Here is a 230,686-nt window from a genome sequence, read left to right on the forward strand (position 1 = left end):
GGGCTGGTGCGGCTGGCGCGGAGGCCCCGGGGGCGCCGGATCCGATGACGGGACGCGCCGAGGCCCGCGTCCCCTTCGGGACGCATGCCATCCCGTACGCCCCCGGCACGCTCCGGCCCTCCTGCGACGGTGACCCGGCGGCGGCCGACCGGCGGGTCCTGGACCACTACGAGCTGTGGAAGGCGTACTTCCTGCGGTCGGGCGACGAGGTGGGCGGCCCGGGGCGGTGCGCGGTGTTCACCCCCGACGCGGCGCACCCGTTCGTGGCCGAGGCCCAGGGCTACGGACTGGTGATCACCGCGCTGATGGCGGGCGCCGACCCCGACGCCCGCACACTTTTCGACGGCATCCTCCGGCATGTCCTGGCCCACCCCTCCGTGAACCACCCCGATCTGCACGCCGCCCAGCAGGACGCCGAGGGCCGGGACGTCGGCGGACGGGACTCGGCGACCGACGGCGACCTCGACATCGCGTACGGACTGCTGCTCGCGGCCCGGCAGTGGGGCAGCGGCCACAGCAGCCATAGCGGTCATAGCAGCCACAGCAGCTACAGCAGCTACAGCAGTCACAGCGGCTACGACGACTACGGCGGCTACGACTACGAGGCGCTCGCGGTACGGCGGATCGACGCCGTCATGGAGTGCGAGGTGCACCCCACCACCCGGCTGACCAAGCTCGGCGACTGGTCCTCGGGCCGCTATGACGAGGTCTCCCGTACGTCGGACTGGATGCCGGACCACTTCCGGGCGTTCCGGGCGGCCACGGGCGATCCGCGGTGGGACGAGGCGCTGGACGCGCAGCTGTCGCTGGCCGGGGCGCTGCGCGCCCGCCATGCCCCGGCCACCGGGCTGCTCCCCGACTTCGTCGTGGACACCACGTCCGGCGAGCCGGGGCCCGCGCCGGGCCAGGTCCTGGAGAGCCCGCACGACGGCGACTACCACTGGAACGCCTGCCGCACCCCCTGGCGGCTCGGCGCCGACGCGGTGACCAGCGGCGACACACGCACTCGGGCGGCCGCGCGCGGGCTCAGCCGCTGGGCGAGGGCGGCGACGGGCGGTGATCCAGGGCGGATCCGGAGCGGGTACCGGCTCGACGGCACGGCCTATGGGGACCCGGGCTCGCCCGCCTTCTTCGCGCCCTTCGCGGTCGCCGCGCTGACGGAGGGCGAGGACGGCTCAGGGGCCGAAGGGGCGCAGGGCTGGCTGGACGCGCTGTGGACGCGGATGTGCGCCTCCCCGCCCGATCCGGCCCGCGCCTACGAGGCGGGGGTGCGGCTCCAGTCGATGCTGGTGGTCAGCCACAACTACTGGGTGCCGTAGGCGCGACGACGGTCTCGCACAGCGACTCCAGGGCGTCCCGCGCCGGGGAGTCGGGCAGCGTGGACAGGGCCGCGCGGGCGGCGTCGGCCTGACGGGCGGTCTCCTCGCGGGCCCGGTCCAGGACCGGATGGGTGCGCAGCCGCGCCACCGCCTCCGCGTGCCCCGCCCGCTCGGCGGGCCCGGTGAGCAGCTCGTACAGCTCCCGGTCCGTGGGGCCCGTGGGGCCCGTGGGGCCCGCTGGGTTCGCGACCCGTGCCAGCAGCAGGACGGGCAGGGTGGGGCGGCGGGCGGTGGGGGTCGCCACCTCGTCGGCGAGATGGCTCGCCACGCCCAGCCGTTCGCCGTACCGCGCGAGGGCGTCCGCGACGCTCGGGTCCGCGCCCGAGGCCAGCGCGCCCAGCCGTCCGGAGACGGCGGTCAGCGAGCCGGTCCGGCTCGCCAGTACGTCCAGATGGTGCTCGACGGGGTCGCGGCCGTCGCGCGGTCCGGTCGTCTCCAGGATCTGGCCGGTGACCTGCCGCCGGAACGCCTGGGCCTGGATCCGTACGGCCTCCGGCCCCAGGTCGGCCAGGATGTGCGAGGCGCGGGCGAAGAGGAAGTCGCCGGTGAGCACCGCCACCGTGTTGTCCCAGTTGGCGTCCGGGCGCGGGGCGTCGCGCCGTACGGCCGCCTCGTCCCGGACGTCGTCGTGGTAGTGCGTGGCCAGATGGGTCAGTTCGACGACCACGGCGGCGGGCACCACGCCCGGGGCGCCGGGGTCGCCGAACCGCGCCGCCAGCAGCACCAGCAGCGGCCGGAGCCGTCGCCCGGCCGTGCGCGTCAGCTCCCGCGCGGCCTCGGTGATGAACGGCACATCGCTCTTGGTGGCCCGCAACAGGCCCTCTTCCACCGCCGCTTGACCGGCCCGGAGGCCGTCCGTCAGCGCGTGGTCCCGCACGGTCGGCTGCATGAACAGAAATGTCTCATATGTCGTCAGTGGCGAGGTTGAGGGCGTGTCATCGGCGGCCGGTTTCAGGACGTCGTCGGCAGGTGGTCTCAGGGCGATGGATCAGGAGTCCGGCGCGGCCGGGATCCTGGCCCGGATGCGGCTTCCCTGGCCGGGGCGGCTGTCCACGTTGAGCGTGCCGCCCACCTCGCGGGCCCGCTCCCGCATGGAGAGCAGCCCGAGATGGCCGGGGAAGGAGCCCTTGCAGTCGAAGCCCACGCCGTCGTCGGCGACCGTCAAGGTGACGGCGCCCGGTTCGTTGAGCAGATGGAGCCGTACGTTCCGGGCCTGCGAATGCTTGGCGACGTTGTGCAGCGACTCCTGGGCGATCCGGTACAGGGCGTGCTTGGCCTCCGGTGTGGTCTCCGGTTCGGCGTCCAGCTTCGCCTCGGTGGCGATCCCGTACCGGGCCCGGAGCGTCTCGACATGCTGGGTGAGCGCGGCGACCAGGCCCTCGGTCTCCAGCGATTCGGGCCGCAGCCGGCAGAGCAGGGTCCGGGTCTCGGCGATCGCGGCGTCCGCGAGCCGCCGTATGTACTCGATGGGCTCGGCGAGTTCGGCCAGCTCGGCGAGGTCCACGACCTCCCCGGCGGTCTCGTGTCCCGCCACCGGACCGATCCGATCCGGTGGTTCCGCATGACTCGCCGCCCCGGTCCGGCCCTCCACCGGCTCCGCGCTGTCGAGGTCGCGCTCCAGCATCTCGCGGGCGGTACGGGCGCCCAGCGCGATGCCGTAGAGCGCCTGTGAGACCGAGTCGTGGAGCTCGCGCGAGATGCGATGCCGCTCCTCGTGGACGGCCTTGTCCTGGGTGGCCGCCCGCTGCCGGTCGTTTTCCACCGCGCAGGACGCATGCCCCGCGATCACCTCCAGGAGGGTGATGTCCGCCTCGCCGGGGTCGCGGCCGGGCGGGAAGTGGCAGCACATCGCGCCGATCGCGGTGGATTCGCGCAGCAGCGGCCAGGCCGCCACCGCGCCCCGCGCGGGGCCCTCGCCGTCCGCGCCGGTACGGCCGCCGCCGTGGATGACGGGCGCGGCCCCGCCGATCGCCTCCAGCGCCGGTTTGCGCGACGGCGGGGTGTGGCCGTGGCCGCCGCCCACCAGGCGCAGATTGGCCGACGGGCCGGGTTCCAGTAGATAGACCGTGCAGCTCGCGGCGCCGGTGCGGGCAACCGCGCCCGCGGCCAGGGAGTCCAGGGTCCGCCGTACGCAGGGCCCGGAGGAACGGGGGAACAGCGAGGGGCCGGACGAACCCCAAGGCGAACCGGAGGGCCCAGCGAACCCCGAAGGCCCAGCGGCCCCGGCGAACCCCGAAGGCCCAGAGGACCCCAATGCCCCTGACGCCCCGGCGTACACCGAAGGCCCCGCGGCCCCCGACGATCCCGAAGCCTCCGGAAGCCCCGACGACCCCGAAGGCCCCGACGACCCCAAGGAGAACCCCCCGGAACCGTTGGTGCCCGGTCCGGCCGCCGCTGACGCCAGCCGCCGCAGATTCTCCCGGTGCCGGATCTGGGCGACCGCATGGCCCGCGGCCGTCGCGAAGAGCCGCACGGTGCTCACATCGGCGTGGGTGAGCCGGCGCCCGCCGCCGCGGTTCGCCACTTCGATCACCCCCACCGGGTGGCCGCGCACCAGCAGCGGCGCGTCCAGCACCGAGGCCGGGACCGCGTGCCGGGGGTCCCGGCCGCGCCGGCGCGGCCGCCGTTCGTCGCCGGAGACCGTGGGCCGTCCGGCGCGGATCGCCTGGCGGGCGGGGGAGGAGCCGCCGGGTGTCAGGGGGCCGCTCGGCGCGGTCCACGGAGCGCCGTCGGTGGCCCGTATCGTCAGGACGTCGCCCGGCTCCAGCACCATCACCCGGGCCATATCGGCGCCCAGGAGCTCCCGCACCCGGCGGGCGATCAGCCGGAGCGTGGCGTCGGCGGTCTCGCCCGCCAGGATGTGTTGGGTGACCTCGGCGAGCGCGGTGGCGCTCCGTCTCCGCCGGGTCGGGGTCCACCGTGTACTGATCACGCCGACCACCACTGCTCCCTCGTCGTCGACTCCACTGCTTCCGGAGGGGTGAGCTCACCCGCGGGCACCAGGCCGGACTGCACCGCGTAGACCGCCGCCTGGGTCCGGCTGTGCACCCCGAGCTTGGTCAGGATGTGGCTCACATACGTCTTCACCGTCTGCTGGCCGATCCGCAGATCGTGGGCGATCTCCTTGTTGGCCTTGCCGCGCGCGAGCATGGTCAGCACCTCGGTCTCCCGCTCGGTGAGCTGCTCCGGGCCGCTTGGCTCCCTGACCTGGCCCATCAGCCGGGAGATCGCGGCGGGGGAGACATGGATCTGGCCCGCGGCCGCGGCCTTCACCGCGTTGCGGAGGTCGTCGGCCTCGGCGTTCTTCAGCAGGAAGCCGATGGCGCCCGCCCGGACCGCGCCCATGACCATGGCGTCGTCGAGGGAGCTGGTCAGCGCCACCACCTCGACCTCGGGAAGGTCCTGGCGGATCTCCGCCGTGGCGGATACGCCGTCCATCACCGGCATCAGCAGGTCCATCAGGACGACGTCTGGGCACAGCTCCCGGGCCAGCCGCACGGCTTCCCGGCCGTTGGTCGTCTCGCCGACCACCTTGATGTCGTTGTCGAGGCCAAGGATCATGCGCAGGCCCTGCCGGACCACCGCATGGTCGTCTGCGATCAGCACGCGAAGTGCCACTTGGTTCACCTGCCCATGGAGTACCCCGCCGCACGAGCGGAGACATACGCGGAAACGGTCGCGATCAGCGGTTCGAAGAGGGGGAGGGCCAGCAGGACGAGGACGCCCGCCGCCCATCCGCCCAGGACGTCACTCACCCAGTGGGTGCCCAGATAGACGGTGGTCAGACCGACGCCGACGGCCATCACGCAGGCGACCAGTGCGCCCGTCCGCCGGTGGTGACCGGCGAGATAGGCGAGGGTGCCCCAGACGACGACGGCGTTGGCGGCGTGACCGGAGGGGAAGACCATGCCGCCGTGGAAGAGCTCGGCGGACCCGGGGGTCCGGGCCTCGTACGGGCCCAGCCGCCCGGTGAGGACCTTGACGGCGCCGACGCTCACGTTGAGCAGCAGCAGCGCCACGCCCAGAACCAGCGGCGGACGGAGGCTCCGGGTCCGGCCGCCGCGCCAGAGGGCCCAGGCCAGGGCGGCCAGGGCGGTGGGGCCGCGCTGGCCCGTGATGACGAAGGCGTCCAGCGCCGGCCGGACCCGCGGCCACTGTTCGTACGGCTTGAACAGGGCCACCTGCCAGTCGAACCGGACCAGCTGCGAGCCGGTGAGGACGGCCGTGAGGACCGCCGCGTAACAGGCGGCGGCCATCAGGAAGGCGATCGTGTGCCCGCGGCTCAGCGGGCATCGGATCCGTCCAGGGACTCGCATGGGGAGGGAACCCGTCTCGATGGCTCCGCGATTCCATCCGAAGGGGGATTTTCTGCCCCATTCGGCCCCGGCCGCGCCCCCGGCCGCCCCGCCCCAGGTGGTCCCGCCCCCGTCCGTACGCCCCAGCCCGTAGGCCCTCGTCCGTATAGCCCCGTTCGTATAGCCAGCCCCGTCCGTACGGGCCCCATCCGTACGGGCCCGTCCAGTGGACCCGTACGGCGAAACGCGAACAGCCCCCGCACCACGGGGGCCACCGCCGTACCGGAGGCGGACACGGGTCAGCTCAGCCCGGCACTCACTCCTCCGGCCCCTCCGGCTGCGCGGGCTTGAAGCCGAATTCGGCGGCCTTCGCGACCGCCTCCAGCTGCGAGCGCGCCTCCAGCTTCTCCAGGATCCGGCGCACATGCGTGCGCACCGTGGCGTAGCTGATGCTCAGCCGCTCCGCGACGGCCCGGTTGTCCAGGCCGTGGCTCATCAACGTGAGGATCTCCTGCTCGCGCGGGGTCAGGCTGTCCAGGCGCTCGGTCTGCTCGGCGGTGGACCGCGCGTCCTCGCGGTGCCGCGCCAGCACCTCCACCAGCGTGCTGGCCGGGATGAGGGTCTCGCCCTCGGCGGCCGAGCGGATGGCGGAGGCGATCTCGTCGCCGCTCGCCGACTTCAGCAGATAGCCGCAGGCGCCCGCCTCCACGGCGGCCAGCAGCGCCGAGTCGCTGGCGTCGGCGCTGAGGATCACGATGGCGACGGACGGGTCATGGGCCCGGATGCCGCCGGCCGCGTCGGCCCCGGTGCCGTCGGGCAGCCGGAAGTCGACCAGCGCCACATCGGGCTTCATCTCCTTGGCCATCGGCACGGTCTCGGCGACCGAGTCGGCCCAGCCGACCACCGTCAGGTCCGAGTACTCGGCCAGCAGGGCCCACAGCCCCTCGGCCACCACCCGGTGGTCCTCGACGATCAGCACCTTCGTCAATTCGGGAGGTGCGGTCACGGCTGCGGGTCCCCTTCGGGGGAGTCGGGGGTGGCGAGCGGCGTGTCCGGCGGAGTGCCGAGCGGCACCCAGAACTCCACGGTGGTGCCGGAGCCGGGTTCGCTCTCGATCCGGCACCAGCCGCCCGCGATCTGGGCCCGCTCCTGGATCAGGGAGAGCCCGAGGTGGCCGGGGCGGGACTCCACCTCGAGCGGGTTGTAGCCCTCGCCGTCGTCGACGATCCGCACCAGGCAGCCGTCGTCGAGCCCGAGCAGCTGTACGTGGACCGTCTTGGCGTGGGCGTGCTTGCGCACGTTCACCAGCGCTTCCTGGGCGGTCCGGTAGATCAGCGCCATCGTCTCGGCCGGGGGGTGGGCGGTGAGCCGGTCCTCCAGCCGGTAGGTGACGCCGGTCTCGGTGCGTATCTGTTCCAGCAGGCCGCGCAGCGCCCCGGCCAGACAGCCGTGCTCCAGGCTGGACGGCCGCAGGTCGAAGATCAGCTGGCGCAGCCGGCTGAGCGAGAGCTTCAGGGTCTCGTCCAGCTTGTCCATCACCCGCTGCTCGTCCGGGTCCCGCAGCCGCCGGCGCAGCTGCTGGAGGCGGAGGCTGGCAGCGGTGATCACCTGGATGGTGTCGTCGTGGATGTCGGCGGCGATCCGGCCGCGCTCGGCCTCCTGGGCGTGGACCAGATGGCTGAGCAGCGCCTGGCGGTCGCGGTCGGTGACCTCCAGCAGCTCCAGGCTGCGCTCCAGGACGAACTGGGCGCGCTGCACCTCGGTGATGTCGCGGATGGTCAGGACGGTGAGCAGGCCCTCCTCCGTGCGCAGCGGGCTGATGCTGACGTCGGCGGGGAACTGCTTGGCGTCGCTGCGCCGCCCGACCAGCTCCATGCTGTGGCCGACCGGCTCCTCGACGCTGTCGTCCCATTCGCGCAGCGAGACGGTGAGCGGCTGGTCGGGCAGCAGCGCCTCCACGGCCCGGCCGATCAGATGGTCGCGGTCGTAGCCGAAGAGCGCCTCGGTGCGGTGGTTGGCCGCCTGGATCCGGCCGCTGGTGTCCACGATCAGCATCGCGTCCGGGGAGGACTCGATGAGCTGGCGGAACCGGCTCTCGGCCGCCCGCAGCTGGCTGAGGTCGGCGACGAAGACCACCCCGCGGGGCTGCCGGCCCTGCAGATGGCCGCCGCTGAACTGGGCGGGGAACTCGCTGCCGTCGCGGCGGCGGCCGCTCATCGCGGACGGTGTGGTGAAGACCCGGCCGATCAGCTGCTCGGAGGCGGTGCGGTAGCGCTCGGGGACGAGGTCCCGCAGCCGCTTGTCGCGCAGCTCCGCCGATCCGTAGCCGAACATGTGCCGGATGTGGGCGTTGGCGTACTCGATCCGGCCGCGCGGGCCGACCACGAGCACTCCGCAGGGCGCGTGGCTCAGCAGCTCCAGATACGAGTCCTCCAGCCGGTTGCCGACCAGGTCCTCGAACCGCCAGGAGGCGCGCTCGGCGCGGCGCAGCGGTTCGGCGCAGTCGGCGAGCAGCTCAGCGGACATGCTGAACTGATCGCGGGCGGCCCGGATGATCGCCTCGAGGATCTCCTCGGCGGGGGTGCCCTTGACCAGATAGCCGCTGGCCCCGACGGCGAGCATGTTCAGCACGGTCTCGCGTTCGCCGTGGGCGGAAAGCGCCACCACCCGGGCCCCGGGGACCTGGTCGCGGATGGCCCGGACGCTGCTGGGGGCGTCGCCCCGGGGCATGTGCACATCCATGATCACGACCTGCGGGCGGTGGTCCACCGCCGCGCGCACGGCCTGCTCATGGTTGATGGCCAGGCCCACCAGCTCCAGGTCCGGGTGGGAGTCGATGAGGTCGGCGAGCGCCTCGCGGACGGCCGGGTCGTCATCGGCCACCACAACGGCGATCCGGTTGTCGCCCATCGCTACCCACCTCCCTTGAGGACGGCGCCCTGCAGCTCGCGGGGCTCGAGTTCATCGCGCCGGCAGTGCGCCAGCGACGGCATGACCGCGGCCAGCGGCGCGACCAGCACGTTGTAGTGGCTTCCGATGCGGTCGCAGACGGCCACCGCGGTCGCGGCGTCCCAGACCGCGGCCCAGAAGGCCCAGTCGTGTTTCTTGTGGTTCCGCGCGGCGTCCAGGGCGGCCCGGCGCGCCACCGAGGCGGCGACCAGGATCCGGTACCGCTCCTCGGGCGTGGTGGTGCGGTGGACCACTGCCCAGCCCTCGGCGCGGGTCTGGCTGGACGTCTGCTTCCACAGATCGGCCACCCGGTCGATCTCCTCCGGGGAGAGGTCCTCGATGTGGGTCAGGAATTGTAGGACTCTTCGTGAGTTAGGGCCGAAAACTACGCTCATAGGACACTCCAGGACGCATGGTACATCTACGGAACTGGTGAGCCGCCCGGGTGAGCCGCCCCACGGCCGTCGGCGGCCGCTCGCTCCCTGGAACGTGGGCCTGTTTTCCCGCCGCGTCCGCCGCGTCCGCCGCGTCCGCCGCGTCCGCCGCTTCCCGCCGCTTTCCGGCGGACGGCACGGCACGGCCCGGCCCACGTTCTCCCTCGGCGCCACTCGCGGTCCCTAATCCCCGCGGCCCTGCGACATGTTGATGCTCGCCCTGGCGACGCCACCGCTCTTCTGGCCGATGAGCTGGAAGGACACACCGCTCTCATCCGCCGGAGTGATCTTGTACGAGCCCACGGCCGCCGCCTTGCCCCGGCTGTCCACCTGGAAGGTCCCGATCTTGCGCTGGGCCTTCGAGCCCGAACCGGCGTAGGCGGTCACCGTCTCGCCCGGGGCGAACCCCGCGACATAGAAGCTGAGCGTGGTGCCCGCCCTGCCGCCGAAGGCGCTGGGCTCGGCGGACGGGCTGTACGGCAGCACGGTGAAGCCCGAGCGGACCACGGCCCGGCTCTGGTCGCCGATCGCCATCAGCGTCTGCCGCCCCTTGAGGCCGAACGGCACGTTGAACGCCACGTCGCGGATCTGGCCCATGCCGTTCGCCTGGGCGGTGAAGGCCGGGAGGCCGCCGGTGGAGTTGATGTAGACCAGCACCCGCTCGCCGGGCGCGAACTTGTTGGCGGACAGCGTGATCCGCTGGCCGGCCTTGAGCGCGTACGGCTTGGACTTCATCGACGGGTACATGGCCAGCATCTGGAAGGGCGCGGTGGCCGTGGTCTTGCTGCGCTTGCCCACCAGGACCAGGGTGCTGGAGCCGGTCGGGGCCACGCCCACCTTGATCGCCGCGTGGGCGACGCCGCCGCTGCCGTCGGTGTGCAGCGTGGTGACGGGGATGCCGGTGGTCCGGCCCCAGAAGACGTCGATCGGCTCACCCGGGCGGAAGCCGCGGGCGGAGACCGTCACCACGTCACCGGGGCGGCCCACCATCTTGTTGATCTTGGCGGTGCCGACGGCGCCACCGGTGATCACCTTGGCCTCCGCCGTCTTGCTGCTGCCGCGCTGCTGGGCGACGAGCGTCGCGGGCCGGTTGCCCGCGGTATCGGGCATGGTGAACCGGGCGTAGATCGACCCGAACCGGTCCGAGCGCACACTGCCGATGGCGCGGCCCTTGGTGTCCGACTTCCGGGCCTTGATCAGGATGTCCACGGTGGCCTTCTTGTCGAAGCCACCGCCCTCGACCGCGGCGCTGCCGCCGGGGGTGACCAGGCCCGGGTTGATCACGATGATCGGGCCGGACGCCTGGGGGACCCGCTGATTGCCCAGCTTGATGGTCTTGGGCTGCTTGGGTGGGCGTATCTCCTGCTCCTGCCGGGAGTGCTGCTCCTTCTTCGGGGCGCCGCCGCCTCCGCTGCCGGTGGTGTTCAGGGCGCCTCCGAAGCCGCCGCGCGCGACCACCTGGACGAGCGATCCGACGATCGCGAAGACCACGAGTGCGAGCAGGACGGTCTTCCAGGTGAGCTTTTTCTTCTTCTCACCGTCGGGAGTGTGCTCCTCGTCGAGGGTGTTTTCCTCGTCGGGGATTTCCTCCTCGTCGAGGATGTCCTCCTCCTCGGGGATTTCCTCGTCGTCGAGGATGTCCTCCTCGTCGGGGATGTTCTCCTCGTTCTCGGGATAATCCCTGTCCTCCGGAACGTCCCAGTCGTCGTCGTACTGAGGCATGGCCTTCACCTCCTCTTCCCATGGCTACTGCACACGGTAGATTTCCAGCTTGATATTGCCCTCGGTTACCGACCAGACGCGGTCGGAATTTCGCAGCGCCTGGAGGATCCAGTTCTCCCGGCCGTCGGAATTGTTGAGCATCATGGATCTGCGCATCTTGTTCGACAAGATGATGTAGTCCACGTTCTGCCATCTCTTCTTGAACAGTTTTTCGCGGACATCCGGGTCGGACGAGGCGTTCCAGTGGGAATGCGCGTACGGGTAGAACGGGCGCACATCGTGCAGTTCACCCCACAGGTCGTCGTCCATGATGATGCGCGAATTCGGCGGTATGTGCTTGCGCACCCAGGCGATCTGAGCATGCTGCATTCCGGTGAGATTGATCTTCGACTGGTACTGGTCGGCGATCTGCGTATGGCCCTCGGTATTGGTGTGGACGAGATATCCGGAGGCTGGTGAGGCCAGTAGCAGAATGGCCACGAACGACGGCACGGCGACCCGGGTCACAGAATGCGCGCCGCGCATGAACCGATTGGCGAACGTGCCCTTGAGCAGCCGGTCCGTCACCATGCCGAGGTTGAGCGCGAGCATCGGGATCAGCGGGGTGACATAGAAGTCCAGCACCACGCTGCCGCGCACCAGATAGAAGGCGTATCCGAGGGCCAGCGTCCCGGCGATCAGAAAGCCCAGATTGCGCCTGCGGTCCCGCATGCCGATCCACAGGCACATCACCATCGCGCACACCCCGGCGATCAGCAGGAACTTGTCCCGGACCAGCCAGCTGGTCTGGAGCAGACCGGTGTGGCTGAAGAGGATGCCCTGGCTACGGTTGAGCTGCCACCACAGGGTGTAGAGCAGTGAGACATGGTCGGCGGGCGGGTTGTTCAGGTCGAAGTCGAAACCGCTCGGCAGCAGCTCGTTCTTGAGCAGTGCGTAGGTCACATAGGCGCCGATCGGGGTGGCCGCGGCGAACGGCCAGAGGGTGCTGGTGAACCGGCTGCTGGCCGACCCCTTGACCCTTCGGTAGAGCAGATACATGAAGCTGGGCACGAAGAAGATCGCGTTCTCCTTGGTGATCAGCGCGATCCCCAGCGCCAGCCCGCCACCGAACACCGATCTGATCGTGACTTCCCGCCTGAGCAGCATGAACAGGCTCAGCAGCAGCCAGAGCATCATCAGGTTGTCCAGCAGGACCTGCCGCTGGAAGTACACCGCGATCGGCGAGACGTTGAAGAGGAACGCGGTGACGGTGGCGGCCAGCACACTGCCGGACAGCCGCCGGGCGACCTCGAACAGCAGATAGACGGCGGCGACATGCACCAGCAGCATCAGGAACCGTCCGGTGTTGATCGCGTTCCCGAAGGTCTCGAACTGCTTCGGCAGCGGGAAGACCCACCCGGCCAGGGTGATCCAGCCCAGCGGGGCGTGGTCGTAGTCGTAGGTGTACGGGGACAGGCTGGTCTCCCGCACCAGCGACCACGCCCGCTGCATGTAGATGCCCTCGTCGGTGAGGTAGAGGGGGTAGCGGAACAGGTGGTAGCCGTGGGTGAGCAGCCCGGTCAGCAGGGAGGCGACCAGGGCGATCCTGCCCTTGTTCCCCAGCGGCGGGAACCAGCCGCGCTCCACGGAGAACCGCGGGCGACGGCGCGGACGTCGCGCGGGGGGCTCTGCGCCCTTGGCCGCCGCGGTGCCCTTGCCCGCTCCGGCGTTCTTGCTCGTCGCGGTCTTCTTGTTCGCCGCGGTGCTCTTGCTCGTCGCGGTCTTCTTGCTTGTCGCGGTCTTCTTGTTCGCCGCGGTCTTCCGGCCTTCCGCGCCGACGGCCGCCGGCCGCGAGGGCGTGGTGTTATCCGACACGCGACTCCGCCTCCTCGGTGGTGGCCCGGTGGGCGCCTACGTGCTGTGTCTTCTCCCAGTCATGGCGGCCGAGCATCTCTCGCCGCATGGCCCGCAGCGCGGCGTACGCCAGCACCATCTGGAAGGGGAACCAGGCGATGGCCATGCGCACGAGCGCCTTCGGCGAGGCTTCGAGGCCGTGGGCGCTGGTGAACTCGTACAGACCGACCGCCTGGACCAGAAAGTGCGCGGCCAGCAGCAGTACGGGCAGATAGGAGCAGAGCGCGATCAGCACCGGCACCTTGAGGATCAGAATCATGCCGAGCGAGATCGGCAGATAGATGCCCAACAGCGCCTGCCCGCGCGGGAACGCCAGGACGTAGAAGGCGAGCCAGCGCTGTTTGCGCGTCGGCATCTTCTTCCAGGTGCCCTTCTTCAGGGTCTGCATGAAGCCCTGGCTCCAGCGGGTGCGCTGGCGGATGAAGTGGCCGAGGGTCGGCGGGGTCTCCTCCTTGGTCACATACCGGTCGTCGTAGACCACGCGCACCCGCTCGCCCATGGCGGATATCCGCAGTCCCATGTCGGCGTCCTCGGTGAGGTTGCGGTCGTCCCAGCCGCCGAGCCGCAGCAGCAGCTCACGGGCGAAGAAGACGGTGTTGCCGCCGAGCGGGATCGAGCCGTAGTGGGCGTGGTAGTGCAGCCGGCTCTTGAACCAGAAGAAGTACTCCAGGACGTTGAGCGTCGAGTACCAGTTGGACTCGTAGTTCATCAGCTGCACACCGGCCTGGACCACCTTGACCTTCTCCTGGACCATCACGGTGTTCACCAGGGAGAAGATCTCGGGGTGGATGTCGTCCTCCGCGTCGAAGATCGTCACCACTTGGTTGGCGGTGTGCGGAAGGGCCGTGTTGAGGCCGTGCGGCTTGTTGATCGGCTTGTCGTCGAACACCACGACCCGCACATTGCGCAGGCCCTTCCGCTTCAGGTCGTCGATCTTCTCCTCGGCCTTTTTGATCGTGCCGTCGTCGTCCTGTGAGCAGATCACGAAGACCTCCAGCAGTTCGGCCGGATAGTTGGCCCGCACCACGCGCTCGATGGTGCTCTGGATGACGTCTTCCTCATGCCGGGCGGGCAGCAGGACACTGAAGGAGATCTGGGGCGGCAGGAATTCATCCGGCGCCCGGGCCTTCCGTTCGGCGTCCGCCCGGTCCCAGGTGTAGAGCATGAGATAGAGAACATGGGCCGACTGCACGGTGAGCAGGATCGAGACCACGATCAGCACCAGGTAGACGATGGCGACAATCATCGGCTCCGCCTCCCCCAGACCCAGCTGGTACTCGACGCGAAGTTGACCGCGAAAGCCGCCGCGATGCCGAGGCCGTTCGCCAACAGCAGATGCATTCCGGTGCGCACCAGTGACCAGACGATGAGCACATTGACCCCGAGCCCGCCCAGGACCGAGACATTGAACTTGATGAATCGTCCGAGTGATGGCGTGGCCACCGCGAAGGTCCACCGGTCGTTCAGCAGGTAGTTGTGAACGACGGCGATTTCCACGGCTATTGACGACGCCGCCAGCAGCGGCAGTCCGGCCCAGTGATAGAGGATGAAGAGGACCACCGTGTTCACGATCACACCGCCCCCGCCGACCACCGCGAAACGCAGGGCCAGACCGGGCATGCCCGCCATCGGGTTCCGGACCTGGCGGACTCGGAACAGCATTCCGGCCCGCCTGCGGGCATTACGGTCGGTGCTGTCCGCCTCTTCGCCCGGCTCTCCGGTGCGCTCGCTGAACGTTCGGAAACGCTGCATCGCGACTCCCTCGGCAGGAGGCTCTTATCGCCGTTGACCCAAGAGTGCGTCACCCGAAAAGGAGGTAGTACCCGCGCTCGGGGGAGCGGGTGGTACACCTTCGGCGGACCCCTCCTATCCCCCGTATTGGGGAGAGCCGGGGCCGGGGTATAACGGACGGTCCCCCAAAGAAGGGACGGGACGCTCACCCTCTCGCGGGTGCCAGTACCTGCGGGGGATGCCCAAAGATGAAATGGGCCGGACGGCCTTGCGTCCCGTGCGAGGAGAGTAGGTGACGTAATGTCAGGTCACGTGATGTCACGCCATCCATTCGCCGGCCGGGCCGGAGCGGTCATCGCCGTGATGACACTCGCACTGGCCACGCCGGCTGCGGCAAGTGATTCCGATTCCAGTGGGCTGCACGATTCCAGTGGGCTGCGCGATTCCGGTGGACTGCGCGATTCCGGTGGGCTGCGCGATTCCGGTGGGCTGCACGATTCCGAATGGGCGCTGACCGCGCTCAAGGCGGAGCGCGCCTGGAAAATCAGCAAAGGCGCCGGAGTGACCGTGGCGGTCATCGGCACCGGGGTCGACGCCTCCCATCCGGATCTGCGCGGCCGCGTGGTCCGCGGAAAGGATTTCGCGGGCGGCACCGGCGGCTTCGGCACCCGGGACGGCGGCAAGGCGGCCGAGCAGTCCACCCACGCCGCCGGAATCATCGCCGGCACCGGCCGCAATTACCGCGGCGACGGGGTGTACGGGCTCGCGCCCAAGGCCAAGGTGATGCCGCTCGGCGTCTACCGCGACGGAAAGCCCCTCGCCGATCCCACCGCGAAGGCCATCCGGCACGCGGTGGACCATGGCGTGCGCGTCATCGACCTGGCCGTCGACTTCAAGCGGCCGACCCCCGCACTGCGGTCCGCGGTGAAGTACGCCGTCGGCAAGGACGCCGTGATCGTGGCTGGCGCGGGCGACAACGGCAAGATCGGCAACCGGCCCACCTACCCGGCCGCCCTCCCCGGAGTGGTCGCCGTGGTGGCCACCGACAAGAAGGGCGCCGTCTGGACCTCCTCCCATCACGGCGGGAAGACCCTCCTGGCCGCCCCCGGCGTCGCCATCCTCACCACCTCCGGCGACAACGACTACTGGACCGGCGACGGCACCGGCTTCGCGGCGCCCTGGGTCGCGGCGGGAGCCGCGCTGCTGCGCTCGGAGCATCCCCGCTGGAACGCCAACCAGGTGGTCCAGAAGCTGATCGACACGGCCGACCGCAAGGGCTCCTCGGGCCATGACCCGCGCTACGGGTACGGGGTGATCGCCCCGGCCAAGGCGCTGGCGGACCGGGCCGCGCCCCCCGCCTCGGCCGAGCTCTCCGCGCCCCGCCGCCATCCGTCCACCACCCCGGACGCCGCCGCCCCCAAAACCGAGGGGGATGAATCCGCCCTGGTCACGATAGGTGTGGTGGCCGGAGTCCTGGTGGTGCTCGCGATCCTGGCGGTGGTGCTGATCAGCCGCCGCAGGCCGCCCGACAACTCCCACCGCGGCTGAGGCCGGGCAGGACTCGCCATGATCACGAAACTGTGCGGCCGCGACCGCGGCCCCCGCCCGCCGGCGCGTGCCCGCACCTCCCGGTGGGCGGGGCGGGGCGTCGCCCAGCTGATCGTGATGGTGCTGGTGGTCGAGGTGGTGATGGCGGCGACCACCGTGCAGGCCCTGTTCGTGGGCCCGGTGCGGCCGCCCGCCACCAGGCCGTCGCTCCCCGTGGCCAAACCGTTCTTCCCGGCCACGACCCGCTTCTACGTCGACCCCCACAACCCGGCCGCGACCTGGGTACGGGACCATCAGCACGACCGGCGGGCGGCGGCCATCGCCCGGCGGATCGCCGCCGAGCCCCAGGCCGCCTGGCTCACCGAGACCAATGAGTCCCTGATCGAGGAGCGGGCCCGCAACCTCGTCCGCACCGCCGCCGCCCAGCGACGGCTGCCGGTGCTCGTCCCGTACACCATCCCCCAGCGCGACTGCCAGCAGCTGAGCTCCGGCGGCGCCGGGGACACGGCCGCCTACCGGCGCTGGAGCGACGCCCTCACCCGGGGCATAGGGGACGGGCGCGCCATCGTCATCCTCGAACCGGACGCGCTGGCCCATATGAGCTGCCTCAAGCGGCGGCAGCAGGCGGATCGGTTCGCGGCGCTGGCGTACGCGGCGCGGGCGCTCCAGCGGGGCGCGCCAAGGGCCCGGGTCTACTACGACGCCGGGAACTCCGGATGGCAGCCCGCGCGGACCATGGCCGAGCGGCTGCGGCGCGCCGGTATAGAGCGGTACGGGGACGGGATAGCGGTCAACGTCTCCAACTTCAACGCCACCGCCGACGAGGTGCGCTACGGGCTGTCGGTGATCCGGGAGCTGCGCCGGCCCCGGCTGGGGGTCGTGGTGGACACCAGCCGTAACGGGGCGGGTCCCACGCGTAACCACACCTTCTGCGATCCGCCGGGCCGCAAGCTGGGCAGGCCCCCCACCGCCGCCACGGGCATCCCCGGGGTCGATGCCTTCCTGTGGGTCAAGCAGCCGGGCCAGGCGGACGGGTGTGCCGCCGGTGCGGGGATGTTCGTCCCCCGCTACGCGTACCGGCTGACGCGCTGACGCTCCGCCCTCCTCCGGCCCCTCCTGGTGCGTGCCCGGCGGACCTGGGCGCCTGCGGCGGGCCACGCGGCGGAGCCGCATATCGGTGCTTCCCCCTACCCGCCCCTTCCCACAACTGGGGCTCCGCCCCAGACCCCGCTCCTCAAGCTCCCCCAGCTACCGCTGGGAGGTGCCCCCTGGAGGGGCTGATTTCGGCCCGTCCGGCGCTTGAGGACACGCCCGAAGGGCGTCCGGGGTCCAGGGGCGAAGCCCTTGCCACGCGGCGGAGCCGCATATCGATGCTGCGGGAAGGGGCGGGGAGGGGAGCAGCCCGCCGCAGGCGCTGACACCCGCCGGGCACCCCGTAGGCGCCGGTCACCCCGTGACCGGCGCCTTTCGCATGCCCTGAGGACTCCCTGGGCGGCCCCCGAGCACCCCCTGAGCCCCCTCTGAGCGGCACCTGAGCACCCCGAACCACCCCCCAAAACGGACATAACCCATATAAAACGGCCGAATTCCTCTACCTCAACTGAGGTAGGCGGAATTCGGCCGTTTGGTGTGCCCGGAATTCCTGCAATTGAGGTACGCAGATTTCAGCCAGGCGTACGGCGATTCCGACCGCGGTCACTCCCTAATGTCGTGAAGCGAAAGGACAAGCCCCGAAGGAGCTCCAATCGATGCACAGAGTTCTCGTCGTGGAGCACCACCCACTGGTGTTGAGTGCTCTCGCCGATCTCGTTGTCGAGGAGCCCGGACTGGAGCTATCCGGAATTGCAGGGTCGGCCCGAGAAGCAATTTCTCTGGCCAATCACATGCAGCCGGATGTGGTGCTGATCGACGTGGATGAGCCCAGCTGGCAAGCGCAGCGGTTGGTCCGCCTGATCGGCGAACTCCTACCGTCCGCGCGGATTGTCCGGCTGACCGCAGTCTCCGACCCGCAGATGGAATGTCTGGAATCTCCGACGAACAACCCCAGCGTCCTGAAAACCGCAGTACCCGATTTGCTCAGGAGCATCTCCGAATGAATTCCCCCATGGACCAGAACAACGCCCCGACCACCGAGACCAAGCGTGCGCCGCGCTCGCAGCGTCTCCGCTTCGGTATCGCCGCGGCCGTCGTCGCTGCTGCTGCCGTGGGTGGCACGGTCACCGCTTTCGCGGTGAACAACTCCGACGGCCAGTCGGCCACCACCACCTCCGCCGCCAAGGCCTCCGGCGCGGGCGCCGAGGGCCCCCTGTCCACCAAGAAGGGCGACATCGTCGACTCCGACGGTAAGAAGGTCGTCCTGACCGGTGTGAACTGGTTCGGTTTCGAGACCGGCACCTACGCGCCGCACGGCCTGTGGACCCGTAGCTGGGAGTCGATGCTGGACCAGATGGCCAAGCAGGGCTTCAACACCATGCGGCTGCCGTACGCGAACGACATGTTCAAGTCGTCCGCCAAGCCCGACGGCATCGATTACCACAAGAACCCCGATCTGAAGGGCCTCACCCCCCAGCAGATCATGGACAAGATCGTCAAGGGTGCCACCGACCGTGGTATCCGGGTGATCCTGGACCAGCACCGTCCGGACCAGTACGGCCAGAGTGAGCTGTGGCACTCCCAGAGCCTCTCCGAGAAGCAGTGGATGGACGACTGGGTCAAGCTGGCCAAGCGCTACAAGAACAACGACCGGGTGATCGGCGCCGACCTGCACAATGAGCCGCGTGGCCAGGCCACGTGGGGCGACGGCAACCCGAAGACCGACTGGCAGCTGGCGGCCACCAAGGCCGGTAACGCCATCCACAAGGTCAACAAGAACTGGCTGATCTTCGTCGAGGGTACGGACCGCCACAAGAACGAGCAGTTCTGGTGGGGCGGTGACCTCCAGGGTGTGAAGAAGCACCCGGTGAAGCTCAGCGAGCCGAACAAGGTCGTCTACTCGGCCCACGACTACGGTCCGGGCGTCTACAACCAGAACTGGTTCATGGCGAAGGACTTCCCGAAGAACATGCCGGCCATCTGGGAGAAGCACTGGGCGTACATCAAGAAGCAGAACATCGCCCCGCTGCTGCTCGGTGAGTTCGGTGGTAAGAAGACCGCCGGTAAGAGCTCCGAGGCCGTCTGGCAGAACGCCCTGATGGACTACCTCAAGAAGCACCAGATCAGCTACACCTACTGGACCTGGAACCCGGACTCGGGTGACACCGGCGGTGTGCTGAAGAACGACTGGAAGACGATCGACAAGAACAAGATGAAGATGCTGGCCAAGTACCAGACGCCGCTCCTGGAGGCGAAGAAGGGGAAGTAAGTCGGAGTAACCCCTTCGGTACACCGCCGATGACCACATAGCTGATCACGGCGTTGGCAAGCAGCGAGGGCCCGCAGGCAGTGCCGCCTGCGGGCCCTCGTCTTGTGTTTTTCCCCGGAAGGGAAGCGGGGCGGCTGCCCGGTGGGTTTCCTTCCCGGGCCGCGGACCGCGCCCGCGGACCGGCCCCCCACCCCCAGGGAGGCCGATGATGAAGCCCCATCCGGCGACCGGCCGGCTGCTCTTCCCCCTGGTCGCGCTCGCCGTGATCCTGGCCGACCAGCTGAGCAAGGCGATGGCGCTGGCCGCCTGGAGCGGCACCGCGGGGCCGCAGGCCCGGTTCGGGCCGTTCTGCGCGCTGCTGGTGCGCAACACCGGGGTGGCTTTCGGGCTGGGCCAGAGCCGGCCCGCGCTGATCGTGGTGATCACGCTCGCGGGCGCGGTGGCCACGCTGGGCGCGGCCGGTGCCGGGCTGCGGGTCCGCGGCCGGGGCGCGGCGCTGGGCCTGGGGCTGATCGCCGGGGGAGCGATGGGCAACGGGGCCGACCGGATGATCCGGTCCCCGGGCCCGCTGCGCGGCGCCGTCATCGACTGGATCACGCTGGACGCCCGGGGGCCGGTCTTCAACCTCGCCGATGTGGCCCTGATCACCGGGACCCTGCTCACCGCCGCCCTGCTGCTGCGCAGACCCTCGCGCACGTACGAACGGACCGCCCGCCCGGGCACGAGCGGCCCGGGTACGGGGCTCGATCCGGTGGCCGTCAGCCTCCCGCCTTGTGCACCGCGCCCTGATCGGCGTCCCGATCCGCCCCCGGCGCCGTCCCGGGGACCGTCTCCGTCGGCATCGCCTCATTCGTCACAGCCTCGTTCGGCATCGCCTCCGGAGGCACCGTCTCCGTCCCCGGGATCGGCTCCTGCGGCGCCCCCTCCGTCCCCGGCTCCCGGCTCTCCCGCTCCGAGAGGGACTCCGCGAAGTCCCTGAGCCGGTCCAGCACCGCCTCGTCGATCGTCGCGCGGGCGGCCAGCGCCTCGCTGATCCGCTGGTAGACGGCGAGCTCCCGGGCGCAACGGTGGCACTCGGCCACATGGGTGCGCACCAGGGCCGCGGCCGGGGCGTCCAGCTCCCCGTCCAGATACGACTGGAGCATCGGCGCGCCCAGCGGACATCGTGTGCTCCGGAGCCGTCCGGTGGTCCGCGTGGTCCCCGTGGTGCGTGTGGTCCGCCACCATGTCCACCTGCTCATGCGCCACCTCGCTCCGATTCCACTCCCGCGGCCAGCAGCTGGTTCCGGATCCGCTTGCGCGCCCGGTGCAGCCTGCTCATCACCGTCCCCTTGGGGACGTCCAGCACCTGTGCGGCCTCCGCGTACGACAGTCCGTCCACATGCACCAGCCGCACCACCTGCTGGTCCCGCAGCGGAAGCGCCGTGAACGCGGCGTCCACGGCCTCGTCGAACGTCGTGTCCACCACCAGCTCCTCCGGTGTCGCGTCCCGGGCCGGGACCAGCCGCTCCAGCTCCGTGTCCGGGTCGTCGAGCAGCCGGGGCCGGCGCTGGCGGCGCCGGCTGACCTCCGCATGCCGCATGATCGTCAGCAGCCAGGCCCGTGGATGTCTCCCGTCAAAACGGCCGACTGCCCGGTACGCCCGTAGTAACGTGTCCTGCACGAGATCCTCGGCGTCGGCTCGCTGGGTGGTCAGTGACATGGCCACGCGCAGCAGCACCTCGACCTCGGGCAGCACATACTGAGCGAACATGCGCTGCTGATGGGCGTCCGGGTCAGCTGGCTCCACGGAGTGCCTCCTCGGATCCGGACCCCCCCGGGGGGACGCGAAGCACGACATATCACACTCTGTGTAACATCTCGCTCACCGCGCCGCATGGGTTGATCGGCGATCCGAGTGGCAGGTCGGACGTCTCGGATGGCAGGTCAGACGTTCAGGGAGACCAGGCGCTTTCCCTCGGCCGTACGGACCTCGAAGCGTTCGATGTCGGAGCGCTTCATGCCCGCGCCGCCGTGCGCCCACAGCGGACCTCTCGCCTCCGCCTTGGGGCTGTCCTCGATCCCGTAGCCCCACTCGGGCACGGACCAGGTCATCATCGTCTGCTCGTGGCCGTCCTTGGAGACCGCGATCAGGCTGCAGTCCAGGGGGCCCTTGAGGTTCTTCAGCCGGAGGACGGCGTCGGTGCCCCACATCTTGTCCTCCAGCGCGACCGCCGCGTTCACCTTGGTGTCCGGGTCGGTGCCCTGCACCTTGTCGGGCATTCCGGCGAAGAGGGCGCTCTCGCTGGGGGCGGCCGTGACGGAGCTGTCCGAGCCGCCGGAGGTGACCGCGATCGTGCCGACCGGGCCGCCGACGATCAGCACCGCCGCCGCCGCGACCAGGTAGAGACCGCGCCGCCGCCGCTTGGCGCGGAACGCCGCGACCTCGCCGGCCATCCGGTTGAACAGGGCCGGGCCGGGGCGCGCGGTGAGGGTCTCGATGGCGTTGGGAGTGGCGCTGAAGGCATGCGGAGTGTGGCCCGTGAGCTGGGTCCGCCCGGGGCTGCCGTGGATCCCGGGGATGTCGGCGGCCAGATCGGCCAGCAGTGGTTCCAGTCCGGTCAGCTCGTCCAGTTGCCGTCCGCACTGGTCGCAGCCGGCCAGATGCTCCTCGAAATAGGTGGCGTCCGCCTCGTCGAGCACGCCGAGCACATACGCGCCAACGGCGTCGTGTCCCGGGTGGTGCGTCTGCGCTGTCATGCCGTTACTCCTCTCTCCTCGAGCGCGAGCTTCATCGAGCGCAGCGCGTAGAAAACCCGGGACCGTACCGTCCCGCTGGGTATGCCGAGGGTCTGGGCCGCCTCGTTGACGGTCCGTCCCTTGAAGTAGGTCTCGACCAGCACCTCGCGATGGGCGTCGCTGAGGTCCTGCATCGCGTCGGTCAGGGTCATGAGCCGCAGTGCACGGTCGATCTCGTCCTCCGCGGGCATGAGTTCCAACGGGGAGGGGTCGACCTCCTGCGGCCGGGCCTGCCGGCTGCGGTGTCCGTCGATCACGATCCGCCGGGCGACGGTGACCAGCCAGGGCCGGATGGAGCCGGTGGCCCGGGACAGCTGGTCGGCGTTCCGCCAGGCGCGCACCAGGGTCTCCTGGACGACGTCCTCCGCACGGTGCCGGTCGCCCGCGACCAGACGCAGTACGAACGCGAGCAACGGCCCCGCGTGCTCCTCGTAGAGCGCGCGCATGAGTCGCTCGTCCGGCGTACCACGCCTGGATCTTGACGGACGCTCATCGGCCACGGCGGCGTCGTCGTGCACCTGAACCTCCAGGACCTGACCTGAGTTGGACAACATCAACGGACGACTCCCGGTCTGAGCCCCGGGGGGGATCGGCGGCCATGTCGGCCTCTTCCCCCTTCACTACGCACGGGGGGAGGCAGCCGCTCAACGCGTCGCGAAGAAATTCCGATCAGGCGTCAGGGGCGGGTGTCGGGGGTCAGGGGTGAGGTGCGGGCGCGGGTCAAGAGACCATCGCGTCCAGCAGCAGGGGCTGCACCTTGCCGTCGAGCATCGCGCCGAGCCCCTCGACCGCGCAGACGTCGGGGTGGTCGGCGATGTTCAGCGGCATGCCGGTGGCCTCGCGCAGCATCGTGTCGAACCCGGGCAGCACCGCGCTGCCGCCCGCCAGCATGATGCCGCGGTCGGCGAGGTCGGCCACCAGATCGGGCGGGCAGCGGCGCAGCACCGTGCCGATGGCGTCCAGCACCCCGGTCAGCGGGGTGCGGATGGCGGTCCGTACGCCCTCGACATCGATCCGTACGGTCCGGGCGAGCCCGGTGGCCACGTCACGGCCGTGCACCTCGGTGCTCTGTACGACCGGGGCGCCGTCCGGGCCGCCCGCGCTGTCCTTGACGATCAGATGCAGCGGGTGGACGGCCTGGCTGGGCAGCATCAGCGCGTGCTCGTTGCGCAGATGCTGGATGACGGCGTGGTCCACGGTCTCGCCGCCCACCGGGACCCGCTCGGCGGCCACGATCGAGCCCAGCGACAGGACCGCGACCTGGGTGGTGGCCGCGCCGCACACCACGATCATCGTCGCCTCGGGCCGTTCCACCGGCAGACCGCAGCCCACGGCGGCGGCGATCAGGGTGTCCACCAGCTCGACCCGCTTGGCGCCGATCCCGGTGAGCGTCTCCATGGCGGCGCGCTGGGCGAGCGGATCGGCGTCGTGCTGGACGCAGACGGCGGCGCTCACCAGCGGGCGGCGCCGCCAGGCGCGGCGCAGCTTGTTGCCCAGCAGCAGCCGCAGCATCCGCTGGGCCATCTCGATGTCCACGACGGTGCCGTTGGAGACCGGCCGGACCACCCGGATGTGCGCGGGCGTCCGCCCGGTCATCCGCTGCGCCAGCGTGCCGACCGCGATCAGCCCGCCGGTGTGGGTGTTCACGGCGGCCACGGTCGGCTCGTCGACGATGAGCCCGGTGCGCCTGAGGTAGACGCGCGTCCTGGCCGCGCCGAGGTCGACGGCGATGGAGCAGCGGCGCAGTGCCTCGAGGCTGATGGTCATGGCAGGTCTCCCCTGTGGGCGGTGTGGCGGGCCGCCGCCCGGCGGCCCTCCGCTCTCATCGTGTGGGGACGATCAGGCCCGCTGCCCGTGGGGCTGAGCCGGTCGGGGGAGCGAATGCCCTCCGGGCTCTGTGGTGGATCTTCGCGACCCGCGACGCCCGGCACGGCGCCTCCCGGTTGCGGCTGGACCGCTGGGGTCCGGCCCCGCCGCCCGGCGCCTGCCCCCTGCGACCGCTGGGCCGCCCCGTGCATCGGATGCCGGATGCCCCGGGGGCCAGCCGCTGGTGTCGCGGGCGCGAAGATCCACCGAACAGGACCTGGGCTGGCCCGGGGCGGCTATTTCGCGTCCGCGTAGCACTCCACCGCCGCCATGGTGAAGGGGAACCGCACCGGGGTCGGTCCGAAGGCGATCCGGCCGGCCGTCTCACCCGCCTCGGCGATCGCCTCCCGGACCGCGTCGGCCTCCGTCTCGGGGCAGTGCACGATCACCTCGTCGTGCTGGAAGAAGACGATCTCCGCGCGCAGCCCCGCACCGGTCAGCGAGCGCCGCAGCGCGGCGAGCATCAGCAGGGCCCAGTCGGCGGCGCTGCCCTGCACCACGAAGTTCCGGGTGAAGCGGCCCCGGGCGCGGGCGCTCGCGCTGCTGCCGTACGACGGCTCCTCCTGGTCCCGCGGCAGCCCCGCCTCGTCGGCCGTCTCCTCGGCGGCGCCGCCCGCGGGCGGGCAGGTGCGGCCCAGCCAGGTGCGCACCAGCCGGCCCTCCTCACCCGCGCGGGCCGCCTCGTCCACATACGCCACCGCCGCCGGGAAGCGCCGCCGCAGGGCCGCGAGGTGCTTCAGGCCGTCGCCGGAGGTCTGGCCGTAGACCGCGCCCAGCAGCGCCAGCTTGGCCTGGTCGCGCCGGCCGGAGAAGGCGCGGTCGGACAGCGTCGCGTACAGGTCCCGGCCGCTGCCCGCGACCTCCATCAGCCCGGGGTCGCGGGAGATCGCGGCGAGCACCCGGGGCTCCATCTGGTCGGCGTCGGCCACCACCAGCCGCCAGCCCGGATCGGCCACCACCGCGCGCCGCACCACCTTGGGGATCTGGAGCGCCCCGCCGCCGTTGGTGGTCCAGCGGCCGGAGACGGTGCCGCCGGGCAGGTACTCGGGGCGGAAGCGGCCCTCGCGCACCCAGGACTGGAGCCAGGCCCAGCCGTGGGCGGTGTGCAGCCGGTAGAGCTTCTTGTAGCGCAGCAGCGGCTCCACGGCGGGGTGGTCGATCCGCTCCAGCTCCCAGGCGCGGGTCGAGCCCAGTGCGATGCCCGCGCGGGCGAACGCCTTGACGACCTCGGCGGGCAGATCGGGCCGCACCCGGGTGCCGAAGGCGCGCGACACCTCGTCGGCCAGCTCGGCCAGGCGCCGCGGCTCCAGACCGCCCGGATAGCGCTCGCCGAGCAGCTCGTCCAGCAGCTCCCGGTGGCGGTCGGCGCGCCAGGGCACCCCGGCGCGCCGCATCTCGGCGGCGATCAGCATCCCGGCGGACTCGGCGGTGGTCAGCAGCCGCATCCGGTCCGGGTGCTCGGCCGCGTCCGTACGGACCAGCTGGCCCGCGTACACCTCGAGCAGCGCGTCCAGCGGATCGGTGCCCGGCGGCAGCGGCGGCGGACCGGGCTCGAACAGCGACGGCTGGCCCCCGGCCGCCCGGGGCGGCGGGTCCTCGGGGACGGGCAGCCCGCGCAGCCGCGCCCGGGCGGCGGCGAGCGAACGCGGTGCGCCCGAGCGCCCCTCGTGGCCGAGGAGGAGCGCCTCGGCCGCCTCGATGTCATAGGCCCGCTCGACCCGGACCCCGGCGGCCAGCAGCCGCGGATAGACCTCGGCGGTGGACCGCCACACCCACCGGTCGGCCTCGGGGCGGGACCGCACGGCCCCGGCGATCCCGCCCTGCTCCGCCGTGACCTCGACGACCGGTCCGGCGGCCTTTCCCCCGGGGTCGAGCGGGCAGAGACGAACACCCCCGTGGTCCGTCTCCGCCGCCGCCCATCTCATGCCCGGGATTCTGGCAGGGGGGTCTGACAACGCTCCGGTGTCCGAGGCCCGCTCAACCCTTAGGGGGACCCGGACGTCATTCATGACGACTGCTCTTCTTCACTCCGGGCAGAAGATCCCGGGTGTCGGGTGATCATGCCGATACGCATGGTGCACGTGCATCTGCTTGTGCATCCACCTGCGCATACGCAGATGCATTTGCCCATGCATTCGCAAAGGAACGCGGCTATGATCCCGGACAGTTGACAGCTGCACGCATGCACGAACGTGGAGAAGCCCTGTGCGCGACCACCCCTACAACGGCATGGCGGCCGCGGACCTCCGGGGAGTCGTCTGGCAGAAGAGCAGACACAGCAACTCCCAGGGGTCGTGTGTCGAGTTCGCCAAGCTGCCCGGTGGGGACGTGGCCGTCCGCAACTCCCGGTTCCCCGACGGACCGGCGCTGATCTACACCCCGGCCGAGGTCGAGGCGATGCTGCTCGGGGCCAAGGACGGCGAGTTCGACCATCTGGGGCACGATCCGGCAGGTCTGGGCTGATCGCCGCGGACGCGCGACACTGGTAGTGGCGATCGGGGGGACCCGACCCATGTGAGACGGCGATGAACGGCTCGGTCCGCGTCGGACGTGTACTCGGGGTACCACTGCGGATGCACTGGAGCGTCCCGGTGCTGATCGTGCTGCTCGCCTACGGGCTCGGCCGCGAGACGCTGCCCGCGTGGACCCCCGGCCGGACCGGTGCCGTCTACGCCGTCGCCAGCGTCGTCGGCGCCGTGCTGCTGATGGGCAGCCTGCTGCTGCACGAGGCCGCGCACGCGGTCGCCGCTCGCAGAAGGGGCGTCTCGGTGGAGGACGTGACGCTCTGGGCGCTTGGCGGCATGACCAAGATGGGACGGCCCCGCACCGCCGGGGTCGCGTTCTGGGTGGCCGTCATCGGGCCGCTCACCAGCCTGGTCATCGGCGGTGTCGCGGTCGGCGCGGGGATCGGGGTGCACGCGCTCACCGGATGGGGTGTGCCCACGGCCGTGCTGATCTGGCTGGGCTGGGCCAATCTGCTGCTGGGCGTCTTCAATCTGCTGCCCGCCGCGCCGCTGGACGGCGGACGGGTGGTGCAGGCCGTGATCTGGTGGCGCACCGGGGACCGGGAGCGCGCCGAGCGGGCGGCGGGGCGCAGCGGCCAGATTCTCGGTGTGGTGCTCATCGCCGCCGGCTGGATCTCCTTCCTGCGCGGGAACAACGGCGGGCTGTGGCTCTCGCTCATCGGCCTCTTCATGGTGATCATCGCCAACGCGGAGCGGCAGCGGGCCGGGGTCAACACGGCGCTGCGCGGGGTGCGGGTGGTGGACGCGATGTCGGCGCCGGTGGCCGCCGGGGCCGACTGGCTGACCGTGGAGCGGTTCATCGACGAGGTGGCGGCCCACGCCCGGCATTCGGTGATGCCGCTGCTGGACTTCGAGGGACGGCCGAGCGGGGTCGTCCAGCTGCGCGCGCTCGCGTCGGTGCCGGCCGAGGCCCGGGAGGAGCGGCGGGTGCGCGATGTGGCGATACCGCTGGCGCGGTGCACCGTGGCCGAGCCCGATGAGCTGCTGAGCGAGGTGCTGGAGCGGGCGCGTCCGGGTGGCGGCGCGCTGCCGGTGCTGGTGGTGGACCACGGGCAGCTGGAGGGGATCGTCACGATGCACGATGTGAACCGGCTCTTCCAGCTGCACGGCCTGGGCATCACCACGGCCCCACCGGAGTCCACCCGCCCGTGACGCGCGGTGGCGTATCCCTACGGGTCCTGCGCGCCCTACGGTGCTACGCGCTCTACGGGTCCTGCACGCCCTACGGGTCCTGCGCGCCCCTACGCGTCGGGGAGCCGGAAGACGGCCCAGACGATCTTGCCGCGAGGGGTGCCCGCCAGCGGCTGCCAGCCCCAGCCGTCCGTGAAGGACTCCACCAGATGGAGCCCGCGCCCGGACTCCTCGCCGCAGCCCGCCTCACCGGCCACCGGCCCGACCTCGCTGGGGTCGCGTACGGCGCACACCAGCCGTGAGGGGCCGCGCATCAGATGGAGCCGCACCGGCCGCTCCGGTTCACCGCCGGTCGACGCGGTGCCGGACAGGGCGTGCCGGAGGGCGTTGGTGACCAGTTCGGAGACGACGAGCGCCACTTCGTCGAGGAGTTCGGGGATGTTCCACTGCCGCAGGGTGGAGCCGGTGAACTGCCGGGCCCCCTTGACCGCTTCGTAGCGGGCGGGCAGGGCGCAGGAGACGGATCCGGAGACGGCGGAGGGATCGATGGCGGCAAGCCCTTGCCACAAGGGTTCCAGCAGGGTCGAACCTTCGCTCCCCATGCGAGCACTCCTGCATCCGTGGCCGTGACGAACTCTGGCCAGATTTCGTACCAGCTAGCACGTGCGCACACCCTATGGTTCCGAATGCGCACGTCAGATGCAAGGGCAAATGCACGTGCACGCGGGCCGGTTGGTCCGATCCGCTCGGTTTTGCCGGTATTTCTGACTCCGTACACTGGCGTGCGTCATCGGGTTGAGTAACGACGCGCCTACGGCGTGAAGCCCGAACAGTGGCAGACTTCGCCCTCAGGGGCTGCGGGGGCGCCGTTCGCAAGGATGCTTTCCGTACAGGGAGGATCGCGGAAATGGCCGCAGGCGAGTCGAGTGGATCGGTGGTGCGCCGCATCCTCCTGGGCTCTCAACTCAGGCGGTTGCGCGAGGACCGCGGCATCACCCGCGAGGCGGCGGGCTACTCGATCCGGGCTTCCGAATCCAAGATCAGCCGGATGGAGCTGGGCCGGGTGAGCTTCAAGGCGCGGGACATCGAGGATCTGCTGACGCTGTACGGGGTCACCGACGACGCCGAGCGCGCGGCACTGCTCGGCCTCGCCCGCGAGGCCAATGTCGCCGGGTGGTGGCACAGCTACGGCGATGTGCTCCCCGGCTGGTTCCAGACCTATGTCGGCCTGGAGGGCGCCGCCTCCGACATCGCCTGCTACGAGGTCCAGTTCATCCACGGTCTGCTGCAGACCGAGGGCTACGCCCACGCCGTGGTCACCCGCGGTCAGCCGCAGGCGTGCTCCGACGAGGTGGACCGGCGGGTGGCGCTGCGGCTGGAGCGGCAGAAGCTGCTGGTCTCCGAGCGCGCTCCGGCGTTCCACGTGGTCCTGGACGAGGCCGCGCTGCACCGCCCGTACGGCGGGCGCGGCGTGATGGCCGCCCAGCTGCGCCATCTGATCACGGTCTCCGAACAGCAGAACGTGAGGCTCCAGGTGATGCCGTTCTCCTTCGGCGGGCACGCGGGGGAGAGCGGGGCGTTCACCCGGCTGCGCTTCCCCGAGTCCGACCTCCCCGACATCGTCTATCTGGAGCAGCTCACCAGCGCGCTCTATCTGGACAAGCGCGATGAAGTCTCGCTGTACGAGCGGGTGTTGGAGCGACTCAGTGCGGACAGCCTCTCTCCTGAGGAGAGCCGGGATTTGCTCCGGGGACTCCTTCGCGATGCCTGACCCGTCAGTACGATGACGTGTCGTCAGGAATACCCCCCACACGTGCGCGGCTGTCGGGGACCGGCACCGCGTCCTGAAGATAGGGATGGCATGTCCTACTTCTCCGAGTTGGCCCTTCAGTTCATCGACGGCGAGTGGCGCGGCGGATGCGGTTCCTGGGACATCGTCGACTTCAACCCCTATAACGGGGAGAAGCTGGCCTCCATCACCGTGGCGACCGTCGAGGAGGTGGACCTGGCCTACCGGGCGGCCGAGCGGGCGCAGCCGGAGTGGGGCGCCACCAACCCCTACGCCCGGCGGGCGGTGTTCGAGCGGGCGCTGCGGATCATCGAGGACCGGGAGAAGGAGCTCTCCGAGACGATCATCGCGGAGTGCGGCGGCACCCATGTGAAGGCGGGCTTCGAGCTGCACCTCGCCAAGGAGTTCCTGCGCGAGGCGATCCAGCTGGCGCTGCGGCCCGAGGGCCGCATCCTGCCGTCGCCGGTGGACGGCAAGGAGAACCGCCTCTACCGGCTGCCGGTGGGCGTGGTCGGCGTCATCAGCCCGTTCAACTTCCCCTTCCTGCTGTCGCTGAAGTCGGTGGCACCCGCGCTGGCCCTCGGCAACGCCGTCGTCCTCAAGCCGCACCAGAACACCCCGGTCTGCGGCGGCGGTCTGGTCGCCAGGATCTTCGAGGAGGCCGGGCTGCCCGCCGGGCTGCTCAATGTCGTGGTCACCGACATAGCGGAGATCGGCGACGCCCTGATCGAGCACCCCATACCGAAGGTGATCTCCTTCACCGGCTCGGACAAGGTCGGCCGGCACGTCGCCACCGTGGCCGCCTCCCACTTCAAGCGCACGGTCCTGGAGCTGGGCGGCAACAGCGCGCTGGTCGTGCTGGACGACGCCGACCTGGACTACGCGGTGGACGCGGCCGTCTTCAGCCGCTTCGTCCACCAGGGGCAGGTCTGCATGGCGGCCAACCGGGTGCTGGTGGACCGGGCGGTCGAGCGGGAGTTCACGAGGAAGTTCGTGGCCAAGGTGGCGACCCTGAAGGTGGGCGATCCGGTCGACCCCACCACGCACATCGGCCCGCTGATCAACGAGGGCCAGGCCGAGGCGATCACCCAGCTCGTGGACCAGACGATCGCCGAGGGCGCCACCGCGCTGGTGCGCGGGCGGACCGAGGGCACCCTGATGGGGCCGACCGTGCTCAGCGGGGTCCCGGAGGGCTCGGCGATCCTCGGCCAGGAGATCTTCGGCCCGGTGGTGACGCTGATTCCGTTCGACGGCGACGACGAGGCCGTACAGATCGCCAATGACACGGACTACGGGCTCAGCGGGGCCGTGCACACCGCCGATATAGAGCGCGGGGTGCGGTTCGCCCGGCGGATCCGCACCGGGATGATCCATGTGAACGACAGCACGGTCCACGACGAGCCGATCGTGCCGTTCGGCGGGGAGAAGCACTCCGGTCTCGGGCGGCTCAACGGGGAGTCGATGATCGAGGACTTCACCACCACCAAGTGGATCTCCATCCAGCACGGCCGGAGCCAGTTCCCGTTCTGAAGGAACGGGGTCCGCTCGCGGACAGAAGCTGACCGCAAGCCTTCCTAACGTGGGGTTCGTCGAAGGGCACCGGACCCGGGCGCCCTCCAGATGAGAGGCGGCAGCCATGCCCGTGATCGTGAACCCCGAGGCCTGTCAGAACGAGTGCGGCGCGCTGCTGGCGTACCTGGACGCACAGCGCGGCGGCATCCGGCGCTCGGTGCACGGCCTGACCGAGGAGCAGGCCCGCAGCGTCCCCAGCGCGAGCGCGCTCTCGCTGGCCGGGGTGCTCAAGCACGTGGTCACGGGCGAGCGCGGCTGGCTGCGCGTCCTCCAGGGCAAGGCGGGGGACCCCAAGGACCAGATGGCCGAGTGGGAGCACACCTTCGAGCCCACAGAGGACGAGACGGTGGAGGCGCTGCTCGCGCTGTACGACGAGGTGGCGCGGGAGACCGACGAGGCCGTACGGGCCCTGCCGTCGCTGGACGAGACGTTCGAGGCGCTCCGGCTCCCGTGGGACGAGGGCGGCACCCGCACCTGGCGCTGGGCGGTCCTGCACCTGATCGAGGAGGTGGCCCGGCACGCGGGTCACGCCGACGTCATCCGCGAGACGATCGACGGCAAGGGCGCCTTCGACCTCGTCTTCGAGACGGGGGCGATGCCGGAGCCCGACTGGTCGGTCCTGGAGCGGTGATCCGTCCGGCCCGCCGACCCCCTAGCCTGGTCACCGCGGGGGTCGGGACCAGGATGGAGACGAGCGGGCGATGTCAGCGATCCGGCTGCTGGTGCTGGGGGCCGTGCGTCAGCACGGGCGGGCGCACGGCTATCAGGTCCGTAACGACCTGGAGTTCTGGGGCGCGCACGAGTGGTCCAACGCCAAACCCGGGTCCATCTACCACGCGCTGAAGCAGATGGCGAAGCAAGGGCTGATGCGCGCGCACGACGTCGCGCCGAGCACGGTCGGCGGGCCGCCACGGACCGAGTACGAGCTGACCGAGGCGGGCGAGGAGGAGTACTTCCGGCTGCTGCGGGAGGCCCTGCTGCGCCATGACCAGAAGATCGACGAGCTGACGGCCGGGGTGGGTTTCATCGTGGACCTGCCCCGGGACGAGGCGATCGCCCTGCTCAAGCGGCGGGTGGCGGCGCTGGAGGAGTGGCGGGCCGAGGTGACCCGGCACTGGACGCCATCGGACGGCACCCCCGAGGAGTGGGGCCATATCGGCGAGATCATGAAGTTCTGGGTGCACTCGGCGGACAGCGGGGCGGAGTGGACCCGTGGGCTGATCGAGCGGCTCGAGGGCGGGGCGTATGTGATGGCGGGCGAGGGGGAGCGCTCGGTGGAGGTGCTGCCGGACGGCGTCACCAACCCGTACGCCGAAGCGCCCGGCGCGGACTGAGGCACCACCATGCGGATCGAGGGCGGCTGACGGCCGCCGCTCTGTCTCAATCGAGCGTAATCAAGTTTGACTAGCTGGAGCTCGGGCAGTACCTTCCGGCATGCGTAGTCAAACTTGACTACGTGGTGCGGAGAAGAGCGTGAGGGAGAGGGGAAGACCTTGGCCGACAGCGATCCCGCGATCGTCGTCGAGGGGCTGCGGAAGACCTACCGGGACAAACAGGCCCTCGCCGGACTCGACCTGACCGTCCCGCCGGGCACCGTGCACGCCGTGCTCGGCCCCAACGGCGCGGGCAAGACCACCTGCGTACGGATCCTGGCCACCCTGCTGCGGCCCGACGGCGGCCGGGCCGAGGTCGCCGGGTACGACGTGCTGCGCGACCCCGACGAGGTCCGCTACCGCATCGGACTCGTCGGCCAGCACGCGGCGGTGGACGAGGAGCTGAGCGGACGGCAGAACCTGGAGATGTTCGGCCGCCTCTACCACCTGGGCGGCCGCCGGGCGGCGGCCCGCGCGGACGAACTGCTGGAGCGGTTCGGCCTCGCCGGAACCGGCACCAAGGCCGTCGGCCGGTACAGCGGCGGGATGCGCCGCCGGCTGGACCTCGCGGCGAGCCTCATCATGCGGCCGCGGATCCTCTTCCTGGACGAGCCGACCACCGGGCTCGACCCCCGGGGCCGTACGGAGGTGTGGAACGCGGTCCGCTCGCTGGTGGACGGCGGTACGACCGTGCTGCTCACCACCCAGTACCTGGAGGAGGCGGACCAACTCGCCGACCGCGTCTGCGTGATCGACGGCGGACGGGCCATCGCCGACGGGACCGCCGACGAGCTCAAGGCCCGGCTCGGCGGGGACCGGATCGAGGTGGTGCTGCGCGACGCGGGCCAACTGAGCGCCGCCGCCTCGGTCGTGGCCACGGCGACCGGCGCCGCCGAGGTCGGGACCGACCCCGACCGGCGGCGGCTCGGCGCGCGGGTCACCGACCGGGTGACCGCGCTGACGGAGACCGTAAGGGCGCTGGCGGCGGCCGGGATCGAGGCGGAGGACATCGTGCTGCGCCGCCCCACGCTCGACGAGGTCTTCCTGCGCCTCACCGGGGAGCCGGGCACGGAGGACGCGGCCACGACGGACACCGCCGAGGAGGAGACCCTCGTATGACCACCGCGACCCTCACCGACTCCTGGACCATGACCCGCCGCGGACTCGCCCATTGGGCCCGGCAGCCCGTCCAGGTGGCCGTCCAGCTGGTCTTCCCGGTGATGATGCTGGTGATGTTCGCCTACTTCCTCGGCGGCGGGATGACCGTCCCGGGCGGTGGCGACTACAAGGAGTACCTGGTGCCGGGCACGTTCGCGCTCACCATGGTGTTCGGCCTCGAAGGGACGATGCTCGCCATCACCCAGGACCTCAACAAGGGCGTCATCGACCGCTTCCGCTCGATGCCGATGGCCCGCTCGGCGGTCCTGGTCGGGCGCAGCGTGCTGGACATGCTCCAGTCGGCGCTCGGGCTGCTCGTCCTCCTCGGGGTCGGGCTCGCGATGGGCTGGCGCTGGCACGGCGGGCCCGGCGACGCGCTGCTCGCCGTAGGGCTGCTGCTGTGGCTGCGCTTCGCGATGCTGTGGCTCGGCATCTTCCTGGGCATGGCCGCCGGACGCCCGGAGATGGTGCAGGCCGTACAGATCCTGGTCTGGCCGGTGGGCTTCCTCTCCAACGTCTTCGCCTCGCCGGAGACCATGCCCGGCTGGCTCGGCGCGGTGGCGGTCTGGAACCCGATGTCGGCGACGGCCACCGCGATCCGCGAGCTGTTCGGCGGCCCCGGGGGCGGTGGCGACTCCTGGGCCGCGGACCACGCCCAACTCCTCGCCGTCTGCTGGCCGCTGGCGCTGATCGCGGTCTTCCTCCCGGTCGCGGTGCGGCGTTACGGGCGGCTCAGCCGCTGACGGCACCGCCCCCGGATCCGCAAGCCGCGCGGGTCACACCTCCACCGGTCGTCGCCAGTTGCGGATACGGTGCAGGTATGGGGAACGACAGGTCGGGCACGGGGGCGGAGACGGCGAGCGGGCCCGGATACGCCCTGCTGCTCGCCGCCGGCCCGGCCGGCAAACAGCGACTGATGGCCGCGGCCGCCGCGTTGCCCCAGCTCGCCGCCGTATCCCCGGCGGCGCTGCTGGGCACGCCCGGCGGCGCCAGCGTCGTCCAACTCGTGGACCCGGTCGACCCGCAGACCGTGCTGACGCATCTGCGGACCGCCGCCGCGCACCCGGGCCCGGTGCTGGTCCATCTCGCGGGCCAGCTCACCCTCGACGCCAAACAGCGGCTGCCGCACCTGGCGTTGGCTCGTACGACGCCGAGGACCGCCCGCTACACGGCGCTGCCCTGGCACTGGCTGGCCGCCGAACTCGGCCGGCGGCCGCCGGGCAGCACCGTCGTGGTCGCCGACCTGGTGGCCGACGAGACGGCCTGGCCACCGCTGAGCACCGCCGGCCCGTCCGCCCTCGCGGCCGGACTGACCCTCTACGGCACGGTGGCGCCCGCCCCGTCCAAGCGGCGGCTCGCGACGCCGGACTACAGCCGGGCGTTCGCCGGACTGCTGCGGTCCGCCGCCGAACGCCCACCACTCGCACTGCTCCACCAGCGCGCCGTTCTGGAGGCCGGGCTGGGCCCCGGCCCCGAACTGCTCCTGGACGGCTCGGGGCCGGGCGAGACGTACCCGCCCCCGGACGCCGCTTCCGGCGTGGCGGCCGCCGCACGGGCCGGGCAGGCCGGACCGGGCGAGGCCACCGGGTCGGGCGGACTGGTGGCGGCCTCCCCGCCGCCCATGCCGCCCGCCCCTCCAGAATCGTTCCGCCCCGTCGGCCGGCCACCGGCACCCCCGCCGCCACGCGCCCCCGCGCCCCCGCCGCCCGGGTGGGCGCCCGTGGCCGATCCGCTCGCCTCGACGCACGCGGCGATATTCGAGGCGGCCAACGCGGGGCGGCACAGCGAGGCGGCCTCGATGGCGGCCGCCTGGGAGCAGGAGGCGCTCCGGACGGCCGGTCCCCGGTCCGACGAGGCGATCCACTGGCTTGAGGTCCGCGCCGATCTCTCCCGTATCGCCGGGGACCCGGCCCGCGCCTGCGAACTGTGGCTCGCGGTGGCCGACGCGCGGCTGGGCAACGGGGAACCGGTCGAGCACCCCGAGGTCGAGGGGGCCGTGGACCGGGCGCACCACCAGTGGCAGTTCGTGGCGGACCGGGTCAGGGCCGGTGCCCTCGCCCCGCTGCTGATCGAGCTGCGGGGCCGGGTGCCCGGCCGCAGACCCGGTGCGCTGGAGGCGGTACGGCGCCGGGCCGAACTGCTCAGGGCCCCGGCCGGGACGCCCTGACCGCCGTCGCCCCCGGCCCGCACGCGCTGACCGCCGTAGCCCCCAGGACCGGAGACGCCGGGCTCAGTGATGGAACGCCTTGACGACCTTCCCCATGGGCGCGGACTGTGACCGCAGCTCCGGCAGCAGCGACCCCAGGTCGCCCAGGAAGAGATCGGCGAGGTCCTCCGAGAAGCCGTTGCGGCACACCACCCGCAGTACGGACAGGTCCTCCCGGTTGGGCGGGAAGGTGTACGCGGGCACCAGCCAGCCGCGTTCGCGCAGCCGCCGGGAGACGTCGTAGACGTCGAAGCCGCGGATCCCCTCCGCCGTGGTGAACGCGAACACCGGCAGCTGATCGCCGCGGCTGAGCATGGTGAAGTCCCCGAACGCCTCGATCCGCTCGGCGAGCGAGCGCGCCACATCGCGGGTCTGCTGCTGGACGGCGCGGTAGCCCTCCCGGCCCAGCCGTACGAAGGTGTAGTACTGGGCGGCCACCTGGGAGCCGGGGCGGGAGAAGTTGAGCGAGAACGTGGGCATATTGCCGCCGAGGTAGTCGACGCGGAAGACCAGCTCCTCGGGCAGCGCGTCCGCCGTACGCCACAGCGCCCATCCCACCCCGGGGTAGACCAGGCCGTACTTGTGGCCCGAGGTGTTGATGGAGGCGACCCGCGGCAGCTGGAAGTCCCACACCAGGTCCGGGTCGAGGAACGGCGCGACCATCGCGCCCGAGGCGCCGTCCACGTGCACCGGGATGTCCAGGCCCGTGCGCTCCTGGAGGTCGTCCAGCGCCCGGCACACCTCGGCGACGGGTTCGTAGGAGCCGTCGAAGGTGGAGCCGAGGACCGCGACGACCCCGATGGTGTTCTCGTCGCACAGCTCGGCGGCGGCCCGGGGATCGAGGTGGTACCGGTCGCCCTCCATGGGCACCTGCCGGGCCTCCACCTCCCAGAAGTCGCAGAACTTCTCCCAGCACACCTGGACATTGGTGCCCATGACCAGATTGGGCCGGGCGGTGGCCGGATAGCTCACCGGGTTCCGCTTGGCCCAGCGCCGCTTGAAGGCCATTCCGGCCAGCATGCACGCCTCGCTCGACCCCGTGGTGGAGCAGCCCACGACCGCGTCCGGGTCGGGGGCGTGCCACAGATGGCCGAGCATGGTCACGCACCGCCGCTCCAGTTCGGCGGTGCGCGGATACTCATCCTTGTCGATCATGTTCTTGGCGAAGCAGTCGGACATCAGCCGGCCCGCCTGCGGCTCCATCCACGTGGTGACGAACGTGGCGAGGTTCTGGCGGGCGTTGCCGTCCAGCATCAGCTCGTCATGGACGAACTGATACGCCGTCGTGGGCGCCATCGGCCCGTCCGGGAGGCAGTGGCGCGGGGGCCTGCCGGTCATTCCGCTGACCGGATTGGCCTCGCCATAGAGCGGATTGATGGAGAAATCGGGGCATTCGTCGAGGTCGCGTCGGCCGGGAGTGCCTTTGTGAAGTGCCACCTTCGTTAAATTAGGGGCATTTCGCTGATAAACCCCGGACCCGCGCCGTGCCTCCTACCCCGCGCTGCTCAGCGACAGCTTCGCCGCGAAGCCGAGGAACGCCGTGCCCGCGGCCGCCGAGAGCCCCGCCCGCAGCCGCCGGCGCCGCCGGAAGGTGGCCGCCAGATACGTACCGCTGAAGATCAGCACCGACAGATAGGTGATGCTGAACAGCTGCGCCCAGGCGCCCAGCGCCACGAAGGACAGCGCGGGGTGGGCGTAGTCCGGATCCACGAACTGCACGAAGAAGGAGATGAAGAAGAGGATCGCCTTCGGATTCAGCAGGCTGATGACCAGCGCCCGGCGGTACGGGCGCTCGCCCTCCGCGGCGCCCGTGGCCGTATCCACGGCCCCGTCCGCCACCCCGTCCGCGCCCCGCGCCTCCGCCGCGCCCCGGGCCGCCGCCGCGGTCCCCGGGCGGCGGCGCCACAGCGCCCGCGCCCCGCGTAGCATGCCCACCGCCAGCCAGGTCAGATAGCCCGCGCCCGCGAACTTGACCACCGCGAACAGCACCGGGCTGGCGTGCAGCAGCGAGGCCACCCCGCCCGCCGACAGCGCCATCAGCACGGTGTCGCCGCACAGCACCCCGGCCGCCGCCCGATAGCCGGTACGCGGGCCGCGACGGGCCGCGACCGACACCACATACAGCGAATTGGGGCCCGGCAGCAGGATGATCAGCGCCAGACCGGCCAGATAGGTCGAAAGATCGGTTATCCCCAGCACGATCGGCAGGATGACAGTGCTCCGCCGCGCCGCCCAGTCGGTTTCGCCATCCGGACTTGCACCTCACGCGACGTGAGGGAGCACCGTGGAACCCGTACCGAACAGAAAGAGAGCGGATTCGGTCATGAGCTATTCCGTGGGACAGGTGGCGGGCTTCGCCGGGGTCACGGTGCGCACGCTGCACCACTACGACGAGATCGGGCTGCTGCGCCCCGGCGCCCGCAGCGCGGCCGGGCACCGGCGTTACGACGACGCCGACCTCGACCGGCTGCAGCGGATCCTGTTCTACCGGGAGCTCGGCTTCCCGCTCGAAGAGGTGGCGGTGCTGCTCGACGACCCGGACATCGATCCGCAGGCCCACCTGCGGCGTCAGCATCAGCTGCTGACCGACCGGATCGAGCGGCTGCGGAAGATGGCCGCCGCCGTCGAACAAGCCATGGAGGCGCGGAAGATGGGCATCAACCTGACCCCCGAGGAGAAGTTCGAGGTCTTCGGGGACTTCGACCCGGACGAGCACCAGGAGGAGGTCGAGCAGCGCTGGGGGAACACCGAGGCGTACCAGGAGTCCCAGCGCAGGGCCGCCTCGTACACCAAGGAGGACTGGAAGCGGATCCAGGAGGAGGCGGACGAACTCGGCAACCGGTTCGTCGCGCTGATGGGCGCGGGCGCCCCGCCGACGTCCGAGGCGGCGATGGACCTCGCCGAGGAGCACCGGCAGGGGATCAGCCGGAACCACTACGAGTGCGGGCATGAGATGCACGCCTGCCTGGGCCGGATGTACGTCTCGGACCACCGCTTCACGGAGAACATCGACAAGGCCGGGCCGGGGCTGGCCGTCTACCTCCGGGACGCGATCCTCGCCAACGCGGAGCGGCACGGCTAGGGGGTGCCGACGGGAGCTTGGCGCCTGCGGCGGACTGCTCCCCTCCCCGCCCCTTCCCGATACCTGACGATATGCGGCTCCGCCGCGTGGGGGCTTCGCCCCAGACCCCGGGGGTCCAGGGGCGGAGCCCTTGGTAGCGGGAAGGGGCGGGGAGGGGAAGGAATCGCTGGGCAACCCCCTAGGGGCATCCCTGGGCGTGGCGACCGAGGGCGGCCTCCTGGGCGGAGGGAACCAAGGACACGCACACGGCGTTGATAGCTTTGGGCGGCACACTGCGAAGAACACTCAGTCCGCCCCAACCCTGCGGCCGGGCCTCGCACGAGCCTGCATTCCTCGACCCAGGAGCCTCCCCCGTGACCACCCTCGCGCTCGGCCCTCAGTGGCTGGACCCGGACTATCTGATCGAGACCTTCGGTCTGCTCGGCGTCCTGGCCATCGTATTCGCGGAGTCCGGCCTGCTCATCGGCTTCTTCCTGCCGGGCGACTCGCTGCTGTTCACCACCGGCCTGCTGGTGACCACCGATGTGATCAAGCAGGATCTGTGGCTGGTGTGTGTGGCCGTGGCGGTCGCCGCGATCCTCGGTGACCAGGCCGGATATCTCTTCGGCCGGAAGGTGGGGCCATCGCTGTTCCGGCGCCCCGACTCCAAGCTCTTCAAACAGGAGAACGTGGAGAAGGCGCATGAGTTCTTCGAGAAGCACGGGCCGAAGTCGCTGATCCTCGCCCGTTTCGTGCCCATCGTGCGGACGTTCACGCCGATCATCGCGGGCGTGAGCCGGATGAACTACCGCTCGTTCATCATCTTCAACGTCATCGGCGGTGTGCTGTGGGGCACCGGCGTCACGCTGCTCGGCTCGGCGCTCGGAAAGGTCGACTTCGTCCATCAGCACATCGAGCTGATGCTGATCGCGATCGTGCTGCTGTCGATCATCCCGATCGTGATCGAGTTCCTCCGGGCGCGCGGCAAGGCGAAGAAGGAGGCCGCCGCGCAGCCGGAGCCGCAGGGCCCCGCCGCGGGCTCCCCCTCCCAGGGGCCGCGCGGGCGCCACGCCAAGCGCTGAGCGGGCCCTTCACCAGGCTTCACATCCCTCACACACCGCCCCCACTTCCCACTCGGCGGTCACCGCCCCGCACAATGGGCTCCGGTGGCCGCCGATGTTGCATCCTTGGCTGCTGGGAAACATACGGGGAGGGCTGGTGAGGAGCGAGAAGACGTGAGGTCGGACCGTCAGCAGACGCCGCGTGCCGTGAGTGCGGCGGAGACGGACACGGGGGAGCAGCAGAAGCCGCTGTCCGACGAGGCGCACAGCGCCTTCACCCCGCCCCTGGGCATACCCCTGCCGCCGCCGCCCGAGGACGAGCACCCGACATCGGAGTTCGCCGTCCCCGACGGGCTGACGGCGGAAGCCCCCGCCGAGCCCGAGTGCTCGGCGTTCGTGCCGCCCGCCGGGGTGAAGACCCCCTCGAACAACCAGACCACCGGCGGCTTCCCCGTCATCACCCCGCCGAACGGCATCCCCGTCGTCCGGCTGACCAAGGACACCCCCTGGCAGGACCGGATGCGCACGATGCTGCGCATGCCGATCAGCGAGCGCCCGACGCCCGAGCGCGTCGAGCGGCAGGACGAGACGGGCCCGGCCGTACCGCGTGTGCTCGACCTCACACTCCGCATCGCCGAGCTGCTGCTCGCGGGCGGTGAGGGGGCCGAGGACGTCGAGGCGGCGATGCTCGGCGTGGCGCACGCGTACGGGCTCGACCGCTGCGAGCCGACCGTCACCTTCACCCTGCTGTCGGTCAGCTACCAGCCCTCGCTGGTCGACGACCCGGTCACGGCCAGCCGGACCGTACGGCGCCGGGGCACCGACTACACCCGGCTGTCCGCGGTCTTCCGGCTCGTGGACGACATCACCTCGCGGGACGACTTCACGCTGGAGGAGGCGTACCGGCGGCTCGCCGAAATACGCCGTAACCGCCACCCCTACCCCGGCTGGGCGCTCACCGTGGCCGGCGGCGGGCTGGCCGGCGCGGCGAGCATGCTGGTCGGCGGTGACTGGCCGGTCTTCTTCGCGGCGGCCCTCGGCGCGATGCTCGGCGACCGGCTGGCGTGGCTGGCCTCGGGGCGCGGGCTTCCGGAGTTCTACCAGTTCGTGGCCGCGGCGATGCCGCCCGCCGCGATCGGGGTGGCGCTCAGCCTCGCCGACTCCGGGCTCCAGGCGTCCGCCGTGATCACCGGTGGGCTGTTCGCGCTGATCCCGGGGCGGGCGCTGGTGGCGGGCGTCCAGGACGGGCTGACCGGCTACTACATCACCGCGGCGGCGCGCCTGCTGGAGGTCGGCTATCTGATCGTCGGCATCGTCTGCGGGGTACTCACCGTGCTCTACGGGGGTCTCCAGCTCGACGCCAAGCTCAACCCGGAGGCGGCGCTGCGCCATGTGGAGCGGCCGTACATCCAGATCCTGGCGGCGATGCTGCTCGCGCTGACCTTCTGCATACTGCTCCAGCAGGAACGTCACACCGTGCTGTTCGCCACGCTCAACGGCGGGGTCGCCTGGGTGGTCTACGGCGCGCTGGCCGACACCGCGGGCGTTCCGCCGGTGGCCGCCACGACCGTGGCCGCCGGGCTGGTCGGCCTCTTCGGACAGCTGCTCTCGCGGTATCGATACGCCTCGGCGCTGCCGTACGTCACCGCGGCGATAGGTCCCCTGCTGCCCGGTAGCGCGACCTACTTCGGGCTGCTCGCGCTGGCCCAGGGCAACCTGGACCGCGGCATTCCGCACCTCACCCAGGCGGCGGCACTGGCCCTGGCGATCGCCATAGGGGTGAACCTGGGAGGCGAGGCCGCGCGCCTCTTCCTGAAGATGCCCGGCGCGGACGCCGACCCCTCCGGCCGCCGCGCCGCCAAGCGCACACGGGGCTTCTGACCGGGTCCGGAAACGCCGGGAGGGCGGGGCACCCGCGTGGTGCCCCGCCCTCCCGGCGTACATGTATCGCTCAGGACTCAGTGGCCGCCGGCGGCCTCGAGACGCTTGATGGACGCCTCCACCTCGGCCTCGGCCTCGGCGCGGCCCACCCAGTTGGCCCCCTCGACCGACTTCCCCGGCTCCAGGTCCTTGTAGACCTCGAAGAAGTGCTGGATTTCCAGGCGGTCGAACTCTGAAACGTGGTGAATATCACGCAGGTGCTCCACCCGGGGGTCGGAGGCCGGTACGCAAAGCAGCTTGTCATCGCCGCCCGCCTCGTCGGTCATCCTGAACATGCCGATGGCACGGCACTTGATCAGGCAGCCGGGGAACGTCGGCTCGTCGAGAATGACCAGTGCGTCCAGCGGATCACCGTCCTCGCCGAGGGTGTTCTCGACGAAGCCGTAGTCCGCGGGGTAGCTGGTCGACGTGAAGAGTCGCCGGTCAAGGCGGATGCGACCCGTCTCGTGGTCCACCTCGTACTTGTTCCGCGAACCCTTCGGGATCTCGATGGTGACGTCGAACTCCACGGGTGGCTCCTCCATGATCAACACATACGTCTGGTGATTAAGTGTCCCCCACGCAGGTGTGTGGTGGCGAAAGGGGCTGGTCGGTCGTGCCTGAAGCCCGATCGTGGCAGGTCAGGGAGTGGCTGAGCCACCGGCTGAGCCGTGGGCGACGCGAGTTGGACCGGATGCGCGGGCGTGCGCTGCGCGAGTGGAACCGCGTGCACGGGCGTGCGCTGCGCGAGTGGAACCGCGTGCGCGCCCGGGGCCGGCGCGAATGGCGCGGTATGCCCCGCGAGCAGCAGCGGACCTGGCAGCTGGTGGCGGTCTCCGCCGCGACCGGCCTGGCAGTCGCCGTGGTGTCGGTGCTGGTGGCCGGGCCCTGGGACGGCGGCCGGCGGACGGCCGAACGCGCCCGCGCCGCCGAGGACGGTGCCCCGGGCGAGCGGCCCGGCGGCCCGGAGCGGCCCGCGCCCAGCGCCTCGCCCGTCCTGGCGGCGCTCGGCGCGCGGCCCGCGCCCCGGTCGCCGGACAGCGGCGGCGACGCCGTGCCGCCGCCCACCGGGGCGGGGCTCGCCGACACGCTCGAACCGCTGCTGAAGGACCCCGCGTTGGGCGATGAGCGCTCGGTGGCGGTGATGGACGTGACCACCGGTCAGCAGGTGTTCGGCGCCAAGGCGGGCACGGCCACCGTCCCCGCCTCCACGATCAAGCTCGCGACCGGCGCCGCGGCCCTCTCCGCCCTCGGCCCGGACCACCGCATCAGGACCAGCGTCGTGGCGGGCGCCGGAAAGAACGACATCGTGCTGGTCGGCGGCGGCGACCCGACGCTCACCGCGCGCGCCGTCAAGGGGGACGACCACCCCGCCGCACTCCGCCAGTTGGCCGATGACACCGCCCGCGCCCTGAAGAAGCGCGGCGCGGGCCCCTACCGGCTCGGCTACGACACCTCGCTCTACTCCGGGCCGAAGCTCCACACCATCGGCCCCAACGAGAACCTCTCGCCCGTCGTCCCCCTGATGGCCGATGAGGGCCGTAAGGACGACAGCGACCACGGCCCGGCCCCGCGCGCCGAGGACCCGGCCGCCGACGCGGCCGGGTCCTTCGCCGCGATGCTGCGCGACCGCGGCGTCGAGGTGAAGGGCGAGCCCCGGGCCCGCGAGGCCGCCAAGGGCGCCCGTACGGTGGCCTCCGTCCGTTCCCAGCCACTGTCCTCGCTGGTCGAGCGGATGCTGACCACCAGCGACAACGACATCGCCGAGGCCCTGGCCCGGCAGACCGCCCTGGCCGCGGGCGAGCCCGCCGGCTTCGAGGGCGGCGCGAAGGCCGTGACCCAGCGGCTGCGCAAGCTCGGGCTGCCCCTGGGCGGAGTCCGGATCGCGGACGGCAGCGGACTCGACCGCGCCGACCACGTCTCCGCCGGGCTGCTCGCCCAGGTGCTGGTGCGCGCCGCCGACCGCGACCACCCCGAACTGCGGTCGCTGCTCACCGGGCTGCCGGTGGCCGGTTTCACCGGCACCCTGCGCACCCGCTACGCCCAGGACGCGGTCGGCCGGGGCGTGGTCCGCGCCAAGACCGGCACCCTCACCGGGGTCAACACCCTCGCGGGCTCGGTCGTGGACGCGGACGGCCGGCTGCTGGTCTTCGCGTTCATGACCAACGGCACCACCGACGCCACCGGCGCCCAGCGCGCCCTGGACCGGATGGCCTCGGCCCTCGCCAACTGCGGCTGCCGCTGAGCGGAGGGGGGACCCGGACGCGGGACGGCCGCCTGTGCGGACCCCGGTGTCCTCCCGGATGGGGCGCGGGCCACGTACCGTGAAGCCATGACGAGCATCGGTGGTGTGGAGATGGTCGACTGGAATCTCGCGGTCGCGACCGCGACCCGGCTGGTGCGCCCCGGGCCCGAGGTGAGCCGCGAGGAGGCGCGCGCGGTCGTCGCGGAGCTGCGCCGGCACGCCAAGTCCTCGGAGGAGCACGTCCGCGCCTTCACCCGGATGGCCGTCTCCGGCGGCCCGGCCTCCGACACCCCCGTCCTCGTCGTGGACCGCGCGGGCTGGATCAGGGCGAACGTGGCGGGCTTCCGGCAGATCCTCAAACCGCTGCTCGGCAAGGTGCAGGACCGGCGCGGCGGACTGACCGGCGGGGCGGTGCTGGGCGCGGTCGGCGGCAAGGTGACCGGCGTCGAGCTGGGGATGCTGCTGTCCTTCCTGGCCTCCCGGGTGCTCGGCCAGTACGAGACCTTCGCGCCCTCGACCCGCGAGCTGCCCGGCTCCCCGGGCGGCGGCCGGCTGCTGCTGGTGGCGCCCAACATCGTCCATGTCGAGCGCGAACTCGACGTGGCCCCGCACGACTTCCGGCTGTGGGTCGCGCTGCACGAGGAGACCCACCGCACCCAGTTCACCGCCGTGCCCTGGCTGCGCGACCACATCGAATCCGAGATCCAGGCGTTCCTCGGCGAGACCGACGTGGACCCGGCCACCCTGCTGGAGCGGGTCCGCGAGGCCGTCCAGTCGCTGGGCGGCGGCCGTCCCGCCGACGAGGGGGACGAGGCGGACGGGCGCGGCGCGCCCAGCATCATCGAGCTGGTCCAGACCCCGACCCAGCGGGAGATCCTGGCCCGGCTGACCGCGGTGATGTCGCTGCTGGAGGGGCACGCCGACTACGTCATGGACGGGGTGGGGCCGGAGGTCGTGCCGTCCGTCGCGGAGATCCGGGAGAAGTTCCAGAAGCGCCGGGCGAGCGGCGCCGGCCGGCTGGACCAGGCGCTGCGCAAGCTGCTGGGGCTCGACGCCAAGCTGCGGCAGTACCGTGACGGGGAGCGGTTCGTACGGGCGGTGGTGAACCAGGTCGGCATGGACGGCTTCAACCGGGTGTGGACCTCGCCCAACACCCTTCCGACCAAGGCGGAGATCAGCAAACCCGCCGAGTGGGTCGCGCGGGTGCACCGCAAGGCGGAGTCCTAGAACCGGCACACCCCCGGCACACGCGGAAACGGACGAACGCCCCCTTTAATCACTCGTCCGAGGGACCGTTGGCGACGGGTAGGCGTGCGATGCTCGGGGAACAGCTCGCTTCTGTCACCATCGACATACGCAGCGTGACGAAAGGCTCGTACCGCTCGTACTCCTCGCACCCCCCGAGGCACCCCCTCGAATGACAGATGGGAAACGGACATGGGTCCCCATCCAGCGGTCGCCGCGATACGCCTCGCGGTCCGCCGCGTCCTCCACGACATCCTCGTCGCCCACTCGGCCGCGCCCTCGGCCGCCTCGTCGCCCTCCGCTCCCCCCTCCCTCTCCCCGGCGTCCTCCGCCCCCGGCCCCCGCGGCTCCGCCCCCCGGGACGACGCACCACTCGTGCTCGCCGCCTGCTCGGGCGGCGCCGACTCCATGGCACTCGCCTCCGCCCTCGCCTTCGAGGCCCCGCGGGCCGGGCTGCGCGCCGGCGGGGTCACCGTCGACCACGGTCTCCAGCAGGGGTCCGACGCCCGCGCCGCCGAGGTCACCGACCGGATGCGGGCCCTGGGCCTGGCGCCGGTCGAGGCGATCGCCGTGTCCGTCGGCCGGAGCGGCGGCCCCGAGGCCGCCGCCCGGGACGCCCGCTACACCGCGCTGGACGCCGCCGCCGAGCGCCACGGTGCCGCCGCCGTGCTGCTCGGCCACACCCGTGACGACCAGGCCGAGACGGTTCTGCTGGGCCTCGCCCGCGGCTCCGGCACCCGCTCGCTGTCCGGTATGGCCTGGGTCTCCGGCACCGGCGGCCGCTACCGCCGCCCCTTCCTCCAACTGGACCGGCACACCGTCCGCGAGGCGTGCCTGGCCCAGTCGCTGCCCGTCTGGGACGACCCGCACAACGTGGACCCCTCCTACACCCGCTCCCGGGTCCGCCACGAGGCGCTGCCCATCCTGGAGAAGGCGCTCGGCAAGGGCGTCGTCGAGGCGCTCGCCCGCACCGCCCAGCTCTCCCGTGACGACGCCGACGCCCTCGACGCCTGGGCGGCCCGCGCCGAGGCCGATGTGATGACCACCGCACCGGCGGCGGCCGGTGGCGCGCAGGCCGTGCACCTCGACACCGTCGGCCTGCACGGACTGCCCACCGCCGTCCGCCGCCGGGTGCTGCGCCGGGCCGCCATCGCCGCGGGCGCGCCCGCCGGTTCGCTCTTCGCCCGCCACATCGAAGAGGTGGACCGGCTGATCACCGGCTGGCGGGGGCAGCGGGCCATCAACCTCCCCGGGCGCGTCGAGGTCCGCCGTGAGGGTGGCAGACTGGTCATCCGGCAGGGCTGATCCGCCCGAGCCAGTTGAGCCGGTAGTCGAACGAGAGTGGCGCGGGTGGACGACAAGGACATGGGCACCGACCTCAAGTCGGTCCTCATCACCGAGGATGAGATCAACGCGAAGCTGGCCGAGCTGGCCGCCGCCATCGACGAGGAGTACGCGGACAAGGATCTGCTGATCGTCGGCGTGCTCAAGGGCGCGGTCATGGTGATGGCGGATCTGGCGCGTGCCCTCTCCACGCCCGTCACCATGGACTGGATGGCCGTGTCGTCCTACGGCGCGGGCACCCAGTCCTCCGGGGTGGTGCGTATCCTGAAGGACTTGGACACCGACATCAAGGGCAAACACGTCCTGATCGTCGAGGACATCATCGACTCCGGACTGACGCTGTCGTGGCTGCTGTCGAACCTGGGCTCGCGCGAGCCGGCCTCGCTGAACGTCTGCACCCTGCTGCGCAAGCCGGAGGCGGCCAAGGTCGCCATCGATGTGAAGTGGATCGGCTTCGACATTCCCAGTGAGTTCGTCGTCGGCTACGGCCTGGACTACGCCGAGAAGTACCGGAACCTTCGGTTCGTCGGCACCCTGGCCCCTCACGTCTACGGCGGCTGACGGGCGCCGCCGCCCCCCTGGGAACCTGGCGGGGTTTTCCGCCGTTGGAGCTGGGGAAGGCGGTTTTGTTAACAGTCCACGGCGGCGTCGGGTGACAATGCTGGGGTACCGTCCGAAGGTCAGTCTTTTTCGAGACTGAGGATTACACAGCTCATACACCGCAAATACACCGCAATACACCGCACGCACAGGCGCCCCTCCAGGGCTGCCGTGCCTCACTGTGGCAGGAGGGACGGGGCGGCTTCGCCCCGTATGGATGGACGTGAAGCGCTACTTCCGTGGGCCGGTCATGTGGATCGTGCTGGCCGTCCTCGCCGTGGTCGTGTTGATGCAGGTCGTCGGCTCGTCCGGCGGCTACAAGTCGGTGGACACCAGTCAGGTCGTCAAGGCGATCAACCAGAACCAGGTCCAGTCCGCCGAACTGACGACCGGCGACGAGCACAAGGTAAAGATCAAGCTCAAGGACAACGTCGCCAAGATCTCGGGCAGCGACAAGCTCCAGGCCACCTACATCGGTGACCAGGGCGTCGATCTCGCCAAGACTCTGCAGGCCAACGCCCAGAAGCAGGGCGGGATCCCCGACGGGTACAACGTCTCGACGTCGAAGCAGAACCCCTTCGTCGGGATTCTGCTCTCGCTGCTCCCGTTCGTGCTGATCGTCGTGGTCTTCCTGTTCCTGATGAATCAGATGCAGGGCGGCGGCTCCCGGGTGATGAACTTCGGCAAGTCGAAGGCCAAGCTCATCACCAAGGACACGCCGAAGACGACCTTCACCGATGTGGCGGGCGCCGACGAGGCGGTCGAGGAGCTCCAGGAGATCAAGGAGTTCCTCCAGGAGCCGGCGAAGTTCCAGGCCGTGGGTGCCAAGATCCCCAAGGGTGTGCTGCTCTACGGCCCGCCCGGTACGGGTAAGACGCTGCTCGCGCGCGCCGTCGCGGGCGAGGCGGGTGTCCCCTTCTACTCGATCTCCGGCTCCGACTTCGTCGAGATGTTCGTGGGCGTGGGTGCCTCCCGCGTCCGCGACCTGTTCGAGCAGGCCAAGGCCAACGCCCCGGCCATCGTCTTCGTCGACGAGATCGACGCCGTCGGCCGGCACCGCGGCGCGGGCATGGGCGGCGGCCATGACGAGCGCGAGCAGACGCTGAACCAGCTGCTCGTCGAGATGGACGGCTTCGATGTGAAGGGCGGGGTCATCCTGATCGCCGCCACCAACCGGCCCGACATCCTCGACCCGGCGCTGCTGCGCCCGGGCCGCTTCGACCGGCAGATCGCCGTCGACCGCCCGGACATGCAGGGCCGGCTGGAGATCCTCAAGGTCCACCAGAAGGGCAAGCCGGTCGCCCCGGACGTCGACCTGTCGGCCGTCGCCCGCCGCACCCCCGGCTTCACCGGTGCCGATCTGTCGAACGTGCTGAACGAGGCCGCCCTGCTGACGGCCCGCAGCGACGGGAAGCTGATCGACAACCACTTCCTGGACGAGGCGATCGACCGTGTCGTGGCCGGTCCGCAGAAGCGGACCCGGATCATGAGCGACAAGGAGAAGAAGATCACCGCGTACCACGAGGGCGGTCACGCCCTCGTCGCGGCGGCGTCTCCGAACAGCGATCCGGTGCACAAGGTCACGATCCTCTCCAGAGGCCGGGCCCTGGGCTACACCATGGTCCTGCCCGACGAGGACAAGTACTCGACCACGCGCAACGAGATGCTGGACCAGCTCGCCTACATGATGGGCGGCCGGGCCGCGGAGGAGCTCGTCTTCCACGACCCGACCACGGGCGCGTCCAACGACATCGAGAAGGCCACCACCACGGCCCGCGCGATGGTCACGCAGTACGGCATGACCGAGCGGCTCGGCGCGATCAAGTTCGGCTCCGACAACTCCGAGCCGTTCCTCGGCCGTGAGATGGCTCACCAGCGCGACTATTCCGAAGAGGTCGCCGCGCTGGTGGACGAGGAGGTCAAGAAGCTCATCGAGGCCGCGCACAACGAGGCGTGGGAGATCCTCGTCGAGAACCGGGACGTCCTGGACAACCTGGTGCTGGCGCTGCTGGAGAAGGAGACGCTGAACAAGGAGGAGATCGCCGAGATCTTCGCCCCGATCGTGAAGCGTCCGGCCCGCCCGGCGTGGACCGGTTCCTCGCGGCGTACGCCCTCCACCCGTCCGCCGGTGCTCTCCCCCAGGGAGCTCGCCCCGGCGAACGGTGCCCAGCCCACCTCGGCGGCCTCGCTGACCAAGAGCGCCACCCCGGAGGACGCCGCCGAGCGCCCCGAGGAGTCGGGCTCCGGTTCGGAGAGCTGACCCCCACCACGGGGGGCGGTGTCCGTCCCCGGTGGCCCCGGAATGAACGCCGCGTCCATCAGGTTCTAGCCTGGTGGACGCGGCATTTTCGCGTTCGTGTGCGTGTATGTGAGGAACGAGGCAGCTCCATGACCGACCCGGTGACGCTGGACGGCGAGAGCCCCATTGGCGTATTCGACGAGAAGCGCGCCGAGAACGCGATCCGCGAGCTGCTGATCGCCGTCGGCGAGGACCCCGACCGGGAGGGGCTGCGCGAGACGCCGGGCCGGGTGGCCCGTGCGTACAAGGAGATCTTCGCGGGGCTGCGCCAGGAGCCGGAGGACGTCCTGACCACCACCTTCGACCTGGGCCACGATGAGATGGTGCTGGTCAAGGACATCGAGGTGATGTCCTCCTGCGAGCATCACCTGGTGCCGTTCGTGGGCGTGGCCCATGTGGGCTATATCCCGTCCCACGACGGCAAGATCACCGGGCTGTCCAAGCTGGCCCGGCTGGTCGACGTCTACGCCCGCCGCCCCCAGGTCCAGGAGCGGCTGACCACCCAGATCGCCGACTCCCTGATGCGGATACTGGAACCGCGCGGGGTGATCGTGGTGGTCGAGTGCGAGCACATGTGCATGACCATGCGCGGGGTGCGCAAGCCCGGTGCCAAGACCCTCACCTCGGCCGTCCGCGGCCAGCTGCGCGACCCGGCCACCCGGGCGGAGGCGATGAGCCTCATCATGGCCCGCTGAGCGGCTCTCCGGGCTCCCCGCACAGCTGGCCGGGCCCTCCGGGCTCTCTGGCCGGGCCCTCCGGGCTCTGGGCGCGCCTCAGGCGCGGGCCGCCGCGCTCGGGCCGTTGCCGTCGTTGTCGTCGTCCTCGGGGAGTTTGAGCACTCGCTCCAGGAAGAACGCGGCCGCCACCACTCCCGCGCCCGCCAGGACCGAGCCCCCGGCGTAGAACGCCTGATCGCGGCGGGCGGGCACATCGAGCTGCTCCATGACCAGGAAGACGCCCACCCCGCCGTACATCCCCGAGATCAGCGCCGCCACCAGCGCGCTGGCCTGCCCGAAGACCACCGCACGGGCGGCCACCATCGGGTCCACGCCCTTGGCGTCGGGCTGCCGCTCCCGCTGGGCGCGCAGCCGGGCCCGCAGCGACAGCGCGGTGGCGGCCAGCACCACCGCGATCAGGGCCAGCACGATCGGCGCGGCCACCGGGACGCTCGGCAGCGACCCGAAGGTGTCCCACAGCCGGGCTCCCGCCCACGACACCACACCGGCCACGGCGAACAGCCCGACCAGCACCCCGATCCGAAGTTGCTTCACCGAGCGGTCGCCCCTCAATCCAGTACGTGCCAGCGTCTCCCGGAACCTATCCGGATCAACGTCTACTCGGGCAGTCGCAGTTCCAGATCGACGCGGACCCGGACCCCGTCCTGACCCACCGTCGCCAGCAGCCCCGCGACCGTACCGCGCCCGGGCACCTCGGCCTGCGGATCCACGTCGTTCCACGGCACCAGGACGAAGGCGCGCTCATGGGCGCGCGGATGCGGCAGGGTCAGCTGCGGGTCGTCGGAGACCACGTCCTGGTACGCCACGATGTCCACGTCGATGGTGCGCGGGCCCCAGCGCTCGTCCCGCACCCGCTCGAACGCCTCCTCGATGGCGTGGCCGCGCTCCAGCAGCGAGGACGGCGGCAGCGTCGTCTTGATCAGCACCACCGCGTTGAAGTACGCGGCCTGGGCGCCGGGCTCCACGCCCCACGGATCCGTCTCGTACACCGGCGACACGGCCTTGACCCGCAGACCCGGGGTGTCCTCCAGCGCGTCGACCGCGCCCTGGAGGGTCTCCAGGCGGTTGCCCAGGTTGCTGCCGAGCGAGATCACCGCCCGTTTGGGGTTGCTCAACGTCACGTCGGCGGCGTCCACCTGCTCCACCACGGAGGCGGGAACGGGCTGCACGGTCGGGTCGCTGCTGCTCATACTCGGCTCCGGGTGATGGTGATGGTCACGTCGTCGAAGGGCACGGTGATCGGGGCCTGCGGCTTGTGCACCACGACCTCGACCTCCCGCACCACGTCGTGCTCGAGGCACCGGTCCGCGATCCGTTCGGCCAGCGTCTCGATCAGATCGACCGGCTCACCCCGCACCACGTCCACGACCTCCTCCGCCACCACGCCGTAGTGGACGGTCCTGCCGAGGTCGTCGTCGGCCGCGGCGGGCCGGGTGTCCAGGCCGAGCACGAGGTCCACGACGAAGTCCTGGCCCTCCTCGCGCTCATGGGGCAGCACACCGTGGTGCCCGCGAGCCCTCAGGCCGCGCAGCGCGACACGATCCACCTGAACCACTCCTGCTGGTCGTCGGTACGCGGGTGCGTCCCAGCCGGAACGCACCACCCGTCCCCTGCCTTATGCGGGGGTACCTGCCTCGAATCTACCTGCGAGCTCCGGCGGCACTCGCCCATGGGGTGGGCGGCCCTCGCTGCCGACGCTCCGCGCCACAGCCTCCTACCCCCACCTCACGGGGCGCGAACTCCGGTGGGCTCAGCCCGGCAGCAGTCCGTCGTCGGCGGGGCCTTCGGGGCCGCCCGGCTCGTCGTCGTCGCTCTCCGCGAGTACCGGGGAGCCGTGGTGCGCCCAGACCTTCCAGCCGTCCTCCGTCCGGCGGAACACGTTCGTGGCCACGACCAGCTGACCCACCAGCGGGCCGAGCTGGCCCTCCTCCTCCGCGGGGGCGCCGCTCAGGATGTTCTCGGTGCAGGTCACCATGGCGGTGTCGGCCATCACCGACACCTCGACATCCGTCAGGAAGAACTGGATGTAGTCGGTGTTGGCCATGATCAGGGCGTATGAGCGGAGCACCTCGCCCCGGCCGCGCAGCACCGGCCAGCCCGGGTGGACACAGGACACCTCGGTGTCGGGGGAGTCCAGCCAGAGCCGCTGCAGCGTGGCGTGGTCGCCCTGCTCCATGGCGTCGTACAGCGCGGTGTTCACCAGCGCCACACGCTCGTTGTCCGTAAGGGAAGTCACAGCGCTCCCGCCGTGGGTTCGGCCGCTTCGATGGCCCGCGCCACGCGCACCGCGTCCGCGCTGGCCCGTACCTCGTGCACCCGGACGGCCCAGGCGCCCTCGCGCGCCGCGAGCGCGGAGACCGCCGCCGTGGCGGCGTCCCGCTCCCGGGCGGGCGGCGGGCTGCCCCCGTCACCGGCCAGGACCCGCCCCAGGAACCGCTTGCGGGAGGCCGCCACCAGCAGCGGCCGGCCGAGCTCCCGCAGCGCGGACAGCCGGGCCACCAGCGCCAGGTCGTGGTCGGCGTCCTTGGCGAAGCCCAGACCCGGGTCGACCACGATCCGCTCCGGGTCGACACCGCCCGCGACCGCACGCTCCAGACCGGCCCGCAGCTCGGCGACGACCTCGCCGACCACGTCCGCGTACACCGCCCGGTTGTTCATGTCGATCGACTGGCCGCGCCAGTGCATCACCACGAACGGCACCCCCGCCGCGGCCACCATGGGCACCATCGCGGGGTCGGCGCCGCCGCCGCTGACGTCGTTGACCAGCCGGGCCCCGGCCGCCACGGCCCGTTCGGCCACCGCGGCCCGCATGGTGTCCACGCTGATCACGGCCCCGGCCGCGGCCAGCTCCCGGACCACGGGGATCACCCGGCGCAGCTCCTCGGCCTCGTCGACGCGCGCCGCGCCGGGCCGGGTCGACTCGCCGCCGACGTCCACCAGGTCGGCCCCGGCGGCGACCAGATCGAGACCGTGCTTGACGGCCAGATCGGTGTCGAACCACCTCCCGCCGTCGGAGAAGGAGTCGGGTGTGACGTTCACCACGCCCATCACCGCGCACCGGTCCCACTCCGGCAGTCCGGCCACCCGTCCCCGCCCATGCAACGTGCTCATGTGCCCAGCCTAGGCGTAGGGGGGGGGTGGCTTCTGGATCAGGCCGCCTGCTGGAGCTCGCGGCCCTCGGTCAGGTGCCGATGGGCGCAGGGCCGGCGCTCGGGGCGGCGGCCGCGGCGCAGCAGCCGGGGCAGGGCGAGCGAGACGAACCCCTCGGCCTGCATCGCGGCCAGGCCGATCCGCGGCAGGTCGCGGGTGTTGCGGAAGACCACGAAGCGCGGCTCCCAGCGCGGCTGGAACTTCGCGTTGAACTTGTACAGCGACTCGATCTGGAACCAGCGGGAGAGGAAGACCAGCAGCGCCCGCCAGCCGCGCAGCACCGGGCCCGCGCCCAGCTTCTCGCCGCGCGCCAGCGCCGAGCGGAACATCGCGAAGTTCAGCGACACCCGCTCCACGCCCAGCTCGGGGGCGGCCCGCAGCGCGGCCACGATCAGCAGCTCGTTCATGCCCGGGTCGGCGCTGCGGTCGCGTCGCATCAGCTCCAGCGACATCCCGTCCCGGCCCCACGGCACGAAGTGCAGCACGGCCTTGAGATCCCCGTACGGGCCCTCCTCCGCGCCCTGGTCGGCGGCCTTGTGGGCGGTGGCGATGACCGCGTCCCCGTCCGCCTGGTCGCCGATCCGGCCCAGCGCCATCGAGAAGCCGCGCTCGGTGTCGGTGCCCCGCCAGTCGGCGGCGGCGCGCCGGATGGTCTCCAGCTCCTCGGGGCCCAGGTCGGCGGCGCGCCGTACCCGGGTCTGGTAGCCCGCCCGCTCGATCCGCTTGACCATCTGGCGCACATTGCGCATGGCGCGCCCGGAGAGGGTGAAGTCCGCCACATCGACGATGGCCTCGTCGCCGAGCTCCAGCGCGTCCAGGCCGGTCTCGCGGGTCCACACCTCGCCGCCGGTCTCGCTGCACCCCATCACCGCGGGGGTCCAGGAGTGGGCCCGCGCCTCCTCCATGAAGCGGGCGATCGCACCCGGCCACGCCTCCACGTCGCCGACCGGGTCGCCGCTGGCGAGCATCACCCCGGAGACCACGCGGTAGCAGACCGCGGCCTTGCCGGTGGGGGAGAAGACCACGGCCTTGTCGCGGCGGAGCGCGAAGTGGCCGAGCGAGTCGCGGCGCCCGTGGGCGGCGAGCAGGCCCCGCAGCCGCTCCTCGTCCTCGGCGGTGAGGCGGGCGGCGGGGTGCTCGGGGCGGAAGGCGAGATAGGCGGTGGTGGCCACGGTCAGCAGGCCAAGCGCGCCGAGGGAGTAGCCGACGGTGTAGTCCGCGCCGTGGCGGTAGTCGACCGGCCCCTCGAAGCCGAACAGGCCCCACAGGACGTGCTCCAACTGCTCGCCCAGCGACGGGCTTCCTTCGATGGCGTCCGGATGCGACCGGACGATGAGCAGCCCCACGGTGACGCTGACCGCGCCCATGATCACGAAGTTGGCCAGCGCCATCCAGCGGCTGCGCGGATCCGGCAGCGCCGCGAACTCGGCGCGGTAGCGGAGCAGCACCCCCATCAGCACGAGGGAGAGGACCATGCCGATGACCGAGTGCCGGTAGAGCAGCTGTGCGGCGGCGCCGACCGGCAGCAGTCCCACGGCCGCCACCCAGGCCCGCCGCTTACGCCGTTTGAGGCCGTGGGCCAGCATCAGCAGCAGCAGACCGACCACGATCGAGGCGGCGGCCGCCAGGGAGCTCACGGCGCCCGGCAGCAGCTCGGCCAGCGCGTGCACCCTGCTGTGCCGCAGCCGGGGGAAGACGATGTCCATCAGCCCGATCAGCGTGCACGCGGTGCCGACGGCGGTGGGCACCGCCTCCGGCCTGGGGCCGCGCGGCAGGCGCCGTATCCGGGTGGGAACCTTCCCGGATGTTTCGGCATCTTGACTGTCAGACATCTGTATTCCCGTCGCTTCGGTCAAGAGGATCTTCGGTTCTGTTGCGCGGCATCCGCACGATTTGCGCCCAGTAAGACGGCGTTTGAAGGAGTGGGGTTCACTGCCCGGCCCACGGCCGGGAGGTTCCCCCGGCGGCACGGGGGGGCCGGCCGCCCGGCAGAAAGATAGTGATGGGTCTCACGAGCAACAACATCGTGATCGCGGCAGCCGTCGCGGCGTTGCTGCTGTTCGCGGTCACGATATGGCTGTGGCCCCGGCTGGCCGGGCGCGGCGTGGCTCCCGTACTCGGCCGGTTCGGCATGCTACTGGGCACGCAGCTGACCGTGTTCATGGCCTTCGGACTGTTCGCCAATCAGTCCTTCGGATTCTACGGATCCTGGTCCGACCTCTTCGGTACGCAGAACGAGCCGGGTGTCGTGGTGGACCACGACACCCCGGGCACCCGGGTGCGGGTCACCGAGACCCGTCACCTGGCCATGGACGGCGGCTCCTCGCCCAGGATCGCCGGGCGCGTCGAGAAGGTGAAGATCCAGGGGCCGGTCTCCGGGATCGCGAGCCCCGCGTACATCTATCTGCCGCCGGAGTACTTCCGGCCCGAGTACGCCCGGCGGACCTTCCCCGCCGCGCTGGTGCTGACCGGGTATCCGGGCACCACCGAGGCCCTCATCAATGGCCTGAAGTATCCACAGCATTCGCACAAGCTGGTCAAAGCGGGGAGGATGCAACCCCTCGTCCTGGTGATGATGCGGCCGACGGTCGCGCCGCCGCGTGACACCGAGTGCGTGGACGTACCCGGCGGACCGCGGACCGAGACGTTCTTCACCAAGGACCTGCCGAAGGCGGTGGCCGACCACTACCGCGTGGGCAAGCGGGCCCGTAACTGGGGCGTCATCGGAAATTCCACCGGCGGCTACTGCGCGCTGAAGATGGCGATGCGCCACCCCGGCGCGTTCTCGGCGGCGGCCGGGCTCTCCCCCTCGTACAAGGCCCCGATCGACGCGACCACGGGCGATCTCTTCGGCGGCAGCGAGCGGCTGGAGCGGGAGAACGACCTGATGTGGCGGCTGGACCACAAACCGGCGCCGCCGGTGTCGCTGCTGGTCTCCAGCAGCGAGCACGGTGAGCAGAACTACAAGGACACCGTGCGCTTCGTGAACAAGGTGAAGCGGCTCAACCGGCGCGGGGAGCCGACCCGGATCTCGTCGATCATCCTCGGCACCGGCGGCCACAACTTCAACACCTGGAAGCGGGAGGTCCCCGCCGCGCTGGAGTGGCTGGGCGGCCGCCTCGCCGACCGCTGAGCCCGCGGGTCGGCCTACACGTCGGCGACGGTCTGGAGCTGGACGTCGCCGCGGGCGATGCCGCCCGCGTCGGCGTCGATCGAGCGGCGCAGCGCCTCGTGGAGCCGGGCCGGGGTGAGGACGCCGAGGAAGCGGTCGTCGTCCAGGACCGCGATCCAGCCCGCGTCGTGCTGGAGCATCGTGCTGAACGCCTGCTTGAGCGGCGACCCCACCGGCAGCCACGCCTCCATCCGGCGCGCGTGGTCCCGTACGGTGCCCCGCGCGCCGTCGGCCGCCTCCGCCGGGATCCAGCCGTGCAGCCGCTCCGCGTCGTCCAGGACGACGGCCCAGCGCGCCCCCTCCGCGGCCAGTTTGGCGGCCGCCTTGGTGAGCGGGTCGTCCAGGTGGACCACGGGCGGCTGGGTCAGGTCGCCGGGCTCGATGGGGGTGACCGACAGCCGCTTCAGCCCCCGGTCCGCGCCGACGAAGTCGGCCACATACGGGGTGGCGGGCGCGCCCAGCACCGTGGCCGGGGTGTCGAACTGCTCGATCCGCCCCGAGCCGTAGACCGCGATGCGGTCCCCGAGCCGGACCGCCTCCTCGATGTCATGGGTGACGAAGAGCACGGTCTTCCGCACCTGTGACTGAAGTCGCAGGAATTCGGTCTGGAGATGCTCGCGGACGACCGGGTCGACCGCGCCGAACGGCTCGTCCATCAGCAGCACCGGCGGATCCGCGGCCAGCGCGCGGGCCACGCCGACGCGCTGCCGCTGACCGCCGGAGAGCTGATCGGGGTAGCGGTCGCCGTAGACGGACGGGTCGAGGCCGACCAGGTCCAGCAGCTCGGCGGCGCGCTCCCGCCCCTTCTTCCGCTGCCAGCCCAGCAGATTCGGCACGGTCGAGGTGTTCTCCAGCACGGTCTTGTGCGGGAAGAGCCCGACCTGCTGGATGACATAGCCGATACGGCGGCGCAGGGCGACCGGATCAGCCTCGGCGATGTCCTCGCCGTCCACCAGGATCCGCCCCGATGTCGGCTCGATGAGCCGGTTCACCATCTTCATCGTCGTCGTCTTGCCGCAGCCCGACGGGCCGACGAGGGTGACCAGTTCGCCCTCCGACACCTCGAAGGAGAGGTCGTCCACGGCCGTCGTGCCATCGGCGTAGCGCTTGGTGACATGCTCGAAACGGATCATGGCTCCCCATTGTTGCCGCATTCGTGGCAGACATTGTTGCTGTTGTGTGGCGATCGGACGAGATTGTCATCTGCCGGGGTTAGGGTCACCTGGAATTGTGATGAGCAACCGGCCCGCGACCCGACGGGGGAGGTGAGCGTATGGCCGACGGAAACTGTCTGATCAGTAACGAGTGGATATGCGGTGAATATGTACGCACACGCGGTCAAGAGCTGACGGACGCGACGCTCGAGCATGTATGGATCACGCTCGCCTCGGTGGCGATCGGCCTTCTGGTCGCCTTTCCGCTGGCGCTGCTGGCCCGCCGCTGGCGGCCGGTGGCGGGGCCGGTGCTGGGGCTGACCACGATCCTCTACACGGTGCCGTCGCTGGCGATGTTCTCGCTGCTGCTGCCCGTGTTCGGAGTATCGGCCGCGGTGGTGATCACCGGGCTGGTGCTCTATTCGCTCACGATCCTGGTGCGCAACATCATGGCCGGTCTCGCCTCGGTGCCCGAGGAGGCGCGGGAGGCGGCCCGGGGCATGGGGTACGGCCCGCTGCGGCTGCTCTTCGGCGTGGAGCTGCCGCTCGCGCTGCCCGCGCTCATGGCCGGGCTGCGGATCACCACCGTCTCCACCGTCTCGCTCACCACGGTGGGCGCGATCATCGGATACGGCGGCCTCGGCAACCTCATCTACGAGGGCATGCGCAGCTTCTTCAAGGCCGAGGTGCTCACCGCCTCGGTGCTGTGCGTGGCGCTGGCGGTGGCGGCGGATCTGCTGCTGCTCGGCCTCCAGCGGCTGCTGACGCCGTGGGCACGCAAGAGTCGGAAGGGCACCACCTGATGGACGTCGTCGCCAAGGCGTGGACCTGGCTGGCCACCGGGTCGCACTGGGCGGGCCCCGACGGGGTGTGGCACCGGCTGGGCCAGCATCTGTTCCTGACCCTCGTCTGCCTGGCGATCTCCTGCGCGGTGGCGCTGCCGATCGCCGTGGCCCTCGGCCACATCGGCAAGGGCGGCGCGATCGCGGTGAACATCTCCAACGCGGGGCGCGCCGTGCCCACCTTCGCCGTACTGGTGCTGTTGCTGCTCAGCCCGCTGGGGACGCACGGGCAGTGGCCCACCATCATCGCGCTGGTGCTGTTCGCCATCCCGCCGCTGCTCACCAACGCCTATGTCGGGGTGAGCGAGGCGGACCGGGAGGTCGTGGAGGCGGCCCGCGGCATGGGGATGACCGGCGGCCAGCTGATCCGCCGGGTCGAGCTGCCGCTGGCGTTCCCGCTCATCATGACGGGCGTACGGACGGCCGCGGTGCAGGTCGTGGCCACCGCGACGCTGGCCGCGCTGCCCGGCGGCGGCGGTCTCGGGCGGATCATCACGGCGGGCTTCCGGCTCACCGACACCCCGCAGGTGGTGGCCGGTGCGGTGCTGGTCGCGTCCCTCGCGCTGGTGGTCGAGGGCGTCTTCGTACTGCTGGGCCTGGTGCTCGACCCGATGCGGCGCAGGACGGGACGGCGGTCGACCGCGGCCCGGCGCCCGCCCGCCGACCAGGCGCCGGCCTCACCGGCGCTCACGACGTAGAACTCGCGGGCCGAGCCCTCCCGCGACCGGGCGCGAAGGCGTGCGGACACCCAGGACACCCAGGGCGGACAGCGCGGACAGCGCGGATGACGCATAGATCGCGGATGACGCGGAAAGCGCGGATGACGCGGAATGCGCCGACAACGCGGCCACACAACCGCGGCCACAACAACGGATGGGGAACCATGGATAAGATCAATCGGGCGGCGGCCGCCGTGGCGGGGGTCGCGGCGCTGGCGGCCGGGCTGACCGCCTGCGGTGGGGACAGCCTGGAGAAGTCGAGCGGCGGCGACAGCTCCGGTAAACCGGGCAAGGGCTCGCTGGTGATCGGATCCGCCTCCTTCTCCGAGTCGAAGATCCTCGCGGAGCTGTACGCGGGGGTTCTGAAGGACACCGGCTATTCCACTTCGATCAAGACTGTGGACGCCCGTGAGCTGTATGAACCGGCCCTGGAGAAGGGCCAGATGGATGTCGTGCCGGAGTACGCGGCGACGCTGGCCGAATTCCTCAACCAGAAGAAGAACGGGTCGAATGCGGCCCCGGTGGCCTCCTCGGACGTGACCAAGACGGTCGCGGCCCTGAAGAAGCTCGCCGAACCGCGCGGGCTGAAGGTGCTGGAGCCCGGCAAGGCCGTGGACCAGAACGCCTTCGCGGTCAGCGCCGACTTCGCCGAGAAGCACGGTCTCAAGACCCTCTCCGACCTCGGGAAGTCCAAGCAGAAGGTCACCCTGGCGGCGGGCGACGAATGCCCCAAGCGGCCCTTCTGCCAGCCGGGTCTGGAGAAGAAGTACGGCATCGACATCGCCGGGATCGACCCGCTGGACATCGGCAGCGTCCAGGCCAAGCAGGCCGTCAAGGACGGCAAGGACCAGATGGTCCTGACCACGACCACGGACAGCACGCTGGACCAGTTCGGGCTCGTACTGCTCGGGGACGACAAAAATCTGCAGAATGCCGACAACGTACTTCCCGTGGTGAATGCGAAGTCCGCCGGCTCACAGAAGATCGCGGACTCGCTGAACAAGCTCACCAAGGTGCTGACGACCGCCGATCTCAGGGAACTCAACAAGAAAGTTGACGCCGAGCGGCTCAAGCCGGCGGATGTCGCCGACGACTACCTGCGGGACAAGGGGCTGGTGAAGTAGGATCAAATCCCCGCTCGGGAGGGCTTGGCAGGGCTCGGCAAGGGATCTCGGCCGCACAACCGCCGCATTTGCCAACGGATTGACAACAGATCTGGCCCGGCGGGCACCCAATCGACCCCTTAGCACGGTAAGTTTCGGGCCATGCCACGTGGACGCCACCGCCAATCCCCACCCCTGCACAGGCTCCTCCCCTCCGCTTCGGTCGCAGTCGCGTCAATAACCTGCGCCGCCGGTGCCTGGCTGGTCGGCGATACGGTCGTGATCCGTGGGCTGGCCGCGACCGCGGCCGGCGCCGCGGTCGTCGGCGCCGTCCTGATGCGCCGTTGGGACCGCTCGGCCGGCCGCCGGGTCGCGGAGGCCGCGAGCGAGACCGCGCGCCAGGAGATGAAGTACGAGGAGCGGATCGCGGAGCTCGAGGCGGACGCCGAGAAGGCGAGCGAGCTCCGCGGCGCGCTCAACACCCGGCTGCGCGCCAAGCGAGCCGAGCTCGCCCGGCTGCGCAACGAGCACGCCGAGCTGCTGCGCCGCTACGCCACGGCCGAGACCGAGCGGGCCAGCGCCCTGGAGGGCCGCCGCCGGCTCGCGCTGGAGGCCGCGTCCCCGGCGAAGGAGCTGGAGGCCGCCGGGTCCGCCGCATCCGTCGACTCCGCCGCATCCGTCGACTCCGACGACGAGCGGGACGAGGTCCTCACCGGGCTGCCGTCGGCCGCCGCGTACGCCAAGGCCGACGAGGCGCTGAGCCGGCTCAGGGAGAGCGCCCGACGGCAGAAGGAGCGGCGGGAGCAGGCCGCCGCCGCGGCCGCCCGGGCCGAGGCTTCCGAGCAGGCCCCGGAGCGGAACGCGGATCAGGACGACCGTAAGGGCCCGCGCGAGAGCCGGGGCAAGGACGGTGCCGCCACGCTGGGGAAGCCCCCGGCGGCCGGCGGGCAGGACGGCGACGGCCCGCAGGAGCCGCGCGCCCACGCCCGTACGGCCGCCTCGGCGGTGGTGCCGTATGCCGCGGCCCGCCGGGCCGCCTCCCGTTCGGAGAGCGGCTTCGACTACTTCGGCACCCAGAAGAAGCAATCGAAGAAGCAGAAGCGGGAGCCCGAACCGGCCGCCGAGGAGGATCTCGCGGATGTGATCGGCGACGAGACCCTGGCGGAGACCAAGAAGGGCGCGGTGGGCGAGGTCATCGACCTGACCGAGCACGACGAGACGGAGCAGATCGACCTCGGGGAGCTGCGCAGCGCGATCTCGTGAGGGACCGCCCGCGCGGCTCGCCCGCGTGCTGACCGGCTACTCGTCGACGACCGGCTACATGTCGCTGACCGGCTACTTGTCGATGTCGCCGACGACGAAGAAGAGCGACCCCAGGATCGCCACCATGTCGGCGACGAGAGTGCCCGGCAGCAGCTCGGTGAGCGCCTGGATGTTGTTGTACGACGCCGAGCGGAGCTTCAGCCGGTACGGCGTCTTCTCGCCCTTGGAGACGAGGTAGTAGCCGTTGAGGCCGAGCGGGTTCTCGGTCCAGGCGTAGGTGTGGCCCTCGGGTGCCTTGAGCACCTTCGGCAGCCGCTGGTTGATCGGCCCCGGCGGGAGCTCGTCCAGCCGGTCCAGGCAGGCGTCGGCCAGCGCCAGCGATGCGTGCGTCTGCTCCAGCAGGCATTCGAACCGGGCGAGGCAGTCGCCCTCCTCGCGGATGGCGACCTTCAGGACGTCCCTCAGCTCGGCGTAGGCCAGATACGGCTCGTCGCGCCGCAGATCGAAGTCGACGCCGGAGGCCCGGGCGATGGGGCCGCTGACCCCGTACGCGTGCACCGTCTCGCGGGTCAGGACGCCGACGCCGCGGGTGCGGCCCCGGAAGATCTCGTTGCCGAGCACCAGGTCGTCGTACACGCCCATCCGCGAGCGCACCTCGGCCACGGCCTGCCGGGCCCGGCCAAGCCAGCCCGCCGGGAGGTCGTCCTTGAGGCCGCCGACCCGGTTGAACATGTAGTGCATCCGGCCGCCGGAGATCTCCTCCATGACGTGCTGGAGGTCCTCGCGCTCCCGGAACGCGTAGAAGATCGGCGTGATGCCGCCCAGCTCCAGGGGGTAGGAGCCGAGGAACATCAGATGGTTCAGGACCCGGTTGAGCTCGGCGAGGAGCGTACGGGTCCACACCGCGCGCTCGGGGACCTCCATGCCCAGCATCCGCTCGACGGCGAGCACGACGCCGAGTTCGTTGGAGAAGGCGGAGAGCCAGTCATGACGGTTGGCGAGCATGATGATCTGGCGGTAGTCGCGCGCCTCGAAGAGCTTCTCCGCGCCCCGGTGCATATAGCCGATCACCGGCTCGGCACTCTGGATCCGCTCCCCGTCGAGGACCAGCCGCAGCCGTAGCACTCCATGGGTGGAGGGGTGCTGTGGGCCGATGTTGAGCACCATGTCCGTGCTCTCGGCGGCGCCGCCGATGCCGACTGTCGTCTCCGTCATGCGTACCAGTCTCTCAGCTCCCGGTGAGGCCCCTGCTGGGTGCGGTTGTCCGGTGGGCCTTGACAGGTCTTTCCCCTACCCGCCCCTTCCCGATACCAGGGGCGCCGCCCCTGGACCCCGACGCCCAGGGGCGGAGCCCGCCACGGCGGCGGCCCCCCGGCGGCCCCCCGGCGGTGGAGTCCGCCCCCGGTGGTGGAGCCCCCGGCGGGGGCGGAGTCGCATATCGACGCGTTGCGTGGGAGGGGCCGGGGTCTGGGGCGGAGCCCCAGTTTCGGGAAGGGGCGGGTAGGGGAAAGCAGCCCGCCGCGGGCGCCGAGCTTCGCCGGACACCGCCTACCGCCGGAGCACGTCGTGGGGCAGGTTCACCGGGTGGCGGAGCCAGATGAAGGCGCCGAGGCCCGCGGGGTCGGTCAGCTCCGCGGCCTCGCCCGCCGCGCTGAGGGCGCGGACGTAGGCGGTGGGGTCGGTGGAGGCCAGGGCGAGCGGGGGGCGGGGGGCGTCGAGGCCCAGGGCGCGCAGCGCCTCGCGTTGGGTCAGCAGCCCGGCGCCGGGCCCGGCCGCGGGGCTGGGCCCGGGCGCGTTCACCGCGGCGCCGGGCGCGTCCATCGCGGCGGCGCACGCGTCCATCGCGACATGCGCCGTCAGATCGCAGGACCCGTCGGGGACGGGCCGGACCTCGCGCCCCTCGCGGAAGCCGGTGAGCGTGCCGAAGGGGGGCCGGGTGGCGCGTTCGTGGGCGTAGTCGACGGCGACCGCGAGGCCCGCCCGCAGGGAGCCGACGGCCCGCGCCCAGGCCGCCTCGCGCGGATGGCCGATCTCGGCGCGCAGCCCCGGTTCGGCGCCCGCCAGGGGCCACCAGCGGGCCAGCCACGCCGCGTCCTCGCCGTCCACCGGGTCGCCCAGCCGCTCGGTGCCGTCCAAGGACAGGAGATCCACCTCGACCCGGCGGGGCACGCCGTCCGCGTCGGTCTCGGCCACGTCCACGGGCACGTTGTCGAGCCACTCGTTGGCGAACAGCAGCCCCGTGCACCCCTCCGGCGGGGCGTCGCCCCAGGCGATCCGCCGGTCCAGGCCCGTCGGCCGCTCCGCCCGCTCCACCGCGTACGGACGCAGCCGCCGACCCAGCCCGTGCGGCAGGCCGGGGGTCAGGGCGAGCACCCTTGTGAGCAGCTCGCCGCGGCCGGCGCCCAGGTCCACCAGCGCCACCTCGGCGGGGTGCCCCAGCGCCTCGTCCACCCGGCACAGCAGCTCCGCGACCGCCCGCGCGAAAAGCGGTGAGGCATGCACCGACGTACGGAAATGTCCTGCCGGGCCCTCGGGGCGGTGGAAGAAGCCGCCCGCTCCGTACAGCGCGCGTTCGGCCGCCGTACGCCATCCGCTCCACTCATGCTTCGCACTCGCCACACCGCCACGCTATGCGGAGTGGTCTCCACCTTGGGGAGTAGGGCCGGGGGTTTCGGATCGCCCCTCGGGCTGACCCGGGAGGGGTCCGGCGATGCCTACGCTGGGTGACGTGCAGCGCCTCTACGAATTTCTCCGCAGGCATCCGACAGGGGTGGACACCTTCTGGGCCGTCCTCCTTGTCGCTTCCGGGTTCCTGTGGCTCGTGGAGGTGTCGATCGGCCGGGGCGCCCGCGTCGCGGGCGTGCCGATCGTCCTGGCGCTGGGGGCGACGATCGCGCTGCGCCGCCGCGCCCCCGAGAAGATGCTGGTGCTGGCCATCCTGTGCGGTCTCGCCCAGATGGCCACGAACGTCCAGCCCAATGTGGCCGACTTCGCCATGCTGGTGATCGTCTACACGGTGGCGGTCGCCTCCTCGCGCCCGGCCTCCCGCTTCGCGCTGGGCGTGGCGATCAGCGCGGCCCCCCTCGCCACCCTCCGCTGGCCGCACTCCCAGCAGGGCTGGTGGGAGGACGTGGTCTCGGCGGTCTTCGTCTCCATCCCCTTCGTCCTGGCCTGGGTCCTCGGCGACTCGATCCGTACCCGTCGCGCCTACTACGCGCAGCTCGAGGAGCGGGCCGCCCGGCTGGAGAAGGAGCGCGAGGCCCAGTCGAAGGTCGCGGTGGCCGCCGAGCGCGCCCGGATCGCGCGGGAGCTGCACGACGTCGTGGCGCACAACGTGTCGGTGATGGTGGTGCAGGCGGACGGCGCCGCGTACGTCCTGGACTCCTCGCCCGAACAGACCCGGCAGGCGCTGGAGACGATCTCCGGCACCGGCCGCCAGGCGCTCGCCGAGATGCGGCGGCTGCTGGGCGTGCTGCGCACCGGGGAGCCGGGCGAGGAGAACGACTACGTACCGCAGCCGGATGTCGAGCAGATCGACGAGCTGGTGGAGCAGGTGCGCGGCGCCGGGCTCCCGGTGGACTTCAAGGTCGTGGGCAGCCCGCGCCAGCTCCCCAGCGGGGTCGAGCTGACCGCGTACCGCATCGTGCAGGAGGCGCTCACCAACACCCGTAAGCACGGCGGCCCGGACGTGGGCGCGAGTGTCCGACTCACCTACTTCGACGACGGGCTCGGGCTGCTGGTCGAGGACGACGGGCGGGGTGCGCAGCGCGAGATGTACGAGGACGGCGGCGCGGACGGCAGCGGCCATGGTCTGATCGGGATGCGCGAGCGCGTCGGCATGGTGGGCGGCACGCTCGACGCGGGCCCGCGACCGGGCGGCGGCTTCCGGATCAGCGCGCTGCTGCCGCTGAAGCCGGTTCGTTGAGCCATCTGATCACGTGCTGTAGGCCGGCTGTCAGGCCAGAGGGAAGGGACCGTCCGGGATGTCGATCCGCGTCATGCTCGTCGATGACCAAGTGCTGCTGCGCACCGGCTTCCGGATGGTGCTCGCGGCCCAGCCCGATATGGAGGTCGTCGCCGAGGCGGGCGACGGGGTGGAGGCGCTCCAGGTGCTGCGCTCCACCGAGGTGGACGTCGTCCTCATGGACGTCCGGATGCCCAAGCTGGACGGGGTGGAGACGACCCGGCGGGTATGCGAGCGGGACGGGGCGCCGAAGGTCATCATCCTGACCACGTTCGACCTGGACGAGTACGCCTTCTCCGCGCTCAAGGCCGGGGCGGGCGGCTTCATGCTCAAGGACGTGCCGCCGGGCGAGCTGCTCGCGGCGATCCGCGCGGTGCACAGTGGCGACGCGGTGGTCGCGCCCAGTACGACGCGCCGGCTGCTGGACCGGTTCGCGCCGTTGCTGCCGGGCAGCGGAGCCGGTGGCCCCGGGGGCCGGGCCCGTCCGGAGCTGGACCGGCTCACCGACCGGGAGCGCGAGGTGGTGCTGCTGGTCGCGCAGGGGCTGTCGAACGGCGAGATCGCGGCGCGGCTGGTGCTGTCCGAGGCGACCGTGAAGACCCATGTCGGCCGCATCCTCACCAAGTTGGAGCTGCGGGACCGGGTGCAGGTGGTGGTGATGGCCTACGAGACCGGACTGGTCCGGGCCGGAGGGCCGACCGGACCGGCCCGCTGAGGCGGCGTCCTTACGGCTGAGGCGGCGTCCTTACGGTTGGCACGGCCGTCTTTCGGTGGGGGCGGTCGCCTCGCCGTACGTACGGCTGTCGCCGTCCTACCGTGCGCCTTCGCCCCGTGCGTCCTCGCCGTTCTGTGTGCGCTCGCGGAGCACCAGGTCGAGCAGTCCGGGGAAGCGCTGGTCGAACTCGGGGCGGCGCAGCCGGTTGACCCGCTTGGGGCCCAGGTCGCGCTGCTCGATCAGCCCGGCCGCGCGCAGCACCGAGAAGTGGTGGCTGAGGGCCGCCTTGCCCACGGGGACGTCGAAGGTGCCGCAGGCGTGCTCCCAGTCGGCCGCGGTGGCCAGTTCGCGGACCAGCTGGAGCCGTACGGGGTCGGCGAGCGCCGCGAGCGCGGTCTGCACGGGGACGTCGTCGGGGTGGGTGTGGTGCGGCGCGGACCGGTGGCTTCGGTTGCTCATCGCCGCTCCTCCGCCGCTCGCCGTTCCGACCACGTTCACCGTGCGGTGGACATTTTAGGCGCGGTCGGCGCCCTACCGCAGAACGCTCTCCAGGAAGTCGCTGCCCAGCCGGGCCACCGACGGCAGATCGAGCTGGTGCAGCACGTAGCGGCCGCGGCGGCGGGTGGTGAGGAGACCGGCCTTCTTCAGCACGGCGATATGGCGGGAGACCTCCGGGGGCGTGATGCCGTACGACTCGGAGAGCTCACCGGTGGTGTGCGGGCCGCGGGCCAGGGTGCGGCACAGCCGCATCCGCATCGGGTGCGCCAGGGCCTCGAGGCGGCGCTGCACGAGCTCCAGGGCGGCGGGCGGGGGCAGCTCGGGCGTGGCGACCGGGTACTGGATCACCGGGCGCCAGCCGGGGGCGTGCAGCACGATGAGGTGCGGCCAGCCGAAGGCGGTCGGGATGAAGGTGACGCCGTCGCCGTACGCCGTCGTACGGCCACCCGCCAGCTTGTCGACCAGGATGCTGTCCCCGTCCGCCGACAGCGACAGCGCGACGGAGGCCGACGCCAGCGCCTCCGCGAGCCCCTTGCGCTGGAGCAGCTCGGCCTTGTGGCGGGCGTCGGCGGCCAGCTGGATCCGCGTCCGCCGCCAGGTGTCGGCGAAGAACGCCTGGTCGCAGTCCTCCAGCAGCCGCCGCAACCAGACCCGCAACCCGTCCGGGTCCTCCAGCATGCGGTCGGTGAAGGCCGCCTGCCGCGGCCCCCGGGCGGCCGCCATCTCGCGGACCCGGGCCCGTTCGCCCGCGTCGACCAGCGGCGAGGGGGTGTGCCGGGTGTACGAGGTGGAGCAGGCGATCTCGAAGGCGGCCGCCACGAACGTCTCGTCGTCGATCCGGTCCAGCGCGTCCAGCTCCTCCGCCAGCGTCGCCCCGGGGACGGCCGGGAGCAGCAGGTCGGAGCGGGCGGTGCGCCACAGGAAGTCCGCCTCGCAGAGCCGGTCCGCGAGGTCCGGCTTGAGCGCCGAGGCGGTGGCGGTGGCCCAGCCGTGCAGCCCGGGGTGGTGGCCGGGCTCGGACAGCACATGGAGCGCGGCGCCCAGCTCGGCGAGCGGGGACGGGCTGAAGACGATGCGCTCGGGCGGCAGCCCGGCGATGTCGATGACATTGGCCATGGACCCATGGTGCGGGAGCCCGGCCCCGGCGCCGCCCCCGTTTGACGCCCATCGTCAAACGGCGTGACCGGCGTCCGGGGCCGGGCGGACCGTCGAGCCATGTCCCTCACCGAGCAGTACGCACTCGACCTGTACCGGGCCGCTCAGCGCGGCGAGCCCGCCCCGCCCGCACCGGGCCCGCACGACTGGCGCACCCTCCGGGAGCTGCGGGAGTACCGCGACTTCCGGGCCGTGACGGCCGGGCGCCCGGCCCGCCGCCGCGGCCGCCATGGAGGCCTTACGGATGCCCTGCGCTCCGTAAGGGCGCTCGGGGAGGTGTTCGCGCGGCGCCGGTCAGCCGTCCCCGTCCGTGAGCTCCCGGACCTCAATGACCTCCCGGACCCGGGCGAGGAAGGCGTCGGCCGCGGCCGTGACGTCGTCGGCCGTCCACTCGAGTGCGGATGAGGCGACCGTCAGCTCCGTCGTGGCCAGGCCGGGCGGCCCCGGCTCCCGCCAGCGACGGAACAGCACCGTCCGGGTCTCCTCCGCCAGCCGCACCCCCGCCTCGTCCAGCACCGCCGCCGGATACGGCAGCCACACCTGGAACTGGTGGGTGTGCGGCACCTCCGGGTGCACCCGGGACCAGCCCACCCCCGCGGCCGTGAACGCCGTCCGCAGCGCCTCGGCCACGACCCGCGCGTGCGCCACGTACGACGGCAGCCTCGGCAGCTCGCGGTCCAGGCCGTCCAGCGCGGCCAGCGCCACCGGCCACTGCTGGAAGAGCTGGCCGCCGTACCGGTGGCGCCACGCCTTGGCCTCCGTCACCAGGGTCTCGGGCCCGGCCAGTGCCGCTCCCGAGAGGCCGCCGAGCGACTTGTAGAAGGACACATAGACGGAGTCCGCCAGGGCGGCGATCTCCGGCAGCTCCCGGCCGAAGTGCGTCGTGCACTCCCACAGCCGCGCCCCGTCGAAGTGCACCACCGCGTCCCGCTCCCGGGCCGCCTCCACGGCCGCGACCAGCTCGTCCCACTCGGGCAGCACGAATCCGGCGTCGCGCAGCGGGAGTTCGAGGGCCAGGGTGCCGAACGGCTCGTCCAGGCCCTGGATCTCCTCGGCCGTGGGCGGCCGCGGCTCGCTGGTCGGACGCACCGCGCGCAGCCCGCTCACCGTCAGGTACGCGTCCCGCTCGTGCATGTCCAGATGGGCCAGCGGATGCAGCGCCACCACCGGACTGCCGGTGCGCCCCGCCCAGCAGCGCAGCGCGACCTGCTGCGCCATGGTGCCGGTGGGGAAGAACGCCGCGGCCTCCATGCCGAGCAGTTCGGCGACCCGCCGCTCGAGCTCCTCGACGATGCCGTCGCCGTAGATGTCCACCCAGCCGTCCCCGTCGTACGACGGGGTGTCGGCCGTAAGGGCGGTCGTGAGGGCGGCCAGCCGCTCGGCGATCCGCACCTCGGCGGGCCCGCGCGCGAGCGTCCGCTCGGCGCCGTGCCAGGCCGCGAGGCGGCGGGCCCGCGCGGACCGCTCTGTTCCGCCGCCCGTGCCGTCCATCTCGTCTGCCTGGTCTGCCTGGTCTGCCTCGTCCGTCCCGTCCGTCATGGGCTGATCATGTCGCACGCCTGTCCATCGGACCACAGAGTTGTCCACAGGCCCGGGCGTGCGGCCAAACCCCCCGGAAACACTCGCGTAGCATGGCGGGGAATCGTCCGGTACCCCTGAGGACTGGAACGGAAGGCCGTTGTCGCGTGAACGCTCAACCATTGCCTGAGCCGCAGGACCGACCTGCCCGGCTCACCGTCGGGGTCGTCGGCGCGGGCCGCGTCGGCCCGGCCCTCGCCGCCTCGCTGAGACTCGCCGGGCACCGCCCGGTCGCCGCCTCCGGTGTCTCCGACGCCTCCGTGCGCCGGGCCGCCGCCCTGCTTCCCGAAGTCCCCGTGGTGCCACCCTCCGAGGTGCTGGCGCGGGCCGAGCTGGTGCTGCTCACCGTCCCCGACGACGCGCTGCCCGAACTGGTCGGCGGCCTCGCCGAAACCGGCGCGGTGCGCCCCGGCCAGCTGCTGGTGCACACCTCGGGCCGCTACGGCGTCAGCGTGCTGGAGCCCGCGCTGCGGGCCGGTGCGCTGCCGCTCGCGCTGCACCCCGTCATGACCTTCACCGGCACCTCGGTGGACGTCCAGCGGCTGGCCGGCTGCTCCTTCGGCGTCACCGCGCCCGAGGAGCTGCGGCTGGCGGCCGAGGCGCTGGTCATCGAGATGGGCGGGGAGCCCGAGTGGATCGCGGAGGAGTCCCGTCCGCTCTATCACGCCGCCCTCGCCATCGGCGCCAACCACCTCACCACACTGGTCGCCCAGTCCCTGGAGCTGCTGCGCGCGTCCGGGGTCGAGGCCCCCGACCGGATGCTCGGCCCGCTCCTCGGCGCCGCGCTGGACAACGCGCTGCGCAGCGGCGACGCCGCGCTCACCGGTCCGGTGGCGCGCGGCGACGCGGGCACGGTCGCCGCCCATGTCGCCGAGTTGCGGCGGCACGCCCCGCACGCCGTCGCCGGTTATCTGGCCATGGCCCGTACGACCGCGGACCGGGCGCTCGCGCACGGTCTGCTCAAGCCTGAGCTCGCCGAGGATCTGCTGGGCGTGCTCTCGGACGTGACCGACGCGCGGGGCCGGGGAGGTAGTGAGGCATGAGCCCGAGGCTGTGGACCAAGGCGCTTCCAGGGGAGCCGGATGTGGAGCTGTTCCGTCATCGCCCGGATCTGGACGCGGCGCTCGCCCACTTCGCCGTGCCGGGGCGCACGGCCGTCGTGATGACCATGGGCGCGCTGCACGACGGGCACGCCTCGCTCATCCGCGCCGCCCGCGCCCGGGTGGGCGCCAAGGGCATGGTGACCGTCACCGTCTTCGTCAATCCGCTGCAGTTCGGCGCGGGCGAGGACCTCGACCGCTATCCGCGCACCCTCGACGCAGACCTCAAGGTCGCGGCCGAGGCTGGCGCTGACATCGTCTTCGCCCCCACCGGCGAGGAGGTGTACCCGCACGGCGAGCCGGGTGTCCGGATCACCGCCGGGACCCTGGGCGAGCGCTACGAGGGCGCCTCGCGCCCCGGCCACTTCGACGGGATGCTCACCGTCGTCGCCAAGCTGCTCCATCTCACCCGCCCCGATATCGCCTTCTTCGGCGAGAAGGACGCCCAACAGCTGTCGCTGGTCCGCCGGATGGTCCGCGACCTGAACTTTCCGGTGGAGATCGTCGGCGTCCCCACCGTCCGCGAGGGCGACGGGCTCGCCCTCTCCAGCCGTAACCGCTATCTGACGGCCCAGGAGCGGGACACCGCGCTGGCCCTATCCCGGGCGCTGTTCGCCGGGCGCGACGCGGGGCTGCTGGCGGCCGGGGAGGGCCCGGCCGGGTCCGAGGAGCACGAGCTCATACGGGTCGCGTCGCCCGCCGCGGTGCGGTCCGCGGCGCGGGCGGTGCTCGACGAGGCGGCGGGGCTCGAACCGCCGCTCGTCCTGGACTATCTGGCCCTGGTCGACCCCTGCGACTTCACCGAGGTCCCGGACGGACACACTGGCGAGGCCGTGCTGGCCGTCGCCGCCAAGGTCGGCGCCACCCGCCTGATAGACAACATCCGCCTGTGGATCGGAGCCGCCCGATGACCCGTCCGACCGGGCGCCCGGCGGCCGATGCCGCCGCCCCCGCCCTGCGCGCCCCCGCCCCCGGCTGGGCCACCGAGGCCGATGTCGTGGTCGTCGGCTCCGGGGTCGCCGGGCTGACCGCGGCGCTGCGCTGCGCCGCGGCCGGGGCCAAGGTCACCGTGGTCACCAAGGCCCGCCTGGACGACGGCTCCACGCGCTGGGCCCAGGGCGGCATAGCCGCCGCCCTCGGCGAGGGCGACACCCCCGGGCAACATCTGGACGACACGCTGGTGGCCGGTGCCGGGCTCTGCGACGAGCAGGCCGTACGGGCGCTGGTCACCGAGGGCCCCGCCGCGGTGCGCCGGCTCATCGCCACCGGCGCCCGCTTCGACGCCGACGACGACACCGGCGAGATCCTGCTGACCCGCGAGGGCGGCCACCACCGCCGCCGGATCGCCCACGCGGGCGGCGACGCGACCGGTGCGGAGATCTCCCGGGCCCTGGTCGAGGCGGTCCGCGCGGCCGGTATCGAGACCGTGGAGAACGCCCTGGTGCTCGATCTGCTCAAGGACGGCTCCGGACGGGCGGCCGGGGTCACCCTGCACGTCATGGGCGAGGGCCAGCGGGACGGCGTGGGCGCGGTTTCGGCGGACGCGGTCGTGCTCGCCACGGGCGGCATGGGCCAGATCTTCTCCGCCACCACCAACCCCGCCGTCTCCACCGGCGACGGGGTCGCGCTCGCGCTGCGCGCGGGGGCCGAGGTCAGCGATCTGGAGTTCGTGCAGTTCCATCCCACGGTGCTGTGGCTGGGCCCGGAGGCGGAGGGTCAGCAGCCGCTGGTCTCGGAGGCGGTGCGCGGCGAGGGCGCCCACCTCGTGGACGCCGACGGGGTGCGGTTCATGTGCGGGCAGCACGAGCTGGCCGAGCTGGCGCCCCGTGACATCGTCGCCAAGGGCATCATGCGGCGGATGCGGGAGCGCGGCGCCGAGCACATGTACCTGGACGCCCGCCACTTCGGGGCCGAGATGTGGGAGCGGCGCTTCCCGACCATCCTCGCCGCCTGCCGCGCCCACGGTATCGACCCGGTGACCGAACCCATCCCGGTCGCCCCGGCCGCGCACTACGCGAGCGGCGGGGTCCGCACCGATCTCCGCGGCCGCACCACCGTTCCCGGTCTCTACGCCTGCGGGGAGGTCGCCTGCACCGGCGTCCACGGCGCCAACCGGCTGGCCTCCAACTCCCTTCTGGAGGGCCTGGTCTTCGCGGAGCGCATCGCGGAGGACATCACCGCCGGGGCGGAGTTCGCCGGGTCCGTGGGACGCGAGCGGCCCGCGGGGCAGACCGGGCCATCGGCTCCCGCCGCCTCTCCCGCCGCTTCCGGTGACACGCCGCTGCTCGCCTCCGAGGCCCGCTACGAGATCCAGCACATCATGACCAACGGTGCCGGGGTGCTCCGCTCGGCCGAGAGCCTGGCCCGTGCCGCCGACCGGCTGGAGCGCGTCCAGGACGACGCCGTGGCGCAGCTGCGGCGGGACGGCAAGACGGCCGAGCCCGGGGTCGAGACCTGGGAGGCCACCAACCTCCATCTCGTCGCCCGGGTCCTGGTGGCCGCCGCGCTCCGCCGCGAGGAGACCCGCGGCTGCCACTGGCGCGAGGACCGCCCCGAGCGGGACGCCGCCTGGCGCCGTCATCTGCTGGTCACCCTCCGTCCGGACGGCTCCCTCGAGGTCCGCTCCACGGACTCCGAAGCGTTTCCCCCATCGACCACCCCCCGAGCCGAGACGGAGTCCCGCCCGTGAGCAGCAGCACTTCCGAAGACCGTCAGCCATCCGTGTCCCTGCCGCTGCTCCAGATCGGCGGCCCAGGCGACGGGGGCGGCTGCGGCGACGCCTGCGGCTGCGGCGGTGACGACGGTGAACTCGACCCGATGGAGTGCGGTCTGGACCCCGACCTCGCCGAGCTGCTGATCCGCGCGGGACTCGACCCCATCCAGGTCGAGGACATCGCCCATATGGCCATCGAGGAGGACCTCGACCAGGGCGTGGACGTCACCACCGTGGCCACCGTCCCCGAGGACGCCTTCGCCACCGGCGACTTCACGGCCCGTGAGGCGGGCACCGTCGCGGGGCTGCGGATCGCCGAGGCGATCCTGTCCGTGGTCTGCACGGACGAGTTCGAGGTCGAGCGGCATGTGGAGGACGGCGACCGGGTGGAGCCCGGCCAGAGGCTGCTCACCGTCCGCACCCGCACCCGCGACCTGCTCACCGGCGAGCGCAGCGCGCTCAACCTGCTGTGCCGGCTCTCCGGTATCGCGACCGCGACCCGTGCGTGGGCCGACGCCCTGGAGGGGACGGAGACCAGGGTCCGTGACACCCGTAAGACCACACCGGGGCTGCGCGCCCTGGAGAAGTACGCGGTGCGCTGCGGCGGCGGGGTCAACCACCGGATGTCGCTCTCGGACGCCGCGCTGGTCAAGGACAACCACGTGATCGCGGCGGGCGGTGTCGCGGACGCGTTCGGCGCCGTACGGGCCGAGTTCCCGGATATGCCGATCGAGGTGGAGGTCGACACCCTGGAGCAGATCCCGCCGGTCCTGGCGGCGGGCGCGGACCTCGTGCTGCTGGACAACTTCACCCCGGAGCGGACCCGCGAGGCCGTCGAGCTGGTCGCCGGGCGCGCCGCGCTGGAGTCCTCGGGGCGGCTGACGCTCGCGAGCGCCCGTACGTACGCCGAGGCGGGCGTCGACTATCTGGCGGTCGGCGCGCTCACCCACTCCTCCCCGATCCTGGACATCGGCCTGGACCTGCGCGAGGCCGAGGAGAAGTAAGCGATGCTCCCGACCATCGACGTGGGCCCGCCCGTCGTCCCACCCACCACCCCAGGGCTCGCCCTCGGCCGTGAGCCCGACCGGAAGCGGTGCCGCCCATGCTCCTGACCATCGACGTGGGAAACACGCACACCGTGCTCGGCCTCTTCGACGGCGACGAGATCGTCGAGCACTGGCGGATCTCCACCGACGCCCGCCGCACCGCCGATGAACTCGCCGTCCTGCTGCAGGGCCTGATGGGCATGCACCCGCTGCTCGGCGAGGAGCTGGGCGACGGGATCGCGGGCATCTCCATCTGCTCCACCGTCCCCTCCGTCCTCCATGAGCTGCGCGAGGTGACCCGCCGCTACTACGGCGACGTGCCGTCCGTCCTGGTCGAGCCGGGCGTGAAGACCGGTGTGCCGATCCTGGTGGACAACCCCAAGGAGGTCGGCGCCGACCGGATCATCAACGCGCTGGCCGCCGTCGAGCTGTACGAGGGCCCCTGCGTGGTGGTCGACTTCGGCACCGCGACGACCTTCGACGCGGTCAGCGCGCGCGGGGAGTACGTGGGCGGGGTGATCGCGCCGGGCATCGAGATCTCGGTCGAGGCGCTGGGCGTACGCGGGGCGCAATTGCGCAAGATCGAGCTGGCCCGCCCGCGCAGCGTGATCGGGAAGAACACGGTCGAGGCCATGCAGTCCGGCATCCTCTACGGCTTCGCGGGCCAGGTGGACGGAATCGTCCGCCGTATGGCGCGCGAGCTCGCCCAGGACCCGGAGGACGTCACCGTGATCGCCACCGGTGGGCTGGCGCCCATGGTGCTAGGAGAATCCTCAGTGATCGATGAGCATGAGCCCTGGTTGACCCTGATCGGCCTCAGACTGGTCTACGAGCGGAACGTCTCGCGCGGCTGAGCACCGGCGATCAGCTCTTCACCTGCTCTTCACCCCGGTGCTCGACCGCATTGACGGCATTCCGAAACGAATTCCCGCACTGGGGATTCGTCCTGCGCAACTGATCGCTCTTCGCCAATGGGGCAAGGGGCGGTCAAGGGAAAGACGGCACATCGAATTCCGTATTGACAAGCGGAACGGCCGTCGACCATGTACACCGGCACCCGGATGCGACGGTCCGCCCCCGGGTGCCGGGTCCGGACGGGACCGCCTCGGCGCGGTCCCGTCCGGCGCTTCCCCCGTATGGCCGCTCGGCGTCCGCAACGCGCCGCACCGTCCGACGCTCAGCGAAATTTGTCCGCTTAGCACTTAAAGTCGCCCCATGCCCACGCCATATGGATCCCGCGGCGGAATGGCGTTCAGTGCGGATGAGCTGCGTGTGCTCCGACGCGCCCTCGCCATCGCCCTCCAACCCGACCCCGTCACCCCCTCTGCCGGCCCCCTCGGCCCGGACCGGGCGGAGGAGGTCCAGGACTGTCTCCGGCTCGCCGAGGCCGTGGACGAAGCGGTCCGCGAGGGCGGGCGGCTGCGAGCGTTCCTGCTCGACGAGCTCGCCCGCTACCGCGCCGCCCTGCCCGGCGCCACCGTCGGCTATCTCGAGCAGCTCCAGGGCGCTCTCGCGGCCGGTTACGAGCCGCTGGCCGAGGATCTGGCCGCGCTCCGCGCGCTGTGCGGGTCGGCCGCCGGGGGCGGTGAGGCGACGCGCCGGCGCGCGCTGCTGAGCCACTGCGAGCGCCTTGCCGAGCGGGGCGTACGCACCCGGCTCGCGGAGCGCGCCGGTGCCGTCAGCGCCGTCGTGGAGCCCCGCACGCGCCCCGTGGCGCCCCGGCTGCGCGCCCTGCCCGGCGGGGTCTCGGCGGCGTCCGGGACGGCCGCGCAGGGGGCCGCGGGGAAGGGGCCCGAGGCCGCGCGGGAGGCCGTGCGGAAGGGGCCCGAGGCCGCGCGGGAGGCCGTGCGCCAGTCCGACGAGCAGAAGCGTGAGCCCCGTAAGAAGCCCACGCCGCCGGAGCACGGCGATCGCGAGGAGCCGAAGCGGAGGGAGCCGGGCCGCCGGGCGCCGCGCCCGGGGCGTCCGGTGCCCACCCCGGCGGAGGTCTTCCCGCCCAAGCGCCGCCGCCCCTCGCCGCCCCCGGAGCACGAGTCGAGGCTCGCGCCCGGCGCCGGGGCCCGCTCCGCCTGACCTGCCGATCCCGGGGCGCCCCGCCGGGACCGGTGCCCGGCTCCGGGAGGCCGCGGCGCGCCGCGTAATCTGGTGGTCTCGAGCAAAAGGAGGCCGAGAGCAATGGATTACGTCTCCGCGCTGGTCCCGCCCGTCGTGATGGCCGTGGCCTTCACCGCGCTCATCGTGACGATGGTGAAGAGCCAGGGCGGCGCCAACAAGTCCAAGGAGGACGCCGCGGTGGACGCCGCGCTGGCGGCCCGCACCGAGGCCGAGCGCCCGGCGCCGGAGCGCGAGACCTCCTGACCGGATCGACCACGCCGGATCACGCCCCGGGACGCCTCGCGTCCCGGGGCGTGCGGCATTTCCCGTCCAACCCTCCCGACATTCGGGACATCTCCCACTATTATTCTCGGTGTGCCTAGGCCATTGGGAGATCTGGAAGACGCGGTCATGACGCGGGTGTGGAAGTGGAACCGCCCGGTCACGGTCCGGGAAGTCCTGGAAGACCTTCAGCGGGAACGCTCGATCGCCTACACGACGGTCATGACCGTAATGGACAACCTGCATCACAAGGGCTGGCTGCGCCGTGAGGTGGAAGGCCGCGCCTATCGATATGCCGCGGTCTCCACGCGCGCCGCCTACTCGGCCGCACTGATGAACGAAGCGTGGTCGACCAGTGACAACCCAGCGGCCGCACTCGTCGCGTTCTTCGGGATGATGTCCGAAGAGCAGCGCGACGCACTACGGGATGCCATGCGTGTCGCACAACTGGGGGAGCCGGGGGAGAGCCCCGGTGAGTCGGGGCGATGACCCGGGGCGATAGCGTCCGCACATGTCCTCCCCACTATCAAAAGTAGTCACCGTCCGCCGTGCCCGGACCAGCGATGTTCGGGCGGTGCGTCGCCTCATCGACTCGTACGTGGACGATCGCATCCTGCTCGACAAAGCCACTGTGACGCTTTACGAGGACATCCAGGAGTTCTGGGTCGCCGAGCGCGACGAGGACGCTGAGGTCATTGGCTGCGGAGCGCTGCACGTCATGTGGGAAGACCTGGCGGAGGTCCGCACTCTCGCCGTCGATCGGACTCTCAAGGGCACCGGTGTAGGGCATCTCGTGCTTGACAAGCTGCTGCAGACCGCGCGCTGGCTGGGCGTGCGGCGAATTTTCTGCCTCACCTTCGAAGTCGACTTCTTCACCGACCACGGCTTCGTGGAGATCGGCGAGACGCCGGTCGACGGCGATGTCTACAGCGAGCTCCTGCGTTCCTATGACGAGGGTGTCGCCGAGTTCCTGGGTCTCGAACGGGTGAAGCCGAACACCCTTGGCAACAGCCGGATGCTTCTGCAACTGTGATCGCGGGCCCTATGTCCGAATCGCTCCCCTATCACATAGCTCCGGAACATGACCTTCCATGAGCCTTCCCGCTTGGTGGATCGGTCGAACCCTGGCGAGGGGTTTGTGTTTTTCCGGGAAAAGCGGTTTCCTATTCTCTCGTAGTGTAATTACCTGGGGGGTGAGTCATCAGCGGCTAACGCCGCGCCCCCGAGCCCCCCGTTTTCCCTGAAAGGAACCCCATGGCACAGAAGGTTCAGGTCCTTCTTGTCGACGACCTCGACGGCGGCGAGGCGGACGAGACCGTGACGTTCGCTCTGGACGGCAAGAGCTACGAGATCGACCTCACCACCACCAACGCGGACAAGCTCCGTGACGCCCTGGAGCCGTTCACCAAGGGCGGCCGGCGCACCGGTGGCCGGGCCTCCGGCGGCCGGGGCAAGGCGCGGGCGGCGGCTGGCGGTGCCGGTCAGGACACCGCGAAGATCCGCGCCTGGGCGAAGGAGAACGGCTACGAGGTCAACGACCGCGGCCGTGTTCCGGCGACCGTCCGTGAGGCGTACGAGAAGGCCAACGGCTGAGCGCGTCACCCTTCCCCGGCTCGCCGCTGCCTGGGCAGTGGCAGGGCGCGCACCAACCGGGCTCGGTGGCACTCCGTGGCCGCCGCGCTCACGAGCCGTACGAGATCGGGGGCGCCCCCATCGCCCCCGAAGCCTGCCCTCGGCAGCGTCGGCTCCACCTCGCCCTTCGCGTCGGGAGGTCGCAGCCATACAGCGGCCTCCTGCGGGCATCGCTCACCGGGCGCCCCGGCGCCCAGGGACGGTGGCCAGGAGTAGGCGGGGCATGGCGCGGTGATCCGGCCTCCGGCGCCGATCGCGCCCAGGTCCAGGGCCACACCGCCCCACTCCAGCCAGTCGAGCAGCTCCGGAAGCTCGTCCGCGCTGCCGGCGGCCACCAGGAGCCGCATCCAGGCGCCCTCCACCGCGACCGGACCGGTCCGCGGTACGCGCCGCAGCATCGCGAAACCGGCCACGGCCGGCAGCTCGATGACGTCGAAGGCCACCCCCGTGAGCAATTCGACGGGATCGCTGCCGGCCGTCGGCCAGCCCAGCTCCCGCTCGTACCAGCGTGACCGGGCGGCCGGTGCGGACGGCTCCGCGCCGTGGGCCCTGAGGATCATGCCCAGCAGAACTCCCCGCCCGCCCGCTTGGTTACGTGGGCGGTGACGTTCGTACGTGATGATCTCCGTGCGCGACGATCTCCGTACGCGATGACGTTCCGTACCGGCTCGTGCGCGCCCCGTGCGCGTGTGGGGTCCTGCAGGGCCGGTGAACGGGCGCAAGGTTGTTCGCCCATAGCGGATGGAACCGGCCCTCACGGCATGGAGTATCTGTGCTTGCGGGTAAGACATCCCTAGTGGGGAGGGGCGGTCCGCGTGTCGGGAGGAAGCGGCGTTCGCCATCGGCGTACTGGCGGTGGGCGTAGATGCCTGGCCTGCGGGAACATCGTCTCGCACCATCGGGTTGAAGCAGTTGTCGGCTGTTCGGGCAGGAGGCAGTGGCTGTTTGCCCCGTGCGAGCGGGGGTGATCCGGACGGTTGTCGGCAGTTGGAATGAGCTGTCCCGGGTTGCGGGACTAGCATGCGGAAGGACAGGGAGGGGATCGTCCCCGATCTTTCTGACCGCTCTGAGGAGCGATTAACGATGTTCGAGAGGTTCACCGACCGCGCGCGGCGGGTTGTCGTCCTGGCTCAGGAAGAAGCCCGGATGCTCAACCACAACTACATCGGCACCGAACACATCCTCCTGGGCCTGATCCACGAGGGTGAGGGTGTCGCCGCTAAGGCCCTGGAGAGCCTCGGGATTTCGCTCGAGGCGGTCCGCCAGCAGGTGGAGGAGATCATCGGGCAGGGCCAGCAGGCCCCGTCCGGGCACATCCCCTTCACCCCCCGTGCCAAGAAGGTCCTGGAGCTGTCGCTCCGCGAGGCCCTTCAGCTCGGCCACAACTACATCGGTACGGAGCACATCCTGCTCGGCCTGATCCGCGAGGGCGAGGGCGTCGCCGCCCAGGTCCTCGTGAAGCTGGGCGCCGATCTGAACCGGGTGCGGCAGCAGGTCATCCAGCTGCTCTCCGGCTACCAGGGCAAGGAGGCCGCCACCGCCGGCGGCCCGGCGGAGGGCACGCCCTCCACCTCGCTCGTCCTGGACCAGTTCGGCCGCAATCTCACCCAGGCCGCCCGCGAATCCAAGCTCGACCCGGTCATCGGGCGCGAGAAGGAGATCGAGCGGGTCATGCAGGTGCTCTCGCGCCGCACCAAGAACAACCCGGTCCTCATCGGCGAGCCCGGCGTCGGCAAGACGGCGGTCGTCGAGGGACTGGCCCAGGCCATCGTCAAGGGCGAGGTGCCCGAGACCCTCAAGGACAAGCACCTCTACACCCTGGACCTGGGCGCCCTGGTCGCCGGCTCCCGCTACCGCGGTGACTTCGAGGAGCGCCTGAAGAAGGTGCTCAAGGAGATCCGCACCCGCGGCGACATCATCCTGTTCATCGACGAGCTCCACACCCTGGTGGGTGCGGGTGCCGCCGAGGGCGCGATCGATGCCGCGAGCATCCTGAAGCCGATGCTGGCGCGGGGCGAGCTCCAGACCATCGGCGCGACCACGCTCGACGAGTACCGCAAGTACCTGGAGAAGGACGCGGCCCTTGAGCGCCGCTTCCAGCCCATCCAGGTCGCCGAGCCGTCGCTGCCGCACACCATCGAGATCCTCAAGGGCCTGCGGGACCGCTACGAGGCGCACCACCGCGTCTCGATCACGGACTCGGCCCTGGTCGCGGCCGCCACCCTGGCCGACCGCTACATCTCGGACCGCTTCCTGCCGGACAAGGCGATCGACCTGATCGACGAGGCCGGTTCCCGGATGCGGATCCGCCGGATGACCGCACCGCCGGACCTGCGCGAATTCGACGAGAAGATCGCCGATGTGCGCCGGGAGAAGGAGTCCGCGATCGACTCGCAGGACTTCGAGATGGCCGCGGGCCTGCGCGACAAGGAGAAGCAGCTCCTGGCCGCCAAGGCGAAGCGGGAGAAGGAGTGGAAGGCCGGCGACATGGATGTCGTCGCCGAGGTCGACGAGGAGCTGATCGCCGAGGTCCTGGCCACGGCCACCGGCATCCCGGTCTTCAAGCTCACCGAGGAGGAGTCCTCCCGGCTGCTGCGCATGGAGGACGAGCTGCACAAGCGCGTCATCGGCCAGAAGGACGCCATCAAGGCGCTCTCCCAGGCCATCCGGCGCACGCGTGCGGGCCTCAAGGACCCCAAGCGCCCCGGTGGCTCGTTCATCTTCGCGGGCCCGTCCGGTGTCGGTAAGACCGAGCTCAGCAAGACCCTCGCCGAGTTCCTCTTCGGCGACGAGGACGCGATGATCTCGCTCGACATGTCGGAGTTCAGCGAGAAGCACACCGTCTCGCGGCTCTTCGGCTCCCCGCCCGGATACGTGGGGTACGAGGAGGGCGGCCAGCTCACCGAGAAGGTGCGCCGCAAGCCGTTCTCCGTGGTCCTCTTCGACGAGGTCGAGAAGGCCCACCCGGACATCTTCAACTCGCTGCTGCAGATCCTGGAGGACGGTCGGCTGACCGACTCCCAGGGCCGGGTCGTGGACTTCAAGAACACGGTGATCATCATGACCACCAACCTCGGCACCCGGGACATCTCCAAGGGCTTCAACCTGGGCTTCGCCGCCCAGGGCGATGTGAAGACCGGCTACGAGCGGATGAAGAACAAGGTCAACGAGGAGCTGAAGCAGCACTTCCGCCCCGAGTTCCTGAACCGTGTCGATGACACGGTGGTCTTCCACCAGCTCACCGAGGAAGACATCATCCAGATCGTCGACCTCATGATCACCAAGGTGGACGAGCGGCTCAAGGACCGCGACATGGGCATCGAGCTCAGTGGCGTCGCCAAGAAGCTGCTCGCCAAGCGGGGCTACGACCCCGTGCTGGGCGCCCGGCCGCTGCGCCGGACGATCCAGCGCGAGATCGAGGACGTGCTGTCGGAGAAGATCCTCTTCGGCGAGCTGCGTCCGGGCCACATCGTGGTCGTGGACACCGAGGGCGAGGGTGAGGAGAAGAAGTTCACCTTCCGCGGCGAGGAGAAGTCGGCGCTGCCGGACACCCCGCCGATCGAGTCCGCCGCCGGTGGCGCGGGCCCGAACCTCAGCAAGGAGGCGTGACGGCGGAGCTTGAGCTTCGCCGATCGCCTCGGGGCCGCCCCGGACCGTTTCCCGGTCCGGGGCGGCCCCCTTTTGTGCGGGTGCGTGCCGCGTGGGCGCCGCTTTGCGTGGGTGCCGCGCAGGCGTGCCCTGAGAGGCCCCTGGCGCGGGTGCCACCCAGGTCCCGCGCAGGCGTGCCCTGAGAGGCCCTGTGACGCCCTGGGAGGCCGGGCGTGCCGAACCCCTCCGGGGCTCCTCTCACGCGCCCGCCACGATGACCTGGACGCCCTCCGGGACGCCGGTCACCTCCGCGTTGCGGTGGCTCAGCCGCAGGATCTCCAGCCGCGGGAAGACGGCCAGCCAGCTCAGGTCCAGGTCCGCGCCCAGGTCGTAGGCGAGCCACAGCTCGGTCAGCCGCTCGGCCACCAGGCCCTCGGTCAGCTGCTCCGGGGTGAACGCCCCGGCTATCTGGACGCAGGGGCGGCCGCCGAGCCGGCGCAGGGCCCGCAGTTCCTCCAGGTCCGACACCGGAAAGTCGAGTTCCCGCTCATCGAGATGGGCGATGATTTCCTCGGCGTAACGGTCGGTGTCATATCGTCGCCAGGCCGCCGCGAGCCGCGCCCGTACCGCCCAGGAGGCGCGGCCCCGCAGCCGGACCAGATAGTCGATCGCGCGGTCGTCGGCTATGGAGGTGGCGGTGACGGCCAGCCGATGGGCTTCCTCATCGGATACCCCGCTGGGATCGGGCAGCATTTCCAGCACGATAGGCCCGATCCAGCCCAGCGCTCGGGCCCCTTCCAGCGAGGTCGGGCGTACCAGATCACGGGTATAGCGATGCACCCGGGAACGCACCTCGGGGTCCAGCTCCGTCGCGTGTTCCAGACATGCGGCCGCCAGGAGTTTGCGATGGCGAGCATGGACCGGGCGGGCGTCTTTACGGGCCGCCAGCAGCCCCTCCAGGAGGTAGGCGCATTCATCGGGACGGGCGAGGGAGACGGACATTCTGATCACTTCTTCCCAGTCGTCCAGGTGCGCGTGGTCGATCAGGAAGTCAAAATCGTGCCGTTCGACGACCGCTCTCGCGCTGAGATAGTCCTGGAACGTTCGGTGCACGAAATCGACCGAACCGGGTGTGGGCTCGCGCAATAGACCGGTCCGGTTGAGCAGATGGCGGTAGATCTCCTCCGGTCCGCCCTGCCGCGCCGCGTGCGGAATGGCCGGGATGTACTGGCCGAGCGTCTCGAGGGCGGTGGCCCGGTCCATTTCGGACCGGCCGTTGACGAGCATCCAGTGCGCCAGCTTCTGCAGCAGCTGGATCTTCGGTTCCTGGGGGAGGTCGATTCCATCCGGCGGCAGCATGGCGCGCTCGCGGTCGCGCCGTTCCAGGAGCATGGAAAGGGCCGCGTCATAGAGGGCTTTCCGGCCGCGTGGCAGATAGCCGCGGCGGTCCCGGTGCAGTGCGCACAGCAGACCGCACATCAGTGGATTGGTGGCCAGCCGCCCGAGGTCCCGGGTAATCCTTACGGCGTCCAGCAGCGTTTCCTCGTAACCGCTGAGCCGGTCCAGATCGGCCCCGTCGGTGATGTCCTGGCGGGCGGCCGCATGCCAGCGCCGGATGAACGCGGTGACGCCCTCGCGGCTGAGCGGGGAGAGTTTCAGCTCGGTGAAGCGCTCCGAGGAGAGCCAGTTCTCCCGTACGGCGGAGGGGCGCGAGGTGACCAGCCAGACATTTCCCGGATAGCGGGTGGGGAGTTCGCGGAGCGCTTCGCGGAGCCGTTCGCGCTCGTCCTCCGGCGCCTCGTCCACGCCGTCCACGAGCAGCAGCCCGCGCCCGCGCGAGAGCACCCGTTCGGCCCAGCCCGGCGGCTGCGCGGCGGCGTGCGGATAGCGGACGGCGGACAGGAAGCCGTCCGGCTCCGGGAAGCCGTCGCGGCGGAACCGGCGCACGGGGAGCACGAACGGCACCCGCCCGCGCAGCCCCTCCAGCGGGGCCGGGAGGTCGCCGCGCGCCACGGACACCGCGAGCCGCTGCACCAGCGTGGTCTTGCCCGACCCCGCCACGCCCCACAGCAGCACCCGGGTGCGTCCCGCGAGGGCCTGCTCGGCGGGGGCGCTGGGGCCGCCGCCGTCGGTCTCGGTCTCCAGGCTGAGATATGCGGCGTCCAGCGGCCAGCTGTCGGGGGAGTGGGTCAGATCGATGCCGTAGATCGTCAGGTGGTCGTGGGCGGCGACGATGTCCTGGGCGTAGCGCTCCTCGAACGCGGCGTCCTCGGCGGCCGCGACGAAGGGGGAGCGGATGGTGAGGAAGCGCAGGATGTGCGCGCAGACGGCCTCGCGCAGCGCGGCGTGCGTATGGGCGTCGGCCGGGGCCAGTTCCTCGTCGGCGTCGGGGGCGGCGACGGCGAGGTGACGGGCGAAGGCCTCGGAGCCGAGGCGGACGGCCCGCAGGTCGTCCAGGTCGACGGTGCCGAGGGAGTGGAGGGTGCGGGCGAGCGCGTCGGTCAGCTGGGGGCGCACCCGATCGGTGATCTCTTCGTCGATCTCCTTCGCGACGTCTTCGAGGAGCGCGGAGGCGATCCGGGGCAGGTCCCGCTCGGTGAGCGTGCGGTGGTCGCCCTGGAAGGCGACGAGGGAGGCGATGCGGACGGGCCGGTCCACCGGCCCGTCGGCGACGAAGAGTTCCTGGACCAGTGTGGCTATGGCTGCGGGATCCATGAGGCCCCGTCCCCCCGGTGACTGTTGTTCGCCGTTCAGAAGCCACCAGGGTAGGCACGGTCGGTGCCGGATGGGTGAGGGTTCGGCGTGGGTTCCGGGGGCGGCCGGTGGCACGGGGCGGGGCGCCGGGCGGTGGTTGCGGTGCGTTGCCGGGCGCGGGGGCGCGTGTGGGGTGTGCCTGCTGTGCGTGGTGGGTGCCGGGGGCGGGGCCTCCGGTGCGGCGCCCTGGACCGCATATTTACGGCGCCGGTACCCGGGGGCGTGCGCTGGCCGGAGATTGGCGCCACAAATATGCGACAGCGTCCAGGACACCACCCCTCCGACCCCACCCCCTCCCGCCGCGTCGGCGACTCCCCACCGGTGGTCCCGGGGCCCTGCCGGTTCTGGCCCGGCCCGGTGACCTACCGGCCCGGTTCCTCCTCCAAGAAGAGCTCGTCCAACAACTCGTCTGCCCGGGAGACGGCGAACGCGCGGTCGAGCCAGTGCCTCAGGGTGTCGCGGTAGGCGCATTCGCTGATACGGCGGTGTGCCTCGGGCCGGACGGCGATCCCCCGATGTTCGAGGATGCGCAGGACCCCCTCGGCAAGCCCTGCCGCCTCCCCGTGGGCCTGGCCCTTGAGGAAGGTCTGCTCGATGAGGGTTCCCCGGCCGGGGAAATAGCTACCTACTACGGCCATGGTCGTCAGTCGTCCTCGGCGAAGAGCTCATCGGCCGTGGAGACGGTGACGGCCCGGTCGAGCCAGCGGTCCAGGGTGTCGAGGTCGGTGCAGTTGGTGATGCGGTCGCGGGTCTCTGCCAGGGTGGAGATGCCCCGCTTATCCAGGACACGCAGTACGCCCTGGGCTCGGCCCCGGGCTTCGCCCTCTGCCGCCCCCTCTGCCTTCCCCTTGAGGAAGGTCTCCTCGATCAGGGTGCCGCGGCCGGGGAAGTAGGTACCCACACTCATCTCGTTCCTCCAGATGATTCCCGCTGGGGTAGTACTCCCCAGATCGATTTCCAGCAATTCCGAGTAGTAGCTGACGGACTCAGGGTCGGCGGTTCCCATGGCGCGAGCCAGGGCCTTCAGTATGGCCGGGGCATCCTGGTGGCTGCCATGCGTCAAGGCCGAGAAGGTCGCCAGGGTCAGGTCCTGGGCGGCCTCGTCCGGGTCGAGGATCACCGGGACGTTTCCGGGGCCCAGGACCAGTGGGTGTACGGACAGCGCTGTCCAGTCGTCCACGCCAACCCGGAAGGGGCCGGTCGCCCACTCGGCGGTTCTCTTGTCCTGGCAGACCACGAGCAGCAGAGCCGGTTGCTTGTATTTCGCCGCCAGATACGGCACGTAGTACGCCCAGTTGACTGCCTTGTCGGGGTCGCAGCGCCCTTGGGCCTCGATCGCCAGGAGGAAGTCGCCGCCGTCGAACGGCTTGACGCGCAGCACGCTGTCCACGCGACGTTCCAGCGGCCGTATCTCGGTGGCATCCGGGGTGAGCACTTCAACCGCCGCTTTCTCGGGCGGCGACAGGTCCAGGATGCGGAACACCGGAGCGAGTAACTCTGGGCGTTCTTGAAAGATGCGATGTGCGGCCTCGTGCCGCGAACTGACCATGTGTGTGAACGTAGGGTCATCGGAGCATGTGCCTGGGGCAAATGACCGGTGATCACCCGATTGGGGGAGTTGCCCAGGTGATCACCATCCCCGGGCTGCTGCAGACTCCCGAGCACGCGCGGGCGATCTTCCGTGAAGTCGTCCCGCCGCTCATGCCCCCCTGAGGTGGAGCATCGGGTGTCGTACCGGGTCAAGCGTCAGGTTGTCCTGTTCCGGGACGAACCGCTGCCGTATACCGCGATCGTCCACGAGGCCGCCTTGAGGATGCAGTTCGGCGGGGCGGCCACGGCCAAGGCCCAGTTGGAACACCTCATCAGCATGAGCGAGCGGGATCATCTGAGAGTCGTCGTCATCCCCTTCGGCGGCGTGTCGTTCCCTATCTCGGCGCACGGGGTTGACTACTTCCACGGCCCGGTGACCCAACTCGACACGGTTCAGCTCGATACAGCTCATGGCGTCGAACTGGTTGACGCTGCCGCTCAGTTGGAGAAGTACCGTTTGGTGCTCGACCGCATGGAGCAGGCCGCTCTCAGTGCGGACGAGTCCCGGGACCTCATTCGACGCATTGCGCAGGGAATCTGAAGGGGAAGGTCTGTGTCCAGGCTCAACTGGCGGAAGTCCACGTTCAGCGAAGAGGCGTCATCCTGCGTCTACGTCGCTGCCGCACGCAACGGGAAGATCAGGCTCCGGGAAAGCGACGACCCCCACATCATTCTGACCACCACCCCGGCCGCGTTGCGGTTCCTCATACGCGCGGCCAAAGGCGGCGCCTTCGATCGCATCCAGGAGGGCACGGCATAAAGGGGCGACGGCCCGTCAGAGGGGGGGAGAACAGACGGCCCGTCGCCTTCGCGTGACCTTACGATCAGCCGCTGAGCGGGCACTTAGCGCTTGCTGAGGCCGGAAAAAGGGGAGGCGGGCCGACTGGCCGGGCCAATCCGTAAGGGGTCGGCTGCCCGGACAGCCCCGTGATCTCTGGGCACGCCGGTCCGCTCACGGTTTCGCGTCGACCACCTCGGCGTCGGCGGAGAGTCGCAGCCACGGGGAATCGACGTCGGCGTTGGCCTCGTCGAACTCGTGATGTTCGCGGGTATACAGCCGGACCGCCAGCCCGTCGGGGTCACGAAAGACCAGGACCCAACCGATGATGCCGCGCAGCTCGCCGGAGTTTTCGACGCCGAGGGCGTCGAGGTGGTCGACCCACGCCAGCAGGTCAGCCCGCGTCGGGACCGCGTAAGTGACCGGATCGTAACCGCTGATGGCTTTCGCGGTGTTGGGTGCGCACCTGAGCTCCAGTAGACCCAGCCCCGGCACGTCGATGATGTGGGCATAGAGCACGCCCGCGGTCGACCTGTGGTCGAACTGTGGTTGCCGTTCCGCGCCGAAGACCCGCTCGTACCATCGCAGACTCTCGGCGAGGTCGGACACGGGCACCTTGTAGTGGTGGACTCCGTCGAGCCGAGGCTGATTCATCGTGATCCTCTCTTGTCGTAGACAGGCCGGCGTTGAGGGCAGCGGTGGCGCTGCCCTCAACGCTCGATCGGGTATCAGCGGCGGGCTTCGAGCTTCATGTCGCCGCGAGTCTGTATGCGGGCGAAGTCGCTGGTGAGCAGGTTGTGCGGGATGCCGAGTCCGATCGCGCTCGCCTCGTCCAGGCGGGCCAGTTGGGAGGCGGTGAAGTCGACCTCCAGGGCGCCCAGATTGTCCTCCAGCTGCGTGATGGTGCGCGCGCCGATGATGGGTGCCGTCACGCCCGGATTCTGCAGGGTCCAGGCCAGTCCGACCTGGCCGGGGGTGCGACCCAGCTCCGTCGCGACCTCTTTCACGACATCAGCGATGGTGAGGTTGTGTTCGGAGAGGTTGCCCAAGGTGAGGTTGTGGCCCTTGCGCGGGGGACCGCCATCGGATCCGACGGTGGTCGCGGTCAGGTCGTCGCGGCTGTACTTGCCGGTGAGCACCCCGCCGCCCAGCGGTGAGTACGGCATTACCCCCAGCCCCATCTCACGTGCCATGGGGATCAGGTCACGTTCCCCGGTGCGCTGGATCAGGCTGTACTCGATTTGCAGCGCGACCAGCGGCGACCAGCCGCGCAGGTCGGCGATCGCCTGCATGCGCGACACCTGCCAGGCCGGAACGTTGGACATCGCCACGTGCAAGACCTTGCCCTGCCGGACCAGATCGTCCATGCCGCGCAGGATCTCCTCGACCGGCGTCGTGAAATCCCACACGTGCAGGTAGAGCAGATCGAGGTAGTCCGTGTTCAGCCGTCGCAGGCTGGTTTCCACCGACCTGAACATGTTCTTGCGGTGCGGGCCCCCGGAATTCGGATCGCCGGGCCGGCGCAGCGTCGAGTACTTCGTTGCCAGCACCAGGCTTTCGCGGTTGTCGCGGGTGAATTCGCCCAGCATGCGCTCGGAGGTGCCATCGGTATAGGTGTCGGCGGTGTCGATGAAGTTGCCGCCGCGCTCGACGTAGCTGTCGAACAGCTTGCGCGCCTCGTCCTGCTCTGCGCCCCAGCCCCAATCGGTGCCGAAGGTCGCCGCGCCCAGCGCCAGCGGTGAGACCCGCAGCCCGGAACGGCCGAGTAGTCGGTAGGTGTCGAGGGTGAGCGACATCGTGTCCTCCTGTGCTTATGATCCGCTGCCGAAAACGAGTCTGTGACCGCCGGGAGCCGGAGATAAGGGAAGGAAGTTCCTGGGAACGCCAGTCCTACCCTGGCTGTGGGGCCCGGCGCTGAGCGGGCACTTACCGCTTGCCGAGGCCGGAAAAATCGGGAGGCGGACCGGTCTCCGACCGGGGTACCGTTGCCCGCATGGACTCGTTTCTTCAGATCTACGGCTGACACGCCGCTCACTTCGGCGCACCGGTGACCACGCCCGTGCGCTGAGCCGTCGTGTCCATCTCGCCCTAGATCTGAAACGAGTGATCTCTCATGTCACGTCCGTCCCGTCGCCGTGGCCATATCGCCATGGTCGGCATCCCCGCCATCAGCCACACCCTGCCCAGCCTCGAGATCATCCGTGAACTCGTGGCGCGCGGGCACCGGGTGACGTACGCCAACGACCCCTATATGGCGGACGTCATCAAGCCGACCGGCGCCGAGTTCGTGCCGTTCGAGTCCACCCTGCCGGTCGCCGACAACGACTGGCCGGAGGACCCGATCGCCGCGATGACCCTGTTCCTGGACGACGCCGTCCACGTCCTGCCGCAACTCCGCGCCGTGTACGACCGCGACCCGGCCGATGTGTACCTCTACGACATCGGCGCGTACCCCGCCCGGGTGCTCGCCGAGACGCAGGGGCGCCCGCTGGTCCAGCTGTCGCCGACGATCGTGGGCTGGGAGGGTTACCACGACGAGGTCGGGGCGCAGATCATGAGCCTTCCCGGTGCGGACGTGTACCAGGAGAAGTTCGCGACGTGGCTCGTGGAGTCCGGCGCCGCCACCACGGACCCGAACGCCTTCTCCGGCCTGCCGCCGCGCTGTGTCGCGCTCATCCCCCGTGCGATGCAGCCGAACGCCGACCGGGTGAACACCGAGGTGGTGACGTTCGTCGGACCGTGTCTCGGGGACCGTGCCGACCAGGGCGGCTGGGAACGTCCCGCCGGTGCGGAGAACGTGCTGCTGGTCTCGCTGGGCTCGGCTTACACCCGGCAGGCCGCCTTCTACCGCGAGTGCGTCGCGGCCTTCGGGGAGCTGCCCGGGTGGCATGTGGTGCTGCAGATCGGCAAGTACGTCGACCCGGGTGAGCTGGGGCAGATCCCGGCGAACGTCGAGGTCCACAACTGGGTGCCGCAGCTGGCGATCCTGGAGCGGGCCGACGCGTTCATCACCCACGCGGGGATGGGCGGCAGCAACGAGGGGCTGTACACCGGCTGTCCGATGATCGCCGTCCCGCAGGGCGCCGAACAGGCCATGAACGCCGACCGGCTCGTCGAACTGGGCGTGGCCCGCCGCTTCGACACGGCCGACGCCACCGCCGGGGCCCTGCGCGCCGCGCTGCTCGAGCTCACCACGGACCCGGAGGTCGCGCGCACCTCGGCGCGGCTGCGGGCCGAGGTGCGGGCCGAGGGCGGCACCGGGCGGGCGGCCGATCTGATCGAGGACGCGCTGCGGTGACACGACGATGGCCCGGCCGCTCACGGCGGCCGGGCCATCGGTGTGTGGATGCGCGTTACTTCTTCACCGTGATGCGGTCCGCCTTCGGCGGGTCCAGGGGTGAGGACTGCGACGAGTGCGCGCCCAGGTAGGCCGTGAACGCGTCCAGGTCGGAGGCGCCGACGAGCTTGTTCTTGCCGTCCTTGAAGGCGGGGAAGCCGTCGCCGCCGCCCGCGATGAACTCGTTCAGCGCGACGCGGTAGGTCTTGGCGGGGTCGATCGCCTCACCGTTCAGCTTCACCGAGTCCGTGACGACGCGGTCCTTGCCGGACTTGGTCAGGTCCAGGGTGTAGGTGAGGCCCTTGGAGACCTGGAGGATCCGCGGGGACGCCTCGTTGGCGCCGCTGACCTGCTGCTGGAGCGCGGTGATGAGCTGGGAGCCGGTCAGGTCGATGACGTTCATCATGTTGGTGAACGGCTGGACCGTGAACGCCTCGCCGTAGGTCACCACCCCGTCCCCCTCGCTGCCCGACGCCTTGAAGGCGAGGTCGGAGCGGATGCCGCCGGGGTTCATGAAGGCGATCTGGGCGTCGCCCTTGTCGGACGGGGAGAGCGCTTCGAGCTGGCCGTCGGCGATGACGTCGCCCAGGGGCGTCTCGTAGGCGGTGGAGCCGCGGCCGTTGACGTCGGCGGAGATATAGCCGACCGGCTTGCCGGCCACCGGGGCGGCCAGCTTGTTCCAGCGCCCGATGAGCGAGGTCATGTCGGGGGCCTTGGGCTGTTCACGGTCCACGACGTGGTTCGCCGCGTGGGCGCCCTTCACGCTCGTCCGCACGATGTCGCCGGTGCGGCGGTCGTAGGTGAGCGTGGTGTCGGTGTAGAGACGGCCGAACGAGGCCGCGGAGGTCACCGTGCGCGGGGTGCCGGACGGGTCCGGGACGGTGCAGGTGTACGCCTGGTGGGTGTGGCCGGTGACCAGGGCGTCGACCTTGGGCGTGATGTTCTTGGCGATGTCGACGATGGGGCCGGAGATGCCCTTGCCCGCACCGCCGTTGTCGCAGTCGTAGTTGTACGAGGGGGAGGCGGGCAGCCCGCCCTCGTGGATGAGCGCGACGATCGACTTCACGCCCTTGCGCTGCAGCTCCTTGGCGTACTTGTTGATCGTCTCGACCTCGTCGTGGAACTTCAGGCCCTTGACGCCCTCGGCGGTGACGATGTCCGGGGTGCCCTCTAGGGTGACCCCGATGAAGCCGATCTTCACGCCCTTGTGCTTCCACACCGTGTAGGGCTTGAGGATGGGCTTGCCGGTCTCCTCGTCGGTGACGTTCGCGGCGAGGTAGGGGAAGTCGGCGCCCGGGAAGGTCTTGCCCTTCTCGTAGCAGCCCTCCTTGGGGTGGCAGCCGCCGTTCTGGATCCGGCTCAGCTCGGCGCGGCCCTCGTCGAATTCATGGTTGCCGACGGAGGTGACGTCGAGGTCCAGCTTGTTGAGCGCCTCGACGGTCGGCTCGTCGTGGAAGAGCCCGGAGAGCAGCGGGCTGGCCCCGATCATGTCGCCACCGGCGGCGGTGACCGAGTACTCGTGACCCTTACGGGCGTTACGGAGAGAGGTGGCGAGGTATTCGGCGCCACCCGCCGGAATGGTCTTGGTGGTGCCGTCCGCCTCGGTCTCGGTGACGGTGCCCGAGGAGCCCTGCGGGGGCTCCAGGTTTCCGTGCAGATCGTTGAAGGACAGCAGCTGCACGTCGACGGTGCGCCCCGGCCGGTGCTTGTCCGAGGCGGCGGCGCCGGTGTCCGCACCCGCCGGGCCCACGGCGGTCAGCACCCCGGCCGCGGCGGCCAGCACCGCGAATCCGGTGGCCAACCGGAGCCCCGCCCCGCGCCGTTGAGGTCTCGCTGGCATGTCGTCCCCTTGTGTGCCCCGTGGTGGATGGTGGAGCGCAGCTTACGGTCAACGCGCGTAGCGGGGCAGGGGTGGGAGGTTAAGAGCTGGTGGCCGATGGTCAACGGTGTGGGACCACTTCGCCCGTTCGGTGGAAAAGTCCTGATGAGGGGTTTCAGTGGTGGTTCGTTATGTGAGCGTGCGGATGATGCAGAACGAACTCACGAAGAAGACGCCCATCCCCGCACAGGGATCCGAGCTCCCGGCGGGCTTCTTCGAGCTGGTCGATGACCTCAAGGCGATCGTCACGCAGGCGAGCGTGCGTGCTCAGCTCAAGGTCAACACCGAGATGATCAAGATGTACTGGGAGATCGGCCGGACGATCCTTGAGCGGACAGAGCGGGAGAGGTGGGGGGCGAAGGTCCTTGAGCAGGTGGCGACGGAGTTGCGTACAGCCTTCCCGAATCAGCGGAGTTTCGGTGCGCGGAATCTCAAGTACATGCAGCAGATGGCTCGAACATGGCCCGAACCAATTGGGCAACAAGCTGTTGCCCAATTGCCCTGGGGCCACATCACCCTGCTGATGGGCCGCTGCAAGACCCGCCCTGAGCTGGACTTCTACGCTCAGGGGGCCGTGCAACAAGGGTGGTCCCGCGTCATGCTCGACCACTGGATCGACGCGCAGTTGCACCTCACCCAGGGCGCCGCGCTCAACAACTTCGACGCCACGCTCCCGGAGGACTCCGATGCCGTCAACGAGGTCGTCAAGGACCCCTACCGAGTCGACTTCACTCGGCTCTCCGGCAAGGTGGCGGAGCGCGACCTTGAGGACGCGCTGGTGCAGCAGCTCGTCCGGTTCCTCACCGAACTCGGGGTCGGCTTCGCCTTCGTCGGACGCCAGTACCCCGTCAAGGTCGGGGACGAGGAGTTCCGGATCGACCTGCTCTTCTACCACTACAAGCTGCACCGCTTCGTCGTCATCGAGCTGAAGACCGACAAGGCCCGCCCCGCCCACCTGGGCCAGCTCGGCTTCTACGTCACCGTCGTCGACGACCTGGTCCGGGACAAGGAGCGCGACGATCCGACCCTCGGGATCCTCATCGCGAAGAGCCGCGACAAGGGGACGATCGAGTACGCCCTGCGGAGCAACAACGCACCGCTCGCCGTGAGCACCTACGCCGCGCTGCCGCCCCATGTGCGGGAGCTGATGCCCAGCGCCGAGGATCTCTCCCGCATCGCCGACGACGTCCTCGAGGAGGATGGGACAGCCGGGTGACTCACCGGTAATAAATTGTGCAGCGGCTTGCTGCACAATTGGGCCGCCGTAGGCTCGGCCCCATGAATGACGTGGTGAACGAGACATCCGGGGCCCGGCGGCTCGATGTGCTGGAGGAGTTGGCCTCGGCCGAGGTGGAGGACGTGCTGCGGCTGATCGCGGAGGCCGCGCGGGCCGATGGGCAGCAGGCGGTGTCCGAGCAGGGGCGGCTCCAGCTGCGGGGGCGGCGGGAGGGGGTGCGGCATCTGGTGTTGCGGGAGCCGAGCGGGGAGCTGGTGGGGTACGCGCAGCTGGAGGACACCGACCCGGTGGAGGCTCCGGCCGCCGAGCTGGTCGTGCATCCGGGGCACCGAGGGCAGGGGCACGGCCGGGCGCTGGGGGTGACCCTGCTGCGGGAGTCGGGGAAGCGGCTGCGGATCTGGGCGCACGGGGGGCATGCCTCGGCGCGCCATCTCGCGCAGGTGCTGGGGCTGACGCTGTTCCGGGAGCTGCGGCAGATGCGGCGGCCCCTGGGGTCGCTCGCGGACCTGGGTCTTCCGGAGCCCGCCTTTCCGGAGGGGGTGACCGTACGGACCTTCCGGCCTGGCGCGGACGACGCCGCGTGGCTGGCGGCGAACGCGGCGGCCTTCGCCCACCACCCCGAGCAGGGTTCGCTCACCCAGCGTGACCTGGACGACCGCAAGGGTGAGCCGTGGTTCGACCCGGAGGGGTTCTTCCTGGCGGAGCGGGGCGGGGAGATCGTCGGGTTCCACTGGACGAAGGTGCATGCCGAGGAGCGGCTGGGGGAGGTGTATGTCGTGGGGGTGCGGCCGGACGCACAGGGTGGCGGCCTCGGCAAGGCGCTGACCTCGATCGGGCTGCGGCATCTGGCGGCCGGCGGGCTGCCGACCGCGATGCTCTATGTGGACGCCGACAACTTCGCCGCGGTCGCGGTCTACGAGCGGCTCGGCTTCGTCACCCATGAGACGGATCTGATGTACCGGACGGAGACCTGAGCGAACGGATACCTGAGGGGGACCTGAGCGGGGCCTGAGCCCGGGGGCGTGAAGGTGGCCCCGGGGGCGTGGACAGGGCGGGACCCCTGGGGGATGGGTCCCGATTTCCTACCCGCCATGTGTCCGTTACCGGCGATTCAACCTTGGTTGCGAGCATCACTGAATGCAGCCCGCTGTGCCGAATTCGTCGAACCGGAGGCTCCGTGCCGTTTCCGCACCCGCTTCCGCCACGCCGTATTCACCTCCGGCGCGGAACAATGAGTTCATGAGCCACACAAGCGGTCAGGCATCGGTTTCCCCGCAGCCCCAGCCCAACTCACAGCCTTCGGTCGGGTCCATCGCGGCCCACCGGCCGCATGCTGTCGCCGCACCGGGGGTGCGGTCGCTCGACCCCGACCTCGACGCCGACCTGGACTCGTACGAGGAGGGCACCGGGCCGGGTACGGAGGGCGGCGAGCTGCCGCAGGGGCGGTTCCTGGACCGGGAGCGCAGCTGGCTCGCGTTCAACGAGCGGGTGCTGGAGCTGGCCGAGGACCCGTCCACCCCGCTGCTGGAGCGGGCCAACTTCCTGGCGATCTTCGCCAGCAATCTGGACGAGTTCTTCATGGTGCGGGTCGCCGGTCTCAAGCGGCGCATCGCCACCGGGGTCGCCACCCGCTCGGCCTCCGGGCTGCAGCCGCGCGAGGTGCTGGAGCTGATCTGGACCCGGTCCCGTGAGCTCATGGCCCGGCATGCCGCCTGCTACCAGCAGGACGTCGCCCCGGCGCTCGCGGAGGAGGGCATCCACCTGGTCCGCTGGCCGGATCTCACCGAGAAGGAGCAGTCCCGCCTCTTCACCCTCTTCCGGCAGCAGATCTTCCCCGTGCTGACGCCGCTCGCCGTGGACCCGGCGCACCCCTTCCCGTATATCTCGGGGCTGTCGCTCAATCTCGCGGTCGTGGTGCGCAACCCCGTCAGCGGGCATGATCACTTCGCACGTGTGAAGGTTCCGCCGTCGCTCTCGCGATTCCTGGAGGCGTCGCCGCAGCGGTACGTACCGCTGGAGGACGTGATCGCGGCGCATCTGGAGGCGCTGTTCCCGGGGATGGAGGTGCTCGCGCACCACATGTTCCGGGTCACCCGCAACGAGGACCTCGAGGTCGAGGAGGACGACGCCGAGAACCTCCTGCAAGCCCTGGAGAAGGAGCTGCTGCGCCGCCGCTTCGGGCCCCCGGTGCGGCTGGAGGTCGAGGAGTCCATCGACCCGTATGTGCTGGACCTGCTGGTGCGCGAGCTGAAGGTCTCGGACGCGGAGGTCTATCCGCTGCCCGGGCCGCTCGACCTCACCGGGCTGTTCGGGATAGCCGCGCTGGAGCGGCCGGAGCTGAAGTACCCCAAGTTCGTGGCCGGCACCCACCGGGACCTCGCCGAGGTGGAGTCCGCCTCCCCGCCCGACATATTCGCGGCGCTGCGCGAGCGGGACGTCCTCCTCCACCACCCGTACGACTCCTTCTCCACCTCCGTGCAGGCGTTCCTGGAGCAGGCGGCCGCCGATCCGGACGTCCTCGCGATCAAGCAGACGCTGTACCGCACCTCCGGCAAGTCGCCGATCGTCGACGCGCTCATAGACGCCGCCGAGTCCGGCAAGCAGGTGCTGGTGCTGGTCGAGATCAAGGCCCGCTTCGACGAGCACGCCAACATCAAGTGGGCGCGCAAGCTGGAGGAGGCCGGCTGCCACGTGGTCTACGGCCTGCTGGGCCTGAAGACCCACTGCAAGCTGTCGCTGGTGGTCCGCCAGGAGGGCGACACCCTCACCCGCTACTCGCACGTGGGCACCGGCAACTACCACCCCAAGACCGCCCGGCTGTACGAGGACCTGGGGCTGCTGACGGCGAACTCCCAGGTCGGCGCGGACCTCTCCGACCTCTTCAACCGGCTGAGCGGCTACTCCCGGCGGGAGAACTACCGGCGGCTGCTGGTCGCCCCCAAGTCGCTGCGCGACGGGCTGATCACCCGGATCAACAAGGAGATCACCCACCAGCGGGCGGGCCGCCCGGCCTACGTCAAGATCAAGGTCAACTCGATGGTCGACGAGGCCGTCGTCGACGCCCTCTACCGGGCCTCGCAGGCCGGGGTGACGGTCGATGTGTGGGTGCGCGGCATCTGCGCGCTGCGGCCGGGCGTCCCCGGGCTCTCGGAGAACATCCGGGTCCGCTCGGTCCTCGGACGCTTCCTGGAGCATTCGCGCGTATTCGCGTTCGGGAACGGCGGTGAGCCGGAGGTGTGGATCGGCAGCGCCGACATGATGCACCGCAACCTCGACCGCCGGATCGAGGCGCTGGTGCGGGTCACCGACCCCGGCCACCGCGCCGCCCTCAACCGCCTGCTGGAGACCGGGATGGCCGATTCCACCTCCTCCTGGCACCTGGGCCCGGACGGCGAGTGGACCCGGCGCGCCACGGACGCGGACGGCCAGCCGCTGCGCAACGTTCAGGAGATGCTCATCGACGCCCGGAGGCGACGGCGTGGTTCAACGACATGACCTGCCGCCGGCCGGGATGACGGGCGCCGCGGACCCGGCCGCCGACCCGGCCGCCGACCCGGCCCGCCCGGGGACCGACGGCGTGACGGACCGGGCGGCGGAGGCCACGACGGCACCTTCCGCGGCTCCGGCACCCGCGGCGGCTGCGGCGGCTGCGGGGGCTTCGGGGGCTTCGGCGGGGCCTTCGGGAGCGCCCGCGTGGGAGGCGGCGACGGCCGGGGAGGTGCTGTCGGCGTATCTGCACGCCCAGGCCGGGGACTTCCTGCGCAGCCTGCGGCTGCACCGCGAGAGCGGCTCCGACGTCCAGGAGGCGGCCGAGGCCGCCCGGCTGCTGCGCCGCGCCGCGCGGCGGATCAGCGGCGCGCTCTACGTCTACCGCCCGATCACCGACCCGGCCTGGTCCGATGAGCTGCGGACCGAGCTGGCCTGGCTGTCCGGCACACTGGCGCGGGAGCACGCCTACGCCGAGCGGCTGGACCGGCTGCGCGGCGCCCTGCACCGGCTCTCGGGCGCGGGCGGCCCCTCGGACCGCTCACCGCAGGGCGAGGGAACGGCCGCCGAGACCGCGAGCCCGGGTGAGCGGTCCTCGGACACACAGCCTGTGAACGCGGCGCACGCCATGAGCGCCGCGCGCACCACCGCGCGCGGCGGGGTCACGGTCGCGCTCGACGGCGTGGGCGGCCCCTCCGGTACGGCGGGCCAGATTCCCCGCTCCACCCGTGCCTCCCGCCGCAGCGTCTCCCTGGCCACCGGTGCGCCGGGAGGCGGGGCCGCGGACCCTGTCGGGGGGCAGGGTGCGCGGCCCGGTGCGGCCGACGCGGGCGGCGGCGCCGAGGGCGTGGCCGGAACGACCAGGGACCGGGATCGGGACCGGGACGAGGGCCGCGCGGCCGGACGGCGCCGCGGAGAGCGCGGCGACAAGGGCGGCCGGGGCGCCAAGGGCGAGAAGGGCGAGCGATCCGGCCGGCCGGGCGCGGCCCATCAGCGGGCCGGTGCCGAGGAGGAGGCCCGTGGCGGCGCGCTGACCGTGGGCGCGGCCCGCGCCGGAGCGCTGCTGGAGCGCCAGCTCACGCTGGCCCGGACCCGGGCCCACACCGCCGCCCTGGAGGCGCTCGGCTCCTCCCGCTTCCACGCGGTCGCCGACACCGTCGCCCTGCTCGCCTCCGACGTCCCGCTCGACGAGGCCAACGCCGCCCGCCCCGCCGGACAGGTGCTGCCGCCGCTCGCCGAGCTGGCGAACCGGCGGCTGGCCGAGTCGGTGGAGGCGCTGCCGCTGGTCCGCGCCGGGCATCCGTACAACGCGGAGGCGCTGGTCCACGGCCTGGCGGCGACCCCGGCGGCGGACGCCCCGCCCGCCAGCGAGCGCCAGGACGCCCCCTGGCACCAGGTGCGCCATCTGCTGCGGCTGCGGCGGTACGCGCTGGAGGTGCTCGACCAGGCGTGGCAGCAGCCGGACGGGGCGAGCGGGCCCAACGGCTCCGGTCCGGGCGGCTCCGGTCCGGGCGGCTCCGGTCCGGGCGCCTCAGGGCCCGGCGGCTCAGGTCCCGTGGACACCGAGCTGCCGCTGTCGGTGCGGCTGCTGGCCGCCGGGCAGGCGCTGGAGCGCCACCGCGACGCGGCCGAGGCGGCCGCCGCCGCGGCGGCCGCCGCCCGTACGCCCCGGATCGCCCCGGCGACGGCGTACGCGCTCGGGGTGCTCCACGCCGATCAGCGGCATGAGGTCGAGGCGGCCCGCTTCGCGTTCGGCCGGCTCTGGCGACGCGTGTCCGCCGCCAGAGCCTCCTGACGCCGGACGGCGGACGACGGACGCCTGACGGCGGACCCGAAAGACCGAAGGACCGAAGTGCAGACGGCGGAGAACCGGGGAGGGAGAGACGGCGGATGAACCGGCGGAATTCCCGTGATGACGGGCTGGTCGGAACGGACACCGGGACGGATACCGGAACTGACACCGGAACTGACACCGGAACTGACACCGGGACGGTCCTGGCGGCGGGCTGTGTGCTGTGGCGCCGCTCCCCGCGCGGCGGCGGGCTCGAGGTCGCCCTCGTCCACCGCCCCCGCTACGACGACTGGTCCCATCCCAAGGGCAAGCTGAAGCACGGCGAGGAAGCGCTGCGCGGCGCGGTGCGCGAGGTCGCCGAGGAGACCGGTATGGGCTGCGCCCCGGGGGAGGCGCTGCCCACCCTCCACTACGTGGCCAAGGGCCGCCCCAAGCAGGTCCGCTACTGGGCGGCGGAGGCGGTCGACCACGACGAGACCTTCGTGCCCAACCGCGAGGTCGACCGCCTGGTCTGGCTGCCCCCGGACGCGGCCCGCCGCCGCCTCAGCTACGACCACGACCGCACCCTTATCGACGCCCTGCTGCACACCCTGCGGCCGTCCTGAACGACGGCCCGGTGCCCTGCCCGGTGGGCGGCTCCGCGTCCGGGCCCGGCTCCCCTACAGGACGGGCCCGGCTCCCCTACAGGAAGCGCGAGAGGAAGGCCCGGGTGCGGGGGTTGGCCGGGCTGTCCAGCACCTCCCGCGGGGTGCCGGTCTCCAGCACCTGGCCGCCGTCCATGAACACGACCCGGTCCGCCACCTCCTTCGCGAACCCGATCTCATGCGTCACCACGAGCATGGTGAGGCCGTCGCGGGCCAGGTCGCGCATGGTGGCCAGGACCTCGCCGACGAGTTCGGGGTCCAGGGCGCTGGTCGGCTCGTCGAAGAGCATCAGCTTCGGCCGCATGGCCAGGGCGCGGGCGATGGCCACGCGCTGCTGCTGACCGCCGGACAGCTGGCGCGGATACGACGCCGCCTTTTCGGCCAGCCCCACCCGGGTCAGCAGCTCCATCGCCGTCTTCCGCGCCTCGGCCTTGGAGAGGCCGAGCACACCGACCGGGGCCTCGATGACGTTCTCCAGGACCGTCTGGTGCGGGAAGAGGTTGAAGTGCTGGAACACCATGCCGATGTCGCGCCGCTGCCGGGTCACCTCGCGCGGGCGCAGGTGGTGGACGCGTCCGCCGGACCGCCGGAAGCCGATCAGCCTGCCCTCCACGTGGATGGAGCCCGCGTCGATCTGCTCCAGGTGGTTGATGCAGCGCAGAAAGGTCGACTTACCGGAACCGGACGGCCCCAGGAGCACCACGACCTCGCCCCGGCGCACCTCAAGGTCGATCCCGCGCAACACCTCAAGCTGCCCGAACCGCTTGCGGACCCGCTGGGCCACGACCATCGGCACCTCCTCGGCGGTCGTCTCTCCGGCGGTGGTCTCTCCGGCGGTCGCCTTCGCCGCGGTCGCTTCCGCCGCGGTCGCTTCCGCCGCGGCCGTCTCCGGGCCGGTGGCCTCCTGGGTGTCCTGGGCCGTCATGTCTCCTCCTTGGCGAGGGGGCTGTCCGCCGCCGGGGACGGGGCGTCCGGGCGTCGGCGGAAGAGCGCGAAGTTCCAGAACCCCTGAGGGGCGTGGCGGGTCGCCCCGCGGGCGTAGTACCGCTCGATGAACGACTGGCCGACGTACAGCACGGACGTCATGATCAGGTACCACAGGCACGCCACGATCAGCAGCGGGATGGTCTCGAAGGTGCGGTTGTAGATCGACTGGACGGTGTAGAGCAGGTCGGCCAGGGCGAGCACGCTCACCAGCGAGGTCGCCTTCAGCATGTTGATGACCTGGCTGCCGGTCGGCGGGATGATGAAGCGCATGGCCTGCGGGAGGACGACCCGCCGCAGGACCCTCGCGCGGCCCATGCCGAGTGCGGCGGCGGCCTCCGTCTGGCCCTGGTCGACACCCAGCAGACCGCCGCGCACGATCTCGGCCATGTACGCGGCCTCGTTGAGACCGAGGCCGAGGATGGCGGCGAGCCAGGGGGTGATGAGCGTGTTGGTGTGCCCGCTGATGAACTCGGGGCCGAACGGCACCCCGAAGGAGATCCTCGGCAGCAGCGCCGAGAGGTTGTACCAGAAGACCAGCTGCACCAGGACCGGGATGCCGCGGAAGAACCAGACGTAGGCGCCGCAGACCGTGCTGAGCACGCGGTTGTCCGACATCCGCCCCACCGCGACGAGCACCCCGCCGGCGATGCCGATGAGCATGGCGATCGCGGTCAGCTCGACCGTGGTGGCGATGCCCTGCCCGATGATCTGGGCCCCGAAGTAGGCGCCGACGGTGCCCCATTCGAAGTGGGGATTGGTGATCAGGAAGTGGATGAGCTGCGCGGCGAGGACCGCGAGGAGCAGGACCGCGAGCCAGCGCAGCGGGTGGCGGACTTGGGACGCACCGGCCACGTCCACGACGGGGACGGCGCCGGGCGGGAGCTCGGCCTTCCCGGGGTCGTCCCGGGTGGCCGGCGGTTGTGTGGTGGCCATGGGTGGGCTCACCTCCTCACAGGATCAGGATTCGCCGCCGAGGTTGACGCCCGGCTTGTCGAGGGTGTTGGCGGACAGGCCCCACTTCTTCATGATCTTTCCGTAGGTGCCGTTGTCAATGAGGGTCCGGAGCGCCTTGAGGAGCACGTCGCGCAGCGGGGAGCCCTTGGCGACGACCGCGCCCTGGTAGAGGTCGCCGAAGCCGTTGCCCTTGCCGGTGCCGGTCAGTTCGAGCTGGTCCTTGGCCTGCGCCACGAAGTAGGTCAGCGGCGCCTGGGAGGAGAAGAAGGCGTCCGCGCGGCCGGAGCGCACCGCCAGGATGGAGCCGGGCTGGTCCTTGTACGACTGGACCTTCACGGCCTTCTTGCCGTCCTTCTCGCAGGTGAGCGCCTGCTTCTTGATGACGCCCTCGGCGGAGCCGCCCGCCATCACCGCGATCCGCTGTCCGCAGGTGTCGGCCAGGGAGTCGATGTGGTGCGGATTGCCCTTGGGCACGGCGAAGACGACGAACTCCCGCACCCAGTCGACGAAGTCGTTCGCGCCCTGCCGGTCCTTGAAGTCGCCGACGGGGCCGAGGGCGAAGTCGTAGCGGCCCGCCTTGATGCCGGTGAGCTGGCTGGGCAGCCCGTCCGTGGTCACATGCCGGATCTTCACACCGAGGACCTGCCCGAGTGCCCCGGCGAGGTCGGCGGAGGCCCCGGTGAGGCTGTGGCCGTCCGAACCGGCGATCTCGTAGGGCGGGAAGGAACCGTTGTTGACCGACACCAGCGTGCCGGACGTGCGGTTCTTCGCGGGTAGCCGCGCGTGCAGCGCCTTGTTCTCGGAGAGCTTGGCCGATACCGCCTCGGAGTCGCCGGAGGAGCCGGTGGCGCCCTCCGCCTGGGGCGGGTTGGCCCCGCAGGCGGCCAGGGCGAGACAGCAGGACAGGGCGGTGGCCGCGGTGGCCAGGGGACGTCTCATGGGGATGCTCACTGGGGCGCTCCGAGGGGTATGACGGTGGGGTCGACGGCGAACCGGCGGTTGGCCAGGACGGGAAGGGTGCGACGGGCCGCGGCGGTCGCGTCGGGAGCGGCGTCCGCCCAGGCCAGCCCGGGGGCGGCGGCGAGGCGGGAGCGGACGGTGCCGAGGGGGTCGACGACGAGGCTGTTGCCGATGTTGCGCGGACCGCATTCGCCGCTCGCCGCCACCCAGCAGGTGTTCTCCAGGGCCCGTGCGGTGACCATGACCTCCCAGTGCCGTTCCTTGGCCGGGCCGCGCACCCACGCCGCGGGCAGGGCCAGCACCTCGGCACCGGCGTCCACCAACAGCCGGGCCAGCTCGGGGAAGCGGACGTCGTAGCAGGTCATCAGGCCCACCTTGGTGCCCGCCACATCGATGACGACGGGCGGCTCGTCCGCCGGGCGGACGTTGGCCGACTCCAGGTCGCCGAAGGCGTCATAGAGATGGATCTTGCGATAGCGGGCGATCAACTCACCGTCGCGCAGCGCCACCAGGGTGTTGAACACCCGGCCGTCCTCGGACGGCTCATGGATGCCGACCACCACGGTGGTGGCGGACCCGGCGGTGGCGGCGAGCAACTCGGTGACGAAGGGGCCGTCGAGGGGCTGGGCCACCTCGCGGATGCGGTGGCGGTCCTCGGTGAAGCGGGCCAGCACGCCCTCGGGGAGGACGAGCAAATCCGCGCCGCCCCGCACCGCCTCGGCGGTGAGCTCCTGGCAGGCGACCAGGTTGTCCTTCCAGTCGGGGGAGGCGGCGAACTGTCCTACGGCGATGCGCATATGGGGTGCTCCGGAGCGGTTCAGAGTGCGGGAACGGCGGTGGGGGCGGGGTTCGGAGTGCGGGAACGGCGGTGGGGGCGGGGTTCGGAGTGCGGGAACGGCGGTGGGGGCGGGGTTCGGAGTGCGGGAACGGCGGTGGGGGCGGGGTTCGGAGTGCGGGAACGGCGGTGGGGGCGGGGTTCGGCGTGGGGTGAGGGCGGGGCTCAGAGTGCGGGAACGGCGGCGAGGGCGGGGTCGGGGAAGACCACATCGGGGTCTATGGGCTCGGGCCAGACGCCCTGGGCGTACAGCTCCTCGCAGAAGGCCCGGGTCATCTCCGCGTTGCTCTTCGTCCCGTACGGCATCCAGTCGTCGCCGAACAGCCGCGCCGACTCGGTCAGTTCGTGCAGCAGCCACGGTGTGGTGTCGGCGAGCAGCCGGCGCCTGCCGAGCCACCGGCGCTTGGACTCCTCCAGGCCCGCGAGCAGGGCGGCGGGCAGCGCCGGATGGGCCTGGACGACTTCGCGCTTGAGCGTCACCAGATGGATGCCGGGGACGAATCCGGTGGCCTCCCAGTAGGCGCGCTCCTCGGCGCGGTGGTCGTCCAGCAGATGGCGGAAGCGGCTGGTCCTGGTGAACAGCTCCCGCGGCATGAAGGGGGAGAGCAGCGCGTCCAGCCGGCCCGCGGCCAGCTCGTCCACCAGGGATTCGCCCTCGGCCATGACCGAGACATTGGCGGGCAGCGGGCGATTGCCCACCCGGTCCTTGCCGGTCTCACCGGCGGTCAGCGGTCCGATCCGCCACTGGATGCCCGTGAGGTCCACTCCGGCGCCGCGCAGCAGGGCCCGGGTCCAGGTGTTGCCGGAGTCGGGCCAGCCGGTGAGCCCGACGCGGGCCCCGGCGAGCTGTCCGATGGAGCGCAGCGGGCTGTCCTCGCGGACCAGGACGCAGCGGTGGCGAAAGCCGCGCATCACGAACGCGGGGAGCCCGACGAGGCGGTCGTCCCCCGCCGCTCGGGCCTGGACATAGCGGCTGAAGGAGGTCTCACCGCCGTCGAGACCGGGTTCGGTGAGGACGTCGGGGGTGACGTCCCGCGCATCGATCCGGACCGTGAAGCCGGGGATCTCGACGAGCCCGGAGGCGAGGGGCACCAGATGGTCCCAGTCGCGAAGTCCCAGGCTTATCACGGGAGATGACACAGTACGCACTCCTAGCACATGGCATTTTCGGCGCAAAGCTCGCATTCGGTTGCGCGATGCCAGGCAGGCTATTGTTCAGTGAATCGGGCAGACAAGATCTGTTTTGTTACCGAACATAGTTTTTCCGTGTCGTAACCCGCTGACCGGCCGCCGGCCGACAGACCGACGAGGGGTGTGCCGATGCAGGAGAACACCGCGGATCCGGCCGCCACGCGGCCGGGCGTCCCGGCCTTCACGCCGCCGGGGGAGCGGCCGGGCGCCCCGGCCTCCGTGGCCGGGCTGGCCGCCCGTATCCCGGACACCAGCGCACGCGGTATCGCGGCCGCCATGACCGACCTCATCCGGGCCGGGGAGCTGGCACCGGGCAGTGCGCTGCCCACCGTGCGCGCGCTCGCCGCCGGGCTGGGGGTGAGTCCCGGCACCGTGGCGGAGGCATGGGCGGTGCTGCGCAAGCACCGGATGATCGCCACACTCGGCCGCCGCGGCAGCGTCGTCAGCGGTCCGCCGACCGTTCCGCACCCCACCCGCTACGAACGCGTCGGGGACTTCGGCGACCATCTCGCACTGGACCTCGCCGTCGCGGCCCCCGACCCCGCCCTGCTGCCCCCGCTGGAGAACGCCCTGCTCGCGGGGGCCCGGACCCCGCGGCTCAACGACTACGCGCGCACGGCCATCACCGACGGCCTGCTGGCGGCGGTACGGGACACCTGGCCCTACCGGCCGGACGCCTGGATGGCGGTGGGCGGTGGCTACGAGGGGGTGCAACTGCTCTGCCAGGCCCTGCTGGTGCCGGGGGACCGGGTGGCCGTGGAAGATCCGACGGCGGCGCGGCTGCTGGACATCCTGGAGGCGCTGGACGCCCAGGCCGTGCCCGTGGCCTGCGACGACCAGGGCCCCCTTCCCGGCTCGCTGGCCCGGGCGCTCGAGGCGCGCCCGGCGCTGTTCCTGCACCAGTCCAGGGCGCAGGTGCCCTGCGGCTGGTCGCTCGGCCCGGAACGCTCCGCCGAACTGGCCGGGGTGCTGGAGGGCGCGCCGAACGTCGTCATCGTCGAGGACGACGGCCTCGGCCCCCTGGCCACCGGCCCGGCCGCCGTCCTCGGCGCCCATCTGCCGCACCGGACGGCCCTGGTCCGCTCGTACTCCAAGGCATACGGCCCGGATCTGCGGATCGCCGTGGTCGGAGGCCCGCGGGAGATGATCGAACGGGCGCGGGTGCTGCGCACCTTCGGCACGGGATGGACCAGCCGCATCCTTCAGGACGCCCTGGCCCATCTGCTCACCGACGAGGGGGCCGGCCGGGGTGTGCGCGAGGCCGCCCGGCGCTATGACGCCCGGCGGTCGGCGCTGGCCGAACGGCTGGCCGAGCGTGGTGTGCACACCGCCAACCGGGACGGTCTGATGCTGTGGGTGCCGGTGGTGGACGAGACCTCCGCACTGGTCACCCTGGCCGCCCGGGGTATCACTGTTTCGCCGGGCAGCCGGTTCTGCGTCTCCTACGCGCGTCCCCATGTGAGGGTCGCCACCAGCAGGCTGACCCGGGACGGGGCGCCGCTCGACGAGATCGCCGAGCTGATCGCACTCGCCGCCTCCTCCTCCGCCGGCCGGATGGAATGACCCCCGGCCGGTCAGCGGCATCTCCGTCAACGGCGTCTTTCAGCCGCTTCTGCTCAGCCGCTTCTGTTCAGCGGCGTCTGCTGAGCGGTGTCTGTTCAGCGGTGTCTGTTCAGCGGCGGCGCAGGCTCTTGTCCGCGAGCGCCGGCGGCACGTAGTAGTTGTCCGCCCGGTTGAGGTCGGTGCCCGGCGGGACGATCTCGTCGATCCGGTCCAGGACGTCCTCGCTCAGCTCCACCTCGGACCCGGCGAGCAGATCCTCCAGGTGCTCCATGGTGCGCGGGCCGATGATCACCGAGGTGATGGCCGGATGCGCCCGTACGAAGGCGATGGCCATGTGCGGCAGCGAGAGCCCGGCGTCGGAGGCCAGCTCGGCCAGCGCGCCGACCGCCTCCAGCTTGCGCGCGTTGTCGGGCAGCGACGGGTCGAACTTGTGCCTCTCCACGGCCGCCCGGCCGCCCGACAGATCGATGTCGGACGCCTTGGAGTAGCGGCCCGTGAGCCAGCCCGCCGAGAGCGGGCCCCAGCTCAGCACGCCCATCCCGTACTTCCGCGCGGTCGGCAGCACCGCCGCCTCCACGCCGCGCGCCAGGATCGAGTACGGCGGCTGCTCGCTGCGGAACCGTACGTGCCCGCGCCGCTCGGAGACCCACTGGGCCTCCACGATCTGCTCCGCCGGGAAGGTGGACGAGCCGACGGCGCGCACCTTGCCCGCCCTGACCAGGTCGGACAGGACCGACAGCGTCTCGTCGACGTCCGTCGTCGGGTCCGGCCGGTGGATCTGGTAGAGGTCGATGTGGTCCGTGCCCAGACGGCGCAGGCTGTTCTCCACCTCCTGGGTGATCCAGCGCCGTGAGTTGCCGCCGTGGTTGGGGTCGTCGCCCATCGGGAAATGGGCCTTGGTCGCGAGGACGATGTCGTCGCGGCGGCCCTTGAGTGCCTTGCCGACGATCTCCTCGGACTCGCCCCCGGAGTAGGTGTCGGCGGTGTCGACGAAGTTGATGCCCGCGTCGAGGGCGCGGTGGATGATCCGTACCGAGTCGTCGTGATCGGCGTTGCCCAGGGCGCCGAACATCATCGCGCCCAGGGCGTACTCGCTCACCGAGATGCCGGTTCCGCCCAGGATCCTGCGCTTCATGGCAGCTGCCTTCCTTTGCCTTCCGTGGCCTTTGCCTTCTGTGGCGTCCTGCGCCTTCAGCCTCGGCGCCGGACGGGGACCTCACCAGGCCCGGCTCAACCTGGGTCTGCCAGAACCACCTGTCCGGCCCAGAATCCGGCGTTGCCCGGATAATGGAGCGATGGGCCATTCCGAACCGGAGATCAAGGGGTTTCTCAATGCGCGCCGCGCCGCGCTCGACCCGGCCGAGCTGGGGCTGCCGGAGGGGGTCGTCCGGCGCCGGGTGCGCGGTCTGCGCCGCGAGGAGGTCGCTCAGCGGGCTGGGATCAGCGTCGACTACTACACCCGTATCGAGCAGGGCCGGGCCCCGGCCGTCTCGGACTCGGTGGTCGACGGACTGGCGCGGGCGCTGCGGCTGACCCCGTCCGAGCACACCTATCTGCGCAACATCACCCTGCCCCGGCGGCGCGCCGGGGAGCCCGACCTCGATCCGCGGCCGCGGGTGCGGCCGGAGATCCAGCAGCTGCTGAACGCGATGGACGGCACCATCCCGGCCTACGTCTACGGACCGGCGATGGACGTCCTGGCCTGGAACACCCTCGGCACCCGGCTCGGCATCGACTACGCCGCGATCCCCGAGGAGCGGCGCAACGGCCCGCTGCTGGTCTTTCTCGACCCCCGGATGCGGGAGATCCATCCGAACTGGGCCGAGATCGCCGATGACACGGTGGCGGGGCTGCGTGCGGAGACCGGCCGCCACCCGGGCAGTTCGCGGGTGTGCCGGGTGACCCATGAGCTGCTGGAGCGGAGCGAGGAGTTCCGGCGGCGGTGGGAGGCGCAGGCGGTGCAGGAGCGGACGCGGGGCGTCAAGCGGTTCCGGCATCCGGAGGCGGGGGAGCTGGTGCTGCGGTTCGAGGCGTTCGTGCTGCCCGCGGATCCGGGGCAGATGCTGTGCACGTACACGGCGGACGAGGGGTCGGCGACGGCGGAGGCGCTGAAGGTGCTGGCGGGCGCGGCGGCGGTGGCCTGAGAGCCGCTGACGGCCGCTGACGGCCCGGGACGCGCTCTCTTTTTGCTTCATCCCACCTCCTTGACGCGACTGGAAACTTTCCTTACTTTCATTTCCTCCCACGGTGGCGCCAGTGGCGCGAGAGGGCAATGGAGGTCCGGATGTCCGGCACCGAGGGCGGATTCGTCCGCCGTATCGGCCTGTTCCAGTCGACCGCCATCAACATGAGCCAGATGTGCGGCATCGGGCCGTTCGTCACCATCCCCCTCATGGTCGCCGCCTTCGGCGGACCACAGGCCGTCATCGGCTTCGTCGCGGGCGCGGTGCTCGCGCTCGCCGACGGGCTGATCTGGGCCGAACTGGGCGCCTCGCTGCCCGGGGCCGGGGGCAGCTATGTGTATCTGCGTCAGGCGTTCCAGTACCGCAGCGGCAAGCTGATGCCGTTCCTGTTCGTCTGGACGGCGATGCTGTTCATTCCGCTGATCATGTCCACGGGTGTGGTCGGTCTGGTGCAGTATCTGGGCTATCTGTGGCCGGATATGACGCAGACCCAGGGCGATCTGGTCGGCCTCGGCGTCATCGTCCTGGTCATCGGGCTGCTGTGGCGGGGTGTCGAGCACATCGCCCGGATCACGGCCGTCATGTGGTGCGTGATGATCGCCTCCGTGGTCCTGGTCATCGTGGCGGCCTTCAGCCACTTCGACGCGGGGCAGGCGTTCACCTATCCGGACCACGCCTTCGAGCTGACCAGCGGTCACTTCTGGACCGGGTTCGCCGCGGGCCTGACCATCGGCATCTACGACTACCTCGGCTACAACACCGCCGCGTACATGGGCGCCGAGATCAAGGACCCCGGCCGCACCCTGCCGCGGGCGATCGTCACCTCGATCGCCGGGATCATGGGGATCTATCTGCTGCTGCAGATCGGCACCCTCGGCGTCGTCGACTGGCACGAGATGACCGACCCCGACTCGGTGGCCGCCCAGTCCGTCGCCTCGGCGGTGCTGGAGGAGACCTGGGGGAAGGGCGCGGCCGACGTCGTCACCGTGCTCATCCTCATCACGGCCTTCGCGTCCGTCTTCGCCGGGCTGCTGGGCGGCTCCCGGGTGCCGTACGACGCCGCCCGCGACCGGGTCTTCTTCCGGCCGTTCGGCACGCTCCACCCGCGCCATCGCTTCCCCGTGCTGGGCCTGGCCACGATGGGTGTCGTGACGGCGATCGGCTTCCTGATCGGCCGCCACACCGATCTGGCCACGCTCATCCAGCTGCTGACCACGGTCATGGTGATCGTGCAGGCCCTGGCGCAGGTCGTCGCCGTCACGGTGCTGCGCCGCCGCCAGCCCGGCCTTCGGCGGCCGTACCGGATGTGGCTCTATCCGCTGCCGAGCGTGGTGGCGCTGGTGGGCTGGCTGGTGATCTACGGCTACGCGGACAAGAACTCCCCCGGGCGGCATCCCATCGAATGGTCGCTCGCCTGGGTCGCGGCGGGGTGTGTGGCGTTCGTGCTGTGGGCGCGGCTGGAGAAGGTGTGGCCGTTCGGACCGAAGGAGGTCAGCGAGGAGTACGCGGCGGGGGCCGACCCCGACACGGAGGGCGGCACCCGGGGCACCGCGAACGCCCTGGGCGGCACGGGGAACGGCCCGGATGGCCCGGACGGCGCCGTCAGCCCCGGGGCGCCACCGCCTCCCACCGCACCGTGACCTCGCCCTGGCGCCAGCGCCGCGGGCCGTCGGTGAGCGGCCAGCCCTCGGCGCGCAGCGTCTGGGCGCTGCGTATCCAGCGCTGACGCGCGCTGAGCGGCGCGTACGGGGCGGCGGCCGCCCAGGCGCGGTCGAAGTCGCGCAGGAAGGTGTGCACCGGCTCGCCCGGCACATTGCGGTGGATCAGCGCCTTGGGGAGCCGTTCGGCCAGGTCGGAGGGGCGTTCCAGGGAGCCGAGGCGGGTCGCGAAGGTCACGGTGCGCGGGCCCGACGCGTCCAGCGCGACCCATACGTGCCGCCGCCCGATCTCGTCGCAGGTGCCCTCCACCAGCAGTCCGCCGGGCGCCAGCCGGGCGCACAGCCGCCGCCACACGGCGGCGACCTCGCCCTCCTCGTACTGCCGCAGCACATTGGCCGCCCGGATGAGCGCCGGGCGGGCCCCGCCGGGCAGCGGCACCTCGAAGCCGCCGTGCGCGAAGGTGAGCCCCTCGCGCTCGTACGGCCGCGCGGCGAGCACGCGCCCGGGGTCGATCTCGACCCCGACGACACGGGCCCCGGCCCGTACGGTCCGGAGCCGGTCCAGCAGTTCGACGGCGGTCCACGGAGCCGCCCCGTAGCCCAGATCCACCGCCACCGGCGCGTCCGCGGCGCGGCGCAGCGCGGGCCCGTGCGCCGCCGCGATCCACCGGTCCATCCGGCGCAGCCGGTTGGGGTTGGTGGTCCCGCGGGTCGCCGAACCGATCGGGCGGGACGGCGGGGGAACGCGGGCGGGCATGGCGCTGAGCCTATGCCGGGGCGGAGGGGGAACCTGTGCCGGGGCGGACGCTGAGCCTGTGCCGGGGCGGAGGGGGAACCTGTGCCGGGGCGGACGCTGAGCCTGTGCCGGGGCGGACGCCGAGCGTGTGGCGGCGGCCTGTGGCGGGGAGCCTGTGCCGGGGCGAAGTCGGACGCCGAGCCTGTGGCGCTGAGCCTGTATCTGGGGGGACGGGGAGTCGCCGTCGGACATCAGAACGTCACGCTTTGGCAAAGCGGAAATGGGAACCATACGTTCCGGTGTTGACGCCGTGGAGGGAGTCCGCCCCGGCAAGGAGGTAACGCGCGGTGAGCCAGCACGCGTCCCGGCTCGGCGGCCTGCGAGGCCTGTCCCACATACCGTTCGGCGCCCCGTCCCACCAGCGGCTTCGCCGCGTTCCACGGCGGCCGCGGCGGATCGCGATGCTCAGCGTCCACACCTCGCCGCTGCATCAGCCCGGCACCGGCGACGCCGGTGGCATGAACGTCTACATCGTGGAGCTGGCCAGGCGCCTGGCCGCCATCGACATCGAGGTGGAGATCTTCACCCGGGCCACCACCGCCGCGCTGCCCCCGGCCGTCGAGCTCGCCCCCGGGGTGCTCGTCCGGCACGTGGACGCGGGGCCCTACGAGGGTCTGGCCAAGGAGGATCTCCCGGCGCAGCTGTGCGCGTTCACCCACGGCGTCATGCAGGCGTGGGCCGGGCACCGGCCGGGCCACTACGACCTCGTCCACTCCCACTACTGGCTCTCCGGCCACGTCGGCTGGCTGGCCGCCGAGCGCTGGGGAGTGCCGCTGGTGCACGCCATGCACACCATGGCCAAGGTCAAGAACGCCGCGCTGGCGGCGGGCGACACCCCCGAGCCCGCGGCCCGCGTCATCGGCGAGCAGCAGATCGTCCGTGCCGCCGACCGGCTGATCGCCAACACCGTCGAGGAGGCGGAGGAGCTGGTGCGCCACTACGAGGCGGCGCGCGACCTGGTGGCGGTCGTCCACCCCGGGGTGAACCTAGACCGCTTCCGGCCCGCCGACGGCCGCGCCGCCGCCCGGGCCCGGCTGGGGCTCCCGGCCGACGCGCTGATACCCCTCTTCGCCGGGCGCATACAGCCGCTCAAGGCGCCCGACATCCTGCTGCACGCCGTCGCCCACCTCCTGGAGGAGGACCCCTCGCTGCGCGAGCGCATGGTCGTGCCCGTGGTGGGCGGCCCCAGCGGCAGCGGCCTGGCCAAGCCCGAGGGGCTGCACAAGCTGGCGGCGCGGCTCGGGATCTGCGATGTGGTCCGGTTCCGGCCGCCCTGTGCGCAGGACGAGCTCGCGGACTGGTACCGGGCGGCGTCCGTGCTGGTCATGCCGTCGTACAGCGAGTCGTTCGGCCTGGTGGCCATCGAGGCGCAGGCGTGCGGCACCTCGGTCGTCGCCGCCTCGGTGGGCGGTCTGCCGGTGGCCGTACGGGACGGGGTCAGCGGCACGCTGATCGACGGCCACGACCCCGCCGACTACGCCCGCGCCCTGCGCCCCTTCGTACAGGACCCGGGGCGGGCGGACCGGATGGGCGCGGCGGCGGCCCGGCACGCCCAGTCCTTCGGGTGGGACACGGCCGCCGCGGCCACGGCGGAGGTGTACACGGAGGCGATGCGCGAGCGGCGTCGCCTACGATCGGCCCATGGCTGACCCCAAGGCTGACCCCAAGGCCGAGCCCACGGCTGACCCCACGGCCGACCGTAAGACCGAGCCCATGGCCGATGCCGACCGTAAGGCCGGCACCACGGCCGATGCCGACCGTAAGGCCGACACCGCCTCCGGGGGCGGCCCGCGGGCCGTCATCGAGCGGACGCTGAACGACGCCGAACTGGAGTGGGAGAGCCCGGAGGCCGGCACCTACGTCATCACGCTCCCGGGCACCCGCAAGCTGTCGACCACCTGCTCACTGCGGGTCGGCCGGCACTCCCTCTCGGTCAACGCCTTCGTCGTCCGCCACCCGGACGAGAACCACGAGGCGGTCCACCGCTGGCTGCTGGAGCGCAACACCCGGCTGTACGGGGTGAGTTACGCGATCGACTCGCTCGGCGACATCTACCTGGTGGGCAAGCTGCCGCTCGCGGCCGTCACCCCGGAGGAAGTGGACCGGCTGCTCGGCACGGTGCTGGAGAACGCGGACGGCAGCTTCAACACGCTGCTGGAGATGGGGTTCGCCACGGCCATTCGCAAGGAGTACGCATGGCGTACCTCGCGTGGCGAATCGACCCGGAATCTTGAGGCGTTCAGCAGTCTGACCCGGGACGCGGCGAAGTGAACGACCGGGCCCCGGCCCGGTCTTCGTCCAATCCTGCCTTTCTGCTTGGTCCACGCCCATCCTGACGCGACCCCTTCCGCACACCCCTGCCCCATGGCATTCTCACGCCGTCTCTCACCTGAACTGCGTTCACATCCATGGAAAGCGGGGCTGTCTCATGGGCACGGAGATCGGCAGAAGGCAGTTGCTCGGCGGTGCGATGGGACTGGCGGCGGGCGCCACGCTCCTGGGGGCGGGGACCCCGCTCCTGACCGCCACGGACGCGGCGGCGGCCGCCGCACCGGGTACGCCGGGCGGGGCCCGTACATCCGGCGGGGCGGGCACGTCCGGCGGGGCCCGTACGTCCGCCCTCTGGCGTGAGTTCCGCGCCCATCCGTACACCCACCCCCAGATCCCCTACGTCGGCCGCGCCGGATACCTCGGTGGCCGCACGAGCTTCCCCCGCCTGCCCGTCGTCGCGGACGTCCGCGCCTTCGGCGCCCGGCCGGACGGCTCCGCGGACGCCGCCCCCGCGATCAACCGCGCCATCGCCGCCGCCGGTCGCCGCGGTGGCGGCACGGTGCTGGTGCCGCCCGGGACGTACCGCGTGGACGACGTCATCCGCCTCGGCTACAACAACGTCGTACTGCGCGGCGCCGGCAGCGGCCGTACCACCCTCCACGCGACCCGCGACCTCACCGAGCTGATCGGCCCGTACGGCAGCCGCTACGGCGGCAACAAGTCGTCCTGGTCCTGGGCCGGCGGGCTCATCTGGATCTGCCCGGACGCCCGCTGGCGCACCCTCACCGATGCGATCCGGGCCCAGGCGTGGCCGTTCGAGGGCTGGACCGGCAACCGGCGCGACGAGTGGCACACCCTTACCGATGTCGCCGCCCCCGCCCGCCGCGGCGACTGGACGGTGACCGTCGAGGACCCGTCCGCCCTGCGCCGCGGCGACCGCGTGCTGTTCCAACTCACCGATGACGACAGCCACTCGCTGCTGGCCCATATGGCCGGTGATGTCGAGGGCGCCGCCGACTACGTCTGGACCGACAAGACCAAGCTCACCTCGTACGTCCCCTACGAGTGGCCGTGTCGCGTCGTCGCCGTCGACCGGCGGCGCCGCCGGGTGACCCTCGACCGCCCGCTGCCACTCGACGCCCGGCCCGGCTGGAAGCCCCGGTTCACCACGCTGGTGCGCCCGGTCACCGGCTCCGGGGTCGAGGGCATCACCCTCGATGTCGTCGAGACCCCGCAGTCGCAGCACCTGCTGGACAAGGGGTACAACGGCGTCGCGCTGCAGTGCGCGTGGGACTGCTGGGTGGACGACGTGACCGTCAGCAACGTCGACAACGGCTTCCTGCTCGTCGCCGCCAAGGCGTGCACCCTGCGCCGCACCCGGGTGACGGGCCGCGGCAGCCATCATCCTTACTGCTGCCGCGAGGGCTCGCACGACAACCTCGTGGAGGACTTCGTGCTGGCCCAGCGCACCGTCCCGGCCCCCGCGGGGACACAGCTGCACGGGATCAACGTGGAGGGGCTGTCCAGCTACAACGTCTGGTCGCGCGGCCGGATGGAGATGGGCACCTTCGACACCCACCGCGGAATGCCCTTCGCCAACGTCCGTACGGAGATCACCGTGGACAACACGGGGTCGCACGGCGGCGACGCGAGCGCCGGTCCGCTCTACGGAGCGCGGTTCGCCCACTGGAACGTCACGGTCACCAATCAGCGGGCCGGGTGCGTAAAGATCGACGACATCGCGCCGTACAGCGCGACCGTCGGGATCAGCGAGGTCCGGCAGTTCGGCCAGATCGACGTCCCGGACTTCACCGGCCCGCTCCACTCCCGTATCGAGTCCTATGGCCACCCGGAGGCGGTCCACCCCCGCAACCTGTACGAGGCGCAGCGCGCACTTCGCTGACATCGCGCCTGAAACATCGTGAGGAACGCGGTGAAGAAAAACGGTCCATGAGGGCTCTTCATGGTGAACCGGCTCCGGCGGCCGGGAACCATGAAGAGGAGACACAACGGTGCTCATGGACAATCCGTGGCTCACGGTGGCAACGGTCGTGACACCACATGGCCGGGTCGTGAGGGACTCCGCCCGCCCGGCTCGGACCACGGACGCGATCCGTGTCGCCGCCCGGGACGCGAAAGCGGACGACCAGTGCGCCCAAAACCGTTCGGGGCGTGCCAGTGAGCGGACTCACTCCCGCCCACTGCCCAGGAACGGTGCTACGGCTGATGGGAGATGTCATCCGCCGGCTGGCGGTGCGCTCGGGCGAACGGCTCCGAGCGCGCACGCTGGCCGAGTTGGTGAACAGAACGGAGCCGGGCGCGTACATCGAGGCGATGCGCCGCTGGCCCGAGGTCAGGGCGTGTGCCTCGCCCGAGGCATGGGTGACCACCACCATGCGGCGCAAGCTCTCGCGGGACGGGCGGCGCTGGTGGTTCCGCTGGAAGCCCGCCGAGATGAGCGTCCCGGCCGCCACGACCGCGAGCGTGGAGGAGACCGCCGAGGCGCTGGCCGCCCTGCGCGCCCTGGGCACGCTGCCGCCACGCCAGCGCCAGGTGGTCGTCATGCACTCGCTCGAGGGCATGAGCTACCAGGCCATCTCCGCCGAGCTGGGCATCTCCGTCGGCAGCGTCGGCAGCAACCTCCACAAGGCCCGCGCCCGGCTGAGCCTGCTGCTCGACGTCTCCCCGGAGCTGGGCCGCGCGACCGACCGCCTCCTGACCCGCACCCCGGAGGACCCGCTGAGCGTGACCCTGTACGGGGCCGCGGAGTGGCTGTCGGCCGGGTTCAGGGGCGAGGGCCGGGCGTCGCGGGGCGGGGGCGGAGGCCGCGGCGGGGTGCGCGACGACGGCTGGGATGATGCCCGTGGCGTCGGCCACGACGCGCAGGGGGACGGCGTCCCCCGAGTGAAGCCGCCCGACGGCGACGCGAACCGCGCCCGCGGCGATTGCCCGAACGTCGCCCCGAACGTCGCCCCGAACCGCGTCGGCGACGGCATCCGGGGGCGTCGATGATCTCCGCCGCCCGCGCGCTCCTCGCCACCGCCCGCGCGCTCCTCGCCCTCGCCCTGCTCGCCGTCTTCTACGCGCTGGTCGCGGCCATGGTGCTGCTCTGGGCGGCCTTCCTCGCGGCGGCCTTATGGACCGCGGGAACGCCGGAGGCCACGACGCCGCCCACCACTGTCGTCACCGCCTGCGCCGCGCTCGCGCCCATCGTCTTCGGCATGGTGTGGGCGGTGATCCGCACCGCCCGCCCCGCCACCCCGCGCGAGGACGCGGTGACGGTGACCCGGCGCGGGGCGCCGGAGTTATGGCGCACGGTCGAGGAGCTGGCCCTCGACGTCGGCACCCGGCCGCCCGGCCACATCAAGCTGACCGCCGAGGCCAACGCCTCCGTCACCGAGGACGCACCGCTCCTCGGCCTCGCCCCCGGCCGACGCGTCCTCTACCTCGGACTGCCCCTGCTGGACGGACTGTCGCCCGCCGAACTGCGCGCCGTCCTCGCGCATGAGCTGGGCCACTTCTCCGGCCGTCACAGCCGCTTCGGCGCGGTCGCCCACCGGGGCGCGGCGGGGCTGGTCGCCGCCCGGCAGGCGATCCAGGACGCGTCGGCCGCGAACGACCTGGTGCGGCTGTACGCGGGCCTGCCGCTGCTGCTGCTCGGTCTCTACACCCACGTCTTCCGCTGGCTCACCCGCCCGGTCCGGCGGCGGCAGGAGCTGGAGGCCGACCGCGAGGCGGCGCGGGTGGCCGGTCCGGGTGCCGTCGCCGACGCCCTGTGCTCCACGGCGGCGCTGGACGCGGCGTGGCAGGAGTTCCTCGCGGACTTCCTCGCCCCGATGCGCCGGGCGACGGGGCGGATCCCCGACGATCCGTTCCGCGCCTTCGCCCATATGGTCGAGGCGCCCGAACTACGGGAGCCGATGGCCGCGTTGCGCGCCCGCGCCGTCGAGCGGCCCGCGGACCGCGACGACGCGCATCCGGCCCTGGCCGTCCGGCTGGAACGGCTGTCGCGCCCGCCCGCGCAGGAGCCCGGGGCCGAACCCTTCCCCTCCCCACAACCGCTCTCCGCACAGCCGCGGTACGCGGTCGCGCTGGGCCGCGTCCTGCTCTCCGGGCCGGACACGGGCACGAGGGTGCCCTGGCGGGACTGGCTCACCGAACTGGCGGAGCACCGCGCGACACGGATCCTGACCCCGCTGGCGGAGGCGGTACGCGCGGTGGAGGAGACGGAGGGGATGGGATGGACGAAGGCGGAGCCGGGCGGGGAGCCGGAGAGGCTGACGATCCACCGAGTGCTGCGACTGCTGGACGGCGGCCGTCGCATGCCGCTGGCCCGCGCGCTGAGCGCCCGGCTGCCCGCGGGCGAGCGAATGCCCCGTGGCGATCAGACCGAACAGGACCCGCTCGCCCCCCTGGCCGGGGCCCTGGCCGTACTGATCGGGGCGCAGCTGGTAGCGCAGGGGACCGCGTACTGGGCCATGAACTGGACCGGCCCCAGCATCCTCGTACCGCCCGACGGCATCGCCCCCGACACGATCCGCACCTGGGCCGACACCGCCGTACGACTCCCCGGCCAGACCCAGCGGCTGGGGCTGCACCTGGCCGCCCTGGGCGTGGACGAACGCGCACCCCTGCCGTACACCGGCCCAGCGGGCAACACGAAAGCGCGACGGGTCAGCATCGCCCCCGGGCCCACCGGCCCCGCACGCCGACGCATCACCGCCGTACGGGCGCTGGCGCTCACCGTGCTGCTGGGGATGACGGGGCTGACGTTCGTCCTATGGGTGAACCGGGACGAGCCGAGCTACCCCGGAACACCGGTGACCCGCTGGAACGACCGCTACCAGCCGGGTGGCGGGACGGGAACGGACCCCACTCCGTTCCCCATTCCGCTCCCGACGTACCAGCGGCCCACTTTCCCGGCCTGGCCGACGCCCCCGACGTACCGATTGCCCACACGCTCAGTGCCGAGCATCCACATCGAGCCGATCATCCCGAGATCCACGCCTTGATCACCACGGGAAGCAGCGCCCGCTACTGGGAACCCGCCCCAACCGCAGGCACTCCCGCACCGGAGGCGGCACCAGCCCCACCCTCGGAGGCGGCACCAGCCCCACCCTCGGAGGCGGCACCAACCTCACCAGCCGGGGCCGAAGCCGAAGTCGAAGCCGCAACCGAAGCACCACCCGCATCCGCATCCGCACCCACATCCACCCCACCCTCGGACCCCCCGCCGGCCGCAGGCCGGCTCCGCAGGGCGCGCCCCAGCGCCACGTACCCCCCGGCCGCCACGAGGCCCACCACGGCGCTGGCCGCCCACAGGGCGTCCGCGCCGAAGCGGTCCATGACGGCGCCGCCCGCGAGCGGGGCGATGAGCGAGGCGAGGGACCACGAGAGGGTGTACATCCCCTGGTAGCGGCCGCGCCCATGGGTCGGGGAGAGCCGGGCGACCAGCCCCATCTGCGTCGGAGAGTTGATGATCTCGCCGACCGTCCAGACCATCACGGCCAGCGCGTACATCCCGACCGACCCGGCGAAGGCGGTCAGCCCGAACCCGGCGCCGGTCAGCAGCGCGGACACCATCAGCAGCGGCGCGGGATCGCGATGTTCGAGGAACCGCGTCACCGGGATCTGTACGGCCACGATCAGCACGCCGTTCGTCGCGATCGCGACGCCGAAGTCCGTACTGGACAGCCCGTCCGCCCCCATCGCCACGGGCAGCGCCACGAACGCCTGCTGGATGAGCGTCGCGACCAGGAACGACAGCGCGACCACGGCCATGAACCGCCGGTCCCGCAGCACCGCGCCCAACCCGACCTCGCGCTCCGGCGCATCCGCCACCACCCCCTCGGCGGCACGCTCCCGCTCGGGCCGGGACTCCGGCACCTTGCCGAAGACGATGACCGCACACAGCAGCGTCATCCCGGCATCCGCCAGGAAGAGCGTGAGATAGCCGTGGCGCGCGATCAGTCCGGCCGCCGCCGCGGAGACGGCGAAGCCGAGGTTGATGGCCCAGTAGTTGAGCGCGAAGGCCCGTACCCGGTCCCCTGGGGCGACGATGTCGGCGATCATCGCCTGCACCGCGGGCCGTGACGCGTTGCTGGTCATCCCCACGAGGCAGGCCACGACGGCGATGGCGACCGGGTCCTGGACGAACCCCAGCACGGCGACCGTGACCGCCGTCGACAGCTGTGCGACGAGCAGCGTGGGGCGCCGCCCCAGCCGGTCGGTCAGCACCCCGGCGACGACGGCCGACACCGCCCCGCCCAGCCCGTGCAGCGCCCCGACCAGCCCGGCGAACATCGCCGAATAGCCCCGATCCACGGTCAGGTACATGGCAAGAAAGGTGGCCACGAACCCACCCAGTCGATTGACCAGCGTGGAGGTCCACAGCCACCAGAACTCCCGGGGCAACCCCGAGACGCTCTCCTTCGCGGCCTGCCTCAGTCGGACGACGGACACCGGACGACTCCCCCCTGTGAATGCCACAGCCGGTAAGCCGCGCATCCCATGAGCGGCGCGGAATGTAAGTGGCACAACCAGCATCCGCAACTTACCGATACGACCCCCACCCCGCCAGTCAATTGACGGGGTCCGTCAACCGACCCCCTCAGACCGGTCCAGTAGGCTCGACGGCATGGCCGACGCACCGTACAAGCTGATCCTCCTCCGCCACGGCGAGAGCGAGTGGAACGCGAAGAACCTGTTCACCGGCTGGGTGGACGTCAACCTGAACGAGAAGGGCGAGAAGGAGGCCGTCCGCGGCGGTGAGCTGCTGAAGGACGCCGGCCTGCTCCCCGACGTGGTCCACACCTCGCTCCAGAAGCGCGCCATCCGCACCGCGCAGCTCGCCCTGGAAGCCGCCGACCGCCTCTGGATCCCGGTCCACCGCAGCTGGCGCCTGAACGAGCGCCACTACGGTGCGCTCCAGGGCAAGGACAAGGCGCAGACCCTCGCCGAGTTCGGCGAGGAGCAGTTCATGCTGTGGCGCCGCTCCTATGACACCCCGCCGCCCCCGCTGGACCGTGACGCCGAGTACTCCCAGTTCGCGGACCCGCGCTACGCGACCCTCCCGCCGGAGCTGCGCCCGCAGACGGAGTGCCTCAAGGACGTCGTCGTCCGCATGCTCCCGTACTGGTTCGACGGCATCGTCCCGGACCTGCTGACGGGCAAGACGGTCCTGGTCGCGGCGCACGGCAACTCCCTCCGCGCCCTGGTCAAGCACCTGGACGGCATCTCCGACGCCGACATCGCGGGCCTGAACATCCCGACGGGCATCCCGCTCTCCTACGAACTGGACACCGACTTCAAGCCGGTCAACCCGGGCGGTACCTACCTCGACCCGGACGCCGCGAAGGCCGCCATCGAGGCAGTCAAGAACCAGGGCAAGAAGAAGTAACACGGAACGATCAAGCCCCTCACCTGCGGTTTCGCGGCAGGTGAGGGGCTTGTTGGCATCCTGGGGCCGCCTGTGGGCCGTCAGGTGCTTGATCGGGCCGTCAGGTGCGTCGGCGCCAGCGGCGGATGCGGATGTCGAAGACGATCAGCAGGGCCGTCGGGATGGCGATCTCGGCGGGGGCGTTGGCCCACAGGGCGAACGCGCCGCCAGCCGTACCGATGAGCGCGATCGGCAGATCGCGAGGGTGGATGTCGACGGTTACGCCGACGCGTGGGACCATGGAGCCCTCCAGCTGTGTTCGCTTCACTTGTCCAGGTGATAGCTGAGAACGTGGCAATGGAGACGAATGCCGCCCATGCCGGGGCGGCATTCTTATGCCGCGGAGACTTTCTCATAGCTCTCATCCGGCGCACAAATGTGCAGCTGAAAAGCCATGCTGCTCGCGCCCGAGGGTATGGGCAGGTTGCCCGTCCCGAGTGTTCCACCGTTTTCCTTACGGTCCTTACAGTCCTTAAGGTTCCCTGAGGTTCCCTGCAGGGGACGCGGCGGTGCGCATGCTCCCTACTGGGCTAGCTATTGAGATACGTATTGAGCTACGTATCGAGCTTCCTATTGAGCTAGCTATTGAGCTACGTATAGAGCTCCCTACTGGGCTAGCTATTGAGCTCGCTATTGAGCTCCCTGCTGGGCTAACTAGCTTGCTACTAATTCTGCTTGTCGAGTCTCTGATAGGTGGTGGAGACGGCCTTTCTAGTGCGCTCCCGGCTGGACGGCATCAGGTGTGCGTACACGCGGAGCGTCAGGCCTGGGTCCGAGTGGCCGAGGTACTCGTCGAGGGCCTTGATGCTCTCTCCGGCGTCCAAGAGCACGGACGCGTAGAAGTGGCGTAGCGCGTGCATGCCGTTCTCGCGGGACTCCGCGTACGGCTGACCTCGCTCGGGCACTGGGATGACCCCCGCCATGGCCAGCGCCCGTTTCCACGCCTCCTCGTTGAGCGAGGTCCGTCAGACGTGCCCACGACGCGGCCCGGTGATGATCAGTCGCTTGGTCACCGGGGGACTGCCGAACACCTCCCACGGCAAGGTGATCTCGACCGGCGGGAACCGCTTCATGTGCTCCCGGAGCGCGTCGGCGACCGGACCGGGCAGCGATACGTCCCGGAACTTGCCGTCCTTGGGCGGGGCGAACACGGCCCTTGCTACGGCTCAGCTTCAGTTGCTGGACCACGTGGAGCGTGTCCGACTCGAAGTCGATCGCGTCGACGGCCACGCCCAGAATCTCGCCCTGGCGGAGCCCGCAGCCGCCGTCCAGGCCGACCATGGCCTGATAGCGCTCCGGCATGGCGGCCCAGGTTCGAATCCTGCCGGGGCACAGAAGAGGGCCAGCTCAGGAGGGCGTTCCCTCCCAGGCTGGCCCCTCGTCATCCCGGACGCCGGTCCATTCGGAAACACACGGCGCCGGGCCCCGGCTGAGGGGACCCGGCGCCGCGGGTGCTGCATCGTTGCTTACTGAACGTCGACGTAGTCGGCGGTGACGGTGGCGGTGCCGGTGGTGGAGGTGCCGGCGAATGACCAGCGCCAGTAACCATCGGTGGCGGCCTTGACTGTGGTCTTCAGAGCGCCGCCGGTACCCGTGGTCACCGTCTTGACGGTGGTGTAGGTGTTGGTGCCCTTCTTGCGGAACTGCAGTTTCACCGGCTGGCCGGTGTAGCCGGCGTACTTGTAGGTCTCCCAGTTGGCGCGGGTCAGCTTGCCGGTGACACTGAGGGTCTTGCCCTTCTTCACCGGCTCCGGCGAGGCGTTGACTGTCAGCTTGGCGTAGCGCCTGACCTTCACCGTGGCGGCGACGTCCTTGCTGACATAGTCCCAGTCGTTGCCACTGGCGCTGGCGCGCACCTTCCAGGTTCCGGCCGTGGTGTTGTCTTGAGGGTCGATTTGCGGGTTCATGGTCAAGGTGAAGGTGCAGGTAGTCGTGGTGGTGCTGTGAGCCACGCAGTCACCGGACACGTCGTCGGGGGTAACCAGCCCGTAGGGGTCGTCGGGCATTTTCTGGCCGGGCCCGTGCCACAGTACGGGGAAGGTGTAGTCCTCCTTGATGCCCGAGTTGTCGGTGGCGGTCACCGCGATGGTGAAGGTCTTCGGGTTCGTGGTGCCCAGGACGATGTTGGACCCGCTGTTGACGACCACCTTGGTGATTTCAGTGTCACCCACGGACTCATCCGCCTGGGCGGCGCCTGGAACAACGAACACGGACAGGGCCAGGGCGCTGGCAACGGCGGCCACGGTGGCGCGCTTACGCATAAGAGGTCATCTCATTTGGGCCGTTCGATAGCCTGCTGACGTGGGAATCGTTGAGCGGCTGGTGCCGGATGAGCTGTGGGAGTTGTTCCAACGCGTGCTCCCGGAAGCGCCGACCCGGCCTCAAGGAGGTGGCCGACGCCGACATGGCGACCGGGAGGTGCTGGCTGCGATCGTGTTCGTGGCAACGTCGGGCTGCACGTGGCAGCAACTGCCCTCCGCCTCGTTCGGGCCGTCGGGAGCCACGGCCCACCGTCGCTTCGCCGAGTGGTCGAAGGCCTGGGTGTGGGCGAAGCTCCATCGCCTGGTCCTCGATGAACTCGGCTCCCGCGGCGAACTGGACTGGTCCCGCTGTGCGATCGACTCGGTGAACATGCGGGCCCTGAAAAGGGGGACCTGACAGGCCCGAATCCTGTTGACCGGGGCAAGTACGGCTCGAAGATCCACTTGATCACAGAGCGGACCGGACTGCCCCTGTCTGTCGGGATCTCCGGCGCGAACCTGCACGACAGCCAGGCCCTCGAACCGCTCGTACGCGGCATCCCGCCCATCCGCTCCCGCCGCGGACCCCGCCGACGACGGCCTGCCAAGCTCCACGGCGACAAGGGCTACGACTACGACCACCTGCGCCGATGGTTACGCCAGCGCGGTGTCCGGCACCGCATCGCACGCAAGGGCATCGAGTCCTCCAAGCGCCTGGGACGGCACCGTTGGACCATCGAACGGACCATGGCCTGGCTCGCCGGATGCCGCCGCCTGCACCGCCGCTACGAACGCAAGGCCGCCCACTTCCTGGCCTTCACCAGCATCGCCTGTACCCTCATCTGCTACCGCAGACTCGCCAAATGAGATGACCTCTAAGGCCATGGAAGGGCTTGATGGTGATCAGCGTCGACGACTGCCAGGCTGGACAAGGCCGCACGCGCCCGCTTCTTGGTCACACTCGAAGTAACCCGTGCGGCCGCCGTCACGTCACGGCCGTGGAAGACCACCTCGCGGGCCGAGGCGGGGCCATCGCACCGTTGCGGGTCAGGTTTTCGCAGGAGTGCTCGCCGTCGCCCCCGGCGGGCGCATCATGAAGACGTCGATCGGGTCCTGGGCTTCCACGACGAATCCGTGGCGCTCGTAGAGTCGACGGGCAGCACTGCCCTGCAAGACGTTCAAGCCCACGGTCATGCCCTGCGCGTCCGTTCGCTCCAGTACCGTGCGCAACACAGCGGATCCAAGCCCTCGGCCTTGACAGTGCGGAGCAAGGTAGAAGTGCTCCAGCCACTGCCTGCCTTCGGCGGGCCGGACGGTGACGCAACCTGCCGGTTCACCGTCGATCATGATGATCGACGTGTGCTGCGGGGAGAAGGAGTCCCGCAGCCGCTGCCGTACCCGGTGCTCGTCGTAGCGCCCAAGGCGTTCCAAGTCCGCACGCATGACCGTGGCCCGCAACTCCGCGATCACCTCGATGTCCGCTGCCACCGCAGAACGCAGCACCCAGCCCTCGGCGTGCGCCGACGTGGTCCGCGCGGGCACTGCCATGTCCGATCGGGTATCGCTCCCCATCACCCCAGCATCCATGGCCGGAGTATCTCAGTCCGCCTGCTCCGAACAGGCGTATGAGCATATCGGCCCGCACTATCCGATCCCACTGCGACTTCAATCGCGGACTGGGGCGTCAGGCGAAGCCGCTGCCCGGAAAGCTGATGCGCCGGGGCGTCAGCTCAGGGCGGCCTCGCCTGTGTGGACCGCTCGCAGGGCGCGCTCGACGGTTTCCTGGTTTTCGCCGACCGGGGCAACGTAGTCGAGGACGCCTCGGGCGGCCTCGTCTCCGAGGGTGCGGGTGATGACCCATGTGCCGAGGTACTGGGAGGCCAGGCAGCCGCCCGCCGTGGCGATGTTGCCCTCGGCGTGGAAGGGGACGTCCAGGACGGTGACGCCGCTGGCTTCGACGAAGGGGCGGGTCTTGATGTCCGTGCAGGCGGGCATGTTGTCGAGCAGCCCGAGCTCGGCGAGGACCAGTGCGCCGGAGCACTGGGCGCCGATCAGCTGGCGTGACGGGTCGAGGGGGAGCCTGGAGATCAGACGGTCGTCGGCGACCACGTCGCGCGTCTTCACGCCGCTGCCGATCAGTACGACGTCGGCTTCCGTCACGAACTCCATCGGGCGCTGGCCGGTGATCTCGACGCCGTTCATGGAGGTGATGACCGGCGTCGGCGTGGTGATGAACGCCTCCAGGCCGTCCTTTCGGCACCGGTTGATCAGTGCCGAGGCGATGAAGCTGTCGAGTTCGTTGAATCCATCGAACGTGACCACGGCTACCTGCTGCATGGCATCTCCCTCGACTACGGCAGGGCGGGTGCTCAGCCTCCCAGGTGTGCTGTGGTCGGGGCGCGGGCCAATTGGTGGGTGGTGGCTCGTCCAGCCCTGGGGCCCAGTCCTTAAGACGTCTTTAGGACTTATGCTGAAAGTGTCTGCGCGACCTAGGACGGTGAGCACCCATGGCCAAGTACGAGCAGATCGCGGACGCCCTTCGTCAGAGCATCCGCGCAGGTCAGCTCGAACCCGGGGAGCGGCTTCCGGCCGAGGACAAGCTTGCGGCGCGGTATCGGACGAGCGTGCCTACGCTGCAGCGGGCGCTGTCGGAGCTGGTGGCCGAGGGGCTGATCGACAGGCGGCACGGGGTGGGGACGTTCGTACGGACGCCGCGCCGGCGGGTCGAGCGGAGCAATGAGCGGCATCAGTGGGAGAAGGACCGGGCCCGCCGGTCCAGGGCGGAGCGGCTGCGGACCGGGTCGACCGAGCACGACACCGGGCTGGAGGTCGGCGACCTCGCGTTTCACGCCGAGTACCGCGATGCGAAGGCCGACGAGGACCTGGCGTCGGTCTTCGGGGTCGCCGTGGGCACGCGGCTGCTGGAGCGGATCTACCGCACCAACTGCCGTGAGGAGGACGCGCCGTTCGCGCTCGTGCACTCCTATCTGGTCCACGATGTCGTGGCCGCCAATCCCGACCTGCTCGACGCCGCCCATGAGCCCTGGCCCGGCGGCACCCAGAATCAGCTCTACACGATCGGCATCGAGCTGGACCGCATAGAGGAGCGGATCACGGCCCGGCCGCCGACGGTGGAGGAGGCGGAGGCGCTCGGCCTCAAGAAGGGGGTTTCGGTGATCGTTCTCCGGAAGATCTGTACGGACATCGACGATCGGGTCGTCGAGGTCTCCGATGTGACGTTGTGCGGAGACCGTACGGAACTCGTCTTCACCACGCCCCTGAAGAGGTGGTGACCATGCCGAACACCATCACCGTCATCACCGCGGTCCACGCCCCGGGCGCGGCGCATCTGCCGGACGCCCACAAGTCGTTGCGCGAGCAGGAGCTGCCGGACGGCTGGGACTGGCAGTGGGTGATCCAGGAGGACGGCGAGACCGACGCCGTACGGCCCTACGTGCCCGACGACGTGCGCGTCAGCTTCGGGCAGGGCCGGGCCGGACGGGCCGCGATGGCGCGCACGATGGGGCTCTCCCGCGCCGAGGGCGCGTACATCAAGGTGCTGGACGCCGACGACATGCTCACCCCCGGCGCCCTCGCCCGCGACCTCCGCGCGCTCACCGATCACCCCGAGCTCGGCTGGGCCACCTCCCGCGCCCTGGACCTGCTGCCCGACGGTTCCACCGTCGGCTTCGAGGGTGACCCGCCGCAGGGGCCCATCGCACGCGGCGCGGTCCTCGAATTCTGGCGGGCGAACGACCACCGCGCCCAGGTCCACCCCGCCACCCTCTTCGTACGCCGGGACCTGCTCCTCGCCCTGGGCGGCTGGATGGCCCTGCCCGCCTCCGAGGACACCGGCCTCCTCATGGCCCTCAACGCGGTCAGCCGCGGCTGGTTCACCGCCGAGACCGGTCTGCTCTACCGCAAGTGGCCCGGCCAGGTCACCAGCCAGTCCGCCCACACCGACGCGGCCGAGCGCGCGGCACGGTTCGCGGTGGTCGAGGCGCGGGCCCGGGTCCTGGCCGCCATGGAGGGCTGGCGCTACGACAGCCGCTGAAAACCCGCTCGCCGCCACCGATGAGTTTGTGCGGGCTTCCCGGTCTGAGAGGAGGAAGAGCTCACCGACGGCATTCGCATCCCATGGAGGGGCGTCATGAGGAAGATCACCGCCAGCCTGTTCATCGCGCTCGACGGAGTCGTGGAGGCGCCCGACCAGTGGCACTTCCCGTATTTCAACGACGAGATGGGCGCCGCCGTCGACGCGGGCCTCGGCGCGGCCGACACCCTCCTCATCGGCCGTAAGACCTACGACAGCTTCGCCGGAGCCTGGCCGGACCGCGAGGCGGCGGGCGGTGAGGACGCCCACTTCGCCAAGAAGCTCGGCGACGCCCGCAAGATCGTCCTGTCCCGCCAGAAACTCAGCTTCACCTGGCGGAACACCGAGCAGCTCAAGGGCGACTTCGCCGACGCCGTCACCGCGCTGAAGAACGAACCGGGCGGGGACATCGCCCTCAGCGGCTCGGTCTCGGTCGTCCGGCAGCTGATGGCGCACGGCCTGCTGGACGAGCTGCACCTGCTGGTCCACCCGATCGCCGTCCGCAAGGGCATGCGGCTGTTCGACGAGGCCGAGACCACGATCCCGCTGAAGCTGCTCTCCTCCGCCACGTTCAGCACCGGTGTGCTGCACCTGGTCTACGCCCCGGCCGAGTCCACCGCCGACGCCACCTACGAGGACGCCAAGACCCACCTGCCCCAGGACGACCAGTAGCACGAGTTCCTCATGAAGCAGGCGGCTGTTCCTGCGGCTGCTGCGGCTGAGGTTGCTGTGGTTGGGGCTGTTCGGGCTGGGGTTGCTGCGGTTGCTCGGGTTGGTTCGGAGGCTGCTGCGGCTGCTGGGACGGCGGCTGCTGGGACGGCGGCTGTTCAGAAGGCGGCTGTTCGGATGGCGGCTGTTCGGATGGCGGCGGGGTCGTCTCATCCGGCGGTGTGGTCGACTCAGGCGGTGTGGTCGACTCAGGTGGGGTAGTCGGCGACGGAGACTCGGTGGTCCCAGGCGGCGAGGTCGTTTCAGAGGGGGGCTCGGTTGTCGGCGGAGACTCGGTCTCGGTTTCAGACGGGTCCGGGGTCACCTTCGGCGGAGGTGGCAGATCGATCACGCCCTGCACTCCACCCATTGCCATGCTTCCGGGGTATTCATTCCGTGACAATACGTTGTCGTCGGAATTTCCCTCGCTGCCATCGCCGACCCCGCGTACGAAGACGACACCCTTGTTGATCTGGACCATAGTGATCTGTTTGACGACGGTCGATGACGTATTGACGACAGTGACGGAGTTGGATGAGAAGCTGGACCATGTTGGCCCGCTGAACGTCGCCTGGGCGCCTTGCGGTGGTGCGGTCACTTTCACGGGGTTCCCGCAGTTGCACTTCGCGACAGGGGTTCCGCGCTTATCGATGAAGACCGCGGTCCCGGCCTGGAGGACCAGGCCGTCCCACGTCACCTCGCCACTGCGGAATCCGTAGGAAGTCACATACGTGTCCGAGCGCAGAGTGACACTCGACAGTTGACTGACGTAGTTCGGTATGTCAGCCGACCGAATTCCTTGAATCTGACTCCATGCTGCCGCTTTTCTCGGATCGGCCTGCAGTTCGGTGATCAGTGCCTGTCCATTGCAAGGGGCCTGACCCGGGGTCCCGGCATACAGCCCAGGCGCGTTGCTTTGGAAGGTCCGACCCCCGCTGGAGGGTGACGCTACGTTTCTCTGGTCAGTTCCCACGGGGCGCGTGAACGCCGGCACAGAAGTCGTCCCGACCGGCTCCCGGCGATATTCAACTGCCTCCGCTTTCCGGGAGGTATAGATGATCGCGAACACCGCTACGACGATCACGACGACAATGAGTCCGATGATCAGTAGTGTGCGACGCGAGGTGAGGCGCCATGAGTTCGAGCTCATATTTCATCCTTCCCTCACCTCTCACTCTGCTCGCGCCATGCGTGCTCTGGTTCCCCTGAGGGGGAGGGGTTCCTCCCCTACTTATGGGTGATTTCAGCACACGCTGTCGATGGATGATTGGTTGTTTCAGAGGCGCTAGGGCAGCGTCTCCGCGTCGACCCGCGAGAAGACCAGGTCGCTTTCCTCCGTGACCGGGCCTCGCCAGCGGACCGGAACCTCGGGTGGGTGCCGCAGGGCGTCGGGGTAGCTGGCTGCCGCGTAGTCGTTGGGCAGGCGGTAGACGTGGAAGCCGTGGTCCTTGAGGGCGGTCAGCAGGTCTTCGACGGAGTCGCCCAGGTCGGACATGCGCTGGGGGGTGACCTCGACGGTCAGTTCGGCGTCGGGGCGCAGTTTGTCGAGGAGGGGGACGAGGCCGCGGACCACGCTGCCTTCCGCGCCCTCCACGTCGATCTTGATGACCCGGGCGTTGGTGATCTCGTCGTCGGTGAGGAGGTCGGGCAGGGGCTGGGCCGCGATCTCGAAGGTGGACTCGGCGGGGCCGTCGTAGGGGACGACGCTGTTGGCACCCATGTTGCGGGAGCTGGCGAGGATGAAGGTCAGCAGTTCGTCGCGGTCGGAGACGGCCGCGTTGAGGGCGCGGATGTTGGTGCGGTCGTTGCGCCGGGCGTGGCGCTGGAGGAGCTGGTGGAACGTCGGTGAGGCCTCGATCGCCACCACCGTCCCGCCGCGGCCGACGAGGCGGGAGGCGAGGACGCTGTAGTAGCCGATGTTGGCCCCGACGTCCACGAAGACGTCCCCGGGCTTCAGCCGGCGCTGGAGCCACCGCGTCATATGGGGCTCCCAGACGCCGAAGAGGTAGAGGTACCGCTGGATGAGGTCCTGGGTGTCGACGGCGAAGGTGGCGCCGAAGCGGGTACGGGCCAGGCGGTGCAGGGGGCGGTCCCGCAGGGCGGCGTTGAGGTGGCGTTCGACCAGGGCCCGCTTTCCGGCGCTCCAGGGCGCGTGGCGGACGTACTCGCGGCCGAGGTCGAGAGCGGCCTGGTCGACGAGCCTGCGGATCACGGGGTCTCCAGGTGGGGGAGGTGTCTTCTTGTGTGCGGCGTGCGGTCTCGTTCGGTGCCGCCGCACTGGTGCCCAGTGTCCCCCGGACATGCCCGGACAGGTCCGGCCATGGTCCGGACAGGGTCCAGCCATGGCCCGGACAGGGGCCGGACGAGGTCCAGCCATGGTCCGGACATGGAAGCGCCCGACCGCTGGCGACGGGGGATGCACCAGCGGTCGGGCTGTACCTAAGAGTAACGCGGCCGCCGGGATGGGGAAGCCGACTCCTCCCTTGCGGGAGCAGTTGTGACCGCGATCACGCAACGTTCGCGCAACGTCGTTACTGACCGCACGGAGGCGTGTACGAGAGCCGGGAGAGGTATTCGTCCCATTTCTCCGGAGTCAGTACGCCTCGCGTCATCGAGCAGATGCGACGCTCCGCCTCTTCCACGTCCAGGCTCCACAGCCGGACCGTGTCCGCGCCGCTGGACACCCCGAGCATCCGGCTGTGCGGGCTGAACGACAGGAAGTTGCCGGTCTTGGCGTTGGGGCTCAGCGACTGGCCGATGGACGTGGCCTTGGAGGGGACGGTGACGTCCCACAGCCGGACCGCGTTGTCGTTGCCGCCGCTCGCGAGCGTGTCGCCGTCCTGGCTGAAGGTCAGCGACACGATCGCGTCGGTGTGGCCGGTGAGCGGGGACCGCAGCCGGGTCACCCTGCCGGGGTCGGTGACGTTCCAGAGCCGGACCGTGTTGTCGTCGCTGCCGCTGGCCAGCGTATGGCCGTCCGGGCTGAAGACGAGCGCGTTGACGGGTCCGAGGTGGCCCGTGACCGGCCCGCCGCGCGGGGTGGCGTGGCGCGGGTCGGTCACCTTCCACAGCCGGATGGTGTTGTCCGCGCTGCCGCTGGCCAGTGTGCGGCCGTCCGGGGTGAAGACGAGGGTGTTGACGTAGCCCCGGTGGCCGGTGAGCGGTTTGCCGAGTCGGCGGACATGCGACGGGTCGCTGACGTTCCACAGCTGGATGGTGTTGTCGTTGTACGCGGTCGCCATCATGCGCCCGTCCGGCGTGAAGGCCAGCGCGCCCGCGAACCGGGTCCGCAGGGGGACGGGCGGCTTGTACGGGACGGGCCGGGTCGGATCGGTGACGTTCCACAGCCGCACCTGGCGGTCTCCGGTCATCATCGCCAGGGTGTGGCCGTCCGGGGTGAAGGTCAGCTCCCGCACCGAGCCCTCGCCGGGGTCGAACGGCTCGCCCAGCGGCACCGGCCGGTTGGGATCGTCCACGTTCCACAGCCGGACCTTCTCGTCGCGCCCGGCCGTGGCGAGCACCCGCCCGTCCGGGCGGAACACCCCGATCCGGCCGACCATGTCCGACGTCGGGATCGACCACAGCCGGACCGTGTTGTCGCCGCTCCCGGTGGCGAGGGTCCGCCCGTCGGGGCTGAAGCCCAGGGCGTACATCTCGCCGCTGCTGCCCGCGAGCGGCTCGCCGACCTGTGACGGGTACGCCGGATCGCTGACGTTCCACAGGCTCGCCGTACTGTCCTGGCTGGCGACGGCGAGCATGGATCCGTCCGGGCTGAAGGACACCGACCAAATGGGGCCGATGTGGCCGGTGAGCGGCGAGCCCAGCGGCTCCGCGTGACGTGGATCGCCGACATCCCACAGCCGGACGGTGTTGTCCGCGCTGCCGCTGGCGAGGGTCCGGCCGTCCGGGCTGAACGCCACGGAGTGGATCAGATCCTTGTGGCCGGTCAGCACCTCGCCGATCCGTTTCGGCCGGCGCGGATCGGCCATGTTCCACAGCCTGATCGAGGCATCGTCGCCCCCGGCCGCCAGCGTCCGCCCGTCGGGGCTGAACGCCACGGAGCGCACGGCGGCGGTGGCGCCGGTCAGCGCGCCGATCGCCTTCGGCCGGTCCGGGCGCCGCATGTCCCACAGGCGCACCACGCGATTCTCCGTGGCGGTGGCCAGCGTGCGCCCGTCCGGGCTGAAGGCGAGCAGATAGATCGTGCCGTCGTGGCGGGAGAGGGGCGCGCCGAGCCGGCGCGGATGGCGGGGGTCCCGTACGTCCCACAGCCGGATCGTGCCGTCGTCGCCCGCGCTGGCGAGGGTCTTGCCGTCCGGGCTGAATACCGCGCTGCTCACCCAGCTGGTGTGGCCGGTGAGGGGCTTGCCCAGCGGTTTGGGGCGGGTCCGGTCCTTCACGTCCCACAGCCGTACGGTCCGGTCGTAGCTGGCGGTGGCCAGCAGCTGCCCGTTCGGGCTGAACGAGGTGAGGTAGACGGCGCCGGTATGGCCGTGCAGCGGCGTGGCCAGCGGCGCGTTCACCACCGACAGCAGCCGGTTTCTGGTGGCCTCGTCGTGCGGCCGCAAGTCGTGTGCCACCAGGGCGAGCTGGGCGGACAGCGACGGATCCGTGTTCTGGAAGCGATCGGCCTCGGTGACCACCTGCTCGAACACCGCGTCGTCCCGCTGCTGCCACGCGACCACCGCCGTACCGGCGGCCAGCACCGCCAGCGCGACCAGCGCCGACACCGCGCCACGGCGGAGCCACACCGTACGCCTGCGCAGCCGCACCGAAGCGGCCAGGAACTCCACCGCGCTACGGGTCAGATAGGTGCCGCCGGCGGTCTTCGCCCAGGTGTGGGCCTGTTCCAGCCGGGAGCCCCGGTAGAGCAGGGACGAGTCGCGGTTCGAGCCCTCCCAGGACCGGCCGTCCTCTTCCAGCCGCTGGCGCACCAGATGGTCGTTGCGGTCCTCGTCGATCCAGTCGCGCAGCCGGGGCCAGGCGTGGAGCAGCGCCTCATGGGTGATCTCCACGGTCTCGGCGTCGAGCGTCACCAGGCGGGCGCGGACCAGCGTTTCGAGCGATTCCTGCGTCTTGCCCGGATCCGTAGACTCCCTCGCCAGCTGGTGCCGGGTCCCCCGTCTGCGGGTGGCCTGGGTGTCCTCGCCCAGCCGGACCAGCCGGAGGAGCAGCAGCCTCGCGGCGGTGCGCGCCTCGGAGTCGAGGCTGGACCAGGCCCGCTCGGCGGTCGCCGCCACCGCCCCCTGGATGCCGCCCGCCGCGCGATAACCGGCCAGCGTCAGCCGTCCGCCCTTCCGCCGCTGCCAGGTGGCGAGCAGGGCGTGGGAGAGGAGCGGCAGTACGCCCGCGTCATGCGTCCCGCGCGGGCCGTCGGCGCTCACCTCCCGGACGATCAGTTCCGCGAGCCCCGGTTCGAGCTCCAGGCCCACCGCCTTGGCCGGGCCGGTCACCGCCTCGCGCAACTCGGCTGTGGTCAGCGGCCCGAGCACCATGTGCCGGTGCTGGAGCGCGTCGGCCAGTTCGGGGTAGCCCAGGCACAGCTCGTAGAAGTCGGCGCGGATGCCGAGGACGACGAGCACGGGGGGCGGCTCACCGGGGCCGGCGGGGGTGCAGGCGGCGTGGAGGAGCTGGATGAACGTACGCCGGTCGGCCTCGCCCGAGCCGAGGGTGAACGCCTCCTCGAACTGGTCCACGATCATGACGGGGCGGGCGTCGGAGGACGGCGTCTCGCGGTCCGCCCATGCGGTGACGGCCTCGCGGACCGTGTGGGCGAATTGTGGGGTGCCGGGTTCGGCGGCTGGTTCGTATGCCGTTGGTTCGTAGGCGGCCGGTTCGTGTGTGGCTGGATTGTTTGCTGTCGGTTTGTCTGGTGTTGATTTGTTCGCTGTTGGCGCGTCTGCTGTCGGTGTGTCTGTTGTTGGCGCGTCCGCTGTCGGCGCGTCCGCTGGTGGGCCGTCAGCCGCCCGTCCGTCCGCGTCCGTGTCCGCGTCGGCGTCCGGTTCCGCGTCAGCGTCCGCCTCCGGATCCGGTTCGTCCGTTTCCGGTTCCTCCGTCGTGGGGACCACACGCGCGAGTTCGGGGATATGGCGGACCAGCTCCGCGAGCGGGTCGCCGCCCGGTACGAGTTGCAGTACACCCCTCGCCCGGCTGTCCCCGTCGCCCGGCGCCCCGGTGCGCAGCGCGGGCACCAGACCGGCGTTCAGCAGCGAGGACTTCCCCGCCCCCGAGGCGCCCACGAGCACGACCAGGCCGCCCGTCTTCTCCGCCGCGTGCAGCTGGGTGACGAGGGCGTCCGTGCTCCGCTCCCGGCCGAAGAACCACCGGGCGTCCTGCCGGCGGTACGAGGCCAGCCCCCGGTACGGGCATACGCCGCCGGGGACCGCCGGACCCTCAACCGGGGGCCCTTCCTCTTCTTCGGCGGCCGGGGCGGGCCGTTCGCCGACCGGGTCGGCCAGCGCACGCTCCCACAGCCGCTGCCAGCGGGCCATGTCGTACAGGCCCGGGGACACCGGCACGGGCCGCGAGCGCCGTGCGTCGGGTATCAGGACATGCAGGACGGCCGCGAGGGCGGCGAATTGGGCGGGTGCGTTCTTCGCTCGTCGCCAGTCGCTGATCCGCTGGGCGGAGACCCGTACGGGACGCCCCCGCTCATCGGTCCGCTGGAGTCGGACGACCGCCTCGGCCACGCTCTTGAGGGGAGGATTACCGGCCTCCCTGTACAGCAGTGCGAGGCGTTCCGCGAAGGCTATGCGTGCCCCCGAGTCGGAACTCAAGGTCTCCACTCCTTACTTCCCCCGCGCTGGACATCCGGACCGGAAAACTCACTTTATATGGCTGACCAGCGGAGAAACCGGCGGCGTGATACCGGAACCTCCTCGGTGGGAGGCGCAGCTGGCAGGATCATGGCGCGATAGCGCATCCACCACGAGCCGTCCAGCCAGGCCATCAGCTCAGCGCACGGAGAGACAACCCATGGCACCGCATGTTCTCGGTCAGCTTTCGCCGCGGTCACGAGACGGTGGTCACCGGCGCGTCGCGTGAGCCCCGGAGATCCGTGAAGCCGCTCCCCTCGGGGACGGCGGTCGTGTCGACCACGGATCCGGCCCCCCGATCCGCACCCGTATGGCGCGGATCGGCACCGCTCCAGCGTTCGGCACCGGTCCCCACGAGGGGAGGGACCGGCGCCGGACGTTGTGGCGGTTCTGTCGTCTCTGCTACGTCTCTGTCGTCCCCGCTACGTCATCTGGGCGCGGCGGGCCAGTCGCCGGGGCCGCCGCCGTTCCATTCGATCAGCGCGGGGTTGTCGAGGGGCGCGTCCTCTTCCATCACACCCGCGCGGTGCAGGAGCCGCCGGAGCTCGTCCGGGCTCACCACCACTCCGACGTCGGCGCCGTCGATCAGCACACGGCGGCGGCCGTCCAGCGGTTCGTCCACCACGACGCGAGGCGGGGCCGGGGTCTTGTCCTCCATCAGTCTCCTAGCGGGGGGACCACTGGCTTCAGCCGGTGGGGGAATCGCATCCCTGGGCCATGATATTTTCCTCTTGTCCCGGAAGGGATCGGTTTGGGCTGGACCGCCACCTTCGGGTTGGAAGCTCCCCCTCCTTCAGGCGGGGGAGCGGAGTCACAGGACCAGGCTCGCCGCTTCCGGCCCCGACCGCACCTCGGGCGGGACATGCCGGGGCCGACGCAAGAGAAGTCTGGAAGACACGACGGAGGGCCTGGGACCGGTCACCGGTCCCAGGCCCTCCGTCGTGTCGGTTGTATCGGTCGCGCCGGTCAGCCGCAGTTGCCGCCGCACTGGCACGGGCCGCCGGACTGACAGCCGCAGCCGCAGCCCGAGCCGCAGCCGCATGCGCCGACGGGGTGGGTCGGAGCGGGTTCGGGCTTGGAGAGGTCCGCCATGCGTCTCCTCCTCGGGAGGGGTCACGTCACCTGCTGCTCATGGTGCCGACGACCCGGCGGCCGGGCGCAGGGGCGCGTCGACGGCGCGTTGATGCACACCGTCGCAGACGCTCACGCTCCGTAGCCGCTCGCGCCTGCGCACGGTCATGCTCACGCCCCTTTGGCGCTCACGCCCCTTTGGCGCTCACGCCCCTTCGACATCCCCCTGCGGGGATATCTCGTCGGCGTGCTCACCGGTGACCAGGTAGACCACGCGCTTGGCGACCGAGACCGCGTGGTCCGCGAACCGCTCGTAGTAGCGGCCCAGCAGCGTGACATCCACGGCCGTCTCGATGCCGTGCTTCCAGCGGTCGTCCATCAGGTGCTGGAAGAGGGTGCGGTGCAGCAGGTCCATCGCGTCGTCGTCCTGCTCCAGCTGGAGCGCGAGGTCGACGTCCTTGGTGATGATGACCTCGGCGGCCTTCGCCATCAGCCGCTGGGCGAGCTGGCCCATCTCCAGGATCGTGGCGTGCAGATCGTGCGGCACGGCCGAGTTCGGGAAGCGGAGCCGGGCCAGCTTGGCGACATGCTGCGCGAGGTCGCCGGAGCGCTCCAGATCGGCGCTCATCCGCAGGCTGGTCACCACGATCCGCAGATCGGTGGCGACCGGCTGCTGCCGGGCGAGCAGGGCTATCGCCCGTCCCTCCAGGTCCCGCTGCAGATCATCGACCTTCTCATCGGCGGCGATGACGCTCTCGGCGAGCTTGAGGTCCGCGTCGAGAATGGCAGTGGTGGCACGGCCGATGGCCGAACCGACGAGCCGGGCCATGTCGACCAGGCCGTCCCCGATCGAATCAAGCTCCTCGTGGTACGCGTCCCGCATCACTGACCTCTTTCACTGACTCTCGGTGACGATCTTTGACAGGCTCTGACAGGTTTCCTGGCAGTTCTCCGTGGCTCATGCCCCGGGGCCTCACACTTCCACGCTCCGGCCGAAACGCGTCCGCTTCCGGCATCGGGCGTTAATCACACCTGATGCCCAGGTGAACTCTCGGCAACGCGGCCCCGGCTGCCCCGTGTGAGGCCCGCTCGACGAAACGTCCGGAGTGAACCGATACCGACTCCTCGGTGAACTCTCGGCAACGTCTGACCGAGGGGATCGTCACGGGGCTGTGGAGGGGTCTCGCCGCCCGCATAACCTGGATGCATGAACGTGAACGCGGCGATCGCCGCAGTGGCGGCGCTCGCCGGGTTGTGCACCGGCGTCATCGCCATGCTGGCGTTCCGCTGGAGCGAGCGTGAACAGGCGAAGCCTACGCGCTCCTCGCTGCATACCGACGCAGTGCTGCCGCCCGGCGTGGACACAGTGTTGTCGGTACTGCGTTCCTCGGCCGTCGTCCTCGACGAAGCGGACGCCGTCGTCAAGGCGAGCTCGGCCGCGTACGCGCTGGGCCTGGTGCGCGGCGGCAAACTGGCCGTCGAGCCGATGCTGGCGATGGCCCGCGACACCCGGCGGGACGGCGAGATCCGGCAGATCGAGCTCGATCTGCCGCGCCGCGGCACCGGCCGGGGCGGCGACGCGCTCGCCGTCTCCGCCAGAGTGGCCCCGCTGGGCTCCCGGCTGGTCCTGCTGCTCGTCGAGGACCTCACCGAGGCCCGCCGGATCGAGGCCGTACGACGCGACTTCGTCGCCAACGTCAGCCATGAGCTCAAGACCCCCGTCGGCGCGCTGTCCCTGCTGTCCGAGGCCGTGATGGACGCGTCCGACGACCCGGAGGCGGTCACCCGCTTCGCCGGGCGGATGCAGGTCGAGGCCACCCGCCTGACCAGCCTGGTCCAGGAGCTCATCGACCTCTCCCGGGTGCAGAACGACGACCCGCTGGAGGACGCCGAACCGGTCCGGGTGGACGAGCTCGTCGCCGAGGCCATCGACCGGTGCCGCCACCAGGCGGGCACCAAACAGATCACGATGGCCACGGGCGGCACCGCCGATCTGCACGTCTGGGGCAACCGCGGCCAGCTGGCCGCCGCGCTCGGCAATCTCGTCGAGAACGCGGTCAACTACAGCCCGGCCCGCACCCGCGTCGGCATCGCCGCCCGCCGAATCCCCGCGACCGGCGGGGACCTGATCGAGATCGCCGTGACCGACCAGGGCATAGGCATCTCCGAGAAGGACCGCGAGCGGATCTTCGAGCGCTTCTACCGGGTCGACCCGGCCCGCTCGCGGCAGACCGGCGGGACCGGGCTCGGGCTCGCCATCGTCAAGCATGTGGCCGCCTCGCACGGCGGGGAGGTCACCGTGTGGAGCGCCGAGGGACAGGGCTCCACCTTCACCCTGAGACTCCCGGAAGCCGGTGCGGCGCGGGACCGGGACCGCTCGCGGAGCGAGACGCGCGAGTCGAGCGAGTCGTACGACACCGGAGACCTCGATGGCGAGGACCACGGCCGGCCGTACGAGACCTTCACCAATGAACCACTCTCAGCCCCGGAGGTCCTTCCGTGACCCGAGTTCTGGTCGTCGAGGACGAGGAATCGTTCAGCGACGCGTTGTCGTACATGCTTCGCAAGGAGGGATTCGAGGTCGCGATCGCGACCACCGGCCCCGAGGGGCTCGATGAGTTCGAGCGGAACGGCGCCGACCTGGTGCTGCTCGACCTGATGCTGCCGGGCCTGCCCGGTACGGAGGTCTGTCGCCAGCTGCGCGGCCGGTCCAATGTCCCGGTGATCATGGTGACCGCCAAGGACAGCGAGATCGACAAGGTGGTCGGGCTGGAAATAGGCGCCGACGACTATGTGACCAAGCCCTTCTCCTCGCGCGAGCTGGTCGCCCGGATCAGAGCCGTGCTGCGCCGCCGCGGTGAGCCGGAGGAGATCGCCCCGGCCGCCCTGGAGGCCGGACCGGTCCGGATGGACGTCGACCGGCACGTGGTCACGGTCGGCGGCGGCAAGGTGGACCTCCCGCTGAAGGAGTTCGACCTGCTGGAGATGCTGCTCCGCAACGCGGGCCGGGTGCTGACCCGTATGCAGCTGATCGACCGCGTCTGGGGCGCGGACTACGTGGGCGACACCAAGACCCTCGACGTCCACGTCAAGCGCCTCCGGGCCAAGATCGAGCCCGACCCGGGCGCGCCTCGGTACCTGGTGACGGTGCGGGGTCTGGGCTACAAGTTCGAGCCGTAAACCGGCTCATGCGTGAGGGCGGCCCTGGAAAGGTCCAGGGCCGCCCTCACGCATGCCTGGGCGGGTCTCAGTGACCGCCGCCGTTCGGGGTGGGCTCGCCGGAGGCGATGCCGTTGGGGGCGCCGCTGCTCTGCTCGCCGCCGGGCTGGCCGCTCGCCGTGCCCGACGGGGTGCCAGAGGGCGTACCACTGGCGGTGCCGCTGGGCTTACCGCTCGGCTTGCCGCTGGGCGTCGCCGGGCCCGTCGGCTTGGCGGTCGGCAGTTCGGACGGGCCCCAGCCCTTGAAGTAGCTCTTCGCCGGGACCACGAACGCGGTGATCGGGATGTTGCCGGTCGAGCTGAGGTCGAAGACGACCCGCTGCGCGTTGCCGTCCTGGGTGGCCTCGCGCCCGTCGCTGACGACGGCGGAGGCGTTGCCCTCGCCGCCGAAGGCCACCGAGCCGCCGCGCGGGACCACGACCGGGCCCTTGCCCTTGGCCGGGGAGAGCTTCACCCGAGCGCTGGTGCCGGGGAGGGTGATGGCCTTGACGGTCTGGTCGTTCTTGCCGTTGTTGAAGATCCGGCCGGTGACGACGGCCGGGCCCTCGGCGGTGCGGTCCGGCTGGGTCACCACGGTGGCGTTCTGGATCTTGATGTCCCCGACGGACGTCGCGGCGTTGTCGGGTTTGACCCCCAGCGTCTGCGCGTCGTTCCCCGCCGCGCAGGCGGAGAGCGGGGCGATCGAGACCACGATGGCGGCTGCGGCGAGGGCGCCGCGTCGAAGGCTGCTGCTCACGGCGGCGGCATCTCCTAGGACGAGGTAAAGGTTGGATCAGCGCGCTTAGATTACCGATCCGCCCTCTTCGGCTCGCACCCGACCCGCCCCTAGGCGATCGGCCCCGGGGCGGCACGCCCGTACGCCGCCGGTTCCGGCGTGGTTCCGGCGTGGTTCAGGTGTGGTCCCGGTGGGTTCCGGTGTGGTTCCGGCGCGCTTCCCCGCGTGCGTTACGCGGTCCGTGCGGCGCCGTCCCGAAGTCCCGAATATCGGCTCGACCGGTCGCGCGGGAGATTATCGGTAAGGAATCCATGCATGTCCGAGAATTGATCACAGACTTGATCCGCTCTGCGTGATCAACTCCGTGATCAATTCGCGAATCGGGGCCGGATCCCTCGCTCCTGATCCGAACGGAGTAGCGGAAGTCCATCGACTGGACTCCGGCAAAACGGGACGTAGGACCACTCGTCCGGGCTTCTTCCGACGCGTAACGGGTGGGTTTCGGGGTGCCCGGACAGCCGCTCCCACCTGCGAATACCCGGTTCCGCAGGCCTCGTGCAGCACGTCCCTGCCGCACTTGTCAAGCCCCGAGATATGCCCTGACCTGCGAAAACGCCATTCAGAAGAAGGCGTTCCCGTGTTACCCTGGATAGCCACGGAAGGGGTACCTGTCACATGACGTTCAAGGTTGGCGACACCGTGGTCTATCCCCATCACGGGGCCGCGCTGATCGAGGCCATCGAAACTCGCCAGATCAAAGGCGTGGACAAGACCTACTTGGTGCTGAAGGTCGCCCAGGGTGACCTGACGGTTCGTGTGCCGGCGGACAATGCGGAGTTCGTCGGTGTGCGTGATGTGGTCGGCCAGGACGGGCTGGACCGGGTCTTCGAGGTGCTGCGCGCACCGTATGCGGAAGAACCGACTAACTGGTCCCGTCGCTACAAGGCAAATCTCGAGAAGCTCGCCTCCGGCGATGTGATCAAGGTTGCCGAGGTCGTGCGTGACCTGTGGCGCCGAGAGCGTGAGCGCGGACTCTCCGCCGGTGAGAAGCGCATGCTCGCCAAGGCCCGCCAGATCCTGGTGAGCGAGCTCGCCCTCGCCGAGAGCACCAACGAGGACAAGGCCGAGGCCCTGCTCGACGAGGTTCTCGCGTCCTGACAAATCAATGCCGTGGTGCCCGAGTGACTCAGACGTGAATTCCCGCTAAATCGTCTGTCGCCGGGCGCTGCGGCATGTGTACGCGCCGGACGCCCTTGATCCCCTGAGTGATCTCCTTTGATCCCCCGTTTGATCCCCCGAGTGATCTCTGAGCCCCCGGTCCATCGCACCTGGTGCGGTCCATCGCACCCGGTACCGATGCGCCACCGCGCGCACGGTGCGCGGTATAGGTGTGCCGGGCCCGGGCAGCTGGCTCGACCAGTCGTCACGGAAGGGGCCGGTCGGGGCATCGCGCCCGGCACGCTGTGGCCATACCCATTTCGGCTGAGGAAGCAAACCTGAACGCCAACTCAATGTCCGCAACACCGGATCACGGCGGCTCCGGCGCGTCCGGGCGAACCGCCCGCACCGCCGCCGTGATCCCCGCCGCGGGCCGCGGAGTGCGGCTGGGCCCGGGCGCCCCCAAGGCGCTGCGCCCGCTGAGCGGCACCCCCATGCTCGTCCACGCCGTACGGGCGATGGCCGGATCCCGCTCCGTCTCCCTCGTCGTCGTGGTCGCCCCGCCGGACGGCGCCGACGAGGTGCGGCGGCTGCTGGACGCGCATCCGCTGAGCGGCAGCCTCGGCGACACCACCGAGGTGGTCGTCGTGCCCGGCGGTGAGACCCGCCAGGAGTCGGTGCGCAAGGGTCTTGCCGCCGTCCCCGAGACCGTCAGCACCGTGCTGGTGCACGACGCGGCCCGGCCGCTGGTGCCCGTGGACACGGTGGACGCGGTCGTCGCCGCGGTACGGGACGGGGCGCCCGCCGTCGTCCCGGCGCTGCCGCTGACCGACACCGTGAAGCGGGTCGAGCCGCGCACCGGGGAGCGGGCCGGTGAGCCCGAGCCGGTGGTCGGCACCCCCGAGCGCGCCCTGCTGCGCGCCGTCCAGACCCCGCAGGGTTTCGACCGCGCCACGCTCGTGGCCGCCCACGAGAAGATCGTCCTGGAGGGCGAGGGCGCCACGGACGACGCGGGCATGGTGGAGCGGCTCGGTGTGGAGGTCGTGGTCGTTCCCGGCCACGAGGAGGCGTTCAAGGTGACCCGGCCGCTGGACCTGGTACTGGCCGAGGCGGTCCTGGCCCGCAGGAGGGCGAACGATGGCTTCTGACGCGGCGATGCTCCCCCTGGTGGGCATCGGTACGGATGTGCACGCCTTCGAGAAGGGGCGTGAGCTGTGGTGCGCCGGGCTGCTCTGGGAGGGCGAGGAGTACGGACTCGCCGGGCACTCCGACGGCGATGTGGCCGCGCACGCCGCCTGTGACGCGCTGTTCTCCGCCGCCGGGCTGGGCGATCTCGGCGCCCACTTCGGCACCGACCGCCCCGAGTGGTCCGGCGCGGCCGGCACCACGCTGCTCGCCGAGGCCGCCCGGATCGTCCGGGACGGGGGCTTCGAGATCGGCAATGTGGCGATCCAGGTGATCGGCGTACGCCCGAAGATCGGCAAACGGCGCGAAGAGGCGACGAAGGCGCTGACGGCGGCCGTGGGCGCCCCCGTTTCGGTGTCCGGTACGACCACGGACGGGCTGGGGCTGACCGGCCGCGCCGAGGGGCTCGCGGCGATCGCGACGGCGCTGGTGTTCCGCGGGTAGGGGCGACCGGTGGTGCGCACGGGGGCGCGGGTGCTCCGCGTCGACCACCCAGGCGAACGGCGCCCGGTCCGTGGTGCGCACGGGGGGCGCGGGTGCTCCGGCGGCGACGCCGCCCGGCGGTCAGGGGGTGACGCCGCCCGGCGTTCCGGCGGTCAGGGGGCGCGCGGGCGCGTCCGGAGTGTCGCCCGCGTCCCGAGTGTCACGCTTCTGTGTCCCCGTGACGGAAGGGGCACGGGGCACCGTTCTCTTCCCACTACCCTTGATGCGTGACTATTCGCCTGTACGACACCAGCGCCCGGCAGATCCGTGACTTCACCCCGCTCAACCCGGGCTGCGTCTCGATCTACCTGTGCGGCGCGACCGTGCAGGCCGCCCCGCATATCGGGCACATCAGGTCGGGGCTGAACTTCGACATCATGCGCCGCTGGTTCGCCCACCGCGGCTATGACGTGACGTTCATCCGCAATGTCACGGACATCGACGACAAGATCATCGCCAAGTCGGCGGAGCAGAAGCGCCCCTGGTGGGCGATCGGCTACGAGAACGAGCGCGCCTTCAACCAGGCGTACGACATCCTCGGCTGCCTGCCCGTGACCTATGAGCCGCGGGCGACCGGTCATGTCCCCGAGATGATCGAGATGATGCGGGAGCTGATCGACCGGGGTCATGCGTATGCCGCCGAGGGCAATGTCTACTTCGATGTGCGCTCGTTCCCCGAGTATCTGAAGCTCTCCAACCAGGATCTCGACGGACTGCGCCAGCCCGCGGGCGAGGGCGAGACCGGCAAGCGCGACCCGCGCGATTTCGCCATGTGGAAGGCGGCGAAGCCGGGGGAGCCCAGCTGGGAGACCCCGTGGGGGCGCGGCCGTCCCGGCTGGCACCTGGAGTGCTCGGCGATGGCGCACAAGTACCTCGGGCGCGCCTTCGACATCCACGGCGGCGGCGTCGACCTGATCTTCCCGCACCATGAGAACGAGATCGCGCAGGCCAAGGCGTTCGGCGACGACTTCGCCGCCTACTGGGCGCACAACGCCTGGGTGACCATGAGCGGCGAGAAGATGAGCAAGTCGCTCGGCAACTCGGTGCTGGTCTCCGAGATGGTCAAGCGCTGGCGTCCGATCGTGCTCCGCTACTACCTGGGCACCCCGCACTACCGGTCGATGATCGAGTACAGCGAGGAGGCCCTGCGCGAGGCCGAGTCGGCGTTCGCGCGGATCGAGGGCTTCATCCAGCGCGTGGTGGAGAAGGCCGGGAGTGTCGAGCCCGCCGCCGAGGTGCCGCCCGCCTTCGCCGAGGCGATGGACGACGACCTCGGGGTGCCGCAGGCGCTCGCGGTCGTCCACACCACCGTCCGCCAGGGGAACTCCGCCCTGACCGCCGACGACAAGGAGGCGGCGGTCGCCCGGCTCGCCGAGGTGCGGGCCATGCTGGCCGTGCTGGGCCTCGATCCGCTCGACGAGCACTGGGCGGGCGGCTCCGACCGCGGTGAGGATCTGCACGGCGTGGTCGATTCCCTCGTCCGGCTGGTCCTGGAGCAGCGGCAGGCCGCGCGGGCCCGTAAGGACTACGCGACGGCGGACGCGATCCGCGATCAGCTCCAGCAGTCGGGCCTGGTGATCGAGGACACCCCGTCCGGGCCGCGCTGGGAGCTGGGCACCCGCTGACCTCGCTGTTTGTGCCGCCCGCGGCATCGGGCGGCACACTTGTGACCGTACATACGACCGTACGACCGTAGACGCTTGTGGCGTTCGACGTTTTTCCGGTTTTCCGTTGCCGTTTGCCGAGCAGCGCTGAGCAGTGAAGAGACAGGTGACATTCATGGCCGGCAACAGCCAGCGCAGGAACCGCCGTACCAGCAACAAGAAGGGCGCGACGGTCGGCAGCGGCGGTAAGCGGCGCCGCTCCCTCGAGGGCAAGGGGCCCACCCCGCCCGCCGAGATGCGCAAGGGACACGCCAAGCAGCGGATGGCCAACGCCCGCGCCCGCCAGGCCGCCAAGCGCCCCGTACCGCGGCGCGGTGGCAAGGGCTCGAACGAGCTGGTGGTGGGCCGCAACCCGGTGGTCGAGGCGCTGCGCGAGGGCGTCCCGGCGAACACGCTGTACGTGCAGCAGTTCATCGACAGCGACGACCGGGTGCGCGAGGCGCTGAAGATCGCGGCCGACCGCGGCGGCATCCACCTCATGGAGGCGCCCAAGGCCGAGCTGGACCGGATGACGAACGGGCTGAACCACCAGGGCCTGGTGCTCCAGGTCCCGCCGTACGAGTACGCCCACCCCGAGGACCTGAGCGCGGCCGCCTTCGACGAGGGCGAGGACCCGCTGATCGTCGCCCTCGACGGCGTCACGGATCCGCGCAATCTGGGCGCGGTGGTCCGCTCGGTGTCCGCCTTCGGCGGCCATGGCGTGGTCGTACCGGAGCGGCGCGCGGCCGGGATGACCGCGGGCGCCTGGAAGACCTCCGCGGGCACCGCCGCCCGCACCCCGGTCGCCCGCGCGACCAACCTCACCCGGACCCTGGAGGCCTACCAGAAGGCGGGCCTGACGGTGGTCGGGCTGGCGGCGGACGGCGATGTCGAGCTGCAGGACCTCGAGGTGCTGGACGGCCCGGTCGTGATCGTCGTCGGCAGCGAGGGCAAGGGGCTGTCGCGGCTGGTGGGCGAGACCTGCGATCTGCGGGTGCGGATTCCGATGCCGGGCGGCGCGGAGTCGCTGAACGCGGGCGTGGCGGCGGGCGTCGTGCTGTACGAGGCGGCGCGGCGCCGGGGCTGACCCAGTGGCGCCCAGTGGCGCGGTGTCGGGGCTGACCCAGTGGGGCCCAGTGGTGCGGTGTCGGGGCTGACCCAGTGGGGCCCAGTGGTGCGGTGTCGGGGCTGACCCAGTGGCGCCCAGTGGCGCGGTGTCGGGGCTGACCCAGTGGCGCCCAGTGGCGCGGTGTCGGGGCTGACCCAGTGGGACCCAGTGGCGCGGTGTCCGGGCCGACCCAGTGGGGCCCAGTGGCGCGGTGTCGGGGCTGACCCTGGTGCGGGCGTGGGCCGGGGCGTGGGTGCCCCGGCCCGGTCCGTTACGCGCCCTCCGGCCCGATGATCTTGACGGGCCTCGGACAGATCGGGACGTCCCCGGCAGTGTCTTTCCCGTCCGTCGCTCGGTTAGTTGGGCGTGGAGACCAGAAAAGCCCGCATGCCTTCGCCCCTGGCGGGACGCGCGGGGGGATTCGACGACGAACCACAGCTGACCATGGCCAAGGTGCCATGCGATCCGGCGCAGGTCGCCGTCAATGCCCCGAGCTTCCGGGTGCAGCTCAGCGTCCCGGTCGTCAGCAACACGCTGACGGACACGGCCCGGCTCGCCCGCGTCCCGGCCCCCGGCCGGCGTCGGCCGCCCGTGGTGTGGAGCGGCCGCACCCGCCCCGGCGGGGACACCGCGGCGGCCCGGCTGCTGCAGGCCGTGCGGTACTCCTCCGAGGGGCTGACCGACAGTCTGTCCGATGGCCTGAACGATGGTTTGGGCCGCTCCCGGGCGGGCGAGGGTGCCGAGGACGTGGGCGCCACGCAGGTGCTGCCGCGGATCGCCTTCGACGACGACACCGCGCCCACGGTCATCGGCCCGCGCAACCCGCGTACGGAGTCCGTGCCCCGGTCGTCCGGCGGAGTGCCCCGGTCGTCCGGCGGGCGGCGGCGTCCGGGCGCGGACGGCCCGGCCGAGGCGGGCGGAGCGCGCGGGGCGGGCCGGGCGAGCGCGGTGGCCAGGGCCGCCGCGGCGGAGCGGCGCGGCGCGTCCTCCGGACGGCCGGGCGCGCTCGACGACGAGCGGGACGAGTCGCGGCGCGCCGCGGTTCCCCGCCCGCGCCGCCACTCCGAGTCCGTACGCCACGCCTACTACCCCGGGCGCCGGATGAACCTCGGCGTCGTCCTGCTCCCGCTGCGCATCTTCCTCGGCTTCATCTCCATCTACGGCGGGATGGGCAAGCTCTCCGACCCCGTCTACTTCGACGGCGGCGAGCGCGGCTCGATGGTCACCTGGCTGCGCAGGCTGCACCCGTGGCCGATCGCCGAGCCGCTGCGCGACCTGGCGCTGGAGCATCCGGTGGGCGCCGGGCTGACCGTGGCGTTCCTGCAGATCGTGGTCGGGGTGCTGACCGTGCTCGGGCTGTGGCAGCGGCTGGCCGCCGCGTTCGGCGCGCTGCTGTCCGCCGCGCTGATCGTCACCGTGAGCTGGCGCACGGTGCCGGTCTACGACGCGCCCGACATCATCTACCTCGCCGCCTGGAGCCCGCTGATCATCGCGGGCGCGCCGGTCTACTCGGTGGACGGCCGGCTCGCCGGCGAGGCGTGGCGGCGGCTCGGTCCCCGGGCCGAACTGTGGGAGCTGCGGCGCCGGGTGCTGCGCCGCGGTGGCGTGATGGCGATGGTGGTCGCCGGGCTGACGCTGCTGGCGGGCTCGATGCTGGGCGCCGCCGTACGGTCCTCGGAGGTCGTGAAGGCGCCGGAGCCGAGCGATCTGCCGACGAACAACCTCCCCGGCTCGCCGCTGCCCAGCAAGCCCGCGGAGAGCCCGCGCGGCGGGCAGCGCGGGACGGTGGGCACGGATGGCGGCACGGCGGGCGCGCCGTCGCCGCGCGAGCGGCTGTCGCACGGCCCCGAGCCGTCCGCCACGGACTCCTCGGCGTCGACGTCCTCGTCCGGGGTGCCGAGCGCGACGGATTCGGCGTCCGGCACGTCCGGTCGGCCCAGCGGCGCGTCCCGGCCCCGCCCCGGCCTGGGGACGACCCCCCGCTCCCCGCGCCACCCCCTCGCCCCGACGGCGCCGGGCCCGTCCTCACCGGGCGGCGCCGGTGGCGGCCTGTCCGCGGGTGGCCCGGAGGGCGGGCCGCCGGAGGACAACACGTACAACTACAGCGACCCGGCCGCCGAGGAAGCAGCCCTGGGTGGCCTCCTCGGCTGAGAACGGTCGCGCTCCCGCACCAGGGCGCCCACCGTGCCTCAGGCTTGTGGGCACGCCAGGGAGGTGTCCGGCGGATCTTGACGCCTGCGGCGGGCTGTTCCCCTCCCCGCCCCTTCCCGAAACTGGGGCTCCGCCCCAGACCCCGGGGTCCAGGGCGGAGCCCCTGTCCCGCGGCCGAGCCGCATGTCGATGCCGCGGGAAGGGGCGGGGAGGGGAAGTTCCGCCGACCCTAGGCACGGGCACCGTGATGGGCGGCCATCGAGGACCCTCGGGTGGACGCTGGGCCGCGCCCAACCCTGCTGGCGCCGCATCACGCGCAGCCGGGGTTCAGGCGTGTGGCACAGGTGTCGTGTCGAAGGGGCCGTGGCCGTGGGGTGGGGGGCCGGCGGCCAGTTCCTTGGCGGCCTCGGTCAGGTCCTTGGCGGTGTCGATGGCCCGCCAGTACGCGCCCTGGGGCAGTGGGAAGCCCGCCAGTCGACGTTCCCGCGCCAGGCGCGGGAAGGTGGTGCGTTCGTGGTCGCCCCGGTCGGGCAGCAGCGCGGTGAAGGCGGCGGAGAAGACGTAGACGCCCGCGTTGATGAGGTACGGCGAGGGCGGCGACTCGATGAAGTCCAGGACGTGGCCGAACTCATTGGTCTCCACCGCCCCCCACGGAATGCGCGGCCGGGCGAGGGCGAGCGTGGCGGTGGCGCCGCGCTCGTCGTGGAAGTCCGCCATGTCGCGGAGCGAGAAGCGGGTCCAGATGTCGCCGTTGGTGGCGTACCAGGGCTGGTCGGGCTCGGGGAGCCTGGTGGCGGCGAACTTCAGGCCGCCGCCGCGCCCCAGCGGCTCCTTCTCGACGACGGTCTTCACCCGCAGCGGCAGCTCCGCCGCCTCGAGCCAGTCCTGGAGGACGGCGGCGAGGTGGCCGCAGGAGACCACGGCGTCGGTGACGCCCTCGGCGGCCAGCCAGGCCAGCTGGTGGCCGATGATCGGAGTCCCGGTGCCCGGGATCTCGACCATCGGCTTGGGGCGGTCGTCGGTGTACGGACGCAGCCGTGAGCCCTGGCCTCCGGCCAGGACGACGGCTTGTGTGGGGCGCGCGGTCTGGTGGTGATGCCCGGGCCTGCGCTCGTCGTCATCGCTCATGAACCGCACCATATGCGGTGCGGGGACCGCCGATGGGGGAACGAGGGTGGGAAGAGCCCCGGCGGTACGGCGGGGGCGCGGTCAGCGGTACGCCTGGGTGGTCCCGGACGCGAACGAGGTGTCGCAGACGGGGCGTGCGTACGCCTGGGCGCGGCTCACACCGCCGTACTTGGCGACCGCGGCGCGGCCGAGCGCACGGGCGATGGAGGCGCAGTGCTTGGCGAGCGAGGGACGTTCGGCCGTCGCCACTTGGAGGTGGGTGAGCGCCACGGAGGGGTTCTTCTCCTGGAGCTCGGCGAGCAGCCGGTCGCGCAGCAGCTCATGCGGCGCCCGGTGGGTGGCGTGGGTGGACGCCCGGTCGGAGGAGGCGGTGAGGATCTGCGACTCGGCGCTCGGCGAGGCCCAGGGGACGCGGGTGACCGCGAGGGTGCCGGAGAGGACGAGCACGACGGGGAGGACGAGGGCGAGCGTTCTGCCGATGCGGCGGGCTGCGTGGTTCACGGGGTGGTTCCTCGCGGGTGGGTGGTACGGACTGGGTGGTACGGACTGGGCGGTACCCAGTGGGTGGTGCGGAACTGCGGTATGCGGTGATCGTAGCGAGGAGCGACGATATGGCGACATTCCGTCACCGTGCCGGGTGATGGAAACCCACTCCTGGCGTTCGGGAGGTTGACGCTCGGGGGCGAAATGCGCGGAATGTCGGGGAATTTATCGACAACGCAACACCGCGACGTACTCCCCGCCCACCCAACGCGACGGCGCCGCCCGTCCGCGGGAAGCGGACGAACGGCGCCGTCGGTACGAACTGACGGGCCAGCGGCCTCAGTCGCTGAGCCGCTCCCCGGACGAGGTCGAGAAGACGTGCGTCTCACCCGGCCGCGGCACGACGTGCAACTGCGCGCCCTTCTCCGGCACCTGGCGCCCGTTCACGCGGACGACCAGGTCCTTGACCTCGCCGCCGACCTCGGCGGTGCCGTAGACGTAGCCGTCGGCGCCGAGTTCCTCGACGACGTTGACGGTGACGGCGAGACCGGCCGGGGCGTCGTCGGAGGCCTTGGTGAGGCCCTTGGCGGCGTCGCCGTTCTGCTCGACCACGTCGAAGTGCTCGGGCCGGACGCCGACGGTGACCGTACGGTCGCCCTTGTCGGACGCGGCGCTCAGCGCCTCACGCGAGACCGGGACGACGCTGTTGCCGAACTTCACACCGCCGTCGGTGATGGGCACCTCGACCAGGTTCATCGCGGGCGAGCCGATGAAGCCCGCGACGAAGAGGTTGTTGGGCCGGTCGTACATGTTGCGCGGCGAGTCGACCTGCTGGAGCAGGCCGTCCTTCAGCACCGCCACCCGGTCGCCCATGGTCATGGCCTCGACCTGGTCGTGGGTGACGTACACCGTCGTGATGCCCAGCCGCCGCTGCAGGCTGGCGATCTGGGTACGCGTCTGCACACGCAGCTTGGCGTCCAGGTTGGACAGCGGCTCGTCCATGAGGAACACCTGCGGCTCCCGGACGATCGCCCGGCCCATCGCGACACGCTGCCGCTGACCACCGGACAGCGCCTTCGGCTTGCGCTCGAGGTACTCGGTGAGGTCGAGGATCTTCGCCGCGTCCTCGACCTTCTGCCGGATCTCGGTCTTGTTCACGCCGGCGATCTTGAGCGCGAAGCCCATGTTCTGGGCGACGGACATGTGCGGGTACAGCGCGTAGTTCTGGAACACCATGGCGATGTCCCGGTCCTTCGGCGGCAGATGGGTGACATCGCGGTCCCCGATCCGGATGGCCCCGCCGTTGACGTCCTCCAGCCCGGCGAGCATCCGCAGGGAGGTCGATTTCCCGCAGCCGGAGGGGCCGACGAGGACGAGGAACTCGCCGTCCTCGATGGAGATGTCGAGCTGGTCGACAGCGGGCTTCTCGGTGCCCGGGTACACCCGGGTTGCCTTGTCGTACGTGACCGTGGCCATGGTGATCTGTCCCTTCACCGGCAGGAACGTGCCGGACGATCCGAGTAAAGGAGGGGTCTAGTCCACCGGAGGTGGATTGGCGTGACGCTATACCGGCGAGGGCGGCCATGTCTCTAGCCAGGACCCGGGAATTTTCGAACGGATCACACCTCGGGGCCGGGTACACTGCAGGGGACGCCGACTTAGCTCAGCTGGTAGAGCACCGCTCTTGTAAAGCGAAGGTCGTCGGTTCGAACCCGACAGTCGGCTCTGAGCCCGAGCAGGGAAGAAGCCCCGGACGGTCTGCCCTCCGGGGCGTTTGCTATCTCACCCGACCGCTTCCGAGCCGTCCGCGACGTCATCGCGGCGCCGCCCGCGGAGCCTCCCGGCCGCCGGAACCGCTCGCCTTCTCCTTCTCGTCTCCTTCTCGGCCTCGTCTCCTTCTCGTCTCCTTCTTGTCCTGATCCTGCTCGGTTCGGTGGAGCCGCCACGGTGCGCCCATGGCCGGAGTTGCCCGGACCGCCCGCGCGGTGTGTGCGTGAACGCCGGGTGAACTTTCATCGGGGCCGGGTTCTTCACCTCCGGTGTTGCAGCATGTTCCGCTCTTGTGAAGTCTTCGCGGCCCGTCGCATTGCAGCTTCCTGCACCGGATGTTGCCTTCCAAGATTGAGTACGTTGATATGGTCTCGACGGATCAGATAACCCGTGCCTTCTCGGCGACGGGTTCTCGACGGCCATCGGAGGGTGGCCGCCGGACAGGGGGCAAAATGCATGAGCGGGAGTTCCGCGCTTTCGTTTCCATAGCTGAGATAGGACGCATGGATCAAGCGGCCAAGGCGCTCGGCTATTCACAACCGGCCATCAGTTACCAGATCAAGTGCCTGGAACAGATGCTGGGCACCAAGCTTTTCACCCGCGACTCCACCGGTGCCCAGCTCACCAGGGAAGGTCGCATGATTCTTCCGTCCGCACGGGCGGTGCTCGCGCTGATCGACAGCATGAAGGGCGTCTGCGCGGCGGCCTGACACATGCTGCAATCGCCACTTCGGTCCGACTTGTGGCGGCGGTCACCCAGGAATGAGGAACTCCTCATGTGAATGATCGCCACATGGATTTGGAGTGGTATGACCCGCTGGTTCGCGGCTTGTCGGGGTCATTCTCCGATTCCCTATGTTGGCTGGCAGTAACAGGACAGAAACAACCCGGGACACTCGCTGAAAGCCTCCTGACCGATGCGTACAGTGATGATCACCACGTCGGAGGCGGGGGAGCCCGGGGGCCGTACTGCAGCTAGCTGACAACTTCGGGGGTTCGCGCGGGGGGTCAAAGGGGGGCCGATAAGGGGAAGACCTGCCTACTCTTTCTGTGCCGACTCGGACGCGTTGACTGGCGTAGGAGTGGGAACTACTGTCGGCCGCGCATCGATAATTGAAGTGTTCCGCCTTTCAACCTTTGGCGACGGAACATACCTGACCATTCAGGGGGATGGTCACTCACTTCAACCTCCCAGCCGCCTCCCGGACCTACCGGTCCGATGTCCGCTGGTGATCGTTGTGTCATAACGGGGGTAAAGCGTGACAGGTTTGGCGATGGCGCCTGTTTCCGCGAGAGCGGGGGAACCGGCGGCGATAGGCGCGGCTTCGGGGCCTGGTGGTCCCGAACCGGGACGTGACGGTGTGGTGCAGGCACTGCTCCAGGCCCGTAAATTGATCGAATCGACAGTGAATCTGCACCGCCGCACCGTGGCCCGCCACGCCGTGGTGACGATGAAGGGGAATGACGCGGCTGTCGCGAACGCCGTGGAGGGGCTCGTCGACCGGGCCCGGCACGGCATCAGCATCGCGCTCCCCGCCGGCGGCGACCGGGCCGAGATCATGGTGTCGGCGCTGCGCCGGCTGACCGGGCCGGGCCATGAGCGTATTCCGGTGCGGCTGCTGTGCACTCCTGGTGCGCTCGCCGACCCCGCGACCCGGGCCGCCGTGGAAAGCGGTGTGAACACGCAGGTCAAGGTGGTCGACGCGGTCATGGAGATGCTGATCGTGGACGGCAGCGTGGCCATGGTCCGGTCCTCCGTGGAGCGCGGGGGAGGGGACGTGGTGTCGGTCATCGAGGACACGGCGTCCGTCCGGGCCCTGGATCTGCTGTTCGCCGGTGCGTGGTCGGGCGCGGTGCGCCTCGCGGAGCACCGCTGGATCAGCGAGCGGCTGCGGACCGAGTCCGCCCGGCGCATCCTGGAACGGCTCTGCAAGGGTTACACCGACGATGTCGCGGCTCGCGAGGTCGAGGTGTCGTTACGCACCTACCGGCGCCATGTCGCGGAGATCATGCGGGCGCTGGGGGCCAGTTCCCGGTTCCAGGCGGGGGTGCGGGCGGTCGAGCTGGGCCTGCTGTCGACGGCCGACTGACCCGGGGAGCGACGCGGTGCGGGGCGTCCCGTGCCATGGGCGGACACGAGTGGGTGTTCCGCGGTTGATACGCGATGAGAACTCACGCGGGGGTGAGTGGTGTGCCATCCGGGGTGCCCGAGAGCTCTTCGGGCAGCAGCCGTCGAGAGGTCGACCTCGTTCCGGTCGAGGCCTCCGATGAATTCGAACGGGAGCTGCTGGAAGTCAGCGCGCTCCTCGCGTCCACGGTGGACAGACGACGTAATCAGCTGCACCGCGACGCCATGGTGGACGTCATCGACGCCCATGAGGACGCCGTCGAGACGGCGGCGCGGCTGGTCACGGATGCGGCCGAGCACATCGACGTGGTGCTCGCCGCGGAGCCCGCGTACTCCGAGGCGGTCCACGGCGCCCTGACCGCGCTGCTGTCCGGTACGGCGCGGAACACCTCCCGGGTGCGGCTGCTGTGCACGCCCTCGACGCTCGACTGGCGGTTCGTCTCGGCGCATGCCGCCGAACCGCGGATACGGACCCGGGTGGCCCGGATCCCCGCGCTGGTGGCCGTGATCGCCGACAACGAGCACGCGCTGGTGTGCGCCGCGTCGGTGTCCGGCCGCCGGGCCTCGGTGGTCCGCGCGCCCGGTGTCATCCAGCCGCTGGTCGCGCTGTTCGACGGGGTGTGGCGCAACGCGGTCGAGGTCTCCGACCGCATCGAATTCGGCGACAAGACGCGGGCGGATATCGCACAGCAGATACTCGAGCGGCTGCGGGCCGGGGTGACCGACGAGGTCGCGGCTCGGGAACTCGCGATGTCAGTGCGTACCTACCGAAGATATGTCGCGGAGATCATGGCATTACTCGGGGCGAATTCACGATTTCAGGCCGGGGTGCGCGCCGCGGAACTCGGTCTGCTCATCTCGCAATCCGCCGGCGAGCGACGGTGACCAGCCATCGCATTCTTTTCAGCGGCCCAATGGCAGCTTCCTGACCGGCCGTTGCCCGGTGCATCGGGGCGCGGCTAGAACTGGCCGCAAGGAATGCGGGCGGGTCACCAGGGCGACGGGGGATCGGCCGACGATGACGAGGAGGTGCGTGGAGAAGATGGCCGTCGGCATCGACAGCAAGTGGTTCCGCAGATACGGGACCGGGGCGGCGCCGCGCAGGCGGCTGGTCTGCCTGCCGCACGCGGGGGGATCCGCCGGGTTCTTCCACGGCTGGGGGACCGCCTTCGACTACGGGGTGGAAGTGCTCGCCACGCGCTATCCGGGCCGCCAGGAGCGGCTCGTCGAGCCGGGCATCGACCGCATCGAGGACCTCGCGGACGAGGTCACCGCGGCGCTGCTGCCCTTCGCGGACGTGCCGTTGACCCTCTTCGGCCACAGCATGGGCGCGTCCGTGGGGTACGAGGTCGCGCTGCGGCTGGAGGGCCGGTACGGCATCCGCCCGCAGGCGCTCTTCGTCTCCAGCCGGAAGGCGCCGCACGAGCTGACGCCCCGGACCACCTACCTGGACGGCGACGAGGCGCTGCTGGAGGAGGTGCGGGGGCTCGGCGGTACGGACGGCGAGCTGCTGGACGACCCGGATCTGCGCGAGCTGGTGCTGCCCGCGCTCCGGGCGGACTTCAAGGCGGTCGGGACGTACGGCCCCCGTACCGCGGTGCCGGTCGGCTGCCCGGTGGTGGCCCATGTCGGGGACGGCGACCCGCACATCACCGCGGAGGACATGGCCGCCTGGGGCGAGGTGGCACCGGCGGGCTTCGAACTGCGGGTGCTGCCGGGGCACCACTTCTACCTGGTGGAGCAGCGCGACGCCGTCGTCCGCGCGCTCGCCGCGCATCTGGGCTGACCTCATGGCCCACTCGACGATGACCTCACCGCCGCCGATGAGCGGAGTGGGCGTGCTCGACAAGGCGTCGCTGCTGCTGGGCGTGTTGGAGAGCGGCCCCGCCACGCTGGCCCGGCTGGTCTCCGACACCGGTCTGAAACGGCCCACCGTGCACCGGCTGGTGGTGGCCCTGGAGCGGCTGAGGCTGGTCGCCCGCGACGGGCAGGGGCGCTTCGCCCTCGGCCCCCGGCTGGGCGACATGGTCGTCGAGGCGCGCCAAGACCGGCTGAAGGCCCAGGCGGGCCCGGTGCTCGCGCAGGTGAGCGCCCGGACCGGGACGAGCGCCCGGCTCCACCGGCGCCGCGGCCGGATGCGGGTCTGTGTGGCCTCCTCCGAGGTGCTGGGCGGTGAGCCGATGCCGGTGGGCACCGCGTTTCCCATGAAGTCCGGGGCGGTGGCCCAGGTGCTGCTCGCGTGGGAGGAACCCGAGGTGCTGTACGAGGCGCTGCGCGGGGCCCGGTTCAGCGCGGCCGTGCTCTCCGGCGTACGGCGGCGGGGCTGGGCCCAGAGCGTCGGGGGCTGGGAGCCGGACATGGCGACCGTGTCGGCGCCGGTGCGCTCCCCGGAGGGGCGGGTGGTCGCGGCGCTGTCGCTCTCCGGGCCGATCAGCCGGGTGAGCCGCAGTCCGGGGCATCAGCTCGGCTGTGAGGCGATCGACGCGGCGGTGCGGATCGCCGAGTTGTCAGGTAACTGACGTCTCGCTGACGGCGGGGCGGGGTGGGACGAACGAGGGCGGGGGTGGTCGGACCGAACGACACCGAGGCCGTGGGGAGGCAGCTGTGCGGCAGGTGGAGTTCGGGATCCTCGGGCCGGTGGAGGTGCGCGTGGACGGGCTGCTGCTGCCCGTCGACGGCGCCAAACAGCGGACCGTACTGGCCGCTCTGCTGCTGTCCGGTGGCCGGGTGGTCTCGGACGACCGGCTCAGCGAGCTGCTGTGGGGGCGCAATCCGCCGGTCACGATGACCGCGCAGCTCTACACCCATATCTCGCGGCTGCGGAAGCGCTGCGCCCCCTGGCTCCAGCTGGCCCGCCGGGGCCCGGGGTACGCCATGGACCACAGCGGGGCCCGGTTCGACTGGGAGGAGTTCCAGCGCCTCGCCGAGCAGGGGCGCGGTGAACTCGCCGACGGCCGGTACGGGGACGCCGCCGAGCGGCTGCACACCGCCCTGGCGCTGTGGCGGGGGCCCGCCCTGTCGGATGTGACCGGCTTCCTGGAGGAGACGGAGCTGCCGCGGCTGGAGGAGGCCCGGATCAGCGCGGTGGAGCACCGCATCGACGCGGAGCTGGCGCTGGGCAGGCACGCCCGGTCCGTACCCGAACTGACCCGGCTGGTGGCCGAGCATCCGCTCCGGGAGGGTTTACGCGGACAGTTGATGACCGCCCTGTACCGGTGTGACCGGCGGGCGGACGCGCTGGCGGTCTACGAGCGCGGACGGCGGGTGCTGCGCGACGAGCTCGGGATGGATCCCGGCGCGGGGCTGCGCCACGTCCACCACGGGGTGCTGCGCGGCGATCTGCCCGGTCCCGCCGCCCCGGAGCCGGTCCGGGTGCGGCTGCACAAGGCGGGGCGGGCGGGCGCCGCCGGGCCCGAGCCGATGGCCGGGGACATCTGGGCCGGCCTGATGCCCGCCATGCTGCCGACCGACATCGCCGATCTGAGCGGGCGCGCCGAGCAGCTCGCGATCGTGTCGGACGGGCTGCGAGCCCCCGGGCGCGGCGGGGCGACGGTGCTGACCGGCGCTCCGGGGACGGGCACCTCGGCGCTGGCGGTGCACGCCGCGCACCGGTGCCGTGCGGACTTTCCGCACGGGCAGCTGTACGCCGACCTGAGGGAGGAGGACGGCGGGCCCAAGGATCCGCTGGATGTGCTCGGCTGGTTCCTGCGGGCGCTCGGTGTCGGCCGTCACGATCTGCCCGCCGCGCTGGACGAACGGGCGCAGCTGTACCGCAGCCGGCTGGCCGGCCGCCGGGCGCTGGTGGTGCTGGACAACGCGGTCGAGGACCGGCAGGTGCGCCCGCTGCTGGTGAACGGCGACGGCTGCCGCACGCTGATCACCGGTCACTCCTCGCTCACCTCGGTGGAGGGGGTGCGCCTGGTGCGGCTCGATCCGCTGGACGCCGCGGAGGGGCGGCTGCTGCTGGCGGCACTCGCGGGGCCCGGGAGGGTGGCGGCGGAGCCGGACGCGGCCGACCGGATCGTGGCGCGGTGCGACGGGCTCCCACTGGCGCTGCGGATCTGCGCGGCGCGGCTGGCGGCCTATCCGCAGTGGCGGCTGGCGCATCTGGCGGACCGGCTGGCGCACGCGGAGCGGCGGCTGGGCGAGCTGTCCCTGGGCAGCCTCGACGTGCGGGCGACCCTGAGCCGTTGTCACGCCCGGCTGGCGCCGACGGCCCGGTACGCGTTCCGGGCGCTGGCGTACCGGGACGAGGGCTCCGCGTTCACGGCGCGTCAGGCGGCCGTGGAACTGCGGTGGCCGGAGGGGCGGGCCGAGGACGTACTGGAGTCGATCTCGGAGGTCCGCCTGCTGGACATCATCGCCGACGGGGACCAACTGCGGTACCGGTACCGCCCGTTGGTGTGGCTGTTCGCCCGTGAGCAGCGGGGCCGCGGACCGGGGCCGCAGCCGCCGCCGGGCGGTACGGGCTGATCCGGCCGGGCCTCCGGGACTGATCCGGCCGGGCCTCCGGGACTGATCCCGACCGGTCCCCGGGGGCCGAGCGGCTCCGGGCGGAACGGGCCGGGCCCCGGCGCTCCTTGGCGGGCCCCGGGCCCCGGCCGATCCGGTTCAGGACGCCTCGCCCCGGCCGATCCGGTTCAAGACGCCTCGGGCGCGTCCGCGATGGTGCTGTGGACGGCGTTGATGAGCATGGCCACCAGGCTGGCCCAGCGGGCGCCCGCGTCGCTCATCAGCGACTGCCGGGGCCCGATGTACTCGGCGTACTCCGTGCGGTGCGGGTCGAGCGCCAACTCCTCGACGACCGCGGCGAACTCCGCCGGATCGTCCAGGTCCCGGCGTTCCAGGTGCTGGAGCCAGGCCGTGAAATCGAGTTCCACTCCGGCCGGAATCTCAGTGGTCGATACGTTTTCCACTGCACCTCCCTGGTCTGTGCGGACCGGCATCCATGTCCGCGGGACCAGCATGGAATGCCCGCCTATGGCCGTCCTATTCCAGTGGAGGTCCGTGACTATAGGCCGGTGATAGACGGACCGGTGGGCCTACGGCGTCCGGCTAGACGCGGGGGAAACGGGCCTGCAGATTCCAGATGGCGGTGTTGTCCGCGAGCTCTTCGTGCAGATCCGTCAGATCCGCGATCAGATCGTGCAGGAAGTCCCGGGCCTCGCGGCGCAGTGCGGCATGGGAGAAATTCAGCGGTGGATCCGTGGCCGGTGCCCAGTCGGCGGTGATGTCCACCCATCCGAAGCGCCGCTCGAAGCGCATCCGGTCGGTGGATTCGGTGAAGTCCAGTTCCGCGTGGACGGGGGTGGCGGAGCGGCTGCCGCGCGGATCCCGGTCGAGCAGTTCGACGATGTCGCACAGCGCCCAGGCGAAGTCCAGCACCGGCACCCATCCCCAGGCTGTGGACAGTTCGCGGCCGCTCGATGTGTCCGCCAGGTGGACATCGCCGCAGAACAGGTCGTGGCGCAGGGCCTGGACAGGGGCGCCCCGGTAGTCCGTCCGTGAGGGGTCCGGGAAGCGGTGGGAGAGGGAGTAGCCGAGCTCGATCACCGACCGATGGTGTCATGGTGTCCCGCCGGCCCGCGGCGGGGGCAGCCCCTAGGCGCTGGCACCTTCCTGTTAGCGCCATTGTGGAAGATCAACGGACTCGGATAGAAATCCAGTCAGTTGACGGAACACCCCGTGTCCGCGAAGTGGACGGCGGGAGATCCGACTCCGGCGGTGGTCATCCCCCGAACGACCGCCGGTGCCTCCCCTCGGCGCGCCCGCGGTGCTCCGCGCACCCGCCGCGGCATGCCGGGAGGAGGAGGTCAGGGGCTCGGACCCACTGTGCGAACCATCCACGGGACCGGGCCCCTGATCAGGGGACGGCGGCGGACGAGAACGATTCGCTGGCAGCTTCCTGTACCGGCTGTTGCGCGGTACCGGCCGCGCGGATAGTTCTGGTGGGAAGCGCCGATAAATAACCGCCGAGGAGCGGGAATCCGGGTAGCGGGCAGGTCTGCCGACCGGGATGTGGCAGCTTTATGCAGTGGGCATTGCGCGGTATCGCGGGGTGCCATAGAAAGATCCGAGTCCAAAATGGAAACGGCCTGTGGGTCGGCCTTGTTCGAAAGTGGGGGATCCATCATGAGTTCGGTACACGAGGAGCGGGTGCAGAAGATCAAGGAGATCGTCTGCGATGTTCTGGAGATCGAAGAGGACGAGGTTATCGAGACCAGCCTCTTCAAGGAGGACCACTCGGCTGACTCGCTGCGTTCCATCGAAATTCTCGCGAATCTCGAGAAGGAATTCCACGTCACCATCGACCAGTCGGAACTCCCCCGGATGGTGCACCTCAAGGGCGTCTACGAGGTAGTCGCCGAGTCCGCCGGCTGGTAAAGCGGCGCTTTCCTATCTGCGGACACGGCCGGAACAGCGGACGGAGGGGTCGGGATGGCGGAGTCGGGGCATGCGAACCCGCGAAGAGTGGTGATCACCGGTCTCGGTGTGGTCTCCAGTATCGGTATGGGCGTCGAGGAGTTCCGGCGGGGACTGCGCGCCGGAAGCAGCGGGGCCAAGCCGATCACGGTGTTCGACGTCGAGGGGTTCGACCACGCGAACGGCTGTGAGGTGGAGGACTTCGACCCCGAGCGGTGGATACGCCACCTCGCGGTCGAGCACCTCGGCCGGGCGACGCAGTACTCGGTCGCCGCGGCCCGGATGGCGATCGAGGACGCGGGGGTGTCCATCGGCGACTGGCGGTCGCTGCCGGGGCTGATCTCCATCGGGACCACCGACGGTGAATCGAGGGACCTGGACCACCTGGTCGAGGCCGAGATCACGCACGGTCCCGAGCACATGCCGCCCGAACTCGCCCGCCGCGTTCCGGCCGGCCGCCTGTCGGCGGCCATCGCGCAGGAACTGCAGCTGTCCGATGTGGAGGCGGTGACGATTCCGACCGCCTGCGCGGCCGGCAACTACGCCCTGGGCTACGGCTATGACGCGGTCCGCTCCGGGGACGCGGAGTACGCGCTGTGCGGTGGCGCCGACGCGATGTGCCGCAAGACGTTCTCCGGTTTCTACCGGCTGGGCACCATCGCGCCGGACCGGTGCCGCCCGTTCGACGTCGACCGCAAGGGCATCCTCACCGGTGAGGGCGCCGGGGTGCTGGTCCTGGAGAGCCTGGAGTCCGCGCTTGCCCGTGGCGCCCGGATCTACGCCGAGGTGCTCGGGTACGGCCTGAACTGCGACGCCTACCACCAGGTGGCGCCGAACCAGGACAGCGTCGGCCGGTGCATGCAGCTGGCCCTGGAGAACGCCGGGGTCAAGGCCGACCAGGTGGACCTCATCTCCGCCCACGGCACCGGCACCAAGGCCAACGACGTCACCGAGGCACGCGCCATCCGCGAGGTCTTCGGCAGCCGTCCTCCCAGGACCATCTCGATGAAGTCGATGATCGGCCACACCATGGGCGCCGCCAGCGCGCTGTCGGCCATCGGCTGCGCCCTGGCGATCACCGAGAAGTTCATTCCGCCGACCATCAACCACACCACCACCGACCCCGAGTGCGATGTGGACTGCGTGCCCAATGTGGCGATCGAGGCGGAGCTGAAGGTCGTACAGAACAACGGCCTCGCCTTCGGCGGCAACAACGCGGTGGTGCTGCTCGGCCGGTACGACGGGGTGCCGGCATGAGTCGGGCGGTGACCGGCGCGGAGACCGGGACCGGTATGGGTGCCGTGGCCGGGTTGGGCGGTCGGGGTGTTGGCATGAGTCGGGCGGTGACCGGCGCGGGGGCCGGGACCGGTATGGGTGCCGTGGCCGGGTTGGGCGGTCGGGGTGCCGGCATGAGTCGGGCGGTGACCGGCGCGGAGACCGGGACCGGTATGGGTGCCGTGGCCGGGTTGGGCGGTCGGGGTGCCCGCATGAGTCGGGCGGTGACCAGCACGGGGGCCGGGATCGGGTTGGGCGGTCGGGGTGCCCGCATGAGTTGGGCGGTGACCGGTATGGGTGCCGTGGCCGGGCTGGGCGGGGATGTCGACGAGCTCTTCCGCAACCTGTGCGCCGGCCGCTCCGGAGTGGCCGAGCTGCGCGGCTTCGACCACTCCCGGCACACGGCCCGCCACGCGTACGAGGTGGACAACCGCCCCGCACCCGGGGTGGACGTCACCCGGCGGGCGACCGGACTGCTGCTGGACGCGGTCGGCCAGGCGGTCCGTGACGCGGGCCTCGACGACAGCGATCTGAGCGGGGTGCCGGTCCTGGTCGGCACCGGGCTGCGCGAGCTGCGCTCGGTGGAGCTGTGGCGCACCCAGGGCGCCGAATTCCCGGCCTCCGAACTCCACTTCGGCACCGCGCTGCGCGAGGCGTTCCGGGCCGATGACACCCACACCCTGTCCAACGCGTGCTCGGCCGGGCTGTACGCCCTGGCGCTGGGCGTGGACCTGCTGGCGCAGGGGGCGGACACGGTGGTCGTGGCCGGGGTCGATGTGCTCACCGAGACCATGTACGGCCTGCTGGAGCGGGTACAGCCGGTGCCCCCGACCCGGGTGCGGCCGTTCGACCGCGACCGGGACGGCGTCCTGATGGGCGAGGGCGCGGCGGCGGTCGTGCTCACCCGGGTCCCCGGCGGACGTCCGGTGCACGGCCTGGTCCGGGACGTCGCGGTCAACTGCGACGCCTTCCATGTGACGGCGCCCGACCCGGCCGGTATCGCCGAGGCGATCAGGGAGGCGCACACCCGGGGCGGGGTGAAGCCCGCGGACATCGACCTGTTGATGGTGCACGGCACCGGGACGCTGCTCAACGACGAGGCGGAGGCGACCGCGCTCGCGGACGTCTTCGGGCCGGACCGGGACAAGCCCCTGGTGACCGCCACCAAGTCGATGACCGGGCACACCTCCGGCGCCTCCGGGCTGCTCAACCTGGTGGTCACCCTTCGCTGCCTCGCCGAGGGGCGGGTGCCGCCGACCGTGGGCCTGGACGACCCGGTGGACGAGGCGGCCGGATTCCGCTTCGTCACCGGCGAGGCGGCGCACCGGCCGCTGACCGTGGCGCAGTTGAACGCATTCGGCTTCGGCGGCATCAACGCCGTCGCGATCCTGGAGGCGGCCCGATGACCGTGGTGGTGAGCGGGGTCGGCGTGGTGCTGCCCCGCGCGAGGTCGGCACCGGAGCTGATGGCACCGGCGGCGGGCGCCGTGCCGGTCGAGCCGAAGGACCTGGTCGGCCGGAAGGGCCTGCGGTACAAGGACCGGGCCACCCAACTCGCCTACTGCGCGGCCGACGCGGCCCTGCGGAACGCCGGTCTGCTGGACGACGGTGGCCTGCGCGTCCCCGGCGGAAGCGTCGCGATGGTCGCGAGCTCCAACTACGGCAATCTCGACACCATCTGCCGGGCGATCGACACCATCGCCGAGCACACGGCGGCGGCGGGCAGCGCCATGGACCTGCCGAACGCCTCGAGCAATGTCATCGCCTCCTCCGTCGCCATCCGCTTCGGGCTGCGCGGCCCCAACCTGATGCTGTGCAACGGCGCCACCTCCGGGCTGGACGCCGTCCACTGGGCGGCCACGCTGATCCGCGGCGGCCGGGCCTCCCGGGCGCTGGTCCTCGGCGTCGAACCCGACAACGAGTCCGTGCGCGCCTTCACCGGCGGATCGCGGACCATCGACGGGGCGGCGGCGCTGGTGGTGGAGAGCGAGGAATCGGCCGCCGAACGGGGAGCGAGCGCGCCCGCCGTTCTCGGCGACTACGTCCGGGGCGCCGGACTGGGCCGCACTCTGGAACGGCTGGCCGAGACAACCGGCGACCGGCCGGCGCTGTGGCAATTGCCCGAACGGCGGGCGGCCGCCGTGCCGGACACCCTGCTGGAGGGCGTCCCCCGGCACGACCTGGGTGAGGTCTTCGGCCTGGGCTCGGGCGCGCTGGGAGTGCTCCAGTGCGCCGCGGCCGTCGGCTGGTTCGCCCGGGGCGGAGCCGGTCCGGTGTACGCCACGGCGGGCACCGACGCCGACGACGCCAGTGCGGGCATCGCGCTGCGCGGGCGGGCAGCGGCCTGATGTCCGCCGGTGACCGCCTCGTGCGGGGACTCGCCCAGGAGGACGGTGGGCCCGCCGAGGCGTCCGCGCGGGGCGACAAGGAGAGCCCCGTGGTCGTGACCCGGCGTGCCCCGGGCGACCCCGGGCGGGGCCGGGTGCTCTTCCTGCACGGACTGTCCAACAGCAGCACGGTGTGGGACGCCTGCGTCGAGCACGGCCGGCGGTCCGGCGGGCCCGAGATGTGGGCCGCCGACCTGCCCTGGCGGGGCCGGAGCGTCGCCGGGTGGAGCGCCCGTGGCGATCTCGTGCCGTACCTGGGCGACGCCCTGCGCGCGGTGCCGGGCGGCGCCGCCGTGGTGGTCGCCCACTCGATGGGCGCGAACGTCCTGATGGAGTTCCTGGGCCGCCGGATCGAGGAGGGCCTGGACCCGTTCGCCGAGTTCGGTATCCACGGCCTGGTGCTGGTGGCCCCGTTCTACCGGCGCACGGCCGAGGAGTTCGACTGGGCGAGCCTGGCGCACTCCGTGGACAACATGGCCCCGCTGATCGCCGAGGGCATCCGGGTGCACGCCGGGGACCGGGTCCCCCGGGCGGCCCGCCACCACCTCGCGGAACGCATCCGGGACTGGGTCGGCCCCTACGGCTGGATGCGGTTCTTCGAGATCTATCTGCGCACCCCCGCCCTGCGGCTGGGAGGGTTCACCGTGCCGTGCCTCGTCCTCGCCGGTGCGGACGACTTCGCCGCGCCGCCGGCCGAGGGCCGCGCGCTCGCGGACGGCCTCCCGGACGCCGAGTTCCGCCTGCTGCCCGACTGCGGGCACTTCCTGATGATCGAGCGGGCCCGGCAGTTCGCCGCCCTGCTCGACCGCTTCGTCAGCACCTGTTCGGCCGTCCGTCCGCACGGCGGTCCCGGCCCCGGATTCCCATGGGAGCACGATCGATGACCACAGTGGCCGAAGGCGCCGTCAAGAGGCTGCTCACCAGCGAGACGACCGCGTCGCTGCGCACCCGGTACGAGGGCTCCAACATCTGCACCTGGATCGGGTTCAAGCACATCAACTACCTGGTCGAGGAGGCCATCCTCTGCCACTTCGCCGATGCGGACCTGCCGGCGCGGGCGCTGTACGCGGAATCCGGCCTCGGCGTGGACATCGTCGACCTCGACACCCGGATCCTGCACGCCCTCTACATGGACGAGACGGTCCAGGCGCGGGTGGTGCCGACGGCCGGGGACGACGACTCCTTCATCTCCTTCACGGTGTCCCTGCACGCCGACCGGGACGGCGCGGACACCAAGGTGGTGGGCGCCAACGCCAAGGTGGTGCTGCGCTCGGACAGCTATGTCGAGGCGGCCGGTGAACCGCCCGCCGAGCTCGCCCGGTTCGTCACCGACCGGCTGAGCACCCCCGGCGCCGTCGCCCCCGAACCGCCGGAGCTGACCGGCGCCGACCTCACGGCCGTCACCACCTCGCTGTCGGCCGGCCGCGGCACCTCCGGCCCCGACCCGGTGCTCGACCTGCTGACCTCGGGGAAGAACGCGTTCGGCTGGAAGTGGCGGATCCCCTACCCGTACTGCCACTTCTCGGAGCGGCTCCAGATGTCCAGCTATCTGCGGCAGATGGAGGAGGTCGTGGACCTCTTCCTCGCCGACCGGGGCATCTCGGTGAAGACCCTGCTGGACGAGCGCCGGTGGATCCCCGCCTGCCCGCACTCCAGGATCCAGATCCTGGACGAGGCGCTGATGGAGGAGGACCTCTACACGGTCTACACCGTCGAGAACGTCTTCAAGGACTTCACCTACACCTCCCGCATGGACTGCTATGTGGTGCGCGACGGCAGGCTGGTGCCGACCGCGACCGGCAAGGTCATCCATGGCTACGCCCTGATCGAGAACCGGCGGGACTGGAACCTGATCAACTTCGACGAGCGCGTCTCCAAGGCGCTGCGCGGCGAATCCTGACCGACGACGGCGACGGAGCGACGGGGAGCAGACATGACTGGCGGCACAGTTCGTGTGAATCGACCGACGGAGCAGACATGAGTGGCGGCACAGCTCTTGTGAATCGACCGGTCATCACGGCCTGGTCGGCGGTATCGCCCTTCGGGATCGGCCGCGCGGCCTTCACCGAGGGGATCAGGGAACGCCGGCCCGCGGCGGCCGGGCTCGACGACGAGCGGTGGCAGGCGGCCGGGGACCGCGCCTGTCTGGTGCCCGACTTCGACCTGCGCACGGTGCTCGGGAAGAAGGGGGTCCGCTCCATGGACCGGGTGACCGGCCTCGCGGTCACCACGGTCGCCCGGCTGCTCGACGACGCGCCGCGCAACCGGTGGGTGGCCACCGGCGAGGACGCCGCCCTCGTCCTGGGCACCACCACCGGCAGTGTGCAGAGCCAGATGGACTTCACCCGGGACTCGCTCACCGGGGAGAAGCCGTATCTGGTGGACCCGGCGCGCTTCCCCAACGCCGTCATGAACTGCGCCGCGGGGCAGAGCGCGATCTGGCACCAGCTCAAGGGGCCGAACACCACGATCGCCGGTGGCCACGCGGCGGGTCTTTACGCCCTCAACTACGCGCGCCGGCTGCTCACCTTCGGCCGGGCCAGGACCGTGCTGTGCGGTGCGGTCGAGGAGTTCTCGCACGCCCGCTCCTGGCTGGAGCGGCACGCACACCGGCCGGGCACCGAGGGACCCGCGCAACTGCCCGGTGAGGGCTGCGGACTGCTGCTGGTGGAACAGCGCGGCCCCGGCGCGCGGGACGACGCCGAGCAGCCGGTGCTGGCGGAGATCCTCGCGGTGGAGATGGGCATCGCCCTGGACGGCGGGGTCCGCCCCGCGCTGGCGTCCTGTCTGCGCCGGGCCCTGGACCGCGCGGGGGTGCGCCCGGAGGAGATCTGGGCGGTCTCCACCAGTGAGGCGCCCGGCCCGTCCGGGGAGCAGGAGCGGGCCGCCGTGGCGGAGGCCGCCGAGGGAGCGGACCCCGTCCACCTCACTCAGGCCGCGCTCATCGGGGACACCGGGGCCGCGGCGGCGGCGTTCCAGATCGCCGGGGTGCTGGTGCACGCCGAAACCACCCCCGAGGCCGCCGGCCGGGTGGCGCTGGTGACCTCCGTCGACCGTGACGGCGCGGTCGGCTGCGCCCTGCTGCGCCTGGCCGGTCCGCGATGAGTACCCGGCCGAGCAGTCCGATCGCCGCGCGGGTGGAGGTCATCCGTCCGGCCGCCGCCGACAGCCGGGGCAAGGTGCGCGCGGTGACGGCCGTCACGGTGGGCGAGGACGAGGCGGTCTTCCCCGGGCACTACCCGGGCTTCCCCATCTTCCCCGGGGTCTGCGTGATCGAGTGCGTGCACCTCAGCGGTCTGCGGACCCCTCCGCCGGGTACGGCCGGTCTGGAACTGGTGGCGGTGGAGAGCACGCGGTTCCTCAGGCCGGTCTTCCCGGGCGACCGGCTGGAGGTGGACCTGGTGTGGACCGGTGGGTCCGGGGCATGGCGGTGCGCCGCCAAGGTGGCCACCGAGCGCGGTGCCGCCGCCCAGGTCAGACTGCGGTTCACGGGCGAGGAGGAGCCCACCGAGCGCGGTGCCGCCGCCCAGGTCAGACTGCGGTTCACGGGCGAGGAGGAGCCCACCGAGCGCGGTGCCGCCGCCCAGGTCAGACTGCGGTTCACGGGCGAGGAGGAGCCCACCGAGCGCGGTGCCGCCGCCCAGGTCAGACTGCGGTTCACGGGCGAGGAGGCGTGATGATCGGTCAGTTCGAGATCAGGAAGGTGCTGCCGCACCGGTTCCCGATGCTGCTGCTGGACCGGGTGACCGAAGTGGTCCCGGGGCAGCGGGTGACCGCCGTGAAGGCCGTGACCTGCAATGAGCCCTGGTACCAGGGGCTCGGACCGGACGCGGCGGCGGAGTCCTACGCCTATCCGCGGGTGCTGCTGCTGGAGTCCTGGTGCCAGTCGGCCGGGCTGCTGGCCACCTGGGATTCACCGGATCCCGATGTGCTCGAGGGCCAGGTGATGCTCTTCGGAAGCGTGTCCGGGGTCGAGTACCACCGGCCGGTGCTGCCGGGGGACGTACTGGAACACCGGGCGTCCATCACCCGGGTGGTGGACGACACCGTGATCATCGAGGGCGGTTCCACGGTGGCCGGTGAGCCCGCTCTGACCGTCGGCCTCGCGGTGCTGGCCTTCCGCCCGGCCGGGGAACTGCGGCCCGGGGACCCCGCCCCCGCCCTCGCCTGACCCCCGGCAACAGACATCCGGTCCCACGCGGCCGGCCGAATCGCTTTGGAGAACCAATGGCAGAGAACGCATCCCGGGTGGCGCTGGTCACCGGCGGTTCACGGGGAATCGGCCGGGCGACGGTGGTGCGTCTGGCACGGGACGGCTTCGATGTCGCCTTCTGCTACCAGTCGAACGAGGCGGCCGCCCTGGAGCTGGAGAAAGAGGTCACGGAGACCGGGGCCCGGGTACTCAGCCGCAAGGTCGAGGTCCGTGACGCCGAGGCGGTGCGTGCGCTGGTCGCGGAGACCGAGCAGACGCTGGGCCCGATCGACGTGGCCGTGACCGCCGCCGGTATCACCCGTGACAATCCCCTGCTGCTGATGAAGGACGACGAATGGCATGACGTGCTGGACGTCAACCTCGACGGGGTCTACCACGTCTGCCGCTCCGTGGTGTTCGGCATGATGAAGCGGAAGAGCGGGGTGATCGTCAATATCTCCTCGGTCGCCGGTGTGTACGGCAACGCCACCCAGTCCAACTACTCGGCCTCCAAGGCCGGGATCATCGGGTTCTCCCGGGCCCTGGCCAAGGAGGTCGGGCGGTACGGAATCCGGGCCAATGTCGTCGCCCCGGGGTTCATCGACACCGATATGACCTCCGTGCTCACCGGCCAGGTGAAGGACAAGGCGCTGGAGTCGGTGCCGCTCGGGCGGCTGGGGCGGGCCGATGAGGTCGCCGATCTCGTCTCGTACCTCGTCTCGGACCGTGCGGCCTATGTCACGGGCTCCGTCGTCCAGATCGACGGCGGCATCACCATCTAGCTTCGCCCCGAACCCAGGAGGATTCGTTGGCCGTCAAACCACCGCGCTGGTATTTCTCACTCCGCAGCCCCTATTCCTGGCTCGCCTACCGTGAACTCACCGAGAACGCGCCCGATGTGGCGGACGCGATCGAATGGCGCCCGTACTGGGAGCCGGACGAGGTGAGCGAGCGCATGCTGGCCGATGCCGGGATCCAGCTCCCTTACGTGGCGATGTCGAAGGAGAAGCACTTCTACATCCTCCAGGACGTCAAGCGGGCGACCGTCGAGCGCGGTCTGTCGGTGGTCTGGCCGATCGACACCGCTCCCAACTGGGATGTTTCCCATCTCGCCTATCTGGTCGCCGAGGACGCCGGCCGCGGGCGGGACTTCATCGACGCCGTGTACCGGGCCCGCTGGGAGAACGGCATCGACATCTCGGAACGTGCCACCATGGCCGCGATCGGCCATGAACTCGGCCTCGACCCCGACGCGTTGGCCGGTGCGGTCGACGATCCGGGGATCCGTCGGCGGGGCATCGAGGCGCTGCGGGCGGTGGACCGCGACGGAGTGTTCGGCGTGCCGTTCTTCATCCACCGGCACGACAAGTTCTGGGGACTGGACCGGCTCTCGGGCTTCGTCGCGAGCGTCCGTGCCAAGACCCGGGCCGCCGCCATGGAACAGCGGGAGAACGACCGCGGGATCGAGCCCGCCCTGCTCGTCCCGGCCGGTGACGCCGGCCACGCCGGTGGCTGCGGCTGACCGGACCCGCTCGCGAAGACCGGACAGACCGAACAGACCAGACAGATCCAGTAGACCCGACAGACGCGTCAGAAAGGCGATCACGCCATGAGCAACCCCTTCGAGGACGAGAACGGCAGCTACTACGTGCTGGTCAACGACGAGCGGCAGCACTCGCTGTGGCCGGCCTTCGCGGAGGTGCCCGCGGGCTGGACCGTCGTCCATGGCCAGGACAACCGCCAGGCGTGCCTGGACTACATCAACGAGAACTGGACCGACATGCGGCCCAAGAGCCTGATCGAGGCGATGGGCTGACGCCCGCCACGCCCTCCCCTGCCACGGGGCCCGACATTCCGACGTCGGGCCCCGTGGTGTTCGTCTGGCAGGTTGCTGCGTGACATGCGGGCAGCGCGGTCCGAGGGGGACGATCCGGACTACTGTTGACGCACTGTTCATCGCACCCGGGGGAACGTGCCATGACCTGGCTGGCTGCCACCAGCATCGACGACCTGTCCTTCGGGTTGCTGATCGTGCTGATCGCCGTGTCGTCGCTGGGCGTCTTCGTCTTCGGCGTCTCGGCGATCTCCGGTCGGCTGCTCGGCATCCGGGTGGGCCCGCTGCGCGCCCTCGGCGCCGGTCTGGTCGGGCTGGGCGCGATGCTCGTCTTCAAACCGACCATGCACGACCAGCAGAGCATGGGCGTGCTGTACGGCGTGCAGGTCGGGGTGTCCGTCCTCGCCGCGATGGCCACCCTGGTGCTGGCCGAGGTCTTCCTGCCGCGCGGCAGCTGGGCGCTGCCCATGCGGCTGTGGCGCGCGATGCGCAGCCGGCTGCGACGCACCCGCCGCTATTCGCAGATCAGCCGGATCTTCATGCGCCATGGGCTGAGCCGTCCGCTGCGCAGCCGGCACAGTCTGGAACGGGCCCTGCGGCCGGGCGAGTTCGGCGAGCGGATGGCCAGGGGGCTGCGGCTGGCGCTGGAGGAGTGCGGCGGGGCCTTCATCAAACTGGGCCAGCTGCTGTCCACCCGGCGCGATCTGCTGCCCTCGCACTTCATCGACGAACTCAGCCGGCTGCAGAGCGATGTGGCGCCCGCGCCGTGGGGGGACGTGGCGGCGCTGCTGCGCGCGGAGCTGGGCAGGCCGGTGGACGACGCCTTCGAGTGGATCGAGCAGGTCCCGCTGGCGGCCGCCTCGATCGCCCAGGTCCACCGCGCCAAGCTGCGCGGAGGTCCGGTGGTCGTGGTGAAGGTCCAGCGCCCGGGGATCCGCGAGATGGTCGAGCGCGACCTGGACATCGTCATCGCGGTCACCCGCGGCCTCCAGCAGCGGTCCCGGTCCTCCCACGCGATGGGGCTGCGGGATCTGGGTGACGGTTTCTCCACATCGGTGCGGGAGGAGCTGGACTTCCGGATCGAGGCCAACAACGCCGCGGTGGTGGCGGCGTCCTGCGGCGGGTACGAGGCGGACGCCCAGGTGCGCGTACCCCGGGTGTACGAGGAGTTCACCACGGCCAGGGTGCTGGTCCAGGAGTGGCTGGAGGGGGTCACCTTCGAGCGGGCGGCGACCGTCGCGGACCGCAAGGGGCTGGACCGCCACCGGATCGCCAGGACCGCCTTCGCCGCCATGCTCCACCAGATCCTGAAGGCGGGGGTGTTCCACGCCGATCCGCATCCGGGCAATGTGCTGCTGCTCGACGACGGGCGGATAGGCCTGCTCGACTTCGGCTCGGTGGGCCGTATCGACCCGTCCGTACGCCATGCCCTCCAGGAGATGCTGGTGGCCGTCGACCGCGGCGACCGGGCCGGTCTGCATGACGCGCTGATGGCCCTGCTCGGCACGCGGGCCACCAGGAGCGAGGACCTGATGCTCAACTCGCTGCTGCTGGAGCGTGAGCTGGGGCAGTTCATGGCCCAGCACCTGGGGGCGGGGGCGCGGCCGGACACCGAGATGTTCACCGCGCTGTTCCAGCTGCTCGCCCGGTTCGGTCTCGCCGTGCCGCCGGAGGTGGCCGCCGTCTTCCGGGCCCTGGCGACCATCGAGGGCACCCTGGGCCGGATCACCCCCGACTTCAACATGATCGACGAGGCCCGGGCGATCGCCGTGGACCTCCTCACCGACCGGCTGCGGTTCCGCGCCACGGGTGCCGGGAGCGAGGAGGAGGGCGGGCTCGCGTCCGGGTTCTCGTCCCTGGCGCGGAGCGCGACCCATGAGTTCCTGTCCGCGCTGCCGATGCTGCGGCGGCTGCCCCGGAGGGCGGAGCGGATCGGCGCGTCGCTGGAGGAGGGGCGGTTCACGGTCCGGGTGCGGGTGCTCGCCGACGAGCGGGAGCGGCGCTTCGTCTCCGGGCTGATCCACCAGATGACGGTCACGCTGCTGGGGGCCTGTACGGGGCTGATGGGGGTGGTCCTGGTGGTGTTCGGCACCGGGCGCGGGCCCCGGGTCACCGCGGAGGTGGAGCTGTTCCCGCTGCTCGGCTATCAGATGCTCGCGGTCAGCGCGATCCTCATGCTGCGCGCCCTCTACACCGCGATACGCCGGCCGAACACCCACGACACGTTCTGAGGGGTGCCCGGCGGATCTTGACGCCTGCGGCGGGCCACGCGGCGGAGCCGCATATCGACACAGCCCCCTCCCGCCCCTTCCCGAAGCATCGACATGCGGCGGAGCCGCACATGCATGCTGCGGGAAGGGGCGGGGAGGGGAAAGCAGCGGAGCCGGTCCGGATTCCTCAGGCGTCGCCGACCAGCAGTGGCTTCTCCCGCATGGTCCAGCCGTTGGCGTCCAGCACCCGCCGCAGGCCCGCGACGGAGGTCGACTCCACGAGCAGTTCGACCAGGCCGCGCGGCTGGTCGAGGGAGTGCTCGATGCGCACGTCCTCGATGTTGACCCCGGCCTCGCCGACGGTGGAGAACAGCCGGGCCAGCGCTCCGGGCTGGTCCGGGACGGCCACCGGGATCGCCACGTACTCGGCGGGCCGCGAACGCTGTTTGTGCGGTACCCGGGCGTGGCCCCGGTTGCCGCGCCGCAGCAGCTCCTGGAGGTCGGCGGCGGCCTGCCGCCGCCCGTCGGACTCCGCGCCGGGCAGCGCCCGCAGGGCGGCGATCAGTTGCTCCAGGTCCTTGGCGTAGTCGTCGAGGACGTCGGCCACCGCGTCGGCGTTCGCGGTCAGGATGTCGCTCCACAGGGCGGGTTCGCCCGCCGCGATGCGGGTGACGTCCCGCAGCCCCTGTCCCGACACCCGGATGTGCTCGGTCTCGGCGTGCTCCAGCCGGGCCGCCATCATCGACGCGACCAGATGCGGTGCGTGCGAGGTCAGGGCGACGGCGCGGTCATGGGCGTCGGTGTCCATCAGGACGGGGACGCCACCGCACAGCGAGACCAGCTCCAGGCCCCGGTTGAGCGCCGAGCGGTCGGTGACGGGCGAGGGGGTCAGCACCCAGGGGCGCCCCTCGAAGAGGTCGGCGCGGGCCGCGAGCGGACCGGAGCGCTCGGCGCCGGCCAGCGGATGTCCGCCGATGTAGCGGGACGGATCGCCACCGGCCGCGCGGACCTCCTCGTGCGGCCGCACCTTGACGCTGGCCACATCGGTGTAGGTGTGTGCCAGCCCGTCCCGCTGGCAGCGGGCGAGCACGGTGCCGATGCTCGCGGGCGGCACCGCGAGGACGGCGAGGTCCACTTGCCCGGCGGGCATCTCCAGCGAGCCCGCCCCCAGGGCCTCGGCGGTCCTGGCGGCCGTGGTGTCGGCGTCGTCCAGGTACACCAGGACGCCCCAGCGGCTCAGGGCGAGGGCGATGGACGTCCCGATCAGCCCGGTTCCGACGACGACGGCGGTTCTCATGTGTCACGTCCCGATGTGGGTCCGGTGGCGCCGGGGCGCTCGATCTCCGCCCGGAGGAAGGCGGCGAGCCGTGCGATGCCGTCCTCGATCTCCGCGGGGCTCAGATAGCTGAAGGAGAGCCGGATGGACCGTTCGCCGCCGGGGCCCGGGTAGAAGTAGGCCATCGGCGTCCAGATGACGCCGTGGTCCTCGGCCGAGCGCAGCAGCGCGGCGTTGTCGGCGGGGAACGGAACCCGGACGGTGAGGAAGAAGCCGCCGCTGGGCCGGTTCCAGCCGATGCCGAGCCGGTCGCGGACGTCTTCGGGGAAGTGGCGGTCCAGTTGCTCGAGGGTGACGCGGAGCGCCTCGCCGTAGTGCTTGGCGGGCACCGCGTTGCGTTCGGTGAGCCGGCCGTCGCAGGCCAGCAGGGCACCGGCGACGGCCGCCTGGCTCAGCGCCGGGGTGTTCACCGTCACCATGCTCTTGATCTTGGCGAGTTCGTCGGCGAGCAGGCTCTCGGCCCCCGACGGATCCCGCACGGGCTGGTCCGCGACGACGAATCCGACGCGGGCGCTGGGGAAGACCGACTTCGAGTACGACCCGAGGTGGATCACCCGCCGGGCGTGGTCCATCGACTTCAGGGTGGGCAGCTGGACGCCCGGGCTGACCAGTCGGTACGGGCTGTCCTCGAGGATGAGCAGATCGTGCCGGGCCGCCAGCTCCAGCAACTCCTCGCGGGCGCGCCGGGACATGGTGTTGCCCGACGGGTTCGAATGGTCCGGCACCACGTAGAAGGCGCGCGGGCGGCGGCCCCGGGTCCGCTCGGCCAGGACGGCGGCCTCCACATCGGCCACGTCGAGACCGTCGGCCCGCTCCTCGACGGGGTGCACGGGCACCCCCAGCAGACTGGCGGCTCCGGTGATGCCCACGTAGCAGGGGCTGGCGACCAGCAGGACGTCCCCGGGGTCCGCGAAGAGCGCGCGCAGGGCCAGCAGCATCCCCTCCTGGGCGCCCACCGTCACCACGATCGCGCCCGGCGCGGCGTCGATGCCCTCGTCGGCGCGGAGCGAGTCGGAGATCAGTCCGCGGATCTGCCCGGCGGTCGGGCCGTACTGGTACAGCGCGGTGCGGATGGCCTCGTCCGAGGCACCGCCCGCGGCCAAGTGGTCGAGATAGCGCCGGATGTGATCGAGGATCTCGTCCTTGTCGAAGAACTCCTCGTACGGCCTTCCGGGGGCGAAGGAGACCACGTCCGGGAAGCGGCCGGTGATCTCGTTCAGGAAGTTCATGGTGTCCAGCACCGGGTCGGACACGCTGCGGTGCAGATTCTCTTTGTGCAGCGTGGCGGTGACGTGGGGTGTGGTCGGGGTGTCTGCCACGCTGCGGTGCAGATTCTCTTTGTGCAGCGTGGCGGTGACGTGGGGTGTGGTCGGGGTGTCTGCCACGCTGCGGTGCAGATTCTCTTCCGTTGCCGTTGCCGTTGCCGTTGCCGTGATCGCGTCGGGGGATGCGGTCGGCGGCGAGGTGTTCGTCACGCTGCGGTGCGGGTTCTCTTTGTGCAGCCTTGCCGGGGTGGTGTCCGCCACTCCGGCCAGCAGCGAGGCGTCCGCGTCGGCGACGGTGGCGGTGCCGGTCAGCGTCATGGCCTCCGACAGCTCGTCCAGGACCAGGCCGAGGACGCCCGCCGCGCCGTTCCCGCCCGCCACGGCCAGTCCGTGCAGCACCGGGCGGCCCAGCAGCACGGCGTCCGCCCCCAGGGCGAGGGCGCCGAGGACGTCCCGGCCGCGGCGGACGCCGCCGTCCAGGAGCAGGGCGCAGCGGCCGTCCACGGCGGCGGCGATCGGGGCGAGCACGTCCAGGGTGGCGGGTGCCCCGTCCAGCTGCCGTCCGCCGTGGTTGGAGACCACGATGCCGTCCACGCCGGCGGCGATCGCGCGCCGGGCGTCCTCGGCGGTCATGACGCCCTTGACCAGTACGGGCAGCCCGCTGACCGAGCGCAGCCAGGCGATGACCGACCAGTCGAGCGAGGGGTCGAGGCCGGTTCGGCCGTGCTCGGACGGGGACGAGTAATCGGCCTCGTCCGCTGGCAGGTTGGCGGGCGCGATGTGCGGCGGCAGCCGGAAGTCGTTGCGCAGGTCGCGCAGTCGGCGGCCGAGCCGCGGGGTGTCGGCGGTCAGGACCAGCGCCTCGATCCCGGCGGCCGCCGCGTGTTCGATGAGCCGCCGGGTCGTGGCCCGGTCGCGGAAGCAGTAGACCTGGAGCCACAGGGGCGAGGTGGTGGCCGCGGCGATCTCCCGATAGGTCCGCCCGGCGAAGGTGCTCACCACGAGCGGGAGGCCGGCCGCGCCCGCGGCCCGCGCGGTGGCCGTCTCGCCGTCGGGGTGCATCAGCGTGTGGTAGGCCATGGGGGCCACGGCCACCGGCGCCCCCCACCGCCGTCCCAGGACCGTGGTGGACGGGTCGCACTCGCCCGCCCCGGTCAGGACCCGGGGGCTGAGCCGGATGCGGTCGAACGCCGCCCGGTTGGCGGCGAGCGTCCGCTCCTCCCCGGCCCCGCCCTCGATGAAGTCCCAGACCGCCGGGTCCAGTCGGGCGCGGGCCCGCTCGGCGTACTCATCGAGGGACAGCGGCGGCCGGGAGACGCCGGAGGGGGCCGTGCGGCCGGTCACGAGTTGGCCGCCCGGGCGCGCTCGACCGCCTCGTACAGCGCGCGGATGTTGGAGCTTCCGAAGCCCTGGGCCCCGTGGCGCTGGATGAGTTCGAAGAACAGCGTGCGCCGCTCGTAGGGCGAGCGGGTGAAGAGCTGCAGCAGGTAGCCCCACTCGTCGCGGTCGGCGAGCACATTGGTCTTGCGCAGATCGGTGATGGTCTCGTCGAGGTTGTCTATCCGCTCGGCGAGGGCGTCGTAGTAGGTGCCGGGGGTCTGCAGGAACTCGATGCCCCGGGTCTCGAACTCGACGACGGCCGGGATGATCTCGTCCACGAGGAACGCCAGGTGCTGCACCCCCGGGCCGCCGTTCCGCTCCAGGAATTCGTCGATCTGGCCCGGCTTCTTGGTGGAGTCGGGCTCGATGATGGTGAAGGTGATCCCGGACGAGGGGCTGCGCACCACGATGGAGTCCATGGCCTGCTCGCCGACGGCGACATACTCGCTGGAGTACTGCTCGAAGCCGAATCCGTCGATGTAGTACCGGACCGTGTCATGCAGGGTGCCGGCGTCGAGACAGACCGCGATGTGGTCGAGCAGCCGCAGTTCGGTCGCGGTGCCGGTCCGGGCGGCGCCCTCCGGCGAGGTGACCCAGTCCCGGCCCGGGGGCCGCCCGTGCGGTTGGTCCGCGGAGCGCTTGAGGAGGGTGTGGCGGACGGCGCCGAAGCCGGAGACGGCGGGGCCGGCCGGGTTGCCGGAGGTCAGATCGCGGGCGCCGGCGGCCAGGGCGCCCCGGTGGGCCGCGAGGGGGTCCTCGCAGGCGAAGGCGATGTCGGCGATGCCGTCACCGTGTTCGGCGAGGAAGTCGGCCGTGCCCGGTCCCGAGGTGATGACGAGCTGGATTTCCTTTTGGCGGAGCAGGATCGATTCCAGCGCGCCGGTCCGGCACCGGGCCTCTTCCTGAAAACCCATACCGGACACGAAATAGTCCGTGGTTTTCCGCTGATCGCTGGTGTAGATCTCGATGTACTCGACGTCATGCGCGGTCACGATGCTCCCCATCCGACGATTGCCTCGCCACACATGTGTGTGTGCAACTCGTGGAATCGCACGGTACCGGGACGGGGAAGCCGTGCCATGGGCCGCCAAGAATTCTTCTATAGACGAAAAGAGACGGGTGCGGCATTTTCGCGGAAGGCGGCCGAGTGCGTAGCGCCAAGAAGGTCCGCCGACCGCGTCAATCGCCTCTTTTCGGGCGGTCGGCGGTGACCGTGAAGACGGTCGGCGGACCCTGGCAATGGCTTATTCGATTCTCTTCATTTGAACGCTTTGCGGCGCACCGCGTAAGCGTAGGTGACGGCGGCCAGCAGCGGCCCCCAGGCGAGCAGCGGCAGATAGGCGGTGACGAACACCCAGGCCCGCCAGCCGAGTTCGCCGACGTCATGGATGAGCGATCCGCGCCAGCCGCCGTCCCCGAACTGCCGGCCGTCCAGGGCGCGCCCCCGCAGCGAGAGGACGAGGGTCGTGGTCCAGGTGACGGTGAGGACCACCGCCCCGAGCGCGGCGGGAATGATCGCGGACAGCGGCCGTACGGGTTTCCCGGCGAGGAAGGGAACCCAGCGCGGCCACAACTCGCCCCAGGTGGAGACCAGCCCCACGGCGAGGAAGGCCAGCCCCTCGGCGATGATGGACAGGATGACGACGTAGATCTCCAGCGGCAGCCAGCCCGGCAACTGTCCCTTGCCGATGTCCACGTTCTTGGTGAGCGGAACACCGAAGGTGACCTGGGCGATGCGCCACAGCCCCGAGGGCAGCACGGCCAACGGGATCAGAAAGGCCGCACGCCGGGCCCAGAGGGGCACCCCTTCGGCGGGAGTGCCGTGCAGCTTTCGATAGCCACGGGAAACGGTGGTAAGGATTCCGGACACGGGGCCCTCCAGGAAACACCGGGAAACTTGCGTCCGTTGCTGGATCGCTGCCAGGAGGATGGCATACGGCATCCCGCACGCGACTCCTCCCACGGAGGCAAACCCACACGCCGTCGGGTGGAGCCCCCCTTCGCTCCCTCCTCCGTCCGGATGACCGAGAGGGAGGGGATGAACGGCTTTCGAACACGCTCCGTGGGAGCTCGATAGAAATCCTCGAAGTGCGCCGGGGAAGGGCGGAAAAGCCTGCTATCAACGGGTCGGAGACGTCGTTCAGGAGACGTCGTTGACGGAGGCGTCGTTCACGGAGACGTCGTTCATCCACCCTGCGTCCGCGACACGCGGCACGGGCCGACCGAGAGGACCGGACACATGGCCGAGGAGACCAGCCGGGCGCCGGAGGTGCTGGGTGAGGACTTCATCCGCGACCCGTACCCGGTGTACGCCCGGCTCCGCGAGCGGACCCCGGTGGCGCGGGTCGTGCTCGGCGGGGCACCGATGTCGCTGGTGCTCCGCCATGAGGCGGCGCGCGCCGCGCTGACCGATCCGAAGCTGCACAAGGACCCCGAGCGCTGTGCCCGGCTGGCCGCCGAGCACGCGGGCGTCGACCCCGTCGAGCAGCCCGCCGCGAAGTCGCCCGGCCGGCGGATGCTGGTGGAGCACATGCTGGGCATGGACCCGCCCCACCACACCCGGCTGCGCAAGCTGGTGGCCAAGGCGTTCACCGCACGGCAGATCCAGGCGCTCCGGCCGCGGATCGAGCACACGGTCGGTGCCCTGCTCGACGACATCGCGGGGCAGGGCGAGGTGGATCTGCTGAAGGTGTTCGCCTTCCCGCTGCCGCTCACCGTGATCTCCGAGATGATCGGCGTCCCCGAGGCCGACCAGGCCGCCTTCGGAGCGTGGTCCAACGCGCTGACCGTGGCCGTCCAGCCGCAGGAGATGCACCGCATCGCCGACCAGATGGCGGAGTACCTCACCGGGCTGATCGCCGCCAAGCGGGCGGCCCCGGCCGACGACCTGATCAGCGGGCTGATCCAGGCGCGGGACGACGAGGACCGGCTCAGCGAGAACGAGCTGGTGTCGATGGTCTTCCAGCTCCTGGTGGCCGGTTACGAGACCACCGCGCATCTGATCGGCAACGGGACGCTCGCCCTGCTGCGCCACCCGGACCAGCTCGCCGCCCTGCGCGCGGACCGGTCGCTGCTGCGGGGCGCGGTCGAGGAGTTCTGCCGCTACGACAACTCGCTGCACCTGAGCACGCTCTCGGTGACCACGGAACCGGTGGAGATCGCCGGTGTCCGCGTCCCGGCCGACGAGTTCGTCATCGTCTCGCTCGGCGCGGCCAATCACGACCCCGAACGCTTCGAGGACCCCGAGCGGTTCGACATCCGCCGGGAGACCGGTGGGCATCTGGCGTTCGGCCACGGCATTCACCACTGCATGGGCGCGCCCCTCGCCCGGCTGCAGGCCGAGATCGCCGTGGGCGCGCTGCTCGACCGCTTCCCGCGGATCGAACTCGCCGTGGCGCCGGAGGAGTTGCGCCGCGAGGTGAACCTGACCCGGGGGCTGGAGTCACTGCCGGTCCGGCTCGGCTGAGCCAGGCGGACCGGACCGGCGTACCGGCCGATGATGAGGAGTCTGATGGATATCGCAATCTCCGCGGCGGGTCTGCGGAAGCGCTACGGCGACAACGAGGTGCTGGGCGGCATCGACCTGTCCGTCGAGGCGGGCACGGTCTACGGGCTCCTGGGCCCCAACGGCGCCGGCAAGACGACCACGGTGCGGACGCTGTCGACGCTGATCAAGCCCGATGAGGGCACCGCGACGGTGGCGGGCTACGACGTGCTGAGCCAGGCGCACGAGGTGCGCCGCAGCATCGGGCTGACGGGTCAGTACGCCGCGCTGGACGGTGAGTTGACCGGCCGCGAGAACCTGGTGCTGATGGGAACGCTGCTGCACATGGGCCGCAAGCGGGCCCGTGCCCGCGCGGACGAGGTGCTGGAGATGTTCGACCTCACCGATGCCGCCGACCGGGTCGTCAAGACCTACTCGGGCGGTATGCGCCGCAGGCTGGACCTGGGCGCCAGCCTGACCGGGAGCCCGCCGGTGATCTTCCTGGACGAGCCGTCCACGGGTCTGGACCCGGTCAGCCGGAACGCGCTGTGGGACATGGTGCGCAAGCAGGTCGCCGAGGGGGTCACCGTGCTGCTGACCACCCAGTACCTGGAGGAGGCCGACCAGCTCGCCGACCGTATCGCGCTGATCGACAAGGGGCTGGTGGCGGCGGAGGGCACGCCCGACGAACTGAAGCGGAAGGTCGGCGGCGAGCGGCTGGAGATCACCGTACGGACCACCGAGATGGTGGAGGCCGCCCGCGTCGCGCTGGCCCGGATCTCCGCGCGGGGCTCCGCCCCGCCGGTCGTCGACGACAGCGGGATGCGGGTGTCGATCGCGCTGGAGACCGGTATAGCCGGTGTCTCCGCGGCGGCGGCGGAGCTCCAGGGGGCCTCGGTGGAGGTGGTCGACTTCCTCGTGCGGCGCCCCTCGCTGGACGACGTGTTCCTGGAGCTGACCGGAGCCGGACCCGAGGCCGAAGGAGCCGGACCCGAGGCCGAATTGGAGGCGACGAGCCGATGAGCACCTATGTCCTGAGCGACGCGCTCGCACTGGCGGGCCGCCACATACGGCATCTGAAGCGGGCACCGCAGCGGATCCTCAGCATCACCCTGATGCCGATCATGTTCGTGTTCCTCTTCGGCTACCTCTTCGGCAGTTCGATGAGCGTGCCGGAGGGCGACTACCACGAGTACATCATGGCGGGCATCTTCACCCAGATGATGCTGGCCGGCGTCATCAACACCGGTGTGGGGGTGGCCGAGGACCTCTCCAACGGCCTGGTGGACCGGTTCCGTTCACTGCCGATGAGCAGGGGCTCGGTGCTGCTCGGCCGGACCCTCTCCGATGTGCTGCTCAACGCGATCTCCTGCACCGCGATGCTCTCCGTCGGCCTGCTCATCGGCTGGCGCATCCACGGCGGGCCGCTCAAGGCCCTCGCGGGCTTCGGGCTGTTGCTGCTGCTCGGTTACGCCACGGCGTGGCTCGGCGCGCTCATCGGGCTGCTGCTGCGCGATCCCCAGGCGGTCAACTCGGTGGCCATGGTGATCACCATGCCGCTCACCTTCCTGTCGGCGACCTTCTACCCGGCCCAGAACCTGCCGGGCTGGGTGCGTCCGGTGGCCGAGTGGAACCCGGTGACCACCCTGACCACCGGGATGCGTGAGCTGTGGGGCAACCCCACGGGGAACGGCGCCGATCCCGCGTTCCCGCTGCGGCATCCGGTGATGGCCTCGCTGATCATGGTGGTGGCCCTGCTGATCGTCGTGATCCCGCTGGCCAACCGGGCCTACGAGCGGGCCGCCGCGCGCTGAGCCGCGGCCGTGGGACGCCCGGGCCGAAGCCGAAACCGAAGCCCGGATGACCGCACCGCCGCGCGCTGAGCCGCGGCCGTGGGACGCCCGGGCCGAAGCCGAAGCCGAAGCCGAAGCCGAAGCCCGGATGACCGCACCGCCGCGCGCTGAGCCGCGGCCGTGGGACGCCCGGGCCGAAGCCGAAGCCGAAGCCGAAGCCGAAGCCCGGATGACCGCACCGCCGCGCGCTGAGCCGCGGCCGTGGGACGCCCGGGCCGAAGCCGAAGCCGAAGCCGAAGCCGAAGCCGAAGCCGAAGCCGAAGCCGAAGCCCGGATGACCGCACCGCCGCGCGCTGAGCCGCGGCCGTGGGACGCCCACGCAGAAGCCCGGACGACCGCTCTCGGTCGTCCGGGCTTCTGCGTGGGCGCCGCCGTCAGCTCCCCAAACGCTCAGCTCCCCAGATGCGCACGCCAGGTGTCATGGAGGCGGGCCAGGTGCTCGAAGCCGCCGACCACCGCATCGGTCGGCACACCGAAGTCCACCAGACAGGCGACCTCGTCCACCCCCGCGTCCTTCAGCTGCTTGAGCATCGCCATGCAGTCGTCGACGGTGCCGAACATCCCGCTGGTCTCGAAGTACCGGTCGAATGCCTGGGCCACGAGGAACTGACGGTCCTCCGGACCCATGCTCTTCAGCTCCCGGGACATGTCCGCGCCCTGGGCGCCCGCCGCCTCGGCCGCCTTGATCAGCAGGTCGAAGGAGCTGGCCAGGTAGCGGGAGAACGGCTCGCGCACGGTCTCCCGCACGGTGTCGCGGTCGGTGCCCACGAAGGTGTGCACCATCACGGCCACATGCCCCTGCCCGGCCGAGGCGGGCTGGTGCTCCCGGTGCGCCCGGCGGTACTCCTCGATGCGCTGGGCGAGGACCTCGACCTCCTGGCCGAGCAGATGGGTGAGCATCCCCATCCCGTGCTCACCGGCCAGCGTGAACGTCGCCGGGGTGCCGCCGCTGGTCAGCCACATCGGCAGCTCGGGCTGGACGGGGGGCGGGAACATGGTCAGCTCCACCGTCTCGCCCGCCCCGTCGGTCAGGGACACGCTCTCCCGCCGCCAGAGCCGACGGATGGTCTCCACCGTCTCCATCAGCCCGGACTTGCGGGTCTCGTAGTTCTCCGGGCGGAGCGCGAAGTCCGCGGCGTGCCAGCCCGAGGCGAGTGCCACCCCGGCCCGGCCGCCCGAGAGGTTGTCGACGACCGACCACTCCTCGGCGATCCGCATCGGGTGGTGCAGCGGCGCCACGACGCTTCCGGCGCGCACCGCGACCCGCTGGGTGACCGCCGCCACCGCGGCGCCCGTCACCGAGGGGTTGGGGTAGAGCCCGCCGAACGGATGGAAGTGGCGTTCGGGGGTCCACACCGCGGTGAAGCCGTTGTCGTCGGCGAACCGGGCGCCGTCCAGCAGCAGCCGGTAGCGGTCGTGCTCCTCGGTGTCGTTGTTGGCGAAGTAGAACAGGCTGAAATCCATGGGTCCTCCGGAAAGCGAAAGAAAAGCGCCCGGGGCGCGCTGACGGCGGGTCCCGGGCGGTGTCGCTGCTGTGCGCGGTTCAGAAACGCACCGGCAGGTCGATCATCGGGCGGACCATGAGTCCGGGCCGATAACGCACCTCCGAGGGGTGCACGGCCAGCCGGATGCCGGGAAAGCGTTCATAGACCCGTCGAATCGCCAGCTCGGTCAGCGCCTTGGACATATGGGAGCCCAGGCAGTAGTGGATTCCGTGGCCGAAGCTCATATGCGCGGGCTTGGGACGGGTGACGTCCAGCTCGGACGGACCGTCGGGGAAGGCGTGCGGATCGTGGTTCGCCCCGGCCAGCGAAATGATGATGATCTCGTCCTTGGGGATTTTCACCCCGCACAGTTCGACCGGCTCCAGCGTGACCCGCTGCAGGGAGTTGATCAGCGGGCTGGTGTACCGCAGCAGCTCCTCGACCGCGTTCGGCAGCAGACTCCAGTCGGCCCGGATCTTGTCGGCCTCGCCGGTATGGGTGAGCAGCGCCGCGAAGGAGCCGTTGAGCAGGCTGGTGGTGGTGTCGTTGCCACCGGTCATCAGGGCGAACGCGGTGGACAGCGCTTCCGCGGGGGTCAGCCGCTTGTCCTCGTCGGCGTGGACCAGCGCGGAGATCAGGTCGTCCTGCGGGGTCCGCTGCTTGGTGGCGATCAGCGCCTTGAGGTAGTCCGACAGCTGCCGGGTGTGCTCGGCGATGATGCCCGTCGGATCGCTGGCGTCCACCCGGCGCAGCGTGTTCGTCCACACCAGGAACCGGGGCCAGTCGGTGTCGGGCACGCCCATCAGCTGCGCGATGGTGATGATCGGAAGCGGTTCGCTGAGCCCGGAGACCAGGTCCCGGTTGTCCGTCCGCACCATCGTGTCGAGCAGATCGTCGACCACCTTCTCCCAGCCGTCGCGCAGCCCTCTGACCCGCTTGGGGGTGAAGGCGAAGGTGAGCGCCTTGCGCAGCGGGGTGTGGCGCGGCGGATCGGCGTTGGCCAGTTGGTTGCTGATCTCTTCGGCGGGCTTGATCACCTGGCCGAGCTGCTTGCCCAGCGCCGCGTAGAGCTTGCCGATGTCCCGGCCGAGCCGGGGGTCGGATAGCGCGTCGCGGACGTCGTCGTAGCGGCTCACCACCCAGGCCCGCACCCCGTCCGGGGTCTCCACCCGGCACACCGGCTGTTCCTCGCGCAGCTGGGCGAGGAAGGGATAGGGATTCTGTGTGTACTCGTCGCTGAACATCCAGTAGCGGGACAGCGTGCCGGTGTTGGTCACCAGTACTCCCTGAAGTCGCGGTGCGGGTAACGGCCCGCGGGCGATTGACGGCGCGCGGCCGAACCGATGACAGCACGGGCGGACCGGCCCGGTCAGCGGTAATGCGAATTCTTCGAAGTGGCCACTTCCGCACCACTCGGCGCGCAAAACGAAGTTTTTGCAGCGCCGTTGCCCGGTGGCCCGGCCGGAGCTGAGACTCGTCGATCCAGGCTGGTGGCAGGCGACCGAGCCCTTTTTGTCGGCGACCCCGGAATGACGAGTGGAGATTTCCATAATGACGCGAGCAGCCATCGACGACGTCCTTCCGCTGTGGCCACTGCAGGAAGGTCTGCTGTTTCAGACCCTGTACGGGGAAGAGAAACTCGATGTCTACGTCGCCCAGATCCTGATCGACCTCGACGGCTCCCTGGACGCCGGGGCCATGCGTGACTCGGTGGCCACTTTGCTGCGCCGGCACCCCAATCTGCGTGCCAGTTTCCGGTACGAGAAGCTGAGCCGGCCGGTGCAGGTGATCGCGCGGGAAGTCCCGGTGCCCTGGCGGGAGTTCGACCTCACCGGGCTCGACGAGCGGGCCCAGGAGCGGGAGCTGGAGCGGCTCGCCGCCGAGGAGGCGGAGCACCGGTTCGACCTGGGGTCCGGGCCGCTGCTGCGCTTCACGCTGATCAAGCTGGGTCCGGGCACCAGCCGGCTGATGTTCAACTCGCATCACATCCTGCTCGACGGGTGGTCAACCGCCCGGCTGATGTACGAGCTCTTCGAGATCTACCACCGTCGTGGCGACGACTCGGGCCTGCCGCCGGTGACGCCGTACCGCGAAGCCCTGAGCTGGCTGGAACGGCAGGACCGGGCGGCGGCGGAGAACGCCTGGCGCACCGTGCTCGCCGAAGTGGAGGAGCCCACGCTGCTCGCGCCCGGCGACACCGGGGCGCGGAACGTGCCGGCCGAGCTGGTCATCACCATGCCCGATGAGCTGGCCGCCCGGGTGCGGGAGACCGCCCGGCGCAACGACCTCACGCTGAGCGCGGTGTTCCAGGGCTGCTGGGCGCTGCTGCTGGGGCAGCTGACCGGCCGTGACGACGTGGTGTTCGGCTCGACCGTATCGGTGCGCCCCGCCGAGCTGACCGGCGCGGACCAGATGGTCGGCCTGTTCATCAACTCGGTGCCCGTCCGGGTGCGGGTGCGCCCCCAGGAGAGCCTGCTGTCCCTGCTGACCGGGATGCAGCGCCAGGCGGCCGGAATGGTCGAACACCACCACCTCAGCCTCCCGGACATCCAGCGCGCCGCCGGGCGCGGCACCCTGTTCGACACGCTCACCGTCACCGAGAACTACCCCATGGGCGGGGACGACCTGCCCGAGCTGCCCGGTGACCTCACGCTGACGGGCGCCAAGGGCACCGACGCCAACCACTACCCGCTGAGCATCGCGGCCCTGCCGGGCGACGGGCTGCGGCTGCACTTCGGCTACCGGCAGGAGATCTTCACCCGCGAGGACATCGAGGTGCTCGGCGAACGCTTCCGCCGCCTCTTCGCGGCCTTCGCGGCCGATCCGGAGCAGCTGATCGGCCGGCTGCCCCTGCTGAGCGACGCCGAGGCGAGCCGCATGCTCGCCCTGGGCATGCCCGCGAAGCCGCTGCCTGGCGGTGACGTCATCCCCGCGCTCTTCGCCGAACAGGTACGGCTCCACCCGGACGCCGTCGCCCTGGTGCACGAGGGCACCTCGCTCTCCTACGCCGAACTGGACCGCCGCGCCAACCGCCTGGCCCGCACCCTGATCGAGCGGGGCGCGGGGCCGGAGCGGGTGGTCGCGCTCGCCCTGCGGCGCTCTCCCGAGCTGGTCGTCGCCATGCTGGCGGTGCTCAAGGCGGGCGCGGCCTACCTGCCCGTGGACATCTCCTATCCGGCCGACCGGATCGCCTATCTGCTCACCGACGCAGGCCCGGCGCTGGTCCTGGCCACCACCGCGTCGGCAGAGGTGATTCCGGACGTCTGCGCCGCGCCGAGGGTGCTGCTGGACGACCCGGCCACCGTCCGCGCGACCGACGCCCGGCCGGACACCGACATCGAGCCGGGCGAGCGGCGGGGGACGACGGCGTCCGCCAACCCCGCCTACGTCATCTACACCTCCGGTTCCACCGGCCGTCCGAAGGGCGTCATGGTGACGCACTCCGGTCTCGCCGGTCTGGTCGCCACCAACGTCGAGCGGTTCGGCGTGGGGCCCGGCAGCCGGGTGCTGCAGTTCTCCTCGCCCAGCTTCGACGCCGCCGTCTGGGAGACCTACACCGCCCTGCTCACCGGCGCCACGCTGGTGCTCGCCCCCGCGACACGACTGCGGCCCGGCCGGGCGCTGGTCGAGCTGGTCGCCGAGCACCAGGTCACCCACGCGCTCATCCCGCCCGCCGCGCTGGCCGTGCTCACCGAGGACCTGCCGTCGATACGCCTGCTGGTGGTCGGCGGTGAGGCGTCCGCGCCGGAGCTGGTCGAGGCGTGGTCCGGCAACCGGACGATGATCAATGCCTATGGGCCGACCGAGAGCACCGTCTGCGTCTCCCTCAGCGAGCCGCTCTCCGGCGCGGTGGCGCCGCCCATGGGCACCGCCCTCGGCACCGCGAGGCTGCGGGTGCTCGACGGTGCGCTGCGGCCGGTGCCGCCGGGGGTCACCGGGGAGCTGTACGTCTCGGGCCCCTGCCTGGCGCGCGGTTATCTGAACCGGCCCGGTGTGACCGCCGAGCGGTTCGTCGCCGATCCGTATTCGGGCGGCGGGACACGCATGTACCGCACCGGTGACCTGGTGCGCTGGAACACCGAGGGCGAGCACCCCGTGCTGGAGTTCGCCGGCCGGGCCGACGACCAGGTCAAGATCCGCGGATTCCGGATCGAGCTGGGGGAGATCGAGTCGGTCCTGGCCGCGCACGAGCGGATCGACCGCGCGGTGGTCGTGGTGCGGGAGCCGACCCCGGGCGACAAGCGGCTCGTCGCCTATCTGGTGCCGGTGAGCGGAGCAGAGGTGCCCGCCCCCACCGCGATGCGCGAACACGTGGGCGCCTCGCTGCCCGAGTACATGGTGCCCAGCGCGTTCGTCGCCCTCGACGCCCTGCCGCTGACACCCAACGGCAAGCTGGACCGCAAGGCGCTGCCCGAGCCCGGCGGCGCGGCCGGGCCGGCCGGGCGCGGGCCGCGCACCCCGCAGGAGGAGATCCTGTGCGCGCTCTTCGCCGAACTGCTCGGCGTGCCCGAGGTGGGGGTGGACGACGACTTCTTCGACCTCGGCGGCCACTCGCTGCTGGCCACCCGGCTGGTCACCAGGACCCGCGCGGTCTTCGGCGAGGAGCTGTCGCTGCGCGCGGTGTTCGAGACGGCCACGCCTGCCGGGATAGCCCGCAGGCTGCACCAGGCCGTGGACGGCCGGCCCGCGCTGGAGGCGGGACCGCGTCCCGAGCGGGTACCGCTGTCCTTCGCCCAGCGCCGGCTGTGGTTCCTGGACGGGTTCGAGGGCGCCAAGTCGATCTACAACGTCCCGCTCACCGTGCGGCTGACCGGTGAACTGGACCTGGACGCGCTGCGCCATGCCTTTGGGGACGTCCTGGCCAGGCACGAGAGCCTGCGGACGGTGTTCCCGGACGTGGACGGCGACCCGTACCAGCGGGTGCTGGATCCCGCGGAGGCCGAGCTCGACCTGTCCCTGGTGGATCTGAGCGCGGCACCGGAGCGGCTGGACGAGGCACTGCAGGAGGAGGCGGCCGCCGGGTTCCGGCTGGCCCACGAACTCCCGCTGCGGGTGCGCGTCTTCCGCACCGGCGACCGTACGTACGTCCTGCTCGTGGTGATGCACCACATCGTCGGGGACGGCTGGTCGCTGGGCGTCTTCGGCCACGACCTCTCGCTCGCCTACACGGCCAGGCTGAAGGACGCCGCGCCGTCGTGGGAGCCGCTGCCCGTGCAATACGCGGACTACACGCTGTGGCAGCGGCGCGTACTGGGTGAGGAGGCGGACGAGAACAGCTCGATCGCGAGGCAGTTCGCCTACTGGTCGGATGCCCTGGCCGGGATCCCCGACGAGCTCAACCTCCCGGTGGACCGGCCGCGGCCCGCGGTGGCGAGCTACGCGGGCGACACCGTGACGTTCCACCTCACCGAGGAGCTGCACAAGCGGCTGCTCACCATCGCCCGTACCTCCCAGGCCAGCCTGTTCATGGTGGTCCAGGCCGGTCTTTCGGTGCTGCTGTCGCGGTCCGGCGCGGGCACCGACATCCCCGTGGGCACGCCGATCGCCGGTCGTACCGACGACGCCCTCGACGGACTGGTCGGGTTCTTCCTCAACACGCTGGTGCTGCGCACCGACACCTCCGGCAACCCGACCTTCCGCGAGCTGGTCCAGCGGGTCCGGGAGACCGACCTGGCCGCGTACGCCAACCAGGACGTGCCGTTCGAGCGGCTGGTCGAGCAGCTCAACCCCGAGCGCTCCCTCGCGCGCCACCCGCTGTTCCAGGTGATGTTCACCGTGCAGAACAACCGCCCGGCCGAGCTCGCGCTGCCGGGCCTGCGAGTGGACCCGTACGACCACCTCGGCGACATGGCCAAGTTCGACCTGTTCGTCGGGCTGACCGAGCGGCGCACACCCGACGGCGCCCCGGACGGGCTGGCCGGGTGGATGGAGTACAGCACCGATCTGTTCGACCGGGAGACCGTCCAGCAGCTCGCCGACCGTCTGATCCGGGTGCTGGCCGGGGCGGCCGAGGACCCCAAGCGGCCGATCGGCTCCCTGGACCTGCTCGACCCGATCGAGCGGCACCGCCAGCTGACCGCCTGCAACGACACCGCGCACCAGTTCGACGGGGCCTTCCTCCCGGAACTGCTCGAGCGCCAGGCGCACGCGCTGCCGGACACCCCGGCCGTGGTGCACGGCGACACGCGGATGTCGTACGCCGAGCTGAACGCGGCGGCGAACCGGCTGGCACATCTGCTCATCTCACGGGGCACCGGACCTGAGGACACGGTCGGCATCGCGCTGCCGCGCTCGGCGGAGCTGCTGGTGGCGGTGTGCGCGGTGCTCAAGACCGGAGCGGCCTATCTGCCCATCGACCCGGAGTACCCGGCCGAGCGCGTCTCCTTCATGCTGGCCGACGCGGCGCCCTCGGTGGTGCTGACCCGGACCGGGGTGCTGCCGGACGGTCACCGGGCCCCGCTCCTCGCCCTCGACACACCGGAGACCGCCGCCCTCCTGGCCGGGCAGGCGGACACCGACCCCACCGACGCGGACCGCACCCGGCCGCTCCACCCGGCCGCCCCGGTCTACGTCATCTACACCTCCGGCTCCACCGGCCGCCCCAAGGGCGTCGTGATGCCCGCGGGCGCCATGGCCAACCTGGTCGCCTGGCACCACAGTGAGATCGGCGGCGGCGCCGGGACGCGGGTCGCGCAGTTCACCGCGATCAGCTTCGACGTCTCCGCCCAGGAGATCCTCACCACCCTGCTCACCGGGAAGACGCTGGTGGTCCCGGACGACGCGGTGCGCCGCGACGCCGCCGCCCTCACCCGGTGGCTCGAGGAGCACCGGATCAACGAGCTGTACGCACCAAACCTGGTGGTGGACGCCGTCGCGGAGGCCGCCATCGAGGGCGGTGTCACCCTCGGCGAGCTGCGGGTGATCGCCCAGGCGGGCGAGGCGCTGGCGCTCACCCCGCGGCTGCGCGCCTTCCAGGCCGACCGCTCGTGGCTGCGGCTGCACAACCACTACGGCCCCACCGAAAGCCATGTGATCACGGCCACCACCCTGCCCGGCGACCCCGCGAACTGGCCCGCCACGGCACCGATCGGACGCCCGGTCTGGAACGACCAGGTCTACGTCCTGGACGACGCGCTGGGCCCGGTGCCCCCGGGGGTCGTCGGGGAGCTGTACCTCGCCGGCGCCGGGCTGGCCCGCGGCTATCTGAAGCGGCCGGGCCGCACCGCGGAGCGCTTCGTGGCCGACCCCTTCGGCCCGGCCGGGTCCCGGCTGTACCGCACCGGGGACCTGGTGCGCTGGGGCAAGGACGGCCAGCTGCGGTTCGTGGGGCGGGCCGACCACCAGGTCAAGGTGCGCGGCTTCCGGATCGAGCTCGGCGAGATCGAGACGGCGCTCGCCGCCCACCCCGACCTCGCCTCGGTGGCCGTCCTGGCCCGGCAGGACCGGCCCGGAGCCCACCAGCTGGTCGGCTATCTGGTCCCGATGGCCGGACGGACCGCCCCGGCCCCGGCCGAACTGCGCAAGCACCTGGCCGCCACTCTGCCCGAGTACATGGTGCCCAGCGCGTTCGTCGCACTGGACGCACTGCCGCTGACCCCCAACGGCAAGCTGGACCGCCGGGCGCTGCCCGCGCCGGTACGGGAGGACGCCGAGCGGCGGGAGCCGGCCACACCGCAGGAGGCCGCGCTGTGCGGGCTGTTCGCCGAGGTGCTCGGCGTGGACGAGGCCGGGGTGGACGACAACTTCTTCGACCTCGGCGGCCATTCACTGCTCGCCACCCGGCTGACCAGCCGGATCCGTACGACCCTGGGCGCGGAGCTCGGCGTGCGCGAGCTGTTCGAGTCGCCGACGCCCGCCGGACTGGCCGGGCTGATCGCCGACGCGGGCGGGGCGCGGCGCGCGGTGACCGCGCGGGAGCGGCCCGAGGAGGTGCCGCTGTCCTTCGCCCAGCGCAGGCTGTGGTTCCTGGGCCGGTTCGAGGGGCCGAGCGCCACCTACAACCTGCCGATGGCCCTGCGGCTCACGGGTGAGCTGGACCGGGAGGCGATGCGCGCGGCGCTGGCCGACGTGGTCACCCGCCACGAGAGCCTGCGCACCGTCTTCCCGGAGGTGGCCGGCCGCCCCCGCCAGGTGGTGCTGGACGTGGTGCCCGAACTGCCGGTGGCCGAGGTCACCGAGGCCGGTCTGGAGGCGGCGCTCACCGAGGCCGCCGGGTACGCGTTCGACATCGCCACCGAGATCCCGGTCCGGGCGTGGCTGTTCGCGCTGAGCCGGACCGAGCACGTACTGGCGCTGGTGGTCCACCACATCGCGGGCGACGGCTGGTCCCTGGCCCCGCTGGGCCGCGATCTGTCCGCCGCCTATGCGGCCCGGAGTGCGGGCCGCGCCCCGGAGTTCACCCCGCTGCCCGCGCAATACGCCGACTACACGCTGTGGCAGCACGAGGTGCTGGGCAGCGAGGACGACCCGGACAGCACCATCTCCCGGCAGGCCGCGTTCTGGCGGTCGGCCCTGGAGGGCGCGCCGGAGGAACTGGCGCTGCCCGTCGACCACCGCCGTCCGCCCGCCATCAGCTACCGCGGCGACATGGTCACCTTCCGCTTCGACGCCGAGGTGCACCGCGGCCTGCGCGAGCTGGCCCTGGTCCACCGGGCCAGCCTCTTCATGGCCGTCCAGGCCGGTCTGGCCGCGCTGCTCAGCAGGCTCGGCGCGGGCACCGACATCCCGCTCGGCACGGCCATCGCGGGCCGCACCGACGACGCCCTGGACGATCTGGTCGGCTTCTTCGTCAACACGCTGGTGCTGCGCACCGATGTCTCCGGCGATCCGACCTTCGCCGAACTGCTGGCGCGGGTGCGGGAGACCGACCTGGCCGCGTACGCCCACCAGGACCTGCCGTTCGAGCGGCTGGTCGAGCTGATCAACCCCGAGCGCTCGGCGTCCCGGCATCCGCTGTTCCAGGTGATGCTGGCGTTCCAGAACACCGCCGAGGGCAGGGTCGAACTGCCCGGGGTGGTCGCGGGGCCGCAGCCGATCGGCCAGGACGTCGCCAAGTTCGACCTGTCCTTCACCCTGTCGGAGACCCAAGGGGACGACGGCGCGCCCGCGGGCATCGAGGGGGCGCTCACCTACAGCACCGACCTGTTCGAACGGGACACGGTGCGGATGCTGGTGGACCGGCTGGCGCGGCTGCTGGCCGCCGCCGTCGCCGATCCTTCCCGCCCGGTGGACCAACTGGACGTCCTGCTGCCCGGGGAGCGCCACCGGATCGTCGAGGAGTGGAACCACGCCGCGGTGCGCGAGGTGCCCCCGGCGACCATGGCGGAGCTGTTCGCCGGGTGGGTGGCCCGCACCCCGGACGCGGCCGCCCTGCTGGCCGAGGACCGCACCTGGACCTTCGCCGAACTCGACGCGCGGGCCGAGCGGATCGCCCGGACGCTGGCCGCGCGGGGAGCGGGACCGGAGAAGCTGGTGGCGGTGGCACTGCCGCGCTCCCCGGAGCTGATCGTCTCGCTGCTCGCGGTGGTGCGGGCGGGGGCGGCCTATCTGCCGGTCAACCCGGACCTGCCGCGCGACCGCATCGGGTACATGCTCGACGACGCCGAGCCCGCCCTGCTGCTGACCTCCGGATCCGTCGCCGGACGGCTGCCGCGGACCACCGTGCCCACGGCGCTGTTCGACACGTTGGACGCGGCTGATGTGTCCGTGCCCGCCGACGTGTCCGTGCCCGCCGCCGCCCTGTCGCCCCAGCACCCCGCCTACGTCATCTACACCTCCGGATCGACCGGCAGGCCCAAGGGCGTGACCGTGACCCACGCCGGAGTGGCGCACCTGTGCGCGACGCTGGTGGAGCGGGCGGGCGTCGGCCCGGGCGCCCGGGTGCCGCAGCTGGCCTCGGCCAGCTTCGACGCGGCGTTCCTGGAGCTGTCCATGAGCCTGCTGGTGGGCGGCGCGCTGGTGGTGGTCCCGGCCGACCGGCCGACGTCCGGACAGGCGTATCTCGACCTGTGCGCCGAATACGGCGTCACCCACGCCTTCATCACCCCCGCCTCGCTGGCCGCGCTGCCGGAGGGCGGGCTGCCCGAGGGCATGGAGATCGTCGTCGGCGGTGAGTCCTTCGGACCGGAGCTGATCGGCCGGTGGCGGCACACGGTGCGGATGCACAACGTGTACGGCCCGACCGAGACCACCTGTGTGGCGGCGATGAGCGGGCTGCTGACCGACGACGCCGTACCGGCGCTCGGCGCGCCCGTCGCCGACTCGCGGCTGCACGTGCTGGACGAGCGGCTCCGTCCGGTGCCGCTGGGCTGCGTGGGCGAGTTGCACATCGCGGGCGTCTCGCTGGCCCGTGGCTATCTGCGGCGCCCCGGGCTGACCGCCGCGGCCTATGTGGCCGACCCGTTCGGGCCGCCCGGATCGCGGATGTACCGCTCCGGCGACCTGGTGCGCCGGCGCGCCGACGGCGAGCTGGAGTTCGTCGGGCGCACCGATGACCAGGTGAAGCTGCGGGGGCTGCGGATCGAGCTGGGCGAGATCACCGCCGCCGTCTCGGACCACCCCGGTGTGCACCGCGCCACCACCGTCGTGCGCGAGGACCGCCCGGGGGTGCGGCTGCTGACGGCCTACGTGGTGCCCGCCGCCGGGGCGGGCGACATCGACCTCGACGAACTGCGGGCCGGGCTGGCGCGGCGCCTGCCCGACTACATGGTTCCGGCGGCGTTCGTGACGCTCGAGACGCTTCCGCTGACCACCAGCGGGAAGATCGACCGCAAGGCGCTGCCCGCACCGGAGCAGGGCGGTACCTCCCGTGCGCCGAGCGGCGCCCGTGAGGAGACCCTGCGCCGGCTGGTCGCGGAGGTGCTGGGGCTCGGCGTCGAGGAAGTCGGCGTCGACGACAGCTTCTTCTACCTGGGCGGCGACAGCATCGTCTCGATCCAGCTGGTGGCCAGGGCGCGCGCCGCGGGTCTGGTCTTCACCCCGAAGGACGTCTTCCGCCACCAGACGGTCGCGGCCCTCGCGGCCGCCGCGGGCACCGTCCCCGAGGCCGAGACGGAGGACCCGGACGCCGGTATCGGGGAGATCCCCGCGACCCCGATCCTCAACTGGCTCAGCGAGCGGCACGGGCCCATCGGCCGGTTCCACCAGTCGATGCTGCTGCAGACGCCCGCGGAGCTGGACCTGGACCGGCTGGTCACCGCCGTACAGACGCTGCTGGACCACCACGACGCCCTGCGGGCGCGGCTGAACCGTACCGAAGGGCGGTGGTCGCTGGAGGTGGCGGCCCGCGGCAAGGTCCGCGCGGCGGACCTCATCCGGCGGGTCGACCTCACCGGCCTGGACGACGCGGAGCGCCGCGCCCGCCTCGCCGAGCACAGCGACGCCGCGGTGGGCCGGCTCGCCCCCGAGGACGGCACGATGGCGCAGTTCGTGTGGTTCGACGCCGGGCCCGGTGAGCGCGGCAGGCTGTGGTTCTCGCTGCACCACCTCGTCGTCGACGGCGTCTCCTGGCGGATCCTGCTGCCGGACCTGGCACGGGCCTGGGAGGCGGTGCGGGACGGGCGCACCCCGCAACTCGACCCGGTGGGCACCTCGTTGCGCCGCTGGTCGCGGACGCTGGCCGAGGAAGCCGTCACCCCGGAGCGGATCGCCGAACTCCCGGTCTGGCGCGGCCGCCTCGCCCAGGCCCCGGAGCCCCTGGCCGAGCTGACCGTCGACCCGGCCAGGGACCTCACCCGCACCCAGCGCGCGATCACCATGGCGCTGCCCGCGGACACCACCCGGACCCTGCTCACCCGGCTGCCCGAGATGTTCCGCGCGTCGGTCAACGACGTGCTGCTCACCGGGCTGACCCTGGCGGTGGCCGACTGGCGCCGCCGGCACTTCGGCGGGGCCACGGGCGGGCTGCTGGTGGCCCTCGAGGGCCACGGCCGCGAGGAGATCGCCGAGCACACCGAACTGTCCCGTACGGTCGGCTGGTTCACCAGCGTGTACCCGCTGTTCCTGGACCCCGGGCGGATCGACTGGGGCGAGGTGTGGACCGGCGGGGCGACCGTCGGCGACGTCCTCGCCCGGATCAAGGAGCAGCTGCGCCAGGTGCCCGACAACGGCGTCGGCTACGGCCTGCTGCGCCATCTCAACCCGGACACCGCGCCCTCGCTGCGGGGCCTGGCCGAGCCGCAGATCGGGTTCAACTACCTCGGTCGCTTCGACACCTCGGCCGTGCCCGAGGCCGCCGACTGGGCGCTCGCCCCCGAGGCGGGCGCCGTCGGCGGCGAGGACCCGGACATGCCGGTCGCCCACGCGCTGGAGGTCACCGCGTCCACCCAGGACCGCAGCGGCGGCCCCGAGCTGTCGGTGCTCTGGCAGTGGCCCTCGGCGCTGCTGGAGGAGTCCGTGGTGCGGGACCTCGCACAGGCGTGGATCCGGGCGCTGGAGGCGCTGGCCCGCCATGCCGACACCCCGCAGGGCGTCCGCCACACCCCCTCCGATATGGATCTGATCGACGTCAGCCAGGACGAGTTGGACCAGCTCGCGAGCGAACTGGACGGCTGGCAGTAGCCCTGTTTCCGAGTTGTTCATGTGCGGTTCCGGCCAGGACGAGCCGTCCGGCTCGCGAGCGAACTGGACGGCTGGCAGTAGCCCCACTCCCCAGTTGTTGGTGTGGGGTTCCGGCCAAGGCGAGCCGTCCGGCTCGCGAGCGATCCGGACGGCTGGCGGCGGCTGGCAGTAGCCCTACTTCCGAGTTGTTTATGTGCGGCTTTCACCGGGCCGCGGCGCCATTACGGTCGGATCGGCGGGCCTCGCCGACGGGCGAGAGGGGCCCCGCCGATCTCGACTGCGCACTCGTCACACATCGCATCACGAAGACGCCCAGGGAGCCTGTGCAGTGAAGCAGACACGTATCGAGGACCTTCTGCCTTTGTCGCCGCTCCAGGAAGGGCTGCTCTTCCACGCGCAGTACTCCGAGGACGCGGACGCGCTCGACGTCTACACCGTCCAGCTGGCGGTGCGGATCCAGGGCCCGGTGGACGCCCCGGCGGTGCGCCGCGCCGCGGCCGCGCTGGTGCGGCGGCACGCGAGCCTGCGCGCGGGGTTCCGGCGCCGCAAGACCGGCGACCCGATGCAGGTGATCCTCCGGGACCTCGAACTCCCTGTGACCGAGCTGGACTTCAGCGGTGTTTCCGAGGACGAGCAGCGGGCGAAGGTCCGGGAGTTCGCCGCCGGGGACCGTGCGCACCGCTTCGACATGGAGCGGCCGCCGCTGCTGCGGGTCACCATGATCAAGGTCGCGGCCGACGCCTTCTGGCTGGTGCTCACCGCCCACCACATCCTGCTGGACGGCTGGTCCGCCCCGCTGGTGATGCAGGAGCTGTTCCAGCACTACCGTGCGGGCGGCGAGGACACCACCCTGCCGCCGGTCACCCCCTACCGCACCTATCTCGCCTGGCTGGCCCGGCAGGACAAGGACGCGGCGAAGCGGGCCTGGCGAGAGGCGATGGAAGGGGTGGACTCGGCCACGCTGGTGGTGCCCGAGGCGGGCCCCGGCGCCGAGGTGCTGCCCGAGGACCTGGTCGCCGAGGTGCCCGCGGACCTCACCGCCCGCCTCGGCGAGCTGGCCCGCTCCGCCGGGGTCACCCTGAACACGCTGGTGCAGAGCGCCTGGGGCGTGCTGCTCGGCCGGCTGACCGGCCGTGACGACGTGGTGTTCGGCGCCACCGTGTCCGGGCGCCCGGCGGACATCCCCGGCGTGGAGTCCATGGTGGGGCTGTTCATCAACACCCTGCCGGTCCGGGTGCGGGTGGACCACGCCGCCTCCTGGACCGACCTGCTGACCGCGGTCCAGCGGCAGCAGGCCACGCTGCTGGACCACCACCACCTGCCGCTGTCCGCCGTGCAGGAGTCCACGCCGGTCACCGGTGAACTCTTCGACACGCTGGTCGTCTTCGAGAACTACCCGCTGGACTCCGACGGCATCACCGAGCCCGTCGACGGGCCGCGGATCACCGACATCACCGGCCAGGACGCCACCCACTACGCGCTCACCCTGTTCCCGACCCCCGGCTCCACCCTGCGGCTGCGCCTGGGATACCGGCCCGATCTGTACCCGGCCGGGCGGGCGCGGGCCCTGCTGGACGGCTTCTGCCGGATGCTGGAGCGGATCGAGGCGGACCCGTCCCTCCCGGTGGGCCGCACCGAAGTGCTCGCGCCCGAGCTGCTGCGCACCGTCCTGGAGGGCTGGAACGAGCCCGACGCCGGGGCGCCGGAGACCTCCGTACCCGAGCTGTTCGAGGCCGCGGTGGCCGCCGACCCGGCGGCGGTGGCCCTGCTCTCGAACGGGGCCGAGGTCTCCTACGGCGAGCTGGACGCCCGCGCCAACCGGCTGGCCCGGCTGCTGTCCGGGCTCGGCGTCGGCCCCGAGACGCGGGTGGCGGTGGCGCTGCCGCGCGGGGCGGACCTGGTGGCCACCCTGCTCGCGGTCCTGAAGACCGGCGGCGCGTACATCCCGCTGGACCCCGAATACCCGGCCGAGCGCGTCGAGTACATCGTGACCGACGCCGCGCCCGCGGTCGTGGTGACGGACTCCTCGGTGCCCTCGGTGCCCGCGACCGGTGGCGCGACGCGGGTGCTGCTGGACGACCCGGCGGTCCGCGACCGGGTGGCCGCCCTGTCCGGCGAGGCCCCGGAGCACGGCCCGGTGGCGGGGGACCACCCCGCCTACACCATCTACACCTCGGGTTCCACGGGCAGGCCCAAGGGCGTCGTCGTCACCCGGGACAACCTCACCAACTTCGTCCAGGACATGCGGGACCGGTTCGCCCTGCGGCCCGGGGACCGGCTGGCCGCGGTGACCACCATCGCCTTCGACATCGCGGGCCTGGAGCTGTACACCCCGCTGGTGTCCGGCGCCGCGGTGGTCCTGGCCACCCGCGACGAGGTGATCGACGTCCCCAGGCTGGCCGCGCTGCTGAAGGACACCGGCGCCTCGGTCATGCAGGCGACGCCCACCCTGTGGCAGGCGCTGGTGTCCCAGCACCCCGAGGCGCTCTCCGGACTGCGCGTACTGGCCGGCGGTGAGGCGCTGCCCGCCGGGCTCGCCACCCGGCTGTGCGAACTCGGCTCCGAGGTGACGAACCTGTACGGCCCCACCGAGACCACCGTGTGGTCGACCGCCGCCCGCCTCGCCGGGTCCGACGGCAGCGGGACGCCGGGCACCGTACCGAGCAGCCGTGCAGAGCAGCCCGCCGCCGCCCGCCTCGCCGGGCCCGACGGCAGCGGGACGCCGGGCACAACACCGAGCAGCCGTGCAGAGCAGCCCGCCGCCGCCCGCCTCGCCGGGTCCGACGGCAGCGGGACGCCGGGCACCGTACCGAGCAGCCGTGCAGAGCAGCCCGCCGCCGCCCGCCTCGCCGGGTCCGACGGCAGCGGGACGCCGGGCACCGTACCGAGCAGCCGTGCAGAGCAGCCCACGGCCGCCCGCCTCGCCGAGGTGTCCGGCCCCCCGGCCATCGGCAGGCCCATCGCGAGCACCCAGGTCTATGTCCTGGACGCCGGGCTGTCACCGGCCCCGCCCGGGGTCCTCGGCGACCTCTACATCGCCGGGCGGGGCGTGGCGCGCGGCTACGCGGGCCGTCCGGACCTGACCGCGGAGCGGTTCGTGGCCTGCCCGTTCGGCGCGCCCGGCACCCGGATGTACCGGACCGGTGACGTGGCCCGGTGGACGGACGACGGTGAGCTGGAGTTCGCCGGCCGCACCGACGACCAGGTCAAGGTGCGCGGTTTCCGCATCGAGCTGGGCGAGATCGAGACCGCGCTCGCCGAACTGCCCGAGGTCGCCCAGGCGGCGGTGGTGGCCCGCGAGGCCGGGTCGGGCGAGCAGCGGCTGGTGGCGTACGTCGTCGCGGCCCCGGGCGCGGCGGTGCCGGTGCCCGCGCTGCGCCGGGCCGTCGCCGCGCGGCTGCCGGAGTACATGGTGCCCTCGGCGTTCATGGTGCTCGACGAGATGCCGCTGACGCCCAACGGCAAGACCGACCGCAAGGCGCTCCCCTCGCCGGACCTCACCGCGCTGTCCACGAGCGTGGCCCCGCGCACACCGCAGGAGGAGATCCTGTGCGGCCTGTTCATGGAGGCGCTGGAGCTGGACTCGGTCGGCATTCACGACGACTTCTTCGAGCTGGGCGGGCACTCGCTGCACGCCACCCGGATGGTCAGCCGGACCCGGACGGCGTTCTCCGTGGAACTGCCGCTGCGCGCGCTGTGGGAGGCGCCCACGGTGGCGCGGCTGGCCGAACGGCTCCGTGACGCCGACACCGCGCGGCCGCCGGTGGTCCCGGTGGAGCGCCCGGAGCGGATCCCGCTGTCCTACGCCCAGCGCAGGCTGTGGTTCCTCAACCGGTTCGAGAACGGCGCCGCGGCGCACAACATCAGCCTGGGGCTGCGGCTGAAGGGCACGCTGGACCACGAGGCGCTGCGGGCGGCCGTCCGGGACGTCACGGCCCGGCACGAGACGCTGCGCACGGTCTTCCCGGAGACCGGCGGCTCCGCGCGGCAGCTGATCCTGCCCCCGGACCAGTGCCCGGCCGAGCTGGTCGTCACCACCGTCGACGAGCGGACGCTGGACGCGGCGATCGCCGAACAGACGGCGCGCGACTTCGACCTGGCGACCGAGACCCCGCTGCGGGTGACGCTGTTCCGGGTGGCCCCGGACCACCACGTCCTGCTGATCATCCTGCACCACATCGCGGGCGACGGCTGGTCGGTCGGCCCCTTCGCCGCCGACCTCACCTCGGCCTATCTGGCGCGGACGGACGGCCGGGCCCCGGACTGGGAGCCGCTGCCGGTCCAGTACGCCGACTACACGATCTGGAACTACTCGGTCCTCGGCGCGGAGAGCGACCCCGGGAGCCTGGTCAGCGAGCAGCTCGAATTCTGGCGGCGGCGGCTCGAGGGCAGCCCCGATGTGCTGCCGCTGCCGACGGACCGCCCGCGTCCGCCGGAGGCCGACTACACGGCCGAGACGGTCGAGGGGCGGATCTCACCGGAGCTGCACCGCGCGCTGGCCCGCGTCGCCCGCACGACCGGGACCAGCCTGTTCATGGTGTTGCAGGCCGGTCTGGCCTCGTTGCTCTCCGCGCATGGCGCGGGCACCGACATCCCCATGGGCTCGCCGATCGCCGGGCGCAACGACAAGGCGCTCGAGGAGATGATCGGCTTCTTCGTCAACACACTGGTGCTGCGCACCGACACCTCCGGCGACCCCACCTTCCGCGAACTGCTGGACCGGGTCCGCGAGTACGACTTGGCCGCGTACGCCCACCAGGAGGTGCCCTTCGAGCGCCTCGTCGAGCTTCTCAACCCCGAGCGCTCGCTGGCCTGGCACCCGCTGTTCCAGATCTGGCTGAACGTACAGAACCTCGAGACCACCACCACCTCGCCGACCGGTCTGCCCGGGGTCGACGCCGTCGCGTATCCGGTGCCGGTCAACGCGACCCAGTTCGACCTGGCCTTCACCTTCAACGAGAGCACCGGTCCCGGCGGCGCCCCGGCCGGTCTTCAGGCGCTGATCGACTTCCGGCTCGACCTCTTCGACCGCGAGACGGTCGAGGCCCTGTTCGCGCGTCTGACGCGGCTTCTGGAACGGGTCGCCGAGGACCCGGACCTGCGGGTGGGCGACGTCTCCCCGCTCACCGAGGACGAGCACGCCGTGCTGGCCGCCGCGAACGACACCGCGCGCGACCTTCCCCCGGCGACCTTCCCCGCGCTGTTCGCCCGCCGGGTGGCCGAGGCCCCCGACGACCCCGCGGTGGCCTTCGAGGGCCGCGAGATGTCGTTCGCCGAACTGGACCGGAGGGCGAACCGGCTCGCGCATGTGCTGCGCGCCGAGGGCGCGGCCCCCGAGCGGTTCGTCGCCCTGGCACTGCCCCGGTCCCCCGACTGGCCGGCCGCGGTACTGGCCGTGCACAAGGCGGGCTCGGCCTATCTGCCGCTCGACCCGGCGTACCCCGCCGAGCGCCTCGCCTACATGCTCTCCGACGCCCGGCCCGGCGTGGTCGTCACCACCCGGCCGATCGCCGAGACCCTGCCCCCCATGGGCGACACCACGGTCCTCCTCCTCGACGACGAGGCCACCGAGGCCAGGATCGCGAAGGCGCCGGAGACCGCGCCGGAGGTCCGGCTGTCGGTGGACCACCCGGCCTATCTGATCTACACCTCCGGCTCCACCGGCAGGCCGAAGGGCGTGGTGGTTCCGCACACCGGCTTCGCCAGTCTGCTCACCGGCTATGCGGAGGCGCTCGGACTCGGCCCGGGCAGCCGCGTCCTGCAGTTCGCCTCGCCGAGCTTCGACGCCGCCTTCGCGGAGCTGTGCAAGGCACTCCTCTCCGGCTCCACGCTGGTGATGGCGCCGTCCGAGCGCCTGGACCCCGGCGCCCCGCTGGCCGCGCTGCTCACCGAGCAGCGCGTCACCCAGGCGACCATCCCGCCGGCCGCGCTCGGTGTGATGACCGACGGCGAGGTGCCCGCGGGTGTCACCCTGCTGGTGGCGGGGGAGGCGACCCCGCCGGAGCTGGCCGGCCGGTGGTCGGCGGGGCACCGGATGGTGAACGCGTACGGTCCGACCGAGGCGACGGTGTGCGCCACCATCAGCGCGCCGCTGTCCGGCGTGGCCGAACCGCCCCTCGGCACACCGATCCCCAACGCCCGGGTGCGGGTGCTCGACGCGGCGCTGCGGCCGACGGCCCCCGGGGTGGTCGGCGAGCTGTACCTCTCGGGTCCCGGCATCGCCCGCGGCTACCTCAACCGGCCGGGGCCGAGCGCGGAGCGCTTCGTCGCCGATCCGTCCGGCCCGCCCGGCACCCGTATGTACCGCACGGGTGACCTGGCCAAATGGACCCGCGACGGTGTGCTGATGTTCGTCGGCCGCGCCGACGAACAGGTCAAGCTGCACGGTTTCCGGATCGAGCTCGGCGAGATCCGCTCGGCGCTGCTGCGCCTGCCCCCGGTCCGGCAGGCCGAGGTGATGGTGCGCGAGGACCGCCCCGGTGAGCCACGGCTGGTGGCGTACGCGGTGGCCGAGGACGCGGCCGGGCCGCTCACCGGTGCCGACCTGCGCACCCGGATGGCCGCGGAGCTGCCCGAGTACATGGTGCCCGCCGCGGTGGTGGTGCTCGACTCGCTGCCGGTGACCCCGAACGGCAAGACCGACCGCAAGGCGCTTCCCGCACCGGAGTACAACACCACGGCCACCGGCCCGGCCGACGAACCGCGCACCCCCCACGAGGAGCTGCTGCGCGGGCTGTTCGCGGAGGTCCTCGGGCTGGAGCGGGTCGGCATCCACGACAGCTTCTTCGACACCGGCGGGGACAGCATCATGTCCATCCAGCTGGTCCGCCGGGCCCGGGACGCGGGCGTCAAGCTGACGCCCCGGGACGTGTTCGAGCACAAGACGGTGGCCGCGCTGGCCAAGGCCACGGCCGTCGAGGACGCTCCCGCGGAAGGCGCCGAGGCCGAGCCGGTGGCGGCCTCCGCGGGGGTCGGCGACGTACCGCTGACGCCGATCATCCACTGGATGCGCGAACGGGGCGGCCGCCCCGACCGGTTCAGCCAGACCAACATGATCGTGGTCCCGGCGAACGTCGGCGAGCAGCGCCTGCGGTCCGCGTTGCAGACGGTGCTCGACCACCACGACGCGCTGCGGATGCGGCTGCGCCGCACCGGTGGCGTGGTGTGGAGCCTGGAGGTGCCCGAGCGTGGCGCGGTCCGGGTGGCGGACTGCCTGCGCCGGGTCGACCTGACCGGTCTTGACGAGGAGCGGGCCCGCGCCCGGATGGCGGAGGAGACCAAGGGCGCCTGGGACCGGCTCGACCCCGAGTCGGGGCTGATGCTCCAGGCCGTCTGGTTCGACGCCGGTCCGGACGTCTCCGGCAGGCTGCTGCTCACCGTCCACCACCTGGCGGTCGACGGTGTGTCCTGGCGCATCCTGCTGCCGGACCTGACCACGGCGTGGTCCGCACAGACGGAGGGCGGCGCCTCCGGGCTCGACGCTGTCGGGGGCACTTCCGGGCTCTGCGCCGTCGGCGGCGCCTCCGGGCTCGACGCTGTCGGGGGCACTTCCGGGCTCGACGCCGTCGGCGGCGCCTCCGGGCTCGACGCTGTCGGGGGCACTTCCGGGCTCGACGCCGTCGGCGGCGCCTCCGGGCTCGGCGCTGTCGGGGGCACTTCCGGGCTCGACGCCGTCGGCGGCGCCTCCGGGCTCGACGCCGTCGGCACCTCGTTCCGGGAGTGGGCGCAGCGGCTCTCCGACGCCGCCCAGCGGCCGGAGCGGATCGAGGAGCTGAAGTTCTGGCTGGACACCCTCGCCGAGCCCGACCCGGCGCTCGCCGACCGGCCGCTCGACCCCCGGCGGGACATCACCGCGACGACGAAGCGGCTGCTGCTCACGCTGCCCGCCGAGCAGACCTCGGCCCTGCTCACCACGGTGCCCGCCGCGTTCCACGCCCGGATCAACGACGTCCTGCTGAGCGCGTTCGCGGTCGCCGTCACCCAGTGGCGCGCACAGCGGGGCCACCAAGCCGGCCATGTCCTGGTCAACCTGGAGGGCCACGGCCGCGAGGAGATCGACGAGGACGTCGACCTGTCCCGGACCGTCGGCTGGTTCACCAGCCTGTTCCCGGTGCGGCTCGACCCCGGACCGCACGACTGGGCCGAGTACCGCGCGGGCGGTCCGGCGACCGGCCGGGTGCTCAAGCGGGTCAAGGAGCAACTGCGCGCCCTGCCGGACAACGGCATCGGTTTCGGCCTGCTGCGGTACCTCAACCCGCAGACCGCTCCGGTGCTCTCGCGGCTGCCCGAACCCCAGATCAGCTTCAACTACCTGGGCCGTTTCCCCGGCGCCGTGGCGACCGAGGAGACCGCCCCGGCCGACTGGGGGCCCGCCCCGGAGGGCTTCGACCTCGACGGCGGCAGCGACCCCGGGCGCCCGATCGCGCACACCGTCGACATCACCGCGATGACCCAGGACCTGCCGGACGGCCCCCATCTGGTCGCCGATGTGTCCTGGGCGGGCGAGCTGTTGAGCGAGGACGAGGTCAACGAGCTGGGCCAGAACTGGCTGACTGCGCTCACCGCCCTGGTCAGGCACGCCGATGGGCCGGAGGCGGGCGGCTACAGCCCCTCCGACCTGACGCTGGTCCCGCTGACCCAGGACGAGATCGAGGCGGTCGAGTCCGCGGGGGCGGAGCGGCTGGAGGACGTCCTGCCGCTCACGCCGATGCAGGAGGGGCTGCTCTTCCACGCCCAGTTCGACGAGGACGAGCCCGACCTCTACACCGTGCAGCTCGGCATCGACCTCGCGGGCCCCCTGGACGCGGACCGGCTGCGCGGCGCGGCGCGCACCCTGCTGCGGCGCCACGCCAACCTGCGCGCGGGCTTCCGCCAGCAGGGGCTGAGCCGACCCGTACAGGTGGTGGCCGCCGACTTCGAACTGCCCTGGGTCGAGCTGGACTTCAGCCATCTGCCCGAGGCGGAGCGGGCCGCCCGGCTGGACGCGCTGATGGACGAGGACCGGGTGCGCCGGTTCGACCCCGAGCGGCCGCCGCTGCTGCGCTTCACCCTGATCCACATGGGCGACCGGCTGGCCCGGTTCCTGATGACCAACCACCATCTGCTGCTCGACGGCTGGTCGGGCCCACTGCTGATGCGTGAGCTGTTCACGCTGTACGAGTCGGACGGCGACGAGTCGGCGCTGCCGGAGGTCACCCCGTACCGCGACTATCTCGCGTGGCTCGGCCGGCAGGACAAGCAGGCGGCGCGCGAAGCGTGGCGCACGGTGCTCTCCGGGGTGGACGGCGCGACGCTCATCGCGCCCGACAGCGACGGACGGACCGTCGAGGTCCCCGGCGACATACTCGTGGAACTCCCCGAGCGCACCACCACCGAGCTGACCGCGCTGGCCCGGCGCCACGACGCGACCCTGAACACGGTCGTGCAGGCGGCCTGGAGCGTGGTGCTGTCCGGGCTGACCGGCCGGACCGACGTGGTGTTCGGCGCCACCGTCTCCGGCCGCCCCGCGGACCTCCCGGGTGTGGAGACCATGGTCGGCCTGTTCATCAACACCGTCCCGGTCCGCGCCGAGCTGAAGAGCACGGACACCTGGACGACGCTGCTGGAGCGGCTGCGAGGCCAGCAGACGGCGGTGATGGACCACCACTACCTGGGCCTCCAGGACGTGCTGCGCCTGGTCGAGCCGGACACGCTGTTCGACACGATCGTGGTGACCGAGAACTATCCGCTGGACGGCGACGGAATGCCCGCCGTCGAGGACGGTCTGCGCATCGTCGGCCTCTACGGCTCGGACGCCAACCACTACCCGATCAGTCTGGTGGCGATGCCGGGACGCACCCTGCGGCTGCGTCTGGGCTACCGGCCGGACGTCGTGGACCGCGCCGCCGTGGAGGCCATCGGCGGCCGGCTGGCCCGCGCGTTCGACGCCATGATCGGCGCGCCGGAGCAGCCGGTGAACCGGGTCGACCTGCTGGCCACGGACGAACGTCGCACGCTGCTGGAGGAGTTCACCGCCACCGCGCGGCCCGCGCCCGTCGCCCTGGTGCCCGAGCGCTTCCAGGCCCAGGCCGCCCGCACCCCGGACGCCCCGGCGCTGCTGGCCGCGGACGGCACCCGGCTCAGCTACGCGCGGCTCGACGCGGCCGCGGACCGGCTGGCCGCCGAGCTGATCGGGGCCGGAGTGGGTCCCGAGCGGCTGGTGGCACTGGCGCTGCCGCGCTCGGCCGACCTGGTGATCGCCGCCCTCGCGGTGCTCAAGGCGGGCGGCGGCTACCTGCCCGTGGACCCGGGCGACCCGGCCGACCGGCTGGCACACGTCCTCACCGACGCGACCCCGGTGCTGGTGCTGACCCGCTCGGACATCGCGCCCGGCCTGCCGCGGACGGCGGCGCCGGTGCGGCTGCTGGACGAGGCCGGTACGAGTGAGCCGGCCGGGTCTGTCTCCGGCGGGTCCGGTGGTTCCGCTGCCCCCGCCGCCCCCGCCGCCCCCGCCGGTTCCGGCGGCCACCGGTGGCGGGCCCAGAGCCCCGCGTATGTGATCTACACCTCGGGGTCCACCGGGCGGCCCAAGGGCGTGGTGGTGGAGCACCGTTCGTTCGCCCAGTACCTCGACTACGCCGCCGAGGCGTACCCGTCGCTGGGAGAGCGGGCCCTGCTGCACTCGCCGGTCTCCTTCGACATGGCGGTCACCTCGCTGTTCGGCCCGCTGACGACCGGCGGCTGTGTGCACGTGGCGGAGCTGGAGCAGCCCGCGGAAGGGCGGCTCCGGCCGGCGTTCTGCAAGGTCACCCCCTCCCATCTGCCGCTGCTGGCCGGTGTGGACCCGGAGTGCTCCCCGACCCGTGAGCTGGTGATCGGCGGTGAGCAGCTGCTGGGCGAGGCGCTGGCCCCCTGGCGCGCCGCCCACCCGGACGTGGCCGTGGTGAACGAGTACGGGCCGACCGAGGCCACCGTCGGCTGCGCGGTGCTGCGGCTGGAACCGGGCGAGGAGACGCCGTCGGGCGCGGTGCCGATCGGCCGGCCCACTCCGAACACCCGGCTGTACGTCCTCGACCCGGGGCTGCGGCCCGCGCCGCGCGGCGCCGTCGGCGAGCTCTACATCGGCGGCGGCCAGCTCGCCCGCGGCTATCTGAACCGGCCCGCTCTGACGGCGGCCCGGTTCGTGGCCGATCCGTTCGGCGCGCCGGGCGGCCGGCTGTACCGCACCGGCGACCTGGCGCGGTGGAACGCGGACGGGCAACTGGAGTACCTGGGCCGGGTGGACGAGCAGGTCAAGGTCCGCGGCTACCGCGTGGAGCTCGGCGAGATCGAGGCCGCGCTGGCCCGGGACCCCGAGGTGGGCCGGGCGACGGTCGTGCTGCGCGCCGACGAGGGCGCGGGCAAGCGGCTGGCCGCCTATCTGGTGCCGGCCGCGGGCGGCGGGCTGGACGCCGCCGCGGTGCGCGAGCGGCTGGCCGCGGCGGTACCGGACTACATGGTCCCGGCCGCCTTCACGGTCCTCGAGGAGCTGCCGCTGAACGCCAACGGGAAGGTCGACCGCAAGGCGCTGCCCGCACCCGACTACAACCCCCGCGGCTGGAGCGGACCGCGCACCCCGCAGGAGGAGATCCTGTGCGGGCTGTTCCGGGAGGCGCTGGGTCTTGGCGTGGTGGGGATCCATGACAGCTTCTTCGACCTGGGCGGCGACAGCATCATGTCGATGGGCCTGGTCAACCGGATCCGGTCGGCGTTCGGCGTGAAGCTCGGAATGCGGAGCGTGCTGACCGCGCCCACCGTCGCCGAACTGGCCCAGCGGCTCGGCGGCGACGCGGAGCAGGACTCGCTCGATGTGCTGCTTCCGCTGCGCGAGCACGGCAGCCGCGTCCCGCTGTTCTGCGTCCACCCCGCGGGCGGGCTGAGCTGGAGCTACTCGGCGCTGCTGCGGAGCGTGGACGCCGAGCACCCGGTCTACGGGCTGCAGTGCCGCGGACTCAACGGCCAGGGGGACGCGCTCCCCGGGACCCTGGAGGAGATGGCGGCGGACTATGTCGCCCAGATCCGCCGGGTCCGGCCCACCGGACCGTACGTCCTGCTCGGCTGGTCGCTCGGCGGCACGGTCATCCACGCCATGGCGGCGCTGCTGCAGGCCGAGGGCGAGGAGGTGGCGCTGCTGGTCAACCTGGACGAGTACCCGCTCGACCGCTCCCAGCCGCTGCCCGACCGGCTGCCGGACGAACAGGACGCGCTGCGGGTGCTGCTGGACTTCGAGGGCTACGACGTGGCAGCCCTGGGCGATGCGCCGCTGGCCCACGGCCAGGTCGTGACCATGCTGCGGGAGCGGCAGTCGGTGCTGGCCAGCCTGGACGAGGACAACGTGGCCGCCCTGGCCCGTGCCTTCGCCAACAACCGCCGGCTGTTCATGGCCTATGAACCGGCCCGCTACCGGGGCGACCTGCTGGTGCTGGTGGCCGAGGAAGACCCGTCGGTGCCCGCGGCCGACCTGGCCGGGCGCGCCGAGCAGTGGCGGCCCTTTGTCGACGGACGGATCGAGTACCGGCGGATCACGTTCCCCCACCCGTACCTGATGCGGCCCGAACCGGCCGCCGAGATCGGCCGCGTACTCAACGAGAAGCTCCGGGAACTCAAGTGACCCGATTGGTGGAGAGATGAGCGTGCAGACAGCGAAGAGCCGCGAAGAGGTACCGGAGGAGATCTCGGCGGTCAACCTGGTCGACCCCAAGTCCTACCTCGAGCACGACATGGACGCGTACTGGCGCCGGCTGCGCGCCGACCACCCGCTGCACTGGCATCCGCCGGTCGACGGCGTTCCCGGCTTCTGGGTGGTCAGCCGCTACGCCGACGTGATGGCGCTCTACCGGGACAACCAGCGGCTCACCTCGGAGAAGGGCAACGTCCTGGTGACGCTGCTGGCGGGCGGCGACTCGGCCGCCGGCCAGATGCTGGCGGTGACCGACGGCCAGCGCCACAAGGACCTGCGCAATGTGATGCTCAAGGCCTTCTCGCCGCGAGCCCTGTCCAAGGTCGCGGCGCTGGTCCGGGTCAACGCGCGCCGGATGATCGCCGAAGCGGTCCGGCGGGGGGAGGGGGACTTCGCGGCCGAGGTGGCCTCGGTGATCCCGCTGACCACCGTGGGCGGCCTGCTCGGAGTGCCGGTGAAGGACCACGCCTATCTGCTGGGCCTGACCAAGTCCTCGCTCAGCTCGGACGAGGCGGACCAGGCCCCGGAGGAGGCGTTCCTGGCGCGCAACGAGATCCTGCTGTACTTCAGCGACCTGGTCGCCGAGCGGCGCGCCGATCCGCAGGACGACGTGATCAGCACGCTCACCGCCAGTGACATCAACGGTGTGCCGCTGACCGATCAGGACATCGTCTTCAACTGCTACAGCCTCATCCTGGGCGGCGACGAGACCAGCCGGCTCACGATGATCGACTCCCTCTACACCCTCAGCCGTGAACCGGAGCAGTGGAAGCGGCTCAAGGAGGGTTCGGTGACGCTGGAGTCGGCCACCGAGGAGGCGCTGCGCTGGGCCACCCCCGCGATGAACTTCGGCCGCACCGCGCTGGTCGACGTCGAGATGGCCGGGGGGACCATCAAGGCGGGCGACGTGGTGACGCTGTGGAACACCTCGGCCAACCGCGACGAGTCGGTCTTCGACCACCCGTACGTCCTGGACCTGGGCCGTTCGCCGAACAAGCACATCACCTTCGGCTACGGTCCGCACTTCTGCCTCGGCGCCTACCTGGCGCGGGTCGAGGTGAAGGAGATGCTGGACGCGATGCGGACGTTCACGCGCGGTGTCGAGCTCACCGGTGAGCCGCGCCGGATCCACTCCAATCTGATGGCCGGGATGTCGACCCTGCCGGTCCGGTTCCTGCCGGACGAGGCGGGGCTGGCCACCGCCGACTCCTGAGCGCCGTGCCGACGACGGGCCGCCAGGTGCTCCCGAGGGAGTACCTGGCGGCCCGGTGTCAGTGGTTCGCTGTCAGTGGTTCGGCGCCCCTCGGTTCAGCGCCCGTCCCCGTCCGGCGGGAGCAGCGCGCTCGCGGGGCGGAACGCCATCACCATCTGCCCGATGGACACCATCGTGTGCCCGTCCACCAGACTCTCTCCCTCGAAGATCAGATGGTCGCCGATGGTCCTGACGATCCTCGCCCGGTGCTCCAGCAGCACCCCGGGCAGGACCGTGCGGTGCACCAGGACGTCGCTCATCCCGGCGAGCAGCATCATGCCCTCGGGCAGCTCACCGCTCAGCCGCGACAGGATCCCGGCGGCCTGGCCCCACGACTCGATCACCAGGGCCGACGGATAGCCGAGCCGTTCGGCGGGGGTGGATTCGGGGAGCCGCGCGTACCACGGCTCATTGCAGGTGACGGCCTTTGCCGCGACGATCCGCTCACCCGGGACGACTTCCAGCACCCGGTCCACCAGCAGCATGGGGCGGCGGCGCGGGAGCAGCCGGCGCACCCCGTCCAGTTCGATCACCGGTCTGCCTCCCGTACGTAGCGCAGCGGGGCGGGGAACAGCCGGGTGGAGGCTGTTGTGTGGCGTGTGGTGTTCGTGGTGGTTGGTCTGGTCACCGGTCTGCCTCCCGTACGTAGCGCAGCGGGGCGGGGAACAGCCGGGTGGAGGCTGTTGTGTGGCGTGTGGTGTTCGTGGTGGTTGGTCTGGTCACCGGTCTGCCTCCCGTACGTAGCGCAGCGGGGCGGGGAACAGCCGGGTGGAGGCTGTTGTGTGGCGTGTGGTGTTCGTGGTGGTTGGTCTGGTCACCGGTCTGCCTCCTCGACGTAGCGCAACCGGGCGGAGGCCGCCGTACCGCGCACCGTGTTCGCGGTGGCCAGCCCGGTCCATTCGTGCTCGCCCGACCGCTGCCAGGTCAGCCGGACCGTCAGTTCCTCACCGGGGAACACCGCGCTCAGGAACCGCACCCGGTCCACCGCGCGCCAGCGCAGGCCCGGGGCGGGCGGGGTGGCCTCGGCGCTCGCCCGCAGATACTCCAGAACGCACACCCCGGGCAGGACGGGGAAGTCCGGACAAGGGGCCGCGAGCAACGCTTCGAGCGACGCGGTGTGGGTGATCTCGGCGGTCATCGCCGCCGAGTCCTGTTCGCGGCGCTCGGCATTCTGCCCTATGGGGTTCATGGCTCACAGGGTGCCCATGGCGAGGGGTTCCGCCTACATCGCCTTGAATAGTTCAAATCGGAAGCCCCGCTACGCCTCCCGGATCACGTACTCAATTCTTTGCACTGTCGTTGTCGCACCTCACGGGCGTCGGACAGGCTGCGACGAGTGAAGGCTGTTCAGCCGACTGTCTCCTTTCTCCCATCGAGTGTGGAGTGAGTGCATGTCTGTCCCGCAGGGTGTTCGATTCCGCTTGACCGACGGCCAGCGGGGAATCTGGTACGCCGTCCAGGGCGATCCCGCCAATCCGCTCTTCGGCCTGGCGGAGCGGGTGGACATCCAGGGCCCCGTCGACCCCGGGCTGTTCGAGGCCGCCCTGCGGCGGGTGGTGGACGAGACCGAGGCCCTGCGGGTGTCCTTCGGCGCGGACGCCGACGGTCCGTACCAGGTCGTGGCGCCCGGACTCGACTGGCCGTTCCACCTCGTGGACGTGTCCGGACAGGACGATCCGGAGGCCGCCGTGCGCGAATGGGCCGCGGCCGACCAGAAGCGCCCGGTGGACCTCTTCGCCGGACCGCTGTTCACCTTCGCGCTGTTCCGGCTCGCCGAGGACCGGTACGTCTGGTACCAGCGCCATCACCACATCGCGCTGGACGGCCAGAGCGTGGGCATGATCGCGCGCCGGGTCGCCGCCGTGTACTCGGCCGCCGTGGCGGGGGAGCCGTGCCCGGAGTCCGGCCACGGGGGCTTGCGGGAGCTCATCGAGGCCGACGCCGCGTACGGCGGGTCCGAGGAGATCGTCCGCGACCGGCGGTACTGGGCCGAGCAGCTGGCCGACCGCCCCGAGGTCCAGGGCCTCACCGCACAGCCCACCCGCTATCCGGACGGCCCGCTGCTGCGGGTGGTCTCCACGCTGGAGCCGGCCGCCGTCGAGTCGATCCGGTCGCTGGCCCGCGAGGCGGGCACCGCCTGGCCGACGGTGGCCGTCGCCGCCCAGGCGCTGTATCTGCACCGGATCACCGGCCGCACCGACGTCGTCCTCGCCCTCCCGGTCGCGGCCCGGCCCGGCGGCGACGCCGCGAGCGTGCCCGGCATGGTGTCCAACCTCGTGCCGCTGCGGCTGTCCGTCCGGCCCGGGGACACCGTCGCCGAACTGCTGGGCCAGGTCTCCCGGCGGATGCGCGGCGCGCTGCGGCACCAGCGCTACCGCTACGAGGAGCTGCGCCGCGACGCCGGCACACTGGCCGACGGCAGCCGTCTGGTCGGCCCGCGCGTCAACATCATCATGTTCGACTACGACCTGGACTTCGGCGGCCACCCGGGCGTCGTGCACAACCTGACCATCGGTCACGACGACGATCTGACCGTCGTCGTCGACAACCGGGCGGGCGACGGCGGGCTCCGGGTGGAGCTCAACGCCAGCCCCGAGCTGTACTCCGCCGCCGAGGTGGAGCGCCACGGCGAGCGCCTGACCGGACTGCTGCGCGCCCTGGGCGCCGGTGCGCCGGACCGGCCGCTCGGCCTGCTGGACATCGCCACCGAGGCGGAGCGCCGGCAGGTGCTGGTGGACGACGGTGGCACGGCCCCGGCCGCGACCGCCACCCTCACCGAGCTGTTCGAGGCGCGGGTGCGGGAGTGCCCCGGTGCGCGGGCGGTGTCCCTCGGCGCGGACACGCTGACCTACGCCGAGCTGAACGCGCGGGCCAACGCGCTGGCCAGGCTGCTGGTCGCGCGGGGCGCCGGTCCTGGCCGGTTCGTGGGCCTGGTGCTGCCCCGCTCGATCGACCTGGTGGTGGCGCTGCTCGCGGTGGTGAAGTCGGGCGCCGCCTATGTGCCCATCGACCCCGCGTATCCGGCGGACCGCATCGCGTACACCATCTCCGATGTGGACCTGACCCTGCTGGTGACGGACACCCGGGTCGAGGTGGCGCTCCCGGAGGACGTGGAGCGGGTGGTGCTGGGCGAGGAGGAGGTGCTGGCGAGGCTCGCCGCCCTGCCCGGCACCGATCTGACCGACGCCGACCGGCCCTCGCCCCTGCTGCCGGTGGCCCCCGCGTACGTCATCTACACCTCCGGTTCCACCGGGCGCCCCAAGGGCGTCGTGGTCTCCCACCACAACGTGGTCCGGCTGTTCACCGCCACCCGCCGGTGGTTCCCCTTCGGCGCCGACGAGGTGTGGACCCTGTTCCACTCCTACGCCTTCGACTTCTCGGTGTGGGAGCTGTGGGGGCCGCTGCTGCACGGCGGGCGGCTCGTCGTCGTCCCGTTCGAGGTGTCGCGGTCGCCGGAGCGTTTCCTGCGGTTGTTGGCGGACGAGCGGGTGACCTTCCTCAACCAGACCCCGTCGGCGTTCTACCAGCTCGTCAACGCCGACCGGGAGGACCCGGCGACCGGCGACCGGCTGGCGCTGCGCCATGTGGTCTTCGGCGGTGAGGCGCTGGACCTGGGACGGCTGGCCGAGTGGTACGAACGGCACGGCGAGGGCGCCCCCTGCGCACCGCTGCTGGTCAACATGTACGGCATCACCGAGACCACGGTTCACGTCAGCCATCTGGCCCTGGACCCCGAACTCGCCGCCTCCGGCGCCGGTTCGCTGATCGGCCGGTCCATCCCCGATCTGCGGGTGCGGGTGCTGGACGGCGCGCTGCGCCCGGCGCCCCCGGGCGTGGCCGGGGAGATGTACGTGGCGGGCGCCGGTGTCGCGCAGGGCTATCTGAAGCGGCCCGGCCTGAGCGCCACCCGGTTCGTGGCCGACCCGTTCGCGGGCCACGGCAGCCGGATGTACCGCACCGGCGACCTGGCCCGCTGGAACGCCGACGGGCTGCTGGAGTACCTGGGCCGTGCCGACGACCAGGTGAAGATCCGGGGCTTCCGGATCGAGACCGGTGAGATCGCGGCCGCGCTGTCGGCCTGCCAGGGCGTCGCCGACTGCGCGGTGGTCGCCCGGGACGACCGGGGCGGTGAGCGTCGGCTGGTCGCCTATGTGGTGCCGCAGGCCCCGCCGCAGGCCCTCGGCGAGGTGCTGGATCCGGCGTCTTCTTTTGGTACCTGGGCTGTTGGGTCCGCGCCGCAGGCCCCCGGCGAGGCGCTGGATCCCGGACTGCTGCGCAAGAAGCTCGGCGAGTCGCTGCCGGACTACATGCTGCCCGCCGCGTTCGTCATCCTGCCCGCGCTGCCGCTCACCCCCAGCGGCAAGCTCGACGCACGGGCGCTGCCGGAGCCGGAGGTGACCGGCGGGGCGGCCGGACGGGACGCCCGCACCCCGGGCGAGCAGGTGCTCGCCGGGCTGTTCGCCGAGGTGCTCGGCGTGCCCGCGGTCGGTGTGGACGACAACTTCTTCGCGCTCGGCGGCCATTCGCTGGCCGCCACCCGGCTCGCCGGCCGGATCCGCTCCGTGCTCGGCGTGGAACTCGCCGTCCACGAGGTGTTCGACCGGCCCACCGTGGCCACGCTCGCCGAGTTGCTGGACACCGCGCGGGCGGCGCGGCCCGCGCTGATCCCGGCGGACCGGCCGGAGCCCATGCCGCTGTCGTTCGCCCAGGCCCGGCTGTGGTTCCTCGACCGGCTCGACGGCCCCAACCCCACGTACAACATCCCCTTCGTGCTGCGGATGTCCGGCGACCTGGACGTCCCGGCGCTGCGGGCGGCGCTGCGCGACGTCCTGCTGCGGCACGAGAGCCTGCGCACCGTCTTCCCCGACACCGCGGGCGAACCCCGGCAGCACCTGGTGCCCGCCGGGGAACTGCCGCCGCTGCCGTACGCGTCCGAGGTCGCCGCCGCGGACCTGCCCGCCGCCCTGGCGGCCGCCGCCGGCCACAGCTTCCGACTCGCCGCCGAACTGCCGCTGCGCGCCGAGCTGTTCCACCTCGGCGGCGGTGAGCACGTGCTGTCCGTCGTGGTCCACCACATCGCCGGGGACGGCTGGTCCCTGGCGCCGCTGGTGCGCGATCTTTCGGCCGCCTACACCGCCCGCTGCGACGGCCGGGCCCCCGGCTGGGAGCCGCTGCCGGTCGCCTACGCCGACTACACCCTCTGGCAGCGGTCACTGCTGGGCGAGGACTCCGACGAGACCAGTCCGCTGGCCCGTCAGCTGGCGTACTGGAAGACCGCGCTGGCCGGTCTCCCCGAGGAGCTGGCCCTGCCCACCGACCGGCCCCGGCCCGCCGTGGCGAGCCACCGCGGCGCCGTACTGGACTGCGAGATCGGCCCCGAACTCCACCGTGAGCTGCTCGCCGTCGCCCACGCCGGCGGCGCCAGCGTGTTCATGGTGCTGCAGGCGGCGCTGGCCGTGCTGCTGTCCAAGCTCGGCGCGGGCGACGACATCCCGGTCGGCAGCCCGATCGCCGGACGGACCGACGAGGCCCTGGACGACCTGGTCGGGTTCTTCGTCAACACGCTGGTGCTGCGCACCGACACTTCCGGGCGGCCGTCGTTCACCGAGCTGGTGGACCGGGTCCGCCGGGCCGACCTGGCCGCCTACGCGCATCAGGACGTGCCGTTCGAGCGGCTGGTCGAGGTGCTCAATCCGGACCGCTCGCGGTCCCGGCACCCGCTGTTCCAGATCCTGCTGAGCATGCAGGACCACCCGGACCGCTCGCTGGAACTGCCCGGTCTGACCGCCTCGGTGGCCCCGGGCGACCTCACCATCGCCAAGTTCGACCTGCAGTTCGATTTCAGTGAGCGCCGGGACGCGGAGGGGGCGCCGGCCGGGATCGGTGGCCAGGTGCTGTACGCCACGGATCTGTACGACGCCGAGACCGTGCGCCGGATGGTGGCGCGGTTCCTGACGGTGCTGGAGTCGGCCGTGGCGCGGCCCGCAGGCAGCATCGCCGAGATCGACGTCCTGATACCCGGGGAGGCCCGCAGGCTGGCCGTGGAGTGGGCCGGCCCGGTCCGCGAGGCGCCCGCGCTCACCGGCTCCGTACCCGCCCGGTTCGCCGAGCGGGTGGCCGCCGCCCCGGACGCGACCGCGCTCATCGCCGCGGACGGCACGGAGATCAGCTACCGGGAGCTGGAGACGCGCGCCAACCGGCTCGCGCACCGGCTGCTCGCCGCGGGCGCCGGTCCGGAGGCGCGGGTGGCCGTGCTCCAGCAGCGCTCGGTGGAGCTCGTCGTCTCCCTGCTCGCCGTGGTCAAGGCCGGTGCCGCGTATGTGCCGCTGGACTCGCGCGCCCCGCAGGCCCGCTGGGAGCAGGTGATGGAGCGGACCGAACCGTCGGTGCTGCTCCTCGACCGGGCCCAGCCGGAGCTGGAGTTCACCCACCGGGCCACCACCGTCGTGGTGGACGACGACTTCACCGGGCATCCGGATCAGCCTCCTGTGGTGGCCGTCCACCCCGACCGGCTCGCGTATGTGATGTTCACCTCCGGCTCGACCGGCCGCCCCAAGGGTGTCGCGGTCACCCACCGCGATCTGCTGGCGTTCGCCCTGGACGGCTGCTTCGAGGCCGACGCCCACCGCCGGGTGCTGCTGCACGCGCCGCACGCCTTCGACGCCGCCAACTACGAGCTGTGGGTGCCGCTGCTCACCGGCGGCACGGTCGTCATCGCCCCGCCGCAGGACATGGACGTCCGCACCCTGCGCCGTATGATCGCCGAGCACGGCATCACCGGACTGCACCTGACCGCCGGGCTCTTCCGCGTCGTGGCCGAGAACGACCTGGACTGCCTGACCGGGGTGCGGGAGCTGCTGGCCGGTGGCGACGTCGTGCCCGGTACGGCGGTGCGTGCCCTGCTCGAGCGGTTCCCCGGCATGGTGTTCAAGGACACCTACGGCCCGACCGAGACCACCTCCTTCGCCACCTTCCACCGGGTGACCTCCGCCGACCGGGTGCCCGACGTGGTACCGATCGGTGCCCCGCTGGACAACACGCGGGCCCACGTCCTGGACGGCCAGTTGCGCCGGGTGCCGCCGGGCGTGGTCGGCGAGCTGTACATCGCGGGCGAGGGTCTGGCGCGCGGCTACTGGCGGGCGCCCGCGCTCAGCGCGGAGCGGTTCGTCGCCGACCCGTACGGTCCGGCGGGCAGCCGGATGTACCGGGTGGGCGACCTCGCCCGCTGGACCGAGGAGGGGGTGCTGGAGTTCGCCGGCCGCGCCGACGACCAGGTGAAGATCCGGGGCTTCCGGATCGAGCCGGGTGAGGTCGAGGCAGCGGTCGCCCGCCGCCCCGGTGTCGCCTCCGCCGCCGTGGTGGTGCGCGAGGACCGTCCCGGGGACAAGCGGCTGGTCGCCTACGCGGTACCCGCCCCGGGCCACCGCCTCGACACATCCGCGCTGCGCGAGGATCTCGCCGAGGCGCTGCCCGACTACATGGTGCCCTCCGCCGTGCTGGCCCTGGACACCCTTCCGCTCACCCCCAACGGCAAGCTCGACCGCAAGGCGCTGCCGGAGCCGGAGCTCACCGGCGAGGGAGCGGGCAGGTCTCCGCGCACCCCGCAGGAGCAGGTGCTGTGCGGACTCTTCGCCGAGATCCTCGAGCTGGCCTCGGTGTCGGTGGACGACAACTTCTTCTCCCTGGGCGGGCACTCCCTGCTCGCCACCCGGCTGGTGCTGCGCATCCAGGCCGTCCTGGGCGCCGACGTGGCGGTGCGCGACCTGTTCGACGCGCCGACCGTCGCCGAGCTGGCCCGGCTGGTCGACCGGGCCACCGGGGCGCGCACCCCGCTGACGCCCCGGGAGCGCCCCGAGGAGGTGCCGCTGGCGTACCCGCAGCGCGGACTGTGGTTCATCAACCAGCTCGGCCACGCGGACGGCACCTACAACCTGGGTGTCTCGCTGCGCTTCACCGGACGGCTCGACCGCGCCGCGCTCTACACCGCGCTGCACGACGTCATCGCCCGGCACGAGAGCCTGCGCACCCTCTTCCCCGACCGCGGCGGTGTGCCCTCCCAGGTCGTGCTGGACGCCGAGGGGGCCCAGGCCGAGATCCGGGTCTCCGAAGTGGCCGAGGAGCGGCTGGACGAGGCGCTGTCGGAGGTGGCGCGGCGCGGCTTCGACCTCGCCTCCGAACTGCCGATCCGCGCCGACCTGCTGGTGCTGAGCCCCACCGAGCACGTCTTCCTGATCGTGGTGCACCACATCGTCGCCGACGGCTGGTCCTTCGGCCCGCTGGTGGACGACCTGGTCGCCGCCTACACCGCGCGGCGCGCCGGGGCCGCGCCCGCCTGGCGGCCGCTGCCGGTGCAGTACGCGGACTACACGCTGTGGCAGGCCGAGCTGCTGGGCGCCGAGGACGACCCGGACGGCCTGCTGGGCGGTCAGCTGGACTACTGGAAGCGGACCCTCGCCGGTCTGCCCGAGCAGCTGGAGCTGCCCACCGACCGGCCCCGCCCGGCGGTGCTGGGCAACGACGGAGACCGTCTGCCGCTGTCCCTGAGCCCCGAACTGCAGACCGCGCTGACCGACATCGCCCGCTCCAGCGGCGCCAGCCTCTTCATGGTGGTGCAGGCGGGCCTGGCCGCGCTGCTGTCCCGGCTGGGCGCGGGCGAGGACATCCCCGTAGGCACGGCCATCGCGGGCCGCAACGACGAGTCCCTGGTGGACGGCATCGGCTTCTTCGTCAACACCCTGGTGCTGCGCAACGACGTGTCCGGCGACCCCACCTTCCGGCAACTGGTCGAGCGGGTCCGGGAAGCGGACCTGGCCGCCTACGCCCACCAGGAGGTGCCGTTCGACCTGCTGGTGGAGACCCTGAGCCCGGACCGGTCGCTCTCCCGGCACCCGCTGTTCCAGACCATGCTGACGTTCGAGAACATCCCCGAGCTGACGCTGCGCTTCCCCGGCCTGGACACCCGGCTGCACCCCGCCAACAACCGCACGGCCAAGTTCGACCTCGACTTCGCCATCGGCGAGACCTTCGACGCCGGGGGTTCCCCGGCCGGGATGACCGGCACGCTGGTCTACAACACCGACCTGTACGACCGGGCCGGCGCGCAGGCGCTGGCCGACCGGTTCGTACGCCTCCTGGAGACGGTGGCGGACAACCCGGCCGTCCGCCTCACGCAGATCGACCTCCTCTCCGAGGCGGAGCGCCACCGGGTGCTGGTGGAGTGGAACGGGGACGCGGCCGGTGAGGCCGTGGCCACGCTTCCGGAGCTGTTCGAGGCGCGGGTGCGGGAGTGCCCCGGTGCGCGGGCGGTGTCCCTGGGCGGGGACGGGCTGACGTACGGGGAGCTGAACGAGCGGGCCAACGCGCTGGCCCGGTTGCTGGTCGAGGGCGGCGCGGGGCCGGGCCGGTTCGTGGGTCTGGTGCTGCCGCGGTCGGTGGATCTGGTGGTGGCGCTGCTGGCGGTGGTGAAGTCGGGTGCCGCGTATGTGCCGATCGACCCCTCCTATCCGGCGGACCGTATCGCCTACACGATCTCGGACGTGGACCTGGCGCTCGTGGTGACGGACACCCGGGCCGATGTGCCGCTGCCGGAGGGCGTGGCGCGGGTGGTGCTGGGCGATGAGCGGGTCGCGGCCCGGCTCGCCGGACTGCCGGGTACGGACCTGACGGACGCCGACCGGATCGCGCCGCTCGTACCGGGCGCACCCGCGTACGTGATCTACACATCGGGTTCGACGGGGCGTCCCAAGGGCGTGGTGGTCTCGCACGGCAATGTGGTGCGGCTCTTCGAGCACACGCGGCAGTGGTTCGCGTTCGGCCCGGACGATGTGTGGACGCTGTTCCACTCCTACGCGTTCGACTTCTCGGTGTGGGAGCTGTGGGGGCCGCTGCTGCATGGCGGCCGGCTCGTGGTGGTGCCGTTCGACGTGTCCCGTTCGCCGGAGCGTTTCCTGCGGCTGCTCGCGGACGAGGCGGTGACCTTCCTCAACCAGACGCCCTCGGCGTTCTACCAGCTGGTTCACGCCGACCGGGAGGACCCGGCGACCGGCGACCGGCTGGCGCTGCGCCATGTGGTGTTCGGTGGCGAGGCGCTGGACCTGGGACGGCTGGCCGACTGGTACGAACGGCACGGCGAGGGCGCCCCCTGCGCACCGCTGCTGGTCAACATGTACGGCATCACCGAGACCACGGTCCACGTCAGCCATCTGCCGCTGAACGCGGAGCTGGCGGCCTCGGGCACGGGCTCGCTCATCGGCCGCGGCCTTCCGGACCTGCGGATCCATGTGCTGGACGGTGCGCTGCGCCCGGTGCCCCCGGGGGTGCCGGGGGAGATGTACGTGGCCGGTGGCGGCGTGGCGCAGGGCTATCTGAAGCGGCCGGGGCTGAGCGCGTCGCGGTTCGTGGCCGATCCGTTCGCGGGCGATGGCTCGCGCATGTACCGGACCGGTGATCTGGCGCGCTGGACCATGGACGGTCTGCTGGAGTATCTGGGCCGGGCGGACGACCAGGTGAAGATCCGGGGCTTCCGGATCGAGACGGGGGAGATCGCCGCGGTGCTCTCCGCCTGCCGGGGCGTGGCCGACTGCGCCGTGGTCGCCCGGGAGGACCGGAGCGGCGAACGCCGGCTGGTCGCCTACGTGGTACCGCAGGACCCGTGTGATCCACCCGAACCGGGCCTGCTGCGCGACGCGCTCGCCGCGTCGCTGCCCGACTACATGCTGCCGTCCGCGTTCGTGGTGCTGGAAGCCCTGCCCTTGAACGCCAGCGGCAAGCTCGACCGCAAGGCGCTGCCCGCCCCGGAGTACGCGCCGGCGCCGGCGGGCCGCGCGGCGGGCACACCCCGCGAGGAGATCCTCTGCGGTCTGTTCGCCGATGTGCTCGGCGTGCCCGCGGTCGGCGTGGACGACAACTTCTTCGACCTGGGCGGCCATTCGCTGCTGGCGGCCAGGATCGTCAACCGGATCCGTTCGGTTCTGGCCGTCGAGCTGTCGGTCCGCACGCTCTTCGAGGCCCCGACCGTGGCGGCCCTGGCGAGGGCCCTGGACGGGGAGGCGGCCGCCCGGCTGCCGCTGACCGCCCGCGAGCGGCCCGAGGTGCTGCCGCTGTCCTTCGCCCAGCGCAGGCTGTGGTTCCTCGGCCGGATGGAGGGGCCGAGCGCCACCTACAACGTGCCGGTGGTGCTGCGGCTGTCCGGGGAGCTGGACCGGGCGGCCCTGGAGCAGGCGCTGTGCGATCTGATCGGCCGGCACGAGAGCCTGCGCACGGTCTTCCCCGAGACGGACGGCTCGCCCCGGCAGCAGGTGTGGGACCCGGACGCGGTGCGGATACCGCTGACCGTGGTGGAGACGACCGAGGACGCGCTGCCGGAGCAGCTCCGGGCGACCGTCACCCGGGGCTTCGACCTGACCGTTCAACTGCCGCTGCGCACCACCCTGTTCGCGCTCGGCGCGAACGAGTACGTCCTGGCCCTGGCGATCCATCACATCGCCACCGACGGCTGGTCCACGGCGCCACTGGTGCGCGACCTGTCGGCCGCCTACGCCGCCCGCTGCGACGGCCGGGCCCCGGCCTGGGAGCCGCTGCCGGTCGCCTACGCCGACTACACCCTCTGGCAGCGTGACCACCTCGGCGACGAGGACGACCCGGAGAGCCTGGCCTCCCGCCAGCTGGCGTACTGGCGCCAGGCGCTCGCCGGGCTGCCGGACGAGCTGACCCTGCCCACCGACCGGCCCCGGCCGGCCGTGGCCGGCCATCGCGGCCGCACCCTGGACTTCGCGATCGAGCCCGGGCTGCACGAGCGGCTCACCGCGCTGGCCCGGGCCCGCGGGGTCAGCACCTTCATGGTGCTGCAGTCGGCGCTGGCCCTGCTGCTGACCAAGCTGGGCGCCGGAGAGGACATCCCGGTCGGCAGCCCCATCGCCGGGCGTCCCGACCAGGCTCTGGAGGACCTGATCGGCGTCTTCCTGAACACGCTGGTGCTGCGCACCGACACCTCGGGCGACCCGACGTTCGACCAGCTGCTGGAGCGGGTGCGGCGCACCGCGCTGGACGCCTACGCCCACCAGGACGTGCCGTTCGAGCGGCTGGTGGAGGTGGTCGACCCGGAGCGGTCCCTGGCCCGGCACCCGTTGTTCCAGGTCATGCTGATGGTCCAGAACATGCCGGCCGCCGAGACCACGCTGGGCGGGCTGGATCTGCGGCCCGAGCTGGTCGACCTGGGCGTCGCCAAGGTCGACCTGAGCTTCGCCTTCGGCGAGTGGCCGGACCGGCCGGGCGCGCTGTCCGGCGTCTGCGAGTACAGCACCGAGCTGTTCGACGCGGACAGCGTGGAGACGCTGGTGCGGCGGCTGATCCAGGTGCTGGAGGCGGTGACCGGTGACCCGGGGCTGCGGATCAGCGAGGTCGAGGTGCTCTCGGCGGCCGAGCGCGAGCGGGTGCTGGTCGAGTGGAACGACACCGCGCGGCCGCTGCCCGCACGCCGGGTCCACGAACTGTACGAGGCGCAGGCCGCCCGTACCCCGTCGGCCGTCGCGGTGCTCTCCGGCGGTGTCGAGCTGACCTACGCCCAGCTGGAGACGCGCGCCAACCGGCTCGCCGCGCTGCTGACCGCCCGTGGGGCGGGCCCCGAGCGGCTGGTGGCCGTGGCGCTGCCGCGCTCGGCGGACCTGCTCGTCGCCCTGCTGGCCGTGCTCAAGACCGGGGCGGCCTATCTGCCGCTGGACCCGGAGCACCCCAGGGACCGGATCGGCTACACCCTCCAGGACGCCCGCCCCGCACTGGCGCTGGCCACCTCCGGCACCGCGCCGCTGCTGACGCGGGACGTCGGGGACGGCGGTTTCGGCGGGGACGGCGAGGGCGGCGTGGACGGCGAGGGCGACTGGGACGGCGGTGACGGCTGGGACGGCGGTGACGGTGGCGGGCGGGGCCTGGCGGACCGTGGTGGGGAGGCTGCCGTCCGTGGCGGGGAGGCTGCCGCGGCCGGTGGTGCTGTGGTGGGTGGGCAGGGCCTGGCGGACCGTGGTGGGGAGGCTGCCGTCCGTGGCGGGGAGGCTGCCGCGGCCGGTGGTGCTGTGGTGGGTGGGCAGGGCCTGGCGGACCGTGGTGGGGAGGCTGCCGTCCGTGGCGGGGAGGCTGCCGCGGCCGGTGGTGCTGTGGTGGGTGGGCAGGGCCTGGCGGACCGTGGCGGGGAGGCTGCCGTCCGTGGCGGGGAGGCTGCCGTCCGTGGCGGGGAGGCTGCCGTCCGTGGTGGGGAGGCTGCCGCGGCCGGTGGTGCTGTGGTGGGCGGCGTACCGGTGCTGGTGCTGGACGACCCGGACACCGTCGCCGAACTGGCGGCGGCGCCCACGGCCGCGCCCGGTGCGGTGTGCTCACCGGATCACCCGGCGTATGTCATCTACACCTCCGGTTCGACCGGCCGCCCGAAGGGCGTGGTCGTCCCGCACGGCGCGCTGAGCAACTTCCTGGACGACATGGGCGAGCGGTTCGGCCTCGGCCCCGCCGACCGGCTGCTCGCGGTCACCACGGTGTCGTTCGACATCGCGGCACTGGAGCTCTATCTGCCGCTGCTGTGCGGCGCGGGCGTGGTGATCGCCGACCGGGACACCGTGCGCGACCCGGCCGCGCTGCTGCGGATGGCCGAGGAGACCGGGGCGGGGGTCGTCCAGGCGACGCCGTCGCTGTGGCAGGCCATGGTCACCGCGTCGCCGGAGGCGTTGCGCGGGCTGCGAGTGCTGGTCGGCGGTGAGGCGCTGCCGGAGGCCCTGGCCACGCGGCTGCGCACGTCGGCCGCCGCGCTGACCAACCTCTACGGACCGACCGAGACCACCATCTGGTCGACGGCCGCGGACCTGACGGACGGCCACGGCGCGCCCTCGATCGGCACCCCGATCGCCAACACCCGGGTCTATGTGCTGGACGACCGGCTGCGGCCGGTCGCCCCCGGGGTGCCGGGCGAGCTCTACATCGCGGGCGCGGGCGTCGTACGGGGCTACCACAACCGGCCCGCGCTGACCGCGGAGCGGTTCGTGGCCTGCCCGTTCGGCGGCCCCGGCGAGCGCATGTACCGTACCGGCGACATCGTCCGCCGGACCGCCGACGGCCGGCTGGAGTTCTCGGGCCGGGCCGACCACCAGGTGAAGGTGCGCGGCTTCCGGATCGAACTCGGCGAGATCGAGACGGTGCTGACCGCCCATGAGGCGGTCGGCCAGGCAGTGGCGCTCGCCCGCGCCGACCAGGGCGCCGGAGCGCGTCTGGTCGCCTATGTGGTGCCGAAGGTCCCCGGTGCGGCGCCGGATCCCGGAGCGCTGCGCACGAGGCTCGGCGAGTCGCTGCCGGAGTACATGATCCCGTCCGCGTTCGTGGTCCTGGACCGGCTGCCCCTCACCCCGAACGGCAAACTCGACCGCACGGCGCTGCCCGCGCCGAGCTTCGGCGCGGCGGCCGATTCGCGGCCCCCGCGCACCCCGGTCGAGGAGGCGCTGTGCGCGGTCTTCGCCGAGGTGCTCCGGCTGCCCTCGGTCGGCATCGACGACAGCTTCTTCGAACTGGGCGGCGACAGCATCGTGTCGATGCAGCTCATCGCCCGCGCCCGGGCGGCGGGTCTGGTCCTCGCCGTCAACGACGTGTTCGAGCACAAGACGGTGGCCGGGCTCGCCGCGGTGGCGGAGGTGCTGGACGACGCGGCCTCCCGCGAACCGGACAACCCCGTCGGCGAGTTCGCCCCCACGCCGATCATGCACTGGCTGCGGGAGCGCGGCGGTGCGATCGACCCCTTCAGCCAGCCGATGCTCGTACGGACCCCGGCGGACCTGGACCTGGCGACCCTCACCACCGCGCTCCAGGCGCTGCACGACCGGCACGATGTGCTGCGCGCCCGGCTGGTCGACGGGGGCGATGGGGACGGCGGGGGCGCCCGGCTGGTCGACCGCGGCGACGGGAGCGACGGGGGCGACGGGGGCGGCGAGCGCGCCCGGCTGGTCGACCACGGCAACGGGAACAACGGGGACAATGGGGGCAACGAGGACTACGGCGACGGCGGCTGGCGGCTGAGCGTGCCACCGGCCGGTGCGGTGTCCTGCGCGGACCGCGTCCGCCGGGTCGGCATCGCCGACGCCGCGCCCGCGGACCTCGCCCCGCTGATCGGCCGCGCCCTCACCGAGGCCCGCGCGGAGCTGGCGCCGCGGGACGGCGAGATGGTGCGCGCGGTGTGGTTCGACGCTGGTCCCGGACGGCCGGGACGGCTGCTGCTCGTCGCCCACCACCTGGTGGTCGACGGGGTGTCCTGGCGGATCCTGCTCCAGGACCTCGCCGACATCGCGACGGCCGTCGCCGCCGGACGGGAGCCGGAGCTCACCCCGGTGGGCACCTCGGTGCGCCGCTGGAGCGAACTTCTGGCGGCCGAGGTGCGCAGGCCGGAACGGCGGGCGGAGCTGCCGCTGTGGACGGACATCCTGTCCGCTCCGGACGCCCGGCTCGGCGGGACCGCGTCGGGCCCCGGGCACGACCCGGCCGGACCGGTCGCCCGCGTCACCATGACGCTGCCGGCCGCGAAGACCGCGCCGCTGCTCGGCGAGGTGCCGTCGGTGTTCCACTGCGGTGTGGACGACGTGCTGCTGAGCGCGCTGGCGCTGGCGGTCACCGACCGCCGCCGCCGGCTGGGCTCCTCGGCCACCTCGGTGCTGGTCGCCGTGGAGGGCCATGGCCGGGACGAGAGCGTCGGGGGCGTGGATCTGTCCCGTACGGTGGGCTGGTTCACCAGCCTCCACCCGGTGCGGCTGGACCCCGGCCAGGTGCAGTGGGGCGAGCTGTGGTCGGGCGGCCCGGCCACCGGGCGCGTGGTCAAGCGGATCAAGGAACAGCTGCGCGCGGTGCCCGGCACCGGGATCGGCTACGGCCTGCTGCGCCATCTGGACCGGGAGACGGCCGCGGAGCTGTCCGGGGCGGCCGTGCCGCGGATCGGCTTCAACTATCTGGGCCGGGTCGAGGTCCACGACGGGCCCGGGGGCGACTGGCGCCCGGCCTCGGAGGCGCTCGGGCTCGACCTCGGCGGCGACGGTCCTGGCACCCCGTACGGACTGGAGCTGAACGCCGTCACCATCGACCGCCCCGATGGCCCTGAGCTCATGGTGACCTGGACCTATGCCTCCGATGTGCTGTCCGAGGCGGAGGTACGGGAGGTCGGCGAGGTGTGGCTGCGCGCCCTGGACGGGATGGCGCTGCATGCGGCCGGACCCGGCGCGGGCGGCCACACCCCCTCGGACCTCGCCCTGTCGAATCTGGAGCAGGAGGAGATCGAGTTGCTGGAGGACGAGTGGTGAAGCGTCGATGACCATCACCTCTGAGGAGTTCACCCGGGCCATGGCCCGGGTGCCCGCCCCCGTGACGGTGGCCACGACGGTCGACGCGTCCGGACGCAGATGGGGGTTCACGGGCAGCTCGTTCAGCTCGCTGTCCCTGGCCCCGCCACTGGTGCTGATCTGCCTGGGCAAGACCGCGAGCACCCATGAGGCGTTCACCACCGCCGAAAGCTTCATGATCAACATTCTGGCGGAGGGCCAGGCGGGCATCGCGAGGCGCTTCGCCGCCTCCGGTGCGGACCGGTTCGCGGCGGGGGACACCCTGCCGATGGAGCTGGGGCTGCCGGGCATACCGGAGGCGGTCGCCCGGGTCGCCTGTTCACTGCACCGCGTCGTGGACGGCGGCGACCACTCCGTCCTCATCGGCCGGGTCGTGGCGGCCCATGTCGGCGAGGACGACCCGCTCGTCTACTGCGACCGCTCCTTCCAGCGCCCGGCGGCGGTGGCCGAGACGGTCCGCGGGGCCGCGGTCTGGTGAGCGCGGCCCCGCGGACCGGGGGTGGGCCGACCGCGGGGGCGCGATGGCTCCCGCGTGGTCTACGTGTTCGGGTGTGGGGCTGGCTTGTCCGGGGGTGAATCAACCGGGGGCTTCAGTGCCCGCGCGCGATCCACTCCTCCAGATGCGGGGCCTCGTCCCCGACGGTCGTGGAGTCGCCGTGGCCGGTGCGGACCACCGTCTCCGGCGGCAGCGTCAGCAGCCGCTCCCGGATCGACTCGATGATCGTCGGGAAGGACGAGTACGAGCGCCCGGTGGCGCCCGGGCCGCCCTGGAACAGGGTGTCCCCGGAGAAGACCGTGGTCAGCGCCGGTGCGTACAGACAGACCGCGCCGGGGGAATGGCCGGGGGTGTGCAGCACCCGCAGCCGCGTCCCGGCCACGGTGAGGGCGTCACCGTCGGCCAGCGGCTTGTCCGGGGCGCGGTCCGGGTGGCGCATCCGCCACAGCACCTCGTCCTCCGGATGCAGCAGGATCGGCGCGCCGGTGCGCTCGGCGAGCGCCGGGGCCGCGTCGATGTGGTCGTCGTGGCCGTGGGTGGAGATGATGCCGAGCAGCCGGCGGCCGCCGACGGCGTCCGCGATGGCGTCGGCGTCATGCGCGGCGTCGATCACGTACACCTCGTGGTCGTCGCCGATCAGCCACACGTTGTTGTCCACCTCCCAGGTGCCGCCGTCCAGCGAGAAGGTGCCGGAGGTGACGAGGTGGTCGACGCGTACGGGCGGAGGGGTCATCAGAACATCACCACCGAGCGGAGCACCTCACCGCGGTGCATCTTGGCGAACGCCTCCTCGATGTCCTCGAGCCCGATCGTCTCGCTGACGAACGCGTCCAGGTCGAGGCGGCCCTGCTGGTAGAGGTCGACCAGCATGGGGAAGTCGCGGTCCGGCAGACAGTCCCCGTACCAGGAGGACTTGAGCGCCCCGCCGCGTCCGAAGACGTCCAGGAGCGGCAGCTCCAGCTTCATCTCGGGGGTGGGGACGCCGACCAGGACGACGGTGCCGGCCAGGTCGCGGGCGTAGAACGCCTGCTTGTAGGTCTCGGGGCGGCCGACCGCCTCGATGACGACGTCGGCGCCGTTGCCGTCGGTCAGTTCCCGGACGGCCTCGACGACGTCGGCGCTCTTGGCGTCGATGGTGTGGGTGGCGCCCAGCGAGCGGGCCCACTCCAGCTTCCGCTCGTCCAGGTCCACCGCGATGATCTTCGCGGCCCCGGCCAGCCGCGCCCCGGCGACCGAGGCGGCGCCGACCCCGCCGCAGCCGATCACGGCGACGGAGTCACCGCGCTGGACGTTGCCGGTGTTGAGCGCGGCGCCGATGCCTGCCATCACCCCGCAGCCGAGCAGCCCGGCCGCGGCGGGCGAGGCCGAGGGGTCGACCTTGGTGCACTGTCCGGCCGCCACGAGCGTCTTCTCGGCGAAGGCGCCGATGCCGAGCGCCGGGGAGAGCGCGGTGCCGTCGGTCAGGGTCATGGGCTGCTTCGCGTTGTGGGTGTTGAAGCAGTACCAGGGGCGGCCGCGGCGGCAGGCCCGGCACTCGTGGCAGACCGCGCGCCAGTTGAGGATCACATAGTCGCCGGGGGCGACCTCCGTGACGCCCTCGCCCACGGACTCCACGGTGCCCGCCGCCTCATGGCCGAGCAGGAAGGGGAACTCATCGTTGATCCCGCCCTCCCGATAGTGCAGATCGGTGTGGCAGACGCCGCACGCCTGGATCCGCACCACCGCCTCGCCGGGGCCGGCGTCCGGCACCACGATCGTCTCGATCCTGACCTTCTCGCCCTTGCCGGGAGCTACCACGCCGCGTACCTGTTGAGTCATGACAGCAGCGTAAGTGGCGACCAGCGGCTACGACAGGGATGACGAGGCCCGTCCGGAACGGGCCGCACCGGTCCCCCGGTGCGGCCCGTCACCGCTTCAGGGGACCGCTTACTTCACGTTGATCGCGGTCCAGGCGGCGGCGACCGCCTTGTACTCGGTGGAGTTGGCGCCGTAGAGGTCGGAGGCGGCGCTGAGGGTGCCGGTGCGGGCGCCCGCGTACTTGGTCGTCGAGGTCCAGTACGTGGTCAGGGCCCGGTACCAGATCTTGATGGCCTTGTCCCGGCCGATCCCGGTGACGGTCGAGCCGTCGTAGGTCGGGCTGTTGTAGCTCACGCCGTTGATCACCTTCGCGCCGCTGCCCTCGGACAGCAGGTAGAAGAAGTGGTTGGCGGGGCCGGAGGAGTAGTGGACGTCGATGTTGCCGAGCGTCGAGGACCAGTAGTCCTTGGACGCCCCGTCCTTGCTGGGCTTGTCCTGGTAGCGCAGCGGGGTGCCGTTGCCATTGATGTTGATCTTCTCGCCGATGAGGTAGTCACCGACGTCCGTGGAGTTGCCCGAGTAGAACTCCACCGCGGTGGCCATGATGTCGGAGGTGGCCTCGTTGAGACCGCCGGGCTCACCGGCGTAGTTGAGGTTCGCGGTGGCCGCGGTCACACCGTGGCTCATCTCGTGGCCGGCCACGTCCATCGCGGTCAGCGCGTTGGCGTTGCCCGAGCCGTCGCCGTACGTCATGCAGAAGCAGGAGTCCTGCCAGAAGGCGTTGACGTAGTTGTTGCCGTAGTGGACGCGGGAGTACGAGCCCACGCCGTTGTTCTTGATGCCGTTGCGGCCCAGGAACTCCTTGTAGAAGTCCCAGGTCTCGGCCGCGCCGTAGTGCGCGTCGACGCCGGCGGTCTGGCGCCCGCCGCCCCATACGTCGTCCGCGTCGGTGAACAGGGTGCCGGTTCCCGAGCTGCCCTGGTTCAGGTCGTACGTCTTGTGGTTGCCCCGGGTGGAGTCGGTGAGGCTGTAGGTGGAGCCGCTCTTGGTGGTGCCCAGGGGCACCGTGCCGCTGTACTTGCTGGTGCCGGTGCCGGTCTCGACGCCCTCCCACTGGGACAGCTTCTTGCCCGTGGTGGCGTCGGTGACGACGTGCAGCTCGCTCGGGGTGCCGTCGGCCTGCGTGCCGGTGACGACGGTCTCCCAGGCCAGGACGGGCGTGCCGGTGGCCGCCCAGACCACCTTCCGCGGCGACTTGGCCTTCTCGCCGGTGGTGGCCTTCGGCGCGGCCTTCAGCGCGGTGCCGGAGGCGGCCGAGGAGGCCACGGCGGCGTCGGTGCTCTTGACCGCTATCCGCGCGTCGGTGGCCTTGTTGACGGAGCGCGCGCCGCTGGTCTTCTCGTGGACGACCAGGTCGCCGCCGAGGACGGGCAGCCCCGCGTAGGTGCGCTCGTAGCGGGTGTGAACGGTTCCGTCCGCGTCCTTGATGACGTCGCGGACGAGGAGCTTCTCCTTGGCCCCGAGCCCGAGGGACTCGGCCTGCGCGGAGGCGTCGGCCTGGGCCGCCTTGATCGCGGTGGCGCGCTCGCCCGCGGTCAGCGGAAGCGCCGTGGCGCCCGCCTCGCGGGAGTGCTCCGGCTGGGCGCTGGCCTGGCCGGTCTGCACGCCGATGACGACCATGGCGGCGGAGGCGACGAGCGCCGCCACGCGGACGGTCTTCTTACGGGGGGAGGAAGCGATGGGTCTCACTCGGTCTCCTTGCCTTGGGGCCGCCGGGTCGCGGCCCTGTGTAGGGGGTACGGACGGCCATGGGTGGGCCGTCCGGTCGAGCAGGAGTGGTGCGAGTGGTGCACAGAGAGGTGCATGAGGGCCTTACCGCGGAGTCAGAAGACGTGCGGCGGGCCGACCAGAGATTGTCATTGAACGATCGATTGGGATAGGCGCGTAACAAGAATTTGACCCGACGTTGTTCAAGTGGGGGCGAATTCGGTCAGCGAGGCATCAGGTAACAACAGCTGGTTGATGCTGACTTATGCCGCTACGTCATGCCCCTGCGGTATCGGTACCGCCGGCCGGGGCGGGGCCAGGGCCCGGCCGATCGCCCAGGTGACGAGCGCGGCGGGGCGATCGGCGGGCGCGGCGGCCGGGGTTGCCGTGCGTTGCCGTGTACGCGACGAGAAGACGATCTGTGGGTGCTGGGTGCTGGGTGCTGGGTGCTGGGTGCTGGGTGCGGGGCGTAGGGCGCGGGGCGTAGGGCGCGGGGCGCGTTTCCCGGCGCTGCCGGGTAGCGCGTGTGTCCGTGGCGGGCGTGGTCGAGTTCTGTGTGCGGGGCGCGGGCGTGGGCGCGGCCGCGTTTCCCGGGACCCAGCCCGGCCCGGCCCGGCCCAGCCCGGCCTCAGAACTCCAGCACTGCCCGGTAGCGCGCCCGTCCGTGGCGTACGTGGTCGAGCGCCTCGCCGATCCGCGCGACCGGGAACGTCTCGACGACCGGACGGATGTCGTGCCGCGCCGCGAAGTCCAGCATCCGCCGGTTCTCCTCCGCCGATCCCACGACGCCGCCGACGATCCGCTTCTCGCCCGGCAGCAGGCTCAACGGATGGACGCTGAACGGCCCGTGGGGAACGCCGACCACGGACAGCGTCCCCTGCGGGCGCAGCGCCGCCAGATACGCGTCCCACGGCAGATCGGCCGAGACGGTCGAGAGGACGAAGTCGAACGAGCCCGCCGCCCGCCGCAACCCCTCGTCCGCGACGATGAACTCATGGGCGCCGAACCGCCGGGTGTCGTCCGCCTTCGCCGCCGTCGAGGAGATGGCGGTCACATGGCAGCCCCACTTGGCGAGGAACTGGATCGCGAGGTGGCCCAGGCCGCCGACGCCCACCACGGCGACCCGGTCCGTGGGCCGCACCCCGTTCCGGCTGATCGCCGAGAAGACCGTGATCCCGGCGCACAGGAGCGGCGCCGCGTGTTCGGAGGCGAGGGCGTCGGGCAGGGGCTGGACGTACCGCCAGTCGCTCGCCCGTACCCGGGTGGCGAACGCGCCACGGTCGCCGCGCAGCGCCGTGTCGTCCTTGTGCGGGCACAGATACTGCCGACCGGTGAGGCACCACTCGCAGGTGAAGCACGCTCCGGCCACCGCCCCGACGCCGACGCGCCGGCCCACGGCCAGCCGCGTGCCGTCGACGGCGCTGCCCACGGCCTCGACCACGCCGACCGCCTCATGCCCCGCGACCACCGGGAACTGTGACACGCCGTACACGTCGTCCACCAGGCCGATGTCGGTCTGGCAGACGCCGCAGTGCGTCACGGCGACGTCGACCTCCAGGGGCCCCAGGGGCTCCGGCTCGTATTCGAGCGGCTGAACAGGGCCACCGGCTTGCTCCACCGCGTACGCACGCACGGTCATGCGTCCCCACCTCATTTTCTAACTAACTAGTTGGTTGGATTTTTGTACGCTACGCGCCCACACCCAGCGCTGGCAACTAACCAGTTGGTAACCTGAACCCCGTGTCTCCCCGGAAAAGCGATGCCACCCGCCGCCGCCTCCTCGACGCGGCCACCGCCGACTTCGCCGCCCATGGCATCGCGGGCGCCCGGGTCGACCGCATCGCGGCCGCCGCGGGCGTCAACAAGGCACAGCTGTACGCCTACTTCGGGGACAAGCTCGGCCTCTTCCGCGCCGTCTTCCGCCTCCACGCCGACGCCGTCGTCGATGCCGTCCCGTTCACGGCCGACGACCTTCCCCAGTACGCCGTGCGGCTCTACGAGACCGCCATCGAACGGCCGGAACTGGTCCGCCTGGCCACCTGGGCCAAGCTCGAAGGAGTGGTCACCGACAACCTGGTGACCGAGTCATCCGCCGTCACCGTCAAACTCCAGGCGATCGCCGAGGCCCAGCGCGCCGGTCGGGTCACCGCCTCGATCGACCCCCAGGACGTCCTCGCGCTGGCCCTCGCCATGGCCCTGACCTGGTCCGCCGCCGGTCTCTCCG

174 protein-coding genes, 1 tRNA gene and 2 pseudogenes (2 of these 177 only partly in view) are annotated in these 230,686 nt (G+C 71.5%); 101 read left to right on the forward strand and 76 right to left on the reverse strand.

Annotated elements, in window-relative coordinates:
* Together LIV37_RS27230 and LIV37_RS27235 are read left to right on the forward strand one after the other, a co-directional pair.
* Nucleotides 1-48: the 3' end of a hypothetical protein gene (locus LIV37_RS27230; protein ID WP_167525792.1), read on the forward strand. It extends 123 nt beyond the left edge of the window; only the last 48 of its 171 coding nucleotides appear in the window; the start codon falls outside the window, past its left edge; it ends in the stop codon at nucleotides 46-48.
* On the forward strand, nucleotides 45-1,319 hold the full coding sequence (locus LIV37_RS27235; RefSeq protein ID WP_020870305.1) for a glycosyl hydrolase family 8: 1,275 nt from the start codon (nucleotides 45-47) through the stop codon (nucleotides 1,317-1,319). The genes LIV37_RS27230 and LIV37_RS27235 overlap by 4 nt, the downstream gene beginning before the upstream one ends.
* Here LIV37_RS27235 and LIV37_RS27240 read toward each other — a convergent pair.
* From LIV37_RS27240 to LIV37_RS27300, 11 genes are all read right to left on the reverse strand, one after another.
* Nucleotides 1,294-2,268, reverse strand: coding sequence for a polyprenyl synthetase family protein (locus LIV37_RS27240; protein WP_020870306.1), 975 nt, complete (start codon nucleotides 2,266-2,268; stop codon nucleotides 1,294-1,296). The two genes, LIV37_RS27235 and LIV37_RS27240, sit on opposite strands and share 26 nt — an antisense overlap.
* Nucleotides 2,269-2,367: 99 nt before the next feature.
* A complete protein-coding gene (locus tag LIV37_RS51805) occupies nucleotides 2,368-4,311 on the reverse strand; it encodes a GAF domain-containing protein (RefSeq protein WP_158634883.1) in 1,944 nt (647 codons plus the stop codon).
* Nucleotides 4,308-4,997, reverse strand: a complete 690-nt coding sequence (locus LIV37_RS27260) for a response regulator (RefSeq protein WP_037955385.1) — start codon at nucleotides 4,995-4,997, stop codon at nucleotides 4,308-4,310. The genes LIV37_RS51805 and LIV37_RS27260 overlap by 4 nt, the downstream gene beginning before the upstream one ends.
* Before the next feature lie 5 nt (nucleotides 4,998-5,002).
* Entirely contained in the window at nucleotides 5,003-5,635 is a 633-nt protein-coding gene (locus LIV37_RS27265; RefSeq protein WP_020870309.1) for a phosphatase PAP2 family protein, read from the reverse strand.
* Between the two features lie 355 nt (nucleotides 5,636-5,990).
* Nucleotides 5,991-6,680, reverse strand: a complete 690-nt coding sequence (locus LIV37_RS27270) for a response regulator (RefSeq protein ID WP_121824454.1) — start codon at nucleotides 6,678-6,680, stop codon at nucleotides 5,991-5,993.
* Entirely contained in the window at nucleotides 6,677-8,584 is a 1,908-nt protein-coding gene (locus LIV37_RS27275; protein ID WP_020870311.1) for a PAS domain S-box protein, read from the reverse strand. Before LIV37_RS27275 ends, LIV37_RS27270 begins: the two co-directional genes overlap by 4 nt.
* A 2-nt stretch (nucleotides 8,585-8,586) precedes the next feature.
* Nucleotides 8,587-9,018 carry a hypothetical protein gene (locus LIV37_RS27280; RefSeq protein WP_044573182.1) on the reverse strand — a complete coding sequence of 144 codons (432 nt, stop codon included), beginning with the start codon at nucleotides 9,016-9,018 and terminating at the stop codon, nucleotides 8,587-8,589.
* A gap of 222 nt (nucleotides 9,019-9,240) precedes the next feature.
* Nucleotides 9,241-10,779 carry a hypothetical protein gene (locus tag LIV37_RS27285; RefSeq protein WP_020870313.1) on the reverse strand — a complete coding sequence of 513 codons (1,539 nt, stop codon included), beginning with the start codon at nucleotides 10,777-10,779 and terminating at the stop codon, nucleotides 9,241-9,243.
* A 24-nt stretch (nucleotides 10,780-10,803) separates the two neighbouring features.
* Nucleotides 10,804-12,633 (reverse strand): glycosyltransferase family 39 protein, encoded by a 1,830-nt coding sequence (locus LIV37_RS27290; protein WP_020870314.1) that lies wholly within the window; start codon nucleotides 12,631-12,633, stop codon nucleotides 10,804-10,806.
* On the reverse strand, nucleotides 12,623-13,918 hold the full coding sequence (locus tag LIV37_RS27295) for a glycosyltransferase (RefSeq protein WP_020870315.1): 1,296 nt from the start codon (nucleotides 13,916-13,918) through the stop codon (nucleotides 12,623-12,625). Before LIV37_RS27295 ends, LIV37_RS27290 begins: the two co-directional genes overlap by 11 nt.
* Nucleotides 13,915-14,424 carry a GtrA family protein gene (locus LIV37_RS27300; RefSeq protein ID WP_020870316.1) on the reverse strand — a complete coding sequence of 170 codons (510 nt, stop codon included), beginning with the start codon at nucleotides 14,422-14,424 and terminating at the stop codon, nucleotides 13,915-13,917. Before LIV37_RS27300 ends, LIV37_RS27295 begins: the two co-directional genes overlap by 4 nt.
* 294 nt (nucleotides 14,425-14,718) lie before the next feature.
* Between LIV37_RS27300 and LIV37_RS27305 the strand changes: the two genes are divergently transcribed.
* From LIV37_RS27305 to LIV37_RS27325, 5 genes are all read left to right on the forward strand, one after another.
* Entirely contained in the window at nucleotides 14,719-15,951 is a 1,233-nt protein-coding gene (locus tag LIV37_RS27305; protein WP_020870317.1) for a S8 family serine peptidase, read from the forward strand.
* Nucleotides 15,952-15,969: 18 nt separating this feature from the next.
* Entirely contained in the window at nucleotides 15,970-17,043 is a 1,074-nt protein-coding gene (locus LIV37_RS27310) for a glycoside hydrolase family 6 protein (RefSeq protein WP_020870318.1), read from the forward strand.
* Between the two features lie 656 nt (nucleotides 17,044-17,699).
* Entirely contained in the window at nucleotides 17,700-18,047 is a 348-nt protein-coding gene (locus tag LIV37_RS27315; RefSeq protein WP_020870319.1) for a response regulator, read from the forward strand.
* 8 nt (nucleotides 18,048-18,055) lie between these two features.
* Nucleotides 18,056-19,312 (forward strand): glycoside hydrolase family 5 protein, encoded by a 1,257-nt coding sequence (locus LIV37_RS27320; RefSeq protein ID WP_020870320.1) that lies wholly within the window; start codon nucleotides 18,056-18,058, stop codon nucleotides 19,310-19,312.
* A gap of 208 nt (nucleotides 19,313-19,520) precedes the next feature.
* Nucleotides 19,521-20,291 carry a signal peptidase II gene (locus LIV37_RS27325; protein ID WP_158634882.1) on the forward strand — a complete coding sequence of 257 codons (771 nt, stop codon included), beginning with the start codon at nucleotides 19,521-19,523 and terminating at the stop codon, nucleotides 20,289-20,291.
* 91 nt (nucleotides 20,292-20,382) lie between these two features.
* On the opposite strand, the pseudogene LIV37_RS52660 reads toward LIV37_RS27325, so the two are convergent.
* From LIV37_RS52660 to LIV37_RS27350, 6 genes and pseudogenes are all read right to left on the reverse strand, one after another.
* A pseudogene (locus LIV37_RS52660) lies at nucleotides 20,383-20,553 on the reverse strand (zf-HC2 domain-containing protein); the annotation flags it as partial.
* Complete coding sequence (locus tag LIV37_RS27330) at nucleotides 20,550-21,101, reverse strand: RNA polymerase sigma factor (RefSeq protein ID WP_020870322.1); 552 nt, start codon at nucleotides 21,099-21,101, stop codon at nucleotides 20,550-20,552. The pseudogene LIV37_RS52660 and the gene LIV37_RS27330, both read right to left, overlap by 4 nt.
* Before the next feature lie 137 nt (nucleotides 21,102-21,238).
* The gene (locus tag LIV37_RS27335) at nucleotides 21,239-22,051 is read right to left on the reverse strand and encodes a zf-HC2 domain-containing protein (protein ID WP_020870323.1); all 813 of its coding nucleotides are present in this window, start codon (nucleotides 22,049-22,051) and stop codon (nucleotides 21,239-21,241) included.
* Nucleotides 22,048-22,644 carry a sigma-70 family RNA polymerase sigma factor gene (locus tag LIV37_RS27340; RefSeq protein WP_078956802.1) on the reverse strand — a complete coding sequence of 199 codons (597 nt, stop codon included), beginning with the start codon at nucleotides 22,642-22,644 and terminating at the stop codon, nucleotides 22,048-22,050. The genes LIV37_RS27335 and LIV37_RS27340 overlap by 4 nt, the downstream gene beginning before the upstream one ends.
* Nucleotides 22,645-22,810: 166 nt before the next feature.
* Entirely contained in the window at nucleotides 22,811-23,857 is a 1,047-nt protein-coding gene (locus LIV37_RS27345) for a rod shape-determining protein (protein WP_020870325.1), read from the reverse strand.
* Between the two features lie 335 nt (nucleotides 23,858-24,192).
* Complete coding sequence (locus LIV37_RS27350) at nucleotides 24,193-25,881, reverse strand: bifunctional 3'-5' exonuclease/DNA polymerase (protein WP_020870326.1); 1,689 nt, start codon at nucleotides 25,879-25,881, stop codon at nucleotides 24,193-24,195.
* Between the two features lie 304 nt (nucleotides 25,882-26,185).
* Here LIV37_RS27350 and LIV37_RS27355 point away from each other — a divergent pair, with 304 nt between their 5' ends.
* Both LIV37_RS27355 and LIV37_RS27360 read left to right on the forward strand, forming a co-directional pair.
* Nucleotides 26,186-26,419 carry a DUF397 domain-containing protein gene (locus tag LIV37_RS27355; protein WP_121825241.1) on the forward strand — a complete coding sequence of 78 codons (234 nt, stop codon included), beginning with the start codon at nucleotides 26,186-26,188 and terminating at the stop codon, nucleotides 26,417-26,419.
* A gap of 62 nt (nucleotides 26,420-26,481) precedes the next feature.
* Nucleotides 26,482-27,633 carry a site-2 protease family protein gene (locus LIV37_RS27360; protein ID WP_020870328.1) on the forward strand — a complete coding sequence of 384 codons (1,152 nt, stop codon included), beginning with the start codon at nucleotides 26,482-26,484 and terminating at the stop codon, nucleotides 27,631-27,633.
* A gap of 89 nt (nucleotides 27,634-27,722) precedes the next feature.
* Here LIV37_RS27360 and LIV37_RS27365 read toward each other — a convergent pair whose 3' ends face one another.
* Nucleotides 27,723-28,214, reverse strand: coding sequence for an ATP-binding protein (locus LIV37_RS27365; RefSeq protein ID WP_020870329.1), 492 nt, complete (start codon nucleotides 28,212-28,214; stop codon nucleotides 27,723-27,725).
* A 305-nt stretch (nucleotides 28,215-28,519) separates the two neighbouring features.
* Between LIV37_RS27365 and LIV37_RS27370 the strand changes: the two genes are divergently transcribed.
* The 7 genes from LIV37_RS27370 (at nucleotide 28,520) to LIV37_RS27400 (ending at nucleotide 35,671) form a co-directional block, all read left to right on the forward strand.
* On the forward strand, nucleotides 28,520-29,383 hold the full coding sequence (locus tag LIV37_RS27370) for a helix-turn-helix domain-containing protein (RefSeq protein WP_020870330.1): 864 nt from the start codon (nucleotides 28,520-28,522) through the stop codon (nucleotides 29,381-29,383).
* Between the two features lie 90 nt (nucleotides 29,384-29,473).
* The gene (locus LIV37_RS27375) at nucleotides 29,474-30,931 is read left to right on the forward strand and encodes an aldehyde dehydrogenase family protein (protein ID WP_020870331.1); all 1,458 of its coding nucleotides are present in this window, start codon (nucleotides 29,474-29,476) and stop codon (nucleotides 30,929-30,931) included.
* 106 nt (nucleotides 30,932-31,037) lie between these two features.
* Complete coding sequence (locus tag LIV37_RS27380; protein ID WP_020870332.1) at nucleotides 31,038-31,604, forward strand: DinB family protein; 567 nt, start codon at nucleotides 31,038-31,040, stop codon at nucleotides 31,602-31,604.
* Between the two features lie 70 nt (nucleotides 31,605-31,674).
* Nucleotides 31,675-32,307: a PadR family transcriptional regulator gene (locus LIV37_RS27385; RefSeq protein ID WP_020870333.1), complete on the forward strand. Its 633-nt coding sequence runs from the start codon at nucleotides 31,675-31,677 to the stop codon at nucleotides 32,305-32,307.
* Between the two features lie 159 nt (nucleotides 32,308-32,466).
* Nucleotides 32,467-33,465, forward strand: coding sequence for a daunorubicin/doxorubicin resistance ABC transporter ATP-binding protein DrrA (locus tag LIV37_RS27390; protein ID WP_020870334.1), 999 nt, complete (start codon nucleotides 32,467-32,469; stop codon nucleotides 33,463-33,465).
* The gene (locus tag LIV37_RS27395; RefSeq protein ID WP_020870335.1) at nucleotides 33,462-34,247 is read left to right on the forward strand and encodes an ABC transporter permease; all 786 of its coding nucleotides are present in this window, start codon (nucleotides 33,462-33,464) and stop codon (nucleotides 34,245-34,247) included. The genes LIV37_RS27390 and LIV37_RS27395 overlap by 4 nt, the downstream gene beginning before the upstream one ends.
* 77 nt (nucleotides 34,248-34,324) lie before the next feature.
* Entirely contained in the window at nucleotides 34,325-35,671 is a 1,347-nt protein-coding gene (locus LIV37_RS27400) for a hypothetical protein (protein WP_020870336.1), read from the forward strand.
* Between the two features lie 63 nt (nucleotides 35,672-35,734).
* Here LIV37_RS27400 and gad read toward each other — a convergent pair whose 3' ends face one another.
* Nucleotides 35,735-37,147 carry a glutamate decarboxylase gene (gene gad / locus LIV37_RS27405; protein ID WP_121824449.1) on the reverse strand — a complete coding sequence of 471 codons (1,413 nt, stop codon included), beginning with the start codon at nucleotides 37,145-37,147 and terminating at the stop codon, nucleotides 35,735-35,737.
* Nucleotides 37,148-37,201: 54 nt separating this feature from the next.
* Entirely contained in the window at nucleotides 37,202-37,909 is a 708-nt protein-coding gene (gene leuE, locus LIV37_RS27410) for a leucine efflux protein LeuE (RefSeq protein WP_121824448.1), read from the reverse strand.
* Nucleotides 37,910-38,033: 124 nt separating this feature from the next.
* Between leuE and LIV37_RS27415 the strand changes: the two genes are divergently transcribed.
* From LIV37_RS27415 to LIV37_RS27425, 3 genes are all read left to right on the forward strand, one after another.
* Nucleotides 38,034-38,792, forward strand: coding sequence for a MerR family transcriptional regulator (locus LIV37_RS27415; protein ID WP_020870340.1), 759 nt, complete (start codon nucleotides 38,034-38,036; stop codon nucleotides 38,790-38,792).
* Between the two features lie 353 nt (nucleotides 38,793-39,145).
* Nucleotides 39,146-39,853 (forward strand): DedA family protein, encoded by a 708-nt coding sequence (locus LIV37_RS27420; RefSeq protein ID WP_020870341.1) that lies wholly within the window; start codon nucleotides 39,146-39,148, stop codon nucleotides 39,851-39,853.
* Nucleotides 39,854-40,006: 153 nt separating this feature from the next.
* Nucleotides 40,007-41,713 (forward strand): threonine/serine exporter family protein, encoded by a 1,707-nt coding sequence (locus tag LIV37_RS27425; protein ID WP_020870342.1) that lies wholly within the window; start codon nucleotides 40,007-40,009, stop codon nucleotides 41,711-41,713.
* A gap of 77 nt (nucleotides 41,714-41,790) precedes the next feature.
* Here the strand turns inward: LIV37_RS27425 and LIV37_RS27430 are convergent, their stop codons facing one another.
* Nucleotides 41,791-42,282, reverse strand: coding sequence for an inorganic diphosphatase (locus LIV37_RS27430; protein ID WP_014061662.1), 492 nt, complete (start codon nucleotides 42,280-42,282; stop codon nucleotides 41,791-41,793).
* 86 nt (nucleotides 42,283-42,368) lie between these two features.
* Between LIV37_RS27430 and dacB the strand changes: the two genes are divergently transcribed.
* From dacB to folE, 6 genes are all read left to right on the forward strand, one after another.
* The gene (gene dacB / locus LIV37_RS27435) at nucleotides 42,369-43,997 is read left to right on the forward strand and encodes a D-alanyl-D-alanine carboxypeptidase/D-alanyl-D-alanine endopeptidase (protein ID WP_121824447.1); all 1,629 of its coding nucleotides are present in this window, start codon (nucleotides 42,369-42,371) and stop codon (nucleotides 43,995-43,997) included.
* Nucleotides 43,998-44,084: 87 nt separating this feature from the next.
* On the forward strand, nucleotides 44,085-45,224 hold the full coding sequence (locus LIV37_RS27440; protein WP_020870344.1) for a zinc-dependent metalloprotease: 1,140 nt from the start codon (nucleotides 44,085-44,087) through the stop codon (nucleotides 45,222-45,224).
* Nucleotides 45,225-45,434: 210 nt separating this feature from the next.
* Complete coding sequence (gene tilS / locus LIV37_RS27445; RefSeq protein ID WP_020870345.1) at nucleotides 45,435-46,547, forward strand: tRNA lysidine(34) synthetase TilS; 1,113 nt, start codon at nucleotides 45,435-45,437, stop codon at nucleotides 46,545-46,547.
* Nucleotides 46,548-46,607: 60 nt separating this feature from the next.
* The gene (gene hpt / locus LIV37_RS27450) at nucleotides 46,608-47,147 is read left to right on the forward strand and encodes a hypoxanthine phosphoribosyltransferase (RefSeq protein WP_121825240.1); all 540 of its coding nucleotides are present in this window, start codon (nucleotides 46,608-46,610) and stop codon (nucleotides 47,145-47,147) included.
* A 256-nt stretch (nucleotides 47,148-47,403) separates the two neighbouring features.
* Entirely contained in the window at nucleotides 47,404-49,446 is a 2,043-nt protein-coding gene (gene ftsH, locus LIV37_RS27455; protein WP_020870347.1) for an ATP-dependent zinc metalloprotease FtsH, read from the forward strand.
* A 128-nt stretch (nucleotides 49,447-49,574) separates the two neighbouring features.
* Entirely contained in the window at nucleotides 49,575-50,180 is a 606-nt protein-coding gene (gene folE / locus LIV37_RS27460) for a GTP cyclohydrolase I FolE (RefSeq protein WP_020870348.1), read from the forward strand.
* 78 nt (nucleotides 50,181-50,258) lie between these two features.
* On the opposite strand, the gene LIV37_RS27465 is transcribed toward folE, so the two are convergent.
* The 6 genes from LIV37_RS27465 to LIV37_RS27490 form a co-directional block, all read right to left on the reverse strand.
* Nucleotides 50,259-50,756 (reverse strand): DUF3180 domain-containing protein, encoded by a 498-nt coding sequence (locus LIV37_RS27465; RefSeq protein WP_020870349.1) that lies wholly within the window; start codon nucleotides 50,754-50,756, stop codon nucleotides 50,259-50,261.
* A 62-nt stretch (nucleotides 50,757-50,818) separates the two neighbouring features.
* Nucleotides 50,819-51,412 (reverse strand): 2-amino-4-hydroxy-6-hydroxymethyldihydropteridine diphosphokinase, encoded by a 594-nt coding sequence (folK, locus tag LIV37_RS27470; protein WP_020870350.1) that lies wholly within the window; start codon nucleotides 51,410-51,412, stop codon nucleotides 50,819-50,821.
* Nucleotides 51,409-51,768 carry a dihydroneopterin aldolase gene (gene folB / locus LIV37_RS27475; RefSeq protein ID WP_020870351.1) on the reverse strand — a complete coding sequence of 120 codons (360 nt, stop codon included), beginning with the start codon at nucleotides 51,766-51,768 and terminating at the stop codon, nucleotides 51,409-51,411. The genes folK and folB overlap by 4 nt, the downstream gene beginning before the upstream one ends.
* 204 nt (nucleotides 51,769-51,972) lie before the next feature.
* Nucleotides 51,973-52,458 (reverse strand): nuclear transport factor 2 family protein, encoded by a 486-nt coding sequence (locus tag LIV37_RS27480; protein ID WP_121824446.1) that lies wholly within the window; start codon nucleotides 52,456-52,458, stop codon nucleotides 51,973-51,975.
* Nucleotides 52,455-53,333 carry a dihydropteroate synthase gene (folP, locus tag LIV37_RS27485; protein ID WP_167525791.1) on the reverse strand — a complete coding sequence of 293 codons (879 nt, stop codon included), beginning with the start codon at nucleotides 53,331-53,333 and terminating at the stop codon, nucleotides 52,455-52,457. Before folP ends, LIV37_RS27480 begins: the two co-directional genes overlap by 4 nt.
* A 38-nt stretch (nucleotides 53,334-53,371) precedes the next feature.
* Nucleotides 53,372-55,204: a phosphatidylglycerol lysyltransferase domain-containing protein gene (locus LIV37_RS27490; protein WP_121824445.1), complete on the reverse strand. Its 1,833-nt coding sequence runs from the start codon at nucleotides 55,202-55,204 to the stop codon at nucleotides 53,372-53,374.
* A 170-nt stretch (nucleotides 55,205-55,374) separates the two neighbouring features.
* Between LIV37_RS27490 and LIV37_RS27495 the strand changes: the two genes are divergently transcribed.
* A complete protein-coding gene (locus LIV37_RS27495; protein ID WP_020870355.1) occupies nucleotides 55,375-56,505 on the forward strand; it encodes an alpha/beta hydrolase in 1,131 nt (376 codons plus the stop codon).
* Between the two features lie 14 nt (nucleotides 56,506-56,519).
* Here the strand turns inward: LIV37_RS27495 and LIV37_RS27500 are convergent, their stop codons facing one another.
* On the reverse strand, nucleotides 56,520-57,677 hold the full coding sequence (locus LIV37_RS27500) for a betaine/proline/choline family ABC transporter ATP-binding protein (RefSeq protein ID WP_020870356.1): 1,158 nt from the start codon (nucleotides 57,675-57,677) through the stop codon (nucleotides 56,520-56,522).
* Nucleotides 57,678-57,817: 140 nt separating this feature from the next.
* On the opposite strand from LIV37_RS27500, the gene LIV37_RS27505 reads away from it, so the two are divergent.
* The 4 genes from LIV37_RS27505 to LIV37_RS27520 all read left to right on the forward strand — a co-directional run bounded on the left by LIV37_RS27505 (nucleotide 57,818) and on the right by LIV37_RS27520 (nucleotide 61,625).
* Nucleotides 57,818-58,501, forward strand: a complete 684-nt coding sequence (locus LIV37_RS27505) for an ABC transporter permease (protein WP_020870357.1) — start codon at nucleotides 57,818-57,820, stop codon at nucleotides 58,499-58,501.
* Nucleotides 58,501-59,238 (forward strand): ABC transporter permease, encoded by a 738-nt coding sequence (locus tag LIV37_RS27510; RefSeq protein ID WP_020870358.1) that lies wholly within the window; start codon nucleotides 58,501-58,503, stop codon nucleotides 59,236-59,238. The genes LIV37_RS27505 and LIV37_RS27510 overlap by 1 nt, the downstream gene beginning before the upstream one ends.
* Nucleotides 59,239-59,423: 185 nt before the next feature.
* Nucleotides 59,424-60,383, forward strand: a complete 960-nt coding sequence (locus LIV37_RS27515; protein WP_020870359.1) for an ABC transporter substrate-binding protein — start codon at nucleotides 59,424-59,426, stop codon at nucleotides 60,381-60,383.
* Nucleotides 60,384-60,641: 258 nt separating this feature from the next.
* Nucleotides 60,642-61,625: a hypothetical protein gene (locus tag LIV37_RS27520; protein ID WP_020870360.1), complete on the forward strand. Its 984-nt coding sequence runs from the start codon at nucleotides 60,642-60,644 to the stop codon at nucleotides 61,623-61,625.
* Nucleotides 61,626-61,697: 72 nt separating this feature from the next.
* Here the strand turns inward: LIV37_RS27520 and LIV37_RS27525 are convergent, their stop codons facing one another.
* Nucleotides 61,698-62,840, reverse strand: a complete 1,143-nt coding sequence (locus tag LIV37_RS27525; protein WP_020870361.1) for an NADH-quinone oxidoreductase subunit D — start codon at nucleotides 62,838-62,840, stop codon at nucleotides 61,698-61,700.
* 333 nt (nucleotides 62,841-63,173) lie between these two features.
* Nucleotides 63,174-64,244, reverse strand: a complete 1,071-nt coding sequence (locus tag LIV37_RS27530) for an SAM-dependent methyltransferase (protein WP_020870362.1) — start codon at nucleotides 64,242-64,244, stop codon at nucleotides 63,174-63,176.
* A gap of 109 nt (nucleotides 64,245-64,353) precedes the next feature.
* Between LIV37_RS27530 and LIV37_RS27535 the strand changes: the two genes are divergently transcribed.
* Nucleotides 64,354-65,550, forward strand: coding sequence for a sensor histidine kinase (locus LIV37_RS27535; protein ID WP_121825239.1), 1,197 nt, complete (start codon nucleotides 64,354-64,356; stop codon nucleotides 65,548-65,550).
* 58 nt (nucleotides 65,551-65,608) lie between these two features.
* Nucleotides 65,609-66,304, forward strand: coding sequence for a response regulator transcription factor (locus LIV37_RS27540; protein ID WP_020870364.1), 696 nt, complete (start codon nucleotides 65,609-65,611; stop codon nucleotides 66,302-66,304).
* Between the two features lie 96 nt (nucleotides 66,305-66,400).
* Here LIV37_RS27540 and LIV37_RS27545 read toward each other — a convergent pair whose 3' ends face one another.
* From LIV37_RS27545 to LIV37_RS27555, 3 genes are all read right to left on the reverse strand, one after another.
* Entirely contained in the window at nucleotides 66,401-66,763 is a 363-nt protein-coding gene (locus LIV37_RS27545; RefSeq protein WP_020870365.1) for an ArsR/SmtB family transcription factor, read from the reverse strand.
* Between the two features lie 72 nt (nucleotides 66,764-66,835).
* Nucleotides 66,836-67,918: a DUF5937 family protein gene (locus tag LIV37_RS27550; RefSeq protein ID WP_020870366.1), complete on the reverse strand. Its 1,083-nt coding sequence runs from the start codon at nucleotides 67,916-67,918 to the stop codon at nucleotides 66,836-66,838.
* Nucleotides 67,919-68,251: 333 nt separating this feature from the next.
* A complete protein-coding gene (locus tag LIV37_RS27555; RefSeq protein ID WP_020870368.1) occupies nucleotides 68,252-69,496 on the reverse strand; it encodes a threonine aldolase family protein in 1,245 nt (414 codons plus the stop codon).
* 146 nt (nucleotides 69,497-69,642) lie between these two features.
* Between LIV37_RS27555 and LIV37_RS27560 the strand changes: the two genes are divergently transcribed.
* From LIV37_RS27560 to LIV37_RS27605, 10 genes are all read left to right on the forward strand, one after another.
* Complete coding sequence (locus tag LIV37_RS27560) at nucleotides 69,643-70,578, forward strand: Rossmann-like and DUF2520 domain-containing protein (protein WP_044573332.1); 936 nt, start codon at nucleotides 69,643-69,645, stop codon at nucleotides 70,576-70,578.
* The gene (gene panC / locus LIV37_RS27565; RefSeq protein WP_121824443.1) at nucleotides 70,575-71,546 is read left to right on the forward strand and encodes a pantoate--beta-alanine ligase; all 972 of its coding nucleotides are present in this window, start codon (nucleotides 70,575-70,577) and stop codon (nucleotides 71,544-71,546) included. The genes LIV37_RS27560 and panC overlap by 4 nt, the downstream gene beginning before the upstream one ends.
* Nucleotides 71,543-73,324: an L-aspartate oxidase gene (locus LIV37_RS27570; RefSeq protein WP_020870371.1), complete on the forward strand. Its 1,782-nt coding sequence runs from the start codon at nucleotides 71,543-71,545 to the stop codon at nucleotides 73,322-73,324. Before panC ends, LIV37_RS27570 begins: the two co-directional genes overlap by 4 nt.
* Nucleotides 73,321-74,352 (forward strand): carboxylating nicotinate-nucleotide diphosphorylase, encoded by a 1,032-nt coding sequence (nadC, locus tag LIV37_RS27575; protein ID WP_020870372.1) that lies wholly within the window; start codon nucleotides 73,321-73,323, stop codon nucleotides 74,350-74,352. Before LIV37_RS27570 ends, nadC begins: the two co-directional genes overlap by 4 nt.
* 98 nt (nucleotides 74,353-74,450) lie before the next feature.
* Entirely contained in the window at nucleotides 74,451-75,248 is a 798-nt protein-coding gene (locus LIV37_RS27580) for a type III pantothenate kinase (RefSeq protein ID WP_020870373.1), read from the forward strand.
* Nucleotides 75,249-75,609: 361 nt separating this feature from the next.
* The gene (locus LIV37_RS27585) at nucleotides 75,610-76,467 is read left to right on the forward strand and encodes a hypothetical protein (RefSeq protein WP_121824442.1); all 858 of its coding nucleotides are present in this window, start codon (nucleotides 75,610-75,612) and stop codon (nucleotides 76,465-76,467) included.
* A 102-nt stretch (nucleotides 76,468-76,569) separates the two neighbouring features.
* A complete protein-coding gene (locus LIV37_RS27590; RefSeq protein ID WP_020870375.1) occupies nucleotides 76,570-76,752 on the forward strand; it encodes a hypothetical protein in 183 nt (60 codons plus the stop codon).
* Between the two features lie 111 nt (nucleotides 76,753-76,863).
* Nucleotides 76,864-77,259 (forward strand): BlaI/MecI/CopY family transcriptional regulator, encoded by a 396-nt coding sequence (locus LIV37_RS27595; protein ID WP_075200364.1) that lies wholly within the window; start codon nucleotides 76,864-76,866, stop codon nucleotides 77,257-77,259.
* A gap of 22 nt (nucleotides 77,260-77,281) precedes the next feature.
* A complete protein-coding gene (locus LIV37_RS27600) occupies nucleotides 77,282-77,803 on the forward strand; it encodes an amino-acid N-acetyltransferase (protein WP_121824441.1) in 522 nt (173 codons plus the stop codon).
* A 221-nt stretch (nucleotides 77,804-78,024) separates the two neighbouring features.
* On the forward strand, nucleotides 78,025-78,363 hold the full coding sequence (locus LIV37_RS27605; protein WP_020870378.1) for a histone-like nucleoid-structuring protein Lsr2: 339 nt from the start codon (nucleotides 78,025-78,027) through the stop codon (nucleotides 78,361-78,363).
* Nucleotides 78,364-78,368: 5 nt separating this feature from the next.
* On the opposite strand, the gene LIV37_RS27610 is transcribed toward LIV37_RS27605, so the two are convergent.
* Entirely contained in the window at nucleotides 78,369-78,962 is a 594-nt protein-coding gene (locus tag LIV37_RS27610; protein WP_020870379.1) for an SCO3374 family protein, read from the reverse strand.
* 523 nt (nucleotides 78,963-79,485) lie between these two features.
* On the opposite strand from LIV37_RS27610, the gene LIV37_RS27615 reads away from it, so the two are divergent.
* The gene (locus LIV37_RS27615; RefSeq protein ID WP_020870380.1) at nucleotides 79,486-82,011 is read left to right on the forward strand and encodes an ATP-dependent Clp protease ATP-binding subunit; all 2,526 of its coding nucleotides are present in this window, start codon (nucleotides 79,486-79,488) and stop codon (nucleotides 82,009-82,011) included.
* 237 nt (nucleotides 82,012-82,248) lie between these two features.
* On the opposite strand, the gene LIV37_RS27620 is transcribed toward LIV37_RS27615, so the two are convergent.
* The 3 genes from LIV37_RS27620 to LIV37_RS27630 all read right to left on the reverse strand — a co-directional run bounded on the left by LIV37_RS27620 (nucleotide 82,249) and on the right by LIV37_RS27630 (nucleotide 86,293).
* Nucleotides 82,249-84,705, reverse strand: a complete 2,457-nt coding sequence (locus LIV37_RS27620) for an NACHT domain-containing protein (RefSeq protein WP_020870381.1) — start codon at nucleotides 84,703-84,705, stop codon at nucleotides 82,249-82,251.
* Nucleotides 84,706-85,106: 401 nt separating this feature from the next.
* A complete protein-coding gene (locus tag LIV37_RS27625; RefSeq protein ID WP_020870382.1) occupies nucleotides 85,107-85,382 on the reverse strand; it encodes a hypothetical protein in 276 nt (91 codons plus the stop codon).
* A 5-nt stretch (nucleotides 85,383-85,387) separates the two neighbouring features.
* Nucleotides 85,388-86,293, reverse strand: a complete 906-nt coding sequence (locus LIV37_RS27630) for a hypothetical protein (RefSeq protein WP_121824440.1) — start codon at nucleotides 86,291-86,293, stop codon at nucleotides 85,388-85,390.
* 177 nt (nucleotides 86,294-86,470) lie between these two features.
* Between LIV37_RS27630 and LIV37_RS27635 the strand changes: the two genes are divergently transcribed.
* The gene (locus tag LIV37_RS27635; protein WP_121824439.1) at nucleotides 86,471-86,875 is read left to right on the forward strand and encodes a DUF5753 domain-containing protein; all 405 of its coding nucleotides are present in this window, start codon (nucleotides 86,471-86,473) and stop codon (nucleotides 86,873-86,875) included.
* 12 nt (nucleotides 86,876-86,887) lie between these two features.
* On the forward strand, nucleotides 86,888-87,094 hold the full coding sequence (locus LIV37_RS27640) for a DUF397 domain-containing protein (RefSeq protein ID WP_020870384.1): 207 nt from the start codon (nucleotides 86,888-86,890) through the stop codon (nucleotides 87,092-87,094).
* A gap of 192 nt (nucleotides 87,095-87,286) precedes the next feature.
* On the opposite strand, the gene LIV37_RS27645 is transcribed toward LIV37_RS27640, so the two are convergent.
* Nucleotides 87,287-87,766, reverse strand: coding sequence for a VOC family protein (locus LIV37_RS27645; RefSeq protein WP_020870385.1), 480 nt, complete (start codon nucleotides 87,764-87,766; stop codon nucleotides 87,287-87,289).
* A 74-nt stretch (nucleotides 87,767-87,840) separates the two neighbouring features.
* A complete protein-coding gene (locus tag LIV37_RS27650) occupies nucleotides 87,841-88,908 on the reverse strand; it encodes an aldo/keto reductase (RefSeq protein WP_020870386.1) in 1,068 nt (355 codons plus the stop codon).
* A 317-nt stretch (nucleotides 88,909-89,225) separates the two neighbouring features.
* Here LIV37_RS27650 and LIV37_RS27655 point away from each other — a divergent pair, with 317 nt between their 5' ends.
* On the forward strand, nucleotides 89,226-90,410 hold the full coding sequence (locus tag LIV37_RS27655; protein WP_020870387.1) for a macrolide family glycosyltransferase: 1,185 nt from the start codon (nucleotides 89,226-89,228) through the stop codon (nucleotides 90,408-90,410).
* A gap of 55 nt (nucleotides 90,411-90,465) precedes the next feature.
* On the opposite strand, the gene LIV37_RS27660 is transcribed toward LIV37_RS27655, so the two are convergent.
* A complete protein-coding gene (locus LIV37_RS27660) occupies nucleotides 90,466-92,289 on the reverse strand; it encodes a bifunctional metallophosphatase/5'-nucleotidase (RefSeq protein ID WP_121824438.1) in 1,824 nt (607 codons plus the stop codon).
* A gap of 187 nt (nucleotides 92,290-92,476) precedes the next feature.
* Between LIV37_RS27660 and LIV37_RS27665 the strand changes: the two genes are divergently transcribed.
* The 5 genes from LIV37_RS27665 (at nucleotide 92,477) to LIV37_RS27685 (ending at nucleotide 99,448) form a co-directional block, all read left to right on the forward strand.
* Nucleotides 92,477-93,544 (forward strand): PDDEXK nuclease domain-containing protein, encoded by a 1,068-nt coding sequence (locus tag LIV37_RS27665; RefSeq protein ID WP_121825238.1) that lies wholly within the window; start codon nucleotides 92,477-92,479, stop codon nucleotides 93,542-93,544.
* A gap of 62 nt (nucleotides 93,545-93,606) precedes the next feature.
* A complete protein-coding gene (gene mshD / locus LIV37_RS27670) occupies nucleotides 93,607-94,539 on the forward strand; it encodes a mycothiol synthase (protein ID WP_121824437.1) in 933 nt (310 codons plus the stop codon).
* Nucleotides 94,540-94,804: 265 nt separating this feature from the next.
* Nucleotides 94,805-97,060, forward strand: a complete 2,256-nt coding sequence (locus LIV37_RS27675; protein ID WP_121824436.1) for an RNA degradosome polyphosphate kinase — start codon at nucleotides 94,805-94,807, stop codon at nucleotides 97,058-97,060.
* 16 nt (nucleotides 97,061-97,076) lie between these two features.
* Nucleotides 97,077-98,846: a CHAD domain-containing protein gene (locus LIV37_RS27680; protein WP_243146292.1), complete on the forward strand. Its 1,770-nt coding sequence runs from the start codon at nucleotides 97,077-97,079 to the stop codon at nucleotides 98,844-98,846.
* 95 nt (nucleotides 98,847-98,941) lie between these two features.
* A complete protein-coding gene (locus tag LIV37_RS27685; RefSeq protein ID WP_020870393.1) occupies nucleotides 98,942-99,448 on the forward strand; it encodes an NUDIX hydrolase in 507 nt (168 codons plus the stop codon).
* 76 nt (nucleotides 99,449-99,524) lie between these two features.
* Here the strand turns inward: LIV37_RS27685 and LIV37_RS27690 are convergent, their stop codons facing one another.
* The 5 genes from LIV37_RS27690 to LIV37_RS27710 all read right to left on the reverse strand — a co-directional run bounded on the left by LIV37_RS27690 (nucleotide 99,525) and on the right by LIV37_RS27710 (nucleotide 104,363).
* Complete coding sequence (locus LIV37_RS27690) at nucleotides 99,525-100,277, reverse strand: amino acid ABC transporter ATP-binding protein (RefSeq protein ID WP_121825236.1); 753 nt, start codon at nucleotides 100,275-100,277, stop codon at nucleotides 99,525-99,527.
* Nucleotides 100,278-100,408: 131 nt separating this feature from the next.
* Nucleotides 100,409-101,407 carry an amino acid ABC transporter permease gene (locus LIV37_RS27695; RefSeq protein ID WP_020870395.1) on the reverse strand — a complete coding sequence of 333 codons (999 nt, stop codon included), beginning with the start codon at nucleotides 101,405-101,407 and terminating at the stop codon, nucleotides 100,409-100,411.
* A gap of 24 nt (nucleotides 101,408-101,431) precedes the next feature.
* Nucleotides 101,432-102,367, reverse strand: a complete 936-nt coding sequence (locus tag LIV37_RS27700; RefSeq protein ID WP_121824435.1) for an ABC transporter substrate-binding protein — start codon at nucleotides 102,365-102,367, stop codon at nucleotides 101,432-101,434.
* An 8-nt stretch (nucleotides 102,368-102,375) separates the two neighbouring features.
* Nucleotides 102,376-103,185 (reverse strand): deaminated glutathione amidase, encoded by an 810-nt coding sequence (locus LIV37_RS27705; protein ID WP_020870397.1) that lies wholly within the window; start codon nucleotides 103,183-103,185, stop codon nucleotides 102,376-102,378.
* A 203-nt stretch (nucleotides 103,186-103,388) separates the two neighbouring features.
* Entirely contained in the window at nucleotides 103,389-104,363 is a 975-nt protein-coding gene (locus LIV37_RS27710; RefSeq protein ID WP_121824434.1) for a type 2 periplasmic-binding domain-containing protein, read from the reverse strand.
* A gap of 180 nt (nucleotides 104,364-104,543) precedes the next feature.
* Between LIV37_RS27710 and LIV37_RS27715 the strand changes: the two genes are divergently transcribed.
* A complete protein-coding gene (locus LIV37_RS27715; protein WP_020870399.1) occupies nucleotides 104,544-105,977 on the forward strand; it encodes an aminotransferase class I/II-fold pyridoxal phosphate-dependent enzyme in 1,434 nt (477 codons plus the stop codon).
* Between the two features lie 109 nt (nucleotides 105,978-106,086).
* Here the strand turns inward: LIV37_RS27715 and LIV37_RS27720 are convergent, their stop codons facing one another.
* Nucleotides 106,087-107,112 (reverse strand): aldo/keto reductase, encoded by a 1,026-nt coding sequence (locus tag LIV37_RS27720; RefSeq protein ID WP_020870400.1) that lies wholly within the window; start codon nucleotides 107,110-107,112, stop codon nucleotides 106,087-106,089.
* A gap of 160 nt (nucleotides 107,113-107,272) precedes the next feature.
* Here LIV37_RS27720 and LIV37_RS27725 point away from each other — a divergent pair, with 160 nt between their 5' ends.
* Both LIV37_RS27725 and LIV37_RS27730 read left to right on the forward strand, forming a co-directional pair.
* Nucleotides 107,273-108,121, forward strand: coding sequence for a helix-turn-helix transcriptional regulator (locus LIV37_RS27725; protein WP_020870401.1), 849 nt, complete (start codon nucleotides 107,273-107,275; stop codon nucleotides 108,119-108,121).
* A 140-nt stretch (nucleotides 108,122-108,261) separates the two neighbouring features.
* Complete coding sequence (locus LIV37_RS27730; protein ID WP_020870402.1) at nucleotides 108,262-109,800, forward strand: APC family permease; 1,539 nt, start codon at nucleotides 108,262-108,264, stop codon at nucleotides 109,798-109,800.
* On the opposite strand, the gene LIV37_RS27735 is transcribed toward LIV37_RS27730, so the two are convergent.
* Complete coding sequence (locus tag LIV37_RS27735; protein ID WP_020870403.1) at nucleotides 109,763-110,575, reverse strand: class I SAM-dependent methyltransferase; 813 nt, start codon at nucleotides 110,573-110,575, stop codon at nucleotides 109,763-109,765. The genes LIV37_RS27730 and LIV37_RS27735 overlap by 38 nt on opposite strands.
* Before the next feature lie 326 nt (nucleotides 110,576-110,901).
* Here LIV37_RS27735 and mshA point away from each other — a divergent pair, with 326 nt between their 5' ends.
* The 5 genes from mshA to LIV37_RS27760 all read left to right on the forward strand — a co-directional run bounded on the left by mshA (nucleotide 110,902) and on the right by LIV37_RS27760 (nucleotide 117,897).
* A complete protein-coding gene (gene mshA / locus LIV37_RS27740; RefSeq protein ID WP_020870404.1) occupies nucleotides 110,902-112,263 on the forward strand; it encodes a D-inositol-3-phosphate glycosyltransferase in 1,362 nt (453 codons plus the stop codon).
* 64 nt (nucleotides 112,264-112,327) lie between these two features.
* Nucleotides 112,328-112,885 carry a type III secretion system chaperone family protein gene (locus LIV37_RS27745; protein ID WP_214663852.1) on the forward strand — a complete coding sequence of 186 codons (558 nt, stop codon included), beginning with the start codon at nucleotides 112,328-112,330 and terminating at the stop codon, nucleotides 112,883-112,885.
* A gap of 157 nt (nucleotides 112,886-113,042) precedes the next feature.
* Complete coding sequence (locus LIV37_RS27750) at nucleotides 113,043-114,788, forward strand: glycosyl hydrolase family 28-related protein (RefSeq protein ID WP_020870406.1); 1,746 nt, start codon at nucleotides 113,043-113,045, stop codon at nucleotides 114,786-114,788.
* 323 nt (nucleotides 114,789-115,111) lie between these two features.
* The gene (locus tag LIV37_RS27755) at nucleotides 115,112-115,897 is read left to right on the forward strand and encodes an RNA polymerase sigma factor (protein ID WP_020870407.1); all 786 of its coding nucleotides are present in this window, start codon (nucleotides 115,112-115,114) and stop codon (nucleotides 115,895-115,897) included.
* Nucleotides 115,894-117,897: a M48 family metallopeptidase gene (locus LIV37_RS27760; protein ID WP_020870408.1), complete on the forward strand. Its 2,004-nt coding sequence runs from the start codon at nucleotides 115,894-115,896 to the stop codon at nucleotides 117,895-117,897. Before LIV37_RS27755 ends, LIV37_RS27760 begins: the two co-directional genes overlap by 4 nt.
* A gap of 22 nt (nucleotides 117,898-117,919) precedes the next feature.
* On the opposite strand, the gene LIV37_RS27765 is transcribed toward LIV37_RS27760, so the two are convergent.
* Entirely contained in the window at nucleotides 117,920-119,347 is a 1,428-nt protein-coding gene (locus LIV37_RS27765) for an MDR family MFS transporter (protein WP_243146157.1), read from the reverse strand.
* Nucleotides 119,348-119,522: 175 nt separating this feature from the next.
* Between LIV37_RS27765 and LIV37_RS27770 the strand changes: the two genes are divergently transcribed.
* On the forward strand, nucleotides 119,523-120,284 hold the full coding sequence (locus LIV37_RS27770) for a phosphoglyceromutase (RefSeq protein ID WP_020870410.1): 762 nt from the start codon (nucleotides 119,523-119,525) through the stop codon (nucleotides 120,282-120,284).
* A gap of 100 nt (nucleotides 120,285-120,384) precedes the next feature.
* Here the strand turns inward: LIV37_RS27770 and LIV37_RS27775 are convergent, their stop codons facing one another.
* From LIV37_RS27775 to LIV37_RS27785, 3 genes and pseudogenes are all read right to left on the reverse strand, one after another.
* Nucleotides 120,385-120,591, reverse strand: coding sequence for a hypothetical protein (locus tag LIV37_RS27775; RefSeq protein ID WP_243146156.1), 207 nt, complete (start codon nucleotides 120,589-120,591; stop codon nucleotides 120,385-120,387).
* 397 nt (nucleotides 120,592-120,988) lie between these two features.
* Nucleotides 120,989-121,631, reverse strand: a pseudogene (locus LIV37_RS27780) (site-specific integrase); the annotation flags it as partial.
* A gap of 158 nt (nucleotides 121,632-121,789) precedes the next feature.
* A complete protein-coding gene (locus LIV37_RS27785) occupies nucleotides 121,790-122,584 on the reverse strand; it encodes a hypothetical protein (RefSeq protein ID WP_020870414.1) in 795 nt (264 codons plus the stop codon).
* Between the two features lie 46 nt (nucleotides 122,585-122,630).
* On the opposite strand from LIV37_RS27785, the gene LIV37_RS27790 reads away from it, so the two are divergent.
* A protein-coding gene (locus LIV37_RS27790; protein WP_167525852.1) for an IS5 family transposase occupies nucleotides 122,631-123,430 on the forward strand; the annotation gives its coding sequence in 2 pieces (ribosomal slippage) (nucleotides 122,631-122,970 and nucleotides 122,970-123,430; 801 coding nt in all).
* A gap of 180 nt (nucleotides 123,431-123,610) precedes the next feature.
* Here LIV37_RS27790 and LIV37_RS27795 read toward each other — a convergent pair.
* Nucleotides 123,611-124,111 carry a GNAT family N-acetyltransferase gene (locus LIV37_RS27795; protein WP_243146155.1) on the reverse strand — a complete coding sequence of 167 codons (501 nt, stop codon included), beginning with the start codon at nucleotides 124,109-124,111 and terminating at the stop codon, nucleotides 123,611-123,613.
* A 177-nt stretch (nucleotides 124,112-124,288) separates the two neighbouring features.
* Nucleotides 124,289-124,900 (reverse strand): DJ-1/PfpI family protein, encoded by a 612-nt coding sequence (locus tag LIV37_RS27800; protein WP_020870417.1) that lies wholly within the window; start codon nucleotides 124,898-124,900, stop codon nucleotides 124,289-124,291.
* A 170-nt stretch (nucleotides 124,901-125,070) separates the two neighbouring features.
* On the opposite strand from LIV37_RS27800, the gene LIV37_RS27805 reads away from it, so the two are divergent.
* The 3 genes from LIV37_RS27805 (at nucleotide 125,071) to LIV37_RS27815 (ending at nucleotide 127,328) form a co-directional block, all read left to right on the forward strand.
* A complete protein-coding gene (locus tag LIV37_RS27805; protein ID WP_020870418.1) occupies nucleotides 125,071-125,856 on the forward strand; it encodes a GntR family transcriptional regulator in 786 nt (261 codons plus the stop codon).
* Nucleotides 125,857-125,858: 2 nt separating this feature from the next.
* Nucleotides 125,859-126,617: a glycosyltransferase family 2 protein gene (locus LIV37_RS27810; protein ID WP_121825234.1), complete on the forward strand. Its 759-nt coding sequence runs from the start codon at nucleotides 125,859-125,861 to the stop codon at nucleotides 126,615-126,617.
* Between the two features lie 96 nt (nucleotides 126,618-126,713).
* Nucleotides 126,714-127,328, forward strand: coding sequence for a dihydrofolate reductase family protein (locus LIV37_RS27815; protein ID WP_020870420.1), 615 nt, complete (start codon nucleotides 126,714-126,716; stop codon nucleotides 127,326-127,328).
* 10 nt (nucleotides 127,329-127,338) lie between these two features.
* Here LIV37_RS27815 and LIV37_RS27820 read toward each other — a convergent pair whose 3' ends face one another.
* From LIV37_RS27820 to phoU, 5 genes are all read right to left on the reverse strand, one after another.
* Nucleotides 127,339-128,514: a DUF6777 domain-containing protein gene (locus LIV37_RS27820; RefSeq protein ID WP_121824431.1), complete on the reverse strand. Its 1,176-nt coding sequence runs from the start codon at nucleotides 128,512-128,514 to the stop codon at nucleotides 127,339-127,341.
* 135 nt (nucleotides 128,515-128,649) lie between these two features.
* Entirely contained in the window at nucleotides 128,650-129,573 is a 924-nt protein-coding gene (locus LIV37_RS27825) for an FkbM family methyltransferase (RefSeq protein WP_243146291.1), read from the reverse strand.
* A 322-nt stretch (nucleotides 129,574-129,895) separates the two neighbouring features.
* Complete coding sequence (locus tag LIV37_RS27830) at nucleotides 129,896-134,149, reverse strand: WD40 repeat domain-containing protein (RefSeq protein ID WP_121824429.1); 4,254 nt, start codon at nucleotides 134,147-134,149, stop codon at nucleotides 129,896-129,898.
* A 457-nt stretch (nucleotides 134,150-134,606) separates the two neighbouring features.
* The gene (locus LIV37_RS27835) at nucleotides 134,607-134,837 is read right to left on the reverse strand and encodes a hypothetical protein (protein ID WP_020870423.1); all 231 of its coding nucleotides are present in this window, start codon (nucleotides 134,835-134,837) and stop codon (nucleotides 134,607-134,609) included.
* 618 nt (nucleotides 134,838-135,455) lie between these two features.
* Nucleotides 135,456-136,133 (reverse strand): phosphate signaling complex protein PhoU, encoded by a 678-nt coding sequence (phoU, locus tag LIV37_RS27840; protein ID WP_020870424.1) that lies wholly within the window; start codon nucleotides 136,131-136,133, stop codon nucleotides 135,456-135,458.
* A 324-nt stretch (nucleotides 136,134-136,457) separates the two neighbouring features.
* On the opposite strand from phoU, the gene phoR reads away from it, so the two are divergent.
* Together phoR and phoP are read left to right on the forward strand one after the other, a co-directional pair.
* A complete protein-coding gene (phoR, locus tag LIV37_RS27845) occupies nucleotides 136,458-137,753 on the forward strand; it encodes a two-component system sensor histidine kinase PhoR (protein WP_020870425.1) in 1,296 nt (431 codons plus the stop codon).
* Nucleotides 137,750-138,430: a two-component system response regulator PhoP gene (gene phoP / locus LIV37_RS27850; protein ID WP_020870426.1), complete on the forward strand. Its 681-nt coding sequence runs from the start codon at nucleotides 137,750-137,752 to the stop codon at nucleotides 138,428-138,430. Before phoR ends, phoP begins: the two co-directional genes overlap by 4 nt.
* 67 nt (nucleotides 138,431-138,497) lie before the next feature.
* Here phoP and LIV37_RS27855 read toward each other — a convergent pair whose 3' ends face one another.
* Entirely contained in the window at nucleotides 138,498-139,205 is a 708-nt protein-coding gene (locus LIV37_RS27855; protein ID WP_020870427.1) for a hypothetical protein, read from the reverse strand.
* Nucleotides 139,206-139,859: 654 nt separating this feature from the next.
* On the opposite strand from LIV37_RS27855, the gene LIV37_RS27860 reads away from it, so the two are divergent.
* The 6 genes from LIV37_RS27860 (at nucleotide 139,860) to LIV37_RS27885 (ending at nucleotide 146,912) form a co-directional block, all read left to right on the forward strand.
* Nucleotides 139,860-140,342 (forward strand): CarD family transcriptional regulator, encoded by a 483-nt coding sequence (locus LIV37_RS27860; protein ID WP_009716930.1) that lies wholly within the window; start codon nucleotides 139,860-139,862, stop codon nucleotides 140,340-140,342.
* Nucleotides 140,343-140,695: 353 nt separating this feature from the next.
* The gene (ispD, locus tag LIV37_RS27865) at nucleotides 140,696-141,490 is read left to right on the forward strand and encodes a 2-C-methyl-D-erythritol 4-phosphate cytidylyltransferase (RefSeq protein WP_020870428.1); all 795 of its coding nucleotides are present in this window, start codon (nucleotides 140,696-140,698) and stop codon (nucleotides 141,488-141,490) included.
* Nucleotides 141,480-141,971 carry a 2-C-methyl-D-erythritol 2,4-cyclodiphosphate synthase gene (gene ispF, locus LIV37_RS27870; protein WP_121824428.1) on the forward strand — a complete coding sequence of 164 codons (492 nt, stop codon included), beginning with the start codon at nucleotides 141,480-141,482 and terminating at the stop codon, nucleotides 141,969-141,971. The genes ispD and ispF overlap by 11 nt, the downstream gene beginning before the upstream one ends.
* Nucleotides 141,972-142,237: 266 nt before the next feature.
* Nucleotides 142,238-143,635, forward strand: a complete 1,398-nt coding sequence (cysS, locus tag LIV37_RS27875) for a cysteine--tRNA ligase (protein WP_020870430.1) — start codon at nucleotides 142,238-142,240, stop codon at nucleotides 143,633-143,635.
* Between the two features lie 154 nt (nucleotides 143,636-143,789).
* Nucleotides 143,790-144,740: a 23S rRNA (guanosine(2251)-2'-O)-methyltransferase RlmB gene (rlmB, locus tag LIV37_RS27880; protein WP_121824426.1), complete on the forward strand. Its 951-nt coding sequence runs from the start codon at nucleotides 143,790-143,792 to the stop codon at nucleotides 144,738-144,740.
* 408 nt (nucleotides 144,741-145,148) lie between these two features.
* Complete coding sequence (locus LIV37_RS27885; RefSeq protein ID WP_185057999.1) at nucleotides 145,149-146,912, forward strand: DoxX family protein; 1,764 nt, start codon at nucleotides 145,149-145,151, stop codon at nucleotides 146,910-146,912.
* 327 nt (nucleotides 146,913-147,239) lie between these two features.
* On the opposite strand, the gene LIV37_RS27890 is transcribed toward LIV37_RS27885, so the two are convergent.
* The 3 genes from LIV37_RS27890 to LIV37_RS27900 form a co-directional block, all read right to left on the reverse strand.
* Complete coding sequence (locus LIV37_RS27890; protein WP_020870432.1) at nucleotides 147,240-148,040, reverse strand: nucleotidyltransferase family protein; 801 nt, start codon at nucleotides 148,038-148,040, stop codon at nucleotides 147,240-147,242.
* A gap of 81 nt (nucleotides 148,041-148,121) precedes the next feature.
* On the reverse strand, nucleotides 148,122-148,541 hold the full coding sequence (locus LIV37_RS27895; protein ID WP_020870433.1) for a hypothetical protein: 420 nt from the start codon (nucleotides 148,539-148,541) through the stop codon (nucleotides 148,122-148,124).
* A gap of 321 nt (nucleotides 148,542-148,862) precedes the next feature.
* Nucleotides 148,863-149,999, reverse strand: coding sequence for an ABC transporter ATP-binding protein (locus LIV37_RS27900; protein WP_121825232.1), 1,137 nt, complete (start codon nucleotides 149,997-149,999; stop codon nucleotides 148,863-148,865).
* Between the two features lie 176 nt (nucleotides 150,000-150,175).
* Here LIV37_RS27900 and LIV37_RS27905 point away from each other — a divergent pair.
* From LIV37_RS27905 to LIV37_RS27935, 7 genes are all read left to right on the forward strand, one after another.
* Nucleotides 150,176-150,248 (forward strand) — tRNA-Thr (locus LIV37_RS27905).
* A gap of 497 nt (nucleotides 150,249-150,745) precedes the next feature.
* Nucleotides 150,746-151,003, forward strand: a complete 258-nt coding sequence (locus tag LIV37_RS27910) for a LysR family transcriptional regulator (RefSeq protein WP_014061570.1) — start codon at nucleotides 150,746-150,748, stop codon at nucleotides 151,001-151,003.
* Nucleotides 151,004-151,654: 651 nt separating this feature from the next.
* Nucleotides 151,655-152,383 carry a helix-turn-helix domain-containing protein gene (locus tag LIV37_RS27915; RefSeq protein WP_243146154.1) on the forward strand — a complete coding sequence of 243 codons (729 nt, stop codon included), beginning with the start codon at nucleotides 151,655-151,657 and terminating at the stop codon, nucleotides 152,381-152,383.
* Nucleotides 152,384-152,496: 113 nt separating this feature from the next.
* Nucleotides 152,497-153,306 (forward strand): helix-turn-helix domain-containing protein, encoded by an 810-nt coding sequence (locus tag LIV37_RS27920; protein WP_020870437.1) that lies wholly within the window; start codon nucleotides 152,497-152,499, stop codon nucleotides 153,304-153,306.
* A 157-nt stretch (nucleotides 153,307-153,463) separates the two neighbouring features.
* A complete protein-coding gene (locus LIV37_RS27925) occupies nucleotides 153,464-154,207 on the forward strand; it encodes a thioesterase II family protein (protein ID WP_121825230.1) in 744 nt (247 codons plus the stop codon).
* Between the two features lie 4 nt (nucleotides 154,208-154,211).
* Nucleotides 154,212-154,940, forward strand: coding sequence for an IclR family transcriptional regulator (locus LIV37_RS27930; RefSeq protein WP_121824425.1), 729 nt, complete (start codon nucleotides 154,212-154,214; stop codon nucleotides 154,938-154,940).
* 85 nt (nucleotides 154,941-155,025) lie between these two features.
* Nucleotides 155,026-156,894: an AfsR/SARP family transcriptional regulator gene (locus LIV37_RS27935; protein WP_020870440.1), complete on the forward strand. Its 1,869-nt coding sequence runs from the start codon at nucleotides 155,026-155,028 to the stop codon at nucleotides 156,892-156,894.
* Between the two features lie 167 nt (nucleotides 156,895-157,061).
* Here the strand turns inward: LIV37_RS27935 and LIV37_RS27940 are convergent, their stop codons facing one another.
* Together LIV37_RS27940 and LIV37_RS27945 are read right to left on the reverse strand one after the other, a co-directional pair.
* Complete coding sequence (locus LIV37_RS27940) at nucleotides 157,062-157,337, reverse strand: hypothetical protein (RefSeq protein WP_148717792.1); 276 nt, start codon at nucleotides 157,335-157,337, stop codon at nucleotides 157,062-157,064.
* Between the two features lie 139 nt (nucleotides 157,338-157,476).
* Nucleotides 157,477-157,974 carry a hypothetical protein gene (locus LIV37_RS27945; RefSeq protein ID WP_020870442.1) on the reverse strand — a complete coding sequence of 166 codons (498 nt, stop codon included), beginning with the start codon at nucleotides 157,972-157,974 and terminating at the stop codon, nucleotides 157,477-157,479.
* A gap of 579 nt (nucleotides 157,975-158,553) precedes the next feature.
* Here LIV37_RS27945 and LIV37_RS27950 point away from each other — a divergent pair.
* The 13 genes from LIV37_RS27950 (at nucleotide 158,554) to LIV37_RS28010 (ending at nucleotide 170,762) form a co-directional block, all read left to right on the forward strand.
* Nucleotides 158,554-158,805, forward strand: a complete 252-nt coding sequence (locus LIV37_RS27950) for an acyl carrier protein (protein WP_020870443.1) — start codon at nucleotides 158,554-158,556, stop codon at nucleotides 158,803-158,805.
* 54 nt (nucleotides 158,806-158,859) lie between these two features.
* Nucleotides 158,860-160,101 carry a beta-ketoacyl-[acyl-carrier-protein] synthase family protein gene (locus LIV37_RS27955; protein ID WP_020870444.1) on the forward strand — a complete coding sequence of 414 codons (1,242 nt, stop codon included), beginning with the start codon at nucleotides 158,860-158,862 and terminating at the stop codon, nucleotides 160,099-160,101.
* A 290-nt stretch (nucleotides 160,102-160,391) separates the two neighbouring features.
* Nucleotides 160,392-161,525, forward strand: coding sequence for a beta-ketoacyl-[acyl-carrier-protein] synthase family protein (locus LIV37_RS27960; protein WP_121825228.1), 1,134 nt, complete (start codon nucleotides 160,392-160,394; stop codon nucleotides 161,523-161,525).
* On the forward strand, nucleotides 161,522-162,466 hold the full coding sequence (locus LIV37_RS27965; protein WP_020870446.1) for a beta-ketoacyl synthase N-terminal-like domain-containing protein: 945 nt from the start codon (nucleotides 161,522-161,524) through the stop codon (nucleotides 162,464-162,466). Before LIV37_RS27960 ends, LIV37_RS27965 begins: the two co-directional genes overlap by 4 nt.
* On the forward strand, nucleotides 162,466-163,389 hold the full coding sequence (locus LIV37_RS27970) for an alpha/beta fold hydrolase (RefSeq protein ID WP_020870447.1): 924 nt from the start codon (nucleotides 162,466-162,468) through the stop codon (nucleotides 163,387-163,389). The genes LIV37_RS27965 and LIV37_RS27970 overlap by 1 nt, the downstream gene beginning before the upstream one ends.
* Nucleotides 163,386-164,405, forward strand: coding sequence for a hypothetical protein (locus tag LIV37_RS27975; protein ID WP_020870448.1), 1,020 nt, complete (start codon nucleotides 163,386-163,388; stop codon nucleotides 164,403-164,405). The genes LIV37_RS27970 and LIV37_RS27975 overlap by 4 nt, the downstream gene beginning before the upstream one ends.
* Nucleotides 164,406-164,482: 77 nt before the next feature.
* Nucleotides 164,483-165,610 (forward strand): beta-ketoacyl synthase N-terminal-like domain-containing protein, encoded by a 1,128-nt coding sequence (locus LIV37_RS27980; RefSeq protein ID WP_121824424.1) that lies wholly within the window; start codon nucleotides 164,483-164,485, stop codon nucleotides 165,608-165,610.
* A complete protein-coding gene (locus LIV37_RS27985; protein ID WP_243146153.1) occupies nucleotides 165,607-166,182 on the forward strand; it encodes a 3-hydroxyacyl-ACP dehydratase FabZ family protein in 576 nt (191 codons plus the stop codon). The genes LIV37_RS27980 and LIV37_RS27985 overlap by 4 nt, the downstream gene beginning before the upstream one ends.
* Entirely contained in the window at nucleotides 166,182-166,676 is a 495-nt protein-coding gene (locus tag LIV37_RS27990) for a 3-hydroxyacyl-ACP dehydratase FabZ family protein (RefSeq protein WP_121824423.1), read from the forward strand. Before LIV37_RS27985 ends, LIV37_RS27990 begins: the two co-directional genes overlap by 1 nt.
* A gap of 56 nt (nucleotides 166,677-166,732) precedes the next feature.
* Nucleotides 166,733-167,479: a 3-oxoacyl-[acyl-carrier-protein] reductase gene (gene fabG / locus LIV37_RS27995; protein ID WP_020870451.1), complete on the forward strand. Its 747-nt coding sequence runs from the start codon at nucleotides 166,733-166,735 to the stop codon at nucleotides 167,477-167,479.
* Nucleotides 167,480-167,505: 26 nt separating this feature from the next.
* Entirely contained in the window at nucleotides 167,506-168,219 is a 714-nt protein-coding gene (locus LIV37_RS28000; RefSeq protein ID WP_020870452.1) for a 2-hydroxychromene-2-carboxylate isomerase, read from the forward strand.
* A gap of 87 nt (nucleotides 168,220-168,306) precedes the next feature.
* Nucleotides 168,307-168,513, forward strand: a complete 207-nt coding sequence (locus LIV37_RS28005) for an MbtH family protein (protein ID WP_014061551.1) — start codon at nucleotides 168,307-168,309, stop codon at nucleotides 168,511-168,513.
* Nucleotides 168,514-168,674: 161 nt separating this feature from the next.
* Complete coding sequence (locus LIV37_RS28010) at nucleotides 168,675-170,762, forward strand: ABC1 kinase family protein (RefSeq protein ID WP_020870453.1); 2,088 nt, start codon at nucleotides 168,675-168,677, stop codon at nucleotides 170,760-170,762.
* 166 nt (nucleotides 170,763-170,928) lie between these two features.
* Here LIV37_RS28010 and LIV37_RS28015 read toward each other — a convergent pair whose 3' ends face one another.
* The 4 genes from LIV37_RS28015 to LIV37_RS28030 all read right to left on the reverse strand — a co-directional run bounded on the left by LIV37_RS28015 (nucleotide 170,929) and on the right by LIV37_RS28030 (nucleotide 176,592).
* Nucleotides 170,929-172,038: a prephenate dehydrogenase gene (locus LIV37_RS28015; protein WP_020870454.1), complete on the reverse strand. Its 1,110-nt coding sequence runs from the start codon at nucleotides 172,036-172,038 to the stop codon at nucleotides 170,929-170,931.
* A complete protein-coding gene (locus tag LIV37_RS28020; protein WP_020870455.1) occupies nucleotides 172,035-174,686 on the reverse strand; it encodes an aminotransferase class I/II-fold pyridoxal phosphate-dependent enzyme in 2,652 nt (883 codons plus the stop codon). The genes LIV37_RS28015 and LIV37_RS28020 overlap by 4 nt, the downstream gene beginning before the upstream one ends.
* Complete coding sequence (gene hppD, locus LIV37_RS28025) at nucleotides 174,683-175,714, reverse strand: 4-hydroxyphenylpyruvate dioxygenase (RefSeq protein WP_167525789.1); 1,032 nt, start codon at nucleotides 175,712-175,714, stop codon at nucleotides 174,683-174,685. The genes LIV37_RS28020 and hppD overlap by 4 nt, the downstream gene beginning before the upstream one ends.
* Before the next feature lie 266 nt (nucleotides 175,715-175,980).
* Nucleotides 175,981-176,592, reverse strand: coding sequence for a hypothetical protein (locus tag LIV37_RS28030; protein ID WP_121824422.1), 612 nt, complete (start codon nucleotides 176,590-176,592; stop codon nucleotides 175,981-175,983).
* 369 nt (nucleotides 176,593-176,961) lie between these two features.
* On the opposite strand from LIV37_RS28030, the gene LIV37_RS28035 reads away from it, so the two are divergent.
* The 3 genes from LIV37_RS28035 to LIV37_RS28045 are packed head-to-tail and all read left to right on the forward strand — an operon-like array spanning nucleotide 176,962 to nucleotide 180,020.
* Entirely contained in the window at nucleotides 176,962-178,188 is a 1,227-nt protein-coding gene (locus tag LIV37_RS28035) for a cytochrome P450 family protein (protein WP_020870458.1), read from the forward strand.
* 45 nt (nucleotides 178,189-178,233) lie between these two features.
* The gene (locus LIV37_RS28040) at nucleotides 178,234-179,229 is read left to right on the forward strand and encodes an ATP-binding cassette domain-containing protein (RefSeq protein WP_020870459.1); all 996 of its coding nucleotides are present in this window, start codon (nucleotides 178,234-178,236) and stop codon (nucleotides 179,227-179,229) included.
* Complete coding sequence (locus tag LIV37_RS28045; protein WP_020870460.1) at nucleotides 179,226-180,020, forward strand: ABC transporter permease; 795 nt, start codon at nucleotides 179,226-179,228, stop codon at nucleotides 180,018-180,020. The genes LIV37_RS28040 and LIV37_RS28045 overlap by 4 nt, the downstream gene beginning before the upstream one ends.
* A gap of 429 nt (nucleotides 180,021-180,449) precedes the next feature.
* On the opposite strand, the gene LIV37_RS28050 is transcribed toward LIV37_RS28045, so the two are convergent.
* Both LIV37_RS28050 and LIV37_RS28055 read right to left on the reverse strand, forming a co-directional pair.
* Nucleotides 180,450-181,523, reverse strand: coding sequence for a MupA/Atu3671 family FMN-dependent luciferase-like monooxygenase (locus LIV37_RS28050; protein WP_020870461.1), 1,074 nt, complete (start codon nucleotides 181,521-181,523; stop codon nucleotides 180,450-180,452).
* A 79-nt stretch (nucleotides 181,524-181,602) separates the two neighbouring features.
* Nucleotides 181,603-182,820 (reverse strand): cytochrome P450 family protein, encoded by a 1,218-nt coding sequence (locus tag LIV37_RS28055; RefSeq protein ID WP_020870462.1) that lies wholly within the window; start codon nucleotides 182,818-182,820, stop codon nucleotides 181,603-181,605.
* A 274-nt stretch (nucleotides 182,821-183,094) separates the two neighbouring features.
* Between LIV37_RS28055 and LIV37_RS28060 the strand changes: the two genes are divergently transcribed.
* The 3 genes from LIV37_RS28060 (at nucleotide 183,095) to LIV37_RS28075 (ending at nucleotide 208,011) form a co-directional block, all read left to right on the forward strand.
* Nucleotides 183,095-194,101: a non-ribosomal peptide synthetase gene (locus tag LIV37_RS28060; protein WP_020870463.1), complete on the forward strand. Its 11,007-nt coding sequence runs from the start codon at nucleotides 183,095-183,097 to the stop codon at nucleotides 194,099-194,101.
* Between the two features lie 328 nt (nucleotides 194,102-194,429).
* Complete coding sequence (locus LIV37_RS51810; RefSeq protein WP_158634881.1) at nucleotides 194,430-206,729, forward strand: non-ribosomal peptide synthetase; 12,300 nt, start codon at nucleotides 194,430-194,432, stop codon at nucleotides 206,727-206,729.
* 16 nt (nucleotides 206,730-206,745) lie between these two features.
* A complete protein-coding gene (locus LIV37_RS28075) occupies nucleotides 206,746-208,011 on the forward strand; it encodes a cytochrome P450 (protein WP_020870465.1) in 1,266 nt (421 codons plus the stop codon).
* 95 nt (nucleotides 208,012-208,106) lie between these two features.
* Here LIV37_RS28075 and LIV37_RS28080 read toward each other — a convergent pair whose 3' ends face one another.
* Nucleotides 208,107-208,583, reverse strand: coding sequence for a 3-hydroxyacyl-ACP dehydratase FabZ family protein (locus tag LIV37_RS28080; RefSeq protein WP_020870466.1), 477 nt, complete (start codon nucleotides 208,581-208,583; stop codon nucleotides 208,107-208,109).
* A gap of 281 nt (nucleotides 208,584-208,864) precedes the next feature.
* Entirely contained in the window at nucleotides 208,865-209,239 is a 375-nt protein-coding gene (locus LIV37_RS28085; RefSeq protein WP_121824420.1) for an ApeI family dehydratase, read from the reverse strand.
* 232 nt (nucleotides 209,240-209,471) lie between these two features.
* Between LIV37_RS28085 and LIV37_RS28090 the strand changes: the two genes are divergently transcribed.
* Both LIV37_RS28090 and LIV37_RS28100 read left to right on the forward strand, forming a co-directional pair.
* Complete coding sequence (locus LIV37_RS28090; RefSeq protein ID WP_158634880.1) at nucleotides 209,472-224,363, forward strand: non-ribosomal peptide synthetase; 14,892 nt, start codon at nucleotides 209,472-209,474, stop codon at nucleotides 224,361-224,363.
* Nucleotides 224,364-224,370: 7 nt separating this feature from the next.
* Complete coding sequence (locus LIV37_RS28100) at nucleotides 224,371-224,880, forward strand: flavin reductase family protein (protein WP_020870469.1); 510 nt, start codon at nucleotides 224,371-224,373, stop codon at nucleotides 224,878-224,880.
* A gap of 112 nt (nucleotides 224,881-224,992) precedes the next feature.
* Here the strand turns inward: LIV37_RS28100 and LIV37_RS28105 are convergent, their stop codons facing one another.
* From LIV37_RS28105 to LIV37_RS28120, 4 genes are all read right to left on the reverse strand, one after another.
* Complete coding sequence (locus LIV37_RS28105; RefSeq protein WP_020870470.1) at nucleotides 224,993-225,631, reverse strand: MBL fold metallo-hydrolase; 639 nt, start codon at nucleotides 225,629-225,631, stop codon at nucleotides 224,993-224,995.
* Nucleotides 225,631-226,716 (reverse strand): S-(hydroxymethyl)mycothiol dehydrogenase, encoded by a 1,086-nt coding sequence (locus LIV37_RS28110; RefSeq protein ID WP_121824418.1) that lies wholly within the window; start codon nucleotides 226,714-226,716, stop codon nucleotides 225,631-225,633. The genes LIV37_RS28105 and LIV37_RS28110 overlap by 1 nt, the downstream gene beginning before the upstream one ends.
* A 108-nt stretch (nucleotides 226,717-226,824) precedes the next feature.
* Nucleotides 226,825-228,444, reverse strand: a complete 1,620-nt coding sequence (locus tag LIV37_RS28115) for a M4 family metallopeptidase (protein WP_020870472.1) — start codon at nucleotides 228,442-228,444, stop codon at nucleotides 226,825-226,827.
* Between the two features lie 646 nt (nucleotides 228,445-229,090).
* Entirely contained in the window at nucleotides 229,091-230,101 is a 1,011-nt protein-coding gene (locus LIV37_RS28120) for an NAD(P)-dependent alcohol dehydrogenase (RefSeq protein WP_020870473.1), read from the reverse strand.
* A gap of 101 nt (nucleotides 230,102-230,202) precedes the next feature.
* Here LIV37_RS28120 and LIV37_RS28125 point away from each other — a divergent pair, with 101 nt between their 5' ends.
* On the forward strand, nucleotides 230,203-230,686 hold the 5' portion of the coding sequence (locus tag LIV37_RS28125; protein WP_020870474.1) for a TetR/AcrR family transcriptional regulator. It continues 113 nt past the right edge of the window; the window shows 484 of its 597 coding nt (coding positions 1-484); it begins with the start codon at nucleotides 230,203-230,205; the stop codon falls past the right edge of the window.

This window comes from Streptomyces rapamycinicus NRRL 5491 (assembly GCF_024298965.1).
Classification (GTDB): domain Bacteria; phylum Actinomycetota; class Actinomycetes; order Streptomycetales; family Streptomycetaceae; genus Streptomyces; species Streptomyces rapamycinicus.

What these genes read in the sequence shown, in the direction of transcription:
- LIV37_RS27720 (WP_020870400.1), bottom strand. Translation starts at nt 107,112, where the DNA reads ATGAAGCGCAGGATCCTGGGCGGAACCGGCATCTCGGTGAGCGAGTAC.
- LIV37_RS27975 (WP_020870448.1), top strand. Translation starts at nt 163,386, where the DNA reads ATGACCACAGTGGCCGAAGGCGCCGTCAAGAGGCTGCTCACCAGCGAG.
- LIV37_RS27730 (WP_020870402.1), top strand. Translation starts at nt 108,262, where the DNA reads ATGTCCGGCACCGAGGGCGGATTCGTCCGCCGTATCGGCCTGTTCCAG.
- LIV37_RS27795 (WP_243146155.1), bottom strand. Translation starts at nt 124,111, where the DNA reads ATGGCAGTGCCCGCGCGGACCACGTCGGCGCACGCCGAGGGCTGGGTG.
- LIV37_RS27350 (WP_020870326.1), bottom strand. Translation starts at nt 25,881, where the DNA reads ATGAGATGGGCGGCGGCGGAGACGGACCACGGGGGTGTTCGTCTCTGC.
- ftsH (WP_020870347.1), top strand. Translation starts at nt 47,404, where the DNA reads ATGGACGTGAAGCGCTACTTCCGTGGGCCGGTCATGTGGATCGTGCTG.
- LIV37_RS27355 (WP_121825241.1), top strand. Translation starts at nt 26,186, where the DNA reads ATGGCGGCCGCGGACCTCCGGGGAGTCGTCTGGCAGAAGAGCAGACAC.
- hpt (WP_121825240.1), top strand. Translation starts at nt 46,608, where the DNA reads ATGGGCACCGACCTCAAGTCGGTCCTCATCACCGAGGATGAGATCAAC.
- LIV37_RS27620 (WP_020870381.1), bottom strand. Translation starts at nt 84,705, where the DNA reads ATGGATCCCGCAGCCATAGCCACACTGGTCCAGGAACTCTTCGTCGCC.
- LIV37_RS27555 (WP_020870368.1), bottom strand. Translation starts at nt 69,496, where the DNA reads ATGACGGACGGGACGGACGAGGCAGACCAGGCAGACCAGGCAGACGAG.
- LIV37_RS27680 (WP_243146292.1), top strand. Translation starts at nt 97,077, where the DNA reads ATGACGGGCGCCGCGGACCCGGCCGCCGACCCGGCCGCCGACCCGGCC.
- LIV37_RS27675 (WP_121824436.1), top strand. Translation starts at nt 94,805, where the DNA reads ATGAGCCACACAAGCGGTCAGGCATCGGTTTCCCCGCAGCCCCAGCCC.
- LIV37_RS27310 (WP_020870318.1), top strand. Translation starts at nt 15,970, where the DNA reads ATGATCACGAAACTGTGCGGCCGCGACCGCGGCCCCCGCCCGCCGGCG.
- LIV37_RS27900 (WP_121825232.1), bottom strand. Translation starts at nt 149,999, where the DNA reads ATGGCCACGGTCACGTACGACAAGGCAACCCGGGTGTACCCGGGCACC.
- LIV37_RS27990 (WP_121824423.1), top strand. Translation starts at nt 166,182, where the DNA reads ATGATCGGTCAGTTCGAGATCAGGAAGGTGCTGCCGCACCGGTTCCCG.
- LIV37_RS27580 (WP_020870373.1), top strand. Translation starts at nt 74,451, where the DNA reads ATGCTCCTGACCATCGACGTGGGAAACACGCACACCGTGCTCGGCCTC.
- LIV37_RS28015 (WP_020870454.1), bottom strand. Translation starts at nt 172,038, where the DNA reads ATGAGAACCGCCGTCGTCGTCGGAACCGGGCTGATCGGGACGTCCATC.
- LIV37_RS27745 (WP_214663852.1), top strand. Translation starts at nt 112,328, where the DNA reads ATGGCCGATGCCGACCGTAAGGCCGGCACCACGGCCGATGCCGACCGT.
- LIV37_RS27495 (WP_020870355.1), top strand. Translation starts at nt 55,375, where the DNA reads ATGGGTCTCACGAGCAACAACATCGTGATCGCGGCAGCCGTCGCGGCG.
- LIV37_RS27275 (WP_020870311.1), bottom strand. Translation starts at nt 8,584, where the DNA reads ATGGGCGACAACCGGATCGCCGTTGTGGTGGCCGATGACGACCCGGCC.
- LIV37_RS27605 (WP_020870378.1), top strand. Translation starts at nt 78,025, where the DNA reads ATGGCACAGAAGGTTCAGGTCCTTCTTGTCGACGACCTCGACGGCGGC.
- LIV37_RS28035 (WP_020870458.1), top strand. Translation starts at nt 176,962, where the DNA reads ATGGCCGAGGAGACCAGCCGGGCGCCGGAGGTGCTGGGTGAGGACTTC.
- LIV37_RS28050 (WP_020870461.1), bottom strand. Translation starts at nt 181,523, where the DNA reads ATGGATTTCAGCCTGTTCTACTTCGCCAACAACGACACCGAGGAGCAC.
- LIV37_RS27345 (WP_020870325.1), bottom strand. Translation starts at nt 23,857, where the DNA reads ATGACCATCAGCCTCGAGGCACTGCGCCGCTGCTCCATCGCCGTCGAC.
- LIV37_RS27655 (WP_020870387.1), top strand. Translation starts at nt 89,226, where the DNA reads ATGTCACGTCCGTCCCGTCGCCGTGGCCATATCGCCATGGTCGGCATC.
- LIV37_RS27340 (WP_078956802.1), bottom strand. Translation starts at nt 22,644, where the DNA reads ATGTTGTCCAACTCAGGTCAGGTCCTGGAGGTTCAGGTGCACGACGAC.
- LIV37_RS27690 (WP_121825236.1), bottom strand. Translation starts at nt 100,277, where the DNA reads ATGGTCGTGGCCCAGCGGGTCCGCAAGCGGTTCGGGCAGCTTGAGGTG.
- LIV37_RS27415 (WP_020870340.1), top strand. Translation starts at nt 38,034, where the DNA reads ATGAGCTATTCCGTGGGACAGGTGGCGGGCTTCGCCGGGGTCACGGTG.
- LIV37_RS28045 (WP_020870460.1), top strand. Translation starts at nt 179,226, where the DNA reads ATGAGCACCTATGTCCTGAGCGACGCGCTCGCACTGGCGGGCCGCCAC.
- LIV37_RS27570 (WP_020870371.1), top strand. Translation starts at nt 71,543, where the DNA reads ATGACCCGTCCGACCGGGCGCCCGGCGGCCGATGCCGCCGCCCCCGCC.
- ispF (WP_121824428.1), top strand. Translation starts at nt 141,480, where the DNA reads ATGGCTTCTGACGCGGCGATGCTCCCCCTGGTGGGCATCGGTACGGAT.
- ispD (WP_020870428.1), top strand. Translation starts at nt 140,696, where the DNA reads ATGTCCGCAACACCGGATCACGGCGGCTCCGGCGCGTCCGGGCGAACC.
- LIV37_RS27700 (WP_121824435.1), bottom strand. Translation starts at nt 102,367, where the DNA reads ATGAGACGTCCCCTGGCCACCGCGGCCACCGCCCTGTCCTGCTGTCTC.
- LIV37_RS27400 (WP_020870336.1), top strand. Translation starts at nt 34,325, where the DNA reads ATGGGGAACGACAGGTCGGGCACGGGGGCGGAGACGGCGAGCGGGCCC.
- LIV37_RS28010 (WP_020870453.1), top strand. Translation starts at nt 168,675, where the DNA reads ATGACCTGGCTGGCTGCCACCAGCATCGACGACCTGTCCTTCGGGTTG.
- LIV37_RS27590 (WP_020870375.1), top strand. Translation starts at nt 76,570, where the DNA reads ATGGATTACGTCTCCGCGCTGGTCCCGCCCGTCGTGATGGCCGTGGCC.
- LIV37_RS27490 (WP_121824445.1), bottom strand. Translation starts at nt 55,204, where the DNA reads ATGTCTGACAGTCAAGATGCCGAAACATCCGGGAAGGTTCCCACCCGG.
- LIV37_RS27705 (WP_020870397.1), bottom strand. Translation starts at nt 103,185, where the DNA reads ATGCGCATCGCCGTAGGACAGTTCGCCGCCTCCCCCGACTGGAAGGAC.
- LIV37_RS28085 (WP_121824420.1), bottom strand. Translation starts at nt 209,239, where the DNA reads ATGAACCCCATAGGGCAGAATGCCGAGCGCCGCGAACAGGACTCGGCG.
- LIV37_RS27820 (WP_121824431.1), bottom strand. Translation starts at nt 128,514, where the DNA reads ATGAGCTCGAACTCATGGCGCCTCACCTCGCGTCGCACACTACTGATC.
- phoU (WP_020870424.1), bottom strand. Translation starts at nt 136,133, where the DNA reads ATGCGGGACGCGTACCACGAGGAGCTTGATTCGATCGGGGACGGCCTG.
- LIV37_RS27770 (WP_020870410.1), top strand. Translation starts at nt 119,523, where the DNA reads ATGGCCGACGCACCGTACAAGCTGATCCTCCTCCGCCACGGCGAGAGC.
- LIV37_RS27695 (WP_020870395.1), bottom strand. Translation starts at nt 101,407, where the DNA reads ATGGCCACCACACAACCGCCGGCCACCCGGGACGACCCCGGGAAGGCC.
- LIV37_RS27660 (WP_121824438.1), bottom strand. Translation starts at nt 92,289, where the DNA reads ATGCCAGCGAGACCTCAACGGCGCGGGGCGGGGCTCCGGTTGGCCACC.
- LIV37_RS27890 (WP_020870432.1), bottom strand. Translation starts at nt 148,040, where the DNA reads ATGAGCGATGACGACGAGCGCAGGCCCGGGCATCACCACCAGACCGCG.
- LIV37_RS27365 (WP_020870329.1), bottom strand. Translation starts at nt 28,214, where the DNA reads ATGGGGAGCGAAGGTTCGACCCTGCTGGAACCCTTGTGGCAAGGGCTT.
- LIV37_RS27265 (WP_020870309.1), bottom strand. Translation starts at nt 5,635, where the DNA reads ATGGCCGCCGCCTGTTACGCGGCGGTCCTCACGGCCGTCCTCACCGGC.
- LIV37_RS27375 (WP_020870331.1), top strand. Translation starts at nt 29,474, where the DNA reads ATGTCCTACTTCTCCGAGTTGGCCCTTCAGTTCATCGACGGCGAGTGG.
- LIV37_RS27800 (WP_020870417.1), bottom strand. Translation starts at nt 124,900, where the DNA reads ATGCAGCAGGTAGCCGTGGTCACGTTCGATGGATTCAACGAACTCGAC.
- LIV37_RS27645 (WP_020870385.1), bottom strand. Translation starts at nt 87,766, where the DNA reads ATGAATCAGCCTCGGCTCGACGGAGTCCACCACTACAAGGTGCCCGTG.
- folP (WP_167525791.1), bottom strand. Translation starts at nt 53,333, where the DNA reads ATGAGCACGTTGCATGGGCGGGGACGGGTGGCCGGACTGCCGGAGTGG.
- LIV37_RS28120 (WP_020870473.1), bottom strand. Translation starts at nt 230,101, where the DNA reads ATGACCGTGCGTGCGTACGCGGTGGAGCAAGCCGGTGGCCCTGTTCAG.
- LIV37_RS27500 (WP_020870356.1), bottom strand. Translation starts at nt 57,677, where the DNA reads ATGATCCGTTTCGAGCATGTCACCAAGCGCTACGCCGATGGCACGACG.
- LIV37_RS27510 (WP_020870358.1), top strand. Translation starts at nt 58,501, where the DNA reads ATGGACGTCGTCGCCAAGGCGTGGACCTGGCTGGCCACCGGGTCGCAC.
- LIV37_RS27360 (WP_020870328.1), top strand. Translation starts at nt 26,482, where the DNA reads ATGAACGGCTCGGTCCGCGTCGGACGTGTACTCGGGGTACCACTGCGG.
- LIV37_RS27955 (WP_020870444.1), top strand. Translation starts at nt 158,860, where the DNA reads ATGGCGGAGTCGGGGCATGCGAACCCGCGAAGAGTGGTGATCACCGGT.
- LIV37_RS27315 (WP_020870319.1), top strand. Translation starts at nt 17,700, where the DNA reads ATGCACAGAGTTCTCGTCGTGGAGCACCACCCACTGGTGTTGAGTGCT.
- LIV37_RS27385 (WP_020870333.1), top strand. Translation starts at nt 31,675, where the DNA reads ATGTCAGCGATCCGGCTGCTGGTGCTGGGGGCCGTGCGTCAGCACGGG.
- LIV37_RS27395 (WP_020870335.1), top strand. Translation starts at nt 33,462, where the DNA reads ATGACCACCGCGACCCTCACCGACTCCTGGACCATGACCCGCCGCGGA.
- mshD (WP_121824437.1), top strand. Translation starts at nt 93,607, where the DNA reads ATGAATGACGTGGTGAACGAGACATCCGGGGCCCGGCGGCTCGATGTG.
- LIV37_RS28040 (WP_020870459.1), top strand. Translation starts at nt 178,234, where the DNA reads ATGGATATCGCAATCTCCGCGGCGGGTCTGCGGAAGCGCTACGGCGAC.
- LIV37_RS27815 (WP_020870420.1), top strand. Translation starts at nt 126,714, where the DNA reads ATGAGGAAGATCACCGCCAGCCTGTTCATCGCGCTCGACGGAGTCGTG.
- LIV37_RS27505 (WP_020870357.1), top strand. Translation starts at nt 57,818, where the DNA reads ATGGCCGACGGAAACTGTCTGATCAGTAACGAGTGGATATGCGGTGAA.
- LIV37_RS27380 (WP_020870332.1), top strand. Translation starts at nt 31,038, where the DNA reads ATGCCCGTGATCGTGAACCCCGAGGCCTGTCAGAACGAGTGCGGCGCG.
- LIV37_RS27320 (WP_020870320.1), top strand. Translation starts at nt 18,056, where the DNA reads ATGGACCAGAACAACGCCCCGACCACCGAGACCAAGCGTGCGCCGCGC.
- LIV37_RS27885 (WP_185057999.1), top strand. Translation starts at nt 145,149, where the DNA reads ATGCCTTCGCCCCTGGCGGGACGCGCGGGGGGATTCGACGACGAACCA.
- phoR (WP_020870425.1), top strand. Translation starts at nt 136,458, where the DNA reads ATGAACGTGAACGCGGCGATCGCCGCAGTGGCGGCGCTCGCCGGGTTG.
- LIV37_RS28110 (WP_121824418.1), bottom strand. Translation starts at nt 226,716, where the DNA reads ATGACTCAACAGGTACGCGGCGTGGTAGCTCCCGGCAAGGGCGAGAAG.
- LIV37_RS27280 (WP_044573182.1), bottom strand. Translation starts at nt 9,018, where the DNA reads ATGAGCGTAGTTTTCGGCCCTAACTCACGAAGAGTCCTACAATTCCTG.
- LIV37_RS27930 (WP_121824425.1), top strand. Translation starts at nt 154,212, where the DNA reads ATGGCCCACTCGACGATGACCTCACCGCCGCCGATGAGCGGAGTGGGC.
- LIV37_RS27805 (WP_020870418.1), top strand. Translation starts at nt 125,071, where the DNA reads ATGGCCAAGTACGAGCAGATCGCGGACGCCCTTCGTCAGAGCATCCGC.
- LIV37_RS27515 (WP_020870359.1), top strand. Translation starts at nt 59,424, where the DNA reads ATGGATAAGATCAATCGGGCGGCGGCCGCCGTGGCGGGGGTCGCGGCG.
- LIV37_RS27335 (WP_020870323.1), bottom strand. Translation starts at nt 22,051, where the DNA reads ATGACAGCGCAGACGCACCACCCGGGACACGACGCCGTTGGCGCGTAT.
- LIV37_RS27545 (WP_020870365.1), bottom strand. Translation starts at nt 66,763, where the DNA reads ATGAGCAACCGAAGCCACCGGTCCGCGCCGCACCACACCCACCCCGAC.
- LIV37_RS27715 (WP_020870399.1), top strand. Translation starts at nt 104,544, where the DNA reads ATGCAGGAGAACACCGCGGATCCGGCCGCCACGCGGCCGGGCGTCCCG.
- LIV37_RS27835 (WP_020870423.1), bottom strand. Translation starts at nt 134,837, where the DNA reads ATGGAGGACAAGACCCCGGCCCCGCCTCGCGTCGTGGTGGACGAACCG.
- LIV37_RS27860 (WP_009716930.1), top strand. Translation starts at nt 139,860, where the DNA reads ATGACGTTCAAGGTTGGCGACACCGTGGTCTATCCCCATCACGGGGCC.
- LIV37_RS27600 (WP_121824441.1), top strand. Translation starts at nt 77,282, where the DNA reads ATGTCCTCCCCACTATCAAAAGTAGTCACCGTCCGCCGTGCCCGGACC.
- LIV37_RS27650 (WP_020870386.1), bottom strand. Translation starts at nt 88,908, where the DNA reads ATGTCGCTCACCCTCGACACCTACCGACTACTCGGCCGTTCCGGGCTG.
- LIV37_RS27295 (WP_020870315.1), bottom strand. Translation starts at nt 13,918, where the DNA reads ATGATTGTCGCCATCGTCTACCTGGTGCTGATCGTGGTCTCGATCCTG.
- LIV37_RS27950 (WP_020870443.1), top strand. Translation starts at nt 158,554, where the DNA reads ATGAGTTCGGTACACGAGGAGCGGGTGCAGAAGATCAAGGAGATCGTC.
- LIV37_RS27910 (WP_014061570.1), top strand. Translation starts at nt 150,746, where the DNA reads ATGCATGAGCGGGAGTTCCGCGCTTTCGTTTCCATAGCTGAGATAGGA.
- LIV37_RS28075 (WP_020870465.1), top strand. Translation starts at nt 206,746, where the DNA reads ATGAGCGTGCAGACAGCGAAGAGCCGCGAAGAGGTACCGGAGGAGATC.
- LIV37_RS27240 (WP_020870306.1), bottom strand. Translation starts at nt 2,268, where the DNA reads ATGCAGCCGACCGTGCGGGACCACGCGCTGACGGACGGCCTCCGGGCC.
- folE (WP_020870348.1), top strand. Translation starts at nt 49,575, where the DNA reads ATGACCGACCCGGTGACGCTGGACGGCGAGAGCCCCATTGGCGTATTC.
- LIV37_RS27965 (WP_020870446.1), top strand. Translation starts at nt 161,522, where the DNA reads ATGACCGTGGTGGTGAGCGGGGTCGGCGTGGTGCTGCCCCGCGCGAGG.
- LIV37_RS27300 (WP_020870316.1), bottom strand. Translation starts at nt 14,424, where the DNA reads ATGCAGCGTTTCCGAACGTTCAGCGAGCGCACCGGAGAGCCGGGCGAA.
- LIV37_RS28005 (WP_014061551.1), top strand. Translation starts at nt 168,307, where the DNA reads ATGAGCAACCCCTTCGAGGACGAGAACGGCAGCTACTACGTGCTGGTC.
- LIV37_RS27325 (WP_158634882.1), top strand. Translation starts at nt 19,521, where the DNA reads ATGAAGCCCCATCCGGCGACCGGCCGGCTGCTCTTCCCCCTGGTCGCG.
- LIV37_RS27305 (WP_020870317.1), top strand. Translation starts at nt 14,719, where the DNA reads ATGTCACGCCATCCATTCGCCGGCCGGGCCGGAGCGGTCATCGCCGTG.
- LIV37_RS27235 (WP_020870305.1), top strand. Translation starts at nt 45, where the DNA reads ATGACGGGACGCGCCGAGGCCCGCGTCCCCTTCGGGACGCATGCCATC.
- LIV37_RS27285 (WP_020870313.1), bottom strand. Translation starts at nt 10,779, where the DNA reads ATGCCTCAGTACGACGACGACTGGGACGTTCCGGAGGACAGGGATTAT.
- LIV37_RS27925 (WP_121825230.1), top strand. Translation starts at nt 153,464, where the DNA reads ATGGCCGTCGGCATCGACAGCAAGTGGTTCCGCAGATACGGGACCGGG.
- LIV37_RS27755 (WP_020870407.1), top strand. Translation starts at nt 115,112, where the DNA reads ATGGGAGATGTCATCCGCCGGCTGGCGGTGCGCTCGGGCGAACGGCTC.
- LIV37_RS28060 (WP_020870463.1), top strand. Translation starts at nt 183,095, where the DNA reads ATGACGCGAGCAGCCATCGACGACGTCCTTCCGCTGTGGCCACTGCAG.
- LIV37_RS27810 (WP_121825234.1), top strand. Translation starts at nt 125,859, where the DNA reads ATGCCGAACACCATCACCGTCATCACCGCGGTCCACGCCCCGGGCGCG.
- panC (WP_121824443.1), top strand. Translation starts at nt 70,575, where the DNA reads ATGAGCCCGAGGCTGTGGACCAAGGCGCTTCCAGGGGAGCCGGATGTG.
- LIV37_RS27970 (WP_020870447.1), top strand. Translation starts at nt 162,466, where the DNA reads ATGTCCGCCGGTGACCGCCTCGTGCGGGGACTCGCCCAGGAGGACGGT.
- LIV37_RS27985 (WP_243146153.1), top strand. Translation starts at nt 165,607, where the DNA reads ATGAGTACCCGGCCGAGCAGTCCGATCGCCGCGCGGGTGGAGGTCATC.
- LIV37_RS27615 (WP_020870380.1), top strand. Translation starts at nt 79,486, where the DNA reads ATGTTCGAGAGGTTCACCGACCGCGCGCGGCGGGTTGTCGTCCTGGCT.
- fabG (WP_020870451.1), top strand. Translation starts at nt 166,733, where the DNA reads ATGGCAGAGAACGCATCCCGGGTGGCGCTGGTCACCGGCGGTTCACGG.
- LIV37_RS27665 (WP_121825238.1), top strand. Translation starts at nt 92,477, where the DNA reads ATGCAGAACGAACTCACGAAGAAGACGCCCATCCCCGCACAGGGATCC.
- LIV37_RS27980 (WP_121824424.1), top strand. Translation starts at nt 164,483, where the DNA reads ATGAGTGGCGGCACAGCTCTTGTGAATCGACCGGTCATCACGGCCTGG.
- tilS (WP_020870345.1), top strand. Translation starts at nt 45,435, where the DNA reads ATGGGTCCCCATCCAGCGGTCGCCGCGATACGCCTCGCGGTCCGCCGC.
- LIV37_RS27685 (WP_020870393.1), top strand. Translation starts at nt 98,942, where the DNA reads ATGAACCGGCGGAATTCCCGTGATGACGGGCTGGTCGGAACGGACACC.
- LIV37_RS27585 (WP_121824442.1), top strand. Translation starts at nt 75,610, where the DNA reads ATGCCCACGCCATATGGATCCCGCGGCGGAATGGCGTTCAGTGCGGAT.
- LIV37_RS27440 (WP_020870344.1), top strand. Translation starts at nt 44,085, where the DNA reads ATGACGAGCATCGGTGGTGTGGAGATGGTCGACTGGAATCTCGCGGTC.
- LIV37_RS27610 (WP_020870379.1), bottom strand. Translation starts at nt 78,962, where the DNA reads ATGATCCTCAGGGCCCACGGCGCGGAGCCGTCCGCACCGGCCGCCCGG.
- LIV37_RS27370 (WP_020870330.1), top strand. Translation starts at nt 28,520, where the DNA reads ATGGCCGCAGGCGAGTCGAGTGGATCGGTGGTGCGCCGCATCCTCCTG.
- LIV37_RS27725 (WP_020870401.1), top strand. Translation starts at nt 107,273, where the DNA reads ATGGGCCATTCCGAACCGGAGATCAAGGGGTTTCTCAATGCGCGCCGC.
- LIV37_RS28100 (WP_020870469.1), top strand. Translation starts at nt 224,371, where the DNA reads ATGACCATCACCTCTGAGGAGTTCACCCGGGCCATGGCCCGGGTGCCC.
- LIV37_RS28105 (WP_020870470.1), bottom strand. Translation starts at nt 225,631, where the DNA reads ATGACCCCTCCGCCCGTACGCGTCGACCACCTCGTCACCTCCGGCACC.
- LIV37_RS27525 (WP_020870361.1), bottom strand. Translation starts at nt 62,840, where the DNA reads ATGACGGAGACGACAGTCGGCATCGGCGGCGCCGCCGAGAGCACGGAC.
- LIV37_RS27630 (WP_121824440.1), bottom strand. Translation starts at nt 86,293, where the DNA reads ATGGTCAGTTCGCGGCACGAGGCCGCACATCGCATCTTTCAAGAACGC.
- LIV37_RS27540 (WP_020870364.1), top strand. Translation starts at nt 65,609, where the DNA reads ATGTCGATCCGCGTCATGCTCGTCGATGACCAAGTGCTGCTGCGCACC.
- LIV37_RS27625 (WP_020870382.1), bottom strand. Translation starts at nt 85,382, where the DNA reads ATGGCCGTAGTAGGTAGCTATTTCCCCGGCCGGGGAACCCTCATCGAG.
- LIV37_RS27785 (WP_020870414.1), bottom strand. Translation starts at nt 122,584, where the DNA reads ATGCGTAAGCGCGCCACCGTGGCCGCCGTTGCCAGCGCCCTGGCCCTG.
- LIV37_RS27960 (WP_121825228.1), top strand. Translation starts at nt 160,392, where the DNA reads ATGAGTTGGGCGGTGACCGGTATGGGTGCCGTGGCCGGGCTGGGCGGG.
- LIV37_RS27750 (WP_020870406.1), top strand. Translation starts at nt 113,043, where the DNA reads ATGGGCACGGAGATCGGCAGAAGGCAGTTGCTCGGCGGTGCGATGGGA.
- folK (WP_020870350.1), bottom strand. Translation starts at nt 51,412, where the DNA reads ATGAGCAGCAGCGACCCGACCGTGCAGCCCGTTCCCGCCTCCGTGGTG.
- LIV37_RS27550 (WP_020870366.1), bottom strand. Translation starts at nt 67,918, where the DNA reads ATGGCCAATGTCATCGACATCGCCGGGCTGCCGCCCGAGCGCATCGTC.
- rlmB (WP_121824426.1), top strand. Translation starts at nt 143,790, where the DNA reads ATGGCCGGCAACAGCCAGCGCAGGAACCGCCGTACCAGCAACAAGAAG.
- LIV37_RS27760 (WP_020870408.1), top strand. Translation starts at nt 115,894, where the DNA reads ATGATCTCCGCCGCCCGCGCGCTCCTCGCCACCGCCCGCGCGCTCCTC.
- LIV37_RS27735 (WP_020870403.1), bottom strand. Translation starts at nt 110,575, where the DNA reads ATGCCCGCCCGCGTTCCCCCGCCGTCCCGCCCGATCGGTTCGGCGACC.